General features: G+C 60.8%; 187 protein-coding genes, 2 tRNA genes, 1 pseudogene and 2 riboswitches (1 of these 192 only partly in view). Of the genes and pseudogenes, 93 read left to right on the forward strand and 97 right to left on the reverse strand.

Going from position 1 to position 230,686, the window contains the following annotated elements; translation table 11 throughout:
* On the reverse strand, nt 1-1,408 hold the 5' portion of the coding sequence (locus HSW_RS20255; protein ID WP_052346683.1) for a hypothetical protein. The gene continues 149 nt to the left of window position 1, outside the view; 1,408 of the gene's 1,557 nt are visible here — the first part of the coding sequence; it begins with the start codon at nt 1,406-1,408; its stop codon lies beyond the left edge, outside the window.
* A 203-nt stretch (nt 1,409-1,611) separates the two neighbouring features.
* Between HSW_RS20255 and HSW_RS20260 the strand changes: the two genes are divergently transcribed.
* The 5 genes from HSW_RS20260 (at nt 1,612) to HSW_RS20280 (ending at nt 4,922) form a co-directional block, all read left to right on the forward strand.
* Nucleotides 1,612-2,370, forward strand: coding sequence for a hypothetical protein (locus HSW_RS20260; RefSeq protein WP_052346684.1), 759 nt, complete (start codon nt 1,612-1,614; stop codon nt 2,368-2,370).
* A gap of 26 nt (nt 2,371-2,396) precedes the next feature.
* Nucleotides 2,397-3,008, forward strand: a complete 612-nt coding sequence (locus HSW_RS20265) for a hypothetical protein (RefSeq protein ID WP_044003547.1) — start codon at nt 2,397-2,399, stop codon at nt 3,006-3,008.
* Nucleotides 3,009-3,083: 75 nt separating this feature from the next.
* Nucleotides 3,084-3,302 carry a CsbD family protein gene (locus tag HSW_RS20270; protein ID WP_044003549.1) on the forward strand — a complete coding sequence of 73 codons (219 nt, stop codon included), beginning with the start codon at nt 3,084-3,086 and terminating at the stop codon, nt 3,300-3,302.
* 136 nt (nt 3,303-3,438) lie between these two features.
* Nucleotides 3,439-4,011, forward strand: coding sequence for a hypothetical protein (locus tag HSW_RS20275; protein ID WP_052346685.1), 573 nt, complete (start codon nt 3,439-3,441; stop codon nt 4,009-4,011).
* Between the two features lie 80 nt (nt 4,012-4,091).
* On the forward strand, nt 4,092-4,922 hold the full coding sequence (locus HSW_RS20280; RefSeq protein ID WP_071883150.1) for a DUF1206 domain-containing protein: 831 nt from the start codon (nt 4,092-4,094) through the stop codon (nt 4,920-4,922).
* Between the two features lie 93 nt (nt 4,923-5,015).
* Here HSW_RS20280 and HSW_RS20285 read toward each other — a convergent pair whose 3' ends face one another.
* Nucleotides 5,016-6,227 carry an NAD(P)-dependent oxidoreductase gene (locus tag HSW_RS20285; protein WP_044003551.1) on the reverse strand — a complete coding sequence of 404 codons (1,212 nt, stop codon included), beginning with the start codon at nt 6,225-6,227 and terminating at the stop codon, nt 5,016-5,018.
* A gap of 302 nt (nt 6,228-6,529) precedes the next feature.
* Here HSW_RS20285 and gcvP point away from each other — a divergent pair, with 302 nt between their 5' ends.
* Nucleotides 6,530-9,454, forward strand: a complete 2,925-nt coding sequence (gene gcvP / locus HSW_RS20290; RefSeq protein ID WP_044003553.1) for an aminomethyl-transferring glycine dehydrogenase — start codon at nt 6,530-6,532, stop codon at nt 9,452-9,454.
* Between the two features lie 104 nt (nt 9,455-9,558).
* On the opposite strand, the gene HSW_RS20295 is transcribed toward gcvP, so the two are convergent.
* Nucleotides 9,559-9,852, reverse strand: a complete 294-nt coding sequence (locus HSW_RS20295; RefSeq protein ID WP_044003555.1) for a lipoprotein — start codon at nt 9,850-9,852, stop codon at nt 9,559-9,561.
* A 213-nt stretch (nt 9,853-10,065) separates the two neighbouring features.
* Here HSW_RS20295 and HSW_RS20300 point away from each other — a divergent pair, with 213 nt between their 5' ends.
* The gene (locus HSW_RS20300; protein ID WP_044003556.1) at nt 10,066-10,683 is read left to right on the forward strand and encodes a DUF4136 domain-containing protein; all 618 of its coding nucleotides are present in this window, start codon (nt 10,066-10,068) and stop codon (nt 10,681-10,683) included.
* Nucleotides 10,684-10,745: 62 nt separating this feature from the next.
* Here the strand turns inward: HSW_RS20300 and HSW_RS20305 are convergent, their stop codons facing one another.
* The 3 genes from HSW_RS20305 to HSW_RS20315 form a co-directional block, all read right to left on the reverse strand.
* A complete protein-coding gene (locus tag HSW_RS20305) occupies nt 10,746-11,150 on the reverse strand; it encodes a DUF805 domain-containing protein (RefSeq protein WP_052346686.1) in 405 nt (134 codons plus the stop codon).
* 173 nt (nt 11,151-11,323) lie between these two features.
* The gene (gene lipA / locus HSW_RS20310; protein ID WP_044005283.1) at nt 11,324-12,217 is read right to left on the reverse strand and encodes a lipoyl synthase; all 894 of its coding nucleotides are present in this window, start codon (nt 12,215-12,217) and stop codon (nt 11,324-11,326) included.
* Between the two features lie 147 nt (nt 12,218-12,364).
* Nucleotides 12,365-13,162 (reverse strand): hypothetical protein, encoded by a 798-nt coding sequence (locus tag HSW_RS20315; RefSeq protein ID WP_044003557.1) that lies wholly within the window; start codon nt 13,160-13,162, stop codon nt 12,365-12,367.
* A 118-nt stretch (nt 13,163-13,280) separates the two neighbouring features.
* On the opposite strand from HSW_RS20315, the gene HSW_RS20320 reads away from it, so the two are divergent.
* The gene (locus HSW_RS20320; protein ID WP_044003558.1) at nt 13,281-13,688 is read left to right on the forward strand and encodes an OsmC family protein; all 408 of its coding nucleotides are present in this window, start codon (nt 13,281-13,283) and stop codon (nt 13,686-13,688) included.
* A 65-nt stretch (nt 13,689-13,753) separates the two neighbouring features.
* On the opposite strand, the gene ytxJ is transcribed toward HSW_RS20320, so the two are convergent.
* The 4 genes from ytxJ to HSW_RS20340 all read right to left on the reverse strand — a co-directional run bounded on the left by ytxJ (nt 13,754) and on the right by HSW_RS20340 (nt 16,908).
* Nucleotides 13,754-14,095: a bacillithiol system redox-active protein YtxJ gene (gene ytxJ / locus HSW_RS20325; RefSeq protein ID WP_044003560.1), complete on the reverse strand. Its 342-nt coding sequence runs from the start codon at nt 14,093-14,095 to the stop codon at nt 13,754-13,756.
* A gap of 20 nt (nt 14,096-14,115) precedes the next feature.
* Nucleotides 14,116-14,451 (reverse strand): hypothetical protein, encoded by a 336-nt coding sequence (locus HSW_RS20330; RefSeq protein ID WP_044003562.1) that lies wholly within the window; start codon nt 14,449-14,451, stop codon nt 14,116-14,118.
* A gap of 87 nt (nt 14,452-14,538) precedes the next feature.
* Complete coding sequence (locus HSW_RS20335) at nt 14,539-14,853, reverse strand: hypothetical protein (RefSeq protein WP_155833080.1); 315 nt, start codon at nt 14,851-14,853, stop codon at nt 14,539-14,541.
* Between the two features lie 66 nt (nt 14,854-14,919).
* Entirely contained in the window at nt 14,920-16,908 is a 1,989-nt protein-coding gene (locus tag HSW_RS20340; protein WP_044003564.1) for an alpha-ketoacid dehydrogenase subunit alpha/beta, read from the reverse strand.
* A 139-nt stretch (nt 16,909-17,047) separates the two neighbouring features.
* On the opposite strand from HSW_RS20340, the gene HSW_RS20345 reads away from it, so the two are divergent.
* Both HSW_RS20345 and HSW_RS20350 read left to right on the forward strand, forming a co-directional pair.
* Nucleotides 17,048-19,687, forward strand: a complete 2,640-nt coding sequence (locus tag HSW_RS20345; RefSeq protein ID WP_044003565.1) for a SusC/RagA family TonB-linked outer membrane protein — start codon at nt 17,048-17,050, stop codon at nt 19,685-19,687.
* Between the two features lie 105 nt (nt 19,688-19,792).
* A complete protein-coding gene (locus HSW_RS20350; RefSeq protein ID WP_044003566.1) occupies nt 19,793-21,070 on the forward strand; it encodes a M16 family metallopeptidase in 1,278 nt (425 codons plus the stop codon).
* Nucleotides 21,071-21,150: 80 nt separating this feature from the next.
* Here HSW_RS20350 and HSW_RS20355 read toward each other — a convergent pair whose 3' ends face one another.
* The 3 genes from HSW_RS20355 to HSW_RS20365 all read right to left on the reverse strand — a co-directional run bounded on the left by HSW_RS20355 (nt 21,151) and on the right by HSW_RS20365 (nt 23,015).
* The gene (locus HSW_RS20355; RefSeq protein WP_044003567.1) at nt 21,151-21,807 is read right to left on the reverse strand and encodes a hypothetical protein; all 657 of its coding nucleotides are present in this window, start codon (nt 21,805-21,807) and stop codon (nt 21,151-21,153) included.
* Between the two features lie 213 nt (nt 21,808-22,020).
* Nucleotides 22,021-22,347, reverse strand: a complete 327-nt coding sequence (locus HSW_RS20360; RefSeq protein ID WP_044003568.1) for a hypothetical protein — start codon at nt 22,345-22,347, stop codon at nt 22,021-22,023.
* A 113-nt stretch (nt 22,348-22,460) separates the two neighbouring features.
* A complete protein-coding gene (locus tag HSW_RS20365; RefSeq protein ID WP_044003569.1) occupies nt 22,461-23,015 on the reverse strand; it encodes a hypothetical protein in 555 nt (184 codons plus the stop codon).
* Nucleotides 23,016-23,268: 253 nt separating this feature from the next.
* On the opposite strand from HSW_RS20365, the gene pheS reads away from it, so the two are divergent.
* The 3 genes from pheS to HSW_RS20380 all read left to right on the forward strand — a co-directional run bounded on the left by pheS (nt 23,269) and on the right by HSW_RS20380 (nt 25,091).
* Nucleotides 23,269-24,306, forward strand: coding sequence for a phenylalanine--tRNA ligase subunit alpha (gene pheS, locus HSW_RS20370; RefSeq protein ID WP_044005285.1), 1,038 nt, complete (start codon nt 23,269-23,271; stop codon nt 24,304-24,306).
* 168 nt (nt 24,307-24,474) lie between these two features.
* A complete protein-coding gene (locus tag HSW_RS20375) occupies nt 24,475-24,918 on the forward strand; it encodes a Rieske (2Fe-2S) protein (RefSeq protein WP_155833082.1) in 444 nt (147 codons plus the stop codon).
* 96 nt (nt 24,919-25,014) lie between these two features.
* Nucleotides 25,015-25,091 (forward strand) — tRNA-Asn (locus HSW_RS20380).
* Nucleotides 25,092-25,285: 194 nt separating this feature from the next.
* On the opposite strand, the gene HSW_RS25010 is transcribed toward HSW_RS20380, so the two are convergent.
* Nucleotides 25,286-27,076, reverse strand: coding sequence for a glycosyl hydrolase 53 family protein (locus HSW_RS25010; protein ID WP_071883151.1), 1,791 nt, complete (start codon nt 27,074-27,076; stop codon nt 25,286-25,288).
* Nucleotides 27,077-27,488: 412 nt separating this feature from the next.
* Between HSW_RS25010 and HSW_RS24615 the strand changes: the two genes are divergently transcribed.
* Nucleotides 27,489-29,369 (forward strand): endo-1,4-beta-xylanase, encoded by a 1,881-nt coding sequence (locus HSW_RS24615; RefSeq protein WP_197031919.1) that lies wholly within the window; start codon nt 27,489-27,491, stop codon nt 29,367-29,369.
* Nucleotides 29,370-29,635: 266 nt separating this feature from the next.
* Here the strand turns inward: HSW_RS24615 and HSW_RS20395 are convergent, their stop codons facing one another.
* From HSW_RS20395 to uxuA, 14 genes are all read right to left on the reverse strand, one after another.
* A complete protein-coding gene (locus HSW_RS20395) occupies nt 29,636-31,600 on the reverse strand; it encodes a family 43 glycosylhydrolase (protein WP_052346688.1) in 1,965 nt (654 codons plus the stop codon).
* Nucleotides 31,601-31,668: 68 nt separating this feature from the next.
* Complete coding sequence (locus HSW_RS20400; RefSeq protein ID WP_394332377.1) at nt 31,669-33,363, reverse strand: glycoside hydrolase family 43 protein; 1,695 nt, start codon at nt 33,361-33,363, stop codon at nt 31,669-31,671.
* A 158-nt stretch (nt 33,364-33,521) separates the two neighbouring features.
* Complete coding sequence (locus HSW_RS20405; RefSeq protein ID WP_155833084.1) at nt 33,522-36,059, reverse strand: glycosyl hydrolase 115 family protein; 2,538 nt, start codon at nt 36,057-36,059, stop codon at nt 33,522-33,524.
* Nucleotides 36,060-36,197: 138 nt separating this feature from the next.
* The gene (locus HSW_RS20410) at nt 36,198-37,295 is read right to left on the reverse strand and encodes an endo-1,4-beta-xylanase (protein WP_394332378.1); all 1,098 of its coding nucleotides are present in this window, start codon (nt 37,293-37,295) and stop codon (nt 36,198-36,200) included.
* A 41-nt stretch (nt 37,296-37,336) separates the two neighbouring features.
* Nucleotides 37,337-39,025, reverse strand: coding sequence for a sodium/sugar symporter (locus HSW_RS20415; RefSeq protein ID WP_044003573.1), 1,689 nt, complete (start codon nt 39,023-39,025; stop codon nt 37,337-37,339).
* 286 nt (nt 39,026-39,311) lie between these two features.
* Nucleotides 39,312-40,643 (reverse strand): xylose isomerase, encoded by a 1,332-nt coding sequence (gene xylA, locus HSW_RS20420; protein WP_044003575.1) that lies wholly within the window; start codon nt 40,641-40,643, stop codon nt 39,312-39,314.
* Nucleotides 40,621-42,159, reverse strand: a complete 1,539-nt coding sequence (locus tag HSW_RS20425) for a xylulokinase (RefSeq protein WP_052346689.1) — start codon at nt 42,157-42,159, stop codon at nt 40,621-40,623. Before HSW_RS20425 ends, xylA begins: the two co-directional genes overlap by 23 nt.
* A 20-nt stretch (nt 42,160-42,179) precedes the next feature.
* Nucleotides 42,180-44,393: a glycoside hydrolase family 3 N-terminal domain-containing protein gene (locus HSW_RS20430; RefSeq protein ID WP_231501328.1), complete on the reverse strand. Its 2,214-nt coding sequence runs from the start codon at nt 44,391-44,393 to the stop codon at nt 42,180-42,182.
* Between the two features lie 24 nt (nt 44,394-44,417).
* The gene (locus HSW_RS20435; protein ID WP_081768527.1) at nt 44,418-46,409 is read right to left on the reverse strand and encodes a sialate O-acetylesterase; all 1,992 of its coding nucleotides are present in this window, start codon (nt 46,407-46,409) and stop codon (nt 44,418-44,420) included.
* A 98-nt stretch (nt 46,410-46,507) separates the two neighbouring features.
* A complete protein-coding gene (locus HSW_RS20440; protein ID WP_044003576.1) occupies nt 46,508-48,274 on the reverse strand; it encodes a RagB/SusD family nutrient uptake outer membrane protein in 1,767 nt (588 codons plus the stop codon).
* Nucleotides 48,275-48,317: 43 nt separating this feature from the next.
* Nucleotides 48,318-51,476 carry a SusC/RagA family TonB-linked outer membrane protein gene (locus tag HSW_RS20445; protein WP_052346690.1) on the reverse strand — a complete coding sequence of 1,053 codons (3,159 nt, stop codon included), beginning with the start codon at nt 51,474-51,476 and terminating at the stop codon, nt 48,318-48,320.
* A gap of 57 nt (nt 51,477-51,533) precedes the next feature.
* Nucleotides 51,534-52,346 (reverse strand): SDR family NAD(P)-dependent oxidoreductase, encoded by an 813-nt coding sequence (locus HSW_RS20450; RefSeq protein WP_081768528.1) that lies wholly within the window; start codon nt 52,344-52,346, stop codon nt 51,534-51,536.
* 30 nt (nt 52,347-52,376) lie between these two features.
* A complete protein-coding gene (locus tag HSW_RS20455) occupies nt 52,377-54,479 on the reverse strand; it encodes an alpha-glucuronidase family glycosyl hydrolase (RefSeq protein ID WP_044003577.1) in 2,103 nt (700 codons plus the stop codon).
* 33 nt (nt 54,480-54,512) lie between these two features.
* A complete protein-coding gene (gene uxuA / locus HSW_RS20460) occupies nt 54,513-55,763 on the reverse strand; it encodes a mannonate dehydratase (RefSeq protein WP_044003578.1) in 1,251 nt (416 codons plus the stop codon).
* A 338-nt stretch (nt 55,764-56,101) separates the two neighbouring features.
* Between uxuA and HSW_RS20465 the strand changes: the two genes are divergently transcribed.
* Entirely contained in the window at nt 56,102-57,295 is a 1,194-nt protein-coding gene (locus HSW_RS20465; protein WP_052346691.1) for a substrate-binding domain-containing protein, read from the forward strand.
* An 86-nt stretch (nt 57,296-57,381) separates the two neighbouring features.
* Here the strand turns inward: HSW_RS20465 and HSW_RS20470 are convergent, their stop codons facing one another.
* Entirely contained in the window at nt 57,382-58,437 is a 1,056-nt protein-coding gene (locus HSW_RS20470; protein WP_394332390.1) for a glycoside hydrolase family 43 protein, read from the reverse strand.
* A 403-nt stretch (nt 58,438-58,840) separates the two neighbouring features.
* Between HSW_RS20470 and HSW_RS24620 the strand changes: the two genes are divergently transcribed.
* Nucleotides 58,841-59,017 carry a hypothetical protein gene (locus HSW_RS24620; RefSeq protein ID WP_197031920.1) on the forward strand — a complete coding sequence of 59 codons (177 nt, stop codon included), beginning with the start codon at nt 58,841-58,843 and terminating at the stop codon, nt 59,015-59,017.
* 79 nt (nt 59,018-59,096) lie between these two features.
* Here HSW_RS24620 and HSW_RS20475 read toward each other — a convergent pair whose 3' ends face one another.
* The 6 genes from HSW_RS20475 to HSW_RS20500 form a co-directional block, all read right to left on the reverse strand.
* Nucleotides 59,097-61,364: a T9SS type A sorting domain-containing protein gene (locus tag HSW_RS20475; RefSeq protein ID WP_044003580.1), complete on the reverse strand. Its 2,268-nt coding sequence runs from the start codon at nt 61,362-61,364 to the stop codon at nt 59,097-59,099.
* A 200-nt stretch (nt 61,365-61,564) separates the two neighbouring features.
* Nucleotides 61,565-62,236 carry a sterol desaturase family protein gene (locus tag HSW_RS20480; RefSeq protein ID WP_081768530.1) on the reverse strand — a complete coding sequence of 224 codons (672 nt, stop codon included), beginning with the start codon at nt 62,234-62,236 and terminating at the stop codon, nt 61,565-61,567.
* 71 nt (nt 62,237-62,307) lie between these two features.
* On the reverse strand, nt 62,308-62,829 hold the full coding sequence (locus tag HSW_RS20485) for a shikimate kinase (protein WP_052346692.1): 522 nt from the start codon (nt 62,827-62,829) through the stop codon (nt 62,308-62,310).
* Between the two features lie 194 nt (nt 62,830-63,023).
* Nucleotides 63,024-64,082 (reverse strand): ABC transporter permease, encoded by a 1,059-nt coding sequence (locus HSW_RS20490; protein ID WP_044003581.1) that lies wholly within the window; start codon nt 64,080-64,082, stop codon nt 63,024-63,026.
* A gap of 94 nt (nt 64,083-64,176) precedes the next feature.
* Complete coding sequence (locus tag HSW_RS20495) at nt 64,177-65,283, reverse strand: BT_3928 family protein (protein ID WP_044003583.1); 1,107 nt, start codon at nt 65,281-65,283, stop codon at nt 64,177-64,179.
* 132 nt (nt 65,284-65,415) lie between these two features.
* Nucleotides 65,416-65,967 carry a DUF1599 domain-containing protein gene (locus HSW_RS20500; protein WP_044005306.1) on the reverse strand — a complete coding sequence of 184 codons (552 nt, stop codon included), beginning with the start codon at nt 65,965-65,967 and terminating at the stop codon, nt 65,416-65,418.
* A 156-nt stretch (nt 65,968-66,123) separates the two neighbouring features.
* On the opposite strand from HSW_RS20500, the gene folP reads away from it, so the two are divergent.
* The 3 genes and pseudogenes from folP (at nt 66,124) to HSW_RS20515 (ending at nt 69,252) form a co-directional block, all read left to right on the forward strand.
* The gene (gene folP / locus HSW_RS20505) at nt 66,124-67,005 is read left to right on the forward strand and encodes a dihydropteroate synthase (RefSeq protein ID WP_044003585.1); all 882 of its coding nucleotides are present in this window, start codon (nt 66,124-66,126) and stop codon (nt 67,003-67,005) included.
* Nucleotides 67,002-67,846 (forward strand): annotated as a pseudogene (locus HSW_RS20510) (diadenylate cyclase). Before folP ends, HSW_RS20510 begins: the two are co-directional and overlap by 4 nt.
* Nucleotides 67,847-68,235: 389 nt before the next feature.
* On the forward strand, nt 68,236-69,252 hold the full coding sequence (locus HSW_RS20515; RefSeq protein WP_044003586.1) for a hypothetical protein: 1,017 nt from the start codon (nt 68,236-68,238) through the stop codon (nt 69,250-69,252).
* Nucleotides 69,253-69,395: 143 nt separating this feature from the next.
* On the opposite strand, the gene kbl is transcribed toward HSW_RS20515, so the two are convergent.
* Both kbl and HSW_RS20525 read right to left on the reverse strand, forming a co-directional pair.
* The gene (kbl, locus tag HSW_RS20520) at nt 69,396-70,592 is read right to left on the reverse strand and encodes a glycine C-acetyltransferase (RefSeq protein WP_044003588.1); all 1,197 of its coding nucleotides are present in this window, start codon (nt 70,590-70,592) and stop codon (nt 69,396-69,398) included.
* Between the two features lie 164 nt (nt 70,593-70,756).
* Entirely contained in the window at nt 70,757-71,836 is a 1,080-nt protein-coding gene (locus tag HSW_RS20525; RefSeq protein ID WP_044003590.1) for a patatin-like phospholipase family protein, read from the reverse strand.
* Between the two features lie 148 nt (nt 71,837-71,984).
* On the opposite strand from HSW_RS20525, the gene HSW_RS20530 reads away from it, so the two are divergent.
* From HSW_RS20530 to HSW_RS20545, 3 genes are all read left to right on the forward strand, one after another.
* Nucleotides 71,985-72,974 carry an NAD-dependent epimerase/dehydratase family protein gene (locus tag HSW_RS20530; protein WP_052346693.1) on the forward strand — a complete coding sequence of 330 codons (990 nt, stop codon included), beginning with the start codon at nt 71,985-71,987 and terminating at the stop codon, nt 72,972-72,974.
* Between the two features lie 587 nt (nt 72,975-73,561).
* Nucleotides 73,562-75,088 (forward strand): ArnT family glycosyltransferase, encoded by a 1,527-nt coding sequence (locus tag HSW_RS20540; protein ID WP_044003594.1) that lies wholly within the window; start codon nt 73,562-73,564, stop codon nt 75,086-75,088.
* A gap of 112 nt (nt 75,089-75,200) precedes the next feature.
* Nucleotides 75,201-75,932, forward strand: a complete 732-nt coding sequence (locus tag HSW_RS20545; protein ID WP_044003596.1) for a DUF3891 family protein — start codon at nt 75,201-75,203, stop codon at nt 75,930-75,932.
* 106 nt (nt 75,933-76,038) lie between these two features.
* Here the strand turns inward: HSW_RS20545 and HSW_RS20550 are convergent, their stop codons facing one another.
* Nucleotides 76,039-76,833 (reverse strand): DUF6503 family protein, encoded by a 795-nt coding sequence (locus HSW_RS20550; RefSeq protein ID WP_044003598.1) that lies wholly within the window; start codon nt 76,831-76,833, stop codon nt 76,039-76,041.
* A 158-nt stretch (nt 76,834-76,991) separates the two neighbouring features.
* Here HSW_RS20550 and HSW_RS20555 point away from each other — a divergent pair, with 158 nt between their 5' ends.
* The gene (locus tag HSW_RS20555; RefSeq protein WP_044003600.1) at nt 76,992-77,960 is read left to right on the forward strand and encodes a YihY/virulence factor BrkB family protein; all 969 of its coding nucleotides are present in this window, start codon (nt 76,992-76,994) and stop codon (nt 77,958-77,960) included.
* Between the two features lie 133 nt (nt 77,961-78,093).
* Nucleotides 78,094-78,807, forward strand: coding sequence for a hypothetical protein (locus HSW_RS20560; RefSeq protein ID WP_044003602.1), 714 nt, complete (start codon nt 78,094-78,096; stop codon nt 78,805-78,807).
* 77 nt (nt 78,808-78,884) lie between these two features.
* On the opposite strand, the gene rlmN is transcribed toward HSW_RS20560, so the two are convergent.
* Complete coding sequence (gene rlmN / locus HSW_RS20565) at nt 78,885-79,958, reverse strand: 23S rRNA (adenine(2503)-C(2))-methyltransferase RlmN (RefSeq protein WP_044005310.1); 1,074 nt, start codon at nt 79,956-79,958, stop codon at nt 78,885-78,887.
* Nucleotides 79,959-80,286: 328 nt separating this feature from the next.
* A riboswitch (TPP riboswitch) is annotated at nt 80,287-80,384 on the forward strand.
* Between the two features lie 105 nt (nt 80,385-80,489).
* Between rlmN and thiS the strand changes: the two genes are divergently transcribed.
* The 6 genes from thiS (at nt 80,490) to thiH (ending at nt 86,145) form a co-directional block, all read left to right on the forward strand.
* Entirely contained in the window at nt 80,490-80,696 is a 207-nt protein-coding gene (thiS, locus tag HSW_RS20570) for a sulfur carrier protein ThiS (RefSeq protein WP_044003605.1), read from the forward strand.
* A gap of 55 nt (nt 80,697-80,751) precedes the next feature.
* On the forward strand, nt 80,752-82,629 hold the full coding sequence (gene thiC, locus HSW_RS20575; RefSeq protein WP_044003607.1) for a phosphomethylpyrimidine synthase ThiC: 1,878 nt from the start codon (nt 80,752-80,754) through the stop codon (nt 82,627-82,629).
* A 149-nt stretch (nt 82,630-82,778) separates the two neighbouring features.
* Nucleotides 82,779-83,543: a hydroxymethylpyrimidine/phosphomethylpyrimidine kinase gene (locus HSW_RS20580; RefSeq protein WP_044003609.1), complete on the forward strand. Its 765-nt coding sequence runs from the start codon at nt 82,779-82,781 to the stop codon at nt 83,541-83,543.
* Between the two features lie 8 nt (nt 83,544-83,551).
* A complete protein-coding gene (locus tag HSW_RS20585) occupies nt 83,552-84,181 on the forward strand; it encodes a thiamine phosphate synthase (RefSeq protein WP_052346694.1) in 630 nt (209 codons plus the stop codon).
* Nucleotides 84,178-84,951 carry a thiazole synthase gene (locus HSW_RS20590; protein WP_044003611.1) on the forward strand — a complete coding sequence of 258 codons (774 nt, stop codon included), beginning with the start codon at nt 84,178-84,180 and terminating at the stop codon, nt 84,949-84,951. The genes HSW_RS20585 and HSW_RS20590 overlap by 4 nt, the downstream gene beginning before the upstream one ends.
* Nucleotides 84,952-85,032: 81 nt before the next feature.
* Nucleotides 85,033-86,145 carry a 2-iminoacetate synthase ThiH gene (gene thiH, locus HSW_RS20595; protein ID WP_044003614.1) on the forward strand — a complete coding sequence of 371 codons (1,113 nt, stop codon included), beginning with the start codon at nt 85,033-85,035 and terminating at the stop codon, nt 86,143-86,145.
* Here thiH and HSW_RS20600 read toward each other — a convergent pair.
* Together HSW_RS20600 and HSW_RS20605 are read right to left on the reverse strand one after the other, a co-directional pair.
* Nucleotides 86,100-86,726 carry a thiamine phosphate synthase gene (locus HSW_RS20600; RefSeq protein ID WP_052346695.1) on the reverse strand — a complete coding sequence of 209 codons (627 nt, stop codon included), beginning with the start codon at nt 86,724-86,726 and terminating at the stop codon, nt 86,100-86,102. The genes thiH and HSW_RS20600 overlap by 46 nt on opposite strands.
* Nucleotides 86,723-87,166 (reverse strand): thioesterase family protein, encoded by a 444-nt coding sequence (locus HSW_RS20605; RefSeq protein ID WP_044003616.1) that lies wholly within the window; start codon nt 87,164-87,166, stop codon nt 86,723-86,725. The genes HSW_RS20600 and HSW_RS20605 overlap by 4 nt, the downstream gene beginning before the upstream one ends.
* Before the next feature lie 142 nt (nt 87,167-87,308).
* Here HSW_RS20605 and mnmD point away from each other — a divergent pair, with 142 nt between their 5' ends.
* Nucleotides 87,309-87,998 carry a tRNA (5-methylaminomethyl-2-thiouridine)(34)-methyltransferase MnmD gene (gene mnmD, locus HSW_RS20610; RefSeq protein ID WP_044003618.1) on the forward strand — a complete coding sequence of 230 codons (690 nt, stop codon included), beginning with the start codon at nt 87,309-87,311 and terminating at the stop codon, nt 87,996-87,998.
* Between the two features lie 25 nt (nt 87,999-88,023).
* Here the strand turns inward: mnmD and HSW_RS24435 are convergent, their stop codons facing one another.
* Nucleotides 88,024-88,428, reverse strand: a complete 405-nt coding sequence (locus HSW_RS24435; RefSeq protein WP_155833086.1) for a hypothetical protein — start codon at nt 88,426-88,428, stop codon at nt 88,024-88,026.
* Between the two features lie 152 nt (nt 88,429-88,580).
* On the opposite strand from HSW_RS24435, the gene HSW_RS20615 reads away from it, so the two are divergent.
* The 3 genes from HSW_RS20615 (at nt 88,581) to HSW_RS24440 (ending at nt 90,637) form a co-directional block, all read left to right on the forward strand.
* Entirely contained in the window at nt 88,581-89,801 is a 1,221-nt protein-coding gene (locus tag HSW_RS20615; RefSeq protein ID WP_044003619.1) for a DUF2157 domain-containing protein, read from the forward strand.
* A gap of 5 nt (nt 89,802-89,806) precedes the next feature.
* Nucleotides 89,807-90,373 carry a GDYXXLXY domain-containing protein gene (locus HSW_RS20620; RefSeq protein WP_197031921.1) on the forward strand — a complete coding sequence of 189 codons (567 nt, stop codon included), beginning with the start codon at nt 89,807-89,809 and terminating at the stop codon, nt 90,371-90,373.
* A 114-nt stretch (nt 90,374-90,487) separates the two neighbouring features.
* On the forward strand, nt 90,488-90,637 hold the full coding sequence (locus HSW_RS24440; RefSeq protein ID WP_155833087.1) for a hypothetical protein: 150 nt from the start codon (nt 90,488-90,490) through the stop codon (nt 90,635-90,637).
* Nucleotides 90,638-90,694: 57 nt separating this feature from the next.
* Here HSW_RS24440 and HSW_RS20625 read toward each other — a convergent pair whose 3' ends face one another.
* From HSW_RS20625 to HSW_RS24625, 13 genes are all read right to left on the reverse strand, one after another.
* The gene (locus HSW_RS20625) at nt 90,695-91,201 is read right to left on the reverse strand and encodes an ExbD/TolR family protein (RefSeq protein WP_044005315.1); all 507 of its coding nucleotides are present in this window, start codon (nt 91,199-91,201) and stop codon (nt 90,695-90,697) included.
* A 73-nt stretch (nt 91,202-91,274) separates the two neighbouring features.
* A complete protein-coding gene (locus HSW_RS20630) occupies nt 91,275-91,787 on the reverse strand; it encodes an ExbD/TolR family protein (RefSeq protein WP_071883153.1) in 513 nt (170 codons plus the stop codon).
* Between the two features lie 22 nt (nt 91,788-91,809).
* Nucleotides 91,810-92,382, reverse strand: coding sequence for a 5-formyltetrahydrofolate cyclo-ligase (locus HSW_RS20635; RefSeq protein ID WP_044003623.1), 573 nt, complete (start codon nt 92,380-92,382; stop codon nt 91,810-91,812).
* Nucleotides 92,383-92,479: 97 nt separating this feature from the next.
* Nucleotides 92,480-93,388: a carboxypeptidase-like regulatory domain-containing protein gene (locus tag HSW_RS20640; protein ID WP_044003625.1), complete on the reverse strand. Its 909-nt coding sequence runs from the start codon at nt 93,386-93,388 to the stop codon at nt 92,480-92,482.
* A gap of 234 nt (nt 93,389-93,622) precedes the next feature.
* Nucleotides 93,623-95,215 carry a bacillithiol biosynthesis cysteine-adding enzyme BshC gene (gene bshC / locus HSW_RS20645; protein ID WP_044003628.1) on the reverse strand — a complete coding sequence of 531 codons (1,593 nt, stop codon included), beginning with the start codon at nt 95,213-95,215 and terminating at the stop codon, nt 93,623-93,625.
* Between the two features lie 203 nt (nt 95,216-95,418).
* The gene (gene rimO / locus HSW_RS20650; protein ID WP_044003629.1) at nt 95,419-96,732 is read right to left on the reverse strand and encodes a 30S ribosomal protein S12 methylthiotransferase RimO; all 1,314 of its coding nucleotides are present in this window, start codon (nt 96,730-96,732) and stop codon (nt 95,419-95,421) included.
* A 153-nt stretch (nt 96,733-96,885) separates the two neighbouring features.
* Entirely contained in the window at nt 96,886-97,593 is a 708-nt protein-coding gene (locus tag HSW_RS20655; RefSeq protein ID WP_044003631.1) for a hypothetical protein, read from the reverse strand.
* 109 nt (nt 97,594-97,702) lie between these two features.
* Nucleotides 97,703-98,680: a signal recognition particle-docking protein FtsY gene (ftsY, locus tag HSW_RS20660; RefSeq protein ID WP_044003633.1), complete on the reverse strand. Its 978-nt coding sequence runs from the start codon at nt 98,678-98,680 to the stop codon at nt 97,703-97,705.
* 173 nt (nt 98,681-98,853) lie between these two features.
* Nucleotides 98,854-99,015: a DUF4295 domain-containing protein gene (locus HSW_RS23650; RefSeq protein ID WP_071883154.1), complete on the reverse strand. Its 162-nt coding sequence runs from the start codon at nt 99,013-99,015 to the stop codon at nt 98,854-98,856.
* Nucleotides 99,016-99,023: 8 nt separating this feature from the next.
* On the reverse strand, nt 99,024-99,206 hold the full coding sequence (rpmG, locus tag HSW_RS20665) for a 50S ribosomal protein L33 (RefSeq protein ID WP_022825071.1): 183 nt from the start codon (nt 99,204-99,206) through the stop codon (nt 99,024-99,026).
* Nucleotides 99,207-99,434: 228 nt separating this feature from the next.
* Complete coding sequence (locus HSW_RS20670) at nt 99,435-101,081, reverse strand: aminopeptidase P family protein (protein ID WP_071883155.1); 1,647 nt, start codon at nt 101,079-101,081, stop codon at nt 99,435-99,437.
* A gap of 188 nt (nt 101,082-101,269) precedes the next feature.
* Complete coding sequence (rpmB, locus tag HSW_RS20675; protein WP_044003635.1) at nt 101,270-101,509, reverse strand: 50S ribosomal protein L28; 240 nt, start codon at nt 101,507-101,509, stop codon at nt 101,270-101,272.
* A 96-nt stretch (nt 101,510-101,605) separates the two neighbouring features.
* A complete protein-coding gene (locus HSW_RS24625) occupies nt 101,606-101,791 on the reverse strand; it encodes a DUF5522 domain-containing protein (protein ID WP_071883156.1) in 186 nt (61 codons plus the stop codon).
* 159 nt (nt 101,792-101,950) lie between these two features.
* Here HSW_RS24625 and HSW_RS20680 point away from each other — a divergent pair, with 159 nt between their 5' ends.
* From HSW_RS20680 to HSW_RS20705, 6 genes are all read left to right on the forward strand, one after another.
* The gene (locus tag HSW_RS20680; RefSeq protein WP_044003638.1) at nt 101,951-102,400 is read left to right on the forward strand and encodes a hypothetical protein; all 450 of its coding nucleotides are present in this window, start codon (nt 101,951-101,953) and stop codon (nt 102,398-102,400) included.
* Nucleotides 102,401-102,468: 68 nt separating this feature from the next.
* Nucleotides 102,469-103,734 (forward strand): ornithine--oxo-acid transaminase, encoded by a 1,266-nt coding sequence (gene rocD / locus HSW_RS20685; RefSeq protein WP_044003641.1) that lies wholly within the window; start codon nt 102,469-102,471, stop codon nt 103,732-103,734.
* A gap of 218 nt (nt 103,735-103,952) precedes the next feature.
* Complete coding sequence (locus tag HSW_RS20690; protein WP_155833088.1) at nt 103,953-104,171, forward strand: hypothetical protein; 219 nt, start codon at nt 103,953-103,955, stop codon at nt 104,169-104,171.
* 173 nt (nt 104,172-104,344) lie between these two features.
* Nucleotides 104,345-104,866, forward strand: a complete 522-nt coding sequence (locus HSW_RS20695; RefSeq protein ID WP_044003646.1) for a hypothetical protein — start codon at nt 104,345-104,347, stop codon at nt 104,864-104,866.
* A gap of 92 nt (nt 104,867-104,958) precedes the next feature.
* The gene (gene hemB / locus HSW_RS20700) at nt 104,959-105,951 is read left to right on the forward strand and encodes a porphobilinogen synthase (RefSeq protein WP_044003649.1); all 993 of its coding nucleotides are present in this window, start codon (nt 104,959-104,961) and stop codon (nt 105,949-105,951) included.
* Between the two features lie 159 nt (nt 105,952-106,110).
* The gene (locus HSW_RS20705) at nt 106,111-106,614 is read left to right on the forward strand and encodes a GNAT family N-acetyltransferase (RefSeq protein WP_044003651.1); all 504 of its coding nucleotides are present in this window, start codon (nt 106,111-106,113) and stop codon (nt 106,612-106,614) included.
* Between the two features lie 20 nt (nt 106,615-106,634).
* On the opposite strand, the gene HSW_RS20710 is transcribed toward HSW_RS20705, so the two are convergent.
* Nucleotides 106,635-108,050 (reverse strand): APC family permease, encoded by a 1,416-nt coding sequence (locus tag HSW_RS20710; protein WP_052346697.1) that lies wholly within the window; start codon nt 108,048-108,050, stop codon nt 106,635-106,637.
* Nucleotides 108,051-108,204: 154 nt separating this feature from the next.
* Here HSW_RS20710 and HSW_RS20715 point away from each other — a divergent pair, with 154 nt between their 5' ends.
* The 3 genes from HSW_RS20715 to HSW_RS20725 all read left to right on the forward strand — a co-directional run bounded on the left by HSW_RS20715 (nt 108,205) and on the right by HSW_RS20725 (nt 111,196).
* The gene (locus tag HSW_RS20715; RefSeq protein WP_044003652.1) at nt 108,205-109,161 is read left to right on the forward strand and encodes a cation diffusion facilitator family transporter; all 957 of its coding nucleotides are present in this window, start codon (nt 108,205-108,207) and stop codon (nt 109,159-109,161) included.
* A 107-nt stretch (nt 109,162-109,268) separates the two neighbouring features.
* On the forward strand, nt 109,269-110,471 hold the full coding sequence (locus HSW_RS20720) for a glycoside hydrolase family 1 protein (protein ID WP_044003655.1): 1,203 nt from the start codon (nt 109,269-109,271) through the stop codon (nt 110,469-110,471).
* A 14-nt stretch (nt 110,472-110,485) separates the two neighbouring features.
* Complete coding sequence (locus tag HSW_RS20725) at nt 110,486-111,196, forward strand: phospholipase D-like domain-containing protein (RefSeq protein WP_044003656.1); 711 nt, start codon at nt 110,486-110,488, stop codon at nt 111,194-111,196.
* A 91-nt stretch (nt 111,197-111,287) separates the two neighbouring features.
* On the opposite strand, the gene HSW_RS20730 is transcribed toward HSW_RS20725, so the two are convergent.
* The gene (locus HSW_RS20730) at nt 111,288-112,922 is read right to left on the reverse strand and encodes a PA14 domain-containing protein (protein ID WP_081768534.1); all 1,635 of its coding nucleotides are present in this window, start codon (nt 112,920-112,922) and stop codon (nt 111,288-111,290) included.
* A 251-nt stretch (nt 112,923-113,173) separates the two neighbouring features.
* On the opposite strand from HSW_RS20730, the gene HSW_RS20735 reads away from it, so the two are divergent.
* The gene (locus HSW_RS20735; protein WP_044003658.1) at nt 113,174-113,671 is read left to right on the forward strand and encodes a methylated-DNA--[protein]-cysteine S-methyltransferase; all 498 of its coding nucleotides are present in this window, start codon (nt 113,174-113,176) and stop codon (nt 113,669-113,671) included.
* 36 nt (nt 113,672-113,707) lie between these two features.
* Here HSW_RS20735 and HSW_RS20740 read toward each other — a convergent pair whose 3' ends face one another.
* The gene (locus tag HSW_RS20740) at nt 113,708-114,595 is read right to left on the reverse strand and encodes an alpha/beta hydrolase (RefSeq protein WP_044003659.1); all 888 of its coding nucleotides are present in this window, start codon (nt 114,593-114,595) and stop codon (nt 113,708-113,710) included.
* Between the two features lie 177 nt (nt 114,596-114,772).
* Here HSW_RS20740 and HSW_RS20745 point away from each other — a divergent pair, with 177 nt between their 5' ends.
* Together HSW_RS20745 and HSW_RS20750 are read left to right on the forward strand one after the other, a co-directional pair.
* Nucleotides 114,773-115,486, forward strand: a complete 714-nt coding sequence (locus HSW_RS20745; protein ID WP_052346698.1) for a tetratricopeptide repeat protein — start codon at nt 114,773-114,775, stop codon at nt 115,484-115,486.
* 113 nt (nt 115,487-115,599) lie between these two features.
* The gene (locus tag HSW_RS20750) at nt 115,600-116,325 is read left to right on the forward strand and encodes an outer membrane beta-barrel protein (RefSeq protein WP_044003660.1); all 726 of its coding nucleotides are present in this window, start codon (nt 115,600-115,602) and stop codon (nt 116,323-116,325) included.
* Nucleotides 116,326-116,475: 150 nt separating this feature from the next.
* On the opposite strand, the gene HSW_RS20755 is transcribed toward HSW_RS20750, so the two are convergent.
* Entirely contained in the window at nt 116,476-118,920 is a 2,445-nt protein-coding gene (locus HSW_RS20755; protein ID WP_044003661.1) for a M4 family metallopeptidase, read from the reverse strand.
* Between the two features lie 297 nt (nt 118,921-119,217).
* Here HSW_RS20755 and HSW_RS20760 point away from each other — a divergent pair, with 297 nt between their 5' ends.
* The gene (locus HSW_RS20760; protein ID WP_044003662.1) at nt 119,218-120,006 is read left to right on the forward strand and encodes an SDR family oxidoreductase; all 789 of its coding nucleotides are present in this window, start codon (nt 119,218-119,220) and stop codon (nt 120,004-120,006) included.
* A gap of 72 nt (nt 120,007-120,078) precedes the next feature.
* On the opposite strand, the gene HSW_RS20765 is transcribed toward HSW_RS20760, so the two are convergent.
* Together HSW_RS20765 and HSW_RS20770 are read right to left on the reverse strand one after the other, a co-directional pair.
* Nucleotides 120,079-120,978, reverse strand: coding sequence for an ATP-grasp domain-containing protein (locus tag HSW_RS20765; RefSeq protein ID WP_231501330.1), 900 nt, complete (start codon nt 120,976-120,978; stop codon nt 120,079-120,081).
* A 140-nt stretch (nt 120,979-121,118) separates the two neighbouring features.
* Nucleotides 121,119-122,438, reverse strand: a complete 1,320-nt coding sequence (locus tag HSW_RS20770) for an amidohydrolase (protein ID WP_044003664.1) — start codon at nt 122,436-122,438, stop codon at nt 121,119-121,121.
* A 318-nt stretch (nt 122,439-122,756) separates the two neighbouring features.
* Here HSW_RS20770 and HSW_RS20775 point away from each other — a divergent pair, with 318 nt between their 5' ends.
* Entirely contained in the window at nt 122,757-123,395 is a 639-nt protein-coding gene (locus HSW_RS20775; RefSeq protein WP_044003666.1) for a phosphatase PAP2-related protein, read from the forward strand.
* Between the two features lie 50 nt (nt 123,396-123,445).
* Here HSW_RS20775 and HSW_RS20780 read toward each other — a convergent pair whose 3' ends face one another.
* Together HSW_RS20780 and HSW_RS20785 are read right to left on the reverse strand one after the other, a co-directional pair.
* The gene (locus HSW_RS20780) at nt 123,446-124,228 is read right to left on the reverse strand and encodes an SDR family NAD(P)-dependent oxidoreductase (RefSeq protein WP_081768536.1); all 783 of its coding nucleotides are present in this window, start codon (nt 124,226-124,228) and stop codon (nt 123,446-123,448) included.
* A 112-nt stretch (nt 124,229-124,340) separates the two neighbouring features.
* Nucleotides 124,341-125,156: a phytanoyl-CoA dioxygenase family protein gene (locus HSW_RS20785; RefSeq protein ID WP_044003670.1), complete on the reverse strand. Its 816-nt coding sequence runs from the start codon at nt 125,154-125,156 to the stop codon at nt 124,341-124,343.
* 228 nt (nt 125,157-125,384) lie between these two features.
* On the opposite strand from HSW_RS20785, the gene HSW_RS20790 reads away from it, so the two are divergent.
* The 5 genes from HSW_RS20790 to HSW_RS20810 all read left to right on the forward strand — a co-directional run bounded on the left by HSW_RS20790 (nt 125,385) and on the right by HSW_RS20810 (nt 129,707).
* Nucleotides 125,385-126,179 (forward strand): WG repeat-containing protein, encoded by a 795-nt coding sequence (locus tag HSW_RS20790; protein ID WP_044003672.1) that lies wholly within the window; start codon nt 125,385-125,387, stop codon nt 126,177-126,179.
* A gap of 151 nt (nt 126,180-126,330) precedes the next feature.
* On the forward strand, nt 126,331-127,092 hold the full coding sequence (locus HSW_RS23210; RefSeq protein WP_052346700.1) for an energy transducer TonB: 762 nt from the start codon (nt 126,331-126,333) through the stop codon (nt 127,090-127,092).
* Nucleotides 127,085-127,597 (forward strand): energy transducer TonB, encoded by a 513-nt coding sequence (locus HSW_RS20800; protein ID WP_044003673.1) that lies wholly within the window; start codon nt 127,085-127,087, stop codon nt 127,595-127,597. Before HSW_RS23210 ends, HSW_RS20800 begins: the two co-directional genes overlap by 8 nt.
* Nucleotides 127,598-127,761: 164 nt before the next feature.
* A complete protein-coding gene (locus HSW_RS25225; RefSeq protein ID WP_394332391.1) occupies nt 127,762-128,052 on the forward strand; it encodes an energy transducer TonB in 291 nt (96 codons plus the stop codon).
* A 98-nt stretch (nt 128,053-128,150) separates the two neighbouring features.
* The gene (locus HSW_RS20810) at nt 128,151-129,707 is read left to right on the forward strand and encodes a hydroxymethylglutaryl-CoA reductase (RefSeq protein ID WP_044003674.1); all 1,557 of its coding nucleotides are present in this window, start codon (nt 128,151-128,153) and stop codon (nt 129,705-129,707) included.
* Between the two features lie 106 nt (nt 129,708-129,813).
* Here HSW_RS20810 and HSW_RS20815 read toward each other — a convergent pair whose 3' ends face one another.
* A complete protein-coding gene (locus HSW_RS20815) occupies nt 129,814-130,344 on the reverse strand; it encodes a hypothetical protein (protein ID WP_044003675.1) in 531 nt (176 codons plus the stop codon).
* Between the two features lie 164 nt (nt 130,345-130,508).
* Nucleotides 130,509-131,717, reverse strand: a complete 1,209-nt coding sequence (locus tag HSW_RS20820; RefSeq protein WP_044003676.1) for a homogentisate 1,2-dioxygenase — start codon at nt 131,715-131,717, stop codon at nt 130,509-130,511.
* Between the two features lie 196 nt (nt 131,718-131,913).
* Between HSW_RS20820 and HSW_RS20825 the strand changes: the two genes are divergently transcribed.
* Nucleotides 131,914-132,900 (forward strand): transglutaminase-like domain-containing protein, encoded by a 987-nt coding sequence (locus HSW_RS20825; RefSeq protein ID WP_044003678.1) that lies wholly within the window; start codon nt 131,914-131,916, stop codon nt 132,898-132,900.
* Nucleotides 132,901-133,047: 147 nt separating this feature from the next.
* Here HSW_RS20825 and HSW_RS20830 read toward each other — a convergent pair whose 3' ends face one another.
* Nucleotides 133,048-133,719 carry a hypothetical protein gene (locus HSW_RS20830; RefSeq protein ID WP_155833089.1) on the reverse strand — a complete coding sequence of 224 codons (672 nt, stop codon included), beginning with the start codon at nt 133,717-133,719 and terminating at the stop codon, nt 133,048-133,050.
* 142 nt (nt 133,720-133,861) lie between these two features.
* Nucleotides 133,862-135,544: a S41 family peptidase gene (locus HSW_RS20835; protein WP_044003682.1), complete on the reverse strand. Its 1,683-nt coding sequence runs from the start codon at nt 135,542-135,544 to the stop codon at nt 133,862-133,864.
* A 424-nt stretch (nt 135,545-135,968) separates the two neighbouring features.
* On the opposite strand from HSW_RS20835, the gene ruvX reads away from it, so the two are divergent.
* The 6 genes from ruvX to HSW_RS20865 all read left to right on the forward strand — a co-directional run bounded on the left by ruvX (nt 135,969) and on the right by HSW_RS20865 (nt 142,006).
* Nucleotides 135,969-136,379 (forward strand): Holliday junction resolvase RuvX, encoded by a 411-nt coding sequence (gene ruvX, locus HSW_RS20840; RefSeq protein ID WP_044003684.1) that lies wholly within the window; start codon nt 135,969-135,971, stop codon nt 136,377-136,379.
* Nucleotides 136,376-136,975 (forward strand): peptide deformylase, encoded by a 600-nt coding sequence (gene def, locus HSW_RS20845; RefSeq protein WP_044003685.1) that lies wholly within the window; start codon nt 136,376-136,378, stop codon nt 136,973-136,975. The genes ruvX and def overlap by 4 nt, the downstream gene beginning before the upstream one ends.
* A gap of 129 nt (nt 136,976-137,104) precedes the next feature.
* Nucleotides 137,105-137,860: a DUF4241 domain-containing protein gene (locus tag HSW_RS20850; protein ID WP_081768537.1), complete on the forward strand. Its 756-nt coding sequence runs from the start codon at nt 137,105-137,107 to the stop codon at nt 137,858-137,860.
* A 22-nt stretch (nt 137,861-137,882) separates the two neighbouring features.
* Complete coding sequence (locus HSW_RS20855) at nt 137,883-138,860, forward strand: zinc dependent phospholipase C family protein (protein ID WP_081768538.1); 978 nt, start codon at nt 137,883-137,885, stop codon at nt 138,858-138,860.
* Between the two features lie 191 nt (nt 138,861-139,051).
* Nucleotides 139,052-139,423, forward strand: a complete 372-nt coding sequence (locus HSW_RS20860; protein ID WP_044003687.1) for a DMT family protein — start codon at nt 139,052-139,054, stop codon at nt 139,421-139,423.
* A gap of 240 nt (nt 139,424-139,663) precedes the next feature.
* Complete coding sequence (locus tag HSW_RS20865) at nt 139,664-142,006, forward strand: patatin-like phospholipase family protein (RefSeq protein ID WP_052346702.1); 2,343 nt, start codon at nt 139,664-139,666, stop codon at nt 142,004-142,006.
* A gap of 242 nt (nt 142,007-142,248) precedes the next feature.
* On the opposite strand, the gene pulA is transcribed toward HSW_RS20865, so the two are convergent.
* The 10 genes from pulA to HSW_RS20915 all read right to left on the reverse strand — a co-directional run bounded on the left by pulA (nt 142,249) and on the right by HSW_RS20915 (nt 154,622).
* Nucleotides 142,249-144,252, reverse strand: a complete 2,004-nt coding sequence (gene pulA / locus HSW_RS20870) for a type I pullulanase (protein WP_044003688.1) — start codon at nt 144,250-144,252, stop codon at nt 142,249-142,251.
* Between the two features lie 80 nt (nt 144,253-144,332).
* Complete coding sequence (locus tag HSW_RS20875) at nt 144,333-145,079, reverse strand: alpha/beta fold hydrolase (protein WP_052346703.1); 747 nt, start codon at nt 145,077-145,079, stop codon at nt 144,333-144,335.
* Nucleotides 145,080-145,181: 102 nt separating this feature from the next.
* Nucleotides 145,182-145,796 carry a TlpA family protein disulfide reductase gene (locus tag HSW_RS20880; protein WP_231501331.1) on the reverse strand — a complete coding sequence of 205 codons (615 nt, stop codon included), beginning with the start codon at nt 145,794-145,796 and terminating at the stop codon, nt 145,182-145,184.
* A 124-nt stretch (nt 145,797-145,920) separates the two neighbouring features.
* Nucleotides 145,921-147,255, reverse strand: a complete 1,335-nt coding sequence (locus HSW_RS20885) for a family 1 glycosylhydrolase (RefSeq protein ID WP_044003692.1) — start codon at nt 147,253-147,255, stop codon at nt 145,921-145,923.
* A 163-nt stretch (nt 147,256-147,418) separates the two neighbouring features.
* On the reverse strand, nt 147,419-149,098 hold the full coding sequence (locus HSW_RS20890) for a GMC family oxidoreductase (RefSeq protein ID WP_081768540.1): 1,680 nt from the start codon (nt 149,096-149,098) through the stop codon (nt 147,419-147,421).
* Between the two features lie 91 nt (nt 149,099-149,189).
* The gene (locus HSW_RS20895) at nt 149,190-149,786 is read right to left on the reverse strand and encodes a gluconate 2-dehydrogenase subunit 3 family protein (RefSeq protein WP_044003694.1); all 597 of its coding nucleotides are present in this window, start codon (nt 149,784-149,786) and stop codon (nt 149,190-149,192) included.
* A gap of 180 nt (nt 149,787-149,966) precedes the next feature.
* Nucleotides 149,967-150,959, reverse strand: a complete 993-nt coding sequence (locus tag HSW_RS20900; protein WP_044003695.1) for an SDR family oxidoreductase — start codon at nt 150,957-150,959, stop codon at nt 149,967-149,969.
* Between the two features lie 150 nt (nt 150,960-151,109).
* Entirely contained in the window at nt 151,110-152,246 is a 1,137-nt protein-coding gene (locus tag HSW_RS20905) for an alkene reductase (protein ID WP_052346704.1), read from the reverse strand.
* 126 nt (nt 152,247-152,372) lie between these two features.
* The gene (locus HSW_RS20910) at nt 152,373-153,440 is read right to left on the reverse strand and encodes an OmpA family protein (protein WP_197031922.1); all 1,068 of its coding nucleotides are present in this window, start codon (nt 153,438-153,440) and stop codon (nt 152,373-152,375) included.
* Nucleotides 153,441-153,524: 84 nt separating this feature from the next.
* Nucleotides 153,525-154,622: an OmpA family protein gene (locus HSW_RS20915; protein WP_044005338.1), complete on the reverse strand. Its 1,098-nt coding sequence runs from the start codon at nt 154,620-154,622 to the stop codon at nt 153,525-153,527.
* Nucleotides 154,623-154,850: 228 nt separating this feature from the next.
* Nucleotides 154,851-154,964: riboswitch (SAM riboswitch) on the forward strand.
* 71 nt (nt 154,965-155,035) lie between these two features.
* On the opposite strand from HSW_RS20915, the gene metH reads away from it, so the two are divergent.
* From metH to HSW_RS23660, 10 genes are all read left to right on the forward strand, one after another.
* Nucleotides 155,036-158,764 carry a methionine synthase gene (gene metH, locus HSW_RS20920; RefSeq protein ID WP_052346707.1) on the forward strand — a complete coding sequence of 1,243 codons (3,729 nt, stop codon included), beginning with the start codon at nt 155,036-155,038 and terminating at the stop codon, nt 158,762-158,764.
* A 142-nt stretch (nt 158,765-158,906) separates the two neighbouring features.
* Nucleotides 158,907-159,863: a methylenetetrahydrofolate reductase [NAD(P)H] gene (gene metF / locus HSW_RS20925; protein WP_044003697.1), complete on the forward strand. Its 957-nt coding sequence runs from the start codon at nt 158,907-158,909 to the stop codon at nt 159,861-159,863.
* A gap of 113 nt (nt 159,864-159,976) precedes the next feature.
* A complete protein-coding gene (locus tag HSW_RS20930) occupies nt 159,977-160,456 on the forward strand; it encodes a tetratricopeptide repeat protein (RefSeq protein WP_052346708.1) in 480 nt (159 codons plus the stop codon).
* Between the two features lie 289 nt (nt 160,457-160,745).
* Nucleotides 160,746-161,315, forward strand: a complete 570-nt coding sequence (locus tag HSW_RS23220; RefSeq protein WP_052346709.1) for an energy transducer TonB — start codon at nt 160,746-160,748, stop codon at nt 161,313-161,315.
* A 146-nt stretch (nt 161,316-161,461) separates the two neighbouring features.
* Nucleotides 161,462-161,989, forward strand: coding sequence for a hypothetical protein (locus HSW_RS23225; RefSeq protein ID WP_052346710.1), 528 nt, complete (start codon nt 161,462-161,464; stop codon nt 161,987-161,989).
* A gap of 61 nt (nt 161,990-162,050) precedes the next feature.
* On the forward strand, nt 162,051-163,610 hold the full coding sequence (locus HSW_RS20945; protein ID WP_052346711.1) for an N-acetylmuramoyl-L-alanine amidase: 1,560 nt from the start codon (nt 162,051-162,053) through the stop codon (nt 163,608-163,610).
* Between the two features lie 285 nt (nt 163,611-163,895).
* Nucleotides 163,896-165,299 (forward strand): L-lactate MFS transporter, encoded by a 1,404-nt coding sequence (locus HSW_RS20950; RefSeq protein WP_044003698.1) that lies wholly within the window; start codon nt 163,896-163,898, stop codon nt 165,297-165,299.
* 115 nt (nt 165,300-165,414) lie between these two features.
* Nucleotides 165,415-165,561 (forward strand): MFS transporter small subunit, encoded by a 147-nt coding sequence (locus tag HSW_RS24445; protein WP_155833090.1) that lies wholly within the window; start codon nt 165,415-165,417, stop codon nt 165,559-165,561.
* A 94-nt stretch (nt 165,562-165,655) separates the two neighbouring features.
* On the forward strand, nt 165,656-166,093 hold the full coding sequence (locus HSW_RS20955) for a putative signal transducing protein (RefSeq protein ID WP_044003699.1): 438 nt from the start codon (nt 165,656-165,658) through the stop codon (nt 166,091-166,093).
* A gap of 43 nt (nt 166,094-166,136) precedes the next feature.
* Nucleotides 166,137-166,691: a DUF4468 domain-containing protein gene (locus tag HSW_RS23660; RefSeq protein WP_071883157.1), complete on the forward strand. Its 555-nt coding sequence runs from the start codon at nt 166,137-166,139 to the stop codon at nt 166,689-166,691.
* A gap of 37 nt (nt 166,692-166,728) precedes the next feature.
* Here HSW_RS23660 and HSW_RS20960 read toward each other — a convergent pair whose 3' ends face one another.
* On the reverse strand, nt 166,729-167,955 hold the full coding sequence (locus HSW_RS20960; protein ID WP_044003700.1) for a molybdopterin molybdotransferase MoeA: 1,227 nt from the start codon (nt 167,953-167,955) through the stop codon (nt 166,729-166,731).
* A gap of 271 nt (nt 167,956-168,226) precedes the next feature.
* Here HSW_RS20960 and moaC point away from each other — a divergent pair, with 271 nt between their 5' ends.
* Nucleotides 168,227-168,715: a cyclic pyranopterin monophosphate synthase MoaC gene (moaC, locus tag HSW_RS20965; protein WP_044003702.1), complete on the forward strand. Its 489-nt coding sequence runs from the start codon at nt 168,227-168,229 to the stop codon at nt 168,713-168,715.
* Nucleotides 168,705-169,883, forward strand: coding sequence for an NTP transferase domain-containing protein (locus HSW_RS24450; RefSeq protein WP_197031923.1), 1,179 nt, complete (start codon nt 168,705-168,707; stop codon nt 169,881-169,883). The genes moaC and HSW_RS24450 overlap by 11 nt, the downstream gene beginning before the upstream one ends.
* A 200-nt stretch (nt 169,884-170,083) precedes the next feature.
* Here HSW_RS24450 and HSW_RS20975 read toward each other — a convergent pair whose 3' ends face one another.
* Both HSW_RS20975 and HSW_RS20980 read right to left on the reverse strand, forming a co-directional pair.
* The gene (locus tag HSW_RS20975) at nt 170,084-170,503 is read right to left on the reverse strand and encodes a molybdenum cofactor biosynthesis protein MoaE (RefSeq protein WP_044003703.1); all 420 of its coding nucleotides are present in this window, start codon (nt 170,501-170,503) and stop codon (nt 170,084-170,086) included.
* 210 nt (nt 170,504-170,713) lie between these two features.
* Nucleotides 170,714-170,956, reverse strand: a complete 243-nt coding sequence (locus HSW_RS20980) for a MoaD/ThiS family protein (RefSeq protein WP_044003705.1) — start codon at nt 170,954-170,956, stop codon at nt 170,714-170,716.
* Nucleotides 170,957-171,136: 180 nt separating this feature from the next.
* Here HSW_RS20980 and moaA point away from each other — a divergent pair, with 180 nt between their 5' ends.
* The 5 genes from moaA to HSW_RS21005 all read left to right on the forward strand — a co-directional run bounded on the left by moaA (nt 171,137) and on the right by HSW_RS21005 (nt 175,676).
* Nucleotides 171,137-172,147, forward strand: coding sequence for a GTP 3',8-cyclase MoaA (moaA, locus tag HSW_RS20985; protein WP_044003706.1), 1,011 nt, complete (start codon nt 171,137-171,139; stop codon nt 172,145-172,147).
* A 175-nt stretch (nt 172,148-172,322) separates the two neighbouring features.
* Nucleotides 172,323-172,601: a DUF1294 domain-containing protein gene (locus tag HSW_RS20990; RefSeq protein ID WP_044003709.1), complete on the forward strand. Its 279-nt coding sequence runs from the start codon at nt 172,323-172,325 to the stop codon at nt 172,599-172,601.
* 152 nt (nt 172,602-172,753) lie between these two features.
* Entirely contained in the window at nt 172,754-173,557 is an 804-nt protein-coding gene (locus HSW_RS20995; RefSeq protein ID WP_044003710.1) for an alpha/beta hydrolase, read from the forward strand.
* Nucleotides 173,558-173,613: 56 nt separating this feature from the next.
* Nucleotides 173,614-174,801: a glycoside hydrolase family 88 protein gene (locus tag HSW_RS21000; protein ID WP_052346713.1), complete on the forward strand. Its 1,188-nt coding sequence runs from the start codon at nt 173,614-173,616 to the stop codon at nt 174,799-174,801.
* A 56-nt stretch (nt 174,802-174,857) separates the two neighbouring features.
* Nucleotides 174,858-175,676, forward strand: a complete 819-nt coding sequence (locus HSW_RS21005; protein ID WP_081768544.1) for a DUF2490 domain-containing protein — start codon at nt 174,858-174,860, stop codon at nt 175,674-175,676.
* Here the strand turns inward: HSW_RS21005 and HSW_RS21010 are convergent.
* The 3 genes from HSW_RS21010 to moeB form a co-directional block, all read right to left on the reverse strand.
* Nucleotides 175,673-175,990 carry a hypothetical protein gene (locus HSW_RS21010; RefSeq protein WP_155833091.1) on the reverse strand — a complete coding sequence of 106 codons (318 nt, stop codon included), beginning with the start codon at nt 175,988-175,990 and terminating at the stop codon, nt 175,673-175,675. The genes HSW_RS21005 and HSW_RS21010 overlap by 4 nt on opposite strands.
* Nucleotides 175,991-175,996: 6 nt before the next feature.
* Nucleotides 175,997-177,160 carry a putative sulfate/molybdate transporter gene (locus HSW_RS21015; protein ID WP_052346714.1) on the reverse strand — a complete coding sequence of 388 codons (1,164 nt, stop codon included), beginning with the start codon at nt 177,158-177,160 and terminating at the stop codon, nt 175,997-175,999.
* 147 nt (nt 177,161-177,307) lie between these two features.
* Complete coding sequence (gene moeB / locus HSW_RS21020) at nt 177,308-178,414, reverse strand: molybdopterin-synthase adenylyltransferase MoeB (RefSeq protein ID WP_044003712.1); 1,107 nt, start codon at nt 178,412-178,414, stop codon at nt 177,308-177,310.
* A 263-nt stretch (nt 178,415-178,677) separates the two neighbouring features.
* Here moeB and fdhD point away from each other — a divergent pair, with 263 nt between their 5' ends.
* The 3 genes from fdhD to HSW_RS21035 all read left to right on the forward strand — a co-directional run bounded on the left by fdhD (nt 178,678) and on the right by HSW_RS21035 (nt 182,614).
* The gene (gene fdhD, locus HSW_RS21025) at nt 178,678-179,550 is read left to right on the forward strand and encodes a formate dehydrogenase accessory sulfurtransferase FdhD (RefSeq protein WP_231501332.1); all 873 of its coding nucleotides are present in this window, start codon (nt 178,678-178,680) and stop codon (nt 179,548-179,550) included.
* A 135-nt stretch (nt 179,551-179,685) separates the two neighbouring features.
* Nucleotides 179,686-180,012, forward strand: a complete 327-nt coding sequence (locus tag HSW_RS21030; protein WP_044003714.1) for a DUF7009 family protein — start codon at nt 179,686-179,688, stop codon at nt 180,010-180,012.
* Between the two features lie 46 nt (nt 180,013-180,058).
* Nucleotides 180,059-182,614, forward strand: a complete 2,556-nt coding sequence (locus HSW_RS21035) for an FdhF/YdeP family oxidoreductase (RefSeq protein ID WP_044003715.1) — start codon at nt 180,059-180,061, stop codon at nt 182,612-182,614.
* Nucleotides 182,615-182,688: 74 nt separating this feature from the next.
* Here HSW_RS21035 and tamL read toward each other — a convergent pair whose 3' ends face one another.
* Nucleotides 182,689-185,124: a translocation and assembly module lipoprotein TamL gene (gene tamL / locus HSW_RS21040; protein WP_052346715.1), complete on the reverse strand. Its 2,436-nt coding sequence runs from the start codon at nt 185,122-185,124 to the stop codon at nt 182,689-182,691.
* Between the two features lie 65 nt (nt 185,125-185,189).
* Nucleotides 185,190-190,667 (reverse strand): translocation/assembly module TamB domain-containing protein, encoded by a 5,478-nt coding sequence (locus tag HSW_RS21045; protein ID WP_044003717.1) that lies wholly within the window; start codon nt 190,665-190,667, stop codon nt 185,190-185,192.
* A gap of 215 nt (nt 190,668-190,882) precedes the next feature.
* Between HSW_RS21045 and HSW_RS24455 the strand changes: the two genes are divergently transcribed.
* The 7 genes from HSW_RS24455 (at nt 190,883) to HSW_RS21080 (ending at nt 212,163) form a co-directional block, all read left to right on the forward strand.
* Complete coding sequence (locus tag HSW_RS24455; RefSeq protein WP_197031924.1) at nt 190,883-191,320, forward strand: carboxypeptidase regulatory-like domain-containing protein; 438 nt, start codon at nt 190,883-190,885, stop codon at nt 191,318-191,320.
* Between the two features lie 226 nt (nt 191,321-191,546).
* Nucleotides 191,547-194,285 (forward strand): 4-alpha-glucanotransferase, encoded by a 2,739-nt coding sequence (locus tag HSW_RS21055; RefSeq protein ID WP_044003721.1) that lies wholly within the window; start codon nt 191,547-191,549, stop codon nt 194,283-194,285.
* Between the two features lie 572 nt (nt 194,286-194,857).
* On the forward strand, nt 194,858-201,847 hold the full coding sequence (locus tag HSW_RS21060; RefSeq protein ID WP_044003723.1) for a T9SS type A sorting domain-containing protein: 6,990 nt from the start codon (nt 194,858-194,860) through the stop codon (nt 201,845-201,847).
* Between the two features lie 446 nt (nt 201,848-202,293).
* Nucleotides 202,294-208,020: a T9SS type A sorting domain-containing protein gene (locus HSW_RS21065; protein ID WP_044003725.1), complete on the forward strand. Its 5,727-nt coding sequence runs from the start codon at nt 202,294-202,296 to the stop codon at nt 208,018-208,020.
* Between the two features lie 155 nt (nt 208,021-208,175).
* A complete protein-coding gene (locus HSW_RS21070; RefSeq protein WP_052346716.1) occupies nt 208,176-209,141 on the forward strand; it encodes an NAD(P)/FAD-dependent oxidoreductase in 966 nt (321 codons plus the stop codon).
* A 146-nt stretch (nt 209,142-209,287) separates the two neighbouring features.
* The gene (locus tag HSW_RS21075) at nt 209,288-211,804 is read left to right on the forward strand and encodes a DUF5686 and carboxypeptidase-like regulatory domain-containing protein (protein ID WP_044003726.1); all 2,517 of its coding nucleotides are present in this window, start codon (nt 209,288-209,290) and stop codon (nt 211,802-211,804) included.
* Nucleotides 211,805-211,887: 83 nt separating this feature from the next.
* On the forward strand, nt 211,888-212,163 hold the full coding sequence (locus HSW_RS21080; protein WP_044003727.1) for a hypothetical protein: 276 nt from the start codon (nt 211,888-211,890) through the stop codon (nt 212,161-212,163).
* Between the two features lie 188 nt (nt 212,164-212,351).
* On the opposite strand, the gene HSW_RS21085 is transcribed toward HSW_RS21080, so the two are convergent.
* The 6 genes from HSW_RS21085 to hemW all read right to left on the reverse strand — a co-directional run bounded on the left by HSW_RS21085 (nt 212,352) and on the right by hemW (nt 216,854).
* On the reverse strand, nt 212,352-212,819 hold the full coding sequence (locus tag HSW_RS21085; RefSeq protein WP_044003728.1) for an XrtX-associated membrane protein: 468 nt from the start codon (nt 212,817-212,819) through the stop codon (nt 212,352-212,354).
* Nucleotides 212,816-213,364: an exosortase X gene (xrtX, locus tag HSW_RS21090; RefSeq protein ID WP_071883158.1), complete on the reverse strand. Its 549-nt coding sequence runs from the start codon at nt 213,362-213,364 to the stop codon at nt 212,816-212,818. The genes HSW_RS21085 and xrtX overlap by 4 nt, the downstream gene beginning before the upstream one ends.
* A 101-nt stretch (nt 213,365-213,465) precedes the next feature.
* Nucleotides 213,466-214,248 carry a cyclase family protein gene (locus HSW_RS21095; RefSeq protein WP_044003729.1) on the reverse strand — a complete coding sequence of 261 codons (783 nt, stop codon included), beginning with the start codon at nt 214,246-214,248 and terminating at the stop codon, nt 213,466-213,468.
* A gap of 82 nt (nt 214,249-214,330) precedes the next feature.
* The gene (locus tag HSW_RS21100; RefSeq protein WP_044003730.1) at nt 214,331-214,978 is read right to left on the reverse strand and encodes an alpha/beta fold hydrolase; all 648 of its coding nucleotides are present in this window, start codon (nt 214,976-214,978) and stop codon (nt 214,331-214,333) included.
* A gap of 97 nt (nt 214,979-215,075) precedes the next feature.
* Entirely contained in the window at nt 215,076-215,564 is a 489-nt protein-coding gene (locus HSW_RS21105; RefSeq protein ID WP_125436036.1) for a hypothetical protein, read from the reverse strand.
* A gap of 147 nt (nt 215,565-215,711) precedes the next feature.
* Entirely contained in the window at nt 215,712-216,854 is a 1,143-nt protein-coding gene (hemW, locus tag HSW_RS21110; protein WP_044003732.1) for a radical SAM family heme chaperone HemW, read from the reverse strand.
* A gap of 160 nt (nt 216,855-217,014) precedes the next feature.
* On the opposite strand from hemW, the gene HSW_RS21115 reads away from it, so the two are divergent.
* On the forward strand, nt 217,015-218,847 hold the full coding sequence (locus HSW_RS21115) for a BamA/TamA family outer membrane protein (protein ID WP_155833093.1): 1,833 nt from the start codon (nt 217,015-217,017) through the stop codon (nt 218,845-218,847).
* Between the two features lie 185 nt (nt 218,848-219,032).
* On the opposite strand, the gene HSW_RS21120 is transcribed toward HSW_RS21115, so the two are convergent.
* Complete coding sequence (locus HSW_RS21120; RefSeq protein WP_052346719.1) at nt 219,033-220,184, reverse strand: alpha/beta hydrolase; 1,152 nt, start codon at nt 220,182-220,184, stop codon at nt 219,033-219,035.
* 225 nt (nt 220,185-220,409) lie between these two features.
* Between HSW_RS21120 and HSW_RS21125 the strand changes: the two genes are divergently transcribed.
* The 5 genes from HSW_RS21125 (at nt 220,410) to HSW_RS21145 (ending at nt 226,877) form a co-directional block, all read left to right on the forward strand.
* Nucleotides 220,410-220,482 (forward strand) — tRNA-Met (locus HSW_RS21125).
* Between the two features lie 691 nt (nt 220,483-221,173).
* Nucleotides 221,174-222,793 carry a glycerol-3-phosphate dehydrogenase/oxidase gene (locus tag HSW_RS21130; RefSeq protein ID WP_044003733.1) on the forward strand — a complete coding sequence of 540 codons (1,620 nt, stop codon included), beginning with the start codon at nt 221,174-221,176 and terminating at the stop codon, nt 222,791-222,793.
* A 156-nt stretch (nt 222,794-222,949) separates the two neighbouring features.
* Nucleotides 222,950-224,488, forward strand: coding sequence for a glycerol kinase GlpK (glpK, locus tag HSW_RS21135; protein WP_044003734.1), 1,539 nt, complete (start codon nt 222,950-222,952; stop codon nt 224,486-224,488).
* A 289-nt stretch (nt 224,489-224,777) separates the two neighbouring features.
* Nucleotides 224,778-226,331, forward strand: a complete 1,554-nt coding sequence (locus HSW_RS23230; protein WP_052346720.1) for a carboxylesterase/lipase family protein — start codon at nt 224,778-224,780, stop codon at nt 226,329-226,331.
* A 210-nt stretch (nt 226,332-226,541) separates the two neighbouring features.
* The gene (locus HSW_RS21145) at nt 226,542-226,877 is read left to right on the forward strand and encodes an ASCH/PUA domain-containing protein (RefSeq protein WP_052346721.1); all 336 of its coding nucleotides are present in this window, start codon (nt 226,542-226,544) and stop codon (nt 226,875-226,877) included.
* A 101-nt stretch (nt 226,878-226,978) separates the two neighbouring features.
* Here HSW_RS21145 and HSW_RS21150 read toward each other — a convergent pair whose 3' ends face one another.
* The 5 genes from HSW_RS21150 to HSW_RS23235 form a co-directional block, all read right to left on the reverse strand.
* A complete protein-coding gene (locus tag HSW_RS21150; protein ID WP_044003736.1) occupies nt 226,979-227,461 on the reverse strand; it encodes a GAF domain-containing protein in 483 nt (160 codons plus the stop codon).
* 74 nt (nt 227,462-227,535) lie between these two features.
* Nucleotides 227,536-228,762, reverse strand: coding sequence for an adenylosuccinate synthetase (locus HSW_RS21155; protein ID WP_052346722.1), 1,227 nt, complete (start codon nt 228,760-228,762; stop codon nt 227,536-227,538).
* A 35-nt stretch (nt 228,763-228,797) separates the two neighbouring features.
* Nucleotides 228,798-229,166 carry a hypothetical protein gene (locus tag HSW_RS24870; RefSeq protein ID WP_231501333.1) on the reverse strand — a complete coding sequence of 123 codons (369 nt, stop codon included), beginning with the start codon at nt 229,164-229,166 and terminating at the stop codon, nt 228,798-228,800.
* Between the two features lie 123 nt (nt 229,167-229,289).
* Nucleotides 229,290-229,745 carry a hypothetical protein gene (locus HSW_RS24875; RefSeq protein ID WP_231501334.1) on the reverse strand — a complete coding sequence of 152 codons (456 nt, stop codon included), beginning with the start codon at nt 229,743-229,745 and terminating at the stop codon, nt 229,290-229,292.
* 57 nt (nt 229,746-229,802) lie between these two features.
* Nucleotides 229,803-230,681, reverse strand: coding sequence for a hypothetical protein (locus HSW_RS23235; protein ID WP_052346723.1), 879 nt, complete (start codon nt 230,679-230,681; stop codon nt 229,803-229,805).
* Between the last annotated feature and the right edge of the window lie 5 nt (nt 230,682-230,686).

Here is a 230,686-nt window from a genome sequence, read left to right on the forward strand (position 1 = left end):
GCACAAACGAGGGCAACGTAGTGGACCGTGCCGCAAAACCAGCCGATTTCACCACCAGCGGGTCCTCAATAATATCGCGCACTAGTTGCAGGTAGCCCAGTACCGCCGCATAGCCGCCGCCGTCGTTGCCGAAGCGTTCCTTGATCAGGCGCTCAATAGCCCGCAGGCGGTTCTGGGCCAGGTCATGGTTACCTAGTTCCAGCTGAATCAGCATTTCGCCCATGTTGCGGTTCAGTACCCATTCCACGCCCATTTCCTGCTCGCACCAATGATCTGTGCGGCCAATGGCCAACAGGGCTTGATTAGCTTTCTGAAACTGGCCTTCGGCGAAGTAATGAAAGCCCAGCCCCAGGCGGGCCGTGAGCTGCTCCCGAGGCGGTAGCACGGTTTTCAGCACTTCTTCCAACAGCCGGATACTATCGGCGTTGCGCCGCAGGAAGGCGTAATTGGCGGCCAGCAAAAATGTATAGCGGCCCCGAAACGCTGTGCCGCGCAGACGCGGCCCCTCCTCCAGCAGCACCCGCAGCCGCTCCAGATACTCCACCGACTCGGTGAACCGGCGGGTGCGGTACAGGGCGTGGGCAATCATGTACAGTAAGCCCAGTTGCGCCTCACGGTGGGCCGGCTGAAAACCATGGCGCTTTTCCATCAGGTGGTAGCAGCGCATTACGAAGGGCGCAAACGTGAGGTAGTCGCGCCGCACCAGCATGGCGGCCCGGGCCAGCGACATGAGCCGGTAAAGCAACGCCGGCCGGCGCGCAAACGCCTCCTGCAAATCGTACTCCCGCAACACTTCCTGCAAAATCCCATCAAACGACTCGCCGGCCCGGCCCTTTACGCGGGCCTCGCGCAGGCGCTGCCGGATGAGGCTGTCGGCAATATTAGCGCGCTCTTCTTCGTCGGCAGCTTTTTTGTTGAGGTGGCGGCGCCGGATAATGTCCAGCAGGTCGTCGGCGTGCTGACTGCCGGCACGTGCAATCTGGAGGTTATACACTGTGTTGAGCAACTCGTACTGCTCATTCTGCTGGGCCAGCTTTTCGGCTTTGCGCAGCATGTTCCAGGCCAGCCGGCCCACGCCTACCTCAAACAGGTACTGGGCCAGCGTGAGCAACCCGCGCACCGAAGAAGCCGCCGTGGGATCCTGCTGGCGTTGGCGCAGCAGCAGAAAATCGGTGAGGTGGCGCATAAGCCGCTTGCGCAGGGCGTAATAGGCCACGGCATTGGGCTCCTCGGGGTAGAGGCGGGCCAGCAGCTCATCGGTAGCGTACTCCTTCTGGTGCAGCAGCAGGTCGCAGAGGCGTACATCCATGCGGCCCTTCTGCTTGCGCCGCTGCCGCTGAATAAACTGCCGGAATTCCTTGCGGTCATCCGGGGAAAACGTGCTGAGCGTGGTACGCAAATCATCCATACCGGTAATATAGAGGCACGGTTTGCAGAACCCAAACACCGGGTCTGACAAGCCTGATCAATTAAATATAAATAACTATCTAACAGATATTTACCTTCAAAAAACCATAAGCAATTAGTCTGAGTAGCGTAAGAGTTGGTTAGGGTTCAACCAATGAACAGGCAACATTCGGGGCATACTCCTCACCCCTGTTTCTGTTCATTATGTCACGTCTGTTTTTACTCCTGATAGTATTGCTGCTGAGCGTTGGGGCACACGCGCAGGATTTGCTCACCAAAACCAGCGGCGAAGAGCTGCAGGTGAAGGTGCTCGAAATTACGCCCACCGATGTACGCTATAAGCGCACCGATAACCCCGACGGCCCGATGATTACCATCCGCCGGTATGATGTGTTCATGATTCGTTACGCCAATGGGACCAAAGAACTGCTGGGAGCCAGCATGTTGTCGGCGCGGCCGGCAGCGGCTTCCACGGCAGCACCGGCGACCGTGCCGGCCACAGGCAGCCTGGTGCCGGGCGACGAGCCCCCGGCTTATGAGGACATTCACCTGAACGGCCCCCGCCTGGGCATTACAGTACTGGCGGGCGGCGTAGCCACCAAAGCTGACCGGGAACTGGGCGTTAATCCCTTCCTGACGCAATTTGGCTGGCAGTTTGAAACCCGCATTTTCCGGATGCCCAACGGCACCTCCGGGCTGCTGGAAATCGTGCCGCTCATCGGGGGCCTGGAGCAAGGTAAGTTCCTGCCCAGCCTGAACGCGCTGATTGGTATCCGGGGGCCGAAGGGACTGGAGTTTGGGCTAGGGCCGAACGTGTCGCCGGCCGGGGCGCACATTGCGCTGGCCGTGGGTACTGCCTTCCGCAGTAACGGCATTAATTTCCCAGTCAATTTTGCGGTAGTACCCGGCAACGGCGGGGCCCGGTTCAGTCTGCTGTTCGGCTTCAACTCCCGCACCCGGTAATTTCCCTGTCTTTCTTTCTTTGCTTTATGCGCTTTTTTCTACTGCTCTTCGGGGTTCTGCTCCTGACCCTGCGCGCCGCTGCTCAGGATGTAATTCTACAAATCAACGGCGAGGAGCGGACCGGCAAAGTACTGGCCATCACGCCCGAACTGGTCACGTACGTAACCCCCACGGCCGATACGCTCCGCCTGGCCGCCATCCAGGTGTTTCTGATTCGGTATGCCAATGGCACCAAGGAAGTATTGAACCATCCGGCAGCTACTCCGACAGCTGCTCCAGTACCCGGCCTGACCAAAGAGGCTGCCTACGCCCAGGGCCGGCGCGATGCCCGCACGCATTTCAGAGCACCGGGAGCTTTCTGGGGCACGTACGCCGCTACGGTGGGCACCATTGGCTACCTGGGAGTCGGGGGTGTGGCTACCGGTGTGGCCGTCTCTATGTCGGAACCCAAACCCAAAAACTTCATTGTGCCCGAGTCGAGCCTGCTGCAAAACCCCGATTACGTGGCGGGTTACCGGCGGCAAGCGCAAAAGAAGAAACTCGGCAATGCGGCCGGCGGCTTCGGGGCCGGTGTGGTTACCGTGGGAGCATTAGTAGTAGTATTATTCTTCATCACAGGCGGCTTTCATCACATATAGCTTTCACAAACCTTTGGCAACCTGCCCTAAGCTGCATCGTACAACAGGTACATTCTCATTCAAAACCCTACCCCCATGGACGCTAATAACAACGGCATCGATGACGCAACCGAGTTGCGCGCACGCGGCAACTGGAACGAAATCAAAGGTCAGACTAAACAGAAGTGGAGCAACCTAACCGATGACGACCTGCATTACGAAGAAGGTAAGCAGGACGAGTGGTACGGCCGTCTGCAGCAGAAAACCGGCGAAACTATCGATGATATCAAGCACTGGTTTCAGCGCACTTTCTAAGTCAAGGCACACAGTGCTTTTCTAACTAAAAAATAACCCGACACCTGCGTGGTGCCGGGTTATTTTTTGCCAGTACCCTATACAATTAATATTAATTATTCAATATTTTTTATAGCTTTAATGACTTCGGAGCAGTATGGTCACAGCAGTAGAGGAGTTGCGTACCCTGGGAAACACGGCCCTGCTCAGATTGCCTAAAACGGCTTTCTTCTGTTCCCGTGATTACCCGGGCAGTATTGAGCGGATAGTGTACCTGTGGGCAATGGAGCAGCGGCAGCTAGGCTATTGCGTGCTGTCGGGTTTTCACTCGCGGCTGGAGCAGGCCATCTTCCGGTTTTTGCGGCGGGGTATGCAGCAGCCTATTGTGTATGCGTTGGGACGTGGTATTCAACCTTCTATGCCGCTGGACTATGAACGAGACTTGCAGCTGGGCCGGCTGCTGTTCCTCACGCCTTTTGAGCCGGACGTAACCACTGTTACACAGGAAACGGCCAACATCCGCAACCTGCTCATCACCGATCTGGCCGACCGTTTCTTCGTGCCCTACATGCGCCCCGGCGGCAATGTGGAGCGGCTTCTGCACAGCGAAGCGGCCAGAGGCAAACCGTTACTTACCCTCAACCTGCCCGGCAACCAGGCCCTGCTGCAACCAGGAGTCCGGGTTTATCGGCCGCCGGGCCTACTGGGAGGCGGGCGCGTCAGCCTTTAAAGCGGAAGTTACGTATGGTACCTTACGTCTGGCACCGGGTGACCAATGGTCATTTCTTCCCGTCTTCTTTCCTCTCCTTTATGTCAACTGTCGATACGCTACGGGCCGCAGTGCCTACTTCTCCCTCTTCCGGTATCCGGGCGCTGGCCCGCTTTGGCTTTGCGGCCAAAGGTGCCGTTTACCTGCTGATGGGCATCCTGGCTTTGCTGGCGGCTACCGGCCAGCAAGGTGGCCAGACTACCGATAAAAAACAGGCCGTTCTTACGCTGCAAAGCCTGCCCGGCGGGCCCATGCTGCTGGGCCTTATAGCCTTCGGGCTGCTCGGCTACATTGTGTGGCGCTTCACGCAGGCAGTAGTAGATACCGAAAGCAAAGGCTCCGATGCCAAAGGCTTGGGCCGCCGCATCGGGTACGCGGGCAGTGGCCTGCTGTACGCCAGCCTAGCCTGGTATGCCGCCAAGCTGGCCATGAACGGCTCTGCTGACGCCGGTGGCAACACCCAGCAAACCCTCACGGCCCGCGTGCTGAACTGGCCGGGTGGCGAGTGGATCATCATTCTGGTAGGTGTAATCATTATTGGAAGCGGCTTGTATCAGATCTATAACGCCTACTCCGGCTCCTTCCACAAGCATGTCAACAGCTCCGACATTCCGGCGGGCCAGCAGAATACCGTGTACCGCATCGGTCAGCTCGGTTACACAGCCCGGGGCGTGGTAATGGCCATTATCGGTTACTTCTTCGTGCAGGCTGGCCGCCAGCACCGCGCTGCCGCCGTGGGCAGCACCGACGAAGCGTTTGACTTGCTGGCGTCTATGGGTCCGGTCGTGCTGGGCATTGTGGCGCTGGGTTTGATGGCCTACGGCCTCTACATGCTGGTGCAAGCCAAGTACCCGGTACTCAAGCGTATCTAAGCCTTCCAACTAACTGGCAATTATTAAAAAGCGGGTCCGTCTGAGTTTCACTCAGGCGGACCCGCTTTTTGGTGCAGCTTACAGCCGAAACTACTAGGCCACGTAGTCGGCTAAATACTGGTACCGCTCGGTGAGCTGGCCGTTGCGGGCAATGGTGGCGCGCTCCACTACCGCGTCGGTGCCTTCATGGATGAGGTGGGGCAGCACGTTGTCGAGGAGCTGGCGGCCGAAGTCCCGACTGGCATTGCGGGGCAGCTCGCAGGGCAGGTTGTCCACGGCCATAACGGTGATGTTGCCGGACGCGGAATAGGCGGGTTCCAACTCACCGGTGGCGGGGTTGTAGTCGAAGGCGGGCTCCTGGATGGTGCTGCTGCGCTTGGTGGTCGGAATGGAGCCGTCCACGTCGCAGGTCACGTCGGCGATGGTATCGATGCGGAAATGGGCGCGGCTGGTATCGGCTTCCTCGAACAAACGCGGCGCGGCCGGGTGCCAGTAGGCGCAGGCAATGAGCAGGTTGGTAACGGGCAGGAAGTTGCGGAACGTGCTTTCGTACTGCTCGGGGTGGCGGTGAAAATCGGGCGTATCCCAGACGCGGCCGTCGCGGCGGCGGTTGTAGTCGGAGCTGCGCAGCTGGGTGTATACCGGTTCGTTGAAATCGAGGTAGAGGTAATCGTAGACGCTCACGCGCCGGATGCCCATCAGATTCAGCACTTCCACCGCGCCCTGGGCCACGCGCCCCGAGCCCGTCACCACCATCTTGATGGGCGGCAGCTTCTTCACCTTGAAAAACTCCTCCTGCATGTCCTCCATGTCCACGCACTCATAGGCGGGCTTTAGCTCATACAGACCATGCTTGCGACCGTACGTCAGCAGGCCGTTGTAGGCGCCCACAATGCCGGCCCAGCGTCCGAAAGCCACAATTCGCTCCCCATTTTCGTTGGTGAGCATCTCGTAGTCAATCAGCGTGATGTTCTTGGCCAGCACCTGCCGCAGCAGCTCCCGGTTGGCGGGCTGCTTTTTCACGGTGTGCGAAAAGAACAGGTAGGTTTTGTTGGGAATGAGCTGCGCTGCGGGCACTTCTTTCACGCCCATCAGAATGTCACAATCGGCTATATCGGAGCGCACTTCAATGCCGGCGGCGCGGTACTCATCGTCGGAAAAGCATCGGATGGGGCTCTCCTGGGCTACAATTTGTAGGCCGGGGAAGCGAGCTTCGGCCTCGGTGCATTTTTTGGGGGTGAGCGGCACGCGCTTGTCGGGCGGGGTTTTGCCTTCGCGGATCAGGCCAATGGTAATCGGACGCATACGGGGTGGGAATGGGAAGTTCGGGGGCTAAATCTGCGGAAAATTGTTGATCTGTCATCCTGAGCTTGCAAAGGACCTTCTCACGCTAGAACGTTACAGCGCCGTTTTCCGCAGAGGTCCGCAGAAGAATGCGCAGTGGGCCGCAGAGTTGTTCAGAGGTGAAAAGGTCCTTCGCAAGCGCAGGATGACAGCTAAGGCCCAAACATTTGCCCACTTATAGGTTTATGGGTGAAGCCTTTTCACGCTACCTTTGTAGGGGCCCTGTTGGGGCCGCTTGCATTGCCACCCTCACCCTTCCCTTTATGTTGCTGAAGACCAAGCCCGCCGATGTGTTCGTGGACCGTCACAACGGCCCCGACGAAGCTGCCGTAGCCGAGATGCTGCGCGTTATCGGCGTGGAGTCGATTGACCAGCTCATCGACGAAACCGTGCCGGCCGCCATCCGCCTCAAGAAGCCGCTGAACCTGCCCGCTGCCCTCACGGAGCGGGCTTTTTTGGCGAAATTCAAAGGCATTGCCGGCAAAAATAAGCTGTTCAAAAACTACATCGGCCTGGGCTACCATGATACCCAGCTGCCGGCCGTGATTCAGCGCAACATTCTGGAAAACCCGGGCTGGTACACCGCCTACACGCCCTACCAGGCCGAAATTGCCCAGGGCCGTCTCGAAGCCCTCATCAATTATCAGACGATGATAATTGACCTCACGGGCCTGGAAATTGCCAACGCCTCCCTGCTCGACGAAGGAACCGCTGCCGCCGAAACGCTGCACATGTTCCACTCGCTGAGCAAGAAGAAAAACGCCACCCGCTACTTTGTGTCGGAGCAGGTGCTACCCCAGACCATCGACGTGCTGCGCACCCGCGCCACGCCCATCGGTATTGAGCTGGTAGTAGGCGACCACCGGACCGCCGACCTCACCGACGAATCCCTGTTCGGGGCCATCCTGCAGTACCCCGCTGCCGACGGCGCCGTGTACGACTACACCGACTTCATCTCGAAAGCCCACGACAACAACCTGTTCGTGACCGTGGCCGCCGATCTGCTGTCCCTGACGCTGCTCACGCCTCCCGGCGAAATGGGCGCCGACGCCGTGGTGGGCAACTCCCAGCGCTTCGGCGTGCCGATGGGCTACGGTGGCCCGCACGCCGGCTTCCTGGCCACCAAAGACGCCTTCAAGCGCGTGATTCCCGGCCGCATCATCGGCCAGAGCATCGACGCGGCCGGCAACAAGGCCTACCGTATGGCCCTACAGACCCGCGAGCAGCACATCCGCCGCGAAAAAGCCACCAGTAACATCTGCACCGCCCAAGTGCTGCTGAGCGTGCTGGCCGGCATGTACGCCGTGTACCACGGCCCGCAGCGCATCCGCCAGTTTGCCAGCAACATCCACGCCCTCACCCGCACCCTCGACACCGAGCTGCACGCCCTGGGTCTGGAGCAGGCCAACGAATTCTACTTCGACACCCTCGATATCCAGCTGGAAAGCAAGGAGTTGCAAACGGCCATCCGCCAAGAGGCTGAGTCGGCGGGCATCAACTTCCGCTATTTCGAGCAGGACGGCACGGCCCACGTGGGCATTTCGCTCAACCAGAACACCGAAATTGAGGATGTGCAGGATATCGTGGCCGTGTTCAGCAAAGTGCTGGGCCGCGACGTACGCCAAGTAGCCCAGGCCGACGAGGTGGAGGTAACCTGGACTGATAACCTGATCCGTAAGAGCGAGTACCTCACGCACCCCATCTTCAACTCGCACCACTCCGAGCACGAGATGCTGCGCTACATGAAGCAGCTCGAAAACAAGGATTTGAGCCTCGCGCACTCCATGATTTCGCTCGGTTCGTGCACCATGAAGCTCAACGCCACCGCCGAGATGATTCCGGTGACCTGGCCCGAAATCGGTGGCTTGCATCCCTTCGCCCCGCGCGAGCAGGCGGCCGGCTACACCGAAATCTTCCACGACTTGGAGAAGTGGCTCTGTGAGGTGACGGGCTTCGATGCCGTGAGCCTGCAGCCCAACTCGGGCGCCCAGGGCGAGTACGCCGGCCTGCTCGCCATCAAAGGCTACCACGATGCCCGCGGCGACCAGCACCGCAACGTGGCCCTGATTCCGGCTTCGGCCCACGGCACCAACCCCGCCTCGGCCGTCATGGCCGGCATGACGGTGGTGGTGGTGAAAAGCACCGAGGAAGGCAACATCGACGTGGCTGACCTCAAGGCCAAGGCCGAGCAGTACGCCGACAAGCTGAGCTGCCTGATGGTGACCTACCCGAGCACGCACGGCGTGTACGAGGAAACTATCATCGACATCTGCGCCACCATTCACCAGCACGGCGGCCGCGTGTACATGGACGGCGCCAACATGAACGCCCAGGTGGGCCTCACTTCGCCCGCCACCATCGGGGCCGACGTGTGCCACCTGAACCTACACAAAACGTTCTGCATTCCGCACGGCGGCGGCGGACCCGGCGTAGGCCCCATCGGTGTAGTAGCTGATCTGGCTCCCTACCTCTCCGGCCACGTGCTGGTAGATGCCGACGGCCGCACGGCCGGTGCCGTTACCTCCGCGCCCTGGGGTTCGGCCAGCATCCTGCCGATTTCCTACGCCTACATCAACATGATGGGCGGCGAAGGACTGACGCAGGCCACGCGCATCGCCATCCTGAATGCCAACTACATCAAGGCCCGTTTGGAGGAGCACTACCCCGTGCTCTACACCGGCTCGAACGGCCGCTGCGCCCACGAGATGATTCTGGAATGCCGCCACTTCAAAAAGGCCGGCATCGAGGTGGAAGACATTGCCAAGCGCCTGATGGACTACGGTTTTCACGCGCCCACAGTGAGCTTCCCGGTAGCTGGTACGCTGATGATTGAGCCCACCGAGTCGGAAAGCAAGGAGGAACTAGACCGCTTCATTGAGGCCATGATCAGCATCCGAAAGGAAATTGCAGAGGTAGAAGCTGGCCGCACCGATGCCAAGGAAAACGTGCTCAAGCATGCCCCGCACACCGCCGCTACCGTGCTAACCCACGAATGGACGCGCCCTTACACCCGTGAGGAAGCTGTATACCCCACCGAGTACGCCCGCGCCTACAAGTTCTGGCCTACCGTTTCCCGCATCGACTCAGCCTACGGCGACCGGAACCTGATCTGCTCCTGCACCCCCATCGAGCAGTACACCGACGCGGAAGAGAAGCTGGTAGAGACTGACAAAGGTCCGTCGTATTAGAGCTTAGGAGCGTAGAATACATGGAAGAGGCCCCGCCGGGTTACGGTGGGGCCTCTTTTTTCTGTTTGTTCGTTTCTAATCACTAGGCACCAACTCCTACCCCGCTATTTGCCGAAGCAGGTGCGGTACATATAGCCGTTCTGGGTTTTACCGTTGGCCGTTACGCGCACTTTCAGGAAGTACGCGTCCACGGTGTCCATCACCTGCACCTCGTTACCAGAACCGATAGTGGTCAGTTGGGGCGAATCCTTGGTCATGCCATCATACAGAATGCATTCCACCACAGTATTATGTGCTACCGGAGTAGTAGACGTACGATTGGAGCGGGATTCATCTTTGGAGGCACTGCAGGAAGCCAGCAAGGCTAGGCTGCCGAAGTAGAGTACGTATTTTTTCATATCAACCGAATGCGGGAAAATTTTCTCTGCAAAAGATAGAGATATTTCGAGATGAAAAGGAATTTGCCGAGGGCAATCCGCTGATAATTATTCGGTAAGCAGCATTCCGAACGGAACGACCGTATACGCTGTAGCGTTTACCAGACAGAGCCGCTTATTAGTGCTGCGGCACACGTTTCCGGCGCTCTTCAACCCACCGATTTCCTTTCTTATATGAACCGCATTTCCCATTTTTTAGCCCGGCCGCTGGCTCTTTCAGCCCTGGGCCTGAGCCTGCTGTTGGGTGTCAGCAGCTGTGCTACTACGGCGCGCGTAGGCGTCACCTCCGATTTTGACCATTCTGTAAACTTCCGTGCCTACAGAACCTGGGCGTGGTATCCGCAGCAACCTACCGATACGGAAGGCGGCCCGGCCAAAGGCTACGAGTCGTTTCTGGACAAGCGCATCCGCACGGCGGTAGAGCAGCAACTGGCGCAGAAAGGCCTGGCGATGGTAGAGAAAAACCCGGATGTATACGTAGCCTACAGTGCCCGTGTGGAGGATAAGCAGCGGGCTACCGGTGGGGCATATAGTCCCTATGGCTTCCCTTACTACGGGTATGGCTACGGTTACAGCAGCCTCTACAACCGAGGTTTTGTAACTGACTACAAAGCCGGCACCGTTATCCTTGACTTTGTGGATGCCAAGCGGAAGGAGCTGGCGTGGCGCGGCCAAGGCCAAGCCCAGGTAGATCAGCAGACGATTTCGGAGGCTGAAGTGCAGCGCATTGTCACGAGCATTCTAGGCAACTATCCGCCCCAGGATGGGCAACCTTCCCAGGCCAGCCGGTAAGAATAGGTACCGGTAGTATGAAAAGAATAGAAAGGGCAGTTGCGGTGACGCAACTGCCCTTTCTATATTTCAGCAGCTCCCATTGCTACATCAACAACTTCAGGCGGTGATACCCCAGGCCGGCGTTTGGGGTCGGGACCGAAGCGGTTAGCACCGGAAGTGCCATCAACCAGCGGAATACCTATTCCAAAGGCATTGCCCGCCCACGGTACTATCAGCAGCCACCACCACCAGCCCGATAAACCAGTGTCATGCAGTCGCTTCACCGTCTGCACAATCACCAGGGCACTGGCTACCAGTAGTAGCAGGTAACTCAGTAGTTCTGCCAGGTCAGGGTCGGCGGCGTGTTGCAACACCAGGTAGCATAGTGTGGCGTACGAACCAACTGCCATGGCATAGATACTGCCTACTCTACCCCAAAAGGCCCGCCGGCGCAACCGCCCCCGGAACAGGAAAAACTCTTTCACTTTCGACTTATACTAGTTGAGTAGAATATCCTTTGCTTTTGCAGCAGCTAAAAACCAGCTAGTGCCCGCTGCCAAAGCTACCCGTTTTCATATGTCTCATGCAAGAGGTATCGACGCATAAAAAAACCCGCTTCCGGACAGAAGCGGGGTAAGAACTGGAGGAAAGCGGAGGCTTAAATCGGTACGTTGACGTGGCGCTCGGCGTGGTAGCTGGACCGCACCAGCGGGCCGCTTTCCACATACTTCAGGCCCCGGCGTAAACCTTCTTCCTTGTAATGCGCGAAAAGGTCGGGATGAATAAACTCGGCTACTTCAATGTGGCGCTTGGTCGGCTGCAAGTACTGGCCCAGCGTCAGGATGTCGAGGCCATTAGCTACGAGGTCGTCCATGGCCTGGTACATTTCGTCCTGCTTTTCGCCCAGGCCCAGCATAATGCCCGATTTGGTACGTTTACCGGCTTCCTTGGTGCGCCGGATCTGCTCCAGGCTCCGGTCGTACTTGGCCTGGGGGCGCACGAGGCGGTAGAGGCTGCCCACGGTTTCCATGTTATGCGACACCACTTCCTGACCACCGGCAATCATAGTTTCCAAGGCGGCCCAGTTGGCCTTCACGTCCGGAATCAGGGTTTCGATGGTAGTGGCGGGGCTGAGCTGCTTGGTTTGCACCACGGTTTCGTACCACACGCTGGCACCCCGGTCTTTCAACTCGTCGCGGTTCACACTGGTAAGTACGGCGTGCTTCACGCCCATTAGCTGAATGGCTTCGGCCACGCGGCGGGGCTCGTCGAGGTCATACTCGTTGGGGCGGCCGGTAGCCACGGCGCAGAACGAGCAGGAACGCGTGCACACGTTGCCCAGAATCATGAACGTGGCCGTACCCGCGCCCCAGCACTCGCCCATATTCGGGCAGTTGCCGCTTTCGCAGATAGTATGCAGCTTATGTTCATCCACCAACCGGCGGACATTAGCGTAAGCGGGTCCCACTGGCAGCTTCACGCGCAACCAATCCGGTTTGCGCGGCTTGGCGGGGGCAGCCGCCTCGGGCTGAATGATGGGGAGAGTCAGCAACAGTTCATCCATGTTGCAAAGGTAAGGGGAATGAGTGGCGGAAAATTCCACTGGTAAGACAATTCCACCAGGCTGGGGGTTTCGGCGAGGCGGTAAAAGCATCGGCCCCGGCCCTCGCAGGGTCGGGGCCGATGCATCAGGCAGCCGTTAATTTCGACTACCGAGGTAGACTGTCAGGTACACAGAGGGTAAAAACCGGTCATTGAGTGATTCGTCTGACACGCCTGCTACCCGAATAATGGGTGGTGCTTTGGAGTAGGCTTCTATCAGGGCGCCCACTTCCACCCCCGCCACGGCGTCGCGGTAACGGCCATATTCGAAGCTTAGTGCGCCCCGGATGTGCGCCCCTATCAGGGCCTTGGTTTCACCCACACCCGAAAACAGCGGTGCCCGGTCCACAATAGCCCCTTCATTACGATGAATCATGGGGTCGTACTGCTCGTTGCGGATGTCCGTGGCCGGCGCAGTGGGGTTGGTGGTGCGGTCAGAGTAGTCGTAGCTGATGTAATACGGCATCACCAGACCAATGGAAGGCCCACCGCTCAGCAATCCGTTAACCTGCACCCCCGAATCGGGCGCTTTACGGAAAATAACCCGCTGAATACCTACCGAGGGGCGAAGAGCAAACATGTAGTTGCTCTTGCCATACACAATGGTGCCACCGTACTGGGTACCCACTTTCTGCTCCTTGGGGTGCTTTATCTCCACCGCTTCGATGCTCCAGAACCGCAACCAGTCCTGGTTGAGCAGACGCGTGGACCGCACGGAGGCCCCGCCAATCAGGCCGCCTCGGGTGTTAAAGTTGATGCCATACGTAAACTCCTTGCGGTAGGATGGCTCATCGTTGCTGGAAGCCGAGGTTTGGGCTTGCTGAGCCTGGGCCGTAGTCCCGCCTCCCAACAAAGCCAGCAGCAGGCTGCTGCCGAAAACAAGCGAAGTACGCACGGGTTGCAGGGAAATAGGAAAGCGGTGGGAAGAATGCTGGCTCAGCAGCTTCCGGCCGCCAACCCTATCGAAAGTACGTAAATTTGCGTGCATACTTAGGTTCTAATTTCACCATACCATGAGCACAGCCACTGCCCGCTACGCCGGCCACCTGCGCACCGAAGCTACCCACGTAGCCTCGGGCAATACTATTCTCACCGATGCGCCCGTGGATAACCACGGCCGGGGTGAGGCCTTCTCCCCCACCGACCTCGTGAGTGCCGCGCTGGGCTCCTGCATGATGACCATTATGGGCATCGTGGCCGAGCGGCACGGCGTGGACCTGACGGGCGTCAGCTGGGACGTGACCAAGCACATGCTGGCCGACCCGCGCCGCATCGGGCAGCTTGACGTGACGTTTCGGCTGCCGGCCTCGCTCCCGGAAAAGGAGCGCACCATCCTCGAAAACGCCGCCCGTACCTGCCCGGTAGCCCTGAGCCTGAACCCGGAAATCCGCCAGGAAGTTCGGTTCGAGTACCAAGGGTGAAATTGTGAACGGTGAAGTTGTGAAAAGCTCAGCAGCTCACAACTTCACCGTTCACAATTTCGCCTTTACCCTACCAGCTCCTTCACCTCGCTGAGCTTGATGGCCATGTGCGAGGAGTCGAGGGTGCATTCGCCGTTCTGGATGAGCAGCAGTTGGGGTGACTCGTGGTGGACGCTGAACTTCTGGGCTATTTCCTGAGAAATGGGGCGGAAGCGTAGCAGATCGAGGTAGTAGATTTTAGCGTTGTCGAGGCCGGCACCGGCCCACTGCCGCTCTACCTTGCCCTTGGCTGCCGCGCTGATGGAGCAGGTGGTGCTGTGCTTGAAGATGATGACCGGCTGCTCAAACGATTCGCGGACGATGTCGGTGAGCTGCTCGGATTGGGTGAGGGGTTGCCAGGGGGTCATAAGGAGAATTCGCTGAAAAATTATTGCGCCCGGGTTACGTCGCGCTTCTTCCGCAGACGCAAATTGATGCGGGATGGTTCGCTTACGCGCGGCGTGCCGTCCCGGTCGAACTGGTAGCTGGCCTGCCCGGGCGGCGGGGCCAGCACTTCCTGCTTGCCCGCGCCCTGGTGCTTGAGTTCCTCCTTGGTCACGGTCAGGTGCGAGTCCTTGTACTTGGCGTTGAACTTGTCGGCGTCGCGTAGGGCCTTGCGGTTGGCCACGCGCTGCTGGGCCGGACTGGTAGATTCCAACTGGGCCCAGGCTGGCGTGCTGGCGAGGCCCAGCAGCAGAAACGTGTTGAACAGGAAGTAGCGCATACAGTAGCGTAGAACGGTGGGAGAAATGGCGACACGGGCGCAGCAGGTACCAGCTGCGGTAATGAGAGCGGGAAACGGCCGATTTGTTTAAAACGGCAGCGTAATCCCCAGGAATTTGCGCTGCCCTACTTTGCGCTTCAGGCGGCGACGCTCCATTTTGGGCTTCTTGAGCAGGCCCTGTTTATCGTAGCTGTTCTTCTGGGTTTTCACGGCCTCCTTCTCTACGTCCAGCACCCGGCCGTCAGCCGATTCGTTATCGGGATTCTTGGCCTTTTTCGACTTTGGCTGGGGAGGACCCTGGGGGTTCGGAATCCGGTAGCTGTGGCAGGCCGGCGCGGCCAGCAGCAACGCAGCAGCCAGCAGACCTACACTCAGGCGACGAAAAGGACCGGGTAATTTCATGATACGTGAGGAAGCTGGCGGGCAGCGGGTTAGGGCAGCAAAGTACGGAATGCTCCGGTCTGGCGGCTAGTAGCTGCGCAACTTGGCCACGGCTTCGCGGAGGCGCTGCTGGGGCAGGAACTGCTTTTCCAGCGGGGGTGCGAAGGGCACGGCCGTATCCAGGGAGGCCACGCGCAGGATGGGCGCGTCGAGGCTGCGGAAGCAGTGCTCGGCAATCCAGGCCCCGATTTCGCCGGCCAGGCCGCCGGTCAGGGTGTCTTCATGGAGCAGAATCACGCGGCCGTTTTTCTCCACCGTCTGGCGCACGGCTTCCTCATCCCAGGGCAGCAGGGTGCGCAGGTCCAGAATATCCGCCGACAGCCCGATTTCCTCGGCCAGGGCCAGGGCCCAGTGCACGCCCGCGCCGTAAGTGATGATGCTCATTTCCTCGCCCTCGCGCACCAGCGCGGCCTTCCCGATGGGCGTGGTGTAATATACATCAGGCACGGGGGCCGAAATGCTGCGGTAGAGCAGCTTGTGCTCGAAGTACATCACCGGGTTGGGGTCCTCGAAGGCGGCGCAGAGCAGGCCCTTGGCATCTACGGGGTTCGAGGGGTACACCACTTTCAGGCCGGGCGTGTGGGTAAACCAGGCCTCGTTGCTTTGCGAGTGGAACGGGCCGGCGGCGGTGCCGGCCCCGGTGGGCATGCGCACCACCACGTCGGCGTTCTGGCCCCAGCGGTAGTGGCTTTTGGCCAGGTTGTTCACAATCTGGTTGAAGCCGCAGGTCACGAAATCGGCGAACTGCATTTCCACCATGGCCTTCTTACCCTTGATGCTCAGGCCTAAGCCCGCGCCCACAATAGCCGATTCGCAGAGGGGCGTGTTGCGCACCCGGCCCTTGCCAAACTGCGCCACGAAGCCGTCGGTAATCTTGAATACGCCGCCGTACTCGGCAATATCCTGGCCCATGAGCACCAGCTCGGGGTAGCGTTCCATGCTCTGGCGCAGCCCGTCACTGATGGCATCCACGTAGCGCTTATCGGTGGTTGGTTGCTCGTTGTCAGTTGGCAGATTCAGGGCCGAATCCGGCTCGAAGGCGCGGTACATGTCGCCCACTTCCTGCTTCAGGCTGGCGGTGGGCATGGGCTCGGCGTCAGCTACGCGCAGGCCTTCTTCGATTTCGCGCTTGATGGTTTCGCGGAAGCGCATGCGGGCTTCTTCGTCGAGGATGCCTTCCTGGAGGAGCCACTTCTCGTAGTTCTCTACCGGGTCTTTCTGGGCCCACTGCTCAAACAGCTCCTGGGGCACGTACTTGGTGCCGCTGGCTTCCTCGTGGCCGCGCATGCGGAAGGTGAGGGCCTCCAGCAGTACGGGGCGGGGGTTCTGGCGCAGGTCCTCGGCTAGGCGGCGCACGGTGTCGTACACTTCCAGCACGTTGTTGCCGTCTACCTGCACGGCTTCCATGCCGTAGGCTGGTCCCTTGTCCACGAAGTAGCGGAAGCGGAACTGCTCGTTGCTGGGGGTGCTAAGGCCGTAGCCGTTGTTTTCAATGATAAAGATGACCGGCAGCTGCCACACGGCCGCCACGTTCAGGGCCTCGTGGAAGTCGCCTTCCGAAGCGCCACCGTCGCCGCTGTAGGTCACGGTTACTTTGGGGCGGTCCTCCAGCGTATCGGCCAGGGCAATGCCGCCGGCCACGGCCAGCTGCGGGCCCAGGTGCGAAATCATGCCCACGATGTGGTGCTCGTTGGTGCCAAAGTGGAACGACCGGTCGCGGCCCTTGCTGAAGCCGTGGGTTTTGCCCTGCCACTGCGCAAACAACCGGTCGAGGGGCACGTTGCGGCCCGTGAATACGCCCAGGTTGCGGTGCAGGGGTAGAATGTACTCATCAGAGTCCAGAGCCATGGTGCTGCCCACCGAAATGGCCTCCTGCCCGATGCCCGAAAACCACTTGCTCACTTTGCCCTGGCGGAGCAGAATGAGCATTTTCTCCTCAATCATGCGCGGCTTGAGCAGGTGCTGGTAGAGGTGGAGCAGGGTTTCGTTCGAGTAGTCCTTGCGGTCGAAGTGCATCGGGAAGTGGCTGAGTTTGGTGGGTGGGGCCAAAAGTACGGGTTTGGGCGGGATGGGAAATTATAGCCGCCGGTTTGTGGAATCGGCCGGCACGCGGCATCTATCTTCGGGGCCCGATTCCCGGCCCTATCCTATCCGCATGATGCGACTCTACTCCCTCGGCCTGTTGCTGCCGCTATCCATCCCCACCCTGGCCCAACAGCCCGATACCTTGGCTTCACGCCGGGTGGTGGTACGGCCGGACAGTTTGCCCGCTATCAAAACACTGATGTGTGGAGTTGCCGGTGTTGCTATATATTCTCCTCCTTACTACCGCACCCTCCCTTTCCAACCTATTCAGGAGCAGCTCCGCCAAGTAGCCGGGGTGCAGGCCACGCCGTACTCGGGGGCACCAGGGGCGCAGATGGCGGTGCGGATTCGGGGGGCGGCCAGCTTGTCGGGCAACGCGCAGCCGCTGTACGTGGTGGATGGGGTACCGGTATTTCAGCACACGTTCCGGCCCAACACCACCACCTCGCCCTTGGGCGTGGTGCCGGCCGAGGTGGAGGAGCTGGACGTAAACCCGCTGCTGAGCATTCCCAATGAGGATATTGAGCAGGTGGAAATTCTGAAAGGAGCCTACGAAACCGCGCTCTACGGCTCCCAGGGCATCAATGGCGTTATCAAGATTACGACCAAACGGGGCACCCAGGGCAAGCCACGCCTGCGCTACGCCGGCTACGGCGGGGTGCAGCAGGTCCGCAACCGCTACGAGCTGCTAAATGCCCGCCAGTACGCCGCTCTGCGCAACGAGGTAGCGCTGCGGTCCGGGCAGCCGGCCCCGTTCTCCGCCCCCCAGCTGGCGGCCCTGGGCCAAGGCACGGACTGGCAGGATGAGCTATTGCGCACGGCCGCCGTGCAGGAGCACCACCTGGGCCTGGGCGGCGGCACGGCCACCACCCGTTATTACGCTTCGGCTGATTATCTGAGCCAGCAGGGCGTGGTGCTGAACTCGCGGCTGCGCCGCTACGCCGCCCACGCCGCCCTCAACCAGCGCATCGGCCAGCACCTGTACCTGGACGGTACCGGCAGCTTCAGCCAGACCGAGCAGCGCGTGCCCGCCTACTACGCTTCGCAGGATGCATTGCTCACCCCGCCCACCCAGTCGCCGACCGATAATCCCAACCCCGGCTACTACGTGAACCCAATCGACCAAGCCCAGCAGAACTACCAGACGCCGGAGCAGCAACGGCTGCTGGCCCAGCTGGGAGCCCGCTACGAGCTGACAAACGGCCTTACGCTGGATGTGCGCGGTAATTTGGAACGGGCCACGCTGCGTAGCCGCTCCTACCAGTCGGCTTTTTCCACGTTCCCGGCCGGGGAGAGTGGCAACCTCACCTCCACTTACCGGCAGTGGGTGCTGCACCCGGCTTTGCGCTTCGCCCGTAGCTTTGGCGGGGAGCGGCACGCGGTAACGGCCAGTCTGGAAGCCCAGCGGCAGGACCGGGAAATTACTACCGAGCAATTCCGCTACGTGCCCGGTTCTCCATCCGGCAGCTTGAGCGCAAGCGGCAGCACCGCCCAGGCCCGCCAGAATTTCTACCAGCTCACGGCCGGCTACACCTTCGCCGAGCGGTACCAGGTGCAGGGGACGCTGCGCCGTGACGCCAACAGCACCTTCGCCCCGACGGAGCGGTGGGACTGGCTGCCGGGCGCGCAGGTGCGCTGGCACGCGGCCAAGGAAAATTTCTGGACCTCGCCCCCCGGCACGCTGGACGTGTGGGTGGGGTGGGGCCGCACCTCGGGAGCGGGCAACAACGGGCGTAACTACTTCCAGATTCTGGTGCCGGGGCAGGGCGGCGTGGGGCAGGCAGTACCGGTGTTTCTGCCCGAGCAAACCCAGCAGTTGGACGCGGGCATTGAAGCTAGCCTGTTTAACAGCCGCCTCACCGCAACGGCCCAGACCTACGCCCGCCGCACCACCAGCACGGTACGCGCGCCGGGCCTGCTGACGTCGCCGGGCACGCTCACCGATGACTACCTCCGTAACACCGGCCTGGAACTGACGCTGCAAGGCAACTGGCAGGCCGGCCAGGTGCAGGGCACGAGCCGGCTGGCCGTCGCTGCCAACCGCAACCGGTACGAAACCACTACTACCACGACCTATTTCTTTCCCTACCAGCGCACCCTCGACGGGCAATCCATCGGCACATTTTACGGGCTCCGCACCCAGGGCTTGGATGCTACCGGCAACCCGCGCTACGAGGATGTGAACGGCAACGGGCAGGTTGATTTCCAGGACCGGCAACCGCTGGGCAACGGCCTGCCCCGGCAGTTGCTCAGCTTTAGTCAGCAGTTGACGCTGGGCCGGTTTGAGGCGCAGCTGCAGGCCGATGGGATGTTCGGCTACCAGATGTACAACACCGGTCTGCAATACCTGGATGCTACCAGCGGCTTCACCAACGCCTCAAGCCGGGTGCTGGACCGTTGGACGCCCACTAACATGGGCACCGAGGTACCAGTGGCGGGCACCAACCTGTCGGCGTTCAGTAACTACACCCTGCAATCGGGCAACCATATGCGGCTTTCGGCCTTGACGTTCAGCTACAAGGTGTGGGAGAAAGACGCCCGCAACGTGCAGGTGTGGCTGGGCGGTCAGAACCTGCTGGTGCTCTCGAAGTACCGGGGCTACGACCCCAACGTCAGCTCCGCCGGCTCTGACAACCAGCAGGCCGGCCTGGACGTGGGGGCCTATCCGGTGGCGCGCACGTTTCTGGTGGGCGTGCGGGCCACGTTGTAGCTCGGCTGCGTATAGCAGCTGCCGGGAGCCGGAAACTTCTGTTTTGGGCTCCCGGTTGTATACCTTGCCGGCCCATTCGGCCGTTTCCTTCCCGACTTTCCCTGCATGATCCATTTCGAAGAATTCACCCTCGCCAACGGCCTGCGCTGCATCGTCCATGAAGATCACAGCACGCCCATGGCCGTGCTCAATGTGCTTTACAACGTGGGCTCTCGCGACGAAGACCCGGCCCACACCGGCTTCGCCCACCTGTTCGAGCACCTGATGTTCTCGGGCTCCGTGAACATCCCCAGCTACGACGAGCCCCTGCAGCTGGTGGGCGGTGAGAACAACGCCTTTACCTCTCCCGACATCACCAACTATTACCTCACCCTGCCAGCGGCCAACCTGGAAACTGGTTTCTGGCTGGAATCGGATAGGATGCTGAACCTGGCTTTCTCCGAGAACGGACTGGAAGTGCAGCGCAAAGTAGTGGTGGAGGAGTTCAAGCAGAACTACCTGAACCAGCCCTACGGCGACGTCTGGCTGAAGCTGCGGCCCCTGGCCTACCAGCACCATCCCTACCAGTGGGCCACTATCGGCAAGGAGGTAGCGCACATCGAAGACGCCACCATGCAGCAAGTGCGCGACTTTTTTGCCAAGCATTACTCGCCCGCCAATGCCATTCTGGTAGTGGCCGGCGACGTGACGGTGGCCGAAGCCCAGCGGTTGGCCGAAAAGTGGTTCGGACCCATCCCCGGCGGCACCCGCTACAAGCGAAACCTAACCACGGAGCCCCGCCAGGAGGAAGCCCGCTTCCTGGAGATATCGGCCGACGTGCCGATGTCGGCCCTCTACAAGGTGTACCACATGCCCGGCCGGGGCGAACCCGCCTACCACGCCGCCGATTTGCTGTCGGATGTGCTGGGCCGGGGCAAGTCGAGCCGGTTGTACCAGCAGCTGGTAAAAGAGCGGCCGTTGTTTAACTCGCTGTCAGCCTCCGTGATGGGGTCGTTTGAGCCGGGCCTGCTGGTGGTCAGCGGCAAGCTAAACGCGGGCGTCACGCTGGAAGAAGCCGATGCCGCCATCGAAGCCGTGCTGGCCGAAATAAGTGCCGCCGAAATTCCGACCGAAGAGCTGGAAAAGGTCAAGAACCAGGCCGAGGTCAGCATCGTGTTCAGTGAGATTGAACTGCTGAACCGAGCCATGAACTTGGCCTTCAGCAAGCTCCTCGGCGACGCCAACCTGGTAAACCAGGAAAGCGCCAAAGTGCAGGCCGTAACGGCAGCGCAGGTGTTGGCGGCCGCCCAAGAGGTGTTGCGGCCTACCAATTGCAGTACCCTCTACTACCGCGCCCATCCTGTGGCCGAACCAGTGGTAACGGAGGAAGTAGCCGAAGCATAACCGCTACATTCAGCCACAAAAAAGCCCGCCTGGTGAAAACCAGGCGGGCTTTTTTGTATTGTTTTTGCGTTGGCGTCAGCCTACCAGCCGCTGCCGCCGCCACCCCAGCCGTCATCGGCTTTTTTCTTGGGGGCAGCTGCTTTCTTAACCGGCGCGGCGGCTTTTTTGGTAGCCGTAGCACCACCTGCCTTCGTGTCGGCCGAAGCACCAGCGGCACTAGCCGTTTTGGGAGCAGGCGTAGGCTCAACTGCCACCGGAGCAGGTTCGGGCTCGGGAGCTACAATGGGAGCGGGCGCTGGGGTAGGCGGCACCGGGTCAGAGGTGCGCACTGAACGGCGGATGTATGGGGCCAGAGGACGTCCCCGGTAGTCGGTAGTTACGCGGCGCGAAGGAGCGGCCGTAAAGCCCGGGGCCAGGCTGGCCCCGATGGGTTGCATTTCAGGAGCCGGAGCAGCGGCGGCACCGCCGCCAGCCGCCCCACCGCTGGCACCCCATTCGCCACCAGCCGGAGCAGCGGCAGGAGCCGGAGTAGCAGCGGGTTCTGGAGTAGGTGCTACGGCTGCTTTGGGAGCAACGGTTTTGGTAGTAGTAGCTTTTTTAGCCGCTGGCTTTGCGGCCGGTGCCCCCCAGCCATCCGAAGAACCCCAGCCGTCATCAGCTTTCTTCTTCTGGGCCACCGCCGGAGCGGCTATCAGTACGCTGCCTAACAGGAGGAGCGGGAGAATTTGTCGAGTCATGGAACAGAATAATAAGCAGCTTCTTACCGCAAAGGTACGGCACCCCGCGCGGGCCCAAAACCCCCGCCACACATTTTGGCCAAACGTAGCCAGGAGCGGGAAGTTCCCCGCGCTTGCTGAAATGTGGTAATTCTCAAGTGTTCTGCCACTTAAAGGCAACGTTGCCGGGTAATTTTTATTACCTTAGAGGCCACCTTACGGCCTTTCACGCCCCTACGGTTTCCCAGCCGATATGGTAGTAGCAGAGCCCACCGGTTTTTTCACTGCTTTTTTCAGAGGCCGGCCCATGTAGTCGGTGGTTGGTGGGCTGGGCATATTCAGCCGCAATCCGGGCGCCAGCTTCAGGTTTTCCTCGTCGCGGCGGGTACTTCGGTCGTAACGGGCGTAGGCTCCAGAACGGGCTTTGGTGCGTGGACCAGTAGTCCGATGGTAAGCAGTTTTGGTCCGCGCCGTTGGCTTGGTTTGCTGTGTGGCGGCAAGTACATCAGCTACCAGCCAGGCAACGGCCAGTAGCACGAAAGGTAACAATCGGTTTTTCATCAGCAGCGAACTAAACGATTAAAAACAAAAACGTTAGCACTCCTGCATACGACAACTGCCCAACCACGGCTATGCCGGGCGGGCAGTTAGTTCATTCTTCCACCAAGGCATTTTTACCAGCCAGCGGCTACCGTTGAGCTGTCGGCGGGCTGTTGGGAGGTGACGGTGTTGTTCGCGGAGACTTTGCGCAGCGGGCGGCCATTGTAATCGGTGCTTACGCTCCGATACGGAGCCGTATTCATGCCGGGAGCCAGCATCACGCCCGACGACTGCATCATGGGGTCGGTCTGGGCAATTTCCACGGAGCGAGGACGCTTGGATTTGGCTTTAACAACGGGCCGGCCGTGGTAGTCGGTGCTGGTGCCTCGGTACGGCGACGAGCTCATGCCGGGGGCCACCAGCACCCCTGATGACTGCATCATGGGGTCAGCCTCGGGCGCAGCAGTGGCCGTCTGGGCGGCGGGCAGGTCCCAACCTGACACTTCGGGTACAGCCCGCTCGGCCTGCGTATCGCTCCAGCCCCACCCATCATCGGCAGCAGTAGCGGCCGGAGCCACGCTGGTATTGGCAGCTTTGGCAGCCGGCACTTTTTTGCTGGTTTGGGCCTGGGCCTGGGGCGCACTGAAGAAGGCGGCAGCTACGGCTGCGGCAAAGAAAAACCGTTTCATCGGAAGGAAAGTCGAGAAAGTAGATAATACGCCCGGTATAGGCCGGGGCTTCTGCATCGGCCGACTGACGGGTGGCGCCCCACGTTCAGTGCCCTGTGCCGCTTGTATCCGGTTCTTTGCAGCAACCGTACCAATTTCTTTTTCCGGCTGAAAAAACAGAAAACACCGGCCTGTGAAGCCTGAAATACTGTTTTTCTCCTGCCCGACACAATCCGTTATCAACAATGCTCAATCAACTTACCTTTGTGGTATGATGCAGGATACCATTGCCCGCGTACGGGCAGAAATTGAGGCCTACGACCTGACTTCGGCGGAACAGCTCGACCAGTTCCGCATTGCCTACACCGGCCGCAAGGGCCAGCTGGCTGACCTGTTCGATCAGCTCAAAACGGTTCCGCAGGAGGACCGCCGGGCCGTGGGTCAGGAACTCAACCAACTGAAGCAGGCCGCTCAGACGCGCTTCGAGCAGCGCCAGCAGGAGCTGGAAGCGGCCAGCGCCAACGCCCCCGCCGACCCCACGTTCGACTACACCCTGCCCACTGTTCCGCAGGCCCTGGGCACCCGCCACCCACTGAGCCTAGTGCGCGAGGAAATTGTGCGCATCCTGGCCCGCATTGGCTTCAACGTGGCCGAAGGACCGGAAATCGAGGATGACTGGCACAACTTCACAGCCCTCAATTTCCCCGAAAACCACCCCGCCCGCGACATGCAGGACACGTTTTTCGTGCGCCGCGAGGCCGGAGAGCCGGAGTGGGTGCTGCGTACGCACACCAGCCCCGTGCAGGTGCGGGTGATGAAGTCGCAACAGCCGCCTATCCGCAGCATCATGCCGGGTCGGGTGTACCGCAACGAGGCCATTTCCGCCCGCGCCCACATGATGTTCCATCAAGTGGAGGCCCTGTTCATTGATGAAAACGTGAGCTTCGCTGACCTGAAGCAGACCGTGTACTACTTCGTGCAGGAGTTGTTTGGGAGTGATATGGAGGTGCGGTTCCGGCCGTCGTTCTTTCCGTTCACCGAGCCTTCCGCCGAAATCGACATCACCTGCCTGATCTGCAAAGGCAAGGGCTGTAACATCTGCAAAGGCACCGGTTGGGTAGAAATTGGCGGTTGCGGTATGGTAGACCCCGCCGTGCTGGAGCAGTCGGGCATCGACCCGGAGCGGTACTCGGGCTACGCCTGGGGCATGGGCATTGAGCGCATCACCATGCTCAAGTATCAGATCAAAGACCTGCGCCTGTTCACCGAAAATGACACTCGCTTCCTGCGCCAGTTCGAGAGTGCGCAATAAGCCTTTTTTTAGATGAACCCTGTTCCCGTTGGCCTAATGGCCGACGGGAGTTTTTTTGTAGCCATACTGTTCCTGCTTTGCGTTCATGCACAAGGCAATAGGAGCCTCATGGTTTCCTAATACCTACCAGTTGCCCTCAAGCGTTACCCATCTTTAGCTCGCTGCCTTATGCTCCTTTCTCTGGTCCAACGCATTGCTTCTATGTTACTCTTGGTGACTATCAGTGGTCTGCTACCTGCCTGTAACTCATCTGGCGGCGACGCTCAGCCCCAGATTCCGCTGGCCGCAGTCAACGAACAGCTTATCCTCACAGATCAGCAGAACAGTGCTTTGCGTTTTGACAATGGGGCCATTACCATCCGGGGCGGAGTCCGGGGCATTATTGTGGTGCGGCAGAACGCCAGTTCGTACCTGGCCTTTGAGCGTAATTGCCCTTATCAACCCCTAGATACCTGTTCGCGGGTGAAAGTGGAGCCGTTTCTGCGCCTTTATGACCCGTGTTGCAAGTCGCAGTTCAGCTTTACCGGTCAGCCCGAAGCGGGCCCGGCAACCTTACCACTCCGGCGCTACAGCACAGCCCTCTCCGGCAACCTCCTGACAATCACTAACTAGAAAATTAGTCTGAAAATTTTCGAAAGACATGTTTGCAGCTTCCGAAAGTTTGCTCTAATATTGCACCAGCAACGGCAAAACACCGCCGCCATAACCGCTTCCTTAGCTCAGCCGGTTAGAGCATCTGACTGTTAATCAGAGGGTCCCTGGTTCGAGCCCAGGAGGGAGCGCCACAGCTTAGAAAGTCCGCCCCTCCCGGCGGACTTTCTTCGTTTTCAGGCTATTATACGCTCTAGGTTACTCAGCGACGGCAACACATCCTAACGAACCCATAACCGAAACCGGGCTACCCTGCTCCGATAAGGAAGCAGAACAGCCCGGGAGGCAAGTTCTGATGTTACTTTCTTGCTGGAAGTTGAGCAGGTGCTTACTGCTTGACGAACTTCTGGACCTCCAAATAGCCCTTGCCTTCCACACGCACTTGGTAGAACCCCGCAGTCAGGCGCGAAACATCCACGGTGGCAGCGGCTGCCTGCACTGACTGGCGAAGCATCAGCTTGCCCGTGAGCGAGTAGACGGTGGCCGTGGCCTCTGTGGCGCCTGTGGGCAGTGACAGCGTCAGGCGGTCGGTAGCAGGGTTGGGGTAAGGCGTACGGGCAGCAGGGGCGGCCGTGGCCCGGATGGCTGTGACGGTGGTGGAGAAAAGCTCCACGTTATCGAAGTTGCACCAGTTGTTGGCGTTGGCATCCGACCACAGCCCGATTTCGCACTGGCCGTTGGTGACCTGAATTCCGGTAATCTGCACCTGCGCCCAGGTACTGGTAACGGGCAGGTTCACGTTCTTTTCCGCGCCCCCAAAGTTCTTGGCGTAGAGCTGGCAGGCCGTCTGGCCGCCGCTGCTCTGCACCCAGGCCCGGAGCGTGTAGGAGCCATTGGGGAGGCCGGTTTTCACCTGGTAGGTACTGACTTGGTAGGCCGAGCCCAGCCAGTGCGTGAGGCGGTAGGTGCTGGCCTGGCCGCCGGCCTCGGTTTTATCGGCGGCGTAGTTGGCGGTGGTATTGGCCCAGCTGGTCCAGCCGGTGGGCGTCTGGGTGGCAGCGTTGTTGGCTTCAAAGCCGGGGTTAGCCAGCACATTGGTACCGGAGGCCGGCGGGGCCGGGGCGGTGGGCGTCACCAGGAAAGCGTTCATAGCGGCAGTAGGCTTGCCGTCATTGCTCCAGGCGCTGAGCTGGTAGCCGCTGAAGCTGCGGTATCCCTCCGGTTCCCAGTAGAATACGCCTAGGCCCTTACCGTTCGGCACGGCGTACACCGCATTCTGCACGGCCACCAGCATATCGTACACGTTCTGGGGCGCGGCCACGGCGTCGCCGCCTACTTCCGCCACTATCACTTCCTTGCCGTAGCGGCTGGCCATATCGTTGAGGTTGTACTGCAGGCTGCTGATGGATACGGAGTAGTCCTGGTTCAGCCAGAAGGGGTAATACGACATGCCAATGACGTCGTACTTGCCGCCGTTGGCCGTGAGCTGGTCGAAGAACGAGCGGAACCGGGCGTTATCATTGCCCTTATCGAGGTGAATAACAACTTTCGAGGTAGGACTCACGGCTTTCACGGCATCGTAGCCTTTGTTGAGGAGCTGGGTGAGCTGACCGAAGTTGGTAGTACGGCCTTCGGGCCAAAGCATTCCGTTGGGAATTTCATTGCCCACCTGCACCCATTCGGGCGTTACACCGTTGTTTTTCAGGGCCGTTAGCACGCTGGCCGTGTGGTCGTACACGTCGGCTTGGAGCTGGGTGAAGCTGTGGCCGGCCCAGGCGGCTGGCTTGTTCTGCTGACCGGGGTCGGCCCAACTGTCGCTGTAATGAAAGTCAATCATGAGGCGGAAGCCCATGTTTTTGGCCCGGGTGGCCATCGTTACCACTTCGGCGGGGCTGCAGTGCCCGTTCACCCAGTCTACCATCGAGGGGTTCACCCACACCCGAAGCCGGATAGAGTTGATACCCTTGTCTTTGAGAATCTGAAAACAATCCTGGCGTATGCCCTGGTCGTTGTAGAAGTAATAGTTGTTGGCTTCCATTTGCTGGAGCCAGCCCGTATCGGCTCCTTTAGCAAACGTTTGCGCAGATGCTGTCAGGGAGCTGAGAAATAGCAGCAGCCACAGGCCGATACTATGCGCCCACAGCGGAGGACAGCACGATGCAAGTAGAAATGTCTTCATTTTCAGGAAGAAGATATATTGTGAGTGGAAAGCAGGGCGAGAAGAAATGCCAAGTAGGCCGATTGTTGGGATTGGCTGTAAGGCCTTTCAACAACCCCTTAAGGAGCTAGCTAGGCGGCGACACAACGCAAGTTACCACAAACGTTTGTGTCAACAGATTTAAGGACTGTTGACCGGCGTGCAAAACATATCCTGGCGAGCTGGACTCCCACCTGTTGTAATAGGATTTTGTCCTCCCGCCTACCACAATCGATACCGATGAACTACCGTAATCGGTTGCGGAGATTATTCTGTAAAAGTGGCCTTATCAGTCGTTTAACTGGGTGTTGATTGAAATATATTCAGGTTCCGAAGGTGGCATAGTTCCCGCGGTAGCTGTTCTTTTTTCCTTCCCACCAAATCCCATCCTGCTATGTTTCGACGTAGACTCCCTGTGCTGCTGCTGCCTTTTTCGCTGCTGGCGGCCGAACTCCGAGCCCAGAACGCGCCCGTTTCCCAACAAGCCGAAACTGGCACCCTCGGGGCCGACTGGACCAGCCCCACGCAGGCCAGCGTGCAGTACGTGACGGTGGTGCCCACGGCCACCATCAACGGCCAGAATCCGGGCACTGCGGCTCGTGTCATTACCTATTCCGTCACGTTTCCAGGGCCCGGCAGCTACGATTTGTATGCCCGGGTGCGCATCGGCAGCGGCGGGGCCAACGACGACAGCTTCTACTACGGCAACGGCTTCGGCAGCAAGCTCCCGGCCGACGACACGAACTGGATTACCGTCAACCAGCTCAACGGCGTGGGCTACACCGGGGCCACGGAGGTGGTGGCCGGGGCCGGCGGCGGCCAGCAGCAGGTGTGGAAGTGGCTGAACCTCTCGGCTTTCAACGGGGGTGAATCGCCCATCAGCTTCACGGTGGCGGCCGGCAGCCTCACCCAGACCTTCCAGATCGGGGCCCGGGAGGACGGGCTGGACATTGATAAGTTTGTATTCGGGGAAACCGGCCGCTTTTTCACGGTGGCCAACCTCGACGCCGGCGCGCAGGGTTCCAGCACGCCGCCCGTGGTGTTCACGCCCACGGGCCTGCCCATGGCGGCGGGCAAATCGAAGTTCCTGGGGGGCGTATACAGCAATCCGCAGAAGCCGTTTTTCAACAACTACTTCAACCAGGTAACGCCCGAAAACGCAGGCAAGTGGGGCAGCGTGGAAGCCGTCCGCAACGTAATGAACTGGACGGAGCTGGACTCGGCCTACGCCCTAGCCCAGCGAAAAGGCTACCCGTTCAAGATGCACACCCTGATCTGGGGCGCGCAGCAGCCCATCTGGATTGAAGACCTGCCGGCGGCAGAGCAGTTACGGGAAATCAACGAATGGTTTGCGGCCGTGGCCCAGCGCTACCCCAACATCGCGCAGATTGAGGTGGTGAACGAGCCCACCAACGATTTACCTCTTAACGGCTCTACCGGCAACAACGGCCCCAACACGCCCGGCAGCGGGGCTGGCAACTACTACAACGCCTTGGGCGGGGCCGGCACCACTGGTTGGGACTGGGTGATTACCTCGTTTCAGCTGGCGCGGCAGTATTTTCCCACCACCCAACTGCTGCTCAACGACTACGGCGTGGCCAGCTCCACGGCAAATGCTCAGCGGTACCTGGGCATCGTGAATCTGCTGGTGGCGCGTAATCTGGTGGATGGTGTGGGCATTCAGGGCCACGCTTTTGAAACCCGCAACGTGTCGGCGGCCAACTTTGCGGCCAACCTTACGACGCTGGCCTCCGCTGGCAAGCCGCTATACATCACGGAGCTGGATATTGATGGGGTGAATGCGGCCACACCGCCACAGCTCGACGACGCCATTCAGCTGGCCGAGTACCAGCGCATTTTCCCCACGCTGTGGGAGCATCCGGCCGTGAAGGGCATCACGCTGTGGGGCTACCGGCCCGGGCACTGGCGCACGGCCCAGGGCGCTTACCTCGCCAACGGCGACAATACGGAACGCCCGGCGCTGGTGTGGCTGAAAAACTACGTGCGCTCCACGGTACTCGGCACCCGCGCCAATCAGGCAAATGCCGCCCTCACGCTCGCACCCAACCCGGCCAGCAACGGCCGCTTCCGGGTGCAAGGGGCCGGGAAAATCCAGGCCATCCGGATGTTTGATTTGAACGGCCGGCTGGTGCAGGAAATACCGGGAGCCAACCCCACAACGGCCGAAGTTCCCCTGAACGTAGCGCCCGGCCTGTACCTGGTGCAGGTGCAGGAAGCGCAGGGCATCACCTCGCGCAAGCTGGTGGTAGAGTAGAAAAGTATCCCGCCGAAACAGCGGGAACACCCCAACAAAACAGACCGTGCGGTACCGCACGGTCTGTTTTGTTTTAGCCCTTGCTCTGCGGCGAAGCGAAAACAAAGTGTGTTAACCTCCCTCCTGCTATCTTGTAAATCAGAAAACGTCATGCTGAGCAGCGCGAAGCATCTCGCGTGCTGAGGTCTGGATAGTAGTACAACATCAGCACGCGAGATGCTTCGCGCTGCTCAGCATGACGTTCTTTTGCTAACTGTCCAGACAGTTTAGCGGGGAGAATCGGCAAACGACAGCCAGTTCAGGCGCAGCAGCTCGCCTTCGCCGCCTATAAACTTCAGGAAGATCTTCTGTTTGCCCGTTAGCTTGGGTAGAGGCGTGGTGAGGGTCTGGTACTGTTTCCAGCCGCCTGTGCTGCTTACGGCCAGCCGACCGATGGGGGCCGAATCCAGCCCGCCCTGGTACACCTCGATGGTAGCGCCGGGCTGCAGGGCGGCCACGCGTACCTGCATCTGGCGGCCGCCCTTACCAAAATCAACCTGGTGGAAAGCTAGCCAGCCGCCGTTACTAATCTGGGTGATGTCCTGGTTTTTTTCGCCGGGCACGTCCTGGCTCCAGCCGGTGTCCGCGCCGTGCCGCTCATCATAGAACTCGGCCTCGATGCGGGAGTTGGCGGCAAACCGGTTGGGCGGCCCCTGGCGCGTCGTCATCCGAAACCAGTCGATATCCACATAGCCGCCGGGCTGGCGGGTGCTGTGGTGAAAAAGGGCAAACCGGTTGCCGGTAAACATCTTCAAACTGAACTTCATGGACAAAGCCGCGCCCAGCGCCCGAAACTGCCGGTTGTCCAGACTGTACGCAAACGTGGCCATATCGGTGGTGGTGTTGGCGCGGGCCTGCAGGTACACGGTATGCGGCCCATCGAGGCGGACGCTGTCGAGGCGGCGGCCCTGCTGCATCATCACGAGCTGGTAGCGGCCCCATTCCCTGGTCACGGCCACATAGGCGTAGGGGTTCTGGAACACGGCCAGCCCGCTCACGTCGCCGTCCTGCATCCCGCCCACCTGCAGGGCCACCGTCGCCACCGAGTACGGCCCGAACATACGCTGGGTGAGGGTATTGCGCGCTACTTTTAGACTATCAGCGCGCTGGGTGGAGGTGAGGCGCAGGAACCCAGGCCGCTGGGTTAGGGACCAGCCGGCGGGGTCGGGGTTGTGATTCCAGGCCCACTGCAGGCCCAGCGTAGGCTGGTTGAACTCGTCGGAGGTGGGCAGCGGCCGGACGGGCCAACTCCGGCCCACATCCGGCTTTTTGTGCGTCACCACGGCGCGGCCATTCTCGCCCAGCAGCGGCCAGCCATCCACCCACGTTACGGGCTGCAGTGTGGGCACCCGCCCCACCCCGCCCCGATCCTGAAAAATGATGCTCCACCACTCCCCGGTCTGGGTTTCTACCAGCGCGCCCTGATGCACCCCCATACCGGTCAGGTTCATGTCGTCGCGGAGCACTATTTTCTCCTCATAAGGCCCGTAGATGCTCTTTGAGCGCAGGGCCACCTGGTAGCCATCGGGCCCGCCATAGGTGGCGAAGAGGTAGTAGAAACCGTTGATTTTGTAGACGTGGCTGCCTTCCAGACCTGGCCGTTGCCCTTTGGCCACAATCACGCTGTCGGGGCCGAGGGGGGCCAACTGCTCATCTACCGCCGTTACGGAGAGTTTGGAGTAGCCGTGCACGATGTAGCGCCGGCCGTCGTCATCGAAAAACAAGCCGGCATCATAATAGGCTTTCGGCAGGCGTTGGAGCGTCCAGGGGCCCTCAGCTTTTTCGGCCGTACACAGGAAGCCTCCCTCGTCGAGGGTCATAAACAACACGTAGAACCGGCCGTGGTGGTAGCGCAGGCTGCTGGCCCATTGCCCGTGGCCGTAGCGGGCGCCGCCCTGCAGGTTGTAGGCCGGATGCACGTCGAGGCGGGGCACCGTGTTGGCCACGTACTCCCAGTTCACCAAATCCCGCGACTGCAACAGAGGCACGCCCGGAAAATAGTACATGGTAGTCGCGACCATGTAATACATGTCGCCCACCCGGATGACGTCGTTATCGGGAAAATCGGACCAGATTACCGGGTTGGTGTAAGTGCCGTATTCGTTATCCGACTGCTGCGCCACGGCTTGACCGCTCAGCAGCAGACACCCCACGATCAACCAGCGAAAAAGCAGCGTCAGATAGGTTTTCATACGCATCGGGAGTAAAGAAAACAGCCACACGGACACCCAGCAGGCACTACCAGACTGCCAAGCAGGCTCTACTTGGCCGGGGTGTACACCGGGTCATTGCCGGCGTACTTCAGCCACTGAAACGCGGCCGTGCTGGTGGTGGGCTGGCCCGAGGAGGTGGCGTACATGCCAATCAGGCAGCCGATAAAGCCACCGGCCACCTGCGTGCTCAGGAACTTGCCATCGACTTTTTCCTTAAGTGAGGTCCAGGTTTTGGCGTTTTCCGAAAACTGGAAGCCGTAGGCATCGGCGGCGGCCGTGATGCGGAGCTGCACCTTGCCGGTGGCCGATTTCAGGGGAGCCTGGGCCAGCAGCTCCGGCTCGGCGGCCTCGGGCCGACTCTTGAGCAGCTGGAGGACCGGCTTGCCGTCGGCCAACGTTTTGCAGAGGTAGTAGTAGTGCTTCTCGTCCTGAAACACCACCAGACCGGCCTTCTCGCTGGCTGATTTGGCGGTGAAGTTCAACTCCGTTTCGGTGGTGCAATACATGTGCTGCTGCCGCTTACCGATGAAAGCCGGGTTGCCCAGCCCGGCGCAGGTTTCGGGCCGGAGCTTCAGGGTCAGGCCGGCGGCTTTGCTCAGCGAGTACAGGGTGCTGTCGTGGGTGCGCAGGAACAGCAGGGCCGGGTCCAACTGCTTCTCAAAGGTGAGCGTGTAGCGGAAGTTGCCGCTCTGGGGCCGGGCCCCGGGCTGCTTCACCTCGCGGTAGTTGGCGTTGTAACTGTACTGTACGCCCTGGGGGCCGGTATTCACGATGGGCCAGTCATCTTTCCAGACCACCGGGGCAATGAACGTTTCGCGGCCGGTGTTGTAGTAATTGGCCTCGTAGGGCCGCACGGCCAGAAAAATGGCGTAGGTCTGCCCGTCGGGGCCCTCTACAAACTGCGCGTGCCCGGCCGAGGTAATGGGGTTCTTGCGGTCCGGGGGCAATGTGCGCTGGGTGAGGATAGGGTTGTGCTCGTAGGGCACAAACGGCCCCTGCACCGATTTGGCGCGGAACACCACTTCGGTGTGGTTGACGGAAGTGCCACCCTCGGCCGCGTACAGGTAGTACCAGCCGTTGCGCTTCAATAGGTGCGGGGCCTCAATCCAGACGGGTTTCTTGCTCAGATCCACGCCCCCGTTTACCAGCATGCGGGCCTCCCCGATGCTTTGGAGCTTCACTGGGTCCAGCTCCATAATTTTGATGGAGCGGTGACCGTCATAGAGCGGCTTGTTGTCGGGTGGGTCGCTGTTGTAGATGACGTACACCTTGTCGTTGTCGAAGAACAGCGAAGGGTCGATGCCCTTCACCTCGGGCAGCCAGATGGGGTCACTCCAGGGCCCGGCGGGGTTCTTGGCCGTCACCACGAAGTTGCCTTTGCGGTCGATGAGGGTGCAGGTAAGGTAGTAGGTGCCGTTGTGGTAGTCGATGGCCGGGGCGAACAGGCCGCGCGTCATCCGGTCGCCCAGGAAGTTCATCTGGGAAGGCCGGCTGATGACGTTGCCCACCTGCCGCCAGTTTTTGAGGTCCTGGCTGTGGAACACCGGAATGCCCGGGAAGTAGGAAAACGTGGACGTCACCAGGTAGTAATCCGGCCCTACCTTCACCACGCTAGGGTCGGGATAGAAGCCGGTCAGGATGGGGTTGGTCAGGGTAATCGACTGGGCCGAGGCGGCTGGAGCCCCCAGCAATGCCCCCGCCAGCGCGGCCGTCAGCCACAAACTGCGTTTCGTGTTTTTCACCTTCATTCGGGTCTCAGATGGATGGAGGGTTCAGGTTTGGGGCCGGTCCGGCAGCGGCAAGCCGTCGGGCCGGTTGTCGCAAGCTGATGTTATTACCGAATTGGCCAGATGGCCCACCCGGCAACCGGCCCGACGGCTTGCCGCCGCCGGACCGGGCATTACCGCTTGCCGGTGGGCGGCGGGCCGAGGTAGGTGGCGGGCAGCGGGCCGGTGCTGATGACCAGCTTTTCCAGCACCACGCCGGGGTCCACGCGCCAGAACCGGAGCACATGCTCGCCGGGTTGGGCCAGGGTGTGGGCGGAGGTTTTGAGCAGGATGTTGTCGGCCACGGCTTTTTCCCAGGGGCGGTTGCCGTTGTCGGCTACCAGGCCGGTGTGCAGATTGATGAGCTGGGGCGCTTCGTCATCGATGGATACGGCGTAGCGCAGGCCCGAGCCGCCGGGGAAGTTGAGCGTGGGGGCCATGTAGGCGTGCACCGTCACGGGGCCGGCTTGGGCCAGCGTGAAGCGGTACTCCAGGTGCGGACTGCCGCCGCCCGGGGCCTCCGTAGCCGCCGCCGTCACCGGGAACGTGGTAACGGCCCCGGCCGTGCGGCCCAGGTCGGGCAGGCGCTGCCAGCTGATGCCCCCGGCATTCATGGCCCGACTATAGTTCTCCGCCTCCACCGATACGTACGCGGCCGGAGCCGGCGCAGTGGGCGGCGTAGCGGCGGGGGTGATTGGCTGCGTGAGCGTCTGCACGGCGGGCATGGCGTTCTGCTCGGGTTGCTGCCAGTAAGTGTAGCCGATGTGGGTCTGGTCCATCATGTGGTTCCACTTGCCACCGGCCAGGGCGTGGTAGCGGCGCGTGAGGGCGGCGTCCTGGTCGTAGAGCAATTTGGCTTTGGCGGCCAGCTCGTTGGTGGTGGCCTGCCCAGTTTTGGCGGCTTCCCGGTTCAGGGCCACAGTGTAGTACAGTTCGTTGAGGTTGGCGCAGGCCAGCACCGGGTGCAGCACCAGCTGGAAATAAGCATCCTGAGAGGCGGCTGGCAGCTGCTTTTCGATGGCCTCAGCGCGAGTGCGCAACGCGTTGTACTCCGCTACCACCGCGGCCCACTCGCCAGTGGCCAGGCTATACGTGTTGGCATCGAGCAGCTCGGGCTTGCGGCGGGCGTTGTACTTGGCGTATTTGGCCAGGATGTCGGCAATGGCTTCAGCGTGTTTGTCGTCGAACTGCCGGGCGGCCCACTGCCGGGTGTAGGCGGCCACCTGGTCGGCGCTGATGCGGGCGGGGTTCCAGGCGTAATCAAGGAAGAAGCTGATGGGCAGCTCCATGGGCTTCAAGTCGCCCACGTTTACAATCCAGATCTGGTTGGCTCCGTACTCGTGCGCCAGGTGCATCTGCTCCCAGATGCGCGGCAGCGGATTGGTGTTGACCCACTTGTAGTTGCGCGGGCCGCCCACGTAGTCGAAGTGGTAGTAGATGCCGTAGCCGCCGGCCCGGGGCTTTTCGCCGGGTTTGGGCAGCTTGCGCAGGTTGCCCCAGTTGTCGTCGCAGAGCAGCAGCGTCACGTCGTCGGGCACGCGCATGCCCCGGTCGTAGTAATCCTGCACTTCTTTATAGAGGGCCCAGAGCTGAGGCGTCTGGGTGGCGGGCTTCCCGGTCACGTCCCCGATGATGCGGCGCTGGTCGGCCACAATCTTCTCCAGCAGGGCAATGTTGCTGTCCTCGCTCATGGGCTCGTCGCCGTCGCCGCGCATGCCCACCGTCACGATGCTCTCGTGGGTGCCCATGTTCACGATGCCCTGCCGCCAGAAGTCCTGGAGCGTTTTTTCGTTGGTCTGGTAGTTCCAGGAGCCTTTGCCGAAGCGTTTCCACTCCTGCTGGGCGCGTAGCATGGGCTCGTGGTGGGAAGTGCCCATCACAATGCCGTACTCGTCGGCCAGAACGGGGCTTTGCTTGTCGTCATCGTTGAAGGCGTTGCCCCACATGGCGGGCCAGAGGTAGTTGCCCTTCAGGCGCAGCAGCAACTCAAACACGTGCCCGTACATCTTGGAGTTGATGCCGCCGAACTTCTCCTTCGCCCAGCCGCTGAGGGCCGGGGCCTCGTCGTTGAGAAAGATGCCCCGGTATTTCACCTGCGGCTCGCCCTGGCTGTGGCGACCAGCGGCCACATGCAGCGCCTTCTGCGGCTTAGTCGGCACATCGGCCCACCAGTACCACGGCGACACCCCCATCTGTTGCGACACGTCATAGATGCCGTAGATGGTGCCGCGCTTGTCACTGCCCGCAATAACGAGGGCCCGCGCCACGCCCGGCAGCGGCTTTTCCACCACCTGCACCACGAAGGTTTCCCACTTGCCGGCCAGGCCCGCCGCGTCCAGCTTGCCGGCCTGCACCAGCCCGTCAATCAGCGGGCTTTTGCCCAGCGTGCCAATCAGCACCACTTCCGGGCCGGCCGGCACATTATCGATTGTGAATGTGGGCGTAGTTTTGGTTACGCGGTTGATATCGGCCTGCAAATCCCGGGCGGCGCGCAGCACGCCGGGCCAGTCCTGAGCACTGGCGTAGAGCGGGGCCGCTTTACCGGAAACGGCCAGCGGAAAGCTGCCGCTGCTCTTTTTGGCGGAAATGTACGCGGCAGGCTGGGCGGCAGCGGAGCCGGTCAGCAGCAACAGGAGCAGCAGGCTCAGCAGCGCGGAACGGTGGAAGGGCATGGGCATGGGGCGGGTGGGTTCAATCTGTCATCCTGAGCGGAGCGAAGGATCTTATCACGCTGGAACAACGTTTTCAGCAGTAAAGCAGACGTGATAAGGTCCTTCGCTCCGCTCAGGATGACAGGTGGGAAATCAGCTTTAGAACTGCACGACTTCCCAGAAAGCCTGCTTGGGCTGCTGGTTCTGGTCGAATAGCAAGGGGTAGTTTTTGCGGCCGGCCACGGGGTAGGTGTCCAGCCAGGAGTACTTGTCCGACACGTTCCAGAACGTGACGCCGGTGAGCACTTTTTTATAGTCGCGGAATACGCGGAAGAACATCTTGTACTGGGCTGCCTGCTGCCGGGCCAGCTCCGGTGTGTAAGCATCCGATTCGTCGGGGCGCTTGGCGCGGCGGTCCTTTTCCCAGGGGTAGATGGACACGTCGAGCTCGGTAATCTGCACTTTCAGACCCAGGGAGGCGTACTGGTCGAGGGCGGCGCGCAGCTCCGGTTCGGTGGGCTCCTGCAACGACCAGTGGCCCTGCAGCCCCACGCCGTCAATCGGCACCTTGGCGTCTTTGAGCTGCTTGAGCAGCTTAAAGATTCGCTCCCGTTTTTCGGGCCGCTCGGTATTATAGTCGTTGTAGAAGAGCTGGGCTTTCGGGTCGGCCTCGTGGGCGTACTCGAAGGCTTTGGCAATAAACTCGTCGCCGCAGATCTGGTACCACTCCGAGTTGCGCAGAAACTCCTGGGGGTTGTCGGCAATGGCCTCGTTTACCACGTCCCAGGCGTAGATTTTGCCCTGGTAGCGCTTCACCACCGTGAAAATATGGTCGTGCAGGCGCTTAAGCAGCACGTCCTTGCTCACGCGGGAGCCGTCGGCGTTTTTGAACAGCCACCGGGGCGTCTGCTCGTGCCAGAGCAGGTTGTGGCCCCGCACCCGCAGCTTGTTGGCTTGGGCGAAGTCCACAATGGCGTCGGCATCGGCCCAGAAGTAGCGGTTTTCCTCCGGATGAAGCGGGCCCATTTTCATGGCGTTTTCCGGCGTCACGCTGTTGAACTGCTGTTTAATCAGCGCGGCTTCGGGGCCTTGCAGCTGGGCCCGGCCCACGGCCACCCCCACCGGGAAATAGTCCTTGTAGTAGTCTTTAAGGCCTTTTTTGGGCGCGGCGGTTTGCTGGCTACTAAGCACGGCAAAGCCCGCCAGCAGCAGACCGGCCGTAGCCAGTCTGCGCCGGGAAGCAAAGAAAGTTTTCACAATGGAAAGGGGTTAGCCCGCTGGGACGCGCCCCGTACCGGTTACCAGTACACGGTATACAGCACGGTGAGCAGAACCATGATGGTCATGGCCCCGATGGCAAAGCCGCGGGTGGTTTTGAACATGCTCCGGTCAACTTCCAGGCCGTTGGTTTGCACCCCGCGGCTGGTTTCGAACAGACTAATCAGCACCATCATGACCACGCAGATGATGAACACGAAGCCCATCCGGTCGAGGAAGGGGATTTCGTAGACGCCGGGCGCGTTGGGCACGGCAAACCCGAAGGGGGCCAGGAAGGAGAGGTTGGCGAAAGTGGGCAGGAACTTGAGCAGCACCGACAGCAAAAAGCCGCCGATGGTGGCGAACAGGGCCGCCGTGGAAGTCGTTTTCTTCCAGAAGAAGCCCAGGATGAACATGGCAAAAATGCCCGGCGACACGAAGCCCGTGTACTCCTGAATGTACTGGAAGCCGCCTTTTTTGTCGATGCCCAGGTGAGGGGCAATCAGCACGCCCAGAATCATGGCCACTACCACGGCAATCTTGCCCACGTTCACCAGCTTCTTCTCCGAGGCCCCGGGATTCAGGACTTTCTGGTAGATATCGAGGGTGAAGATGGTGGCAATGCTGTTGGCCTTGCCGGCCAGCGAGGCCACTACGGCCGCCGTGAGGGCGGCAAACGACAGACCTTTCAGGCCCACCGGCAGAATGTTGAGCAGCACCGGGTAGGCGCGGTCGGGGTTCAGGTCAGCGCCCGAGCCAAACTCGGCGGCCCCGAACACATCCGCCTTGAAAAGCACGTAGGCCGCAATGCCGGGCAGCACCACAATGAGGGGCATCAGCAGCTTCAGGAAGGCGGCAAACAGCAGCCCGCCGCGGGCGGTGGGCAAATCGGCGCCCAGGGCGCGCTGGGTAATGTACTGGTTGCAGCCCCAGTAGTTCAGGTTCACAATCCACATGCCGCCCAGCAGCACCGTGAGGCCGGGCAGGTCGATGTAGTTCTCGTTGTCGCGCTTGAAGATCATCTGGAAATGGTCGCCGGCCTGGTCGGTCATCAGGTTGAAGCCCGCCAGCACGCCCGATTGGCCGTAGTGGTCGGCCACCATGTTCAGGGCCAGGTAGGTGGTAGCCAAACCGCCCAGAATCAGGAAAAACACCTGAATCACATCGGTAAAGCCGATTACCTTCATGCCGCCCAGCGTGATAATCACCGCGAACAAGGCCAGGGCGTAGAGGCAGAACTCCAGGTTGAGGCCGGCAATGCTGCTGATGGCAATGGCCCCGAGGTAGAGGATCGACGTCAGGTTCACCACGATGTACAAGGCCAGCCAGAACACGGCCATAATCATGGCCACGGTACCGTTGTAGCGCTGGCTCAGGAATTGCGGCATCGTGAAGATTTTGTTCTTCAGGTACACCGGAATAAAGAACACGGCCACGATGATAAGCGTGAGGGCTGCCATCCACTCGTAGGTGGCAATGGCCAGGCCCATCTTGAAGCCCGAGCCCGACATGCCCACGAACTGCTCGGCCGAGATGTTGGAGGCAATCAGCGAGGAGCCGATGGCCCACCACGTGAGCGAACCTTCGGCCAGGAAATAGTCTTTGGAGTCGCCCTCGGCCGTGCCGTCGTGACCGGTTTTGCGGCGGTAGATCCAGATACCGTATCCCGAGACGATCAGGAAGTAGGTGAAAAAGACGACGTAGTCGAGAGTCGCGAGTTGGTGTTCCATTGAAACGAGTTGCAGACTGGCCCGAGGGCCGCAAGTGGGAAACGGGGGGAATACTGCCTCCAAGCTACGGCCTGGGAACCGGCCAACAAACATTCCCGACTGATCTTTCGCCCCGGGTTCCCACGCCCTTCGCCAGACCAGCCGGGTTTGTTTGATTGTTAGGAGAAATCAAGAACGTCATTCCGAACGGAGTGAGGAATCTCGCGTGCTGACGTTAGATTATCATTCCAATGTCAGCACGCGAGATGCTTCGGCAAGCTCAGCATGACGTTCTTGATTTCCCCTCTTAGATGTACTGATTGATGATGGCTTCCAGCCATTCCTGCTTACCGCTGCGCATGGTCGGCTCGCCGGCCTCGTGGGCTATGCGGCGCAGATCTTCCAGGGTGAGCTGGCCCTTCTCGAAGGCGGCACCGGCCCCGGCGTCGAAGGAGGCGTAGCGCTCGGTGCGGAACTTGCGGTAGCTGGATTTCTCCAGGATGTTGTCGGCCGTTACCAAAGCGCGGGCGAAGGTGTCCATGCCGGCAATGTGGGCAATGAAGATGTCCTCCAGGTCGGTGGAGTTGCGGCGGGTTTTGGCGTCGAAGTTGATACCCCCGGGCTTGATGCCGCCGTGCTCCAGAATGATGAGCATCGACTCGGTCAGCTCGTTGAGGTTGTTGGGGAACTGGTCGGTGTCCCAGCCGTTCTGGTAGTCGCCACGGTTGGCGTCCATCGAGCCCAGCATGCCGGCATCGGCGGCTACCTGCAATTCGTGCTGGAAGGTGTGGCCGGCCAAAGTGGCGTGGTTTACCTCCAGGTTCAGCATGAAGTCGTCCTGCAGGCCGTACTCCTTCAGGAAGCCGATGACGGTGGCCGCGTCGAAATCGTACTGGTGCTTGGTAGGCTCAGCCGGCTTGGGCTCGATGAAGAACTTGCCCGTGAAGCCCTGCTTGCGGGCGTAGTCGCGGGCCATGGTCAGGAAGCGGCCCATGTGCTCCAACTCGCGCTTCATGTTGGTGTTGAGCAGGGTCATGTAGCCCTCACGGCCACCCCAGAACACGTAGTTTTCGCCGCTGAGGGCAATGGTGGCGTCAATAGCGTTCAGCACCTGGGTGCCGGCGTGGGCCAGTACCTGGAAGTCGGGGTTGGTGCTGGCGCCGTTCATGTAGCGCGGGTTCGAAAACACGTTGGCCGTGCCCCAGAGCAGCTTCACGCCGCTTTCCTGCTGGTGCTGCTTGGCGTACTCCACAATGGAGTGCAGGTTGTGCTCGTACTCGCGCAGGGAGCTGCCCTCGTCCACCAGGTCGATGTCGTGGAAGCAGTAGTAGGGCGTACCCAGCTTGGTGAAGAACTCGAAGGCGGCGTCCATCTTGTCCTGGGCGCGGCCCAGAATGTCGCCCTGGGCGTCCCAGGCAAACTGCTTGGTGCCGGGGCCGAACGGGTCGCCGCCGGTGCCGGTGAAGGTATGCCAGTACGACACGGCGAAGCGTAGGTGCTCCTCCATGGTTTTGCCGGCTACCACGCGGTTCCTATCGTACCACTTAAACGCCAGCGGGTTGTCCGACTCGCGCCCCTCGTACTGAATGGGGCTGATGCCGGTGAAGAATTCGGTCTTAGAAAGCGTGTTGCGTGACATGCGTCGGGAGGTTGGAGGATGAAATAGTTGATGCGTGTAGTTGGTGCTGCAGGGCCTGCTGCCAGCCGGCGTAGGCGGCCTCGTACTGCGGCTGCAAAGCCGGGTCGGGCGTTTCGGTGAGCAGGCATTCGAGCCCGCCGAAGGCTTCGGCCACCGAGGCGTAGATGCCCGCGCCCACGCCGGCCCCGCGGGCCGCGCCCTGGGCCGCGTCGGTGTTGTAAAGCTCCAGGGTGAGGTTGCCGGTATTCACGAAGGCCTCGCGAAACACCGGGCTTAGGAACATGTTGGCGTTGCCGGCCCGCACGGTGTGCACCGCCACGCCCATGTCGCGCATGATGCCCAGGCCGTACATGAGGGCAAACACGATGCCCTCCTGGGCGGCGCGCAGCAGGTGGGCGCGGGAGTGCACGTTCAGGTTCAGACCCAGCAGGGCCGCCTCGGCGGGCTGGTTGGCCAGAATCCGTTCGGCCCCGTTGCCGAAGGGCAGGAACACCAGCCCCTCCGCTCCTACCGGGGCTTCGGCAGCCAGCCGGTTCATTTCGTCGTAGGGCAAATCACCCACCATCCGGCGCAGCCAGCTGTTGAGGATGCCGGTGCCGTTCATGCACATGAGCACGCCGTTGCGGGGCTGCCCGGGGGTGCTGTTCACGTGCACAAAGGCATTCACCCGCGACTGCGCATCAGAAGCCGGGGCTTCCGTGATGCCGTAGATGACGCCCGAAGTACCGGCCGTGGCGGCTATTTCGCCGGGCTGCAGCACGTTCAGGGAAAAGGCGTTGTTGGGCTGGTCGCCAGCGCGGTAGCTCACGGGCGTGCCGGCTGCCAGACCCAGCGGGCGGGCGGCGTCCTCGCTCAGGCGGCCCTGCACCGAAAACGTATCCACCACCTCGGGCAATAGTTCCGGGCTGATGCCGTAATAGTCGAGCAGCTCCTGGGCCAGGGCCTGGTTCTTGAAATCCCAGAACACGCCCTCCGACAGCCCCGACACGGTGGTCTGGAGCTGGCCCGTCAGCTTGAAGGCAATGTAGTCGCCGGGGAGCTGGATTTTGTGGATTTGCGCGTACACCGCCGGCTCGTTGTCCTGCACCCACTTGAGCTTGGAGGCCGTGAAGTTGCCGGGCGAGTTCAGGAAATGCTCAAGGCAATGCGCTTCGCCTAACTCAGCAAAAGCCTGGTTGCCCAGCTCCACCGCCCGGCTGTCGCACCAGATGATGGCGGGACGCAGCACCTGGCCCTGGGCATCGATCAGCACCAACCCGTGCATCTGGTAGGTGATGCCGATGGCGGCCACCTGCGCCCCCTCGAAGCCGTAGGTATCCTGGAGTTGGCGGGTGGCGTTGATGATTTCCTGCCACCACCGCTCGGGGCGCTGCTCGGCCCAGCCCGGCTGGGGCACGTCCATGCCCATTTCGGTGGTGGGCGTGGTGGCCGCCGCCACGCAGCGGCCGGTGGCCGCGTCGAGTAAGGAGGCTTTGATGGAAGAGCTACCGATATCGTAGCCGAGAAGGTATTTCATAGGGTAAGGAAGAACTGGCATTAGCGAATGGCGAGAACTGCCTGCGCGGCCGGGCTGGCACCCAGTACCGTACTCCGCGCGCCCGGCAGCGCGCCGCCCACCCAGACTGTAACGGCCCCGGCGGCCGGCACCGATTTGCCCTGTTCGTCAATCAGGGCCAGCTCGGCGGGCGTGAGCGTGAAGCGCACGGTGGTGCTGGCGCCCGGCTGCAACAGCACGCGGCGGAAGTTTTTGAGGGCGTAGAGCGGCACCTGCCGGTCCGGGCGCGGCGGGTGCGTCAGGTAGAGCTGCACTACTTCCTCGCCGGCCATTTTACCGGTGTTGCGCACGGTGGCCTCTACCTCCACGGACTGGTTGCGGGCCGCCTTCTTAGGCAGCTTCAGGTTGGAATACTCGAATTTGGCGTAGCTCAGGCCGTAGCCGAAGGGGTACATCGGCTCCTGGGCCATGTAGCGGTAAGTGCGGCCGGCCATGCTATAGTTTTCGTAGGCTGGCAGCTGGTCGAGGCTTTTGGGGAAGGTGATGGGCAGCTTGCCTGAGGGCGACACCTTGCCGAATACCACGTCGGCAATGGCGTTGCCGCCTTCCTCGCCGGGGTACCAGGCCAGCACCACGGCGTCGCAGAGCTCGTGTACCTCGCTCAGGTTCATGGGCGAGCCGCCGGTGATGATGGCCACAATGGGCTTGGGGTTCTTTTCGCGCAGCTTGCGCAGGAAATCCAGCTGGTTCTGGGGCAGGTTGTAGTCGAGCCGGTCGCCGAACGAAGGGGAAGCAATAGATTCGCCTTCCTCCCCTTCCAGCAGCCCGTTGATGCCCAGCACCACGAAGGTGGCATCTACCCCGCGCGCCGTGCCGCTCACCCAGTCAACGCCGTTCTGGTTGGGCCGGTCGAGCAGGGCGCCGGGGCGGTACTGCACCTGGCTGGCGGGGCTTACGCCGCCTACCAGGCCTTCCAGCACGGTTTTCATTTCCGGGTTCACGCCGTAGTAGTTGCCCAGCAGCGCATCGAGGTTGGCGGCGTTGGGGCCGGTCACGAAGTACTTGGCCAGGTCGTTGCGCAGCGGCAGCACGCCGTTGTTCTTGAGCAGCACAATCGACTTCTGGGCCGCTTCGCGGGCCAAAGCACGGTGCGCGGGGCTGTTGATGACGGCGGGTGTAAGCTTATCGAACGGCGTGCTACCCTGCGGATCGAACAGACCCAGCCGGAACTTGGTGCGCAGCAGCACGGCCAGGGAACTGTCGATTTTCGCTTCGGTGGTGAGGCCTTTCTGCACGGCTTCGGGCAGGAAGGGGTACACGCTGCCGCAGTTCAGGTTCACGCCCCGCTCCAGCGCCAACGCGGCGGCTTCGGCGGGCGTTTTTACCACTTTGTGGCCCTGGTAGAAGTCCACCAGCGCCCAGCAGTCGGACACCACGTGGCCCCGGAAGCCCCACTGCTTGCGCAGCACATCCTGCAGCAGGTACTGGTTACCGCAGCACGGCTCGCCGTTGGTGGCGTTGTAGGCGCACATCACGGCTTCTACCTTGGCATCGACGAGCTGTTTGAACGCGGGCAGGTAGGTCTCCTGTAAGTCCTGGGGCGAGGCCACGGCGTTAAACTCGTGACGCAGTTTCTCGGGGCCGCTGTGCACGGCGAAGTGCTTGGCGCAGGCGGCGGTTTTGAGGTAGCGCGGGTCGTTGCCCTGCAATCCCTGCACGAAGGCCACGCCCAGGCGGCCGGTGAGGGTAGGGTCTTCGCCGTAGGTTTCCTGACCCCGGCCCCAGCGCGGGTCGCGGAAGATGTTGATGTTGGGCGTCCAGAACGTGAGGCCGCTGTACTGCTGGCGGTAGCCCTTGGCCACGGCCGCGTTGTACATGGCCCGCGCCTCGTCGGAAATGGCCGTGGACACGCGCAATGCTAGGTCCTCATCAAACGTGGCTCCCAGCCCAATGGCCTGCGGAAACACGGTGGCCGCGCCCGCCCGGCCTACGCCGTGCAGGGCCTCGTTCCACCAGTTGTAGGCCGGAATGTCCAGCCGCCCGATGGCTTGGCTGTTGTACATCATCTGGTCGGCCTTTTCCGCCAGCGTGAGCCGGCCCAGCAAGTCCTGCACCCGCACATTCAGCGGCTGGCTGGGGTCGAGGTAGCGCACCGGGGCCGCCGCGGGCTGGGCATACGCCGCAAACCGCAGCCCCAGCAGCATGGCCACACTTACCAGACGTTTCCTGCACAACTGCGGAGCGAAAAAGGACATGAGAGAAGGAGTATAAATGAAGCGTTACCGGCGGCCTGTGGCCCCGGCGGCCGGGTCGGGCTCGGTAGAGAAGGGTGAGGCGGGCAGGCCTTCCCGGTTGTAGAGGTTGGCGCCTTCGGGGTTATCGGCCCAGGCGTAGCGCACCACGGCAGGCACGGGCACCTTGTTGCTCCAGACCACCACTTTCTTACCCTCAATCCGGGCCTCGGCCCACACGAATTTCTTGTCGGGACCGGCCACGGCGAAGCCCTTGAGCGAGCCGCCGCCCTTGGCCACCAAACCGCCCCCGATACTGCCGAAGCTGAGGCTGGCTTTGTTGCCGGTTACCTGCATTTCCTGGTACAGAGGGCCCGAGGAAACCACTTTGGCGTCGCCGTAGGCTACTTTTTGGGCGGCCAGGGCCAGGCGGTGGCCGGGAGTCTGCTTATCCAGGGGGTGAATGTCGTTCCACTCGCCGACGTCGGTAATTACGGCCATGCCGGTGTGGGGTACGGCCAGGGTGCGGCGCTGGGCGTCGCGCACGGCGGCCCAGCCACTCTCGCCAGGCTCCGGCTTCACGGCCATGAAGTTGGCCAGCTGCACGTACAAGAAGGGCAGCTTGGGCTGCTGGAAATAAGTGCGCCAATCGGCAATCAGGCTGGTCATGAGGGCCTGGTAGTCCTGGGGGCGGCCAGTGTTGCTTTCGCCCTGGTACCAGAGCACACCCTTGATGGCGTAGGGCAGCACGGGTGCAATCATGCCGTTGAACAGGCCGCCGGGCTGGTACTGAAACGTGGTGGTGCCGGGCGTGGGCGGCATGGTAGCGCCCAGCTTGTACTGCCAGGGCCCGCGCAAATCCAGCGTCTGGCCGCCGGCCGTGAGCTGGTAGTTCTTATCCAGCGTAAAGCCGCCGCGCCCGCCGTTGCTGATGAGGCGCACCGTTACCACGTTCTTGCCCGCCTTCAGCACGCCGGGCTTCACCTCGTACTTGCGGGGCGGATACTGGTAGCCGGTAGTGCCCACCAGCTGCCCGTTGATGTAGGTGGAGTCGGCATCGACCAGCGTACCCAACTCCAGGCGGGCGGGCTGCCCTGCCATGGCGGCGGGCACGTCCACTTCCTTACGGAACCAGACCACGCCGTTCACGGGGCCGAGGGGCGTCTGGCCGGCCCAGTAGCCGGGCACGCTCATGGTGGCCCAGGCGCTGGCGTCGTAGCCGGGGGCTGACCATTTCGGCTGGCCCGGGGCCTCGCCCTGGTCGGTTTGATACAGCTTCCGGTACCAGTCGGCCACGGCGGCGCTTTCACGCTGCCGGGTGCTGGCTACCAGCAGGCTGTCTTTGTATTTGGCACCCTGCTGCTCGTAAGTGGGGAACTGGCGCAGGGCGGCGGCGCTCAGCCAGGCTTCGGCCGGCGAGCCGCCCACGGCGTCCTTGATCAGGCCCACCGGCACCTGGTACTTGGCGTTGATTTCCCGGGCGAAGAAGTAGCCCACGCCCGAGAACTGCAGCACCGTCTGCGGATCGGCCGCCACCCACTTGCCGCCCGTCACATCGGCCCGGGGCTTCTGGAAGGCGTAAGTCAGGGGCACCTCAAACTGCCGGATCTGGGGGTTGGCGGCCGCCGCAATAACGGCCGGGTACTTGTCGCGCAGGCGGCTCATGGGCGTTTCCATGTTCGACTGGCCCGAGAGCAGCCACACGTCACCCACCAGAATATCCTTCACGCTCAACTCGTTGCTGGCCTTAATATTCAACTCGTAGGGGCCGCCCGCCTTCATGGCCGGCAGCGTCACGCGCCATTGCCCATCAGGGCCGGTAGTGGCCTGGTATGTTTTGCCCTGGAAGGCCACGTTCACCTTCTCTCCTTTTGCGGCCCAGCCCCACACGCGCACCGGAGCATCACGCTGAAGCACCATGCCATTGCTTACCAGGCGCGGCAGGCGCACCTGGGCCGTAGCGCCATTGACAGCGGCCAGTAGGCCAGCCGTCAGCAGCGCGGAACGGAACCATGGGATAAGCGGGAGCGAGTGAGGCATCGGAGGGCGGGAAGCGGGTAAGACGAAGAAGCAAAAGCCACGGCACGGCGCTGGGGCCTCCCTCCCGGAGAAAGGAGGCCCCGTTGTCCGAACCGGATTTAGTAGCCGGTATTCTGGGTGATTTTGCCGCTGGTGCGGTCAATTTCCTGCTGCGGAATGGGGCGCAGCACGTGGAAGGCCTGAATGTTGCGGGCCGCGTTGGAGCCGTACTGGTCGGTGCCACCGGGGATGGGCGAGGGTTTGGAGCCCACGTAGGCCGGCACGTAGCGCTTCACGCGCTCCACCAGCTTGCCGGTGCGCACCAGGTCGTACCAGCGCGTAAACTCACCGCACAGCTCGCGGGTGCGCTCTTCCAGAATGAAGTCGATGTTGAGCTGCGCAGCCGTAATTTCCATCTGCGCGGTGCGGCCGGGCGCGGCGGCGCGGCGGCGGATGGTATTGATCTGGTTCACGGCCTCAGTGGTACGGCCCAGGTACATATTGGCCTCGGCCGCAATGAGGTAGGTTTCGGCCAGGCGGTAAAAAATCAGCGGCCGGTCAGAGCTGTTGTTGACGGCTGCGCGGGTGGCGTCGTCGTACTTGTTGATGTAGGGCGAGAAGTTGGTGGTGTAGGTGCTGGGCGTGCCCACTACGTAGCGACCGTTAGGACGGCTGTTGATGCGAGCCTGCTCGGCGGCCGTCAGCTCGCGGCCAGCGTACCAGGCGGCCGTGTCGCCTACCACGGCGCGGGGGTTAAAGGCAGTGCCACTGTTGCCACCTATGCCGTTCACCAGCCACAATGTGGAAAACCACTTGGCGTAGCGGGTATCAGTAGTACGCCACTGGCGCGGGGTGGTTTCCGAGGCCAGCTTGTAGGAGTCGAGCAGGTAGGGCGTGGAGCCCAGGCGGCCGAAGGGACGGCCATACTGGATGCTACGGGCCATATTCGGCAGCAGGTCGTAGCGCACCCGGAACAGGAAGTTGGTCTGGTTCTGGCCGGCGCCGCCCGCCCCGTTATCGGAAATGCCCGTGAACACGGGGTCGGCGTTGAACTGCACGTTCATCAGCACCTCTTTGCCGTTTTCATTGCCTTCGGCGAATACCTGGGCCGGGTCGGTTTCCAGGCCCTTGCCGTACTTAGAGGCATCCCGAATCAGCTCTTCGGCAAACTGGGCAGCCTTGGTGTAGTCATCGGCGGCACGGGCCGTGGAGGTGGCGCGGGTCAGGTGCACTTTGGCCAGCAGGTGCAGGGCCGTGGCACGCGTTACGCGGCCGGGCTGGGCTGCCGTGTTGGAAATGCCGGTGGTGGGGTTCAGGGCATCGTTCAGGTCAGCTACAATGGCGTTATACACGTCGGCCAGGGGGGCCCGCGCAATGTCCTTGGTGGGCGTATCCACAAATTTGAGCATCAGCGGCACGTCGCCGAAAGACTGCACCAGGTAGAAGTAGTTCCAGGCGCGCAGCACTTTGGTTTCGGCCACAATCTGGTTCACGGCGGCGGGGGCCAGCCCCTGTACCGTACCGGCGTACTGCAGCACCCCGTTGGCGGTGTTGATGTTGCCATAGAAGGCGTTCCAGAGGTTGGTAGCCGTGCCGTTGGTGGAGCTCATCTCGCCCGCGTTGTAGTCCTCGAAGCCGTTGGAGGTGCCGAAGCCGCGCATGAACTCATCGGTACCCTGCGACATGAAGTTGGAGCCGCCTTGGTCGGCGGTGATGTTGCGCAGACCCGAGTACACGCCTATCAGGCCGGCCTGAATGCCGTCGGGGGTACCAAAGAAGCCGGGTACCAGTACCGAGCGGGGGTCTTCCACCAAGGTGTCCTTATCGCAGCTGGTGGCAGCCATGAGCAACGCCAGAGCTGTGCCGGTAAATAGTAGCTTTTTCATAGGAAAAGAGGCGCCGGGGCGCCGGAAGAGTTAAGGGAAGAAATTAGAAGCCCACGTTGATGCCCACGATGAAGGCGCGGGTAGTGGGGTAGTTCACGCCCCGGCCGGCCAGGCCGTTATTCACGCCGCTGTTCAGGTCGCCCTCGGCGAAGGCCACACCATTGTTGACGGAGGTGCTGCCGCTGAAGCGCGTGGAGTACGACAGCGCATCGGGGTCGATGGCCTTGTTGTTTTTGAAGTACTCTTCCGGCGACCAGATCAGCGGGTTCTGCACCTGCACATAGATACGAGCCGTGCTCATCTTGGCCCGACTCACCAAGCTCTGCGGCAGGGTGTAGCCCAGGTCAATGCTGCGCACCTTGATGAAGGTGCCGCTCAGGTAGGCCAATGACTGCGCGTTGGGCACAAAGTCACCGAAGTAGCTCTGGTTGGGCTGCGGGTAGCGGTTATTCGGGGTAGCGGGCGTCCAGTACGGCAGGTTTACCTGGTTGCGACGGCCGCTGTAAGTGGTGAAGTAGGCGGGCGAATACAGCACCGGGTCAATGATGGTGGCGCCCACCCGGGTAAGGGCCACCGCGTTCAGGTCGAAGCCCTTGAAGCGGAAGCGCTGCGTGGTGCCGGCCTCAAACTTGGGCTGGCGCGAGCCGATGATCTGCCGGTCGCCGGCGTCTACCAAGCCGTTGCCGTTCAGGTCCTGAATCTTCACCTGTCCGACTTTGGTGCCGGCTTTGGTAGCCCCGGCAGCCTCATTGGCCTGCCAGATGCCGTCGTATTTGTAATCGTAGAACACGTAGAGCGGCTGGCCAATGAAGCGCTGGTTGCTGATGTCGCTGCGCTGGTTGCCGTTTTCATCCTTGCCCAGGCCCAGGTCCAGCACCTCCTCGCGGTTGCGGGTGAAGTTCCAGTCCGACGACCACTCGAAGCCGCTTTCCGTGCGCACGTTCACCGTGGTCAGGCTCACTTCCAGGCCACGGTTCTGGGTTTTGCCGATGTTGCGCGTAAACGAGCCGTAGCCGCTGGAAGTGGGCAGAGCGTCGGGCAACAGCAGGTCGTTGGTGCGCTGCTGGTACAGCTCCACCGAGCCACTCAAACGGTTGTTGAAGAAGCCGAAATCGAGGCCGAAGTTGGTGGTGCCGGTGTATTCCCAGCCTAGGTTGGGGTTCGGAATGCTGGCCGGGCGCACGCCCGCCACCCCGGTGGCGCCGAAGTTGTAGTAGCCGTTGCCCAGGCCGGTGCCGAGGGAGCCCAGCGTCTGGTAGGGGTTCACGGCGGTGCTGCCAGTGCGACCGTAGCTGGCGCGCAGCTTTAGGCCGCTGATCCAGCCCTGGCTTTGCATAAACGACTCATTGGCCAGGTTCCAGGCCACGGCCGCCGAGGGGAAAGCCCGGTAAATGTTGCTCGACAGGCGCGAGGAGCCATCCACGCGCACCGTAGCCGTGATGGAGTAGCGGTTGTCGTAGGCGTAGTTCAGGCGGCCCATGTAGGAAATGATGTCCCATTTCCCCTCGAAGCTGGTAGCCGAGGTGGGGGTGCCGGTGCCCAGGTTGGAAGCCAGCTGGTAGTTGGCCAGCAGGTTTTGGGCGCCGGTGCCGAAGCCGTCGTTGCGGAAGCCCTGCCAGCTGTAGAGGCCGGTGAAGTTCACATCATGCTTTTCGGCAAACGTGCGGTTATACAGCAGCAGGTTCTCGGCCAGCAGGTTGAACGCAGTATTGGTGGAGCGCCCCGCCGCGCTTTGCTGGTTGCCGCGGATGGTGGTACCGCTGGCGCCGAAGTTCTCGTTGAACTCGGCGCGGGCATCTAAGCCCAGGTTGAAGCGGTAGTCGAGCCCCTTGAGCAGGTTTACCTGGGCATACAGGCTATTGAACGTGCGGATGCGCCGACGCTGGTCCAGGCGGCCGTTCTCGATGTAGTTGGTCAGCGGGTTCGAGTACGCGGTTTCGCCGTCCACGGGGTAGAGTTTGGGCGTGCCATCGGGGTTATAGGGCGTGGCCAGCGGACTAGAGGTCAATATGTTGTACATATTGTTCAGGCCCGGGTCTTTCTGCTGGGTGAAGGTATTGAGCGTGTTCAGACCCACCTTCACCCGCTTGCCGATCTGCTGGTCGAGGGTGCCGCGCAGGGAGTAACGCTTGATGCTCTGCACCGGCACAATGGCCGTTTCGTCGTAGTAGCCCAGCGAAGCCGAGTACTGGGTCTGCTCGGTACCGCCGCTCAGGCCCAGGGCGTGGTTCTGGATGCGGCCGTTCTGGTACAGCAGGTCCTGGTAGTCGAAGTCGCGGCCGGCAGCGAGGTTAGCCTTTTCGTCGTCGGTGAGGAAGCCGGCGGCCGTGTTCGGGTCCAGACCAGCGGCCCGGAAGGCCTCCGAGCGGAAATTGAAGTACTCCTGCCCGTTCTGCAGGTCGTACTGGCCGTAGGCCTTCTTCACACCGTAGTAGGCGCTGTACGTAGCACGCGGGGCGCCGGCCTTGCCGCGCTTGGTAGTAATGAGAATAACGCCGTTGGCGCCACGAGCCCCGTAGATGGCCGTCGAGGAAGCGTCTTTCAGCACTTCCAGGGAGGTAATGTCGTCGGGGTTCAGGTCGTTCAGGCTGCCGTCGAAGGGCACACCATCCACCACCAGCAGCGGGTCGTTGGAGCCGGCGAAGGAGCGGTTGCCCCGGATGCGGATAACCGGGGCCTGCCCGGGGGTGGTATTGGCGCTGCTGATGTTAACGCCCGCCGCCCGGCCCTGCAGGGCCTGCCCGATGTTGGCCACTGGCACATCGCGCAGGGCCTGCTCGTTTACCGACGAAATAGCGCCTGTTACCTGGCTTTTCTTTTGCGTGCCGTAGCCCACTACCTGCACCTCGTTGAGGGCCGTGGTATTGGTAGCCAAACGAATGGCCAGCGAGCTACCGGACACCTGTACCTCCTGGCTGTTGAAGCCAATGGCGCTGATCACCAGCGTGCTGCCCTGAGGCGCTGTCAGAACGAAGCTGCCATCGGCCGCAGTGGAAACGCCGTTGCTGGTTCCCTTCTGAATAATGGTCACGCCCGGCAGACCTTCTCCGGTATCCAGACTGGTAATCTTACCGGAAATTGTCTGCCCCGTTTGGGCAAACGCGCTGCTGGTAAGCAGCAGCGAGCTGGCGAGGGGAAAGCCAACGGCCGTCAGGAGCGGCCAGCTCAGGCCTAGGGCCGTTTTGCGTAGTGGTGTGAACATGGGACTATGGGAATTGGAACTGTGGGAAGTATGCAGGTGGCCCGGTGGGAGCGGACCTTAAAAGCCAATAGAATTGCCGCCATCCACGGGCAGTGAAACCCCGGTGACGTAGCGGGCGGCCTCAGAGGCCAGGAATACGGCGGCGTGGCCAATATCCTGGGGCTGGCCGAACTTGCCCATGGGCGTGCGGCGCATGGCCCGGTCGCGCCGCTCGGGGTCGGAGTTCATGGCGGTGCGGCTCATCTCCGTTTCAATGAAGCCGGGGGCAATGGCGTTGATGCGCACGTTGTCCTTAGAAAACTCCGAGGCCAGCACCTTCACCATGCCCTCCACCGCCGACTTAGAAGCGGCGTAGGCCACCACCCTATCAATGCCATAGTAGGCCGCCATCGAGGAAATCATCAGAATCACGCCGCTTTTGCGGGCCACCATGCGCCGGGCGCAGGCGCGGGTGAGAGCAAACACGGCGTTCAGGTTGGTGTGCAGAATGCGGCTGAAGTCCTCATCCGTCACTTCCAGCGCCGGTTTCTTCATGTTGATGCCGGCGTTGTTCACCAGAATATCCAGCGGCCCGAAGGTGGTTTCGATGTGCGCTACCAACTCTTCCAGCTGGGCCAGGTCGCCCACATCGTTGGTGAGGTAGTGCACCGAGGGGCCGAGGTCGGCCACGGCTTCCTGTAATACAGATTCGCGGCGGCCGGTGATAACCACCGTCGCGCCGGCCACGCTCAGGCAGCGGGCAATTTCGAGGCCGATGCCGGTGCCGCCGCCCGTTACCAGGGCCAGCTTGCCCTCCAGGGAAAACGGGTTGGCCGGAGCCGGCGCGGCCTGTGGGTGAGCAGCGGAAAGAAGCGGATCAGGAGAAACCATACGAAAAAGCGAAGGAAAAGCGGCGGGGAGTTAGCGGAGCTGGTAGATATCCACCAGGGTTTTGATTTCTGGAAGCGTGCGGGTAGGCGGGGCCAGCCCGGGTGGCAACGGGCGCTGGGCAAACGTCTGGAAGTAGAGCACGCAGGCGTCGCGCCACCACTGGGCCTCGCGGTGCTGGATGCGCAGGCGAGCGGCCACGTCGGCGTGCAGGGCCGGGTCGAGGGCCGGTTTGGCCTGCTCCCACTGCCGCTGCATCCACTGCACCGAGTCGGCGCCGGTGTAGTAGCGGGTGGTCAGCTCGTCCCAGAGGGTGCGACCGGTGCTCAACTGCTGCCCCCAGCCCACGTGGTGAAACCAGAGCAGGTAGTCGGGCGGGCAGGTGGCGGGGCTGGCCCAGCGCTGCCGCGCGCCGGGCGCGTACAGCGCTAAGGCATCGGAGCCGGTGGCGGTGCGGTCGAAACCCAGGCCCGCGGCATCGGCTTTGTGGTAGTACACGGCCGTCCAGTCGGGGCGGGCGCTGCGGGCCAGCCAGGGCTCGGGGCCGTAGTGAATATCCTGGCCCATGATGTGGTGCAAACCCAGCGGCGTGGTGTAGCGCACGTAAATGCTGCGCGACTGGTTGAGCACCGGCAGCACGGCGGCCAGCGCGGCGGGCTCCCGGGTCAGGGTCATGCGGGCCCACTCCCGGGCAACGTCCTCAGAGCGCAGGGTGTGGTCCCAGGCCAGCCGCCCGAAGGCGTACCAGTTGGCCTGCCCCACCAAGTGGCCGGTCCAGTTGCGGTCGGAGCCGATGTTGGCCACGCCGGCAATACCGCTGATACTGTGCTTTTCGAGGGAGCCATCCACTACTCTGGCCACCGTGGAGCCGGGTCCCTGGCTATGCGTGTCGGCGTCCAGGCATTCCTTGATGAGTGGGCCGAGGTACACGAGGTGCGTCGCGAAACCCAGGTACTCCTGGGTGAGCTGCACTTCCAGCACCAGCGGCGTGCGCGGCATGGCCCCGAACAGCGGATGAAACGGCTCCCGGGCCTGGAAGTCAATCGGGCCGTTTTTCACCTGCACCAGCACCTTGTCGGCAAACTTGCCATCCAGCGGCTGGAACTCTTCGTAGGCCTGTTTGAACCGGTCGCCACTGCCGGCCTTGTACACGAAGGCACGCCACATCACAATGCCGTCGTGCCCGCCTAGGACCTGGGCCAGCATGTTGGCGCCATCGGCGTGGTTACGGCCGTAGTCTTGGGGGCCGGGCTCGCCCTCGGAGTTGGCCTTCACCAGAAAACCGCCGAAGTCGGGAATGGCCCGGTAGATTTCGTTGGTGCGGGCCTGCCACCAGGCTTTCACCTGCGGATCGAGCGGGTCGGAGGTTTTCAGGCCCCCGATTACCTTGGGCGCTGCCCAGAGTACCGAGAGGTACACCCGCTGGCCGTAGGGGCGCAACACGCCGGCCACGGCCGCCACTTTGCGCAGGTACTCGGGCGTGAGGTAGCGGGCCGAAGCGTTGACGTTATTCAGCACCACCCCATTGAGGCCGATGGAGGCGTTGGCGCGAGCGTAATCCTGGTAGCGTGGGTCAATCCGCTCGGGCAATTCCAGCCACTTCCAGATGCTGGAGCCCGCATAGCCGCGCTCCACGGTCCCATTGGGGTTGTCCCAGTGGTTGAGCATCCGGTACTGAATGCGGGGCTGGCTGCTGAGGTTGAGTTGATCGGGCAGCTGGCCGGTTTGCACTTGCCGCAGCAGGGCAAAGCAGCCGTAGAGCACACCTACCTCGGTAGCGCCGGTAATTTCCAGCGCGCCGTTCTGGCTGCTGATGCGGTAGCCTTCTCGGCCCAGCTCGGGCGCGGCGGCCACCCGCAGCCGGATGGAACCCCTGCCGCCCGGCGCCGCCCCTAACGGCACCGGGCGTCCCAGCAAACCTTGCAGCCCGAGTTGCAGCTCGTGGGCGGCGGTTTGCAAGGTGGGTCCCCCATTTTTATCGACGTTGATGTTCTTGGCCCGCGCCAGCCACGCCTTGCGCAGCCCCTCTTCCGGCAGTTGGTCGTAATTCAGCCACAGACGGTAGCCATCATCGGCCCGCGCCCCGGTTTGGAGCCCGATAATCAGCAGAAGCAGAAGAAAAGACCGGAGCAGCATGGGTGGGAAAGGCAGGAGGCGCGGAAGGAGCGGTTAAACGAAGCGGGTGGCGGTCATATCCCGGTAGTCGGCGGCCACGGGCGGCGCTTCGGCCAAAGCCCGGCGGATGCCCAGCTCCAGGCCCCGCAGCTCGGCCAGCCCCCGCAGCCTTCCGATGGCGGAGTAGCCGGGGTAGGTGCGCTTTTCCAGGTCGTCGAGCATCTGGTGGCCGTGGTCGGGGCGCATGGGCAGGCTGGCCGTTCCCTCGCCATTGGCGGCCCGGCGCAGCTCTTCCTGTACCAGCGCCTGCACCACGGCGTACATGTCTACGTCGCCGGTCAGGTGGTCAGCTTCGTGGAAGTTGCGTGGGTTTTCCTCGCGCTTGGTGGCCCGCAGGTGCACGAAGTGGATGCGGTGGCCCAGCCGCCGCACGATGCCGGCTAGGTCGTTATCGGGGCGCACGCCTAGGGAGCCGGTGCAGAACGTGAGGCCATTAGCGGGCGAATCGTAGGCCTGGAGCAACCCCATCAAGTCGGCCTCGGTGCTCACGATGCGGGGCAGGCCCAGCAGCGGAAACGGCGGGTCGTCGGGGTGGATGCACAGGTTCACGCCCACTTCCTCGGCCACCGGCCCCACTTCCCGCAGGAAGTGGTAGAGGTTTTTGCGCAGCGCGGCGGCGTCAATGGCAGCGTACTCATCCAGCACCCGCTGAAAATCGGCCAACTCAAAGGCTTCCTCCGAGCCGGGCAACCCAAGCAATACGTTATTGGTGAGGCCGGCCACTTCTTCCGCCGACATGGCCGCGAACTGGGCTCGGGCGGCGGCGGCCACGTCAGCCTCGTAGTCGGCCTCCGCGCTGGGGCGGCGCAGAATACATAGGTCAAACACCGCGAAATCCTGCCACACGAAGCGCAGCGCACGGGAGCCGTCGGGCATCTGGTAGCTCAGGTTGGTGCGCGACCAATCCAGCACCGGCATAAAGTTGTAGCACACGGTGCGGATGCCGCAAGCGGCCAGGTTGCGCACTGACTCCTTGTAGTTGGCAATGTACTGCGCCCGCTCGGGACGGCCTTTCTTGATGTCCTCGTGCACCGGCAGGCTTTCCACCACGGCCCAGTGCAAGGGTGCGTACTGCGCGTTGTCGGCCTCAATCAGGTGCTGACGCGCCCGGATTTCTTCCTGGGGCCACACCGCGCCCACGGGCAGCTGGTGCAAAGCCGTAACCACGCCGGCGCAGCCGGCCTGGCGGATGGAGTGAAGCGAAACCGGGTCGTGGGGCCCGAACCAGCGCATGGTGTGCAGCATGGCAAACGCAGGAGTTTGGATTGAAAAAGTTCAATTATACAGCCAGCTCTATCAGCCAGCTACCTGTTTTCATTGCATTCAGCCTGCTGGCAGTTAGCAAGTACTTACTCCCGAAGATAGGAGAACCTAGCCGATAGGTGAAAGCCGTAAAACGGCCTCAGATCGTCATAACTCGACAAAAAATATCGGAAACGTTTTCGAAAACGTTTCCGATAGGTAAATCAGACAGTAGTTTCAGCAAAATATTTTCCGTAGATTATCCAGTAAAACAAAAAAACGGTAGAGCCTTGGGTTTTAGCGAGTATGTGCTCACCTTTGGAATAATTCAATTCCTGGTTATGATCAAATGCACCAAATGCCATCTGGCCGATTCGGTCATGCGGGCGGGCTTCATCCGGGGGCGACAGCGCTACCACTGCAAGGCCTGCAACTACCATTTCACCGACGACAAGGGCGTGGTAGTGCCGGAAAAGAAACGGCGGCAAACCACCATCAGCGACGTGGCGCGGGAGCTGGGCGTGGCTCCTTCCACCGTATCGAGGGCGCTCAATGGCCATTCCGATATCAACATCAACACCCGCCGGGCCATTATGGAGGTGGCGCGCCAGCTTGATTACCAGCCCAACCTGTTGGCCCAGAGCCTGAAAAGCAGCGAGACCAAGACCATCGGGGTGGTAATCCCGGACATTGAACGGCCGTTTTTTGCCACCGCCGTCAGCGGCATTCAGCAGGTGGTGGGCGAGGCCGGCTACCGGGTGATGATCTGCCAGTCAAAGGAGTCCTACGAAATTGAAGTCAGCAACGTGCAGGCCCTCATCGGGAGCCGCGTGGATGGGCTGCTGATCTGTCACTCGCGAGAAACCGAGAATTTCGACCACGTAAAACCGGCCGCCACGCGCGGCATTCCCATTGTACACTTTGATCGGGTGTGCAATGAAGTGGATTCGGCCAAGGTGATTCTCGACGACTGGAACGGGGCCTTCAACGTGACCGAACACCTCATTGAGCAGGGTGCGCGCCACATTGCTATTCTGGCCGGTCCCGAAGGGCTGCTCATCAGCCAGAGCCGGCTGGCGGGCTACCGGAGCGCCTTGCTCAAGCATGGGCTGCCGCTGCGTAACGAACTGCGCGCCCACATCAACTTCCGGCCCGAATCGGCGGTGGCGGCCTTGGATGCCTGGCTGGCCTTACCCGAGCCGCCCGACGCCATTTTCGCCGTCAACTACACCAACGCCTTCGATCTGCTGGTGGCCCTGAAAGCCCGCCACATCCGGGTGCCCGAGGACGTGGCCGTGGTTGGTTTCGGCGACGAGTTCATGGCTTCGATGATTGAGCCCGGCCTGACTACCGTGAACCTGCACCCCTACCGCATCGGGCAGCAGGCGGCGCGGCTGTTTCTGGAGCAGGTGCAGCAGAAGGAGGCCTTCCAGCCCCGCACCTTCGTCATCACCGGCGACTTGGTCATCCGCCAGTCGTCTTTGAAAGGCAAATCCCAGCTTGCCCACGCCGAGTTTTTCAAGCTGGATATCTGAGTATTTGACTGAGGAGTGCAGGCTGTTAGTCAGCAAGAAAAAAGCCCGTTGTGCAGAGCATAACGGGCTTTTTTCTTGCTGACTACTTACGGGTTAATGGTTTCGATGCGGCCGTCGGGGGTACGCCTGAGCTCGGTGACCTTCACGTTGCGCAGCCAGGTTTTGCCCGAAAGCTGGGTGTCGTGGTAGAAGATGTACCACTTGCCGCCGACTTCCACAATGGAGTGGTGGGTGGTCCAGCCTTCCACCGGGTTCATGATGACGCCCTGGTAAGTGAAGGGGCCGTAGGGCGAGGTGCCGGTGGCGTACACCAGCAGGTGGGTGTCGCCGGTGGAATAGGAGAAGTAGTATTTGCCGTCGTACTTGTGCAACCAGCCACCCTCGAAGAAGCGGTGGGTGTTGTCGCCGGAGAGGAAGGGCTTGCCATCCTGCCCCAGAATCTGCACTTCCTTCACGGGCTCCGCGAAGCCCAACATATCGTCGCTGAGGCGGGCCATTTTGGGGCCCAAGGCCGTTTCCTGGGGGCCGGGCTCCTGCAGTTTGGGGTTGCTGGCGTCGTATTTACCGCTGCGCCAGCGCTGCAGCTGCCCGCCCCAGATGCCGCCCATGTACAGGTAAGTTTTACCATCCGTATCGGTAAACACGGCCGGGTCGATGCTGAGGCTGCCTTCCATGGGCTTCGCCTCAGCCTTGAACGGACCGGTAGGCAACTTGCTGGTAGCTACCCCGATGCGGAACACGTCCTGCTTATCCTTGAGCGGAAAGTACAGGTAGTAGGTGCCGTTTTTGTAGGCCGCGTCCGGAGCCCAGAGCTGGCGGCCGGCCCAGGGAATATCCTTCGTATCTAGGGCAACGCCGTGGTCGGTTACCTTACCCCCGATGCTGTCCATCGACAGGATGTGGTAGTCGCGCATGGCGAAATGGTCGCCGTTGTCGTTCTCCGGCATCCCCGTCTCAATGTCGTGCGAGGGGTAGATGTAGATTTTGCCGTTGAACACGTGGGCCGAAGGGTCGGCGGTATAGATGTCCTTGACGAGCGGCTGAGCCAGGTACTTGCGGCCGGTAGAATCGGCAGCCGGCGCGGCAGTTTCGGCGGCGGTGGCCTCGGTGGCGGTGGTCTTGTTCTGGCAGGCACTGAACAAAGCAACAGGCAGCAGGGCCACGGCCGACAGCCGGGAAAAAGCGGAGGCGTTTTTAGGGAACAACAAGGGTGGGAAGTTAGAAAGTGGGCAGACAAGCAGCCGTTCCGGAAAGGCACCGGCCGCAATCAGAAACGGCAGTAGTTCGGCAGGGCCGCTCCAGCGTTGGCAGAACCCCAATAGCCGGAGGTGAAAGACAATGAATGGCGGCCCTGATGGCACCAAATATAGATTCCTCTCGGCCCGGCCGGCGCGCTTTACCGGTACTATTCCCGAAAATAAACTCTGTAAACGTTTGTGGTATGCGCGCGAAAAACGCGGCCCGTCAACCTTTTGTGAACGGTCACAGTACACGCCAATAGGCCCCGAATAGTCGGGAGCCCCGGTTTTACGTTCTCTCCCTGCCATGAATACCGTCCGTTTTCCCCTCTTCGCGGCCCTGCTGGTGCTGCTGACCTTCTCGCTGAGCAGCTGCGACGCCATTGGTACCATCTTCAAAGCCGGGGCCTGGACGGGCATCGTGGGCGTGTTCCTGCTGGTGCTGCTGATCTGGTTTGTGGTGAACCGATTCCGCCGTTCCTAACCTGACACTACCGACAAACACAAGAACGGGCGGCTCCTGACAGGAGCCGCCCGTTCTTGTGTTTGTCGGTAGTGTCAGGTTACTGCTTGATCAATCGTATTGTTTTCAGGCCCTGGGCAGTACGAATACGCACGATATACACACCGTTTGGCTGCTGCTGTAAGTCAATGCGCCCATCTGAGTCAACGGATTGAACTCTTGCTCCAATTACATTCAGCACTTCCGCCTGCACCGTTGAGTTGGCCGCTGGCAGTACTAATTGATACAGACCTGTGCCTGGGTTAGGCGTCAGTACTACCGGGGCAGTTCCCGACACGGTAGCTACCGTTACTACGGAGGAAAAAGCCTCTGTTCCATCCGTATCTAGTTGGCGCAACCGGTAATAGGTAGTTTGTACCGGTGGCTGCGCATCACTATACTGGTACTGCTGGCTGACAGAACTGGTCCCCGTGCCTTTTACGGTACCGATTGGCAGGAAATCCTGCCCGGTGGTGCTTCTTTCTATAATAAAACGGTCGTTGTTCACTTCCTGAGCCGTTTGCCACTCACAAAGTACCCCGCCCGTTGGTTCGCGGCGGGCAGTGAAGTTGGTAAGCGTCACTGGCAACACCCCACCAGCGCGCGACGATACCGCAAAAGGCGAAAAGCTGGTGATGCCGGAGCGGCTGATAGCGTAAGTGGCACCCCCATCGGAGGAGCTGGCACCGGTTACTGCAATGCCCGCATCCCACTTGTTAGTTGTGGTGTTATAGTGCTCCAGACGGGCCGAAGCAGGCACGAAATCATTGCGCTGCACAGTGGCGGGCCATTGCAACTGCAGGGTAGCGTTGGAATTACCGGTTACTTCTTCCTCCACAAACCAAGTGCGCGTAACGTTGCGGTTACGGGTAGCATTGCCGTTGCCCGTGTGGCCATTATAGCTCGGGTACACCTCACTCTGCACCTGCACACTGAATACATCTTCAGACCGAGCGGCGGTTTGGGTAAGATAAGCCGGTGTGTAGACCGCACCGATACCTACCGGGAACTTTACCGGTATACCATCTGCCAGCACCGTTTGCTTAAGCGCGCCTGCGCCATTCGTGCGGATAAAAGCGTTGTTATCGCCACCATTGATTTTGCCACCCCGGATGATGGTCAGATCATAGTCACCCAGCACCAGATAAGACGTTCCACTCAGGGTCAGGTCGCCATTGATAATGGTATTTCCCGTGAGGGTTTTCGGGCTGCTACCATCCAGTATCAGGTTGCCGTAATTATTGCTGGTCAGAGGCGTATTGCTCCCATCACGCACGTACTTCACGGTGCTTTCATTGCCAATGCGGCCCAGAGTGGGCAGTTGACCATTCCCGCGCTGAATATCCAGGGTGGCATTATCCAGCACGTCTACGGTACCCGTAATGCCATTGCCGCCGCCGTTCAGAATCAGCAGGTACGCCGCCGAAACTCCATCACCCACCACAATTTTGGAATTATTGCCGCTGACGGTCCAGTTGGCTGACACCCGGTCATCGGTCACATTCGACAGAATGTAGTACGTCCGGCCGGCTGTGGTGAAGTTGTTGGGGCTGGTGCCGCTGCCGTTGCGGTTAGGGGCCCAGTTGGCCAGCGTATTCAGGTTGCCCGTGCCTTTGTAGTAAAATACGTCCGTTTCAGGAGTCACCGTTACATCATCCACCGACAGGCCGTTGCCGTTGGTGGCGTTGTTGAGTTCATAGCGCCAGCGCAACATGACCTCCGCATTATTGGCCAGGTTCAGATTCTGGATGGTGTACGTGCGGGTACGGCGGTTGGCGGAGGAATTACCATTCTTGTTATCGATAACCGTGGCTGTGGAAGGCGCATCCACATTCAGGGCCGATACGTTCGTCCAGGTGCCACTAGCTACTGAGGTAATGGCGCTGGTGCTGGTCCGATAGTCAAAGGAAACCTGCGCCTGATCCTGGCGGCCGGAGTTATACCACTGCTCAATGGCAAAAGATACACCCAGGTTTTTGATGCTGGTACCCGTGGTATTCTTGAAACGCATAGCCACGTAACCAGTACCATTGGTGGCAAACGAAGCCACACCACCTAGTGCCCGATCAGCCTCATTGGTTGCGCCAAAATGGTAGAAGTTAGCACTTGTATTAGAGCCATCATTAGCGGCACACGGCACCGACTGATAGCCCGCATATTCAATATACACCCCACCAATGGTAGAGTTACTGACGAAGGCTGTCTTGCCGTTGAGGGAGTTGAAGTTCTCGGTATAAGGATTTACCGATGACAGGCTGATCTGGGCGGCGGCAGGCTCAGCAAGTAAGCCGCTGAGCAGAGCGCACAGCAAAAAGTAGCGTTGTTTCATAGAGTTGAAGGGAACGATAGTGACATGGACGTCGAAAAATCAAGTTTTTCGACGCTCACACAAAACTCGCTTCTTCCCTGCAGGAATCCAATTGCTTTTTGAGCATCGCGCAAATTCACAGCTAATTAACTACTGGAGCAGCACAAAAAAAACCCCTCTCACAAGGGGCTTTTTATTAAATATAGCATATCTAAAAAATACTATTTCTTCTTGGGCATGGTGCCAATGATATGGTCCCAGAGGGTGGTGCTCACGCCAAAGGCAATTTCATCTTGGCGGTAGTGGTGCTGGGCATGGTGGTGCCACCAGAATTTCAGGAAGTTCTTCGGCGGCGCGTACACGTGAATGGCGTAATGCACGAACAGGTACAGCGCGTAGCCGAACACAAAGCCCGCCAGTACACCCAGCCCGGCGTTGCCCAGCGTGAAGCGGAAGATGAAAAACAGCAAAGAGGTAACGAATACCGTCAGGATGGGCGGCATGGCCAGCCGGGTTTCGTCCTTCGGAAACTCGTGGTGCACCCCGTGCATGGTGTACTGGAACTTAGCCTTGCGCGGCGTATCGGCATCCATGTGGTACACGAACCGGTGCATCAGGTACTCGGCCAGCGTAAACAGCAGCCAGCCGCCCAGAAACAGGCCAAAGGCCGAAAGGCCGGTGAGCAGGCCCTGGCTCAGACCGTAATATAGGCTCACGGCAGCCACGGCAAAAAAGATGGTCAGCGGGGCCGCAATGTGGGTGTGCGTAAGGCGCTCCAGCACCGGGTTTTCAAACAGGCGGGCCGAGCCCTTGTGCTTAGGTTTGATGGCATCGGGGGTTTTCACCGCCGTTACTTTAACGGCAGGTTCCAGAGCTTCGGAAGTGGTATTCATACCAATACAGGGATGATGAAGGCGCAAAAATACGGATGCTTGCGCAAATGCCGGGCCAGCAGCCTCATATATTACGCGGTGAGGTAGTAGCGGGCCACCAGTTGCTGCACGGCCTCCAGGGAACAGGTAGGGGCTGCACAGCACAGCGGCGCGCGGTCGTAGAACTGTTGGCGGGCAGCTAAGGTTTCACGCAGGCGGCTTTCCAGGGCGTCGGCGTCGGGCAGGGCGGCCAGCAGCGGCCGACTGGCCGCCACGGCCAACAGCCGGCGCACCAGCTCCGCCACCGGTACGGCTAGGTACAGCGTCAGGCCGGTTTCGAGCAATACCTCCAGGTTGTGATGGAAGCAAGGAGTGCCGCCGCCGGTAGCCAGCACCACCTGCGGGTAGCGGGCCACCACGTCGCGCAGCACATCGGCCTCGCGCTGCCGGAAGTACTCCTCCCCGTCCTGGGCAAATATCTCCGACACGCTCCGCTGCTCCTGGCACACAATTTCCTCATCCAGGTCCAGAAACGGCACTTCGTAGGCCGTAGCCAGTGCGCGGCCCAGCGTAGTTTTGCCGGCCCCGGGCATGCCAATCAGGTACAGCCGCATGATCTTGGAATGTGGAAAATGTGATGGGAATGTACTTTGGGAATGTGGGAGGGTGATAATACGACAATGTGAGGTTGAGGCCATCAGGTCGCTTATAGGGAACAGAATGCGTGGACTTTTCGGCTTCTCCGCATCACCACGCACAGTTCAACATTCCCACCACATTTCTCACATGAAGACTCCTCTTCCCGCAGCTACCCCAGCTTCACCCGAGGGTCCAGTACGGCGTAGAAAATATCCACCACAATGTTCACGACGACGAACAGCGCGGCAATGAAGATGGTGGCCCCCATCACCACCGGAAAATCAAGGTTTTCCACGGCGCGGAGCGTAACAGTGCCCAGGCCCTTCCAGTTGAAAATGTACTCGATGAAGAACGCCCCTGCCATGAGCGAAGCCAGCCACCCCGAAACGGCCGTAATAACCGGATTCAGAGCGTTTTTGAGGGCGTGCCCTACCACGGTGCGGTAACCCGAAAGGCCCTTAGCCCGCGCCGTCCGGATGTAGTCCTGACTCATCACATCGAGCATGGAGGAACGGGTGAGCTGCACAATAACCGCCAGCGGCCGGATACCCAGCGCAAAGGCCGGCAGCAGTAGGTTTTTCAACACCAAGTGGCGGCCCGTGAAGGGGTCGGTTTCAAAGAGTTGACCGGTGAGGTTGAGGCCCGTCCAGCGGCTCCAGTAGAACCCGAACGTCATGGCAATAAGGATGGCAGCCACAAACGACGGCACCGAAATACCCAGCACCGAGGTAGATACCAGCGCCCTGTCGAGCCAGGAATGGGGCTGCAGGGCCGCTACCACACCCAGCGTGATGCCCAACACCGCCGCCAGCAGCATGGCGGCTACGGCCAGCCAGAGCGTCCCTGTAAAGTGGTCGAGCAGGATGCTGAGCACTTCCTTGTTACTCTGAAAAGAGCGGCGCAGATACGGCGTTTTCAGCACCAGCCCGGTTTCGGAACCTAGCAGCAGCACCTGCACCCCACCGTACTTAGCCACTCCCGCCGAATCGCGCGGGTGAATACCGAGTGGCGACACATCATTCAGGTAGCCGAGTAGCTGGGCCGGTAACGGCTGGTCGAGGCCCAGGTCGGCGGCAATGGCGGCGCGGGTGGAGGCGTCGGAGCGTTGGCCAGCCAGCAGGGCCACCGGGTCGCCGGGCAGCACCTGAAACAGGAAGAACACAGTGAGTGCCACCCCCACCAGCACCAGCGCCCCCTGCCATAAGCGGGTCAGGATAAAACCAAGCATCTTCTTTAGTTATACAGTTGCCAGTTGTGAGTTGCTTGCCATTGCTGAGTAATAGAATCAACTAGCAACCGGCAACTCACAACTGGCAACTCAATTACAGCAGTTCTTCCAGCTTGCTGGCGTCGGGAATGTCGTGATAGTGGAATTTGCCTTTTACCACGCCGTTCTGCAGCAGAATGAAGCCCGGGTTGGAGCGAATCATGGATTTAAGCACGGTGGCATCGGCGAAGTAGTAGGTGCCGGCCAGGTTCACATCGTGGCGGAAGGCATCGAACTCCTGGGGGCTGCTGCTGGTGACAATGAGGGGCTGAATCTGCTTGCGCGACTTAGCCGTGGCCGCCATCAACTCCCCAATATCCTTGAACCGGTCCCGGTCGGCTTCGGCTGCGCCCTGCACGATGAGCAACAGCTTGTTGCCCTTCAGTACCTCTGCCGTGTGGTCTTTTCCGTCGGCATCGAAGATGGAGAAGTCGGTGATGAGCGGCTTGGATTTCTCCGGGTTCAACACTTCCATACTTTTATACTTCCAGGTGGAGTCGGTGGGGTACTCAGCAAAGGTCTTCGACTCGCCGTTGCGTTCCATCACGTACTGGTAGCGGGCCTGCTCCTGCGGCTTCATTAGCTGCGGAATGTTGTTGCCTACTTTGTAGGGCAGGAAATCAAAGTACGGCAGGTGGCCCAGGGCCCGCACCCCGATGCCAATAGCCACCGCCGAAGCAATGGTAATGTACATGACGCCCAGCGTGCCTTTGGCAAACACCCGGCGCAGGTAGCGCTGGTTGCTGAACACCACGGCCCACAAGCCCAGCAGCACCATGTCCTTGAAAAATGAAGTCCAGGGCGTGAGCTTGATGAAGTCGCCGAAGCAGCCACAGTCGGTGACTTTGTTGAAGGCCGCCGAGTAGAACGTGAGGAACCCGAAGAACACCAGCAGCCCCAGCAGCACCCACAGCGTCTGGCGCAGCATCCAACGCAGCAGCACCGCCACGCCCAACACCACTTCCAGGGAGCTGAGGAAGATGCTCAAAACGCGGGCATGGGGAATGAATACGCTGAAAAACGACCCAAAATCCTTCGAGAATACTTCAAAATACTCCTCCAGCTTGAGTGCCGTCCCGATGGGGTCGTTCAGCTTCACAAGGCCGGAGAAGATGAATACCACGCCCAGCAATAGCCAGCAGATTCGGGTAAATTGTTTCATGAACGGGGGAGCGTAACGGAGTAGCGGCATACCTGAGTACTCATTCAGGCACGCTTAGGCTACGTTGAGAAGACAGAGTTGAAGGTAATGTGCTGAGGCTACTACGCAAAAGTAGGGCGGTAAGCTGCTTACTCAGTTACTCTGCCCAAAGCCCATTTTTATCAGCACGAACACGGCATAGTTGAGCATGTCGCGGTAGTTGGCGTCCACGCCTTCCGACACGCGGGTGAGGCCGTGCAGGTCCTCAATCTGTTTGGTGCGGTGCAGCTTCATCAGAATAATATCGGTGATGCTCTCGATACGCATTTGCCGCCAGGCCTCGCCGTAGTCGTGATTTTTGGCAAACAGCAGCTGGCGGTTGACTTCCACCTGTGCGTCGTAGGCGGCAGCCACGGCGGCGGGCTCCAGGTCCTGGGGCGCGTCGGCGGGCAGCTGCAGCTGCATCAGGGCAATAATGCAGTAGTTGATGATGGCCACGAACTCCTCCTCCACCCCATCGGCCACCAGTTGGGTGCCCTTCTCCTGAATGCTGCGGATGCGCTGGGCCTTGATGTACAACTGGTCCGTTACGGAGGGCAGACGCAGGATGCGCCAGGCCGTGCCGTAGTCGTGGGTTTTGGCCAGAAACAGTGTCCGGCACCGTGCTATTACCCGGTCGTATTCAAGCTGGGTTTGATTCTCCAAGTTTTTGGGGCTATTTTGGAGGGTCTGGGACCCGCCGGTCATGCAGAGCGCAGCGAAGCATCTCGCTCGTGAGAAATCAGCTTACTTTATGGCAACGTCAGCCCGCGAGATGCTTCGCTGCGCTCTGCATGACGGCCTTATTCTTTCCCGAAACCCATGTTCCAGGCCCCGCAAGATACATGCTTTTCCCCGAGGCTGACGCTGCGCTGCCCCGGCGGCCGGGTGCTGGATCTGCGCCGCCCGCAGGTGATGGGCATCCTGAATCTGACTCCCGATTCGTTCTACCAGGGCAGCCGCGTGGCCGCCGAAGACGACCTGCTGCGCCGCGCCGAACAGATGCTGCGCGCGGGGGCCGCTGTGCTCGATTTGGGCGGTTACTCCTCCCGCCCCGGGGCTATCGACATCAGCCCCGATGAAGAAAAACAACGCCTGCTGCCGGCTGTAGCCGCCGTGCGCCGCGCTTTTCCGGAGGCCTTTCTTTCCGTAGACACCTTCCGGGCGGAGGTAGCCACCGAGGCCGTAGCCGCCGGGGCCGACATCCTCAACGACATCAGCGGCGGTCAGCTTGATGCCGAGATGCTGCCCACCGCCGGCCGCCTGGGCGTGCCCTACATTCTGATGCACATGCGCGGCACGCCCCAGACCATGACCCAGTTCACCCACTACGAGGGCGACCTGGTGCTGGAGCTGGTGCGCTACTTCCTGGACAAGCTCACGGAGCTGCGCCGCCACGGCGTGACCGACGTGGTGCTGGACCCCGGCTTCGGTTTTGCCAAAACCCCGGCCCAGGGCCACGAGCTGCTGCGGCGGCTGCGGGAGCTGCACGTGCTGGGCCTGCCGGTGCTGGCGGGCCTCTCACGCAAAAGCATGGTGTACAAGACCCTGGGCCTCACGCCCGAGGCAGCTCTGGCGGGCACCGTGAGCGTGAACACGCTGGCCGTACTCAACGGGGCCAAGTTGCTGCGCGTACATGATGTGGCCGAGGCCGTGCAAACCATTCAACTCGTATCGAACACATATTCCCCGCTTTCCCCGTGATTGGCTCCTTCTCCATCGGCTTCCTGCGCATTGGCTGGATAGACGTCGTGGACGTGCTACTGGTCACGGCCCTGTTTTACCAGCTTTACAAGCTGCTGACGGGCAGCGTGGCGCTGAAGGTGTTTCTGGGTTTCATGTCGCTGTACCTGTTTTACCTGGTGGTGAAGGCGGCCGGCATGGAGCTGCTCACCAGCATTCTGGGCCAGTTTATGAGCGTGGGCGTGTTGGCGGGCATCATTCTGTTTCAGCAGGAAATCCGGCGGTTTTTGCTGAACGTAGGCAAGGCCACTTCCTTCGGCAGTCGCATGCGCATGTTTCCGTGGCGGCGCGAGCAGGAGCAGGAGCGCATGAACCTCACGCCGTTCATTGAAGCCGCCAAAAGTCTGGCCGGCAAGCAGACCGGCGCGCTCATCGCCTTCAGCATGGCCTCCGACCTCAAGTTCTTCGCCGACTCCGGCGACCTGATTGACGCCGCCGTGAGCAAGCGGCTCCTACTGAGTATCTTCAACAAAACCAGCCCCCTGCACGACGGCGCGGTTATCATCACCAACGGCCGCATCAAGGCGGCGCGCTGCATTCTGCCCGTGAGTGAAAACCCCGACGTGCCAGCGGCCCTGGGTTTGCGGCACCGCGCCGCCATTGGCTCTGACGGAAAGTGACGGGCGCCGTGGTACTGGTGGTGAGCGAGGAAACCGGCCAGATTTCGCTGGTGCGCGGCGGTGAGGTCTTCCGCAACCTGGCCCCTGCCGACCTGCGCGCCCGCCTCAACGAGTTCCTGTTCGACGCCGCCCCCAAACCCGGCCCTGTCGCAGGTGCTACGGCGCCGGAGGTAGCGGCGTAGCAGAAGATGTCATACGACGCGCGAAGCAATCCTTCACGAAGCTCTCAACGCTGAGAAGAAGAAAGCCCTTATGCTATGGTGGCATAAGGGCTTTCTTCTTCTCAGCGTTTCGTGCGGGATATCAAGGAAGGATTCTGTCGCGCCGCTCGCAATGACAGCCCATGCGAACCAAGCCATCCTAGGTGTCTTTGGGAGTTGGACCACATGCCGCAAGAAATGACTTGCAGGCTTTTCATACATCTACAGCCGACGCAACTTAGTCGAAATGCCATAGGGTAATTGGTCGAATTAATGCGGCGGCAAGCAAATAAATCCGGTGTTTCGTTTTGTGACGCTGCTGGTAAGGTGGCGGGCAGCATAGTTATTTCTGGTTTCACAACTCGTACAGCATGAGCACTATCCTCGATACCTGTTTAGCAGATTTTGTCGATCAGTTACAAGCAACAGAGCTCGTAATGGCAGTTAGGGACTCCTTTGTGAAGCCGGAGGCACTGTATGCTGCGTTGATTAACAATCAAATGCAAACCCATGCCGGACCAGAAGGCCTGGAACAAATTCGTCAGGTGAGCCGCAACTACTTTACAGGGGTGGAGCTATGCCGGGCCAACAAGCTGCCGTTGGCACACGCCCACTTACAGCACTGCGATGCGCAACTTGCGCAACTTCCGGCCGCAGCCAGGGCTTTAGCAACACTAACCCGCAACGGGGCGTGGAGCAACTATTATTACAAAGCCCAGGATGGTGACCAAGCCATTGAGGTGCTTCGCGAGGGATTCGGGCTGAGCGCAGAAATCGAACGCCAGGGATGTCCGGCCTTTCTGTACTGGCGCATCGGCCACTTGTTCAACATTGTTACGGTGCTATTCAGGAGTCAGGAGTACGAAGCAGGCTATCGGTTACTGAAAAACGCCCTGATTTTCGTGCATTCTGGCCAGACCACTGATTTGCTGACCGAAGACTGGAACGGGGTGCCCATTGACAGTGTACCCGTCTTGCAGGAAAATTGCCTGAACCAGCTGTTTGGTCAACTCGCGCTGCAGAATATGCTGCACATGAGCCACAGCCGTTACGGAGACGCATTTTATCACGCGTTTTTCTTCTGGCAGTTACTGTTGGATATGGAAGCCGAAACGTACAACAGAACCGTCATTTACAACTGGATGTATGCCAAAGCCTCGTACGCCGAACAAGGAATCCATGCCTTTCTCGAAAACACACACGAGTTCCTAACGGACACGGCCATTACCCGCGAGTATGACTTATTCAAAGTCAACTTGCTTGCGCAGGTAAAATGGCTGGTTCTTCAGCAGCCCCACAATACCCAATTGGCGGAACGCATTCAGTTGCTTTCCGACACAGCGTACGGCGACCTTAAATTCAACCTGCATAAGCTAAAACAAACCTGAGCAGGCAGTACCCTCCGGCCCGGCAGTTGCACCGCACCCGAATCCGGAGGGCTACCTGCATGAAAAAGAAAAGGTCCGCTCATGAGCGGACCTTTTCTTTTTTATGCAGTTTCAAGCAGGGCCCGTTTGTTACGCCCTGCCAGTTACTTCAGTACTTCCAGCTCTTTGCCTACCTCAATGAAGGCGGCAATGGCTTTGTCGAGCTGGGCGCGGGTGTGGGCGGCGGAGAGCTGCACCCGGATGCGGGCCTGCCCCTTGGGCACTACAGGGAAATAGAACCCCACCACGTAAATCCCTTTTTCCAGCATCAGGGCCGCAAATTCCTGGGCCAGACGGGCATCGTAGAGCATGACGGGCACGATGGGGTGCTCCCCAGGCTTGATGTCGAAGCCGGCGGCCGTCATCTTCTCGCGGAAGTACTTCGTGTTTTCCTCGAGCTGGTCGCGGAGCTGGGTGCTTTCGGTGAGCAGCTCCAGTACCCGCAGGCTGGCCCCCACGATGGCGGGCGCGAGGGTGTTGCTGAACAGATACGGCCGGCTGCGCTGACGCAGCATATCAATGATTTCCTTGCGGCCGGTGGTGAAGCCGCCCATGGCCCCGCCCAATGCCTTGCCCAACGTGCCCGTGATGATATCCACCCGGCCCATGACGCCCCGCATTTCGTGGGTACCGCGGCCGGTTTTGCCCAAAAAGCCGGTGCTGTGGCACTCATCCACCATCACCAGGGCCTGGTACTTGTCGGCCAAGTCGCAGATGGCATCCAGGCGGGCGATGGTGCCGTCCATGCTGAACGAGCCGTCGGTGACGATGATACGGTGGCGGCTGCCCTTCTGCTGGGCGTCCTGAAGCTGCTTTTCCAGGTCCTCCATGTCGTTGTGAGCGTAGCGGTAGCGCTGGGCCTTGCACAGGCGCACGCCGTCGATGATGGAGGCGTGGTTGAGGGAGTCGGAGATGATGGCGTCCTGCTCGTTGAACAAGGGCTCGAACACGCCGCCGTTGGCGTCAAAAGCCGCCGCATACAGGATGGTATCCTCGGTACCCAGGAACTCGGCCAGCTTGGCTTCGAGCTGCTTGTGGATATCCTGGGTGCCGCAGATAAAGCGCACCGACGACAGGCCGTAGCCGTGCGAGTCGATGGCCTCTTTGGCGGCCTTGATTACCTCGGGGTGCGAGGAGAGGCCCAGGTAGTTGTTGGCGCAGAAGTTCAGCACCTCACCCGCCTCGGCGGTTTCAATTTCGGCGCCTTGGGGCGAGGTTATCACCCGCTCCTTTTTGTAGAGGCCGGCGTCTTTGATTTCCTGAAGCTGCTGCTGAAGATCGGGCTGGAGGGTGGTGTACATGCGGTGAAATGGGGAGTTAGTGACTTGGTGAGTGGGAGGCTAGGCAAAGATACTACCTGTCATCCTGAGCGGAGCGAAGGACCTTATCCCGTTAGAACTCATCGTGTGATAGTAACCCAAACGTGATAAGGTCCTTCGCTCCGCTCAGGATGACAGGTGGGGGGTCACCGCCCGAAAAACGCCTGCACGCCGCGCTGGCCGCTAGCCATCAGGCGCTGTTTGTCGGCGTCGGGCATGCGCTTGATTTTGGGGGCAAAGCCTTCGGTGTTGATGCTGATGGTGCGGCTCCAGTCCTGGGCGCGGGTGGGGTTGAGGGTTTCCTCGGTGAGGTTGTAGAGGGCCCCGATGTAGCTGCTGAAGCCGTTGATATCGTACGGGGCCAGCTGCTGGCGGCCGGTGGGCAGCGTGTCGCAGGCAATCTGCTCGGCCCTATCCAGGCGCATACCCAGGGTTTCGGGGTTAAACACGCGGCCCTCGGCGTTGGGAGCAGTAGAGGCAGAAAGCTGCGTGGGCAGGTAGCGCGGGTAATCGAACAGCTCCACCGGGTAGTTGGCCAGCAGGCCCCCATCCACCAGCACCTGCACCGGCTGACCCTTCTGCGGCTTGCCCTGAATGACGTTGCCCTGCGCATCGAGCAGCACGGCCCGGAAGTAGAGCGGAATACTCATGCTGATGCGCACGGCATCGGCCACGCGCAGGGTGGGGTTGGTTTCGTGGCTGAATACCTGCACGCGCTGCTGGGTGAGGTTGGTGCCGGTGGTGTAGAGGTCGAGGTAGCGGCCGGGCTGCTGCCGGGCCAGCTGGTGCAGCTCCTGCAAGGTAAGGTTGGGGTTGCCGGTTTTGCGGGCCACCAGCTGCATGATATGCGCGGTGAGGGCGTCGCCGCGGTACCAGCCGAACTGCTTGGTAAGCCGGTGGCTACCCCCAAAAAATAGAAACCGGCCGTCGTTGAAACGCTGAATGGGGGTATTATTCACCACCTCCACAATTTCCTGGGGCGAATAGCCCACGGCCAGCAGCGCCGCCTGAATGGCCCCGGCTGAGGTGCCACCCACCCGCTGCAGCCCCGCCAGCACGCCCTGTTTTTCCAGCTCCAGCAACGCTCCGCCATAGGCCACGCCCCGGATGCCGCCCCCTTCCATTACCAAGTTGCGGTACACCGGCGGGGCCACCAGTTGGGCCGTCGGTTGGGCCAGCCCCGGCAGGCTGCCAAGCAGGAACAAAAGCAGAAACCGGTAGCGCATAGCAAGGGCTGATAAGTGGATGGCCGTAAGAGCCCAAAGATACCGGGGAAGTTGCAGCCCGGCATCATTATAGGCATACCACCGAAAGCGCGCCGGGCCCGTATCTTTGCACTCCTTCACCACCCATTTCCTCTTCACCACCCTCTGAATGGCTACATCCAGCACTTCCGCCGCCACCCCCGGCGACACTATCCTCGTTATCGGCGCCGGCGGCCAGCTAGGGCTGGAACTCACGCACGAGTTGCGCCAGATCTACGGTGCCTCCAACGTAGTAGCCGCCGACGTGCGCGCGCCCCAGGATGCCGAAACGCAGCAGGCCGGCCCCTTCGAGCTGCTGGATGTGCTGGATAAAAACCGCTTGGAAGACGTGATGCGCCAGTACAAGCCCAAGCACGTATACCACCTGGCGGCGCTGCTGTCGGCCACCGCCGAGAAGAACCCCAAGTTCGGCTGGCAGCTGAACATGGACGGCCTGTTTCATGTGCTGGACGCGGCCGTGGACCTGGGCGTGCAGCAGGTGTACTGGCCCAGCAGCATTGCCGTGTTCGGCCCCGACACCCCTCGCCACAACACGCCCCAGCTCACCGTCATGAACCCCAACACGGTGTACGGCATCAGCAAGCTGGCCGGGGAGCAGTGGTGCGAGTGGTACTTCCGCAAGCACGGCCTGGATGTGCGCAGCCTGCGCTACCCCGGCCTTATCGGCTACAAGAGCCTGCCCGGCGGCGGCACCACCGACTACGCTGTGGACATCTACCACAAGGCCGTGGCCGGCGAGAATTTTGAGTGCTTCCTCAGCGAGGACACCTACCTGCCCATGATGTATATGCCCGACGCGCTGAAGGCTACCCTCGATCTGATGCACGCCCCCGCCGACAACATCAAGGTGCGCAGCAGCTACAATCTGGGTGCTATGAGCTTCAGCCCGAAGGAAATTACGGCCAGCATCCAGCGCCACTATCCCGATTTTCAGGTGAACTACAAGCCCGATGCCCGCCAGCAGATTGCCGATTCCTGGCCCGCCAGCATCGACGACAGCCAGGCCCGCCAGGACTGGAACTGGCAGCCCCAGTTCACGCTGGATAAAATGACTGACGACATGCTGCTGCACCTGAAGGAACTGGTGGTGCTGAAGTAGTATCTATGTTACTGAGCCTAGTAAGCACCTTATTGTCTATCGGCGGGTTTGCAATAAAACTTAGCTTAGTCTTCTTCTTTTTTCGATTTTTCATTCGGACGCTTGCACGCCGGGGTATGTTTCGCTTGTTCAATCCTTTTCAGCCGGGTTGGAAGCAACTACACCGGAAGTACGGAATTGTACAGATTGTTCGCCCCACCGAATGGATGTCGGGTCTTATAGGGGCTGGCAACTATGACAATGGGCTTAAGTTCAGATTAGAAGCCCAGCATTGGGTACTTCAAAATATGGATATGTCGGGTTCATTAGTCCGCATCCCTTATGCTGACATTGACATTATACAACCACCGACACCCTTTCGGATTTCACGTTTCAGCGCAACAGAGTACACTAACGGCATATTTCGGGTAGGGGACGTTAAAATTGAGCTTGCCGCTTACTGGGCCGATCAACTACTACGCCACATGGCCGCAGCCGATACTTCAGCTACTTCCTGATTTTTTTGTCAAGCCGACGAAAAGCCCTGCCTCGTCCGGCGGGGCTTTTCTGCACCTCATTACTCCCTTAGTTATCCGCCGCTGTCTGCTATGCCCGCTACCCGCCTGCACACTACCCTGCTTCTCCTTGCGCAGCCCCGCTGGTTCTGGCCGTTGCTCATCGGATTGAATCTGGTGCTGCACCTGCCGTTTTTTCAGCAGCCGCCCAACAGCGTGCATCTGTGGCGGCAGAGCAACACCATGGCCGTGGCCCGCAACTTCGCCGAGGAAGACATGAACATCCTGCGCCCCCGCGTAGACCGGCGCAACGACTCAGACGGTGTGACGGGGATGCAGTTTCCTTCCTACGAGTGGGTGGTGGCCCTTAACTACAAAGTATTCGGGCTCCATGAGGCCATTCCCAGAATGGTGAACTGGCTGATTTTTATGGCGGGGGTAGTCGCTTTCCACGGATTGGTGAAGCTGCTGACGGGTTCCCGGTGGCTGGCCGCCGTGGGCGCCTGGGGCCTTACCTGGTCCCCGGAGCTGTTCTATCATTCGCTCAATGCTCTGCCCGATGTGCTGGCGCTCAGTGCTTCGCTCTGGGGCCTGTGGTATTTCCTGAAATGGTACCGGGAGCCCCGGCCGGTCTACTTCACCATCAGTTTACTGGCTACCACGCTAGGCGGCCTCACCAAGCTGCAGTACTTAGTGGTGGGGGTGCCCATTGCGGTACTTGTTGTGCGTGACCTGGTGCAGAGGAAACTGGTGCTGAAGCGGCTGGGGTGGCTGGCCGTGTTTGCCGTAGTAGCAGTAGGCGTACCGATAGCCTGGTACGCGTATGCCTTGCACCTGATCAAGGAATCGGGCCTGACTGATTTCGGATTGGAAGTACGCTCGGCTACTTCTTTGGCCACGGCGCTGGATATTCTCAAGGACAACGTGGTGTCGGACACGCCGGAGCTGCTGCTCAACTTTGCTTCGTTCGGGCTGCTGCTGCTGGGGCTGATGGCCCTGGTGCGGGAGCGAAAATGGCGTAACTTCTGGTTTCTGCCGATACTGGTGTGGGTGCTGGCCTTGGTGGTGTACCACTTGCTGGAGCTGCGCCAGATGGATTACCACCAGTATTACATGCTGCCCCACGTACCAATCCTGCTGCTGCTGGCGGTGCTGGGTGCGGGCTGGCTGTACCGGCAACCCGGGCGCTGGGCGGGGCTGCTGCTGGCCCTGCTGCTGCTGGCCCAGCCCGTGCTGGCTTTCGTGCGCATTGCCCCGCCGCGCTGGATGCGCGGCCCCCGCGACATTGCCCCGGAGTTTTACTACGAAGCCTCCCGCCACCAGCTCCGAACCGCCGCCCCCGACTCGGCCCTGTGCATAGTAGGCCCTGATGAATCCGGCTGCATCTACTTCTATTTTCTGCACAAAAAAGGCTTCGGCTTCTCTGACCGCAACGAGCTGTTCGCCCCCGATTCTATTGGCCAGCCTTACCTCAGCCGCTGCCTCCAGCGCGGGGCCCGCTTCCTCTACACCGATGACTCCATGCTGGTAACCGACCCGCGCCTACGGCAGTACAACGGGCGGGTGGTACAGAAAACCGGCCGCTTCCGGGTAGTAGAGTTTCCGGCCGTAGCCCGGTAGTATCCGTAAAACCGGAGCTGGATCATCACGTCTGTATGACTGCTTACTCAACTCCGGGCGGCTGCTCCTCGTTGGCTACTTTGAAGGTTACCTCCGCTCTGTTTTCAGCATCATGATTGTGAACCACACGCCCGTTGGCTGGCAGATTATCTACCAGCAGGCTCATGCCCTGCTGGCGGCACAATTGCTTTACCAGTGGCCTGCATTTCTGCCCACCGACCAGTGGGTGGGCCTGCTGGCCGCCGCCGCCCAGCACGACGACGAGCAGGCCGACTGGACCGGCCACTATGGCCTCACGCCCGCCGGCGCACCAGCCAACTTCACCATGAAGGAGTTTTCCTTGGAGCAGGCCACCCGGCTGATGGGCGCGGCCCGTTTCCAGGGCCGCTGGCGCAGTCTGCTCACCAGTATGCACATGAGCACGCTTTACGAGAGTCTGCGGGGCCAGAAAGCGGAAATTGATGTGTTTCTGGATGAGCAGCTGGCCAGTCAGAAAACGTGGCGGCGGGAGCTGAAAATCAGGAAAGCCGAAGCTGACCAGTCATACACGCTCCTACATTGGTGCGACCGGCTCAGCCTAATTCTGTGTCGCCAGGAGCTACCCGAAATGGGCCGGGCCCTGGAAATCTACCACGGCCCTCACGGCCACCGCCACAAAGTAGTTCGGCCCGAGGAAACCGGCCCTGTGCAGGTACAGCCCTGGCCTTTTCGAGAGCCACACTTCACGGTGAGCGTAGAGGCCTCGATACTGCACCAGCTGCAGTTTGCAAGTGATGCCGAATTGGCTGCCGCCCTTCGGGAAGCCCCCATCGAAACGCTGCGCTGGGAGTTGGCGAAAGGCTAACAAACGTCATGTAGAGGCGGAGCTAAAGCATTTTGTATGCTGACGTCAGGATACCACTGCAACATCAGCACGCGAGATGCTTCGGCTCCGTCTCTGCATGACGTTCTTACAGTTTTTCGATTGGTTTAGGATTCTGCATGACGCCGGCGGGCACGTTGCTGAAGGCGGATATGTGGCCCAGCTTGCGGCCGTCTTTGCCATCGGTGCGGTCAGTGGCCAGCATAATGCCGTTGTATTGCTGGTAGCCGATCCAGCGGCGGCGGAAGGCAGGCTGGGCATCGGTGGCTTTGGGAAAGTAGGCCCACTCTTCCAACAGGTTGGTTTTGGGGTTAATGAGCACCTCGTACTTGTTGTCGGGCGTTACGCCTACGTTTTTGAAGGTCATGTTGAGCACCTCGGCCGGCTGCCCGTCCATGAACTTACCCGTGTCCTTATAGGTCAGTGTCACACCCGAGTCCTTCAGCTTGAAGGGCATCAGGAGCCACCAGGAGTTGTTCACCCAAATGGGATACATGCGGCTGAGCAACTTCTCACCATCAGGCGTGGCCGAAATGTCGCGGCCGTTGCGGAAGGCTTTGCCCTGCTTGCTTTGCAGGTTGTACACGGCCACTGTGCTGTCTTTCTGCCAGCGAAAGTCACCGGTCTGCTTGTCCCAGAGTTGGTAGGAGCCATCCAGAAAATCCCAGCCCAGCAGGCGGGTTTGCTGCCAGGCCGAATAGCCGCCCATGGCCAGCATCACCTTGTCGGCCAGTTGCGTGGCCTTGGCGTCGGAGCCGGCCGCATCAAAGCCCTGAGCGGCCGGGTAGCTTCCTTTGGCGGGTTTGGCGGATTTGGTAGTGGAGGCTTGAGCAAAACCGGCCAGGGGCAAAGCCGCCAGCGCGGCCACAAGAAGAAAACGCATAAAACCAGGGCTAAGAAAAACGGGAATCGGGCCGGGTGTTACCAACAACCAACGGCCGGGCTTCTCTACGCAAAGCAACGGGAATTGGCTCGTTTCCCCGAACGCCACCGCTAACTGGCCCGTATTAGCAGCAACCTTCTGTCCCGAACCTCGCGCCTATGGCTACGCATTACAAGTTTTCTGACGTCCTGAACATCCTCAAGCTGACGGCCAGTGAGTTTATGGTCAACAACTCGCTGCGCCACGCGGCAGCCCTATCGTACTACACCATTTTCTCGCTGCCGCCACTACTGATTATCGTCATCACTACGGCCAGCACTATCTTCGGCACCGAAGCCATTACCGGTCAGGTGTACGCCCAGATGAAGGGTTTGGTAGGACCCGACGCGGCCAAGTTCATGCAGGACAGCATCAACGAGTTCAACAAGCAGGAGCGGAGCGGCTTCGCGGCCGTTATCGGCGTTGGCACCCTCATATTTGCCGCTACCACTTTTTTTGTGACGCTCCAAGAAAGCATCAACGACATCTGGAACCTGAAGGTGAAGCCCCGCAACGGCATCTGGCAGTTTGTGCGTGACCGGCTGCTCTCGTTCGGTCTGATTCTGAGTGTGGCCTTGCTGCTACTTATTTCCTTTGTCATTAGCGCCACTCTCTCCTTCTTCACTGATTACCTGCAGCGCCTGATGCCGGAAATTACGGTGGTTCTGCTCAAGCTCATTGATTTCAGCCTCTCGCTCTTCATTACCTCCCTCCTATTTGCCCTGATCTACCGTTTCCTGCCCGATGCCATTATCCGCTGGCGCGACGTGGGCGTGGGCGCCTTCATCACGGCCCTGTTGTTCATGTTGGGTAAGTACCTGATTGCTTTCTACATTGCTCAGGCTAACCCCGGCTCCACATTTGGGGCGGCAGGCTCGGCTATCATCTTGTTGGTATGGGTCAACTACTCAGCTCTCATCATCTTTTTTGGGGCCGAGTTTACCCAGGAATTCGCCGACGCCTTCGGCCAGAAAGTACAGCCCAAAGCCCACGCCGTGCGCATAGAAACCCGCGAAGTGCCCGAAGGCGAAAGCAAGGAGGAAATTACCACGGGCCGTCCCCGCGCCGAAGGCCGCTGGAAGGCATAAGATGCTGCTTTGTACGACTAACGCCCGGCTTACCACTGCAGGTAAGCCGGGCATTTTTTTGGATAGCTGGTCACTGGATTTTCCTTTTCAGAGGGTGCCGGGGCTGAGGATTTTGCGGTAGTTTTGCAGCAATATGAAACACGTTATCCTCCTGCTATTTGCCTGTCTGGCCTTGTGTACCACAGGCCAGGCCACCACCCTCACCGCCGCCGCCGACTCTATACGCGGGCAGCAGAAATTTGTGCAATTGGTAACCAATGACCTTTGCGAGCGGCTGCAGGCGGAACAGCAGCGCAAGCCATTCACCAACATTTCTGCCGCCGACGCGAAGTCCCTACTGGTGTCGCTGATGCAGACGTCCCTGCTGGCGCACGCCGAGGAAATGAACACGTTGCTGACTGCCAACAAAGCCGGAAACGCGCGCAAAGCCGGCGAGCAGCTGGGCGTAGAGGTAGTTACGGCCCTGGTCAGCCAGTGCCCGGCCGGCCAGCAACTGATGGTGGGTGCTGTGCGCGATGGGCTGGGCAGTAAGCTGGCGGTAACCGAGGCCGAGAAGCCTGTGCTACAAACCATAACGCGTGACATTTGCCGCCGCCTCGACGCGGAAAACACTAAAAGTCCCTTGGCCGCTCGTCCGGCCGCTGAACGCAAGGAGGCATTTTCTACCGCCATGCAGGGCAGCATCCTGGCCAACATGGAAGCGGTAGCCAACCTCTACGGCTTCAAGGAGTTGCAGAATAACAAAACCATGGAGCAGGCAGGGCAGAAAATCGTGCTGCTGATGCTGGACGAATGCCCCGTGTACCTGCTCCAGTTCAGCATAGATGAATACCTGAAAGGCAAGTAACCTGTCCGTTTGCCTGACCACAGAAAAGCCCCCGCAATGTCAGTTGCGGGGGCTTTTCTGCTTTTATGCCAGCGTACTTACGCGGCGGCTTCTTCAGGCTTCTGCTTCACGGCCAGCTGCCCGCAGGCGGCGTCAATATCCTTGCCCCGGGAGCGGCGGATGTTGGTTTGCACGCCCCGGTCGGCCAGGTACTTGTGGAAGGCGGTGAGCTTGTCGTCGGCCGTGTTGAGGTAGTCGGCGTTTTCGATGGGGTTGTACTCGATCAGGTTCACTTTGCAGGGAATCCACTTCGAAATCTGGAACAGCTCCTCGGCGTCCTGCAGCGTGTCGTTGAAGCTCTCGAACACGATGTACTCGTAGGTTACCTTGCGGCCCGTGACCTGGTGGTAGTGCTGGAGCGCGTCTTTGAGCGAAGCCAGCGAATTGGCCTCGTTGATGGGCATGATTTCGTTGCGCTTCGTGTCGTTGGGCGCGTGCAGGCTCAGGGCCAGGTTGGCTTTCACACCGTCGTCGGCCAGCTTCTTGATCATCTTGGCGATGCCGGCGGTGCTCACGGTAATGCGGCGCGGGGCCATGTTCAGGCCGTCAGGGGCGGTGATGCGCTCAATGCTTTTCACCACGTTGGCGTAGTTGAGCAGCGGCTCGCCCATGCCCATGTACACGATGTTGGTGAGCGGCGTGCCGTACTGGCTTTCGCACTGCTCCCGGATGCGCACCACCTGGTCGTAGATTTCGGCCGCATCGAGGTTGCGCTTGCGCTCCATGTAGCCGGTAGCGCAGAATTTACACGTAAGCGAGCAGCCCACCTGCGAGCTGATGCAGGCCGTCATGCGCGTGTCGTGCGGGATGAGCACACCTTCTACGATGTTGCCATCATAGAGCCGGAAGGCCGATTTGATGGTGCCGTCGTTGCTGAGCTGGTGGTTCTGCACCGTCACGCCGTTGATGACGAAATGCCGGGCCAGCAACTCGCGAGTAGCGAGGCTGATGTTGTTCATCTCCTCGAACGTGCTGGCCGTGTTCTTCCACAGCCACTCCAGCACCTGCTTGGCGCGGAACGGCTTTTCGCCGTGCTCCACCATAAAGGCCTTGAGCTCATCGGGGCTGAGTTTGCGGATATCGCGCTTGGAAACTACGGGCAAGTCAATCATCATGGCACAAAGATACGACACCCGCCGTCGAAGCCCTACGCTTCCGGCCGGGAACGTGCTTTAACCCGCTGAAGATGAAAAAAGTGCCAGTGAGTGAGAACTGAGATATGAGAACTGAGAGCTTAGAAGTTAGAGCATAGATAACAGCAGCGGAGTGTGTGTGTAGGTAAGTGCCAAACTTATGCGTAGCCTGCGCATAGCATGCTCTACTAACTACTCTACTAACTGCTTTTTACTTATCCCCTCTACGCTCTAACTTCTAAGCTCTCAGTTCTCACATCTAAGTTCTACTTCCTTTCTTTTTCCGAATTCCTTTCTACCTTGGCGGCGTAAACTTTAGGGGTGTTCTGCCACGGGCGGGACTGAGAAATACCCTTGGAACCTGATCCAGGTAATGCTGGCGAAGGGAAAAGTGCCTTGTGTCGCGTAGCCGAAGCTGCGCCGTGCCCCATTGCGGGGGCCGGCCGGCGTGGCGCGGCACCCCTGCTGTTTACGGTTTTTCTGTTTCGCCACTTTTCTCAGCTGGCCTGCATGACCGTATTCGTCAACGACACCCCCCACGAGGCCCCCGGGCCCGCCCCTACCCTGGCCGCCGCCCTCAGTCCCCTGCACCTCGACGGGCAGCGCGGTATTGCCGTGGCCGTGAACGACACCGTGGTACCCCGCCCCGACTGGCCCACCCACACCCTACAACGCCAGGACCGCATCCTCATCATCCGCGCTACGCAAGGCGGCTAATTCCTCTCCCGGCCTCTCCTGGGAGCAGGCCGGGGTCCAACCTGTTTCGACCCCTATGAAAACCAAAGACCACGCCCCGCACCAGACGCTGGTGGAGCGCCAGCCCCTCACGGGCTCCCGCAAAGTGTACGTACCCGGCCAGCTGTACCCCAACATCCGGGTGGCTATGCGCGAAATCGGCTTGGCTGACAGCAAGCGGCACCTCGACTTCGTGAACCCCACCGAGCCCAACCCGGCCGTGACGGTGTACGACACCAGCGGCCCTTACACCGACCCCACCGTTGAAATCGACCTGAAAAAAGGCCTGCCACGGCTGCGCGAGGCCTGGGTGCTGGAGCGCGCCGACGTGGAGGAGCTGCCGGGCATTTCGTCGGACTACGGGCAGCAGCGGGCCGCCGATGCCGCGCTGGACCACCTGCGCTTCGAGCACATCCGGCGGCCGTATCGGGCCAAGGAAGGGCAGAACGTGACCCAGCTGCACTACGCCCGCCAGGGTATCATCACACCGGAGATGGAGTACATTGCCATCCGCGAAAACCAGCGCATCGACCAGATGGCCGCTCAGGATGCGCTGCGGGTGCAGCATGCGGGCCACAGCTTCGGGGCCAACACGCCACAGGAGCACATCACGCCGGAGTTTGTGCGGGCTGAAGTGGCCGCCGGCCGGGCCGTGATTCCCTCCAACATCAACCACCCCGAGGCCGAGCCCATGATTATCGGGCGCAACTTCCTGGTGAAAATCAACACCAACATCGGCAACTCGGCCGTCACGTCGAGCATTGAGGAGGAGGTGGACAAGGCCGTGTGGAGCTGCCGCTGGGGCGGCGACACGCTGATGGACCTGAGCACGGGCAAGAACATCCACGAAACGCGGGAGTGGATTATCCGCAACTGCCCGGTGCCGGTGGGCACGGTGCCCATTTACCAGGCCCTGGAGAAGGTGAACGGCAAGGCCGAGGACCTGACCTGGGAGCTGTTCCGCGACACGCTCATCGAGCAGGCCGAGCAGGGCGTGGACTACTTCACCATCCACGCCGGCGTGCGCCTCAGCTACATTCCGCTCACGGCGAAGCGCGTGACGGGCATTGTGTCGCGGGGCGGCTCGATTATGGCCAAGTGGTGTCTGGCGCATCATCAGGAAAACTTCCTCTACACCCATTTTGCCGAAATCTGCGCGATTATGAGAGCCTACGACGTGGCCTTCTCGCTGGGCGACGGGCTGCGGCCCGGCTCCATTGCCGACGCCAACGACGCGGCCCAGTTTGCCGAGTTGGAAACCCTGGGCGAGCTGACCAAACTAGCCTGGCAGCACGACGTGCAGGTGATGATAGAAGGCCCCGGCCACGTGCCAATGCACTTGATCAAGCAGAACATGGACAAGCAGTTGAAGGAGTGTCACGAGGCCCCCTTCTACACCCTGGGCCCGCTCACCACCGACATTGCGCCCGGCTACGACCACATCACCTCGGCCATCGGGGCGGCCATGATTGGCTGGTTTGGCACGGCCATGCTCTGCTACGTGACGCCTAAGGAGCACCTAGGCCTGCCCAACAAGCAGGACGTGAAGGACGGCGTCATTGCCTACAAAATTGCCGCCCACGCCGCCGACCTAGCCAAGGGCCACCCGGGCGCGCAGTACCGCGACAACGCCCTAAGCAAGGCCCGCTTCGAGTTCCGCTGGCAGGACCAGTTCAACCTGAGCCTCGACCCCGACACCGCCCGCGCCTACCACGATGAGACGTTGCCCGCCGAGGGCGCCAAGGTGGCCCACTTCTGCTCTATGTGCGGCCCCCATTTCTGCTCCATGAAAATCACCCAGGAAGTACGCGACTTCGCCGCCACCCAACAAGTACAGCCCGACGAAGCCCTGGCCCACGGCCTGGCCGAAAAAGCCCGGGAGTTCGTGGCCAAGGGCAGTGAAATCTATCTGTAATAGAAGCAGAAAAAGAACGTCATGCTTCATCTGGCGTCCGCTTGCCGAAGCATCTCTACCGGGGTATTTCATTAGCAATGCACCGAAGCGGTAGAGATGCTTCGACTCCGCTCCGCTTCGCTCAGCATGACGTTCTGAACTCCCACCCCATGTCCCAAACACTCCGTCCTTACGTTCTCACCCTGGCCGGATTTGACCCCAGCGGCGGGGCAGGTTTGCTGGCCGACTGCAAGACCTTCGAGCAGCTGGGCGTGTACGGGCTAGGGGCCTGCACGGCCCTTACGGTGCAGAACGACGTGGCCTTTGAGCGTGTCGTCTGGACCACCGAGGCTGACCTGCGCGACCAGCTGCGGGTACTGCTGACGCGGTTTCTGGTACAGTGGGTCAAAATCGGGCTGACGGAGAGCTTGGTGAAGCTGCCGGCGCTGCTGCGCTGGCTGCGGCAGCTGCAACCGACGCTGGGCGTGGTGTGGGACCCGGTGCTGCGGGCCAGCGCCGGCTTCGAGTTCCACGCCGGGCCGCCGCCCGCGCTGGTAGCGGAGGCATGCACCGGCCTGGCCCTGCTCACGCCTAACCGCCCCGAGATGCTGCGCCTCTGGCCCGCCGCCGCCACGGCCGAGGAAGCCGCCACGGCCGTCAGCGCCTTTTGCCCGGTGCTGCTGAAAGGCGGCCACGCCGAGGGTCCCGAAGCCGTGGACGTGCTGTACCAGCAGGGACGGGCGGTGGCTACGTTTTCGGCCCCGCGCCTGCCCCGGGGCGAGAAGCACGGCAGCGGCTGCGTGCTGTCGGCGGCCATTACGGCGGGGCTGGCGCGGGGCCTGGCGCTGCCCGAAGCCTGCCGGGCCGGCAAAGCCTACACCGCCCGGGTGCTGGCCAGCAACGATACCCGCCTGGGCTACCATTCCCTTCCCTGATACCCTCCATGACCATCCATCCACTTCAGTTTATTGCCAGCTCCCCAAGCCAGGCCGCGCAGGCCTGCGCCGGCGGCGTCCGTTGGGTACAGCTGCGGGTAAAAAACCAGCCGTACGCCGTTTGGCGGCAGCTGGCGCTGGAAACCCAGCAAGTGTGCCGCCGCTTCGGAGCCACGTTCATTCTCAACGACAACCCGCAGCTGGCCCAGGAAATCGGGGCAGATGGGGTGCATCTGGGCCAGCAGGATATGCCCGCCGACCACGCCCGCCTCATTCTGGGGCCCGATTTCCTCATCGGGGGCACGGCCAATACACTGGCCGATATGGCGGGGCTGGCGGCGGCCGGCGTCAGCTACATCGGGCTGGGGCCGTTCCGCTTCACTACCACTAAGGCCAACCTGAGCCCCGTGCTGGGGCTGGCGGGCTACCAGCAGCTGCTGGCACAGTTTCGGGCGGCCGGGCACGGGGTGCCGGTTATCGGCATCGGGGGCATTACGCTGGCCGACGTGGCCGAGGTATGCGCCACCGGACTGCACGGCGTGGCCGTGGCCGGCGCCATTGCCCAGGCCCCCGACCCCGCTACCGCCGCCACCGATTTTTTGCACGCGTTACCCGCTTTTTCCTCGCTCCACGCATGACAACCCAGCCTTTACGCATTGCCGACCGCACGTTTCACTCGCGCCTGTTTACCGGCACGGGCAAGTTCAGCTCGGTGCAGCTGATGGAAGATGCCCTGGTAGCCTCAGGCTCGGAGCTGGTGACGATGGCCCTGAAGCGGGTGGACGTGCGCAACTCCCAGGACGATTTGCTGCGCCACCTGCGTCACCCCGGCCTGCACCTGCTGCCCAACACCTCGGGCGTGCGCACGGCCCGCGAGGCGGTATTTGCCGCCCAGCTGGCCCGCGAGGCGCTGGAAACCAACTGGCTCAAGCTCGAAATTCACCCCGACCCGCGCTATTTGCTGCCCGACCCGGTAGAAACCCTGCGCGCCGCCGAGGAGCTGGTGAAGCTGGGCTTCGTGGTGCTACCCTACATCCACGCCGACCCGGTGCTGTGCAAGCGGTTGGAGGAAGTGGGCGTGGCCGCCGTGATGCCCCTGGGCGCGCCCATCGGCTCGAACCAGGGGTTGCTCACCCGGGAGTTTCTGGAAATCATCATCGGCCAGAGCCGGGTGCCGGTGGTGGTGGATGCCGGTATCGGGGCTCCTTCGCACGCGGCGGCGGCCCTGGAGCTAGGGGCTGATGCCGTGCTGGTGAACACCGCCATTGCTGTAGCCGGACAGCCCGTGCAGATGGCCCAGGCCTTCCGCCTGGCCGTGGAAGCCGGCCGCCTCGCCTACGAAGCCCACCTCGCCGTCCCCACCCTCCACGCCGAAGCCTCGTCACCGCTGACGGCATTTTTGGATTGAGTTGACAATTGTCAGTTGTGGGTTGGCAGTTGGTGCTGATTCTGCTCTGACAACTGTCAACTCGCAACTGACAACTTTCTCATGTCTTTCCGCCCTATTTTCGATGCCCACCGCTGGGATGAAGTCAAAGCCAGTATTTACGCCAAAACCGCCGCCGACGTGGAGCGCGCCCTGGCCGCGCCGCGCCGCACACTGGACGACTTCAAAGCGTTGATTTCACCGGCCGCCGCGCCGTACTTGGAGCCGATGGCCCGGCTCAGCCGGCAGCTGACGGAGCGACGGTTTGGACGCACCATGCAGCTGTACGTGCCGCTGTACCTGAGCAACGAGTGCCAGAACATCTGCACCTACTGCGGCTTCAGCATGGATAACAAGCTGCGCCGCCGTACGCTCAGCCAGGTGGAAATGCTGCAGGAAGCGGCCGTGCTGAAGCAGTGGGGCTACGAGCACGTGCTGCTGGTGACGGGCGAGGCCAACCAGACCGTGGACGTGGACTACCTCGAAAAAGCCCTATACACGCTGCGGCCGCACTTCGCGCAGCTCTCAATGGAGGTGCAGCCCCTCGACCAGCCCGACTACGAGCGACTGATGCGGGCCGGGCTGCACTCGGTGCTGGTGTACCAGGAAACCTACCATCAGCAGGATTACAAAAAGCATCACCCCAAGGGCCGCAAGTCCAACTTCCATTACCGCCTCGACACGCCCGACCGCCTGGGCCGGGCCGGTATCCATAAAATGGGGCTGGGCGTACTCATCGGGCTGGAAGACTGGCGTACCGACAGCTTCTTCACGGCCCTGCATCTTGATTACCTGCAACGCACCTACTGGCAGACCAGGTACAGCCTTTCCTTCCCGCGCCTGCGCCCCGCCGAAGGCCTGCTGCAGCCCAAGGTAGAAATGACTGACCGGGAGCTGGTACAGCTCATCTGCGCCTACCGGCTGCTGCACGAGGAAGTCGAGCTGTCCCTTTCCACCCGCGAAACGGCCACCTTCCGCAACCACGCCCTGCGGCTGGGCATTACCAGCCTGAGCGCGGGCTCCAAAACCAACCCCGGTGGCTACGCCGTGGCCCCCGAATCCCTGGAGCAATTCGAAATCAGCGACGAGCGGAGCCCCGCGGAAATAGCCGCTCTGCTCCGCCAACAAGGCTACGAGCCGGTGTGGAAAGACTGGGATGCCGCCCTTAGCACATGATGAACAGCCGCTGCAGGATCCGGCGCTTCCCATACTGCTCCCAGCACAGCGGCACCGGCAAATCCTGCTGCCCGTACCGCTGGCAGTCGTTCGGCCGTGATACCACCCAGAGCCAGCACACGGGCCAGCGGAAACTGAGGCAATAGTTCAGCTACATCTTCCAGACGAAACGCCGCCTCGTAACCGGCTTTACTGATACTGTCGAAAACAGGACTCAGCAGCACGTAATCATAGCCCGCTGCCTCAGCCCGCACTTCTTCCAGCGTGTGTAGAGCCGTGGAGAGCATGGTACCGGGCGGCAGCACCGGGCGCGGGCCGGCGGCGCGGGCAGTGGCCGTGAGGTGGCAGCCCCCCAGCCCAAACTCCGCCACCAGCTCCGGGTAAGCGTGCAGCACGATGCGAGGCAGCCAGGGAACCGGCAGCTGCCGCAGCCACGCCGCCGTTTCGGAACGGCTCCAGCCAGGGCGGCGCAGGTGCAGCCGGGTATCGGGTGCGCCCTCCAGCCATCGGCCAATGACACTCAATTCCTGCGGGTGCGCGGCGGGCGGCGTGAGCAGCACCAGCCGGAAAGCGGGCCTCATGGGGCCGGGGGCGTTTCGCGGCGCAGGCGGACGGCATACTCCGCGGGCAAGGGGCGCAGCTTGCGGGTGTTGTAGTCGAAGCAGAGCATGCCGGTTTTGGCGCGGGCAATTTCGCGGCCCTCCTGGTTATGCACCCAGTACACCACGTCGAACCCGTACTTGCTCAGGTCGGTGGCACCCAACTGAATCCGCAGCGTGTCGCCGTAAAACCCTTCGCCCTTGTATTCAATAGCCACATCAGCCATAATGTGGCCCAGGCCGGTAGCGGGGTCGAATTCAGGATAGCCCAGGTGCTGCAGGAGTTGCACGCGGGCTTCGTGCAGCAGCCCCAGCAACGCGTGGTTGCCGAGGTGGTTACCGTAGTTGAGGTCGGTGATGCGCACGGGCATCTCTATGGTGAGCAGATAGTGCGCGGGTAACTCGATGCGGATGCGGGCCATAGGGCGGCAAGATACGTACAGGGCCGGATGCAGGGCAGTATCACGCGCGGGTTTTGCGCCCATAAACGTGTATATTGGGCTACAGTGCCCGATACGCTGCCCAGTACCTGGCTGTTGATGACGGCTCTTTTTATTCCAGTTTATGATTCCGATGCCCCACGTGGAAGTGCGTACTACCGCCGATGGTTCCAGTACGCTTTTCGTGCCTGCTCTCAACGAGCATTACCACAGTACCCACGGCGCGCTACAGGAGGCCCGCCACGTCTATCTGGCCGCCGGATTGGAGCACGCGCTGGCAGCTACTACGGAGCCCGTTTGGGTGCTGGAAATTGGTTTCGGTACCGGCCTGAACGCCCTGCTCACGCTGGAGCGAAGCCTTACCGCACCCTGCCCCATTTTCTACGACACCATTGAGAAGTTCCCGCTGCCCTGGGAAGTCATCGGGCAGTTGGGCACCGAGAATTACCTGCATCAACCCGAGCTACTCGATTATCAGCAGCAGCTGCACGCGTCGGCCTGGGGCCGGCCGGTGGCCCTCACGCCGCAGTTTGTCTTGCTCAAGATGGCCGGCGAGCTGCAGGCCACCCCGCTGGCCGGCAACACCTACCACGTCATCTACTTCGATGCCTTCGCCCCCGAAAAGCAGCCCGATATGTGGACCGACGAGGTGTTTCGGCAGCTCTACGATGCTACCGCGCCGGGTGGCTGCCTGGTAAGCTACTGCGCCAAAGGCGCATTCAAGCGCAGCCTGCTGGCGGCCGGCTGGCAGGTAGAAAAGATTCCCGGCCCGCCCGGTAAACGCGAAATGACGCGGGCCTGGAAGCTGGGGTAAGGACCGAAGCAACTCAGAATATCGTTTAGCAAGTCACATCCACCGGAAGTTCTTCTTGTCGTGATTCCAGAATCTTCAGCAGTTCAGTTGTAGTAATTTTTCTGGTATGCAAAAGGATAACTGAATGCGTAGCACCCAAATGCGCACATAGGTCCCGCAGATGCCGCTGCTCTGTGTTGGTGGTTCCTCCACCCAGATCTATCATCTGCTGCACAGCTATTTTCAGCGGCCTTCTTCCTGTTTTCAATAATGCTAGAATACTTCTGCCTAGTGTTACGGCAGCATTGAAATCTGCTACCAGCATTCGTGAGGAAGAGAATTTCTGAGTAGCAGCTTGACGGATAGTATTACCTGTTCGCAAATCTGTGACTTCTATTGCGTTGGCATAGATTTTTACGTGTACCGGTACTTTCTGTAAGAAGTCAAACATAGTTCAGTGTATGTAATAAGCATGTATAAAGCATGATACTCTATTACTATTCTTCAACGGGCTCATCTACTTCTTCCTGCTAACCCATTTACCATGCTCTAAAGGTTAAGAACTAACTATTTTCTTGCCTTCCTGCGTAAGTTGCTTTCATTATGAGCAGGAAGCTACTGGAAACCGACGGATCGGACTGGGTGCAGCGGGGAATCATTACGGAGCAACAGAGGGAACAACTGCTGGCTTTGTACCCCACCGATACCGCCGCCGTGGGACTGTTGCCGCTGCTGGGCAGCCTGCTGATGGGCCTGAGCGCGCTGAGCGTGGTGGCGGCCAACTGGCAGGGCCTGCCCGAGCTGGTGCGGCTGGGGCTGCTGCTTGGCGCTTTGTGCGGGGCGTATGCGGGCGGTGAGTATTTTCGGCGGCGCGGCAACCTCAATCTGGGTATGGGCCTGATTGCGCTGGGTCTGATGTTGTTCGGGGCCAGTATTGTGCTTACCAGCCAGCTTTACCAACTTATCGGCTACGACCTGACCGGGCTGCTGGCCTGGGCCGTAGCGGGCATGGGCCTGACGTGGCTGTACCGCCGCCGCCTGCTGTTTCTGATGACGGCCGTTATCAGCGGCATTGTGCAGGGCTACAACACCGGGCAGCTGGGCGCCTTCAGCTACCTCACGGCGGCGGGCACCGCGCTGGGGCTGGGCTACTATTGGTGGCGGCGGCCCGATGCCCTGCTAGGCAGCGTGCTGGCTACGGGCCTGCTCTGGCAGGCGGCACTGCTCATCAACCACCTGCACGTCAAAATCACCTGGTTTTTTATTCCGGCTATGCTGGTATACGCCTTCGGTGACTGGCAGCCTGACCGGCCGGCGGGCCGCGCCCTGCAGGGGCCGCCGCTGGTAGCCGCGTTTCTGTTTACGCTGGGGCTGGCGCTATTTGGGGAGTCTGACATATACGCCGGGCAGCTGCGGGCACCACTGGTGCCGTATCTGGCGGCACTGGCGGCGGTACTGGCCCTCTCGCTCTGGGGCAAGCAGCGGCGCGGCCGTATCGGCAGTGCCACCGACTGGCTGCTGCTACTGCCCGGCTTCTACTTTACCGGCGGGTTGCCGCTGGCCGTGGCTACGCTGGTGGTGCTGTACGCCTACTCAGGCAGCGTATTATGGCGGGCGCACCAGGAGCAAAACCAGGACCGGGTAACGCTGGGCACCGTGCTCTTCGTGCTGACTACGGCCGTAGCGTACTTCAAGCTAACCTGGGGCTTCATGGATAAATCGGTGTTTTTTCTGCTGGGCGGCTTGCTGCTGTTTGGCCTGAGCTGGCTGCTGCGCCGCCGGGCGGCCCGCACTTTCGCCGGCTCCACTGCCTCTAAACCATGAGTAGTTTGTCTGCTGTTTCTGCACTGCCCGCCGTGGCCGGGTCCTTGCCCGATTTGCCGGAGCCGCGCCGCCGTGTGTGGCTGCGGTGGCTGGTGCTGGCTCAGGTGCTGTTTGTGCTGGGCGTAGCGGTGGCTGGCTATGCCACCGAGGCTCTGGGCCGCCGCATCTGGCTCCGGACCCAACCCATAGACCCACGCGACCTGCTGTATGGCGACTACCTGAATCTGCGTTACCAAATTGGCGAGCTACCAGGCCACCTATGGCGCGGCGAGGAACTACCCCGCCGCAAACAGGCCGCCTACGTACTACTCACGCCCCGCCCCGACAGCACTTACGAGGCCGTAGGAATATACCCTGCGCGGCCGGCTATTACTGGTCAGCAGGCGGTACTGCGTGGCTCGGTGCAGGATGTATGGCGGCGTGGCCTGCGCCTGCGCTACGGCCTGGAGCGGTATTACGTGCCCGAAACCATGAGCCGTAGGTTGCATCAGCGGCGCAGCCTGCGTGTGCAAATCAGTATTGCCCCCTGGGGTCAGGCACGCATCAGTCAGATTGACACCACAGCCCGCTGACCAAAAAATCGCGCCTTATTTTCCTGGTTTGTATTATCTTGGCTGGCAAGTTTTGCTCCGTTTACCGCTACCCTACCTATTGCATGTTGTCTTATCCTTTTATTTTCCTGCTTCATGAAGAAAGCCAATCTAGCCTCTATTGGCGAGGTGCTGGCCGCCCAGCGGCGAGCCACTCAGCCAACCACCGTTCATAGCAAAACGGCAACATCCCGCTCCGCTCAGGCCCTTGGTCACCCGGACTCCGCCAGTTCGCCCCAGAAATAATAAACCGCCCGCCCCGATATCATCGAAGCGGGCGGTTTTAATTTGTGAGCGGGCAGCCTAGCGGTAAGTGGCCAGCAGGTTTCTATCCGCCTGATCCAGATCTACCAAAGCGTATTTCCTGGTATCGGTGATATTCATTTCATCCAGCGCGTCCACCATGCTCTGGTAGGAAGCCTCGTCGGTGGCCTTGATGAGCACCATACCACCCGCCTTCTGCCGGAATTGCAGCAGCAGCTTCCGTAGACCATTTGCCGCGAATGTAGTGCTATGAACCGCAGAGGTATTTTTACCAGGATTCTCTCCGAAGAAGTACTGAATCCGGCTGTCTTTGCCCAGCAGCAGCGTCAGGGCTTTGGAAGCCGGCACGGCCGATGTTTCGGAGCCCTTGGCCGGCATAGCCACTTCCATCACCGTAGGCTTGCTGAAGGTAGTGGTGAGCATGAAGAACGTAAGCAGCAAAAAGGCCAGGTCCACCATCGGGGTCATATCGAGGCGGAAGGCGTGCTTTTTGGCGCGGGGCTTGGTGCCCTTGGCGGCGGGGGCGGCGGTCTGGAGGTCGGCCATAACGGTGCTGGGGGTTAGGTGAATACGGTTGTATTCAGGCAACGCTACGGCAGAAGCTGATATTGTGCAGCGGCTACGGCCCCGCCACCAGCAGTTGCTTGTCGGCCGCAGTCAGGTCGGCCAGCACATACTGGGTGGTGACGGTGATGTGCAGCTCATCCAGCACATCTACCAGCTGGTGGTACGATACCTTATCGGAGGGCTTCACGAGGACCAGCGGGCAGGGCTGCGCACGAAAGCCCAGCAACACCCGGCGCAGTCCCCGGCTGCCCAAGTTGGTTTCATGCAACCCATCTTCCGTGAAGGCCGGCCCCATTCCCCAGTAGTAGAAAATCCGGTTATCGGCCCCCAGCAGCAGCGTAAGCGCGCTGCCACCGCAACAATGGCTTGGTATTTCAGCCGTGGGCGTTGGCTTCACCGGCATAGCCAGCTCCAGCAGGGTAGATCTGGACAACGTACTGTTCAGCATGAAAAACGCCACCAGCAGAAAGCCTACACCGGCCATCGGGGTCATATCAGGCGGCATCAGCCGGCGCGGGGCGCGGCGGGAACGGCCAGATAGCAAGCAGGGCGGAGCGGACGACATAGCCTCTAATATACAAGTCGGCCTAGAACCACCACACCCGCTCCGGCGTGAGGCAGGCGTTCAACGGTACGTCGCCCGCCCAAGCATCGGTAATGCGCGGCACTGGCGGCTCCAGACTCACCCCTATTCGCATCGCATCGGGCCGGCACTCCTGCAGAAACCGGTCGTAGAAGCCTTTGCCGTAGCCCACACGGTGGCCGGCTTCATCGAAAGCCAGCAGTGGAATCAGCACGGCGTCCAGCTGGGCGGGGCTAATCTTGGCGGCGCCCACCGGCTCCGGAATACCCCAGCGGTTTTTTACCAGCGTGGTAGCGGGCGTAAGGTGGAAGTGGCGCAGCGTGTGGCCGTCGGGCTGCACCACGGGCACGGCCAGCTGCATATGCGGCTGCTGCGCCCACAGCGCCCGAATCAGCGGCCAGGTATCGGGCTCGTGCTGCTGCGGAATGGGCAGAAACAGGTGCAGCCACTGCCACTCCGGCACCACAAATTCGACCTGCAGCTGTTCCCACAGCGCGGCGCTACGCCGGGCCACTTCGGCTTCGGGCAGGGCGCGGCGGCGGGCCAGGGCGGCGCGGCGGAGTTCGGCTTTGGTCATAGATTTTCGCGAATTGGACTGATTACGCTGATTTTTTCCATCCTCTGATACAAACAGCAGGGCACTTTTTTCGGCTGGTTTCTTTTGGCTGAACCAATCAGTCCAGCGCCGTCACGTAGAAGCCCACTTTCGGCTGCATACCGGCCAACCTGGCTCCCACGGAGGGTTTCTCCCAGGAATCCTGGCTGGTTTTGCGGAAGTACAGGTCGCCTTTGCCGTAGCCCAGGGCGCTGGAAAAGGCCAGGCTTTTACTCACCTGCTCCACCTCCCCGCCGCCAACCCACTCTAGCGTCAGCAGGAAATCCTCGTCCACTACCAGCTGGTCCGTGGTCAGGTCCACGGTGAGCGGGGCCTCGGGATTTGCCCTGTCCGTCGTGCTCACTAACAGGTTGCGAGTCAGCAGCTTTTCCCCCGATGGGCGGCCGTCGGGCAGCAGGCGGTACAGGTTCACCCGAAACCGCAGGGTATCGGGCTGCTGGTATAGCACGTTGAAATGGGCCGTCAGCAGCTTGGTGGGCTTGTGCTTGAGGCAGACGACTATGCCCATCTCGGCCCCCAGATGCTCAGCTTTGAGCTTGGAGATGATGGAATGGGAGGTAGTGGTGCAGCCCAGCGTGCGGCGGCGCTTGTACAGCCCCGGGGCCTGCACCCGCACATCCGCCAGCGGTACGGCCACGGGCACCAGCGTGCGGTTGGGCTGCGCCACCAGCTCCCGCAGCAGCACTCGTTGCGACCGGTAGCCCAAGCTGGACACGTACACGGTATCGGTGAGGTTGGCCGGCGTGTAGGCCAGCTGGTAAGCCCCGTGCTCATCGGTTACGGTGCCCACGCTCTTGCCCGGAATGCCCAGGTTAGCATACGACACCGGACCGGCCGCGGGGCCGGCGGTAAGGGTGCCGGTCAGCGTCTGGCCGGTGGCCGCCAAGGGCAACAGCCCCACTAGCAGCCCACCGGCCACCTTCCGCAGCCAGGAAACAGAGAAACAGTAACGTCGGATAGCCGCCATCAGAAATGAGGAGTTGGAGAAGAGTAGAACAACTCTCCCCCAGAGCCCCGCCAGTGGCCGATGGTTGCCAGCAGCTGTTTACAAGGTATCCGAAACCGTCATGCTGAGCTTGCCGAAGCATCTCTACCGCTCCGTTGTAGCAATCTAACGAAGCGGTAGAGATGCTTCGGCAAGCTCAGCATGACGTTATTTATTGGCATCAGTTGCTTTCCAACTAGCTGCAACAGCTGTTTTCTACTCCTCCTCCAGCACCGTAAACTCCAGGGCCAGCGGGTCGAAGGCATCCAAAAGCTGCCCGATAAAGCCGGGGTTGTTGATGAGGATGCTCAGCACGTTGTCTTCGCGCTCCTGCAGGTGGCCGTTGGGCATCAGCTTGTCTTTGAGGGCCGTGAGCTGGGTATAGGCGGTTTCGTGCTTGGCTTCGGCAGCTTTGCTCAGGCGCTTTTCCAGGCCCTGCACAATGCCAGCCACCTTCTGCTGCTCGGCGGCCACGGTGCGCACCAGCGTGGGGTCGAGGCGCTGGGCCAGGTCCGCCATCTGCTGGAAGGCGGCGGCTAGCTGCTGCTGCTGCTGCTGCAGGCTCACTTCTTCCTGGCCCAGCGTAGCGCCCACCTGCTTTTTCAGCTCGGGCAGCGGCCGGAAGACGTCCAGCGAGGTGAGGCCAAGCTTGTGCAGCTTGCCAGCGTTGGCCTTGCCCACGTACTGGGCCGAGTTGCGGGGCAGCAGAATGGGGAACGGCACCTGGTTTTGCTCGAACACGCCTTTCAGCTGGAACCAGTAGGCCACCTCCGCCCCACCCCCGATGTAACAGAGATTGGGCAGCAGCAGCTCTTGGTACAGGGGCCGCAGCACCACGTTGGGGCTGAACTGCTCGGGGTGCTCCTGAGCCAGCGCCAGTAGCTCCTGCTGGGTGTGGCAGCGGCCGGTGTTGCGCACCGTAATCTGCACGCAGTCCTGGGCCGCGTCGTACTCCAGCCGCTCCCGCTTGCCGCCGTCGGTGAGGTAGAACAGGTTGAGGGGGCGCGAGTACACCTGGGGCTTGTAGCCGGCAGCTTCGAGGCGGGCGTTGGCCTGCTGCACGGCCTGGTTGGAGGCTTGGGCCTGGATTTCCTGCTCCAGCACCGGCACCAGCGCCTGCTTCAACGCCGGCGCGTCAGCATCCAAGCTCACCAGCCCGTACTCCCCGAACAGGTCGTGCGTCAGGCGGCGGGTGGCTTCGGCCAAGGTGCTCGACTGCTCATAGGCCTCCCGGAACAGCGTCGGCACATCGGCGGGCAGCTGGTCGAGCAGCTCCTCTTTCAGGCCCATTAGCGGCAACCGGCCCACCGGCCCGCCCTGGTCGGCGGCGTTCCACTCGTACTTTTTGCCGAACAGGTTCAGGTGGTTGATTTCGGCGAAGTCGTGGTCTTCGGTGGCCATCCAGTACACCGGCACGAAATCGTACTGCGGGTACTGCTGCTTCAGCTGGCGGGCCAGCTTCACGGCCGTTACAATCTTATAGATGAAGTACAGCGGCCCCGTCAGCAGGTTGAGCTGGTGGCCGGTGGTGATGGTGAACGTCGTGTCCTTCGCCAGCAGCTTCAGATTAGCCTGCACCGCCGGGTGCACCGCGGGCAGCGCGGCGTACTGCCGCTGCAGCTCGGCTACCAGCCGCTGCCGGGCCGCGGGCGTGTACTGGGTTTGCTTCTCCCGAATTTGCTCCTCGAAGGCAGCCAGCGTGGGGAAGCGGTGGTAGAAGGGCTGCAGCGCTTCTGCCTGGCCCAGATAATCAGTGAGCAACGAGGAAAACGCGCCGGTTGCGGCGTACGAAAGAGTCGTGACGGACATACGAGAGGAGGATAATCGGGCTATAACCGGCCAGCGGCCACAAAGTAACTGGGTATTTTTTGGGCTGTTGGCTTTTAGCTGTTAGCTGCTAGCTCTCCAAGCTTGGCAAAAACCCTTAAAAGCAATTGGCTGTCAGCTGGCAAGGCAGGTACGCCTCTCACCAGTCAACAGCCAACAGCTGTAAGCTAACAGCTCAAAAAAGCCTACACCAGCTTGCCGTATAGGTCGAAGTCTGAGGCCTCAGTAATCTGCACCTGGGCAAAGTCGCCAAGGCGCACGTAGGTGTCTTTGGTGGCGGGCACCAGCACTTCGTTGTCCACTTCGGGCGAGTCGTACTGGGTGCGGCCCACGAAATAGCCGCTTTCCTTGCGGTCGAACAGCACCTTATGGGTCTGGCCCACGCGCTCCTCGTTCAGCTCCATCGAAATGCCCTGCTGCAGCTCCATAATCTGGTCGGCGCGGTCCTGCTTTACTTCGGCCGGTACGTCGTCTTCGAGCGTGAAGGAGTGGGTATTATCCTCGTGCGAGTAGGTGAAAATGCCCAAGCGGTCAAAGCGGGTTTCCTCCACGAAGTTGTAGAGGTCCTCGAAATCCTGCTGCGTTTCGCCGGGGTGGCCGGCAATGAGCGTGGTGCGCAGCGCAATGCCCGGCACCCGCTGGCGGATAGTGTCCACCAACTCCACCGTGCGGCGCTTGCTGATGCCGCGGCGCATGGTTTTCAGCATGTTATCCGAAATATGCTGCAGGGGCATATCCAGGTACTTGCAGATGTTGTCCCGTTCGTTCATCACGTCCAGGGCATCCATTGGGAACTGCGAGGGGTAGGCGTACTGCAGCCGGATCCAGTCGATGCCGTTCACGTCGGACAGGTGGCGGAGCAAATCGGCCAGCTTCCGCTCGCCGTAGTGCTGCAGGCCGTAGTAGGTCAGGTCCTGGGCAATCAGAATCAACTCCTTGGTGCCCATACTAGCGAGGCGGTTGGCTTCCTTCACCAGGTCCTCGATAGGGCGGTCCATGTGCTTGCCGCGCATCAGGGGGATGGCGCAGAACGAGCAGGGCCGATTGCAGCCCTCGGCAATCTTGAAGTAGGCGTAGTGCTTGGGCGTGGTCAGCAGCCGCTCGCCCACCAGCTCGTGCATGTAGTCGGCCTCCAGCGTTTTCATCAGCTGCGGCAGCTCCAGGGTCCCGAAGAAGGCATCCACCTGCGGAATTTCCACCTCTAGGTCGTCCTTGTAGCGCTGGGAGAGGCAGCCCGTCACGTAGAGCTTCTCCAGACGGCCGGCGTCCTTCTCGTCGGCGTAGCGCAGGATCGTATCGATGCTTTCCTGCTTGGCGTTGTCAATAAAGCCGCAGGTGTTGATGATGACGATGTTGGCGTCGCTCTTCTCGGCTTCGTGCGTCACCTCAAACTGGTTGGCGCGGAGCTGGCCCATGAGCACCTCCGAGTCCACGATGTTCTTGGAGCAGCCGAGGGTGATGACGTTGACTTTATTGGCCTGCTGGCTTCTTACTTTCATGCTGGATTGAGTAGGCGGGCGGCCGAGCAATTTCTTATCAGTGAGAAACTTGCCCGCTACGGCCCGCGACGAAAATCGGACCGCAAAGGTACGCAGGCGGCAACGCCTTTTCCTACTGAGGAAGTTTCTTTGTGCCAGCCGCGACTTGCGAACTTAGCTTGAGAGGGTGATGCCGGGCTGGCTTTTCTCCATGAGGGCTATCATCAGAGCCTGTGCCGCTGCCAATACCGGGTGGGCCAGCGCATCCTGCCAAAGAACGTCCATCGGGCCTTCGCCAAAATGCAGCCCCGAAGGCGTCAGAAAGCTTACGCGGGCCGTGTTGCCGGTAGGTGGAGCCGGCCGCTCCCCTTCCCAGGGGCCAATCTGGCTGGCCACCTGCTGCCCCGCGGCCAGCAACGTGCTGACCAGTTGATCAAGGGAGGAGTCAGGTTTCTCCCAGATGATGATTTTGCCGCTCTGGTTCAGGTAGCGCGCCGAGCCATCGGTGTAGGCGGCTACCACATCGGGGCCTTGCGTAAGGGCCACTTCTACTACCACCCCCAGCACCTGCTTGGCTTCTGTTGCTCCGGGCAACACGCTGTGGCTACTCAGGGCCGCCCAGGCCTGCAAGTAGTGGCGGACTTCCAGATTCGGGGTGCTCAGTACCTGCCGCAACAGCTGCTCGGCACGGTCTGCGTGCCCACGCCGGGAGGCTTCCCGGGCCTGCACAAACCACTGCCAAGGTTCTGCATTCTGACTGGGTGAGGTAGCCGTAGGCCACTGCTCGGCGGGAGCATCGCCAAACAGCGTATCCCGAAATGCCAGCGTTTCCAGGTTGGGAGCTGGTTTCGAACGGCGCAGCCAGTCTAAAGGGCTCTTCATAATAGGGGTGTTAAGTGATAGTAGCCGGCCAAACTTATCAAAAGAAAAATGGCAGCCTCCCGGCTCTGATGAGTCGGGAGGCTGCCATTAGCTCTAATAGTTCTTGTGCCTACTTCTTAAACAGCGAATTCACGAACGTCGTCCGGTCAAACAGCTGCAAGTCGGTCATCTTTTCCCCCACGCCAATGTAGCGCACGGGCACCTGGAGCTGATCCGAGATGCCGATTACTACGCCGCCCTTGGCCGTGCCGTCGAGCTTGGTGATGGCCAGGGCCGATACCTCGGTGGCTTTGGTGAACTCCTTGGCCTGCAGGAAGGCATTCTGTCCGGTGCTGCCATCGAGCACCAGCAGCACCTCGTGCGGCGCATCTGGAATCACCTTCTGCATCACGCGCTTGATCTTGCTCAACTCGTTCATCAGGTTCACCTTGTTATGCAGACGACCGGCCGTGTCGATAATCACCACGTCGGCCCCCATTTCCACACCTTTCTGCACCGCGTCGTAGGCCACGGAGGCCGGGTCGGTGTTCATGCCGTGCGAAATGACGGGCACGCCCACCCGCTGGCCCCAGATGATGAGCTGATCCACGGCCGCAGCGCGGAACGTATCGGCGGCACCGAGCACCACCTTCTTGCCCGCGCTGTGGAAACGGTGGGCCAGCTTACCAATCGTCGTGGTTTTGCCCACGCCGTTCACGCCTACCACCATAATCACGAAGGGCGAGCCGGGACTATCGGGCCGGTCGAGGATGGCGCGGGAGCCGGTGGCGCCGCTGTTGCGGTCCAACAACTCCACAATTTCCTCGCGCAGGATGCGGTCCAACTCCGAGGTGCTCACGTACTTGTCGCGGGCCACACGCTTCTCGATGCGGTCAATAACCTTCACCGTGGTGTCGATGCCCACATCGGCGTGCACGAGCATGGTTTCTAACTCGTCGAGCACGGCCTCGTCCACGGTGGCTTTACCCACCACGGCTTTGCTGAGCTGGTCAAAAAAGCTGGTCTTGGTTTTCTGCAGACCTTCATCGAGGGCCTGCTGCTGCTCCTTGCTTTCCTTATCCTTCTTGAAAAAATCGAAAAGTCCCATGCGGTCAGGATGTAGCGCGAAGCTCCAGCTTCGCGCATCGTTGCTGAAGTTGAGAAGCCAGCGGGCAGGCCTTCCAACAGGGCGCAAAGCTGGAGCTTCGCGCTACAACGCAAAAAAGTCCCACGATGGCGGGACTTCTTCACTTCGAATCAAGCGGCCACGAGGGCACCCGACTACTTAACGCCGGTGGAAATATATTCCTGCACTTTGTCAACGGGCACCATCTCTTCGCGGAAGGTGTAAGCGCCAGTTTTTTCCGATTTCACAGCACGGATGACTTTTGCCCAGTCCTTGCCGGTAGCGGTTTTCAGGGTTGCTACTACTTTCTTAGCCATTGTTCAGATTACTTGATTTCCTTGTGAACAGTCATCTTCTTGAGCACATTGTTGAATTTCTTCAACTCAATACGCTCAGGCGTGTTCTTACGGTTCTTGGTGGTGATGTAGCGCGAGGTGCCCGGCTGCCCCGAGTTCTTATGCTCAGTGCATTCAAGGATTACCTGCACCCGGTTGCCTTTCTTAGCCATCTCGACGGGGGTTTTGGGATTAAGGACTGCAAAGGTACAAGGACTTTCGGAAAAGTCAAACAGAATAAAGCTATTAGCTCTAAGGTGTTAGGCAAAGCTGTCACTATTTTTCAGCTGATTGCAGCTTGCCAGGAAGCTGAATAAAGCCGATACCTTGCTTCATTCAGCCTTTTAGGCCTGGTTAGAAGCTGACAGCCAGCGGCTCGCAATTTTTATCTTTTCCTAGGTTCAACGCAATTCCGGCAGCTTAAAATCATCAAGGGCACTGGGCTTGGCCATCATAGCCTCCACTTCGGCCACGGTGCGCGGGGCTTCGCGCGACAGGTTTTCGTATCCTTTTTCGGTAATCAGCACATCGTCTTCGATGCGCACACCGATGTTCCACCACTTTTTGTCGCAGGGGCTGCCTTCGGGGATGTAGATACCGGGCTCCACGGTAATGACATGACCGGCCTGCAGCGGGCCATTGCTGCCCCGGTCATGCACATCAAGGCCGAGGTGGTGGCTGGTGCCATGCGGGAAGTAGGTCCGGGCTTCTTCCGGCTTCTTGATGAGGCCCAGCTTCAGCAAGCCGTCAGTTACTACCTGCCGGGCGGCTTTGTCGGGGGCCTGGAAGTCGGCACCGGGCTTACAGGCCGCAAACCCCGCTTCCTGAGCGGCCAGTACCAGCTCGTAAATCTGCCGCTGGGCGGGGCTGAACTTCCCGCTGGGTGGAATAGTGCGGGTAACATCGGCGGTATAGCCGTGGTACTCCGCGCCGCAGTCCATTAGCAACAACTCGTTCTGAACTTTGGGCTTATCGTTGGCAATGTAGTGCAGCACGCAGCCATTGGCCCCGGCCCCCACAATACTGGGGTACCCCTCGAACTCGGCCCCGTATTTTTTGTACACATACTCGTGCAGGCCCTGTAATTCCATTTCGCCCATGTCAGGCCGGGTGGCTTTCATCACTTCCTGCTGGCCCACGGCACTGATGCGCACCGCCCGGCGGAGCAGAGCCAGCTCGGGTGCGGTCTTCACGCCCCGCAACCGGTCCAGCGCCTCATCAAGCGTACTCATATCAAAACGAGTTACAGGGCGGGCTGCTACGGCTTTCTGGCGCTCAGCATCGGTCGTGGCTCTGAGGTAGTTCTGAATATACTTATCCTGAGCCAGGGCTGGAATCTGCTTACTCAGGTTTTCGAGATAGGGCTTCAGGCTGGCAGCGTTGGCCACCCCGTAGCGCTCTATGCTGGCATACAGCTCCGCTTGGCGCGGGTTGAAATCGGCCGGTACAGCGGCCTGCTGCCGGAATGTGGCTACCAGGTTGAACAGGTCGGCCGGGTCGCGGGAATTGTCGCGCACGTCCGTGGGGAGTTCCAGGAAATGCACCGTAATGAAGTCGGCCCATTTGATGCCGGCCGTGGCAAACTCCTTGTTGTCGGCCACAAACTGCATCTGCAACTCCCGCTTCGTGCCTTCGGTGCCCAGACGGCGCCCGGTCCACTGTTCGGCTTTCGGGTCGCGGGGCTGCACAAACAGGGCCTCCGTCACGCCCGCCTGGCCCTGAATGGTCTGCGGCTCCTTGAACAGCACCAGTACGGCCTCGGGCTCCTCGTAACCGGTGAGGTAGTAGAAGTCCGGGCTCTGGTGGTAAACGAAATCAACATCGTTGGCGCGGTTGCGCACGGGGGCGGCAAACAACACCGCCACTGAGCGGGCCGGCAGGGCTTGGCGCAACAACTCCCGTCGCTGCTTATGGAAGCTGGGGTCAAGGAAATCGGCGGGCCGGTTGGGGCCAGCGGCCCGTTGGGCCTGAACAGCAGGCGCGGCAGCGGCCAGCAGACCGGTCAGTAGTAGCAGCCGGAGGCGAGAGGTAAGCAGGGAGTAGCGCATAGCAGAGCAAAGACCAGCCCGCGCCGCACACGTTGCGCGCTCAGTATCGGTCTTTGCCCCGAAAGTAATGCAAGGCTACCCCACCTACAACAACGCGAAGCTTCCGCCACCTGCGTGCTCCAGAAAGAACACACGGGCCGCGGAAGCTTCGCGCAAAAAAACCGACTGGTTTCTCCGGAAAGAGAAGACTAGTAAACGATGAAGCCCTGCTCCTTCGCCTTCTTCAGGACCGACATGATGCCGTTCTTGTTGATGGTGCGGATGGTGCTGGTAGCTACTTTCAGCGTAACCCAGGCATCTTGCTCGGGGATGTAAAACCGCTTCTTCTGCAGGTTCGGGTAGAACTTGCGCTTGGTTTTGTTGTTGGCGTGCGAAACGTTGTTGCCTACGCGGGTACGCTTGCCGGTCAGATCACAAACTCGGGCCATGATATTAGGAGCTTAGAGGTTTCAATGCTAGAAAAAGGGACGCAAATATCCGAAGTATTTCGATAGAAGCAAACCCAAGGGCTGGAAAATAGCGGGTTAGCCCTGTTTCGGGCCCGAATTCGCCTTCTTTTTGTCGCGCGCCGCCTGCCATGGGCAGTGCCGGCAACCGTTGCCGCAGCAGGAGCCGCGCCGCCGATGGTACTGTTCGGTGAATACCATGTATCCTTCCGGAGTGAAATAGAAGTCGCCGGGCTGGAGGGGCTGAGGAGCGGCTGAAGGCACGAAACGTAAAATCGGATGAAGCCGCAAGATACGCAACGGGCCAACAGCTAGGTGGTAACCGAAGCCAGCAGTTGTTTGTATCTTACTCTACCAACAGGTGCGGCCCGTGTTCCGGCGGCCGGCCCTCCGTATCGTATGCACCTCATCCGGCTTCTTCCTTTGTTCCTTGTCCTGTCATCGTTTGCAGCAATAGCCCAGCAGACACTACCGGCTACGCTGACTTGGCTGGTGACACGGGTAGCCCAGTCATCGGCGGAGCCCCTGCCAACGCTGCCGTTGCGGGAAGCCCAGCGCACTTTGGGCACAGCCCGGCAACGGTTTCAGCAGGGCCTGCCCCCTACCGCCCGCCTCTACCTTACGGCCCGCGTACTGAACGAAGCCGCAACGCCCGAGTTGGTAGTAATAGCCGTAGAAACCTGGCAGGGCCGGCAGCTGCGGGGCTGGATTCTGCGCGCCGGCTCCAGCCAGCAGAATACCCAGCTTCCGGTAGAATTCGTGGAAGCCGCTGTGCATGACTGGTTGCTATTACACACTGATGGCCGGGAGGAAGGCAATTACCTGGGCAAATACTGGAACCTGGAGGAAAAGCTAGCCGCCCGCCCCGAGTAGTCCCTCGCCAATAGCCGCTCCGGTTTTCCGTAGCTTTGAACACCTCCAACCTCAATTTCTTCCCACTTATGTCGTCGTCGTCCCACCCCGCCGTTTCCGACACCACTACCCACAGCCGCAGCCAGGAGCTGATGGCCCTGGAGGACCAGTACGGTGCCCATAACTATCATCCGCTGCCCGTGGTGCTGAGCCGGGGTGAAGGCGTTTACCTCTGGGACGTGGAAGGCAAGCGATATGTCGATTTCCTCTCGGCGTACTCGGCCGTGAACCAGGGCCATTGCCACCCCCGCATCATCGGGGCCCTGACGGAGCAGGCCCGGAAGCTCACGCTCACGAGCCGTGCCTTCTTCAACGACCAGCTGGGCGCGGCCGAGAAGCAGCTGTGTGAGCTGTTCAACTATGACAAGGCTCTGCTGATGAACTCCGGAGCCGAGGCGGTGGAAACGGCCCTCAAACTGGCCCGCAAGTGGGGCTACCAGGAGAAGGGTATTGCTCCCAATCAGGCCCGCATTCTGGTAGCCGAGCACAACTTTCACGGCCGCACTACCGGCATCATCTCCTTCAGCACCGATGGCGACTCGACCGGCGGCTTCGGGCCCTATATGCCGGGCTATCAGGTGGTGCCTTATGATGATTTGGAAGCGTTGGCCGAGGCTCTGAAAGACCCGCACGTCTGCGGTTTCCTGGTAGAGCCCATTCAGGGTGAAGCCGGCGTGATGGTACCCACCGATGGGTATCTGGCTAAGGCGGCGGCTTTGTGCAAGGTGCACAACGTACTGTTTATTGCCGATGAAATTCAGACCGGCCTGGGCCGCACCGGCGAGTTGCTGGCGGTATGCTACGAGGGGGTTCACGCCGATATCCTGATTTTGGGGAAGGCACTGAGCGGCGGCGTACTGCCGGTATCGGCCGTGCTGTCCCGCAACGAAATCATGCTCACCATCCAGCCCGGGCAGCATGGCTCTACTTTCGGTGGTAACCCGCTGGCCTCAGTAGTGCTGCGTGCTGCGCTGGACGTGCTACTCGAGGAAAAGCTGGCGCAGAACGCTAAGGCTCTGGGCGAAGTATTCCGGGAACGGATGCGCCGCCTGCAGCAGCAGCGGCCGGAGGTGATTGAGCTGGTGCGCGGCAAGGGCCTGCTCAATGCGGTGGTTATCAAGCCCACGGCCGATGGGCGCACGGCCTGGGACGTGTGCGTGACGCTGATGGAGCGCGGCCTGCTGGCTAAGCCTACCCACGGCGACATTATCCGCTTCGCCCCGCCGCTGGTGATTACCGAAGACCAGCTCCACAAAGCCTGCGACATTATTGAGCAGGTAATCCGGGAGTTCTAGGCGTTTCCGGTATCCTGATCCGCTTTTTATAATCGAACGACCTGCCCGCCCGGTAGGTCGTTCGGCGTGTATGGGCTACCATTCACCAGCTCCTACCATACCCCGCCGACAAAACCGACGCACTGGCCGCCGACCGTAGCCGGTTGACCGAAGAAGCAGCCGGAGGGCCGGCCACCCACGGTACCTTTGATGCATTACTTCCTCAAAACTTTACCGTTATGTGTACTCTTCGGGTGTTTTTATTCTGTGGCGTTATCAGCCTGCTGGCCAGCTGCCAGACCAGCCGTCCCACATTTGTACCCCGTACCTTCGGAGCCATAACGTCCTTCCCTTCCGACTCGGCCAGCACAGTGCTGCTGCTGCACGATTCGCAGGGTCCGCAAGCTACCCGCGTGGTGATGACGACCACCGAAGCGGCCTCCTTCCGCCAGCAGTAGCCCTGACTGGCGCGGCATTTACCCTGCTTTACCGCTCCCCTCATAGTACCCCTTGCCGCCGTGCTGTTTCCCGTTGTCGGGTACGGCGCGGCGGTTTTTTTTTGTACGCAGCCAACAGCCTTGCCCCAGGCAGCAGCTTGAAAGCACCAATAGTTTGTGTCTACCTTCGGGCTATGCAAACAACTATCCGGTTCCGCTGGTGGGTGGCGGTGCTACTCCTGAGCAGCTGCCGCAGCGAGCAGACCGCCTTTTCCTTTCGCTCCGCTCCGACGGCTACCAGCAACCCGGTGGCCCAGCCTGTGGCCGAAGCGGCCAGCACCGCGGCTACCACATTAGCTGTAATACCTGAGCCGGCTATTTCATCGGCTACAGCCCGGCAGATGCCGCAGCCGGTTACGGGCCGAGCACCGCGCCCCCGCCTTACTACAGCTTTCCGACAACAGACGGTGCCACGGCGGACTACTGAAACCACTGCCGTAACCCGGCCCCAGAACCCAACCCGGCACGATGCGCTGCATGTAGTGCTGGGGGCACTGCTGATAGTAGGCGGCGTGGTGGCAGGTCTGGCACTGGGCGGCTGGCTGGGACTGGGCGTGGGGGCCGTGGTGGTGCTGCTGGGCTATTACTTCGTGGTGCTGGGCATCGGGGGCAAGCACGCCTGGCTGGAGATTTTTCAGGAGTTTTTTAACATGTGATGCCCACCAGCTGGTCCGGTACCGGCTACCCGGCCGGCAACCTTACCTTTGCTTTGGTTGTTCTATCCCGTCTTACCAACTGACTTTTTTGTATGCCCCAGCTGCCCACGCACCGCCCGCGCCGCAACCGCAAATCCTCGGTTATCCGCGACATGGTGCAGGAAACCCACCTTACTGTTCACGATTTTATTTATCCGCTGTTCCTGATTGAGGGCCAGAGTCAGCAGGTGGAAATCCACTCCATGCCGGGCGTGTACCGCTACTCGGCCGATACGATTATCGATGAAATCGGGCGCTGCGTGGAGCTGGGTATTAAAACCTTCGCGCCATTCCCCGGCATCAACGAGGCGCTAAAGGACCGGCTGGCCCGCGAATCGGCTAATCCCGAGGGGCTGTACCTGAAAACAGTGGCCAATATTAAGCGGCAGTTTCCGGAGGTAGTGCTGATGACCGACGTGGCCATGGACCCTTATTCCTCCGATGGTCACGACGGCGTGGTGGATGCCGAGTCGGGCGAGATTCTCAATGACGCTACCCTGGAGGTGCTGGGCCAGATGGCCCTGGCCCAGGCCCGCGCCGGCAGTGACATCATCGGACCGAGCGACATGATGGACGGGCGCGTGGCCTGGATCCGGGAAGTGCTCGACCAGAACGCATTTGCCCACGTCAGCATCATGAGCTACACGGCCAAATACGCTTCCGCTTTCTACGGTCCTTTCCGCGACGCGCTGGACTCTGCTCCCAAGAAAGGCGACAAGAAAAGCTATCAGATGAACCCCGCCAACCGCCGCGAAGCCCTGCGCGAGCTGGCCCTCGACGAGTTGGAAGGCGCCGATATGGTGATGATCAAGCCGGCCCTGAGCTACCTCGACGTGATTCGGGAAGTGCGCGACAATACCCACCTGCCCGTGACGGCCTACAACGTATCGGGCGAGTACGCCATGGTGAAGGCTGCTGCCCAGAACGGCTGGCTCGACGGCGAAAAGACGATGATGGAAGTCCTCACCAGCATCAAACGCGCCGGTGCCGATGCTATCCTCACCTACTTCGCCAAGGAAGCCGCCGAAGTGTTGCGGCGGGGGTAACGGCGCGGTTTTATCTGTCATCCTGAACGCAGTAAAGGACCTTATCAAGCAGGAACGACAAGCGTATCAACGACTCGTTCCTGCTTGACAAGGTCCTTTACTGCGTTCAGGATGACACCCTTTTTTCTTATTATTTCATTACTTCATCACCCCAACAAGATGCCCCGCCTCGCTACCGCTGCCGATTTGCCGACCATTCTCGACCTTATCCGGCAGGTGGTGCCGCTGATGAACGCGGCCGGTAACTGGCAGTGGACGGTTGAGTACCCCAACGAAGCTGTCTTCCAGCGCGACATTGAGCGGCAGCACCTGTGGGTAGCGGAACTGGACGGCCGCGTGGCCGCCGTAGCCGCCCTCACCCACAACGACCAAGATGCCGAGTACGCCCAGGCCGATTGGGACGTGGCCGAGCCGGCTCTGGTCACCCACCGGCTGGCCGTGCATCCGCAAGCCCAGGGCCATGGGCTGGCCGCCGGCTTATTGGCCCAGGCTGAAGTGCTGGCCCGGCAGCAGGGCCTGCGGGTGCTGCGCGTAGATACCAACTCCGAAAATCAAGCGACCCAGCAACTGTTCCCAAAGCTGGGTTACCGCTACGCCGGCGAAATCACGCTGGCATTTCGGCCGGGGCTACGGTTTTTCTGCTACGAAAAGCAGCTGGCTTAGCAGAAAGCGCTAGGTACCATCTACTTCCTGAACGGCCAGCGGCCCAGGCGGCGGCTCCAGAGCAGAAACACCACCGTGCCCAGGCCCATCATCAGCACGGCGGCCAGCTGAAACGGCAGGAACACCGTGCGGCCACTCAGGTGCAGCTCAATACCCTCCGTAATACTCCAGAACACCCACAGCCATACCGCCACGGCCACCACCACCGGCAGCGGATACAGCGGCATCCGGAATGGCAAACCCTGCGTGCCCCGGCGGCGGCGCAGTAGCACCAGCCCCACAGCCTGCCCCACGAACTGCACCAGGATCCGCATGGCCAGGATGGCGGAAATGACTTCGCCTAGTTTGAACAGCAGGCTAAACACGAAGCCCATACCGCCCAGCAGCAGCAGCGAAACGTGCGGAAACTGCTTGGTAGGGTGCGTTTTGGCGAAGATGGGCAGAAACTCGCCGTCGGCAGCGGCAGCGTAGGGGATGCGCGAGTAGCCCAGCAGCACCGCAAACAGGGACGCAAACGCCACCCACAGCACCAAGGCCGTAGCGGCTTTGGCGGCAACTGCGCCGTACAGCCGCTCTACAAACGTGCTGACGATGAACTCGGAGTGGCGGGCTTCAGCCCAGGGAATCACTGATCCTACGCTCCAGTTCAGCAGCAGGTACAGCGCCATAATGCCCAGAATACTCAGGAAAATACTGCGCGGAATCAGCTTGTGCGGCTCTTTTACCTCGCCACCCAGGTGGCACACGTTGTAGTAGCCGAGGTAGCTATAAATGGTTTTGACGGTGGCCTGGCCCATAGCCACCGACATCAGCACGCCAGGCAGCGCGCCTATGCCCCCGGTTGGCAGCCACTGCACAGAATGCGTGGCGTGCGTGAGGCCGCCGAAAATCAGCCAGCCCATGAGTCCCAGCACGCCCACGCACAGCAGCACGCCCAGTCGCCCCACGTCCTCGATGCGGCGGTAGAGCAGCGCAATCAGCAGCAGCACTACCACGCCCGAAACCATCTTGGGCTGCCACCACTCAGTGAGCGGCACCAGGTAGCCGAAGTACTGCGCAAAGCCAATAGCGCCCGAAGCCACCACCAGCGGAGCCTGCACCAGCGTCTGCCACACGTACAAAAACGACATTAGCCGGCCCCAGCTTTGCTCGCCATAAGCCAGCTTCAGGAAGCGGTAGGAGCCGCCGGCTTCGGGGTAGGCCGCGCCAAGTTCGCTCCAAATCAGCCCGTCTACCAGGCTCAGGGCCGCGCCCACCACCCAGGCCAGCAGAAAATTCGGGCCCATGAACCCCATCACCAGCGGCAGCGTTACGAAGGGCCCGATGCCCACCATGTCAATCATGTTCAGGGCCGTGGCCTGCACCAGCCCCAGGCGGCGGCGCAGCGGCGCAGTGGCTTCGAGCAAGGGGGCAGAAGGAGAGTCGAGGTTGGGCATCGGGGAGGGGAGAAGCAGTAAAAGTCGCAGAAACCTGGAATGTTCGACGAGGCATCTTCTACGCAGCTGAGCCAGCCTTGCCCACCAGCCCGATCGGGCATTTCCAACCTAAGCCCAACCCGGCGCGTACCAGCAGGCACACGCACCTTACCTTATGTCGGCCGGTTCATCCAAGATTGCCATTTACGGAGCCATTGGCGCCAACGTAGCTATTGCCATCAGCAAGTTTGTGGCGGCCTTCTTCACCGGCAGCTCAGCCATGCTTTCCGAGGGGATTCACTCCTTGGTCGACAGCGGCAACGGCCTGCTGATTCTGTATGGCGTGAAGCAGTCCGAAAAGCCGGCCGATGCCCGTCACCCGTTCGGCCGGAGTAAGGAACTGTATTTCTGGGCGCTGATTGTGGCGGTGCTGGTGTTTTCGGTGGGCGGCGGCATGTCGTTCTACGAGGGCATCGAGCACCTCAAGCACCCCGCCCCCATCACCGACCCCACTTGGAACTACTGGGTGCTGGGCCTCTCGATGCTGTTTGAGGGCATTTCCTGCTTCCTGGCCTTCCGTGAGTTCAACAAAACGCGTGGCGACTCGGGCTTCTGGGCTACGCTGGGCCGCAGTAAGGACCCCTCGGTATTCGCTATTCTGATGGAAGATATGGCCGCGCTGCTGGGTTTGGTTATTGCGCTGGCCGGCGTGTATTTCGGGCATGCCCTCAACAATCCGTACTTTGATGGCGGTGCTTCCATTTGCATCGGGGTGCTGCTGGTTTCGGTAGCCATCTTCCTGATTTATAAAACTAAAGGCCTGCTGGTAGGGGAAGGTGTGGACGATGAAACCCTCGACTCGCTGGAGTCCCTGGCCCGCGCCCAGCACGGCGTAGAAGCCGTCCGTCGTCCGCTCACCATGTACATGGGGCCGCAGGATGTGGTGCTGGCGCTGGATGTAGAGTTCCACGACCACCTTTCGGCCAATGAAGTGGAGGTAGCCGTAGACCAGCTCCAGGATATTATCCGGGCCAAGCACCCGGAGTTCAAGCGAATTTTCATTGAAGCCAAAGGCCTGGCCGGTAAACTGCGCAACCCCACAGCTACCGACGCTATTTCCCCTCAGATTTAAATCAGTTGCCGGTTGTGCGTTACCAGTTACCGGTTACTAGGTTGCTAAGTGCAAACAGACAACCCGTAGCTCGCAACTCACAACGCACAAATGGCAACTCAATGCTTATGCTACACGATTTCCTGACTTCTTCGCCCTTCCAGTCCTTCTGGATGGCTGGTTTCGAGTGTACCGACCAGCAGAACGCGTTTGGGCACCGGGTAGATTTTTTGACCCTGACGGGCCATGTTCAGCTGCTTGATGCCGATTACAAAGCGGTGCAGTCCTTTGGCATGAGCACGGTGCGGGAAGGCATCCGCTGGAGCCAAGTGGAGCGCGTACCGTATCAGTATGACTGGAGCACCGTGCAGACCCTGCTGGATGCCGGCCAGCGCCACGGCGTACAGCAGGTGTGGGACCTGTGTCACTTCGGCTACCCCGACGACCTAACGCCGTTGCATCCGATGTTTGCCCGCCGCTTCGCTCACCTGTGCCGGGCCTTCGTCGACTTCTACCGCAGCCAGCGGCCCAACGAGGTGCTCATTGTGACGCCCATTAATGAGGTGAGCTTTATGAGCTGGCTGGGAGGTGATGTGCGTGGTACGTCACCTTACTGCGTGGGCCAAGGCTGGGAAGTGAAGCTAGGCCTGATGCGCGCGTACATTGAGGGCGTAGCCGCCCTGCGTGAAGCTGACCCCGGCATCCGGATTCTGACGACGGAGCCGCTCATCAATATTGTGCCGCGTATGGGGGCCAGCCCCAAAGAAATGCGTCGCGCCCGGGAGTTCGACCTCAACCAGTTCCAGAGCGTGGACATCCTCTCGGGCCGGCTGTGCCCTGAGCTGGGCGGCCGGCCCGAGTTTCTGGACCTGCTGGGCTTCAACTATTACTACGACAACCAGTGGCAGCAGGAGCCGCACCAGACGCTGCCCTGGGCCGATGACTTCCACGACCCGCGTTTCCGGCCGCTGAATTTATTACTGGCACGGGCCTACCACCGCTACGGCCGGCCGGTAGTCCTTACGGAAACCAGCCACCCCGGTCAGGACCGCCCCCATTGGCTGCGCATGATAGCCCATGAAGCCACGCTGGCTCTACAGGCTGGAGTGCCCTTGCTGGGTGTATGCCTCTACCCCATCATCGACCGGCCCGACTGGGACCACCTTACGCCTTGGCACCGTGCCGGCCTCTGGGACGCCGATGAGGCCGCCCCTACGCCCGGCCTCACTCGCGTGTTGCACGAATCTTCCGCCGAAGCTCTGGTGGAAGCGCAACAGCTCGTGGCTCAGCTGCTACCCCAACCCGCCGGCCTGTTTCTCCAGCCTTCCTGATTCTGCTGCTTTCTATGTCGTCTCCCGCTGCTACTGCCTTGCTGCACCAGTTCCGCCAGGCCTTCGCCGATGTCAACCTCTCGCCCGCTGAGGCGCGGCAACTACGCGACCAGCTTACGGTGTTTCAGCAGCAACAGGGCAACGTAGAACACCTGCGGCATCAGCTGTTTGAGCTGGCGAAGGAGCGGTTCAACACGTTCAAAGACAAAGCCGTGCTTGAATGGCTGGAAGCTGCCAGCAATTTGCTGCCGGTAGCACCCGCTGCGCCGGCAGCTGCGCCCGGGGCCGAAGTCTTTTTCAGTCCCGGTGAGGAGTGCGTAGCGGCCATCCGGCGCTTTATTGCCAGTGCCCACCGCACCCTGGATGTATGCGTGTTTACTGTAGCCGATGACCGGCTAACCGACGCCCTACTGACCGCGCACCGGCAGGGTGTGTGGGTGCGCCTGCTCACCGATGACGAAAAGCTCCTGGACCGAGGCTCCGACGTACGGCAGCTGCACGCGGCCGGCGTTCCTATCCGCACCGATCAGTCGAGTAACCACATGCACCACAAGTTTGCCGTGGCCGACAGCCACTCCGTCCTCACTGGCAGCTATAACTGGACCCGCTCGGCCGCCGAGTACAACCTCGAAAACTTGCTCATCACCCCCGATCCGGCTATTGTGCAGCGGTACGCCAGCGCGTTTGCCCAGCTTTGGGAGCAGTTACGGCCTTTTGGTGGGTAAGCAACTGAGCAGAATCTTACAAGACAGTGGCCCGGCCGGCACCTCCTATGTGAGATGCTGACCGGGCCACTACCGTTTGAAAGTATGCCAGTTATTTACCGGGCGTTGTGCTGCCTACTGAAGGGGAAGCTGCAGGAGTATCAGGCCCTGGCCGCCGGATGGAAATCAGTTGGCGGGTATTGGTGATACCTACCGTGAGGCTGAGGTAATAGTCGCCAGCCGGCAGGGCCGTGAAATCCAACGTCTGATGGTGTGCCCCGGCGGGCTGCTTACGGTAGTCGGAGACGCGCACAGCCACGCCGTTCTGGTTATAGAGCACCCAGCCCAGCGGCTTGGCTTCCGGCAGCGTGTAGGCCATCTGGAGTACCCCGTTGGATGGGTTTGGGTACACGCTCATCTTGTTGTCGCCTACGCTGGGGGCATTAGCGGCAGCGGCGGGCAGTTTTTCTTCCACTTCCTTCACGGCCGTCAGCTTCCACTGCTGGTTCGGCTCGCCGGTGTAGCGCTGCTGCTGCAGGCCACCATCCAGCGTGTCGCCGTAGGTCAGCACCTTTTTACGAACGTGGTGTGGCGTGAGCTTGTAGTATCCTTTATCGGCTTCCTCAATTTTCCACCGCTGGTTGTAGCCGCTGTAATACGTCCACACGCTGAGCGGAGCACCGTTGGACGTGGAGCTGCCCAATACCTCCAGCACCTTGTTGCTGCCGGGCAGGACCAAGCGGTACAGCCCTTCCCCGGCCGGCTCGATGCGCCACTGGGGAGCGACATCCTTCTGGCCGGCTGCTTCAGCAGCCAGTTGCTCGGCGCGGGTAGCGGGGCGGCCCTGCTCTACCTTCAACGGCTGGCCCGTAGAGCGCACCGAGAGTGTATATAGTCCTGATAAATCAGCGGGCGGCGTGGGTTCGGGCTCGGCCGCTTTAACTGGCTTCGGGGGCTTGGGAGCCTTCACTACTTTCTCGGCAGGCTTGGGCGCGGCCTGCGCTACCGCTTTAGGGGCAGGTTTGGCCGGCGTGGCCGCCGGCTTGGCCACTGGCTTAGCGGCCACAGCAGGCTTGGCCGCCGTAGTAGTAGCCGATTTAGCAGCCATACCGGCCGCCGTAGGCGTGGGCACCGCCTTGGCCTTGGTAACGGGCGGTGGGCCAGCGGGGTCGCGCGTAAGCGGGGAGCCCACCGGATACAGGTTGCCCGTGGGAATAAGCTGCGGCGACTGACCGGGGCCAGCCCACTGCAGCTGGATGCCGGCGTTACCCTCGGCGTCGTTATACTCCAGCTTGATGGTAACTTTCTCGCCGGCAGCCAGCGTAACCGTGGGGTCGTCTACATTGGTGGGCTTGCGGCCGTCCCAGGTATCGAGCACTTTTTTGCCGTTCACCCACAGACGCACCTCATCGGTAGTGGCCGCCACGAAGCGGTAGCGCCCGGTGCCGGGCGCGGCCAGCAGGCCTTCCCAGCGCACCGAAAAGTTATCAGCGGGCAGTTCGGGCGCGGGGGCCGCCGTGCCCCAGCGGAAATCCACCACGGCATCCTGCCGCTTCAGCACGGGTGACCCAGCCAATGAACCGTTGTTGAAATAGGAAGCCGTGAGGCCCGTTCCCCAGCCCTGAACCGGCAGGGTCGTTACAGGGCGCACCGGAAGCAGCAAGGTCGCCGCCGCCGAAACCCCGGCGGCTTGCAACCCGCTGGTCAGGCTCAAGCCCAGGGCGGAGCACAGAAGTAAATATCGCACAGTATGAAAGGCTTTGAGTGATGAAAACAGAGCCCGTATCAGGCAAATGAGAACCGCACAAAAAAGTAGAGACAGAGTTATATTTTCCTGATTCCACTCTGACCAATATACGCCTTTTTTTCAGCGCGTTTGGTACGCTTCAGCTCTCGGTGGCAACCCTCCGAAGCATTGAATACTGCAAATTTAGGTCTTCCCAACGGCTTCTCCTGACCTTATTTCATATTTTTGGCTACCTCCCCTCCTGTTGCGCCATGAATGAAGCCCGTGCATTTTTATCTTCCCCCCTGGGGCTGCTGGCCATACAGGGTACCGAGGACGGGTTACGGGCCGTGCAGTTCTTGGCCGCCCCGACCGGAACCGTAACGGCGACGCCCGCGCATCAGGTGCCGGGCTGCCTGCAGGAAGCGTATCGGCAGCTACAGGCCTATTTCGGGCGGGAACTGCAGGAATTTTCAGTGGCTACCGATGTAGTGGTGGGCACGGGTTTTCAGCAGCTGGTGTGGGCCACGCTGCCGGCAGTAACCTACGGCCGCACGGCTTCTTACCTTGATATTGCCCGCCAGCTTGACAATCCGGGGGCGGTGCGAGCCGTGGGAGCGGCCAACGGGCAGAACCCGCTGGCTATTATCTGGCCCTGCCACCGCATTATCGGGGCCAACGGACAGCTGACCGGCTACGCGGGAGGCCTTTCGCGCAAGCGGTGGCTACTGGATTTCGAGCGACCCAGTCTGCAGACCAGCCTTTTTTAGCTCGCCGGATTGCGGGCTGGCACCGCCTTTAAGCGGTTATTGGGTCGGCTGGCCCACCAAAGACAGCAGCTGCTGATACACGATGTTGCGTTGCCAGTACAGCTGCAGCACCATCGGAATGTGCTTTTTGCCGGGCAGTACCGTATAGCGCGGCGCGTGGCCCAGCGCCGTGAGCCGCTGCCGGAACCGGGCGCTGCTGCTGCTGATGGAAGGATACGTTTCGCCCCCAATCAGCATAACTACGGGCGGAGTGTGCGCCGTGAGGTGATAGAGAGCGGACATCCGTTTCCAGGCAGCCGGGTCTTTGCCAAACGGCACCAGATACTGCGCATCGTTGGGGTACTGCATCCGGCGCAGGTAGTCGTACATGTCCAGCCCGGCCGGGTCGTCGAGCACAGCACCGCGCACCGGATTCCGGGCCAGCCCACGCCGCTGAAACAGAGCGTCATCAGCGGCTAGCAATGCTGCCAGCCCGCCCCCGGCCGAGTGGCCCATCACGAATATCCGCTGCGGGTCGCCCCCGAACTCCCGGATGTGCTCGGTGGTCCAGATAACGGCCCGGGCGCAGTCATCGGCCATTTGCGGTACCCGCACCTGCGGAGCCAGGCGGTAATTGAGGATGACGGCCACCACGCCCTGCTTGGCCAGACGGCGGCCGATGAACGAATAAAACTCTTTGCTGCCACTATCCCAGTTGCCGCCGTGAATAAAAACCACCACCGGCCGCAAAGCCGGGGCGGCCGCTTTCGGGGCGTATACATCCAGTTGGTGCCGCTCGGAGTGGTAGGCAGAATCGGTAGCGGGTACGTACCGGACATCGGTAGTACGGCGGCTGGGACGGGCTACGGCGTACTCGGTGGCACCCGCCAGCAGCAACAAGCCACTAACCAGCGCGGGCAGCACCCGCCAGAACAGAAAACGCATCAGGGCAGAAAAGAGGGCGAGAAAACGGAAGGTACGGCCCCGTTTCGCCGATGGATTGCAGCAACTGGCGGGTTACGGCCTCTGCAACGGTTCGTAACCGGCAGGGTTGCGGCAGCCTTTTTATCTTTGACGATTGGCACCGTTTCAATTTTTGCCCTCTTTGTTCGTTACGATTGTATGAAATCCACTTTTCTGCTGGCGGCGGCCCTGCTCCTGTGGGGCGCGGCTCCGGCCCAGGCCCAGCGCAAAGCCAAGACCCCTCCCACCGATGTGCCGCTGGCTACCCGACGGCTGCAGCCCCTGTTCGGGGGGCTCACCCCGGCCCAGGCCGAGCAGGTACTGGGAGCTCCGTTCATTACCAGCCTGACTAACAGCTTTGCCTCGCGGGCCGAAGCCAGCCGTTTTTTCAGCACCAAAGGCTACGAATATCTTTCTGAAAGCCAAACCGATACAGCGGCTTACCGCTTCAACCTGGCCTGGGTACTCGACCCCAACAACGCCGACGCCTACCACGGCCTGGGCATTGTGGCCAGTAATGCCGCTACCCCGGACCAATCCATCGACCTGCTGACCAAGGGCCTGACGCTGACGCCTGCCAACTCGGCCCTGCTCAGTGACCTGGGGGCTACCTACCTGATCCGGTACCAGCAGACCAAGAAAAAGAAGGACCTGACCACCGGCACCGAGCTGTTGGAGAAAGCCACTACGCAGGATGCTACTAACGCCGCCGGCTGGCAGCAGCTGGCCCGCGCTTACTACTACCAGGAGAAGTACCCGCAAGCCTGGGAAGCCGTGCACAAAGGCCAGACCAGCAACTTGGCTTCTCTCGATTTTGAGTTGATCAGTGACCTGAAAGCCAAGCTGCCGGACCCGCAGGGAACCTTCAAATAAGGCAGCCTCCAACTCTGCCCGGCAACACCCCGAGGCGCGGCCGCGTATGTCGGGGCTTCACCACCTATAGCTTCTACTGCGTGAATTGTCGTTCTCTTCTGCCTGCCCTTCTATTGCTTTCCCTGGCTACAACCCACTCTGCACAGGCCCAGGATGCCGGCCCCGAACGGCGGCGCCGACATTACGACGGCCAGGCCCGGGCATTCTACCGGGGTCCGGTACGGTTTACGGTGGGTGGCGGCGTAGGCTACTACAACGGCGACCTGACCAGCAGTCTCGGCGACCAGTTCATCGGCCCCAGCTTCACGGGCGGCATTCAGTACCAGACGCACCCGCACTGGCAGCTGGGCGGCGAGGTTTCCTACATCCGGCTGGGAGCGAAGGACTATCTGCTGGATCGGGGACTGGCGTTTCAGGGCCATAATGTGGCGGGTATTGCCTTCGTGCGCTGGGAACCGCTGCATGATGAAGGCGCCTACGCCGCTCCGCGTAAGCCGGCATCCATCATCAAGCCCTACCTGAAAGCGGGTGGCGGACTACTGCTGTACAGCCCCAAAGCCTTCCGGGGTACTGAGCGGCCCAACGGAAATACCAATACTACTTACCTGTCGGCAGAGCGCAATGACTATCCGGCCCTGGCCCTCACGTTACCCGTAGGGGTGGGCTTTACGGTGCGCCTCACGCCTAAGCTCGGCGCCTCGCTGGAAGGCTCCTACTCCTTCACTACCACTGACCAGATCGATGATATCAGTACCGTCTCGGGCCGCTCATCTTCTTCCCTCAATGATGGCTTCGGCCAGCTGGAGCTGAAGTTGGAGTACGCACCCTGGGGCCGCTAGTACCGCCGTATGCTGACCGAAAAAGCCTGCCAACTGGTGGTTTTTTTGTGAATAAGCTAACCAAAGCCACGCCTTTATGTACCGACAGAAACACAAAAAAGGGTCCGCCAATCGGCGGACCCTTTTTTGTGTTTTGCAGCCGTGAGCCGACTACTCTTTCACGAACTTCTGGTGGAAGGATTTCTGGCCGTCGCTGACCGTCAGCAGGTAGATGCCTTTGGCGAGACCGGCTACGTGGAGCTGGCCGTTCTCGAAGCGGGCGTTGCTCACGCGGGCTCCGCGCAGGTCGGTTACCATAGCCAATACTACCAAGGCCTTGCTGGCCAGGGAAATGTTCAGCACATCAGCCGCAGGGTTCGGGAACACCGTAATGGCTTGCTCCACCGAGTTGCTGAGCGAAGAGCCGCCCATGAGGCTGGTCACACCGGCCGGAGCCAGAGTTGCGCCGCCCGTGATGTTTACGGTGTAATCTTCGGTTTCGCCGTAGCTGTAGCTGTTGCAGCTGGTAGTAGCCGAAGCATCGCTCAGCACCACGCGCAGGCGGGTGGCACCAGTTTTAGCCGTGGTGGGTACCGTGAAGGTGCCGGTGAGCGTAGCAGCACTGGCCGATGAACCCGTTACAACGGTTTCGCCCGCGTCGGTAAAGTCACCATCTTGGTTGTAGTCGATATAGATGTCCCAGTACTCGGTGTAGGCCGTGGAGGCAAAGCCGGCTGAGAAGCTGATGGTCTGCGAAGAACCGGCGGCAATGGAGGTAGAAGTAGCCGTGCCGTTATAGTAACCAGCATCAGCAGCCGAAGTGCGGGCAATGGTACCCAGCTTTACATAATCAATCCACTCATAAGCCACGCTGGTGCCTTTGCTGGCGCAGTAGGTCACGGTGGTGGGCGGCGGCGTGGTGGTACCACCGTAAGCCGCGCCTACGCCCACGGCGAACCAGGCGTTGGTAACGGCCTGCTCCTCGGCCGAGCCGGCCCCGTACAAATCCTTGGCTGCCTGAATGGAGCCCGTGCGTGCGGCGGCGTAGTTAGACGACGCCGTGAGGTACACCGTTTCGGTGCGGTAGGCAATGCGGCCGGCTTTATCGATGCCGATGCCGGCTACGCTGAATACGCTGCCGATGTCGTTGGTGCCGCTGCCGCCCACGGCCAGCCGGTAAAACCAGTGGTTGAGCACGCCCGAGTTGTAGTGCACGCCACCGTTGTCGCCGGTGCCGCTGTACCAGCTGGTGCCCTTGTAGGTGTCGGGCTGGCCTTCGGCGTTGGGGTTGCTCATGGAACGCAGGGCCGGACGCACCTTATCGATGTCCTCGCCGATAAGCCAGGTAGCTTTGCTGGCATCTTTATAATACTCCACGCAGGCCCCCCAGATGTCGGAGAAGCCTTCGTTGAGGGCACCCGACTCGTTGGAGTACGTGAGGTTAGCCGAGGATGAGCACACGGCGTGGCCGATTTCGTGGGCCGCCACGTCGAGCGAGGTCAGCGGGTCGAAGCGGGTGGCGCCGTCGCCGTAGGTCATGCGCGTGCCGTCCCAGAAGGCATTTTCATAGCCCACGCCGTCGCCGGGCGTGTCGTCGAAGTGCACGTAGTTTTTGATGGCAGCCCCTGCGTTGTTGTAGGAGTTGCGGCCGTGGATGTTCTTGAAGTAGTCGTAGGTGCTCTGCGCGCCGTAGTGCGCATCAAGGGCCGCGTTGTCGAAGTTGGCGTTGTTGTACTCAGTCCAGCTGTTATCGGCGTCGGTGAAGTCCACGGCGGCCGTGTAGCTGCTGCCCTTCTTGCAGTTATAGGTCTGGATGCCGCTCCCGCGCGATACGTCGCGCAGCCGGAACGTGCCGTTGTAGCTATCGGTGGTGGCGGTTTTGGTGCCGCTGTACTTGGTGGCAAACGTGCCGGTAGCGGCGGCGTGCTTGATGATATCATCCTTGAGCACGATTTCGCCGGAGTGCGCGTCTACGTAGATGAAGGCGCGGCTCAGTGGCGCTTTGGCGTACACGTTGAACTTCCAGGCCAGCGTGGGCTGGCCCGCGCGCAACGCGTTGGTGCTGCGGTGATTTTTCACCACCACCAGCTCGCCCTTGGGAGCGTACGTAGCGGCGGCGTTGTTTTCCTGCTGTCGCAGCCCGGCTTCCTCGGCGGCATCCTGCCACATGTAGGTGCGGGCACCCACGAAGGCCAGCGCGCGGGTCAGCGCCGCGGCCGCATCCAGCGAGGGCGTGGTATTGAGGCTGCGTACCTTCTCGAAGTGGCCGTTGAGCAGCGCCACCCGGCCCTGGCGGGCATGTACCGAGTAGGTGCCATGCTCTACCTTGATGCCTTTATAGAACTGCTGGTATTTCTCGTGCACGAAGCCCAACTCATCGGTTTCGGTTTTGAGCAGGGAAAGCTGATCATCGGTGGCGAGCTGCAATTGCTCGCGCAGAGCGGTTTTGGCTTCGCTGAGCTGATAAGCGCCGCCCTGCGTACGGAATTCAATGAGGGCCGGCATCCCATTTTCGTCCAGCTCCCGGCTTTTTACCCGGGAAAAATCTTGGGCCAGGGTAGTGGACGTCAGGCCACCGAGCAGCAACAGGGTGGCCGCGGAGTACTTGTTGATCATACAGTGTGGTTGTGGGGAGTGAAATTGGACCGTAGTGCGAGCAGCTTTTCAGCTGATTAAGCGACTTTATGAAAGCCAATTTAAATACTTTTTAATCTTTCCCCCAATTCTTTGAAAAAATTATCAAACAATCGAGGCTTTTTGATAAATATTCACAAAAACATAGCCTTTATGCGTTATCTATTGAATTATCTGGCAGCCAGCTGATTAATACTATGTTGACCCGGCCGTACTTACAAGGGTGCGGCGAGGCTACGGTAGCAGCCGAAAATTTTTAACCATTCCAAGATTCTCTCCATGCATACTTCATCTTCTGAGTACCAGAAACGCTGGACCCTGCAGGGCCAAACGGCTTTAGTGACAGGTGCTTCCAAAGGCATTGGGGCAGCGGTAGCCGAAGAGCTGCTGCACCTGGGCGCAACGGTGGTAGCCGTAGCCCGCACGGCTCCGGAGCTGGAGCAGCGGGTGGCGCAGTGGCAGCAGCAGGGCCTGCCCGCCCACGCCCTGGCCGCCGACCTGAGCACCCCGGAGGGCCGGGCGCAGGTGGCGGCGGCCGTAGCAGCGCGCGGGCCGCAGCTGCACATGCTGATCAATAACGTGGGCACCAACATCCGCAAGCCTACCGTGGAGTACACCCCGGAGGAATACCGCTATCTGCTAGCCACCAACCTCGATTCGGCCTGGGAGCTAAGCCGCAGCGTACAGCCCTTGCTGGCGGCAGCCGGCCGCAGCAGCATCGTCAATATTTCGTCGGTGGCGGGGCTCACGCACGTGCGTACCGGCTCCATCTACGGCATGACGAAGGCGGCTATGGTGCAGCTCACGCGCAACCTGGCGGTGGAATGGGCCGGGCTGGGTATCCGGGTAAACTGCGTGGCCCCGTGGTACATTCGCACGCCGCTGGCCGCCACGGTGCTCCAGAACGAGGCATTTCTGGCGGAAGTGCTCAGCCGTACGCCGCTGCGGCGCATCGGGGAGCCGGAGGAAGTGGCCGCGGCCGTGGCGTTTCTGTGCCTGCCCGCCGCCGCCTACATCACCGGCCAGACGCTGAGCGTAGATGGCGGCTTCACGGTGAACGGGTTCTGAAAGTAAAAGGTAAAATTGTGAAGGGTGAAGTTGTACCGTTCAGGTTAACAGCACAACTTCACCCTTCACCCTTCACAACTTCACCATTCTCCGCAGGGCGGTTTCGTAACGGGGTAGGGCCTGGGCATCGGAGGCTAGGTAGAGGAAGGGTTCGATGAGCTCCAGTTCCATCAGCAGCAGCTCGCCATCCTGGTCGAGGCCATCCACGCGGGCGTAGAGGCAGCCGGCGGCAAAGCGGCGCACGATGTCGTCGGCGGCGCGGCGCAGGTGGGCGGGGGCCTCGCGCGGCTCGATGCCGCCGCCCAGGTAGTGCTGCACCCGGAAGTCGCCGGATTTCGGCGTTTTCAGTACGCAGTGGCTGTATTCGCCGCCGTAGTAGAGCAACGACCACTCGCCTTCCTCCTGAATGCGGGCCTGGAACGGCTGGGCCAGAAAGTCCTCGTGCAGCAGCAGCTCGGTAAGCTGGGGCTGGCGCACGGCCGTATCCTGGCGGGTGAGCACGAAGGTATTTTTGGCCCCGCCGCTCACGGCCGGCTTAATCACCAGCTGCTCCTGGCCCATTTCGGCCAGCAGCGCCGCCGCCTCCACGGCCTGGCCGCGCGGCAGCAGGCGGGTGGGCACAATACGCACGCCGGCCCGCTCCATTTCCAGCAAGTACTTCTTATCGGCGTTCCAGCGGATGGTGGCGGCGGGGTTAAGCATGCGCACGCCCAGTTGCTGCATCCGATCTAGCCACTGGTAGAACTCGGCTACGCGGTCGAAGTAGTCCCAGGGCGACTTCACCAGCACCACGTCGTAGCGCAGCCAGTCAACGGCCGGGTTGCTCCATATGCGGGGCTCCACGGTGTGGCCCTGCGCGCGCAGGTAGCGGGTGAGCAGGCTGTCTTCGTCATCCACGTTCGGCGCGGCGTACTGAGCCAGGCTTTCGCAGGTTACCAGGGCAATATTCATCACGGATGTAAACGGATTCATCGGATTACGCGGATTCGGGCGCGAGTTTTATCGGCTCGTCCGGCGGGCTATCAGACGGTAACCGACGGCTACGGTTGCGTTTGCGCCCGGCCATTAAGCGCCTTCGGCCCTAACTACTTCTCAGTCAAAGCGGCTTCGTCTTACTTCTTCGCGGCCGCGAGGTAGTCGGTGGCCAGCGTAACGAGGGTGCGCACGCCCAGTGTCAGGCCGCTTTCGTCGATGAAGAAGCCGGCGGTGTGGTGCGGGGCGGTTTCGGCGGGATTCTTCCCTTTGGGCATGCCGCCTACAAACACGAACACGCCGGGTACTTTCTCTTGGTAAAAGGCGAAATCCTCGGCCCCGGTCACGGCTTTCTGCACCCGCACGTTGGCCGGGCCGGCGGCACGTTGCAGACTGGGCACCATCTGCTCGGTCAGGCGCGGGTCGTTGTAGGTGATGGGAGCATAGTTGGTGATGTCCACCTCGGCCGTGGCGCCGGCACTTTCGGCAATACCCGTGGCGGTGCGGCGCACGGCGGCCCACACTTTCTGCTGCATTTCCTTGTTGAGGCAGCGGATGGTGCCCATCAGCTCCACCTGCTCGGGGATGATGTTGTTGCGCACTCCGCCGTGCACCATGCCCACCGTCAGTACCACGGCATCTTCCGTCAGCTCGGCCTGGCGGCTCACAATGGTTTGCAGCCCCAGCACAATCTGAGCAGCGGTTACTACCGGGTCCACGGCCAGCCAGGGGTACGCCCCGTGCGCCGATTTGCCCTTCACCTTGATGTTGAACACGTCGGATGAGGCCATTTCGCCGCCGGGCCGGTAGCTGAGCTGGCCGACCTCCGTCTGGGCCTGAATGTGCACCCCGAAGATGGCGTCCACCTTCGGCTTATCGAGCACGCCTTCCTTCACCATCAGGCGCGCGCCGCCTTCCTGGCCGGGTAAGGAGCCTTCCTCGGCGGGCTGGAAGATGAACTTCACGGTGCCGGGCAGCTCCTGGCGCATCTTCACCAGCACTTCGGCCGCGCCCAGTAGCATGGCCACGTGGGTGTCGTGGCCGCAGGCGTGCATCACGCCCACTTCCTGGCCGTTGTACTGGGTGCGGGCTTTGGAAGCAAAGGGCAGGGCGTTGCTTTCCGTCACGGGCAGGCCGTCCATATCGGCGCGCAGGGCCACCACGAGACCGGGTTTACCACCTTTCAGCAGGGCCACCACGCCGGTGCGGGCCACGCCAGTCTGCACCTCCAGACCCAGCTTGCGCAGGTGCTCGGCCACCAGCGCGGCCGTGCGGGTTTCCTGGTTGCCCAGCTCGGGATGCTCGTGCAAATCGCGCCGCCAGGCAATTACCTGCGCCTCCTGCTGGGCCGCAAGTTTGGCAATGCGCTCAGCCGGAAAAGCAGGTTTGGTTTGGGCGAAAACGGGCGCGGCAGCGGCCAGCAGGGTGCCAGCGAGGGGTAGCAGATAACGGTGGTGCATGCGGAGAAGCAAAGACGTAGCGAACAACCCGGCGGCGCTAAAGGCCAGGACCGGGCCGACCAAGGTAAGCCCGAACCCCGCACAATGGAAATTTCGGGCCGCAGGCCGCGGGTTTTCCCGGCAGAAAGTTGCGCACCGGCCAGATTTCCGGTGCTTCTTTGCGGCTTGCTACCTGTTCCGGCGGCTGAAAGCCATCAGGCCGGTTGCCGCGTGCTGACACCCGAATACCTCCCCGGCGCGGCTGGCCCCGGCGACAACCGGCCCGACAGGCAGCCGACTGCCGGGCCAGAGCAACCATTCTGATAAACAGTATTCTGCATGCCATTCCCTGATTCCCTGACCTGGCCGGCCGCGTGGCGCCATTCCGCTTTTCGGTTCCGACTGGGCGCGGTGGTGACGCTGCTGCTGCTGCTGGCCAGCCAGCTGCCGCACTACTTTGCCTGGGTGCAGGCCCGCCCCGGCCGCGTGCTGCCCGACCCGCTGCTGGCTTGGCTGCCGGCCCACGATGTTTCGGGGGCTACGTTTGCCGTTATCTACCTGGGCATCGGGCTGGGCGTGGCCACGCTGCTGCCCCGGCCGGCGCGGCTGCTGCGGGCGCTGTGGGCGTACCTGGGGCTACACCTGCTGCGCTGCTTCACGCTGCTGCTGCTGCCGCTGGAGCCGCCGCCGGGCCTAGTACTGCTCTGCGACCCGCTGGTGGATCAGCTCATCTACGCCGCCCCCGCCCCCATCACCAAAGACCTATTCTTCTCGGGCCACACGGCTACGCTGCTGCTGCTGGCCCTGGCCGTGCCCGCCGGCTGGCGGCGTCAGGTGCTGCTGCTGGGCACCGTGACCATCGGCGCGCTGGTGCTGGTGCAGCACGCGCACTACACATATGATGTGCTGGCTGCCCCACTGTTCGTAGGGCTTGCGTGGTGGCTGAGCGGGCAGATTGGTGAAGAGGTGAAGTGGTGAATGCACTGCCTTCACAATTTCACCTCTTCATCACTTCACCTTCCAGTTCTTCACTTCAGATGCTTCTCATAGATGCTGGCGGCAATGCGTTCCGTCAGGCTTTTGGGCACGAAGCTGGTGAGGGCGGCGGATACCTTATTCAGGGCGCCGGGAATAAGTTCGGCCTCGCCGGCCAGCAGGGCCGTGATGCCGGCCCGGGCCACCTGCTCGGGCGTCATCGACACCTTGTTGGCGGTGGCCTGCAAATCGGCGTTCATACCGGCGCGGTCGGCGAAATCGGTGGTGGTGGCGCCGGGGCTGAGGCAGGTGACGGATACGCTGGTTTCGCGCAGCTCGTAGCGCAGCCCCCGGCTGAAGCTGAGCAGAAACGCCTTGCTGGCCGCGTAGAGCGTGAGCGTGGGCACGGCCTGGTAGGCGGCGGTGCTGGCCACGTTCAGAATATACGCCTTTGGCTGGCGGCGCAGCATGGGCAGCAGCGCGTGCGTCAGCTCCACGGGCAGGTGCATGTTGAGCCGGAGCATGTTCTGTTGCTGCTCCAGCGGTAGCTCCTCAAACCGGCCCCAGAGGCCGTAGCCCGCGTTGTTCACCAGCACGGCCAGTTCCGGTGCCTGTGTTGTAGCCCAAGCCGAGAGCTGAGCAGCCGCGCCGGGCGCGGCCAGATCCAGCGGCAGCACCCGCGCCTGCTGGCCCAGCTGCCGGACCTCGGCGGCGGCCTGCTCCAGCTGATCTTCCGAGCGGGCGGTGAGCAGCACATCGTAGCCGCGCCGGGCCAGATCCAAGGCTATAGCCCGCCCAATGCCGCGCGAGGCGCCGGTGATAAGTGCTGTTTTCACAATTTGTTGATGGACTGGTGGATGGCCGAATTGCTAGATGGTTGAACTGCTGAATAGGAAAACGATTCTATATGCTAAAAGATGGACCGTTCACCCATTCAGCAATTCAACCCTATTTAACCAAGTGTAAGAACCGCAGGTAGAACGGGGTAGGGCTGTTTTCGTGCTTGGGCTCGTACTTGCCGGCAATGATGGGTACGTACATCACACGGCGGCGCGACACCTCGCCCACCAGCGGCGACTGCGCTACGCGGTGCCACATGCGGCCGTCGTGTACGGTCAGGTCGCCGGGCTCGGTTCCCACGGCTATTTCGTGGTCGTCGGGGCCTACGTCTTTGTAGTACTTCTTGCGGAACAGGATGTCGCGCAGGCTCTGGCGGTGGGTGCCGGGAATCACGCGCAGGCCGCCATTGGTGGCGGGCGTGCCATCGAGGTGGACGCCCACGTTCAGCATCGGCCCGATTTTCTTGCCGTAGAACACGTCCCGCAGGGAATCGGTGTGCCAGCCCATTTGCGAAAACTCCGAGCCCGGCACGTTCACGTAGTGGTTAATCACGAGGCCATCTTTCTCATTTTCCCCCACCCGGCCGCCGTTGGCTTCCAGCAGCGGAAACAACGCCCGAAAGCGCGGATCCTGCAGGAAATCGTGCAGCACCGGGCTATGGTGTGAGGCAAAGGCAAACCGTTGTACAATGGGCGAGCCGTCCACGTCGCGGCCGTATTTGATGGGTACGCCGTTGACCTTCTTCACGTCTTCGACCAGCCAGCGGCGCTGCACATCTTCGGAGGCGCGCAGCAGATCGGCTACGGTAGCCGGCGAGATAAAGCCCCGGAAATGCAGAAAACCATTGCGTTGAAAAAAATCCAGCTGTTCGGGAGTTAGGCTTTCGCCCAGCGTAAAACGCGGATACTGTTGTTGAGGGGACATAAGCAGAGGCGGTTCAGATAACGCGCCTGATGAGGCAGGGGCAAAGATACGACGCCAAACCGGCCGATTGACATGAATCGTCAACTCGCGGCGGCCCGGCTCCGGCCCGCAAGATGAACGGTGGCCGGTGAAGAACGAGTGAACCAAACCGCAAAGCGGACTTATGGTTTTGCCGGGGTTGCGTACCTTAGCCGGGTATAGCCGGTGCTCTCCCAACCCTCGTTGCGCATGAAACGACTTCTGCTTCCGGTGCTGCTGCTGCTGAGCGTGGTAGCTGCGCCCGCCGGGCAGGCCCAGACCGCGCCGGCCCGCCTCGTGCCGTTTCGGCAGGGTACCCGCTGGGGCTACGCCGACCACACCCGCCGGCTGGTGCTGCCTGCCCGCTTCGATGAGGCCGGTCCCTTCGTGGAGGAAATTGCCTGGGTGCGCCTGGGCCAGCTCTACGGCTACATTGATGGCGGCGGCAACCCCGTGACGCCGCTGCAGTACACCCGCGCCGGCAATTTCCGCCAGGGCCGGGCTACCGTGGAGCTTAGCGGCGAAACCTTTACCATTGGCGTAAGCGGCCGCCGCCTCACCGAGCCTGCCCTGCCCGAACCCGAGGAAGATCCGCTGGAACAGGGCGACGTGGTGCGCAAGGACGGCAAAGTAGGGTTCCGTTTCACGGTAGGCACGGCCTCGGTGCCGGCCATTTACGATGAAATCCGGGACAACTACAACGGACTGCTCTTTGTGCGCGTGGCCGATAAGTGGGGCATTATCAACGGCCGGGGCAAGCTTGTGCAGCCAGTGCAGTACCAAACCATCCGGCTTACCGGCAACCTCGCGTTTCCGGTGGTGCAGCTGGCCGGCCTGTTCGGCTACCTCGATGCCGAGGGCAACCGCCTCACCGACCTCCGCTACCGCCAGGCCGAGCCGTTTGCCGAAGGCGTGGCCCGCGTACAACTCCCCGACGGCCAGTTCGGCTACGTAGATACCAGCGGCCGGGAATTCTGGGAAGAAGCCCCCACCAGCGGGCAGTAAACGGCGTATCTTCTGGCTGATTAAATCGTGGCCTCACCTCTGGGCACTTGACTGCCCGTGGCGTTACCACAGCAGCCGAACTTATTCATTGGCAACTATATGCGGGCGCGTTGCCGCATCGTTTACCTTCCGGATTCTACGCCTCGCTCCTATGCTATCCTTGCCCATCCTCAACGTCCGCCTGCGGGCCTGCGCCGAAGACTGGCAGCAGATGACGCCCGCCGCCCAGGGTCGCCACTGCCGCAGTTGTAGCCGCACCGTGCTCGACTTCACCGAGGCCACCCAACCGGAGCTGGAAGCCGCCTTTCGGCACTCCCCCGACGGCCGGTTGTGCGGGCGGTTCTGGCCCGACCAGCTGGCCCCGCAACCGCCGGCACCCTTGCCGCGCCGCGTGGCGCTGCGTCCCCGGCAGCGGAAGTTTCTGGTGGCGCTGCTGCTGGTGTGCGGGCTGGGCCTGTCGGCGCGGGAGGCGGTGGGGCAGGCTGCTCTTTGCTTTAAGCCGGGGCAAAATGAGCTATTTGAGCCACTTTCTGACTTAACGGCCGCTGCCATGGGATTAGAAAAGCCATCAACTGTTGAGCACTCTGCATCATTGCCATTTCTAGGAATGGTAGTAGAACAAATGCCGGAGTTTAAAGGCGGGCAAAAAGGCGTACTGTCCTTTCTGCAGCAGAACATGCGCTACCCCGAAGGTGCCACCTCTACAGGAAGAGTTTTGGTCACTTTTACTGTGGCGGCTGATGGCCGGGTAAAAGATGCCAGCATTGTGAAAGGCCTGGAACCACTGCTGGACCAGGAAGTGCTGCGAGTTATTAGAAAGATGCCGGCCTGGAACCCAGGAAACCAACAAGGTAAAGCGGTGGACGTGCGTTATACTTTACCTGTAACCTTTGCCTCCCAGGAAGATGAATAGCTTATCTCGTCTGCTGGTTATCCTGCTTGCTGTTCTTTTCTACCAAACCGTGGCCGCGCAGGAACTTGCGGACACCGTTGGATTGCGTAGCAAGCCGCTAGAATTAAAGATTGAACCGCTGGCCGAAGATGGGTTATCAGGCGTTATCACCCTCGAAACGTACCAAGCCATTGGCAAGGGCGGGCCGGTCATGATTTGCGAGGTGATGCCCACTTACCTCAAGCGCAACAAGAAAGACAACCTGCTGCTCTTCATCCAGCAGAATGTTCAATGGCCCAGCATGGGGTTACGCATGCAGGTTGAGGGTAAAGTACACGTTTCCTTTATAGTTGGCACTGATGGAAAAGTGTACCGAACGAAAGTGCTGAAGGGAATACATCCTGCCTTTGACGCAGAGGCATTGCGCGTAGTGCAGTTGCTGAATGGACATTTTTCGCCGGCTATCTGCGGTGGCATAGCCCGGCCACACGAGATGGTATTTCCTGTCTATTTCGCTTTCAAATGAAGACTGTATCGTTCACATGGGTCGGTTTGGCCCTGCTTTTCTTTGGTAGCCGCGCCTTTGCCCAGACAATCGAAGCGGTGGACACTACCGGACTGCACAGCACCCCCAGCGCGGAGGAATCATTTACACACACAACAGACTGTTGGGGGCCGGGAGAGAGAAGCATGCCAACCTTCATTGGAGGTGACACCGCACTTGTCAGCTTTCTGAACAAGCACGTCCGCTGGCCCAATAATCTACCCATAACAGTACGAGGGAAAGTGTACGTACGCTTCCTTGTAGATACCAAAGGAAACGTCAGAGATATAGCCGTAGTGCGCAGTCTGCATCCTGTGGCCGACGCGGAGGCAGTGCGGGCAACTCAGTTATTGAGCGGGCATTTCACACCTGGCACAGATAGCAACCACCAACCCATCGACTTCCTCTATACACTACCCATCTTTTTCAACCCGTAACCGCAGCAATACTGCTACTGTAAGACGAATATTCTTCGCTCTCCTAAAACCTTTCTATTTTCCCCGACCCGATTCCTTCATTCAACCGCGCCCGCCCTATGATTTTCACGCCCAGCCCCATGCTGCTTAAGCTGCTCTATACCCGCGGCAGCCTCCACAATACGCCCGAGGGCGTGGCTTTCAGCATCAAAAACCGCCTCGATACCGTGCGCATTACCCGCGTGGAGGCCGTGGTGCTGGATGGCAAGCGCATTGGCGTGGAAGAAATTGCCCTGGACCTGGGCGGGGGCGACGTGCGGCCCGCCACTACCTTCAACGCCGATGCCACGGGCTTCACGCTGCCGGTGGGGCAGTCGGCCACCTTCCACCTGCATACCGATCCGCTCAAGGAAGGCCTACACACGGTGCAGGTGCAGTTTTCCGCCGACCCATTTGGCGACCTGACGGTGGAAGTGGAAGACTCCATTGCCAACCTGCCGACCCAGGGCCACAAGATTCCGCGCTCCGACGCGGACGATTACGCCGACGAGGCCATCCGGGCGCGGCAGCAGTTTGCCGAGGAGTTTTCGGGTCAGCAGTTTCAGCACCTCAAGCACTACTCCTTCGATGCCCACGACCTGCAGGGCAACTGCGAGCATTTCACTGGCGTGGCCCAGATTCCGGTGGGGCTGGCCGGGCCGCTGCACGTCAACGGGGAGCACGCCCAGGGCGACTTTCTGATTCCGCTGGCCACCACCGAAGGCACGTTGGTAGCCAGCTACAACCGGGGCATTCAGCTCCTGAACCTCTGCGGCGGCGTAAAGTGCACCGTCATCGGCGACGCCATGCAGCGGGCCCCGGTATTCGTGTTCGACGATGCCCGCGGGGCCCGGGACTTCGGCCGGTGGGTAGAAGAGGAAATCGAGCGGATCCGGCCCGAGGCCGAAAGCACCTCCCGCGTGGCCAAGCTGCAATACATTGACACGTATCTGGCGGGCAAATTCGCCTACCTGCGCTTCAACTTCAGCACCGGCGACGCGGCCGGTCAGAACATGGTGGGCCGCGCTACCTTCGCGGCCTGCTCCTGGATTCTGGAAAACTACAAGGGCGCGCCCATCCGCCACTTCTACCTGGAAAGCAACTTCGCCACCGACAAAAAAGCCTCCCAGATCAACGTAATGCGCACCCGGGGCAAGCGTGTAGTAGCGGAAGCCGTTATAAAGCGCGACATTTTGCAGCAGCGGATGCGCGTGACGCCCGAGCAGCTGGCCTACCACGGGCAGGTAAGCAACGTGGGCGCGTTCATCTCGGGGGCCAACAACAACGGCGCGCACTCGGCCAACGGCATCACGGCCATGTTCATTGCCACCGGCCAGGATGTGGCCAACGTCTCCGAGTCGTCGGCCGGAGTACTCTACTCCGAAATCACCCCCGAGGGCGACCTGTACATCAGCATGACCATTCCCTCGCTGATTGTAGCCACCCACGGCGGCGGCACCGGCCTGGCCACCCAGAACGAATTTCTGCGTATGCTGGGCTGCGTAGGCCGGGGCACCGTCAACAAATTCGCCGAAATAGTGGCCGGCGTGGTGCTGGCGGGGGAGTTGAGCCTGGGCGCCGCCATCAGCAGCTCTGACTGGGTCAGCAGCCACGAGCAATACGGCCGAAACCGGTGATTTAGTGATTTAGTGATTTAGTGATTTAGTGAAAATGGTGAGTGGCCGTTCCATAGGCGCAGAATGCGCTAACAGAACGGCCACTCACCATTTCACTAAATCACCTTTACAGCGGGTCGGCGGTGACTTTGAAGCGGGAATCCGTGCGGATGGTAATGTCACGGCTGATAGGCTTGCGGATGCGGGCTTCCGTGGACAGCGTGTAGCTGCTGGCTTTCACGTAGGTATCCAGCTTCTCCTTGGTAGGCGTGAGCTGCAGCGTGCTGACGCCGGTAGGCACGTTATCCAGCGAGGCCAGCAGAATCCGGTCGTTGCTGTTGGTACTGATGTAAATGCTGATGCTCTGCAGGAAGTCGAAGTTTTCGGCGTTGGGGTCGGTGATGGTGAGCGTGAGGCGGTCGAGCTTCACGTCCTTCACCAGGTTGGCGCTGGTGTTTTCGTTTTTGAACTTCTCATCTGAGCGGGTAGGCACCGAGATGGGCGTGAGCGGCACCACCTGTCCGATGGGAAAGTTGCTGGCAATCTTTACCGACTGCGAATCCTCGATGTAGAAGGTTAGCAGATCGGCAATCTTGTCGCAGCTGCTTAGAAAGGCCACTACCAGAAGCACCGGGGCCAGAAACAAGATTTTTTTCATGGGTTTTGCAATTTTACCGAAGGTACGAAGTCTCTACTTTCCCGGTTTGTCCGACACCTTGGAGCTACGTATCTACCACGTAAACTGAGCAGCTTAGTCGATAAAACCAGAACCGGGACGCTAGTTGCCTAACGTCCCGGTTCTGGTTTTCGCGTGGTACGCGCCTAATCCATCATATCCGCCGCGCGGGGCGGGTCGGGCACGAAGCCGGGCTGCCAGCTCATGGGGTAGCGCGGGTCCACGTAGGGCAAAGCGGCTTCGGTGAGGTAGAGCGGCCGGAACGTGTCGAGCATTACGGCCAGCTCGTGGGTTTCCTTTTTGCCGATGCTGGCCTCCACGGTGCCGGGGTGCGGGCCGTGCGGGATACCGCTGGGATGCCAGGTAAACGAGGCCAGATCCACGCCCTTGCGCGACATGAAGTTACCCGCCACGTAGTACAGCACCTCGTCGGAATCGACGTTGGAATGGTTATAGGGAGCCGGAATAGCCAGCGGGTGGTAGTCGAACAAACGCGGCACGAAGGAGCAGATGACGAAGTTGTTCCCCTCGAACTGCTGGTGCACAGGTGGCGGCTGGTGGATGCGGCCGGTTATGGGCTCGAAATCGTGGATGCTGGTGGCGTAGGGGTAGAAGTAACCGTCCCAGCCCACCACGTCGAAAGGCGAGTGGCCGTACACCAGCGTGTGCAGCAGCCCGTCCTTCTTCACCCTCACCTCGTACTCGCCCGACTCGCGCACGTCATTCTCCACCAGCTCCGAGGGGCCGCGGAAGTCCCGCTCGCAGTAGGGCGCGTGCTCCAGCAGCTGCCCGAAGTGGTTGCGGTAGCGGCGGCAGGTTTCCACGGGGCTGAACGACTCGATGATGAGCAGGCGCACGGGGCCTTCCTCGAAGTGCATTTGGTGAATGATGGTGCGCGGAATCACCACGTAGTCGCCGGGCTCGAAGGCCAGCTTGCCCAGCTGGCTCCACAACTCGCCCCGGCCCTCGTGCACGAAAATCACCTCATCGGCCAGCGCGTTCTTGTAGTAGTAGTCCATGCGCGGCTCCGTGGGGTTACAGATGCTCATGGTCACGTCGGCGTTGCCGAGCAGGGTCTGGCGGGCCTGCAGGTAGTCGCCGCCGGTGCTGGTCTGGGCCAGGGTGCGCAGGTGGGCGGGCTCCAGTGGCCGGTCTTTCAGCAGCTTGGGGGCGAAGGGCTGGGGCTCCCCCACCTTCTTGATTTCGGTGGGTGCGTGCTTATGATAGAGCAGCGACGAGACGCCGTGAAAGCCCAGGGTGCCCACTAGCTGCTCGTGGTAGAGGGAGCCGTCGGGCTGGCGGAACTGGGTATGGCGCTTGCGCGGAATCTGGCCTAGGCGTTGATAGAAGGGCATACGGGTGGGAAATTTCGGGTGGGAAACAAGCGGAGGATGCCGGCTGGAAGATACAAGGTTTGCCGCTGACCTAGCGGCGCGAGCCGACGTGGGCTACCCGGCGCCGGCTACCGTACCTTTGCCGAGCATCGGGCCCGGCAACTTTTCCGGCTTGTTTAGACTTTTCCCGTTGCCCGGCCCATGCCTCTCCCCTGCTATGCTTTCGTTTCTGCTGCCTCTGCTCTCGTTTTTTGCTCCTGATGCTCCGGCCGCACCCGCGCCCCGCAGCCGCACATTCATCTTCGTGTACGCGGCTACCGTGCCGCCCCTGCCCGCTGGCACCGACTCGGTGGAGCTGTGGCTGCCGGTGCCCCACCCCGATGCTTCCCAGCAGGTCAGCGGCCTGACGGTGAAAACCACCGTGCCCTACACCGTGCGCACCGGCCAGTATGGTAACCAGCTGCTACACCTGAAAGTAGCCGCCGCACAGGCCGCCAACTTGCGGGTAGAAATGCAGCTGGAAGCCACCCGCCAGGAGCACCTCAACCCCTACCTGACCAGCCCCGCGCCCAAAAAAGCCCGCCGCGCCGAGGCCGCCGACCCCGACATGGCCCGCTGGCTTCAGCCCGACCGCCTCGTGCCGCTCGACGATAAAATCAAACAGTGGGCTCAGGAAGTCGTAACGAAAGCTCAGGCCAAAACCGACCTCGAAAAAGCCCGCGCCATCTATGAGCACGTGGTCAGCACCGTGACCTACGACAAAACCGGCCAGGGCTGGGGCCGGGGCGACATCTACTACGCCTGCGACGCCCGCCGCGGCAACTGCACCGATTTTCACGCCGTGTTTATCGGCTACTGCCGGGCCGTGGGCATTCCGGCGCGCTTCAGCATCGGGTTTCCGCTGCCGCCCGAGCGGGGGCAGGGCGAAATCAAGGGCTACCACTGCTGGGCCGAGTTCTACACGCCCGCCACGGGCTGGGTACCCGTGGATGCGTCCGAGGCCGCCAAAAACCCCGCCCGCCGCAACTACTTCTTCGGGGCCCACGACGAAAACCGCCTGGAGTTCACCCGGGGCCGCGACCTGGTGTTGTCGCCGCGTCAGGAAAGTGCCCCACTCAACTACTTCATCTACCCCTACGCCGAAGCCGATGGCAAGCCGCTGACAGGCATTCAGCAGACGTTTCGGTTTCAGGATGTGAAATAGAAATTTACCTGATATTCTAAGCAGCGCGAATGATTTCATCACGTAGCAGCTACTGTGCGATGCAGGCGGTAAAAGGCCACCCTCACACCATTTTGCGCGTCGGCAGCTTCGCGCTGGCAGCTGCAATCCTGGGCCATTGAGGTTTATTCAACGGATTTTGGATGCGGGCTTTTTCACAGGAGCTTCGCTACGTTGCCCACTAGGAAAGGGATTATAGGCCGCAAAGTGTGCCGCATCGAAGCCAGCTACTAAGATGATTGGGCGGCCGTATGTACTGCGGAGCGGAGCGTGAATAACAGCCGAAATATCAGGGCAAATGCCTTTTTCGGGAATATGAGCTGCATTATCAGCCCCGGTCCAGGGTGAACCATCGTAACGCCAGAAGCTACCTTCACCCACCATCACCTGTAGGTACGAACTTCCCTTTACTACAGGACGGAAACCATTATCAGGAGCGTAGGGAGCGAGAAAAAACAGCCCAATGGCATTTAACGGCAGACGTACCTCATTTCCATCAAATACCCCCATTCCCTCGTCGCCAACGGTGCCTCCCACCGTCAAGATTTCTACATATTTTCTTTGGCTGAATACGGGCTGCCCTTTAAATAGAGTATATACTTCTATCTTATTGGCGGTCATAATCATTTCATGTCGAGCATCCCAGAGCCCACGCCGTGCCACCACCCGCCCTTCCAGCACAATGGGTGCTCGGTCAGCGGTTTGTAAAAGATGAGTCCGTCCTTGCTCAATCGGTATTACCCGCTCACTGCGTATCTGCGCGAAACCATCCGTTGCTGCCAACAGCAAAGTAGCTAACATAAGTCGCACCATTTTCCACATAAACTCGATCAGAACAATACATCAGGCCCCTCGCTACAACGCTTGTTAGTCTTTACTTGACATAAACCGGCCCCTCGGTGGTATGCCGAGAGGCCGGTTTATTACCGAAAGCTCAGTGAGTCTACTTCTCCAGCAGCCCCAGCATCACGGGGTTATTGGGCTCCTGTACGGCTTTCAGGGCCTGCTGCATCTCGGCGTCATCCTGGTTCAGCACCTGGAAATAGGCCGACTTGCCGTAGGCGCTGCGGGCAATGAGGGCCTTGAGCTGGGTGCGCAGCAGCGGCGTGCTGCGGCGCAGACCCGCCGCATCGGCCGGTACGCCGTTCTGGGCGGCGCGGGCGGCCAGCTGCTGCAGCTGGGCATCTCCTATTTTGAACGTTTCTCTGAACTGCTCGAAGCGCAAAGCTTCCAGCTCATCTTTGTGCTCCTGGTAGTACGTGAGGGCAAATTCGCGCACCAGGTTCTGGCTTTGCAGGCGGGTATAGTAGGCCGAGTACGCCGAGGTGTCGCGGGGCACGAACAGGTCGGGCATGATGCCGCCGCCGCCGTACACGGTGCGGCCGTGGGCCGTGCGGTACTTCAATGAATCAGCAAAATGGATGCTGTCAGCGTGGAACAGCTCGCCGTGGCGCAGGCGGTTCTGCAGGTCCTTCTCGTACTCGCCCAACCCGCCGCGGTAGGATTTCTGGATGCTGCGGCCCGAGGGCGTGTAGTAGCGGGCAATGGTCAGGCGCAGCTCCGAGCCGTCGTTGAGGGCAATGGGCTGCTGTACTAAGCCCTTGCCGAAGGTGCGCCGGCCCACCAGCACGGCCCGGTCGTGGTCCTGCAGGGCACCGGCCAGCACTTCGGCGGCCGAGGCACTACCTTCATCCACCAGCACCACCAAAGAGCCTTCCTCAAACTCGCCGGCTACCCGCGAAAACGTCTGGGTGTCGTATTGGTCGCCCTTGCCGTCGGTGTACACAATCTTCTTGGTGCCCCCAATAAACTCATCGGCCATTTTGGTGGCGCGGTCAAGGTAGCCGCCGGGGTTGCCGCGCAAATCCAGCACGAGGCGCGTAAGGCCCTGGCGGCGCAAATCACCCAGAGCCGATTTGAACTCGTCATAGGTGCCGCTGGCAAAGCGGCTCACCTTGATGTAGCCGGTCTGGTTGTCTACCATATAGGCCACGTCCACTGAGGCGTTGGAAATGCGGTTGCGCGTTACCTGCACGCTCAAGGGGCGGGCTAGGCCGCGGCGGGTAATCTGGAGGGTGACGCTGGTGCCACGCGGGCCGCGCAGCTTCCCGAACATCTGCTCGGTGGTTAGGTGCACGCCCGATACCCGCTGCCCGTTCACGGCCAAGATCCGGTCGCCGGGCTGCAGGCCGGCCTGCTCGGCGGGACCTTCGCTAAGCGGCGCCACCACCGTAACAGTGTCGCGGAACAGATTGAATTCAACCCCGATGCCGTCGTAGTCGCTTTGCAGAAAGGAGGAGGCCTGCTGCTGCTGCTTGGCCGGAATGAATACCGAGTGCGGATCGAGGCGCTCCAGCATGCGGCTGATGGCGTAATCCGACAGCTCCTCGGCGTTTACCGAGTCCACGTAGTCGCGGTCCACGTAGCTGAGGATTTCTTTGAACTTTAAGTAGCCGCGGGCCGTGAGGTCGGGGTTCTGATCAGAAGGCCGGAACGGATTTGCTCCCAACAGGATACCGCAGGCCAGCATAAGGCCCAACAGCCACGGCTGACGCACCTGCCACCGGGAATTACGCGGGGTCGGCTCCGACGCGGGAAGCGGCGAGTCGTTCGGCTCGGTGGTCATAAAGCGTTGAGAGAGTAGTTGTTCAGTCGATAATCAGAAATCCACACTACGGACAGGTCTTCAAAACTATTGAAACTTTTCCAAGAAAGCCATGTCAGGCATAGAGGTATAGGCATTTTCCGATAACAGTACAATTTAATATTCATCCAAGTCAATTATCATCCAGTAGCAGCGGTTTTAACTGGCAATAAAAGGGCTTGATACTGAGCGTACTGCAAATATTATTTTATCATTTTAGAAAGGCGTGGCCATCTCGCCCAACGGGCCGGTTTCGCCGGTAAACTACGGTAACCACCCCGTTGCCAGATTGCGGTGGCCGGCTGGTGGATAACACCTTTCGGGGCGGGTGTCGTATCTTTGGGGCGCGGCTCCGGCTAACCGGCTGATTGGCCGCCGCTTGGCTTTCTACTTAGTTCTTTTTGCGATGGGCCGAATTCTTGCCATCGATTACGGCCACAAGCGCGTGGGGCTGGCCGTGACGGACCCGCTTCAACTCATCGCCACCCCGCTCGAAACCATTCACAGTCAGGATTTACTGACTTACCTCAAGGCCTACCACCAACGCGACCCGCTGGATGCCCTGGTGATTGGCATGCCCAAAAACCTCCAGAATGAGGCCACCGACTCGACCAGCGCCGTAGTGGGTGTGGTACGGCGGCTGCGTAAGGAATTCCCGGGCGTGCCCGTGCACGAAATTGACGAGCGGTTCACCTCCCGCATGGCCCACGCCGCCATGCTGGCCGGGGGCCTGGGCAAGAAAGACCGCCGCGACAAAGCAACCGTAGACAAGGTGGCCGCCACCATCATTCTGCAATCCTACCTCGAATCCCGATGATTTACCCCATTGTTGCCTTCGGCGACCCGGTTCTCAAAACACCCGCCAAATCCCTGGCTGCCGATTACTCTGCCACGGAGCTGAAGCAGATCATTGCCGACATGTACGACACCATGTACCACGCCAGCGGTGTGGGCCTGGCCGCGCCGCAGGTAGGCAAAAGTATCCGCCTGTTCGTTATCGATTCGACCCCGATGATGGATGAGGATGAAGAAGGGAACCCCATCGTGGAGGAGCCCACGGCTGGCCCGGTGAAGCGCGCCTTCATCAACCCCGTGATGGTCAGCGAAACCGGCGAGGAATGGGCGTTTGAAGAAGGCTGCCTGAGCATTCCGGGCGTACGGGAAAAAGTAGTGCGCCATGCCACCATCGTGCTGCGCTACGAGGACGAAAACCGGCAGCCGCACGAGGAAACCTTCACCGGCATGACCGCCCGCGTGATTCAGCACGAGTACGACCACTTGGAAGGCGTGCTGTTCACCGACTACGTATCGGGCCTGAAGAAGCAGTTGCTGAAGGGTAAGCTGGCCCGCATCAGCAAGGGCGACGTGAATGCCGATTACCGGATGCGCTTCGCGGGCCAGGGCCGACGGTAAGAGTAGGAGTCCAGCAGAGAAAAGTAAAAAGTCAACGTTCCACCGGTCATCCTTCATATGGCGTCCGCCTGCGAAGGATGACCGGTGGGGCGTTGACTTTTTGCTGTGACTTCCCCTATTTTAAGCTTGATGAGTTACCGATACTGCTACTGGATTTTTACCCTGTGTTTTCTACTTGTGGGTTGCCGAAAGTCAACAGAAGGGACTGTCCTCTCACCAGGTCGAGCTACGGTAAGCCGTTTGCCATATGAAGTGAAGGCGGAGCCGGCAGTGTTTGAGTCAGCTTTCTTTCCAGGCAAACAAGTCCAGCAGCATAGCAGTACCATCATCCTGCGCCAGCAGTTGCTGGGGAATCTACCCGTTTCATCAGGCCAACTGGTAGCTACAGACCCCATCACGCTATCTGCACAGACCCCATGTTTCACCACGCAGTTTCTGCGCGGCCGGTTTCCGGTAGAGCTGGCAATAGCCCGGTTCACAAGCGACGAACGGGTAGCATTTGCCCACGTTCTGTTTTCGGCTAAGCCCTTAGCCCGCTGGGAGTTGGCAGTGTTGCCGGGACAGTCACCATTGCCTGTCCGAGGGCCGGAATATTATGGCTATTTGGTGGACGGTGGCATGGCGCTGTTTCTGGATGCCGCCGATGTGAACCGGTTCAGCCACTTTATGGCGGATGAAGCCGCCGCCAAAAACCTGATGATTACCTGCTTTCATCTTGATAGTGCTGTACCTGTTCCCGGCTTTCTGTACGCCACTTCCCACGATACCCTTGCGGCATTTTCCACCGGCTTCGGGGACGGATCATACGCTACATATGTGGGCCTGGATGCGGAGAACCAGCCCTGCCGGCTACTAACCGATTTTCAGGTGCTTGCCTGGCAATAAGTCTTCCTCTATCTTATGCCGTATGACAGCTATCTACCGCTATTGTATTGCTACCCTGGGTTTTCTGGTTATGGCTTCCACGGCGCAAGCCTGGGGGTTTTTCGGGCATCGGCTGATTAACCGGCTGGCGGTGTACACGCTGCCGCCCGAAATGATTGGCTTCTATAAGGCCCACATCGACTACCTCACCGACAACGCCACCCGCCCCGATTCGCGTCGCTCGGTGGTACCCGGCGAGGCCCCACGCCACTTCCTAGATGTGGACGTGTACGGCGACTCAGCCCTGACCCGGCTGCCCCACTCCTATGCCGATGCGGTGGCGTTGCTGGGGGAAGATTCGTTGCTCCGCCACGGCATTGTGCCCTGGCAGGTGGCGCGCATGAAGGGCCAACTCACGGCCGCCTTCCAGGCCCACGATGCCGACCGGATTCTGCACCTCTCGGCCGATATGGGCCATTACGTGGCCGATGCCTGCGTGCCGCTGCACACTACCCACAACTACAACGGCCAGCTTACGGGCCAGCGCGGCATTCACGGCCTCTGGGAAAGCCGCCTGCCCGAGCTGCTCAGCAACGGCTACGACTTCTTCACTGGCCCCGCGCCTTACTTGGATAAACCGACGGACACTATTTGGGGAGCCGTGGCCCGCTCCAACGCCGCCGTCGATTCGGTATTGCGGTTTGAGCGGGAGCTGAGCCGAAAAACGCCTGAGGACCGCAAGCATAGTTTCGAGCAGCGCGGCAACCTCACGGTGCGCACCTACTCCCGCGACTTCGCCCGCGAGTACCACCAGCGTCTGAGCGGGCAAGTGGAGCGGCAGATGCGCTTGGCGCTACGGCTGGTGGGCGCGTTCTGGTACACAGCCTGGGTAGATGCCGGTCAACCCGACCTCGACCGGCTACCCCGTACGCCCTCCGAAAAGGAGCAGCAACGCCTCGCCCTCGAAGCCAAACAGCTGGACCAGGCTCCTGTGAAGACAGTGGCCGGCCACGATGAATAAAGTCAAAGAGAAAAAGTCAAACGCAAACGCCTGACTTAAGGCGGAAGAGCAAGCCCCGCTGCTATAGCAGAAACCTGATGGCCGATGTATCTGAAGCGCCCAGGCTGCGTATGGAAACCGCTTATCCGAGCTGCAGGCTTTCACCATGAAGCCAAACTGCGTGCTTTTATTTTTGACTTTAACCTCCCCTCATGAAAAGCCTGTACACCGTTCTGCTGCTCACCATTTCCAACCTGTTCATGACGTTTGCCTGGTACGGGCATCTGCAGTTCAAGAAAATCAGCTGGCTGCATGGGCTGGGACTGGTGGGCGTGATTCTGATTAGCTGGGGGCTGGCTTTTTTCGAGTACGTGTTTCAAGTGCCGGCCAACCGCATCGGGTTCGAGGAAAATGGCGGACCGTTCAACCTGTTTCAGCTCAAGGTGATTCAGGAAGTTATTTCGCTCACGGTGTTCACCATCTGCGCCGTGTATGTGTTCAAAACCGATAAGCTGGGCTGGAACCACCTGGCCGGCTTCGCGCTGCTGGTAGCGGCGGTGTACGTAATTTTCAAGAAGTGGTGAATTCGGGCCAGGCTGGGGTTGTAGCTCAGCGGACGCATTGCGGAGTTACACGGAGCCACCTTACAAGTTCAGCAGCAAAACCGAAATTTTACTGTCGTGCTTACATTGCCGGCCGGGCTCGCAGCCCCGTTAGCTGGGTAAGGATGCAGATAGGTCGAAACGGCGGCAACTCCCGCCCGCTATATGCGTAGGAAACGCGCCCCGTCTCGTGGGCTTTCCCTGTTTCTACCTGCTTGCTATATGCGAAAAACCTACCGTATCCTGCCACTGCTTTTGCTGTGGCTGCTGAGTTTTCATTCTCTGCAGGCCCAGCGTGTAGGCCTGGTACTAAGTGGTGGCGGGGCCAAAGGCCTCGCCCACGTAGGCGTGCTGAAAGTGCTGGAGAAAAACCGGATTCCCATCGACTACATCGTGGGTACCAGTATGGGCGCCATTGTGGGCGGCATGTACGCAGCTGGCTACTCACCCCGCGAAATCGAGGAAATTATCATGGCCCCGGCTTTCCAGACCTGGGTTTCGGGCCGGCCTTTGGAAGGCAAGGTGTTCAACTACTATGACACTGACCCCAGCCCCGCCGCCCTGCACCTGCGCCTGGCCCTCGACTCGACCCTGAAGGTGCGCGTGACACCCAAACTGGTGGACGACGTGACCCTGAACTACGTGTTGGCCACCATGCTGGCCCCGGCCGGTGCCATTTCGGGCTACGATTTCAACAAGCTGCTGGTACCGTATCGGGCCGTGGCCTCGGAGGTGTTTACCCGCGAGAAAGTGGTGCAGCGTAGCGGCTCCCTCTCCGATGCCGTGCGCAACTCGATGGCCTTTCCGCTGGCCTTCCGGCCCATCCGACAGCCCGACGGCCGCTACCTGTTCGACGGGGCTGTGGTGGATAACTTTCCTACCGGCGTGATGCGCGAGGAGTTCAAGCCCGATGTCATCATCGGGGTGAATGTGGGCGACGTGGCCTTCAGTAAATATCCCAAGCAACGGGATGATGAACTGCTGACCAGCACGCTCCTGTTCCTGGGCTCCAATGTGGCCGATACTACTTCGGTGGGCCCCAATGGCATCTTTATCCAGCCCAAGCTGGGTGATATTACGGCGGCCGATTTCGGTCAGGTGAAACAACTAGTGACCCTGGGTATCCAGGCCACCGAAGAAAAGCTGGCTCTGATTCAGCGGCGCATTACGCGCCGCGAGGATACGGTGGCGCTGCAGGCCCGGCGCCGGGCGTTTCAGGAGCGGGCTCCGCGCCCCGAGTTCAAACAGGTGAATGTGCAGGGCATTCCGGAAGTACAGCAGACGTTTGTGCGCCGGTTCTTTCAGCGCAGCGGCTCCAACTACTCGCCCGCCGATATTGAGGAAGGCTACTACCGCCTAGTGAACAACGACTTCTTCAACAACGTGTACCCGCGCATCCGCTACGACCAGCAGAAGCAGGGCTACACGCTGAACGTGGACGCCCGCCAGAACTCCAACCTCACTACCGACCTGGGCGTGCTGCTCTCGACCCGCTCGATGAGCAACTTCTACCTCGGGGCCAGCTACCGTTACCTCAACCGCTACCTTTACACCATTAAGGCCGATGCCACCATCGGGCGGTTCTACAACGGGGCGCGGGGCTCGTTCCGGGTGAGCGTGCCAGGCAATATTCCGGTTTACTTTGAGCCGACGGTTGTTTTCAACAACTTCAACTACCAAGATACCGGTGGCCTGCTCGGCAATGGTAAAGCGGCCCAGAACACCCAGCTTCAGCAGCGCGACCTGAAGACGTTCCTGCAGGTGGGCATAAGCCCCAACTACCGCAGCCGCTATGTGCTCAGCGGTGGCCTATTCACCAACCGCGACAATTTTGCCAATACCGACGCTATCCGTACTGATGATAAGCTGGACCAGAGCCGGTTTCAGGGCGGTACGGCGTCCCTCAAGTTTGAGCGCAACTCGCTCAACCGCCGCCAGTACGCCACCACCGGCCGCCGCGTGGACCTGAGCTTCCGGGGCGTGACGGGCCGGGAAAAGTACGAGCCCGGCTCCACAGCCGGCGACTTGGTGGAGCGCAACCGCAACCACCAGTGGCTGAAGGCCAACCTGTTCATGGAGCAGTATTTCAACCTGAACAAAGTGGATACGGTGGGCGCACGCACCAACGCCTGGGGCTTTATGGTGGATCTGATGGCCAGCACGCAGGGCAGTTTCTCTACCTACCGCTCTTCGCTTACCAACTCTTCCACCTTCCTGCCCCTGCCCGATTCGCGCACCATTTTCCTGGACCGCTACCGGGGCACGGCCTACGCCGCCGCCGGCCTGCGCTACGTGAAGGCTGTGGTGGGGTCTTTGGAATGGCGCACCGAGGGCTACCTCCACACTTTGGTGCGGCCCTGGGAGCGGCGCGAGGACAACTCCCTGCTGGCCAAGCGCGGCGACATCATTACCCGCCCCTACCTCACCCTCATGACGGGCTTCCAGTACCAGACGCCTGTTGGGCCGGCCGCTTTGCAGTTCATCCACTACGACGAGAAAGACCACCAATTCGGCGTCTTCGCCCATATCGGCTTCGTCCTGTTCCGCGACCGGTCGTTAGACTAAACGGTGAAATGATGAGTTGTCACGGCGAGGAGGCACGACATTCCGCGCATCCAGCAGCGTCAATTCTTCCTCTTCCAAACGCTAAATACTGACCTATTCAAAAGCCCCTGACGCCAGCACGGACGTCAGGGGCTTTCTGCATTTCAGAACTTTGTGCTGCGGAGAGGACGAATTGACGCTACTGGATGCGCGGAATGTCGTGCCTCCTCGCCGTGACAACTCATCATTTCACCACTTCCCCGCTACTGCACCAGAATCAGGGCGGAGGAGGCGGGCACCTCTACGGCCGCTTCCCCGGCAATTTCCAGCAGCCGGAGGCCTTTCTGGTTGATTTCCGAGCCGTTCAGGACGACCGTGTAGCGGCCGGCGGGCACGGGCAGGCGGGCGGGTTGGCGGTTGCCGTTGAAGAGCACCGTGATGGTGGCCCACTCGTCGCCGCCGGCGTGGCTGAGGAGTTGGTAGCCGATGGTAGTGGCAGGCAGATTGGGCAGAAACTGCAGGTGCTGCTGCACCAGCTCCTGAGTGGGCAACCGGAAGGCCGGATGTGCTTTGCGTAGGGCAATGAGTTGGCGGTAGAACTCAAACACGCGGCCGTACTGCGCCTTCCGGCTCCAGTCGAGCTGGTTCACGGCATCGGGCTGGTTGAAGGAGTTGTGGGAGCCGCCCTTGGTGCGCAGAAACTCGTCGCCGATGGGCAGAAACGGAATGCCTTGGGAGGTAAACACGATGGTGTTACTGAGCAGGTCCATCTTCAACCGTTCCTCCTCCGATACGCCCGGGTTGGAGGCCGTTAGCTTGTCCCAGAGTACCATATCATCGTGGCAGGCCACGTAGTTGATGGTTTGGGCCGGGGAGGCAGCCCAGGGAGCTTTCGAGTAATTTACCTTCGTGTAGTCCAGCTGCGGATGCTGGGTGGCGGCCACGATGCCGAACTTCACGCTTTCCTCCAGGCCCGGCTGCCCGCTGGCAAACCCTGGCTCCGTCTGGCGGGCAAAGTGGCCCTTCACACCGTCGCGCAGCTCATCGGAAAAAGCCGCAATGCGGTCCAGTTTCAGCACATTGGCTTTCACGGCGCGCTCGGCCTCGGGCACGGGGCTGCTGCCGGCCGTCCAGCCCTCCCCGTACACGAAAATGCTGTGGTCCTGCTGGTCCAAAGCGACGCGCACGGCACGCATGGTGCGCAGATCCAGCACGCCCATCAAATCAAATCGGAACCCATCGGCGTGAAACTCCCGGGCCCAGTACGTCACCGATTCCACGATGAGCTTGCGCACCATCGGCCGCTCGGAGGCCACCTCGTTGCCGCAGGCGGCCGCGTCGGAGAGGCTGCCATCGGGGCGGTGGCGGTAGTAGTAGCCGGGCACCAGCTGCTCGAAGGAGTTGCGGCTGGCCGTGGCGGTGTGGTTATAGACCACGTCCAGCACCAGCCGCAGACCCTGGCCGTGCAGGGTCTGCACCAGTTGCTTCAGCTCCCGGATGCGGCTGGCGGGGTCGGCGGGTTCGGTGGCGTAGGAGCCTTCGGGGGCGGAGTAGTGCAGCGGGTCGTAGCCCCAGTTGTAGGGGTTTTCGGCCAGGCGGCTTTCGTCCACGGAGGCGTGGTCGTTGGTGGGCAGCAGGTGCAGGTGGGTGATGCCCAGCTCAGTAAGGTGGTCGAGGCCGGTTTTCACGCCCTGCGGACCCCGGGTGCCGGTTTCGGCTACGCCCAGGTACTTGCCCTTGTGCTGCACGCCCGACTGCGGATCCATCGACAAGTCCCGCACGTGGGCCTCGCCAATCACCACGTCGGTGGCTTGGCGCAGACGGGGCCGCACGTCGTCGGCCCACCCGGCAGGGCTCACGGTAGCGGGGTCGAGCAGGGCCCCGCGCTGGCCGTTAAGGCCCACGGCGTGCACGTAGGGGTCGGGTACTTCGGCCAGCTGTCGGCCTTTAATGGTAGCCTGCACCACGTAGAATCGGCCGGGCGGCTGGGCGGGCAGCTCATACAGCCAAGTGCCGCCTACGGCTTTGCGCATGTCGTACTCGGCTATGGGCGCGCCGCCGGTGCCTTCGGCGTAGAGCTTGAGTTTGAGCCCGTCAGCGGTGGGGGCCCACACCCGCAACCTAGCCCGGCCCTGCTGGAACGTCAGGCCCAGATCAGGACCTTCGTAGGTGGGGTAAGCCGCGTAGCCATCGGCTACCTGCGCGGTACGGCAGGTGGTGAGGGTGAGCAATAGGGAAATGAACGTGGGGAGGAGCCAGGCTTTCATAGGGGGCAGAAATCAGCCCGCAAGTTCGGCGGTTTGCCGCGCTTCCCAACATGTCTGCCAGTCCGACGAACCGGCCATCCTTATGCCACCTTCACGCGCTCCGCGAACCGGCGCAGCAAAGCCGCCACCTCCTCCGGGGCTTCGTAGGGTAGCAGGTGACCCGCACCGCCAATAATTTCCAGCGGCGTACCATCAGGCAGTAGGGGCAGCGTTTCCAAGCCGTGCACGGAAGGCGACATGATGGCGTCCTGGTCGCCGGCCAGAATGGTGCAGGGTACTTGCACGTCGCACATCCGGCTGCTGAGGTTTTCACGGCTGCCGTGCAGCAGCCAAGCGTCCCAGGCAGCGCGGGTACTGCGTAGGTTGTCGGCCACAATCTGCCGGTGCAGCTTCGGGGCCAACGGCCGGGCCGTAATTTTCCGGAAGGTGCTTTCGGCCTCCACAGGTTTTCCATAGGCTTGCTGGCTGGCTTTGCGGTCCTGCTCGGTCATGGGCTCGGGTGTGGGCGGCGAGGGACTCAACAAAGCCACTCCAGCCAGACCCGCCGGCTGACGGGCCGCCAGGGCCAGGGCAATTTTGCCGCCCATACTGTGGCCCACCAGCACGTACCGGCCTACCTTTTTTTCGGCAATAAATGCCGCCACCGCGTCGGCATAGGCATCGACTGTAAAGCCGCCAGGCGGCGCGGGCGCATTACCAAAACCGCCCAGATCAGGGGCTAGTAACGGGTAATCGGAGGAAAGCAGACCAGCCACGGCATCGAAGGCACGACCGGAGCCGGCCCAGTAATGCAGGCCAATAAAGGTAAGCGGAGTAGCAGTGGACATACAGAATAACAGGCAAGCAGCGCCGGGCCAGCATAGCAGCGGGCCCGGGAAACAGCTTCGGTACGAAAAGAGGTTACCGTTTCCTGTACGCAGCCGGCCGCCCTACCGCCGGCCCGCACCGCTCAGTTTCTCCAGCGCCGCCCGAAATTTCGGGGTGTCGTAGTCGGCCATGCCCTCGTGGCGGGCGGCTACCTGCCCATCGGGTCCCAACAGCACCGTAGTTGGAATTGACTGGGTATCGAAGGGGGCAAGCAGCGGAGCCGTAGGGAAATACACGGGCATCGTGTAGCCCCGCCGCTGTACCAGCCGCTGGGCTTTAGCGGGGTTTTCATCCAGAGAAATCAGCACGAAGGCTACGTTGCGCTTATCTACTTTATTGTACAGCGCCTGCAAACCGGGCATTTCGGCCACGCAGGGCGGGCACCAACTGGCCCACAAGTTCACGAGCACGGCTTTGCCCCGCAGTTCCTGCAGGTTCAGCAGCTGGCCATCAAGGCCACGCAGCGTGAGGACGGGCGCGTACTTAGTGGCTGTAAGTTGAGCGGGCGGATCAGTTGGAGTAGTTGGTAAGGCGGGCCGCCACAAGCCAGTGGCCAGCAGCCCCTGTTGCAGCCGGCCCAGCACCAACGGGCGTAAATCGGTGGTCAGTACTACCCCAAAAGCCAGCATCAGCAGCCATTGCAGCGCGGTACTGAAACTGGGGCGAGAAAAGGTCATGGGAAGCGGAAAACGAATTAGATACGGTAACTAAGCCACTACCCTTCACTTCTACACCCTGTTACTGCTCCGTTTGGGCGTTATCGTTCGGGCGACGCGGAAACGCGGACTACAAAGTTCGCGCCTACTTTTCCACCTTGAGCGTGGCGGGGCGGGTGGTAAATTCGAATATCTCGCCGTGAGGCATGATAGTAATCTGGCCGAATTCGCGGATCATCATCTTGTAGCTCTCCCCCACCGGCCGAATTTTGCGGTCCAGGTCGTAAAGGCCACAGGCATTAACGGTTAGGCGCTTTTCGGCCAGACTGATGTCCCAGTCGAGCTGATCCAGGAGGCTGTACCAAGTAAAGCCCACCACCGGCACGCCGTCCTGGCGGATGCGCTGCACATTCACCCACTGCTTCCAGAGCCAGCATTCGGCGTCTTTGGGGTTGAAGGTGTTGGTTTCGGTGTGCATCACGGGCTTGCGGTACCGCTCGTAGTACTGGCGCGTCATGGTATACCAGCCCAGCACGTCCTCGGCCTGGCAGAGTTTGCCGTCGGGCTTGATAATCTTCTCGTTGCGGCCGTAATAGTCGTTGCCCATGATCTGGTAGCCGGGCGGCTCGCCGGCCATAAACCACTCGAGCTCCTGACGGGTCAGGCCGTTATCGAGGCAGTACAGCAGCACCTCCGAGTCGAGCGGGTGGGCGTACAGCAGGTCCAGCGACAGAAAGCGCAGCTTGTTGACCAAGCAGATTTCCGGGCTGGGCACGGCGCGCATCTCGTGGATATATTCGGCCGATTCGCTCTGCACGATGATGCAGTCGGGGCGTACCTTGGCAATCTGCTGGGTGCCCATAATGCTAGCCGCCGTGATGTGCTTGATGGCCGTCACGAAGGCACGGTCGTCTTTGAGCTGCTCGTTCCAGATGCCGTCTTTGGCAGAGGCCCGTGCCGTCACGTAGATTTCGTTGACGGGCGTGTAGAAGCGCACCCAGGGGTAGCGCCGCGCCACGGCTCCGCAGTACTCGGCAAAATGCACCGGCAGCTCGGGGTTCTGGAAGTTGCCCACCCAGTCGGGCACACCAAAGTGCATCAGGTCCAAAATGGGCGTGATACCCAGGCGCTGGATTTCGGCCATGGCCAGATCGGCAAACTCCCAGTCGAACTGGCCGGGGGCCTTGTGGATGAGGTAGTACGGCAGGTTGTAGCGCAGCACCTTCAGGCCCAGTTCCTTCACCAGCCCCAGGTCTTCCTTGTAGCGGTTGTAGTGGTCGGTTTCAGCCAGCAAATCGCGCCGGATGGTGCCATTGGCAATAGTAGGGTACGAGCACTCGATGCCGGTGGCAAACATGAAGTTGCCCGCGTTGCCGGTAGGCAGGCCCGAGCCGTCGTGGCCGGCCGCGCCGCCGAACTGGTCGCCCTCGTAGTGGCCGTCGCCGAACTTCTCTTTGATGTGACTAAGGAAAGACTTCATTTTTTGAAGCTGAAATGATGCGCCAGAAGGGTGGCTCGTAACAAGGAAGAACGTCATGCCGAGCTTGCCGAGGAATCTCGCGTGCTGACGCCTGAGTAGTATTGCAACGTCAGCACGCGAGATTCCTCGGCAAGCTCGGCATGACGTGCTGATTCAGCCTACTCTATGCCCGCAACGACGCCAGAAACTTATCGGCGGTGCGCAGGCTGAGGGCCATGATGGTGAGGGCCGGGTTGACGCTGAGGGCGCTGGGGAACACCGAGTTGTCGCAGATGTAAAGGTTGGGCACGTCGAAGGCTTTGCCGTCGGGGTTGACCACCGCCTCGTCGCCGCTCAGGCCCATGCGCGCCGTCCCGATGACGTGGGCGTAGCGCTCGAAGGCCCAGATATCCTTGGCCCCGGCCGCTTCCCAGATCTGGCGCATCAGCTTTTCGGCGTGGCGGTTCATGCGCTGCTCGTTTTCCTGGGCTGTGAAGTGCAGGCGCGGCTTGGGCAAGCCGCGGGCATCCTTCTCGTCGCTGAGCTCCATGAAGTTGGCCTCGTGCGGCAGGCAGTCGCCTAGAATGTTGATGCCGGCCGTGTGGTTGTAGGTGCGCATGTAGTCGCGCAGGGGCTGGCCCCAGAGCTTGCGTTGGCGCACCATCTGGGTGGCAAACGTCACGGGCATCACCCCGATGCTTTGCAGCAGGTAGCCGCCGGCAAAGTCGGCGTCTTTGGGGCGGTGGGTATCCTCGGAAATCAGGCCGCCAGGAATGCCTTTGTATGGTCGGATGTCCTCGTCGAAGGTGCCCCAGACCTGCATACCGGGGTGGGCCATGAAGTGCTTGCCGACCTGCCCGCTGTTGAGGGCCAGCTCGTTGAGCATCAGCAGGCGCGGCGTTTCCACGGCCCCGGCGCACAAAAACAGGTGGCGGCAGCGCTGGCGCACGGTACGGCCGTGCTGCTCGTACACTACGCCCGTTACGCGGCCCGAGGCGTCACGCTCAATCTCCGTTACGTAGGCATCAGCCCGGATTTCGGCCCCGTAGCTTTCGGCCAGGGGCAGGAACGTCACGTCCATGCTGGCCTTGGCGCCGCGGTTGCAGCCGGCCTGGCAGAAGCCGCGGTTGGTGCAGGCCTCGCGCCAGCCAATGCCCTCCTGGTAGTAGCGCGCCGACAGGGCCGCGTTGGCCGCCGGCGAGGTTTCGATGCCCAGTTGGGCGCAGGCGCGTTGCATGAGCAAAGCCGCGCCGTTCAGAGGTAGCGGGGCTAGCGGGTAGCCCTTGCGGCGCGTAGGGTCCCAAGGGTACGGTGTGGGCCCCGAAATACCCAGGAAGTGCTCAATTTCCTCGTAGTAGGGCTCCAGTTCCTCAATTCCGAAGGGCCAGTCAACACCCTGGCCGAAGTCGGTGAACAGCTTCAGGTCGCCGCGGTGGGCGCGGGGCGTGTAGGCCGTGTAGTGCAGCGTAGAGCCGCCCACGCCGGTGCCGGAATTGTTTTTGCCGAAAGCCACCGGGTTCTGACCGGCGGAGAGGCGCTCATCGTTCCAGAACAGGAAGTTCTGGGCTTTTTCGTCGGTGGCGTACTCGGTTTTAGGGTCACGGCGGGGGCCGGCTTCCAGGGCCACCACCTTCAGGCCGGCCATGGCCAAACGGGCCAGTAAGGGTGCGCCGCCCGCGCCGGTACCAATCACCACGCAATCCACCTCGTCGGTGGGGTCGGGCAGCGGAACGGGGGCCTCCTCGCCCGTGGGCTCGGTGGCCGGGGTGGCGTTATCGGCCAGCAAGCTCTGGAGCAACGGGTCCTGTATTTCGGGCTGAACCGGGTTCAGCACGCCTTCTTCGAGTACTTCTTCGTCGGGCATGTGCGGTGAATTTGTGAAATGGTGAATTTGTGAGGTGGGTAATGCGCAAATGGCGTAATCAGGATTTCAGACTCACCAGTGCACCACTTCACTATTTCACCTCTTCTGGCTCACGGGGTTCGAGGGTGTTGGGGGTGACGTGGGGCCAGCCGGGCACGTCGGCCATGCCCACGTAGCCAATTTCTTCCTGAGCCAGCGGGTGGGCGTAGTAGTTCTCCGTCAACTCGGCCAGGAACTCCTCGAAAAACCGGTCCTGGAGTACCTGTTGCCAGTTTTCACCAGCAGCTTGGCCGGCGGCAAGCTGCCCTATAATCTGGTCCTGCTGCTCGGCGCTCAGGGCCGTGAAGGGCTGCTGAAACTGCGCTTGGGCGGCCTGGTTGATGCCGCCCAGGCCGAGTCGGTAGGCTTCCCGGTCGGGCGGCATAGCGTCGTAGCGCCAGCCGTCGGCGGTACCGTCGGCCAAGCGCTTATCCACGGCCGGGGCTAGCTCAATGGGCGTTTCCCGGTCAGGCTGAGGGAAAATACGGGCGGCCACGGCGCGCAGCAGCTGGTACGTATCGGCGTCGAAAAACTGCGGCGCGTAGTCGGCGGAGGCGCTGAGGCGGGCTTCCAGGGCGGCACGGGTGGCGGACGTCACCAGCTCGGTCTGGAGCAGCGCCCGGACGGTACCTTCGGGGTAATGCGGCATTGAGGTAATCGGAAGAGTGGAGGGGCAACCTACAAGTGCGGATCGGCAGCTTATGTTTTCGACGGATGAGGCCGTAAAGACGCGTATTCGCGTCGCGTCGTTGAACGGCCGGAACTGCGCCGACCAAACAACATCAGCAACGACGAGACGCGAATACGCGTCTCTACAGCCTCATTTTATTTACTGGTCGCTGCTCATTTTGCCGCCGGTTACGTGCACCAGTGAGCCGGTCATAAACGAGCCGTCCTGGGAGGCCAGCAGCACGTAAGCGGGGGCCAGCTCCTCGGGTTGGCCGGGGCGGGCCAGGGCCACTTCGTAGCCGAATTTCTCGATTTCCTCGCGGGGCATGGTGCCGGGAATGTTGGGCGTCCAGACCGGGCCGGGCACCACGCAGTTCACCCGGATGCCCCGCTCGCCCAAATGGGTAGCCAAGCTCTTGGTAAGGGCATGAATGGCCGATTTGGTGCAAGCGTAGTCAATCAGAATCGGAATACCCGTCAGACCCACGATGCTGCCGGTGTTGATGATGCAGTCGTCCTTTTTGAGGTGCGGAATGGCAGCCTGCGCCATCCAGATATAGCCCAGAATATTGGTATCGAAGGTGCGGCGGATCTGCTCCTCCGGGATGTCCTCGAACTTCTCCTGCGCCATCTGGAAGGCAGCGTTATTCACTAAGATGTTGAGGCCACCCAGTTCGGAACGGGTGCGACGCACGGCCTGCTTACACTGCTCCGGGTCGCGCACGTCGCTTTGCAGCAAAATGCAGCGCCGGCCCTGGGCTTCCACGAGGCGCTTGGTTTCCTCGGCGTCCACCACGTTTTCGTTGAAGAGCACAGCCACATGGGCTCCTTCCATAGCAAAGGCCACGGCCACCGCCCGCCCGATGCCGGAATCAGAACCGGTGACGAGGGCCACTTTATCCTGAAGCTTGCCGGCGGCACGGTAGGTGCTGAAGTCCATGCCAGGCTGCAGCTTCATATCAGCCTGCTTGGCGGGGTAGGGCAGCGTCTGGGCGTGCTGCTTCATGTCTTTGGCCGTGGGCCGCTTTACGGGTTTGGGCGCGGTAGTGGCGGTTTTGGCCGCTTGTTTGGCAGCGGGCGTAGCGGCGGTTTTGGCGGGGGCCGCAGCTTTCTTGGGTGCTGCTGCAGCAGCAGGAGTCTTTTTGGCAGCCATCAGAATAAAGAAGCATGGTGGAGTTCTTCGCTTACGAAGATTCCGGTCCGGAAGCCGACACTTTCGCCCGTAACCGATCATAAAACCATAAAAAAACCCATTCCGGCAACTGCCGGAATGGGTTCAGTTCGCTTACTAAAAAGTCAGCCCTTAGTTGTTCTGATAATCAACGGGTTCCTTGACGTTGGCCGCCGTGTCCTGCAACGAAGGATAGTCGATGTAGCCATGGTCGCCGGGCACGTAGAACGTGCTGGGGTCGGGGGCATTGAGGGCCGCGCCGGTGCGGAACCGCTCTACCAGGTCGGGGTTGGCGATATAAGGCACCCCGAAGGCAATCAGGTCGGCCTCGTTGTTGGCCAGCGCCTTATCGGCCGTTTCGTGGGTGTAGCCGCCGTTGAGGATGAAGGTATTGCGGAATATTTTGCGCAAATGAGCCGCTACGGCTGGTACACCGGCCTGGGCCGCCATTGGGTGACCCGGCAGCGCCTCAATTACGTGCAGATAGGCCAAGTTGAACTGGTTGAGCTGCTCGGTGAGGTAGCTGAAGGTTTTCACACGGTCCGAGTCCTGAATGCTGGCGCTGCCTTGGGGCGAAAGACGGATACCCACGCGGTCAGCACCCAGCTCATCTACCACGGCCTGCACTACTTCCAGCACGAAACGGGCACGGTTTTCCAGGCTGCCGCCGTACTCGTCGGTGCGCTGGTTGGAGCCATCCTGAATGAACTGGTCGAGCAGGTAGCCGTTGGCCCCGTGAATCTCAGCGCCGTCGAAACCGGCCAGCTTGGCATTGCGGGCCGCCTGCCGAAACTGGTCGACCACGCCCGGAATTTCGGCCAGCTCCAGTGCGCGCGGGGCCGGAATATCCTCCATGCCCTTATCGGTGTAGGCCTGGGCCCCAGCCGGCGCAATGGCCGACGGACCAACCGGCAGCTCGCCGTTGTGAAAGAACGGGTGCGACACCCGGCCTACATGCCAGAGCTGGATGTAAATCCGGCCACCGGCCGCGTGTACCGCGTCGGTTACTTTTTTCCAGCCGGCCACCTGCTCCTCGGAGTAGATGCCGGGCGTATTGATGTAGCCCACGCCCTGAGGCGAAACCTGTGAGCCTTCGGTAATAATGAGGCCGGCCGTGGCGCGCTGCACGTAATAGGTCACCGTCGAGTCGGTGGGCACGTTGCCGGGGTTATCAGCCCGGCTGCGCGTCATGGGGGCCATGGCGAAACGGTTGGGCAAAGAAAGTGCGCCTACCTGAGCGGGCGTGAAAAGGTTGGGAATCTGGCTCATGAGAAACTACGTGTGGATAGAAACCCTGCCCCGGACCAAAGCCGTTTTGCAGGACAGTTGCTTTTAACCGATGTAGCAACACTTATGTTTCAGCCAGCTTATTTCCCCATTTATCTACTTCCTGGTTCACTGCCGCACCACTTCTACCCGGCGGTTACGGGGCCGTTGCTGTGGGTCGCGGTTGTCGGCTACTGGGCGGGTGCCGCCATAGCCCCGCGCCGCCAGCCGCACCGAGTCGATGCCCTGTTGCACCAAGTACTGGCGTACCACCCGGGCCCGCTGCCGGGAAAGGCGCAGGTTCAGGGCCGCCTCGCCCACATTATCGGTGTGGCCCGCTATTTCCAGCCGCATAGCCGGCTGCTCGCGCAGGCGGCGGGCCAGCGCGTTGAGCGTGGGACGACTGGAAGGCAGCAAATCGGCAGTGCTTTGGGTGAAGTACAGATTAGGTAAGGTGAGCCGCTGGCCCTTGGTGAGTTGGGCTAGTCCGTCCAGCCGTACTGGCAGTGTATCCGGGGGCACAACAGCCCGGGCCGGGGCTTTCGGTACTATCCAGCCGGGGCCGCCCGAACCAAGCGCAGCCGGTTTCGCCACAGGCAACGGTCTTGCTGCCAAGGCTGCTGGTGGCACGGGCGTACCCGCCTCCCGAACTTCGGAAGGAGGTACGGGCAAGGCCGTCCAGAGGTAGCGGGTGGGAATGGGTTCGAAGATGGGCCGGCCGCTGAAAAAGTCTTCCATCGACACATCGGGCCGCTCCCACCCCAGCACTAGCCTCGATTCCAGCGCATTCTGGTAATACTCAACTCGCAACGCGTACACTTTGCCTGCCTCCAGCCGCACCCGCACCTGCCCATCCGTAACGTACTGGTTGCGCCAGGATTCCAGCAGCAGCCTGTTGCCGATCCACACCCGCACGCCATCATCCACTGTCAGGTGCAGAATATAGAGGCCCGTGGCCGGTGCTTCCAGGAAGCCGGTCCAGCACACCGAAAAATGTTCTTTGCTGATACCGGTAGCCGGCGGCCGACTGTGCCACTCGAAATCCAGCTGCGCATCGATGCGCTCCACCACGGCTTCCTCAAAGTTTTCGCCGTTATAATACGTAGCCGCCAAGCCGTGCGCGGGCAGAGTTTGGGCAGTAGTCGGAAGGCAGGCGGAAGCACACAGCAATAAGGTGCTCCAATAGAAATAAGTCACGCGGCAGGTAGATTGGGCTACAAGATAGAAGGGAGCCCGCTTTTTCCTGCAACACCGCAACTCACCCTACGCTTTTTCCTTCCGCTACTGTACCACCACCTCCACGCGACGATTGCGGGGCCGTTGCTGTGGGTCGCGGTTGTCGGCTACCGGGCGGGTGCCGCCGTAGCCCCGCGCCGCCAGCCGCACCGAGTCGATGCCCTGTTGCACCAAGTACTGGCGTACCACCCGGGCCCGCTGCTCGGAGAGGCGCAGGTTCAGGGCCGCCTCGCCCACATTATCGGTGTGGCCCGCTATTTCCAGCCGCATAGCCGGCTGCTCGCGCAGGCGACGGGCCAGCGCGTTGAGCGTGGGACGACTGGAAGGCAGCAGCGCAGCGGTGCTTTGGGTGAAATAGAGGTTAGGCAGCGTTACGGCCGCGCCTTTGCTCAGGGCCGATAAGTCCGGCAGCGGCACCGTATCCGGCGGGGCCACCGGATTTGTCGGCGGCGGAGTACGGCGGGGACGACGTACGGGCCGGGGCGCAACCGGAGCCACCGGCCGCCGCCCCACTACTACAGCCGGCTTAAGAGGCGTACTGGTTACGCCGGGCGGTAGCCCCGCCGTTTGCGGGCGGACTGGTTGAGCTTCGGGTTTGCTGGCCGCTACCGGTATGGGCACCGCCGTAGCCGGCAGGCTGGCGTACAGATATGCCGCCGGAATCGGCTGCGGCTCCTCCATGGTGGCCGGTAGCTGCCAGGCCAGTGAAGCGCGCGAATCCTGACCGGCTTGGTAATAGTCTACCCGGATGGGGTAGTAGCGCCCGGCCGTGAGGGCAATCTGCGCCGTGTAGCTGCTGACGGCTTGGTTTTGCCAGGAATTCAGAATACGCTGACCGCCCACCCACACCCGCATCCCGTCGTCCGTCGTCATCCGGAACGTGTACACGCCCGTTACCGGGGCGTACAGGTGACCCTTCCAGCGCGCTGAGAACCACTCGCCCGGTACGCCCGGCCCCGGCGACACAAAATGGTCGCCAGTCGGCCCGATGGTCCAGTTGAAGTCAATGCCCGGATCAATACGACTGAGGGCCAGCTTCCCGAAGTTCTGGCCCTCGTAGTATTGCCCCCGCAGGCCTGCCCCCTTGGTACGTGGCTGCGCGGTACTTAGGCCACTGAGCAGCAGTAGCCATCCAAAGGCCATGTTTCGGAAGTAGCGGGCTGGTAGCATAGCGGGATACAGTTACGGGTGAAAGCAAATTCGGCAGAACTTCAGAAGCAGGAAAAAGGAATTCAACCAAGCGGCTGCTTTACCACAACGAATTATCGGGCGGCACCTATATATTTTTTTTCCGCAACACCGCGCACCAACGCAGGCCAGACGGTTCGGGCCGAATTGATTTTTGCCGATTCCGCTGTATCTTCGCCGTGTTACTTATCCAGAAAGACCGAGGGATTGGGCCCGATGACGTCTTAGCAACCTGAAATAAAACAAGGTGCTAACTCCCGTTTCAGGGCCTTTCCGGGCTCTGGAAGAAGATAAGAACAGGCGTGCTCCCGGCGCGGCTCTTTCTGGATAGGCACTTTTTGCCGCTGATTCCCCTTAGAAGAGCCGATATGCCGACCGTCCTCACCGCCTCCGCCCCTACTGCGTCTCCCCTTCACGACATCCTGCGTCAGCGCGTGCTGATTCTGGACGGCGCCATGGGCACCATGATTCAGCGCCACACGCTCACGGAGGAAGATTTCCGGGGTACGCGCTTTGCCAATCACTCGCATCCCCTGCGCGGCAACAACGATTTGCTCAGCCTCACGCGGCCCGATATTATCCGGGGCATTCACGACGAGTACTTTGCGGCCGGGGCCGACATGGTGGAAACCAACACCTTCAGCGGCACCACCATCGCCCAGGCCGACTACGCGCTGGAGCACGTGGTATATGAGTTGAACTACGAGTCGGCGCGGCTAGCGCGGGAGTCGGCGGATGCCTTTACGGCCCTCACGCCCGACAAGCCGCGCTTCGTGGCCGGGGCCGTGGGGCCAACCAACCGCACCGCCAGCCTCTCGCCCGACGTCAACCGCCCCGGCTTCCGGGCCGTGACCTTCGATGAGCTGGCCACCGCCTACCTGGAGCAGGTGCGCGGCCTCGTGGACGGCGGCTCCGACGCGCTGCTCATCGAAACCATCTTCGACACGCTCAACGCCAAGGCCGCTTTGTACGCGGTGCAGAAGTTCTTCGACGAAGGCGGCAAAGTGGTGCCGGTCATGATTTCGGGTACGATTACCGACGCCTCGGGCCGTACCCTGAGCGGGCAGACCGTGGAGGCCTTCTGGAATTCCATCCGCCACCTGCCGCTGCTGAGTGTGGGTTTGAACTGTGCCCTCGGCGCCGACCAGCTCAAGGTGTACATCAAGGAGCTGAGCCGCATTGCCGACGTGCACATTTCGGCCTACCCCAACGCCGGTTTGCCCAACGCCTTTGGCGGCTACGATGAGTCGGCCCAGGAATTTGCGGGCGTGGTGGAAGGCTACTTGGCCGACGGCCTCGTGACGGTAGTGGGTGGCTGTTGTGGCACCACGCCCCAGCACATCGGTGAGTTGGCCCGGCTGGCGGAGAAATACGCGCCGCGCACCCTGCCCAAGGTACCCAAAGCCACTCGTCTGAGCGGTCTGGAACCGTTTGGCGTGTACCCCGACAGCCTGTTCGTGAACGTGGGCGAGCGGTGCAACGTCACCGGCAGCCGCGCCTTTGCCCGCCTCATCCGGACCGGCAACTACGAGCAAGCCCTGCAAGTGGCCCGCGACCAGGTAGAAGGCGGCGCCCAGGTGATTGACGTGAACATGGACGAAGGCATGCTCGACTCGGAGCAGGCCATGACCACCTTCCTGAACCTGATTGCCTCGGAACCCGACATTTCGCGGGTGCCCGTCATGATTGACTCCTCGAAGTGGAGCGTGCTGGAAGCCGGCCTCAAGTGCGTGCAGGGCAAGAGCATCGTCAACTCCATTTCGTTGAAGGAGGGCGAGGACGTATTCCGGCAGCGGGCCCGCACCGTACGCCAGTACGGCGCGGCCGTGGTGGTCATGGCCTTTGACGAAAACGGCCAGGCCGACAACTACGAGAAGCGCATCGAAATCTGCCAGCGCAGCTACGATATCCTGGTGAACGAAGTCGGTTTCCCGGCCGAGGACATCATCTTCGACCCCAACATCCTGACGGTGGGCACCGGCATGGAGGAGCACCGCAACTACGCGCTGGACTTCATCGAGGCCGTCCGCTGGATCAAGCAGAACCTGCCCGGCGCCCTCACCAGCGGCGGCGTTTCGAACATCAGCTTCTCGTTCCGCGGCAACGATGTGGTGCGTGAGGCCATGCACTCGGCCTTTCTCTACCACGCCATCCGCGCCGGCCTGGACATGGGCATCGTGAACCCCAGCCAGCTGGCTGTGTATGATGAAGTACCCCAGGATCTGCTGGAGCTGGTGGAAGACGTGCTGCTGAATCGCCGCGCCGATGCCACCGAACGCCTCGTGGACTTCGCCGACACGGTGAAGCAGAAAGACAAGGTGGAAGTGGTGGCCGACGCCTGGCGCAGTTTGCCGGTGAAGGAGCGTTTGCAACACGCGCTGGTGAAAGGCATTACCGAATTCATCGACCAGGATACTGAGGAAGTGCGGCAACTGGTAGGCCGCCCGCTGGAGGTGATTGAAGGCCCGCTGATGGCCGGCATGAACGTGGTCGGCGACTTGTTCGGTGCCGGCAAGATGTTCCTGCCCCAGGTGGTGAAGTCGGCCCGCGTAATGAAGAAGGCGGTGGCGTATCTGGAGCCTTACCTGCTGGCCGACAAGCAAAGCGGCGACCGGCAGACGGCCGGTAAAATCCTGCTGGCCACGGTGAAAGGCGACGTGCACGACATCGGCAAGAACATCGTGGGCGTGGTACTAGCCTGCAACAACTTCGACATCGTGGACCTGGGCGTGATGGTGCCGCTGGAGCGCATCCTCGATGAAGCCCAGAAGCAGCAAGTGGACGTTATCGGCCTCAGCGGCCTGATTACGCCGAGCCTGGATGAGATGGTGTACGTGGCCCAGGAGATGGAAAAGCGCGCCCTGAAAACTCCGCTGCTCATCGGCGGTGCTACCACGTCCCGCCTGCACGCCGCCGTGAAGATTGCGCCCAACTACAGCGGCCCCATTGTGCACGTCAACGACGCGTCCCGCTCGGTGGGTGTAGCCGCCGCCCTGCTCGGCTCGGCCGATGTGGAATATGCCCGCACGGTGCGCGAGGAGTATCGCCAGCTCCGTGAGGACTACGCCGGCCGCCAGCGCGACAAGAACTACCTGACCATCGAGGCCGCCCGCGAAAACGGGTTTAAAGCCGACTGGAAAACCACGCCCATCGTGAAGCCGACCTTCCTGGGTACCAAGGCCCTGGAAGACTACGACCTCGCAGAGTTGGCCACCTACATCGACTGGACGCCGTTCTTCCAGACCTGGGAGCTGAAGGGCCGCTACCCGCGCATCCTCACCGACGAGAATGTGGGCGAGGCCGCCACTCAGCTTTTCCAGGATGCGCAGAAGATGCTGAAGCAGATCATCGACGAGAAGCTGCTCACGGCCCGCGCTGTCATCGGCTTCTGGCCCGCCAACACCGTCGGCCACGACACCGTGCAGGTGTTCACCGACGATACCCGCCAAGAAGTTGCCACTGAGTTTTTCACCCTGCGCCAGCAAAGCGAAAAGGCCGAGGGTGTGCCCAACCTGGCTTTCTCCGACTTCGTGGCCCCGCTGGAAACCGGCCGCCAAGACTACATCGGGGGCTTTGCCGTAACGGCCGGTATCGGTATCGAGAAGCACCTGGAGCGGTTTGAAGCTGAGCACGATGACTACAGCAGCATCCTGATGAAGGCCCTGGCCGACCGCCTTGCCGAGGCCTTTGCCGAGCGCCTGCACCAGCGCGTGCGGGAAGAGTTCTGGGGCTACGACCCGGCCGAAAACCTTTCGAATGAAGACCTCATTCAGGAGAAGTACAAAGGCGTGCGGCCCGCGCCCGGCTACCCCGGCTGCCCCGACCACACCGAGAAAATCACCCTGTTCAACCTGCTCGACGCCGAAACCGCCACCGGCATCCGCCTCACCGAAAACCTGGCCATGTACCCCGCCTCTTCCGTGAGCGGCCTCTACTACGCCCACCCCGACAGCCGCTACTTCGGCCTCGGCCGCATTGGCAGCGACCAGGTGGAGGACATAGCCGCGCGCAAACACATGCCGCTGCCGGAGCTGGAGCGCTGGTTGATGCCGAACCTGAACTACGAGCCGGCGGCGGTGCCCGTAACGGCGGGGTAGCCAGTAGCGCGAAGCCTTTGCTTCGCGTACCGTTGCTGATAGTGTTGTCACGCAACTACGGCATCTGTTCTTATCAACGAAACGCGAAGCAAAAGCTTCGCGCTACATCCAACGCCTCGCCACCTGCCAATTGGCGCTTCTGATGAAAGTAACCGAACACCTGACCCGCGCCAACGGCAAAACGCTGTTTTCTTTTGAGGTGCTACCACCCAAAAAGGGCGAGAACATCCAGAACCTGTTCTCCAACATTGAGCCGCTGCTGGAATTCAAGCCGCCGTTTATCGACGTGACGTATCACCGCGAGGAGTACGTGTACCGGCAGCACGCCAACGGGTTGCTGGAAAAGAAAACCGTGCGCCGCCGACCCGGCACGGTGGGTATCTGCGCGGCCATCAAAAACCGGTTTGATGTAGACACCGTGCCCCACCTTATCTGCGGCGGCTTTTCGAAGGAAGAAACTGAAAACGCCCTCATCGACTTGCACTTTCTGGGCATTGATAACGTGCTGGCCCTGCGCGGTGACCCGATCAAAAGCGAGGGCCGCTTTGTGCCGGAGCCCGACGGCCACGCCTATGCCTGTGACCTGATCGGGCAGGTCTCAGACCTGAACAAGGGCGCGTACCTGGATGAGGAGCAGGATGATGTGTGGGCCACCAATTTCTGCATTGGCACGGCCGGCTACCCCGAGAAGCACTTTGAGTCGCCTAACTCGGGAGCCGATATCCGCTACCTCAAGCATAAGGTAGACCGGGGCGCCGAGTACATCGTGACGCAGATGTTCTTCGATAACGAGCAGTTTTTCCAGTTCGAGCAAAAGTGCCGGGCGGCGGGCATCACGGTGCCCATCATCCCCGGCCTCAAGCCCCTTACCACCAAGGCCCAGCTCACGGCGCTGCCCCGCTCCTTCTACCTCAACCTGCCCGACGAGCTGGTAGACGCCGTGCACCTGGCCCCCGACAACGCCGCGGCCCGCGAAATCGGGATTGAGTGGTGCATCAACCAGAGCCGGGAGCTGATGGCCCACGGCGTGCCCTGCCTGCATTACTACAGCATGGGCAAGTCGGAGAGCATCCGCCGGGTGGCATCGGCACTTTTCTAAGGGGGGATTTGTGAAAGGTGAAGTTGCGCATCGTTCTTTAAACCGTCTCTGCGGACTTCGCGTAGCGCGAGGACGCCTGTTCTTCACAACTTCACCTTTCACTATTTCGCCTTTTGGATTCCCTCGACGACCTGTTTGCCCGCCTGCGGGAGGCTACGGCTCCGGCTGAGATTGAGGCCCTGCAGGACGGCATCTGGCAGCTCTGGCTGACTACTGCGCACCCGCTGCTGGACAAACGCCTGGAAAACGGAATCCGGGCCTTGGCCGCCGACGACTATACCTTAGCCATTCACGAATTCACCTTCCTCACGGAAGCCATGCCGGAGTACGCCGAAGGCTGGAACAAACGCGCTACGGCGCACTTTTTACGCGGTGAATATAAGGCCTCCCTCCGCGACGTGCAGGAAACCCTTCGCCGGGAACCACGCCACTTCGGCGCCCTCTCGGGGTGGGCTACTATGCTTCGCACTCTGGGTGACGCCCGGGGCGAGCTGCGGGTTTTGCGCCGGCTGGAACAGCTGTGTCCGGCTTGGCCGGGGCTGCAGCAACAACTCCGCAACCTGCGTGACCGGCTGGATGAGCAGGCAGAATGAATTATCGGACTGAAGGAATATTCCGGCACTCAGGCACTTGCTGAGTTAAGCAGATAGTTGTAAATTTCCCGGACCAGGCAGTATCAGCAAGTAACTCCCCCCGCTTGTCCGCTGCCTTTTCCTGCTGCTTACGCTGCAGTTTTTATGGTCTCACCCGCTTTCCCACCCCATGTGGCCCACGGCCGCATTTGCACTAAAACAATATTTTTTTTCCTTACTGCAGTAAGCCGGCTGGATTTCCAGCCGGCCGTTGCTGCGTTCCGTCCCTGCTCCCTTCCCGCAAATTCCCATGAAACACTCCTTACTCTTTTTATCCCTTCTGCTTACCCTTAATGCTCAGGCCCAGAAGCTGCGCAAAACCGATACCGGCAGTGGCATGCTGGATAAGGGCGAAAAAACGGGCGTGTGGGAGTACTATGCCTACACCCGCGACGGCAGCCAGGTAATCACGCAGAAGTACGACCACACCGCCAAAAAGCTGGTTTTCTTCCGGCCGTTCGATGATGTGCCCTACGCCGTGCGCAACGCGGCCGGCGACTGGACCCGGCAGCGTGTGACCCATCCGATTTTCTACATCGGCAGCGACGCAGCCCTGGCTCCGTACATGAGCAAGCTTAACTATCCGGCTTCCGCCCAGACTAAAAACGTGCAGGGCCGAGTGCTGGTTTCTATCGTGGTTGACACGCTGGGCCATGCAATTGATCAGCAGGTAGTGCTAGGTATCGGCTCCGGCTGCGACGAGGAAGCCCTGCGCGTCGCCCGCAGCATCCCCGACCAGTGGATTCCCGCCCGGATAGGTAGCCACGCGGTGGTATCGAAGTATGAACTGCCGTTTACGTTCCGCCTGCGGCCACAGTAGAGGCAATCAGCAGTAAACAATGAGGAATGAACAGCGAGTGACAGAGAACTAGAAAGGAATTGCTGCTCACTGTTCATCACGCGTTATTCGTTCATTGCGCATTATTCATTGCTAACCGCTCATGGTTGATTCCCGTATCTTGGGGCATGAAAAAGCACGTTTTATTTGGGTTGTCGGCCGGGGCCCTGCTGCTGGCTGGCTGCGACTCGACGCCGCGGGAGCGGCAGGATATGGTGAAGCAGGAAGCCCGTAAGCTCGACACGGTGGTGGATGAGGCCGCCGCCAAGCTGCGCGTGGCCGGCCGCCGCGCCGCCCGCTTCGATTCTGTTTCCAAAGCTCGCAGCCGGCAGCCGCTGGATAAGGCCGGCGAAACGGCATTCACCAGCGAGCTGCTGGGCACGTATTCGGCCATTGAAGGCCTGACACCTACTACCATTGAGCCAGCCTTCGTGCAGTTTATGCAGCAGGTGCGGGCCAACCGCCGCCAGTGGACCCAGCGCGACTGGGATTACGCCACCGCCATCAGTCGCCGCCTCAACGCGCAGTTCCGCGCTATCCGCCTCGATATCAAAGGCCGCGACGAGCTGCACATCCGGGCGCTGCAAACCGAGTTTACTGCCCTGGAAACCGGCCGCGACGTGAAGGACCTCGGCGACGCCGTGAAGCAACCGTAGCCCGCCATTTTATCGTATGACCCAAGCCCCGCCCCGCGCGGGGCTTTTGCTTTCCCGGCCCATGCTGTTTCGTCGATTTCTGCCTTCCCTACTAAGCCTTGTCAGCCTATTTCAGCCGCTGACCACGCAGGCCCAGCAACGTTCCGCGCAGCGCCCTATTCCTACCCGGACCAGCCCACCGCCTACCATCACTGCAGCCGAAACCGTACCAGCTGCCGACCAATGGCTGCAGCCCGGCGACCGGTTGCAGGTGCGGCTGACGGGCACTTCCGGCGCGCAGGCTACTTTTCTGGATGGGCAACCGCTCACGGAGCTACTGCCGGGTCAGGCCCAGGGCCAACGCGGCGTGTACCAGGGCACCTACGTGGTACGCCCTGGCGATACACTGCAGAACCGGACCCTCCGGTTTCAGCTACTCTCGAAAGACAGTCTGGTGGCTATTGCTTTCAGCAAGAATACCGTCCGGTTTCTGAGCCCCAACGTGCCGCAGCTGGCCCGCACGAAAGGCGAACTGGCTTACCTCAACTACGGGCTGGGCGAAGACCGGCTGGGCGGGGCCAAGCTGGGCTACCTCGATTCGGCGGTGGCGCTGCACCTTACGGGGCGCGTGGGCAACCAATACCGGGTGCAGCTCAGCCAAAACCACACGGCCTGGGTGCCACAGGAAGTGGTACGCCTGCTGCCGCCGGGCGGCTTTGTGCCGTCGTCGCTGACCGGCTCCTGGAGCGTACAGGGCGACTCCGCGTACGATTACGTGCGGGTACCCCTCACCCAGCGCCTCCCCTACCGCTCCCAGCTGCTCACAGAACCCAGCCGGCTGGTGGTCGACATCTTTGGGGCCACCTCCAATACCAATTGGATAACCCAGCGCGACGGCCTGCAGGCGTTGGGCGACGTGATGTATGAGCAGTTGCAGCCCGATGTATTCCGGCTGGTGCTGCACCTGCGCCACCGCCAGAGCTGGGGCTACCACATTGGCTACCGGGGCAATATGCTGGAAATCCGGGTAAAGCGGCCACCATACAAGCTGCAGCTACGCGGCCTCACGGTGGCCCTCGATGCCGGCCACGGGGGTACCAACGTGGGGGCTACCGGCCGCAGCGGAGCCCGCGAGAAAGACCTGACCCTGGCCATTGCCCTGAAGCTGCAGCGGGAGCTGGAGCAGGCCGGGGCCCGGGTGCTGATGACTCGCACCACCGATGCCACCGTAGACAATGGCGACCGGGTACTGCTGCTGCGCCGTCTCAACCCCGATCTGCTGGTGAGTATTCACGTCAACTCCTCGGGCAATGCTACCGTGCAGGGTACCAGCACCTATTACCGCTACGTGGCATTCCGGCCGCTTTCCGCTGCCCTCTACGCGCAGATGCGCGCCACGGGACTGGCCGGTTTCGGCAATGTGGGCAGCTTCAACTTCGGCCTGAACGGACCTACCGAATACCCCAATGCGCTGGTGGAAACCGCTTTTGTATCAAACCCCGAAGACGAAAAACGCTTGGCCAACCCGCAATTTCAGCAGCGCATGGCCGAGGCTATGCGGAAGGGGCTAGTGCAGTTTTTACGGCAGAGTCGGGCCCCGGGGCTGCGAGGCTGGTTTGGCAAGCAGCCGGCGGAAGAATAGCGGTATTTAGTGCGTCGAAGATGACCGTTGCGGACTAAAACGCGTAACAATATACGTGTAGCTACACCCTTTTCCGGATCATCTCACGTACTCCCACCTAAGTAAGTGCTCACCTTTCGAAAGACAGCTATAGTTTTTTAGCAAAAAATAGTTGCCCAGAAAACATCAAAGCCTCATTCGGGCCTCTACCTTAAGTGCTAATCGACCCGTATCGGCTTCATTTCAAAGTTGGTATCAGGTCAGTAGTTTCCGTTCTTTTCTCCCCTAAAAAACACCCGTTCCCGCATGGCAAACGACTCCTTTCTTGACCGCAGCCGCACCGTGGCCGGTCCTGGTTACAACCGCTGGCTGGTACCGCCGGCGGCCCTAGCCATTCACCTTGCCATCGGGCAGGCGTACGCCTTCAGCGTCTTCAACAAGCCCCTGGGCTCCCTCATTAGCGGCGACGTAAACGCCCCCGCTTCTGACGACTGGACGCCCACGCAAATTGGTATTACCTTCTCTATTGCCATTGTGCTGCTGGGCTTATCGGCGGCTATTTTTGGGAAGTGGCTGGAGCGCGTAGGGCCCCGCAAGGCCATGCTGGCCTCGGCTTTGTGCTTCGGTGGCGGTTTCCTGATAGGCTCATTGGGCATTCACCTGCACAATATCTGGCTGCTGTATTTCGGGTACGGGTTTGTTGGCGGCATCGGGCTGGGTATCGGCTACATTTCGCCGGTAAGCACACTGATCAAGTGGTTCCCCGACCGTAAGGGCGTAGCTACCGGTATGGCCATTATGGGCTTCGGGGGCGGTGCCATGATCGGTTCGCCGCTGGCCAACAACCTAATGGGCTATTTCAAGGATTCGGCCCCACAGGGCGTGGCTCCCACGTTTATTGTGATGGGCCTGATTTACCTGCTGTTCATGCAGTTTGGCGTGTGGACCATCCGGGTGCCAGCCGATGATTGGAAACCCGCCGGCTACGTGCCCAGCACCGAGCACAACGCTATGATTACCACCGCCAACGTATCAGCTGACAACGCCATCAAGACGCCTCAGTTCTGGCTGCTGTGGGTGGTGCTGCTCACTAACGTTACGGCCGGCATCGGCGTGTTGGAAACGGCTTCGCCCTTGATTCAGGAAACCTTCTCCGACGGTGCCATGGGTGCGGACCGGGGCGTGACGGCCGCTGCGGCTGCCGGCTTTGTGGGGCTGCTGAGTTTGTTTAACCTGCTGGGCCGCTTCTTCTGGTCGTCGGCTTCCGATAAGCTGGGCCGCAAGGTGACGTACGCCATTTACTTTGGGCTGGGCATTTTGCTGTACGCCCTGGTACCCACGCTGGGCCACGGTCTGCAGCTGACCTTGTTCGTAGCGGTAGCCTGTGTGATTATCAGCATGTACGGCGGCGGGTTTGCCACCATTCCGGCCTACCTCTCCGATATGTTCGGCAAGTACCAAGTGGGGGCCATCCACGGCCGTTTGCTCACGGCCTGGAGCACGGCTGGCGTACTGGGCCCGCTCATCGTACACACCTTGCACGAACATGCCAAGGAGCAGGGCCTGACCGGCGCGGCTGCCTACCAGAACGTATTCTATACTATGGCCGGCGTGCTGGTGCTGGGCCTGCTGGCTAACTTGGCCGTACGCCCCGTAAAGGAGCAGTACTACGAAAAAGGCCCGGTAACGGCAGAAACCGGCGGCCACTAAAGGGAAGTATGAATTAGGAATGCTGAGGTGCTGGCCGCCCTGCTTTGCGCGGCGACCCTCCCTCTTTCACTTTTCTATTTCATAACTCAACTCTCATCACTCAACATTCATATACATGAGCACTCCTGTTAATTCCTCTGCTCCGCACGTTGAGGAGCCTGTCGTGGGCAGTTCGGCTATTATTGCCTGGCTCTATGTGGGCCTTCCGCTGGCCTGGGGCGTATCGCAAACCTTTATCAAGGCGTTGGCTTTGTTTAAATAGGTTTTCCGCTCCGAAATTGTCACCTTCAGAAGCACCCCACCGGGTGCTTCTGCTGTTTTTAGGCCTGTACGGCCACCCGGCTCCGCCTCCTGCCATGTCTTCGGATTCTACGCCTCCAGCCAACATCATCCTGCTCGATTCCTTTTCGGATGTCATTGCCGCCCACCTGGCCAAAAACCAGCTGGAAGCGGCGGGCATCCCGTGCTTTCTTAGCAACGAAAGCCGGCCCTACGGTCCCGTGCTTGGCAACGTGCGCCTGTTCGTGCGCCAGCCCGACGTGGCAGCGGCCCAAGAGGCCTTGCACCCCCAGCGCGCCGCCATGCAGGCCATGCCCCCCGAGTCGCCCGACGAAGACACCCAAGATACCGTCGCTGCCCTCCGTTGCCCCCGCTGCCACCACCCCGACGTAGTGTGCCGCCACCAGCCCCAGCCCCAGGACAACCTGTTCGTGAAGCTGCGCCTATGGCTGCTGGCCCCCGAGAAACCCCAGTGCCACTGCTTCCAGTGCGGTTTGGATTTTGAGGGAAAATGATGCTTAATTTTATCGTGTGTGTTTTTGAGTGGATATTCGAGCTATGAAATTATTCTACATACTTGCTATTTTACTTTGCATAGCCACTAACGGACTGGCGCAAACACCGTGGAAGTTGCCCTTTCCCATTGATACAGCCACGCGTAAAATCAGCTACCAAGCAGTAGTGCCGGTTTCCCACTTACCTGCCCATTTGCTTTACGAACGCGCCAAAGCGTGGCATGCTAAAGTACAAGAGCCTGCGACTAGGATTCCACTTTTAGAAGACAAGGCAGCCGGATTGTTCATTGCCAAACGAGTAGCAATGATACATGACCACCGATTTTCTTACACTGTGGCAATTGAATGCCATGATGGCCAATACGAGTATCTGTTTACTGATTTCTATTTCTTGTACCCGCGTACAGAAACTCCCGTTTCTGGTGGAAGAGTATTTGTAGCATTTCCTAAAGAGATTCCTCTACTGGATATAACGCAGCAACCTGCTTCATTGACTCCTAAAGGCGAAGTCCGCCCGAATATTAGACGCTTGCTGGCAGAAGCTCATGAGGTCTTTACAGCTCTAATCAGCGACCTGCAGCATAATATGGCTTATTAAATCTTCGAAAAAGACATATTCTATACGCCGCCGCTCTTTACCGAAACCGCCACACTGGCAGCACGGTGCCCGTGGGGAAGTGCTCAGTTTCTGGCGGCAGTTCCAGGAAGCCGCTGGAGGTGAGCAGGCTGGCCATATCGCCGGAGCCGCCGGCCCGCTCGGGGGTGGCTAGCAGGCGGCCGTCGGGGCCGGGTGCCAGGCTCACCAGCAGGAAGTGCGTCATAGGCGGCTTGAAGTCGATGGGCTGGGTGAGCACGGCGGGTACGGGCGCGGCTCCGGCGGCCGATGTGCCGGCGGGCTGCTGCACGGCCAGCAGCCAGGGCCGGGCGTAACGGTAGAAGTTCACGAAAGTGGACACCGGGTTGCCAGGCAGCGCAAACACCACGGCCCCTCCCGCCATCTGCCCGAACCAGAACGGCTTGCCCGGCCGCTGCTTCACCTCGTGAAACACCTGCTCCACGCCCAGCGCCCGCAGCACGCCCGGCAGAAAATCGGCCTTGCCCATCGACACGCCCCCGCTGAGCATCACCGCATCAAAGCCGGCCAGCAAGGCAGGCAGGCCCTGGCGCAAAGCGGCAGGGTCATCGTCGAAGTGGAACAGCTCGGTGCGGGCTCCGGCAGTTTCGGCGGCGGCTTGTAGCATCAGGGCATTGGAGCGGCGGATCTGGTGAGGCTGGGGCTGCTCGGTGATGGGTACCAGCTCGTCGCCGGTGCTCACCACGGCCACCCGTGGCCGCCTCGATACGGCCACGGTGGCGGCGCCCACGGTGGCGGCCACTGCTACTTCGGCCGGCTCCAGACGCGTGCCGGCGGGCACCAATAGGTCGCCCTGCTGGCGGTCGGCGGCCTGGGGGTGCACGTTGTGGCCGGCGCGGGGCGGCAGCACCTGCACAGTGGCCCAGCACTGGCCCGCTGCATCGGTGCGGAACGTGAGGTCCTCGTAGCGAATCACGGTATCGACGCCAAGCGGCAGCATGGCCCCGGTCATGATTTCCACGGCGGCCGTAGCCTCGGGCAGCGGCTGGGGCGGCTGCCCGGCAAACTGGGTGTGGTGAATGCGAAATTCCGTCTGGCCCACCGCCAAAGCCTCATAGCGCATGGCCATGCCATCCATAGCCACCCGGTTAAAGGGCGGAAAGTCCCGGTCGGCGCGCAGGTCTTCGCGCAGCACGCGGCCGGCGGCGAGGCTCAGGGAAAGGTACTCCACGCCCAGCGGGCGGATGGTGGCGGCAACAAGGCGGGTGGCTTCAGCAACGGAAATCATAGGCACGAAGGTAGAACAAGCCGTAGCTTGCGCCGTTTCACAACGGGGAAACTGGCTGGTTGTTTAGATAGGGTAAGGCGGATGTAGAGACGCGACACTTCGCGTCGCGTCGTTGAACGACCTGAAACCGTACCATCCAAGTAACATCAGCAACGATGAGATACGAAGTGTTGCGTCTCTACATCGGCCGGTATCCTCGTATAGCCAGCGCGCCGGCCCGGCGTCATCTTCTTTCATTTCCCGCAACCACAGGCGCAGGCCTGTACTCCATATGCCTGACTCCGCTAAACTCACCCACCTCAACGACGCCGGCCAGCCCGCCATGGTAGACGTGGGCGCCAAACAACCCACCCGCCGCGTGGCGCGGGCGCGCAGCCGCGTGGTCCTCGGCCCGGAAATCATGGCCCTAATGAAGGAAGGCGACCTGCCCACCCGCAAGGGCCCCGTGTTCCAGACGGCTATTCTGGCCGGTATCATGGGGGCCAAGCGCACCTCCGAGCTAATTCCGCTGTGCCACCCGCTAGGTCTGGATAACTGCCAGGTGACTATTGAGGTGGACGGCCCCGATGCCGTGCTGATTGAGTGCACGGCCACCGTCACGGGCAAAACCGGCGTCGAAATGGAGGCGCTCACCGGAGCCTCGGTAGCGGCTCTCACTATCTACGACATGTGCAAGGCCCTCTCGCACGACATTCTTATTCAGGAAACCCGCCTCGTCAGCAAAACCGGCGGCAAACAGGACTTCCACCATGCCGGATAACGCTGCCTCCGAGAAGCCCCGCACCAAGCACGCCCACCTGATCCGACCCGCGCTGGGCGAGTTCGGGCGGCACGAGCTAGCCATCCTGGGCGCGCCCTGTGGCCGTATCAAGGAGCTGGCGGCCCGGCTGGTACCGCTGTTATCCGACACCCTGCGCGTGGCCTACGTGGACGCCGACCACGCCGCCGGCGACGATGCGGCCCAGGGCGGCAGCGGCGGCCAGGATGTTATGTTGCAGGCCGGCGCGGCCGCCGAGCTGACCGACAAAATCACCTTCACCCGCCTCGACGTGAAGCGGCCCCTTGACCGGTTCAGTCAGCCCGAGCTGCTGCAGTACCAGAACTTGGTGCTGGTGAACGGCAACCACTTCCGGGCCGCCCAACAGCTGGTGATTCTGGACCTCGCCAAGCCCGTGGAGAAGAAGCTGGACCGACTCACCAACGTGCGGGCCCTGCTGCTGCCCGAAGGCGTAACGGAAATACCCGCCTACCTGCAGACGCACCTGGGCGAAGTATCGGTACCCGTACTGCCGTTGCACGATACCGCCGCCATTGCCCAGCTGATTCTGGAGGAGTGGCGCGCCGCCGCGCCGCCGCTGCGGGGCCTGGTGCTGGCCGGAGGGCGCAGCCAGCGCATGGGTCAGGACAAAGGCAAGCTGCAGTACCACGGCCAGGAACAGCGCGCCTACGCGGCCGAGCTGCTGGCCCCCTTCTGCCAGGACGTGCACGTATCCTGCCGCCCCGACCAAGTGGTGGAACTCGAATACGCCGGCCTGCGCCCTCTACCCGATTCCTTCACCGACCTGGGCCCACTCAGCGGCATCCTCTCGGCCCTGCGCCTCGACCCCAACGCCGCTTGGCTGGTAGTGGCCTGCGACCTGCCCTTCCTCTCGGCCGATACGCTGGCTCATTTGGTGCAGCACCGCCAGCCGGCCCGGCTGGCCACGGCCTTCCAGAGCCCCGAAAACGAGTGGCCCGAGCCGCTCATTACCATCTGGGAACCGGCCAGCTACCCGCAGTTGCTGCGCTTCCTGAGCCTAGGCTACAGCTGCCCCCGCAAAACCCTCATCAACTCCGACGTGGCCGTGCTGCCCGCCCCCGCCCCCCAAGAGCTGCGCAACGTGAACACGCCCGCAGAGGCCGAGCAAGTGCGGCAAGAACTGGAGTAGTGCATAAGAAAAAACGTCATTCCGAGCCTGCGAGGAATCTCGCGTGCTGAGGTTGGAACGTAAACAGAACGTCATACTGAGCTTGTCGAAACCTCTCTATTGCAGTGCTAGTCAAAGAAGTTAGCATTGCGGTAGAGAGGCTTCGGCAAGCTTAGCATGACGTTTTATTTTTACTGAAAGCCGATGACTTCAACTAGCCGCTACGGGTGCGCGGCTACCCACACGTCGCCGTCATCGTAGAACTCCTTTTTCCAGATAGTCACCACCTGTTTCAGGGTGTCGATAATGTACTGGCAGGCGGCGAAGCTCTCGGCACGGTGCGGGGTAGATAGGGCCACCACCACGGCCACGTCGCCGATGTGCAGGGTGCCTTTGCGGTGCACGACGGTTATCTTTTCCACCATCGGCCACCGCTCGGCGGCCTGCTCGGCTACTTTGCGGAGCTGGTGCAGGGCCATGCTGTCGTAGGCTTCGTATTCGAGGCGCACCACGGGGCGGCCGGTGCTCTTGTTACGCACCGTGCCGATAAACGTGTTGATGGCCCCGGCCCCATCGGCCTCCACGCTGCGCAAAGCAGCCGATACGTCGATGGGTTGGTCAGTGAGGTCGATGTGGATCAAGGAAGGGATGGGAATGAATTGAGGTCGTAAAAAATGGCCATCATGCTGAGCGCAGCGAAGCATCTCGCGTGCTGACATCTGAGGCAATCTGCATGGTGTAGAGACGCGAATCTGCGTCTCGTCGTTGAACGGCCGGAGCCTGGCCAGAATGCGACCAGACCAAGCCAGTTAAACAACATCAGCAACGACGAGACGCAAAAAATTGCGTCTCTACCCGCCGCTTACCGGCGGAATCAAGGCTATTTCGTCGCGCTCCTGCAGGGGCGTATCGTCGGCGGCGTACTCGTTGTTGACGGCTACGGCGAGGCTGGTGAGGCGGGCCAGTTCGGGGTAGCGGACGTGCAGGTCGTGGAGCAGGCCTTGGGCCGATTGGCCTTCGGGGGCAGAAACCTCCAGCGTGGAGTCGCCCACTATTTCGCGGGCAATGCCAAACAAAGCAATTTTCAGGTTCATTGGTTATCTAGTAGTTCTGGATGAAGTCAGCGGCCGGGTCCGATGCGGACGGAAAGTTCGCACCGGGTCACGCAAAGCCAATGAGGCCGAAGCCGGGCGGCTTTTTCCCGAACGGAAAAGGCTGGTTTACGTTGTTTGTTTTGCTGCCGCCGTGCGCAGCATTGTTTTTCCTTGCCGAGTATGTCCGCTTCTGTATCTTCTGTTCTGTTTGATAACCATGGTCGCCCGCTGGAATACCTGCGGCTGGCCGTCACGGACCGGTGCAACCTACGCTGCTTCTACTGCATGCCCGAGGAGGGTATCAAGTACCTGCCCAAGCAGGAGTTGCTGACCTACGAGGAAATGGAGCGGCTGGTGGCCATCATGGCCGGTCTGGGCGTGCGCAAAGTGCGCCTGACGGGCGGGGAGCCGTTCGTGCGCCGCGACCTGGTGCCGTTTATGGACCGCCTCAGCCAGATTCCGGGCATTGAGGAACTGACCATGACCACTAACGGCGTGCTCACCGCGCCCCACGTGCCCGAGATGGCCCGCATGGGCCTGAAAGCCGTAAACCTGAGCCTCGACACCCTCGACCGCGCCCGGTTCGCCAGCATCACCCGCCGCGACGAGTTGCCCCGCGTGCTCGACACGTTCTATGCGCTATTGGCAGCCGGCATTCGGTTGAAAATCAACGCAGTGGTGATGGACGGGCAGAACACCCAGGACCTGCTGCCTTTGGCCGAGCTAACCCGCGACCTGCCCGTGGATGTGCGTTTCATCGAGGAAATGCCCTTCAACGGCGGCAGCCATGATGCAGCCTCATTGCCTTGGAACCACCACCGCATCCGCGAGCATCTGCAGTTGAACCTGGGCGAGTTGACCCCGGTACCTACCCGCTCCGGCGACACGGCCTCGCACTACACCGTGGCTGGCCACCAGGGCCGCCTGGGCATCATTGCGGCCTACTCGCGCACCTTCTGTGGCACCTGCAACCGCATCCGCCTCACGGCCGAGGGCGGCCTCAAAACCTGCCTCTACGACCAGGGCGTGCTCGATATCCGGGCCCTGCTACGCGGCGGCTCCTCCGATGAGCAGATTGCTGAAGCCCTGAAATTGGCGTTCCGCAACCGCGCCGCCAACGGCTTCGAGGCCGAAAGCCAGCGCCCCCTGCACCAGCTCAGCTTCGAGTCGATGAGCACGATTGGAGGGTAGGTGGGGCTAATAACTCCAGGTGCTGACACCGGCCTATTTCCCAAGCCGCTTACCAAGCATGCGGGCGAATTTGCCTTGGCCTTTCCGGCTGTTTGCATAAGCTTGGCTCTATAACTTGCGGCCCCGCTGATGCACTCTTCGTCTGCCGCATCACCGGCAGCCCACCTCTCGCACCATGAATATACTTTTGAGCTGCTTGTTGTTCTGCAACCTGCTATGCTTTCTGCTTTTCGCCTTGGATAAGCGGAAAGCCCAGCGCAACCAGCGCCGCATTGCCGAAAAAACGCTGCACCTCGCTACGCTGCCGGGCGCGGCGATTGGCGCATGGGCGGCAATTTTCCTGCTGCACCATAAAAATCGTAAAGCCGCTTTCTGGAGCGTTACCCTGGCGCTGACGCTGCTACAAGGTGCGGCTCTCTATTTCACGTGGCCCTATTTTCAGGCTTCATTTTAACCGGGACAAAGGGCTGTATGCAGGAAAACGGGCCTTGCACGTAGTAAATCCCAGGAATAGCGGCTGCATAACCATAACAAGCAAATATTTTTGCTTGGGAAGAAGCTCCTTGTGGGGGGACATGTCGTTAACTTTCCTATCCTTACCCCACGATGAAACTGCTATTCTGGATACTGGGCCTGGGGGCGGCGCTGTACGTGGCGGTGTGCGTGCTGCTGTATTTTCAGCAGGAGCGGCTGCTGTTCTTCCCTACCAAACTGCCTGCCGATTATCGTTTCCGGTTCAACAACCGCTTTGAGGAGCGGTGGATTCCGATGGCCGACGGCACCCGCCTGCACAGCCTGCTGTTCCCGGCCGATTCCGCTTCCAAAGGCCTCATTTTCTACCTGCACGGCAACGGCGGGGCGCTGGATAGCTGGGGCGAGGTGGCGGCCACTTATACCCGGCTGGGCTACAGCGTGTTCCTGCTCGACTACCGGGGCTACGGTAAAAGCGGCGGCCGCATCAGCAGCCAGGCGCAGTTGCTCGCCGACGTGGACATGGCCTACCAACAACTCACCCACGAATTCCCGGAAGCCCAAACCGTACTGCTGGGCTACTCGCTGGGCACCGGGCCGGCGGCGTGGCTGGCTGCCCGGCACCACCCACGCATGCTGGTGCTACAGGCCCCGTACGCCAGTATGCGGGCCATGGCGCGCCAGCACTATCCCTGGGTGCCGCCCTTCATTGTGCGTTACCCGCTGGCCACCGACGAGGTGCTGCCCCGCGTATCGGCCCCCATCGTCATTTACCACGGCGACCGGGACGAGGTTATCAGCCCCCAATCCACTCAGCGGCTCAAAGCGACGCTGAAGCCCCGTGACCAGTTTATCACGCTGCCCGGCGCGGGCCACAACGACATGACTGACAACCTGGTATACCAACAGGCAATGCGCCGGATTCTGACGGCACTGTAAGCTCTCCGAATAGCAGCTTGTGGGAAGCGGCAGGAATTTACTGTAGTTTGACGGCCATGCTCCGACCCTTTTCTTTCCCACAGTGGCTGCTGGCTTTTGCGCTGGTTTTTGGTAACCTGACTGCTCCTGCTCAGCAGCGCAGACTCAATGTAAAGCAGGAATTTGCCCGCGCTGGTCAGCAACTCACCCGGCTCCTCCAGACTCACCCCGACAGCACCCGGTTTCCTTATTCCAGTCAGCCTACTGGCCAGTTGAAAGACACGCCTTCGGGGTGGTGGACCAGCGGGTTTTTCGGGGGTACGCTGTGGTACATGTACGAGTACACCAAACAACCCCAGTGGCAGCAGGCTGCCAACCGTTGGACGATGGCCATGGCCCGGGAACAGACCAATACCAGCACCCACGATTTGGGTTTCATGCTGTACTGCCCCTTCGGCAACGGCCTGCGCCTTACCAAGAACCCGGCCTACCAACCGGTATTACTGAACGGGGCCCAGTCCCTGGCCACGCGCTTCACGCCGGAAGTAGGGTTGATTAAGTCGTGGAACGAGTTTCAGGGCTACCAGTACCCGGTTATCATCGATAATATGATGAACCTGGAGCTGCTGTGCTGGGCCGCCCGCACCAGCGGTGACTCCACCCTGCGCCGCCTCAGCATTACCCACGCCGATAATACGCTCAAGCACCACTTCCGGCCCGATGGCAGCACTTACCACGTTGTGTGTTACGATGCGCAGGGCCAGCCATTGGCCAAGAAAACCGCCCAGGGTGCAGCCGATAACTCGGCGTGGGCGCGGGGCCAGGCCTGGGCGATATATGGTTACACGGCGTTGTACCGCGACACCCGGCTGACCCGCTACCGGGAGCAGGCCCGCAAATCTGCCGACTTCTTCCTTAACCACCCCAACCTGCCCGCCGACAAGATTCCGTACTGGGATTTCAATGCCCCCGGTATTCCCCGGGAGGAGCGCGACGCCTCTGCCGCCGCTATTGTGGCCTCGGCCCTGCTGGAACTGCAGCAATACTGCCCGGCCGCCGAGGCCAGACGCTACCGCCAGGCTGCCGAGCAGATGCTGGTGAGTTTGAGTAGCCCGGCCTACCGGGCCACTTTGGGGGAAAACAACAACTTCCTGCTAAAGCATTGCGTGGCGCACAAACCAGCCAATACTGAAGTAGATGCCCCGCTGACGTACGCTGATTACTACTACCTCGAAGCCCTGCTACGCTACGACCGGTTGAAGTAGCATTGTCCGAACTGGCCGTACTATCCCTATTTTCGCGGTCCGTTCTGCTCCTCACCATGTACCCTGCCCCACCGAAAGTTGCCGTTTGCCTACTCCTTGCCCTGTGTGCCAGTGGGAGCCGAACGGCGCAGGCCCAAACCAACGCCATACCCGACCATAACTGGGGTACCTGGCATATTGCCACGGTGATTCTGCCGGCCGGCCCGAAGCACTGGGGCGGGTACGCCGAAGCCCAGACCCGTGCCAACGGCCTGCTCCGGCAGTATTTCTACACGGAACTGAAAGGCGGCGTGAGCTACGATGTAGCCAAAAACTTTACTCTAATGCTGGCCGGCGGCCGCTACTCCACCGCCGACTACCGCGACCTAAGCGACGGGCCGCTGAACGTGGAAAAGCGCCTGTGGCAACAGCTCACGTTCACGCACTTGGCGGCCCGCCTCAAAATGGAGCACCGCTACCGCGTGGAGCAACGCTGGTTTAATTTCCGGGACGATGTAGTGCCCGCCGGCTCGTTTCGGTACCGGAACCGGCTGCGCTACCGCTTCAATGCCTTTCTGCCGCTCAATCATCCCACCGTCGCCGACAAAACGGCCTTTCTCTCAGTATACGACGAGGTATTCTTTAACCCACGTGGCCCATTTTTCGAGCGCAACCGGGTATATGCTGGCATGGGCTACCAGTTTGACCAGCATTGGACAATACAGGCCGGGTGGGTGAATCAGGCCAACTATACGGCCGCCAGTTACCGCCAGAACATTTTCACGCCCCAAACAACTGCCACTAAAAACAACGTGGTTCTGTCCGTCATGTACCGCATCAGCCGGGGCAATGCGGCCGGGCCTACACCCGAGCACATTCCATCCCAACCCGACTAGGCAGCAACGGGTACCAGATGCAGCGTGAGCGTGTGGCGGGCCTCGCCGGAATACAGCATGTGCAGCTCCAGCGTAAGGTGCTGGCTGGTGAGGGTTTTAATAAGCAGGTGCAGGGCCGCTTCGTTGCCGGCTTGCACAATTTTGCCGGCCTGCTTTATCCAGCGGAGCGCAGGTGACGCCAATTCGGGCGTCTGGTTGAGGAAGCTGAAGTCAAACACCACGCCTTCGCCCATACTCCAGTAGCCCTGAAATGGCTGAGGGCCGGCCTCAATGCGCACTGTTTTCCAAACTCGACAAAGTACTTGTTCTTCCATACGCCGTTATTTGCCCAGGCCCACCCAGCCGCGCTGCATGGCATAGTACAAAGCCGTACCCACCAACAGGCCCACAAGGTAACCATACGGTAGCCCGCTACACAGCAAACCCACCAATAAAGCCAGCAGCAAACCGGTGCGGGACTCGCTGATGTCGCGCAGCAGGGTAGCCAGCGTCAGGGCCTCGAACAGGAGCAGTACGCCCAATACCGGCAGCGGAAAAATCTGCACGATTTGCTGGAAGCCCTGGCTGAATCCTAGTCCCAGCACCAGAAACAGCCCGCCATACAGCACCACCGAGCCGCCCGTGCGCCCGCCAAACGTGTAGTGCCCCACCATACCGCCCGAGCCGTGGCACACCGGAAACCCGCCCAGAAACGGGTTCACCAGGTTCATAAGCGCATACGTGAAGCTTATCTGCCGCACCGTGAGGGGCCGTTCGGGAAAGTAATCTTCCACCACCTGTCGGGTAGCCAGCACCGAGTTGCCCAGGGAAAGCGGAATCTGGGGCAGGGCCAGCAGCACCGCGCCGGTGGTAATATCGGCCCACTGCGGAACGTGCCAAGTAGGCAAGTGCAGCGCAATTGCCCGTTGGGCAGTAGCAAAATCGAGCTTGAACAGCAGGCCGTAGCTAACCCCCAGCGCCAGCACCACCAGCGCGGCTGGCCAGCGCCGGTTACCCAGCAGCACCACCGTCACCAGAAACGCCGCCGCCGCCAGCGCGAAGCCTGCTACTCCATCGGCGGGTACGTATTCTTTGAGAGCCAGGGTAGCCAACTGCAACGCCAGCCCAAACTGAATTCCGCGGATAACGGGCTTGGGTACCAATCGCGCCAGGGCATCAATGAGGCCGGTTACGGAAAGCAGCAACATGCCCACCCCGATAGCTAGGCCGCCGCCAAAGATGATGCGGCCGGGAATTTTCTGGGCAATGACCAGCGCGGCAAACGCCTTCAGGGGCTGCACCGGCATAGGCATGCCGTACCACAGTCCCGAAAATATCTGCATCAGCCCGAACATAATCAGCACGCCCGCACTGTCCATACCTGAGGCCGCGATGATGCCGATAAGCAGCGGCAAATCGGTACCCAGGTCGCCAAAGGCTCCGGCCAACTCATTTCTGTCGAAGCGAATACGCGGACGGGCCGAAGGCGTAGCGGTAAGCGGCATGCGGTGGATGTACTGATTATTGATGTATAGAGGCGGCGACGAATTATTTCGCGGGCTAGCGCCTGAGAACAGTGTTACCGCGTCAGGCCGCAAGAGTACTTTCGGGCCCGGTCTGACGTTATTTCTGCTTTAGCAGCACAGCCAAAGTTACCCCAGCACTTCGTTCTTCACTTCACTCTCCCAGGCCAGCATACCACCCTCCAGATTCAGCAGGTTGGTGAGGCCGAAGTTGGTTTGCAGGCGTTCTACGGCCTGAGCACTACGGGCGCCGCTGCGGCAGTACACCACCACTGGGTGCTGCTTGGGCAAGGTGGCCACGCCCTTTTCCAGGCTGCTCAGGGGCAGCAGCGTGGCCCCGGGCAGGTGGCCGACCGCATATTCGTGGGGCTCGCGCACATCCAGCAGGAACGGCGGATGAGTTGAAGTCAGCCGCTCGTGCAGTTCGGTTACGGAGATGCTGGTAACGCCCGCCCCGCACAAATCGGCGTAGTCGGCGGTATTGGCGGTGTCGAGCGTAAGGGCGGCCTGCTCGGGGCGGCGGGTAAACTTCAGGGTGCGGGTCTGGAAGGTGAGGGCATCGAACAGCCAGAGCCGGCCGCTGAGCACCTCCCCAATACCCAGAATCACTTTGAGGGCCTCCGTGGCCTGGGCCGTACCCATCAGTCCCGGCAGCACCCCAAGCACGCCGGTAGCGTCGCAGTTGGGCGCTTCGGTGGCCGAGGGGGGCTGCGGGAACAGGCAGCGGTACGTAGGGCCGCCCTGGTAGTTGAACACCGAAACCTGCCCTTCAAACTTATAGATAGCCCCAGAAATCAGCGGCTTGTTGTAGCTCACACAGGCATCATTGAGCAGGTAGCGGGTCGGGAAGTTGTCGGAACCGTCAATAACCAGATCATACCGGCTCACCAGTTCCCGCACGTTGCCCAGCGTGGCCCGGCAGTTATGCACCTCTATATTTACCAGCGGGTTGAGGCGGCGCAGGGCCTGGGCGGCGGTGGCGGCTTTGGGCTGACCCAGGTCGGCGGGGCCGTACAGAATCTGCCGCTGCAGGTTGCTGCGGTCCACTTTGTCGGCATCCACGATGCCCAGCGTGCCCACGCCGGCGGCGGCCAGGTACTGTAGAATGGGGCAGCCTAGGCCGCCGGCCCCCACCACCAGCACGCGGGCCGCCTTCATCTTCTCCTGGCCCGCCTCCCCGATTTCGGGCAGCTGCAGGTGACGGCGGTAAATCTGGCGTTCTTCGGAAGTGAGCATGGCAAAGGAAAGGTGAAGGCGTAAAGATGGGCCGCCGCCGCTGAACGGCCAGCAGTTGCCGCCGCAGGCATCGGCCGGGCCGGTTCTGCCGTAAGCACCGGGGGCGAGGAGTACGGGGCGCTCCGACAGCCTGCCAGTCCAGTCGGTGACGCGGCGTGCCAGGCTCTTCAAAACTCCCAACCTCTTCGGAAGGTTACTTAATATACAAGGCCGCGGCTTTAGTCCTGGCTTTATTGCTCCTTTCCCCTTACATCCTGCCTGCCGTGTCTGCTCCCGTTTTCCTGCCACCTACCAGTTACGACTACGTTACCGTGCACAAGGTGCAGGGCGAAACCGTGACCGAATCTTCCGATGTGCTGGCCGCCGAGGAGCCGCTGGAAATCCGCCTCGGCTACGGCCCCGCCGGCCAGCGCCAGCACCGCACCCTCAGCATCACGATGCGCACACCCGGCCACGATTTCGAGCTGGCGGCCGGCTTCCTGTTCACCGAAGGCATTATCCGTAGCCGCCAAGACTTGCAGGGCGTCATCTATTGCCCCGATGTAGAGAAGGAAGAAGAGCGCGAAAACGTGGTGCGCGCCGAGCTGGTCCCCACCGCCTCCCCCGATCTGCCGCGCCTGGAGCGTCACTTCTACACCAGCAGCAGCTGCGGCGTGTGCGGCAAAACCAGCATTGAGGCGGTGCACGCGGCGGCTTGCCCGGTGCTGCCCGCAGCGGGGCCCTACGTGCCGGCCGGCGTGCTGCACCAGCTGCCCGAGCGGCAGCGCGCCGCCCAGGACCTGTTCGAGCAAACCGGCGGCCTGCACGCGGCGGCCCTGTTTTCGCCGGAAGGCGAACTGCTGCTGCTGCGCGAAGACGTCGGCCGCCACAACGCCCTCGACAAAGTCATTGGCGCGGCGCTGTTCCAGGAGTTACTGCCGCTGCACAACGCCGTGCTGCTGGTCAGCGGCCGGGCCTCGTTCGAGCTAGTGCAGAAAGCGGCCGTGGCCGGCATTCCGGTGCTGGCCGCTGTGGGCGCCCCTAGCTCCCTGGCCGTCTCCGCCGCCCGCGACTTCGGCGTGACGCTCTGCGGCTTCGTGCGCCAGAACCGCTACAACATCTACTGCCACGACTGGCGGATTACGAAAGAGCTGTAGAGACGCGTATTCGCGTCTCCCCGTTGAACTACAGGAACCGCAACGTGCGTCTAAAAAGTGGCTTGAACAATGTATAGATGCGAATATGTGTCTATACATTGTTTAAGCCATGCAACATGTTATCTTACCCCCAATATGAAGCTTCGCCTTGAAGACAATATGCTGCGCCTGCGCCTGGACGAGCCGGAAGTAGCTGCCTTCCGGCAGCAGGGCCGGCTAGAAACGATAGTGCCCTTGGGCCTGACCGCCGCCGACTCCCTTACGTATACCCTCGAACGCGACTCTGCCACGCCAGTTTTGGCCGTGCGCCACGAGGCGGGCCGCGTACGGGTGCTGGTGCCGGCCACGGTGGCCGACGGCTGGACTTCCTCGGAAGCCATCAGCCTGCGCGGCACCCAGGAAGTTGCTGACAACCAAGTCGTCCATATCTTGGTAGAAAAGGACCTGGGCTGTAAACATTAGTCGCCCGCGCCGTTTTACCATTACCACCGCTTTAATCCCACTCCGCATGGAAGATTCCCCAAAATCCGACCCTACCCAGGCCGGCCACCAGCAGCAGCAAAAAGCGGAAAACGCCCCTAAAAGCGGCGAACGGAGCGACCAGGGCGAGGCTCCGGCTCCCGACCACTACCGCCCCGACCCCCAGAGTATGCGCGACGAAAGCAACATTACGCCACCCGAAGTGGCCAACGCCAAGTACACCAACCCCATTCTGGCTCAGCCGCCAGAGGCGCTGACCGGCCTGACGCTGGATGCCCCGGCCAAGATAGCGGCCGGCGTAACGGCCGTGCTCAAAAGCATGGAGTTCAGCTGGAAGGAAGGCGGCCTCGACCGGGGCACGCGCGGCCTGCTCAAGATGAACCAGAAGGACGGTTTCGACTGCTCCAGCTGCGCCTGGCCCGACCCCGACGACCACCGCTCGGTAGCAGAGTTCTGCGAGAATGGCGCCAAAGCCACCGCTTCGGATGCCGATGACAAGGCCGCCGGCCCCGAGTTCTTCGCCAAGCACAGTCTGGCTCAGCTTTCCCAGATGACGGACCGCGACCAGAACAACGCCGGCCGCCTCACGCACCCGATGGTAAAGCGCCCCGGCGACAACCATTACTCGCCCATTGCCTGGGCCGATGCCTTCAACATCATCGCCAAGGAGTTGAACGCGCTGGACTCGCCCGATGAGGCGCTGTTCTACACCTCGGGTAAAGTACCCAACGAGCCGGCCTTCCTGTTCCAGCTCTTCGCCAAGCAGTTCGGCACCAACAACCTGCCCGACTGCTCCAACATGTGCCACGAAAGCAGCGGCGCGGCCCTGAGCCCTACCCTAGGCTTAGGCAAAGGCTCCGTCACGCTCAACGACATCTACGAGGCTGAGGTCATTCTCATCATCGGCCAGAACCCGGGCACCAACCATCCGCGTATGCTGTCGGCCCTGCAGAAGGCCAAGAAGAACGGGGCCAAAATCATCAGCATCAACCCGCTGCTGGAAGCCGGCCTCAACCACTTCAAGAACCCGCAGGACTTCATGAACCCCTTCAAGGCGCTGGGCGCGTTGCTGGGCGACGGCACGCAAATCACCGACCTGTTCCTGCAGGTGCGCGTGGATGGCGACATGGCTCTGCTGCGCGGCATCATGAAGCACCTGTTCGAGGCCGAGGACCGCAACCCCGGCCAGGTGGTGGACCGCCCGTTCATCGACAAATATACCACCGGCTTCGAGTCGTTCGAGCAGAACATCCGTAACACGCCGTGGGAGGATATTGAGGAGCTGAGCGGCATTTCGCGGGCCCAGCTGCTGGAAGCGGCCAACATCATTGCCCCCAAGCAGAAGATTATCACCTGCTGGGCCATGGGTGTCACGCAGCAGCGCCAGGGCGTGCAGACGATTCAGGAAATCGTGAACCTGCAGCTCATGAAGGGTGCCATCGGCAAGCCCGGTGCAGGCACCTGCCCGGTGCGCGGCCACTCCAACGTGCAGGGCGACCGGACGATGGGCGTGTGGGAACAACCCACCAAGGAGTTTCAGGATGCACTGGGCAAGGAGTTCAACTTCCAGCCGCCCTACGAGCACGGCCTCGACGTAGTCGACTCCATCAAGGCCATGTACAAGGGCAAAACCAAGGTATACTTCAGCCTGGGCGGCAACCTGCTGGCCGCCGGTCCGGACACCGAAGTCATTGCTGAAGGCATGCGCAAGCAGAAACTCACGGTATTCGTGGGAACCAAGCTCAACCGTGGCCATCTCGTAACCGGCGAAACCAGCCTGCTGCTTCCCTGCTTCACCCACGCCGACGTGGATATGCAGAAGAGCGGCCACCAGATGACCAGCTGCGAAAACTCGATGGGTGTGGTGAGCCAGAACAAAGGCATTCTGGTGCCGCTGCCGGGTCAGATGATGAGTGAAGTGGCCATCCTGGCCGGTGTGGCTATTGCCACCCTGGGCGAGAAAACCAACATTGCCGACTGGGTGGCCATGACGGAGAACTACGACGTCATCCGCGACCATATCAGCCGCGTGATTCCGGGCTTCGAGAACTTCAACGAGAAGCTGCGCCGCCCCGGCGGGTTCTATCTGCCCAACGGCCCGCGCGAGCGGAAATTCACCACCAAAAACGGCAAGGCCAACTTCACCACCACCGAGTTCCAGAAGTACCAGCGCGAGCTGGAGCCCGGCCAGTTGGTGATGATGACCGTGCGCAGCCACGACCAGTTCAACACCACCATCTACGACTACAACGACCGGTACCGGGGCATTACAGGCGAGCGGCGCGTGCTGTTCATGAACGAGCAGGACATGGCTGAGCGCGGCCTTAAGGCTAAAGACCTGATTGACATCACCAGTCACTTCCTGGGCTCCACCCGCACTGTGGAGAAATTTCTGGCCGTTCCCTACGACATTCCGAAGGGCAATGTGGCCGCTTACTTCCCCGAGGCCAACCCGCTGGTGCCCATTGCTAGCGTCGCTAAAACCAGCAATACGCCCACCTCGAAGTACGTGGTAGTAACCGTAGTGCCCGCCCACAAAACTGTCGGCGCGCCTGTGGAACTACGAATGGCGGCCGAGGCGTAGAAACCGGTACCTTTGTATAACGAAAAACCCCGACCGTGTGAACAGTCGGGGTTTTTTATGCGCAATTTCCGAGCTTAGAACGGGTAGCCAATGGCAATGTTGAAGCGGCCTGTTTCGGAAGTTTTGTTGTAGATGATTTCGTTGGTGAGAGGGCTGCGGATTTCCGTGTTGGAATACGGCAGGCGCAACGGATAGGCATAATCGAAGCGAATCACGAAGAACTGCACATCAATGCGCAGGCCGGCTCCGGCACCTACGGCTAGTTCTTTCAGGAAGGTGTTGGGCGAAAACTGCCCGTTCTTACCATCGGGGTTACCTTCCGCGTCAATAGTCTGGCGGCTGGGGTCTTTGTTGATCAACCAGATATTACCCGCATCTACGAACAAAGCGCCCTTCACATACGGAAACAGATCCTGGCGGTACTCGGCATTGGCCTCAATGCGCATATCGCCCACCTGGTCGTAGAAGGAGCCGGTTTCGCTGGCGGCCGGCGAGCGGTAGGTGCCCGGCCCCAGGCCCCGGGCGGCAAAGGCCCGCACGCTGTTGGGACCCCCGATGCCATACTGCTTCAGGTAGGGCAACACGCTGGAGTTCTGGTACGGCAGGCCCACGCCCAGCAGCAGCCGCGTGGCAAACTTGTTGCCGCTGGTGGGGTTGGAACTGGTGCGGAAATAGTTGCGCAGTTCCAGATCTACCTTGGTGTATTGCGAGAACTGCTGGCTGAGCAGCGTGTAGGCCTGGCTGCCATCGGCATTGGTTACGCGGGGTTGGCCCGAGAGTGAGCTAAGCAAATACGCCAGGTTACCGGCCACCTCAATGCCGCCGCTGAAGTACAGCTGGTTCCGGCGCTGCTCCAAAGCCTGCTGGTTGTAGGTGTAGCGGTAGGAACTGGCCAGCACAAACTGCTGCCGGAACGAGTTGGCCAGAAATGGCCGCTCCTGCAGCAGGCGGCTGAATACGGCGCTGGTATCAGCCAGGCGCAGGTACTGGATGTCAATGGGCCGCAGCTCATGCTCGTTGGTGAGCTTGGTTTTCCAGCTGTAACCGTAATTCAGGTTGAAAGCCTGCTGGGTGAAGGCATCCAGCCGGGTTACCGATTTCACTCCCACGCCAAACGTGGTGCGGGGCTGGAAATCAGAGTTTTTCAGGCGAATGTCGAAAGGCGGCGTAATGAGGCGCGGCACCGACAGCTGGGCATCGGCCCCCAGCTCGTAGCTGGTCAGGCCAATGGTGTTGGCGTCGCTCAGCCGCTGGTTTTCGAAGGAACCCGTTACGTTTATCAGCAGTTGCTCGGCGCCGCGCAAGGCAGAACGGTTGCGAAACTGAATCCGGAAGCCCGGCCCGGTAAAGCCATTCGACTTGCTCACCAGCAGCACCTCCGCCCGCAGGCTTTTCTTGGGCACCTGCGTCATGCGCACGTAGGAGTTCAGGAAGCCATACCCCGCCGAGTCGGCCTTCTGGCGGGCGGGCCGGAACCCGATATCCACGTACTTGAAGGTACCCAGACTCATCAGGCGACTCAGCGTCTGATCCTGGCGGCGGCGGCGGTACACGCTGTCGGGGTACAGAAACACGGCGTTGGTAATGGCACTGGCCTTGAACACCTTTTCGTCGGGGTAGTAGATGTAGCCCTTGTAGTTCATGGGCCGCTCCGCCAGCGTGGTGTCGCTCAGCGAGTAGTCGGTATTGAGCCGGATACGGTTGAGTACGTAGGGCTTAGCCGCCCGCTCGGGCGTTTTTGCCTTGATTTTCAGGTACACGTTCACCTGATTGTTCAACGTGCTGTCTACCTGAAATAGGATGTAATCGGGCGAGAAATAGTAGTAGCCCTGGTTTTTGAGCGACGCATCAATGCGGGTCCGCTCATTGGTAAAGGTTTGCAGGTTGTACGCATCGCCCACCTTCAGCAACGAAGTAGACTCGGTGGCCCGCACGGCGCGGGCCAGCAGCGAGTCACCCTCGGGAAAATGAATTTCCTTGATGGTATAGGGCTGGCCCACCGTGGCCGTATAGTCTACGCTGGCGGCCTGGCCTTTGGTCTGGATGCGGCTGTGTACTACCGGCTGAAAGTAGCCATTGTTGTAGAGCCGGTTAGTCATCAGGCCCTTTACTTTCTGGGTATCTACCTGGCTCAACAGCACGGGTTTCTCGCCGTACTTATTGGCCAGCCAGTGGCCCAGCCCTTTAGTTTTGCCTTCGCCGAGGTGCCATAAATACAGCTTGGGCCGCATACCCAGAATGGAGGCATTGGGCTTGGGCGTGATAACCGAGGTCAGCTCGGTGGTAATTTCTGCCTCCCGGGGAATAGGGCTGGCCGATTTCATTTTCACGGTGCTGCCCGTGTAGAGCTTGCTGCCCGCCGGAATGTAGTTGAGGCCGGAGCAGGAAGCCAGCAACGCCAGCAACGACACGCCCGCTCCCCAGCCCCCGCCCCAACGGGCCGGCCGCATCGGCCGGCGTGGGTCAGCTGAAGCGTTGGTTTTCGGAAAGAAGGGCAGATGATGCAGCATGAATACCTGATTCAGAGAAGAAAAATAGCCGGCGACAACCTATGGAGCAGGCTGAAAACGGAGAACTAACGGCGCGTGGAATTGGGGCGGGCAGCCTGGCGGGCCGAGTCAGGACGCGCTGTTACGGGGCGGACACGGGTGGAATCGGGGCGGTTATTGGGGGCGGCGTTGGTAGAGTCGCGGCCGGCGCGGCGGTCCTGGCGGCGGCGGCGGCTTTCCAGCTTCACTTCCTCCTTCACGTTCTTATCGATGCCCTTGAACAGGTCAGCCAGCGTCTGGTAGTCGCGCTGGAAAATCAGCGAAGCCCCGGTCCGGACAAACTGCCCATCAATATCTCCATACGCGTTGTTGCGGAAGGCCCGCAGCCGAATCCGGCCGTTGGCCAGCACGTTGTATTCCACGCTCACATCCCCAGCAAAGGCACTGATACCGGCCTGGTTCTGGCCCTGCGAGGTCTGGTTGCCACCGCCCAGAGGCACATCGGTACCAAGGCGCACGGTGAGGCGGTTATTAAGCAGCTGCCGGCGCACGGCCACGTTCAGGTCGGTGCGGGTTTTCTCGGCCCCGCTGCTGAAGTCGGCGTAGGAATTCACGCCCAGTTCCACGCCCAGGTTGGAGAGGTAGGAGCCGGTGAGGTTGTTTAGCTGCTGGGTGAGAACCTGGCTGGCCGAGCCGCGCAGCTGGTCGGCCACAATGCTACCGCCGCTGCTGCGGAACGGGTCATCGGCCAGGAAGCGGTTCAGCACCAGCAGCGAAAACACCTGCTTGTTCATCTCACTTTCCTCGGAAGGCTGGCGCAGCTGCGTAAGGCGGGCCTCAATGGGGCCGCGCAAATCGGAGCGAGCTTCCTCGGGCAAGCGAATATCAAACCCGATAACGGGCTTCAGCAGCTCGCCGGTTACTTTCAGATCTACCTCAAACGGCAGCTGGTTGCGGCCAATGGCCGACAGCGTTTCATCGGCCAAGCCCTGGGAGGAAAGTAGCTCGGCGGGCGCAGCGCGCACGTTGTAAATGGCCGTCACGTTGGCCTGACCGTTGTACGGGTCGCCGCTCCAGGTGATGGAGGAGCCGGGCGCAATGTCGAATTCCCGCGACGCCAGATCATATAGGGACATCTGATACTTGCCCTGGGTCACGTCGAGGCGGCCGGTAAGGGTGATGTTACCGGCGGGGTCGATGGCCGTATTGAGCGTACCGTTGGCCTGCACTTTCAGGTTGTCGCCGGAAGCTTCATCAATTACAATCGTGAAGGGCGTATTGTCGGTCACCGTTACTACCGCCTGAATATCGTAGCCGGCAGCCGTCTGGGCCGTATCAAGGGCCAGCTGGCGGGTGAGCATCGTATCGATGGGCGCGCTTTTGTCCACGAATTCCACAATACCTTCGCGGGCTACTTCCACTGGGTCATCGGTGGGCACGCCCACAAACAGATTGGAGCCGTCGGCCACCCGCGCCCGGGTCCGGACGATGGGCAGGTTGAGGTTGCCGGTAATACGCGAATCGGAATCCACGAACAGCTTACCCCAGAACAGCGGGTTCTCGTTGCGGGAGCTTTGCACGGCCAGGAAATTATCGGTGCGCGCTTCCAGATCGAACCGGAAATCCGATACGTAGTCGCGGGTGCGGATGCGGCCGTTGATGACGGCCTGGCTGCCCAGCGAGTCCTTCACCACGAAGTCATCGAACCCGATGCCCTGATTAGTAAAGTCGATGTCCTGCGAGGCCAGAAAATACGGTGCCCCCAGCTGAGAAAGCGTGAAGGTAGCATCGGGCGTGGTGGTGAGCATACCATTGATGACGGGCTGACTCACGCTGCCCGTCACGACCAGTTGCCCGGTCAGGCCGCCACCCATCTGCTGGAGTTGCCCGGCCGAGAAGGGCTCAATGATTTTAAGGTCGAGCCGGTTCACGTTCACGTCAAACTGAATTGGGTCGGGCGGAGTGGCCAAATAGTAGCCCACGGCCCGCACATCCATGCCCTGCTGGTTATTCAGGCGCACATCCACGTTGTAGCGGTTGGCTTCGGGGTTCGTAGCCTGCAACGCCACATCACCGATGATGGCTTTGTTGTAGGCGAAGCCCGCCAGGTTGGCGTTGGCCGTGAAAGCCTGCTTAGGCTGGCCCAGGCTGTAGGCCACAGCCTGCCCGTTGAGGGTGCCGGCAATGAGGGAATCCTGGAAGCCGGCGGCCCGGCCCAGCGCGTTGATTTCCAAGTTTTCCATGTTCACCTGCAACGGGTATTGCGCCCCGGTGAGAGTCTGCAGACTCAGGCGGCGCTGGTTGCGGGCAAAGCTGACGTTACGGGCAAAAATGGCGCCGGTGCTGGTGGTATAGCGTAGCTCATTGTCGGCCGGAATATCCCACTGCTTCTGATCCAGCATCAGCTTGGGGTCGAAGCGGAAGGCGTAGGCGTTGCCGCCACCCAGTACCCGCAGAGCCCCGGCCAAATTTAGCCGTTCGGCACTATCGGTTTCAGCAATGCGCAGCCGCGTCCCGATTTCGTTGTTCTGTATGCTGCCCGAAAGGCTCGGGTTTGGAATTTTGAGGGTAGTATCCTGACTGATCTGCCGCAGACCCAGCGCGTAGTCCAGCTTCTGCGGGTCCGAACTCACGTTGAGCTTCAGCGAGTCCAGTGCGTAACCCAGGTACACAATGCGGCCCACACGGGTATTCAGGCGCAGGTCGGCGGCGCGGCTGTCGTAGCTGCCGGTGAGCTTGAAGGGGGTCAGCTGCTTGAGGTCAGGCACCAGTTGCTGCACCAGTTTCGGCTGCTTCAGGTTGGCTTCAAAGGTGAACTGCTGGTATTCGGCGCTGGGCCGGTACTGGATACCGGGCAAATCAAAATACCGGTCAATATGTTGCTGCAAAGCCGTGGCAATATCGCCCAAGCGGGTGTTGCCGCGCAGAGTAACATCGGCCACCGAACTGGTAAAGTCCACCTCGGTGCGGCCGGTGCGCTGCACAATACGTCCGCTCACCGAGTCCAGCGCAAACGGCCGGTTGTTATTCACAATGACGATGCGGTTGCCCGAGAACGTGCCGTTGAGCGTATTCAGATCAGACCCACTCAGATTGGCCTGCAGGTCGCCCTGTACGCGCAGGTCGCCGCCAGTGTAGAACCCCAGGGCCGTGAGGTTGGCCCCGCGCAGGTTCAGGCGGTCCACGGTATAGGTAGGGTTGGAAGCGTTGCGCAGGTCAATGGTGGCCAGCAGGTCGAGGTTGAGGTTGGGGTCGTCCTTGCTGCTGGCATCCACCACGTAACGGTTGCGGTCAATATCTACTTCGGCCGTAATGCCGCGGTAAGTGTAGCCGTTGTAGGTGGCCTGCTGCACGCGGGCATTCAGCTGGCCGCGCAGCAGGTTGGGGTCGAGGCCGCCGCGGCCGGTAAGAGTGCCGTTGGCCGTCACTTTTCCGATGGTCGGGTCACCGAGGAACTTGCCCACATCGAGGCTCTGGGTGCTGAAAGTGGCCGTCACGGGCTCCTGCCCCTGCGGACCTTCGCCCACGTTCACCTTGGCCGCCACGTTCCCGAAGGTAGTCTGCGCTTTCAGATCAGTATCGAACACCAGCGCCGTGGGCCGGCCCCGGAACGTGCCACTGGCCGTGATGCGGGGCGGCAACTGATAGCCGGCCGGCAAGGTACCGGGCGGCAGCAGCCCTTTAATATCGGCGGCGGTGGAGGTGAACTCCTTGATGTTAAAATCGGCAAATAGGCGCCGGTCAGTGTTGGGCAGGCCCACGAGGCGGCCCGTGGTCCGGATGCGGGTACCCTGCAGCCCCCGGAAGTCAATGTCATTGAGAGCTAGGTTGCTGATGCGGCCCTTGATCTGTCCGCTCATCACCAGCGGCGCGTTCGGGTCGATGCCCAGCTCCGGCAGCGTGCCTTTGGGCAGCAGGCTGCGCATGTCGGCTTCGGTGGTGCGCGCGTACCCTAGGTTAAGGTCCAGAATCAGCCGGTCATCGGTATTAGGCAAACCCTGAATCCTGCCCGAGCCGCGCACGATGGTGTTGCGGAAGCCCACGAAATCGAGGTTGCGCACCCGCACGTCGCCCAGCCGCCCATCCACCAGCCCCGAAATCAGGAACGACTGGTTGGGGCCGCTGCTGAATGGCGGTGTGTCAATCAGGCTTGGCGTGATGTAGAGCACGTCGCGGAAGCCCAGCCGGGCTTCGCGCAGGTCGCCGTTGAGCTTGAGGTTGGGCAAATCGTCGGCAATACCGGCCAGGTCCTTGTAGCCGATGCCGATGCGGCGTTTCAGGTGGCTGTGGGGCGTCACCAGGTCCAGGTCGTTGAGCTGGATGCGGTGGTCATCGTAATGCACCACGGCCGCGGCGCGGGTGATGGCAAAGCCGCTCTGCTCCTGCCCCGCCAGCTGCGTGATGCGGCCGGTGGTGCTGTCGGCGGAGTAGCGCAGGTTCTCGGTGTTGAGCGTGAGGTTCGTGAACTTCAGGTGGTTGTAGTCCATGCCCCGGATGCGGGTTTTCTGGCCCGGCTCGTTGAAGTTATCAAAGGCCACATCCACCCCGCTGATATCCGACTGCTTCAGGCTCACGACCCAGCTGGCTTCGGTACCGGTGGCGTTTTCCACGGCGGCGTTCAGGTCGCGCACGGCCTCGGCGGGGTTCACCACGCGCTGCTCCACGGGCACATTCTCGTTCTGGGCGTAGGCGAAGCTGGTGTTGCGCAGCTTCAGCGTGTTCAGGGCCACGCGCGAGTTCACCAGGTCAATATTGTCGGCCGTTACCTCGGCCTCTCCGATGCGGGTGCTGATAAACTGGGCCGACGGGTCGTTCTTGTAGCTCAGACTCACGTTTTCTAGCAACGCCCGGTTCAGCCCGAATTCCAGTTCCAGCGCAGCTGTATCCTGGGGCGTGTCCGGTGGCACTTTGGTTTGCACGATGACGATGCCCGTATTGCGCAGCGCGGCCTGATCTACTTTATAGGTAGAAGCGTCCACGTTTACTTCATCCATGTTCACGGCCAGCTCGCCTACGCGGGTGCGCACACTCATGCCGTCCACTTGGTCGTTGTAGGTAAGCAGAATATTGGTCAGGCGTACGTCCCCGATGTTGTACTGGAAGCCCGCGCCGGTGGTGTCAGCAGGTGTGGCGGCCACGGCAGTGGTGTCGCCGGTGGCGAAGGCCCGCGTGATGAAGTCGTAGTTGGAGATGCTGTCGGGGGCGGTGCGGCTGATGGCTACCCGGCCGTCGTTTAGCTCCAGGCTTTTGAGGTTGATCTGCGACTTGGTGAGGGCCCAGATATCCAGATCCACCCCTAAATGCCCCACCGACAGCAGCGTATCGCCTTTCTGATCTTCCAGGTACACACCATCGAAGTTGATGGCGTGGCGAAAATCGGTACGAAATTTGGCGATTCGCACTTCGGTTTTCAGTTTATCGCGTAGATAGCTTTCCGCCTTTCGAACCACGAAATCCTGACCCGAATCGGTTTGCAGGTACACGAAAAGACCGGCCACTACCAGTAGCAGGAAGATAAGCAGCCCCAGCAGGGCGTAGATAATACGACGCAGATAGACCGGCAAAAGGGAAGGAGTAGAAGTGAAACGCTGTTTGCCAAACGAGAAAACCCGGAATCGGGTTGGCTCATTGCGTTTTTAGCTACCCGCTTCCTGCGTATACCCACAAAAACCAGCCGCTCACCGACGCACCAATGTACTGCTCGCGGCAGAGTTGTAATTTCCGGACGGATCAGAGTTCTTGCTCCGCTCCGCTTCCCACCTTTTTTACTCTCCCTCCCGTGTCGCACTCCATTCCCGCCTGCTCCGCTCGTTTTCTGTATCTGTCGGCTGCGTTGGGCCTGACTGTTTTGGTTGCCCAGCCGGCCCAGGCTCAGTTTCAGTCCTCTACATCCACTACCCAGAGCGCCATGATGGTGCAGCTGACCGGCACAGTACTCAGCAGTACCGGGCAGCCGCTGGCCGGCGCCGCTGTAGGCGTGGAAGGCAAGAAACTGAACTCGGCCAGTGCAAATTCGGAGGGCTCCTTTCTGCTGACCTTGCCAGCCGGCGAACCGGTGGTGCTGCTGGTAAGCTTTCCGGCACACGAGTCACAACGGGTGGCAATCCGCAATCCGGCCACCGAAAAGAACCTGATCATCACTCTGCAGAGTACCGGCAAACAAACCTCCAAGGCACTGCGAGCCCGCCAGAAAAAGTACAAGCGCACCGGCGAGTAGTCTATCCGGTACAATTCGTTAAGACTGGTTACTGAGCACTTACTCTACTCGGTCCGGCGAAGTACAGCCTAAAATCAACCGGACACCAACCCTTAATCAATCAGGCATTGGCTCCGAAAAAAACGTGGCCTTTTCGGGGCTAATGTCGCCATTTTGCGGGCATAACCGGTGCCATTTTAGCCTAATATGCAGTATCTTCGGGCCCATTTTTATTCGTCAGCACCCGATGATTCTTCGCTTTACGCTACCCTTCCGCACAGCCTGGGGCCAGCGCCTGGTAGTCTGCGGCTCATTGCCCAGCCTGGGCCAGTGGAACCTCGACCAGGCCCTGAGCCTGCATTATCAGTCCGATTTCGGCATCTGGACGCAGGAAATCAGTCTGCCTGATGATCAGTTGGGTACCGTGGAGTACAAATACGTACTGCTGGACGAGCGGGATGGGGGTAAGCACTGGGAATGGGGCGGCAACCGCACTATCGGCTACGATGCCAGCCTGTTTACCCGTATTGTACTAGAAGACTTCTGGCGGGCCCCGGCCCTGGCCGAAAATGAGCTGCACACAGCCGCCTTCACCCAGGCTCTGATGCGCCGGCCGGCCCGGCACACGGCCCTGGCTACTAAGCCGGCCCACCTATCGGGCTCGGTAGTGCGCTTCCAGCTTTCAGCCCCCCGGGTTGATTCCGACCACCAACTGTGCGTACTCGGCTCCGACCCGGCCCTGGGTGGCTGGGATGCGAAGAAGGCCATATTCCTCTCGGATGCCGACTACCCAACTTGGTGCGCCGATGTGGCCCTGGAACAGCCGGAGCGGGCTGTGCAGTATAAGTATGGCATCTGGGACCCGCGCATGCAACAGATTTTGCAGTTGGAAGCCGGTGAAGACCGCCACATCCCGGCCAGCCAGGACCAGCGCACCCTGCGCGTGAAATCCGACGACCAGTTCCGCTACGCAACCGGCAACTGGCGCGGGGCGGGTGTAGCGCTGCCGGTATTCGCGCTGCGCAGCCGCCAGGGCCTGGGTGTAGGTGAGTTTCCCGACCTCAAGCTGCTGGTCGACTGGGCCGTAACCACCGGCCTCAAGCTGGTGCAGATTTTGCCCATCAACGATACCGTGGCCACGCATACCTGGGTGGACAGCTACCCCTACGCGGCCATTTCGGTGTTTGCCCTGCACCCGCAGTACCTCAACCTCGATGCCATTGCCGAGTTGCAGGACGAAGCCGCCCGCCAGGAATTGGCGCAGGTGCGCGAAGAGTTGAACGCCAGGGATTTCGTGGATTATGAGCCGGTGATGAACGCCAAATGGCGCTTTATCAAGCAGCTCTACCAGCAGGAGAAGAAAGCGCTGCTGGCCAACCCCGATTTTCAGCTGTTCCGCGACGAGCAGAAATCCTGGCTGATGCCCTACGCGGCCTTCTGTGGCCTGCGGGACCGGTTCGGTACCGCCGACTTCTTGCAGTGGCCTGAGGAATATCGTACCCCGGCCGTAGCCGCCGAGCTGACCCGCGAAGACAACCCTGAGTTCGACGAATTCGGCCTTCACTTCTTCACCCAGTATCACCTTGATAAGCAGTTGCTCGGCGCGGTGGAGTACGCCCGCCAGCGCGGCGTGGTAGTAAAAGGCGACCTGCCCATCGGTATCTACCGCCACTCGGTGGATGCTTGGACCCAGCCGGAGCTGTACCACATGCACCAGCAGGCCGGCGCCCCGCCCGACGACTTCTCGGTAACGGGACAGAACTGGCGTTTCCCGACTTATAACTGGGAACGAATGGCCGAAGACGGCTACCAGTGGTGGCAGCAGCGCATGGGCCACTTGGCCCGCTACTTCGACGCGCTCCGCATCGACCATATCCTGGGCTTCTTCCGCATCTGGGAGATTCCCGGCCACTCGGTGGAAGGCCTGCTCGGACACTTCTCGCCGGCCCTGCCGTTGCACCGCCACGAGATTGAGCAACGCATCGGCTGGTTTGATTATGGCCGCCTCTGCGACCCGTACATCCGCTGGCACCTGCTCCAGGAAATCTTCCACGGCCAGGCCCAGAGCGTATTTGATGAGTTCATGGAAGATGCCGGCCACGGCGTTATCCGCCTCAAAGACCACGTGCGCACCCAACGACAGGTGGAGGCCGTCATCAACGAGAAAATCCAGCACGATCCGGCCAACACTGAGCACTACACTTGGTTGCGAACCGGCCTGTACAAGCTCATCAACGAAGTCCTGTTCGTGCCCGATGACCAGCAAGCTGACTTTTTCCACCCGCGCATCACGCTGCACCTGAGCCGCTCGTTTCAGGAACTCGACGAAGCCACCCGTCCGCGCCTGCGCGAGCTTTACGTGGACTTCTTCTACCGTCGCCACGAGGATTTCTGGCGTCGGCAGGGCCTGGTGAAGCTGCCGGCCGTGCGCTGGGCCACCGATATGCTCATTTGCGGCGAAGACTTGGGCATGGTGCCTAAGTCGGTGCCGGGCGTGATGAAGGCCCTGGGTATCCTGGGCCTCAATATCCAGCGCATGCCCTCTGACTCCACCGTGGAATTCGGTCACCCCAACGCCGCGCCTTATCTGAGTGTAGTGAGCCCCGGCTCGCACGATATGAGCACGGTGCGCGGCTGGTGGGAAGAGGACAGGGAGCAGACGCAGAAGTTCTTCGAGACGATTCTGGGCCACTGGGGCGAGCAGGCTCCGCAGTACTGTGAGCCCTGGGTAGCCCGCGAAGTAACGGTGCAACATCTGCACTCCCCCGCCATGTGGGCCATTTTCCCGCTCCAGGATCTAGTGGCCATGGATAACCGCCTGCGCCGCGAGGACCCGCTGGCCGAGCAGATCAACGTGCCCGCCAACCCCACCCATTTCTGGAAGTACCGCTTCCACATTCCGCTGGAAGACCTGCGCGAGGAAGCCGGTTTCAACAATGAAGTACAGCAACTGGTAAACCAGAGTGGCCGCAACAAGGTGTACTAAGCCACCGATAGTCACAACCAGAATCCACAAGAGTCGCTTTCCTTTGGGAAGGCGACTCTTTTTTTTATTTTAACTATTTGCAAGTCAATTTATTACCCAAACACAAAGCACCTCATCAAGGCTTGCATGCTTATTTTTCGAACTTCCAGGGGGCACAGTAGCACGCCATAATTTTCTTATTCCTGTTCTGGGAACGGTAACTGGTCATAGCATTATCCCGGGAGTTGCTATCGACTATCAGGTTGCGACAAAATCGGCCTGTATAACCTGTTAGAGCAGCCTACTTATATCACTATACCTACACATATCCAAGGCTCTAGCCTCTTCCCGATTTGACAAAAAACGGATATATTTCCCAATTATAGAATACATGTATTTCATTATTAGATAGTTGAACCAAAGCATACACCCCGTGCGTAGGTTCACACAGCGTTAAGTGGCTTTTGTCGGAAATGAAGGCCACGCCAGGCTGCTCCGCAAGCTCCAGGCAGCTGGTTTCGCCTTTGCTGGCACTATTCCAACTTACTGACGCTACCGGATTACGCATTTTCAACCTACTCTATACATTTTCCATGAAGAAAGCTTTACGTCTCTGGGCGGCCTTGCTTCTGGCAGGCAACCTAGTATCACTCGACGTGCAGGCTCAACGGGTAGTGCCTGCAACTTCACTCCCTGCCGTGATGCCCAGCATCAGTGACCTGCAGCCCCCTTCCTTCCGGCAGAACAAGCTGGAAATTTTGCCTACGCAGCCCGTTACCACCCGAGTTCTGCCGGGGCAGGACGCCGGCCGCCCCAATGCCGCTCCTACAGTAGCAAACCAAACGGTTACCATTGGAGGTACCACGGGCTTGTATTACGTTATTAACCTCAACGTTACCAACAACGGCGGCTTCCCCATTACCGCTTACCGCTTCTTCTCGGTTCCTAATTCCAATGTGGCCGAGCTGTACGTATACAACTCCTCAACAGGAGCTATCAAGCAAATAACCACGGTTCCGGACGAGGAGTTGCTGTCGGAGTATAACCAAGTCTTGATTCGACCAACAGCTAACGCCACTGCCACTACCTCGTTCCAGTGGCGCGCGCGCAACAGCAATAACGAACTGTCCTCAGGTACGGCTACATTCACCATCAACGTAGAGCAGACGCCGGTTGCCGCCGCTCTGATTTCGCAGATTGTACCGGCCGGAGCTCCTGCTACTACTCTCACGGAGCCGTTGTCGGTGGAGCCCGGCAGTATTACGGCCACCGATTATGTTATTCTGAGCCTGCCCACAGCGGCTCAGGGGGTATTGGCTTTGAACGGCACGCCGGTCACGCTGAACCAGACCATTACATCCGCTCAGGCTGCCCAGCTTACGTTTGATCCAGCCACTGGCTTCTTCGGCACGGCGGTTTTTAACTACCGTGCCCGCAACGCGAACGGTACCAACGGCAGCAGCGCCAGCTACGGAATTCCGGTAGCCAAAACCACCTGCGGCCAAGCCAGCACCCTCAACTTCGCCAGGCAGCCCGACGGGCAGAACTTCCAGACCACCCAGTCGGTGCTGGTGGAAGGCGTAACCATTACGGCCAGCAACTACACGGCTCCCAGCGGCCAGACTGCGTTGCAGGTAGAAGACAACCAGGCACTGGCGGGTAAAAGCCTGCTCTGGCAGACCGATTACACGTCCTCGGCCAACAATGCCTCTTCCGTAGATTTTACATTTAGCCGGCCTCTGGATAACTTTTCCATTGCCCTGGCCGATATCGACCAGGTGAATGGCACTTGGCGCGACCAACTACAGATAGATGGCTACACGACTGCCGGGCAGCTGATTACGCTTTCGGCCGCAGATGTGGCCCTGGCCCCCAACGGCTCCAACAACTTCACTGCGACCAACCTGATTACGGGGCAGGGCAACTCCAACAACTTCGGCCCCAATAGCAACGTGGTAGTCACGTTTCCGCAGGCCATTGTGCGCCTGCGCCTGACCTACCGGAACACGGAGCCTGTTGCTGACCCCGGCGGACAGGTAATCGGTATCAACTCCATGTCGTGGTGCTCAGTTGTAGATGTCTACACGCGCTTCACGGCCGGGCCAGTAGCCGCCAACGTAGGCAATACCGTCAGCTACACCGTAGAATACGGCAACAATGGCCCCGATGCCGCCCAACAGGTAACCCGCACGGTAACGCTGCCAGCCGGAGCCACCAACGTAACCATTCCGACCGGCGCCACTTACGATGCCGGTACGCGCGTTATTGATTTCGGCACGGCGGCTTCCGTAGCCAGCGGCAGTCCAACTTCGTTTACGTTCAGCTTCACGGTTCCGGCTGCTACGGGCGCGTACAGCCTGGTAGCCAATACCAGCACGCCCGGCAACGAGAACGGGGCCACGGCCAACAACACGGCCACCCGCAACCTGACGGTGAGCGACTGTAATCAGGTGAGCACGCTGAACTACGCTACGGCTGCCACCGGTGACCGGCGCACTGCCACCGAAACCTTGGGCGGTACCTCTTTCACGTACACAGGTTACACGGCTACGCTGGCCGGAACCAACAGTTTCAGTGTGGGTACCAACGCCGGCGTGCTTCAGGGCCAGACGTTGGTATGGAATCAGAATACAACCGCAATAGCCGGCAACACCACGGTTACGTTACTGTTTAATCGGCTGGTGGATAACCTGACGTTAAACCTTCAGGATATTGACCGTGATGTTGCTAATGCCAACTTCGTTGATAACGTGCGGTTTGATGGCTACTCCGTTGCTACCGGCGGTACGGCGGTGACGCTGAGCGCAGCTAATTTCTCGTTCGGAGCCGCCAATGGCTTTTTCTCGCCGAATACGGCCCGGGGTGCTACCACCGCCGCCGCCGGCGACGCGGCAGGCAACGTGACGGTTCGCTTCACCACGCCCATTCGGCGTCTGGTGCTTACCTATTCCAACTCTTCAGGCAGCCTAATTGGAACCCGGGAACAGAATATCGGCATCAACTCCCTAACCTTCTGTGCCCAGGCTGACCTGGCTACTACAGTAACGCCCCAGACGACGCCCATCAACGCCGGGCAGACGGGCCAGCTTAACGTCACCTTCACCAACAACGGCCCCGACGCGTCTAACAACATAGTACGCCAGGTACAGCTGCCGACCGGCCTCACCAACGTGGTGGCTACTAATGGCGGTACCTACAACCCTGCCACCGGCGTTGTGACGTATACTGCTCTGGCCTCCCTAGCCAGCGGTGCTTCGCAAAACTCAGTCATTACCTTCACGGCGCCGGCAAACAGCCCATCCGTGACGGCGGCAGCCGTTATCAGCGGCGACGCCAGCGAAGGTGGTAATCTGGCCAACAACTCGGCCAGCGGCACGGTGGTCATCAATCCAGTAGCCGATGTGACGACGGTTGTGAGTGGCCCTACCAGCCTGTTGGCTAGCCAGCCTTCGGGCACCTATACGGCTTCCTTCAGCAACACTGGTCTGAGCAGTGCCAGCAACGTAACACAAACCGTTACGCTGCCCGCTGGCGTGACCAACGTGGTTATCCCGAATGGTGCTACCTATAATACCACTACCCGCGTCATTGACTTCGGGACGGCCGCTGCGCTGGCGGCGGGGGTTACAAACTCGTACCAGTTCAGCTTCACGGCCCCGGCCACTCCGGGCGCGGCCAGCCTGACGAGCAATACCAGCACCGCTACCGGCCAGGGCGGCAATACCGCTCCCGACCAGTTCACGCTGTCCTTGAATGTGCGGAGTGTGACCGATGTGGCTGTGAACGTGACGGCCCAGGCCAGCTCAGTAGTGGCCGGTGCGCAGGCCCAGTTCAACGCCAACTTCAGCAACGTTGGCCCCACGGCCGCCAGTAACGTTACCCGCCAAGTACAGCTCCCGGCCGGCCTGACGGGCGTCTCTTTGCCTGATGGCGGTTCATACGATCCTGCTTCGGGTGTGGTGACGTTCCCCACAGTGAGTTCGTTGGCCAGCGGCGCGACCCAGACGTTCCGGATTTTATTCAACGCCCCCGGTTCGGGCGGGTCGGTAACGGCTACCGGCAGCATTGCCACGGCTGATAACGAGCAGGGCCAGACGGCCAACAACTCGTCATCCGCCACCATCGCCGTAACACCGGCCTTCGACTTGTTGACCCGCCTTACGGGTCCGACTACCACAGTAGCCGGTACCCTAACGACCTTTAGCGTCATCACCCAGAACAACGGGCCATCGGTAGCCACCAACGTGACCCAAACCGTGCGGATACCGGCGGGCTTGACGGGCGTATTCGTCAGCAACGGCGGCACCTACAACAGCACGACCGGGGACGTAACGTTCCCGGCTCTGCCAACCATCAGCAGTGGAACCAGCATTAACAACACCATAAGTTTCCTGGCCCCAGCAGCAGGCTTCACGGCCACGGCCTCAGTAACGCCGACAGCCGGGGATACTAACACAGGCAACAATACGGCGACGGCCGCAGCAACAACTGTTACGACGGCTCCAGCTACCAGTGCCAACCTGTTCACCACCATCACCTCATCGGCAGCCACGGCTGCTCCGGGTGGACCGCTTACGTTCACGGTAACCCAGGGCAATGACGGCCTTAACCCAGCCAGCAACGTGGTGCAGACGGTATCCTTGCCAGCCGGCCTGACGGGCGTAACGGTTTCGGGCGGGGGTGCCTATAACCCCACTACGGGGCTGGTCACTTTCCCCACTATTGAGACGCAGAATGCTGGCTCCAGCACCTCGTACACCATTACAGTAAATGCTCCGGCAGCTGGTACGCTGGCGGCCGTAGCCAGCGTGGCATCGGGCACCCCTGACCCCATGTCTGCCAATAACGTGGCCACCACCACTGTTCGCGTGAATCCGGTGACGGATGTGCAGACCTCTTTAAGCGGTCCTACTGCGGTAACTTCTGGTCAGGCCGTGACCTACACGGTAACGACGGCCAATGTGGGGAACATAGCCGCCGCCAACGTAATTCAGACGGTACGAATTCCGGCGGGCCTGACGGGTGTGACGGTTTCGGGCGGGGGCAGCTACAGCAGCGCCACCGGGGTGGTTACCTTCCCCACCATTGCCTCGCAGCAGCCAGGTGCTTCGGTATCCAACACCATTATGTACACGGCTCCAGCCAGCGGTACCCTCAACAACGTGGCATCGGTGGCAACGGCTACGGCTGAAACTATCATCACCAACAACCGCTCGGCCGTTACCGCTACCGTAACGCCGGTGGCCGATCTGGCGGTCAGCCTGTCGGGCCCAGTGGCGGCAGTGGCGGGCAACCCGGTTACGTACTCCGTTACCACGACGAACAATGGCACATCGGCGGCAGTGAATTCGGCTACCACTGTGCAGTTGCCCACAGGCCTGACGGGCGTGACGGTTTCGGGTGGCGGCACCTACAGCAGTGCTACCGGCTTGGTTACGTTCCCCACCATTGCCTCGCAGCCGGCCGGTTCGGTTACCAATACCATCAGCTTCGTTGCCCCAACTACCTCGCAGCTGGTTGTAACGGCCAATACGGCGGCCGACAATGAGGAGGTAACAACCAATAACTCGGCTACCACCACTACCACACTTTCGGCGCCCACGGCCCAGACGGTGGATGTACAAACCACGGTATCGGCCAATATTACCACCCGCACGCCCGGCCAGCCGGTTACGTTCACGGTGACGACCACTAATAGCTCCGGCAGCTCGGTAGCTGCTACCAACGTGCAGCAGCTGCTGTACCTGCCGGCGGGCCTGACGGGCGTGACGGTTTCGGGCAGCGGCAGCTACAACAGCACGACGGGTGTAGTGACGTTCCCGATGGTGGCTTCGCAGGCGGTGAACAGCAGCACGCAGTACACCGTGACGGTGAATGCACCAGCCAGCGGCTCGTTTACCGCTACGGCCTCTGTCAGTGCGGCCCAAAGCGAAACCAACACGGCCAACAACACTGCTACCAGCGACATCACGGTAACGCAGCAGGCCGATGTCACGACGACGGTGTCGGGCCCGGCCAGCATCAGCCCCGGTGCTTCGGCCACCTATAACGTCATCACCCAGAACGGCGGCCCTTCGGCGGCGGCGGCTACCCAGCAGACGGTGCAGCTACCCAGCGGCCTTAGCAACGTGGTGGTTTCGGGTGGCGGCACGTATGACAGTGGCAGCGGCCTGGTGACCTTCCCGGCTATCAGTGCCCTACAGCCGGGCTCGGCTAACCAGGTGACTAACACCATCAGCTTTACAGCTCCCACCACGGCCTACTCGGTTAATGGTACAGTTGCCACCGCCACGGCGGAAACCAACGGGGGCAACAACACTTCGGTGCAGAATACGGCCATGACCAACCAGCCGCCCACGGCCAACGCGGTAGTCAACAGTTCCCGCGCACCGCTGGGCAACTCGGCCGGAGCCTTCGCCCTCTCTCCTCTCTCGGGCCGGGACGCCGATGGCACGCTGACGGTATTCACCATCACCAGCCTGCCCCCAAGTACCCAAGGCGTCCTGTTCTACAATGGCGTGGCCGTGACCGTGGGTAAGGAAATTCCGCTGGCTGATGCCGACAAGCTGTTCTTTGATGCGGCGGCCGGCTACGTGGGCAATGCATTCTTCACCTACACCACCACCGATAACGGTAACGCCGTTTCTGCCGAAGCCTTATATACGGTGCCGGTTGGGCAGGACCTCAACTCGGTGTACACCAACGCGCCGGTGAAAGGTGGCACGGTGGCTACCTCTTACCAAAACAACGACCCTATCGCCACGGTATTTGACGTGAACGGGGGCCGCTACAGTTCCGCCGGAGCCATTACGGCCAACGGCCTTGCTAACGCTTCCACCGATGCAACCGGTATTACCCAGCTCAGCACGCTGGGACTGCAGCTCAATCCCGTTACCGGTCTGATTTCGGTGCAGGACCGCTCTAAGCTGATAGCGGGCACCTATACCGTGCAGGTTACGACCATTGATGTATTTGGCGGCACGAATACCCAGCCCGTCACCTTCACCATTGGGGTAGCCCCGCTGCCGGTTACGCTGGTCAGCTTCACAGCCAAAGCCGCTGGCCTTGATGCCCAGATGGCCTGGAGCACGGCTCAGGAGCTTAACAACAGCCACTTCGTAGTAGAGCGCAGCCTGAACGGCCAGGAGTTTGTAGCCATCAGCCAAGTGAACGGCCAGGGTACCAAAACCACCACTACGTCTTACAGCTTCCTTGACCGGAACATTGGTCGGCAGGTGAGCGGCCCGGTGTATTACCGGTTGCGGCAGGTAGATCTGGATGGCTCCGCCTCATTGACTACAGTGCAGACAGTGGCCTTCACTGCTACCGCTAATGCCGATATGGCAGTGTACCCCAACCCGGCTTCGGAGCAGACCAGCACGTACCTGGATCTGACCACGCTGCCTTTAGGTACTTACCAAGTAACTGTAACCGATATGGCCGGCCGTACGGTCCGGACCCTGACCCGCTCCGGCGGCACCCTGCAGGTATTGGACGTAACCGGCTTGCCCCAGGGCAATTACCTGATTCAGGTGCAGGGCCAGGGCCAGGTGTTCACCAAACGGCTGACGAAAACAGAATAGCCTTCATCCTAAATGACTTAAAAAGCAAACTTTAAAAAGCCCGGCTTCAGCAAATGAAGCCGGGCTTTTTTGATAACTAAAACCCAGAACACTATTCCCATAATGGGAATTTTCTGTGAATAGGGCTTTCGCCTCGCTGAACTCCTGTTAAAAGACTGTGAACAATAGCAGTAAATGGCCGCTGGCAAAGTAATTTTGGACAGGATTTCCTCTAAGTGGGAAATCCTGTCCTTTTGATTTTTTCCTAAGATTTTATACAAATGAAGACACACTTACGCTCCCTTGCACTTTCCGCGTGCTGGACAGCTGTGGCTCTGGCCTTAACCGGCAATGCACAGGCCCAGCTACGGATTGAGAAGGCATTTTCGGCTTCGACGGAATTAAAGCCGGCGGCTGAGCAACAGGCCCGTCCGGTTGCCCCGAGAGGCATAAGCTTTGCGCAGCCAATGGCTGACCTGCTGCGCCCCGATAGCTTCGCTAAAACGCCTCGTGGCGTAGTAGCCCGGCCTACTGCGGTTCCGGTTGTTACGGATTTTACCAGCAGCATTCTGGTTAAAAACAACGGGGCATTTGTCCAACTCGAAGGTTTGACGGCAACCGATGTAGATAATGATATTGTCCGGTTTCGGTTTGAATCGTTGCCCGCTAATGGCACCTTATTCGTAGCTGACGCCGCTATCCAGAATTTCCAGCAGGTTACTGTTGGGATGGTTGTTTCGCCTCAGCAGGCTCAGTTCATTGGCTTTATCGCCAACAACGGCTCGGCAGTTGGTACCAGAAGCTTCCGGTTTGTCGCCGGAGATAATCCGGGGGGTATTTCCAACACGGCAACCTATAGCTTTCAAGTAGTCAACAACTTCCCACCTAACACCTTCGATTTCACGACGGCTACCCTGATCAGCAATAACCTACGGCAGCCATTACGTGATCTGGCGGTCTGGGGCTTCAGTGACAGTGACGGCACCGTTAGCTCGTTCCGGTTCACGGCCTTGCCAAATGCCAGCACGGGTACCCTATTCGTGAACGGAACGGCCGCAGTAGCCAACCAGAACTACACGGTAGCCAATGCTGCTCAGCTTTCCTTCCAGCCTGCCGCCGGATACTCCGGCACGTCGGCCATTGCCTCGTTTACGGCCACCGATAACCTCGGGGCCACCTCTGCGGAGGCGCAACTGGGCATTCCAGTAAATAAAGCCACTTGTGGCCAAGCCTCGGTATTCGATTTCACCATTCGTCCCAACAACGAGGATTGGAAAACCAATCGTACGGGTACGGTGCCCAACAGTGCCGTAACCATCAGCAACAACCTGAACGGTGTCAGCGGCTACTCCTCTACGGCAGCAGCCGGTGAAACCAGCTTTGTCACCGACCGCCGGGCCGGTAGCCCGGGCTACGCCCTGGACTGGTTTACTGACTATACCAGCACCGCCAACGTTACCAGCACGGCCAACTTCTACTTCAACCGCCCCCTGAAGAACTTCAGCTTCACCATGGGTGACCTGGACAAAGGGACCGTGGCCGATGGTAGTGCCTTTGTGGATGACGTGACTTTCAACGGGTACCGGGCCGATGGCTCGGTGGTACAGCTGGACCCCGGCGACGTATCGCTGGCCCCGAACGGCAACAACTTCTTCAGCGGCAATAACCGCATTACCGGCCGCACCAACCCCGCTACCGGTTCCGGCAGCACGCTGGGCCCCGATGGCAACGTAACTATTACGTTCACCGATGCCATCGTACGGCTGGAGCTGGTATACAAAAACCTGCAAACGGAAATCAATAACCCCGGCACCCAGGCCGTATACATCTCGGCCTTCACCTGGTGCGAAGAAGCCGATGTGACGACGACCATAACGGGCAACACCTACGCCAACGTAGGCGGTACCGTTACCTACACCGCTACCACCACTAACAACAGCGGCCTGGACGCTGCTAACAATGTGGTACCAACTATTCAGCTGGCGGCCAACCTGAGTGGTGTAAACGTTACCAACGGCTCGTACAATTCGGCCACCGGTCTGGTAACCTTCAATACCACGGCTCTGCTTACTTCGGGCTCCTCGGTAACCAATACCGTGAGCTTCAACATGCCCAACGGCACGACAACCGGCACGGCCCGCAACACGGCGGCTACTTCCGACCCAATTACCGGCAACAACAACGGCACCCAGGCGGCGGCTCAGATTACCACGGTAGTCAACGTGGCCCCGACGGCAGTTAGCGTAACCAACCCTACGGTTCCGAATACCGCGAACAATCAGCAGCCTATTCTGCCCTTGCGGGCCACTGACCCACAGGGCAATGAGACAGTTGCTTCGTTCATCATTACCTCCCTCCCGCTGCGGGGTACGCTTCAGCTGAATGGTAGCAACGTAACGGTCAACCAGGTTATCACGGCCGCCCAGGCCGACCAGCTGACGTACTCGCCTGATGGTAACGCGGCCAGCCTGAATACGACCCAAACCTTCCAGTTCAGAGCAACGGACGACCTGGGCCTGACTTCGAGCAACCTGGGAACTGTGCGTATTCCCATTGGGGCCGCTGCCGGAGCCGTTGACTTTGCCGTGACGCAACAGGTTACGCTGGGTTCTTACTTAGTAGGACAGAATGTGACCTATCGGGTTGTGGGTACTTCTACCGGAATAGGAGCCGGCGTGAACGTGGACTTCGCTCTCCCAAGCGGCCTCACCTTCGTGAGCAGCACCGTTTCTCAGGGCTCCTACAACTCAGGTACCGGCTTGTGGACCATCGGTGCTACGCCGACCGGTACAAACAACTACGTACTGACGATTACGGCCCGGGTAGATCAGGTAGGCGATTTGACAACGAATGCCACCATCTCAGCTACCACGGCGGACAATAACCCCGACAATAACATTGCCACGCAGACCATCAACGCGGCCAGCAATGACATCTTCACGGAAGATTTCGAGGGCCGTATCATCGACTATTGCGCTGCTACTGCCGGGCTATCCATCTCGGATGTAACGTCCATCAATGGCCGTGCAGTGCTGACATCAGGACTGATTGCAGCTGGTACAACTGTATCCTACACAACTCCGCTCCTGCAGGTAACCGGTGGTACGGTTTCGTTCAATATGCAATCCAGCGCAGTCGGGGGAACCGGAACGAACCGTCCTCAGTACACGGTAAACATTCTGAACGAGAACGGAACTGTCGCTACTACTTCCGGGGCTACGTTTGTTACGCTTACGGCAAATACCACTACCCCAATTTCAGTGCCTTACACTGGCACTGGTGTTCGGAAGGTCCAGATTGTTTTTGTTCGGAATGGTGGTAATACGACCTTCCTGCTCGACGATGTGCAGGTAACCAACGCTACGTCTGCATCACGGGCTAAAGATGGCAGCAACTGCGCTTCCAACGTGGCTCCTACGGTAGTTGATATCACGGCTCCCCGCATGTCGGACCAGGCCGGTGCTACTTCCATTCCGGCCCTGTCGGGTACCGATTCGGATGGCTCTATTGCCTCGTATGTAATTACCACCCTGCCCGATGCTTCGCAAGGCATTCTGCGCCTGAACGGCGTGGCCGTTACCAGCGGCCAGGTACTGACTCCGGCTCAGGCCATTCAGCTCACATTTGACCCCACCGCTGGTTACTTAGGCGACGCCAAGTTCACTTATCAGGCGTACGACAACTCGAACACGATTTCCTCGAACACCGGCACCGTCACCATTCCGGTGGTGCTGACCACGGATATCATCGGCGTGGTGTTTGATGATGTGAACTACGGTGGCGGCGCGGGCCGCACCTACTCCACGGCCAACTCGGCCGCTGTAGCTTCCGGCTTCGGCAACAACGCCATCGGCCGCACCAACGTCACGGTAGAGCTCTATGACGAAAACGGCACGCTGACTGCTACCACCACTACAACTGCTGGTGGCGCGTATAGCTTCCCGAACCAGTTCCCTGGCAACTACACCGTACGGGTAGTAAACAGCACTGTCACGTCGGTACGCGCTACGGGCACTACGCCCACCGGCCTGATACCCGTGCAGACCTACATCACCGAAGACGTGAACCGCGTAGGTGGTGAGAACCCACGACTGGCCGATGCGCCCGTTAACACCGGTTCGCAGCTGCTGAGCGCCCTCACCACCGCCACGGCTACTCCCCAGTCCATCAGCACGGCGCAGGTACTCAACCGCCCTGTAGGAACGCCTTCTTATGAGTTCGGCTTCAACTTCGATGTAATTGTAAATACCAATCCTTCGGGCCAAGGCTCGCTGGCACAATTCATCACCAACTCCAATGGGCTGGCCAATACTAACCTTCGTCAGGAAGGTTTGACCAACGGCCGGGAAACGTCCCTCTTCATGATTGCCGACGGCCGGACCACCAACGTGCCCGCTGGTATGCGGAGCGGCCTGAATGGAGGTGCCAGCAACGGCCAGGCTACCATCACGCTGACGGCCGCCTCCGGCGCCCTGCCCGCCGTGACGGATGCCGGTACCACCATCGACGGTAACCAGCAGACGCTGCGTACCGGCGACACCAACGCCACTGTAGCTGAATCGACCACCGGTCCGGAAGTTACCATCAACTTCAACGGTCAGGCCGGCCGCAACGGTGGTGGCCTGTACGTAACGGGCGGCAACTTTACGCTCAACGGCCTGGGACTGACGGGTGCTACCAACGGTACCGACCAGGGCCTGCGTCTTGATGGTGCCGGCGTAACCGGTGCCGTTATTCAGAACAGCACGTTCTATAGCAACGGAGCTAACATTGGACTGAACGCTCTGAGCGGCGTGACCATTACAGGCAACGTGATTCGCAACTCCACCCGCGCCGATGCCGATGGCATTGAGTTCACCGGCGTGACGGGCTCGACTATCAGCAACAACCAGCTCGTGAACAACGCGGCTATGGGGGTTGACTTCATCAGCGGCACCAACAGCAATAATACCATCACTGGTAACCTGTTCAAAGGCAACGGCACACTCAACGGGGTGCAGAAAGCTGGTCTGGCCATCCGGACCGCTGGCACGGGCAACGTAGTTAGCCTGAATACCTTCACCGGCAACGTAGGCGACGGTATCGTGGCCATAGCCGGCTCGAACAACACGTTTACGCAGAACTCGTTCAGCGGCAACGGCAACCTAGCCATCGACCTGGCCAACGGCGGTACTGCCGACGGCGACGGTGTAACCAAGAACGCCAGCGGCCGCACCACCACCAGCGGTGCCAACGGCCTGCTGAACTTCCCGGTTGTTACGCAGGCCCGCATCAACGGCGGCAACCTGCTGCTGGCTGGCTACGCGCCGGCCGGAGCCCGGGTAGAAATCTACGTAGCTGCCACTGACCCCACGAACTTCGGCGAAGGGCAGACCTACCTAACTTTCCGCACGGAAGGCACTTCGGACGATGCCGCCACCGGCCGCAGATCCTACAGTGCCCTAATGAACGGCCTGGACCAGGGCAGCGAAACCAACGCCAACATGTTCCAGTTCTCGATTCCGACTTCTTCGCTAACGCCTGCGCAACTGGCGGCCCTTACGGCCGGTGGAGCCCGCATTACGGCTACTTCTACTGTTGCGAACTCGGGTACCTCGGAATTCTCGGGTGTAGCTCCGGTGAGCAACGGCCCGCTGCCGGTGACGCTGACGAGCTTCACGGCGCAGGCCGCCGGTCAGGATACAAAGCTGGCCTGGGCCACGGCTCAGGAAGTGAACAACGACCACTTTGTGATTGAGCGCAGCTTCGACGGCCAGACATTTGCGGCCATCAGCGAAGTGAAAGGCCAGGGCACCAAAACTACTGCTACCACTTACTCGGCAGTAGATGCGCAGGCCGCTGCCAAAGCTCAGGGCCGCGTGGTATACTACCGCCTGCGGCAGGTAGACACCGACGGCACGGAGTCGTTGAGCTCGGTGCAGACGGTAAGCTTCCCAGCTTCTGCCCGCACGGCAATTGAGGTGTATCCGAACCCAGCTACCAGCTCGGTCGACGCCCGCCTTGACCTCTCGGGTGCTGCCCAGGGTACGTATCAGGTAACCATTACCGATATGACCGGCCGCACGGTGCGCACGCTCTCCCGCCAGGGCGGCACCAACGACTTGCTGGAAGTAACCAGCCTGCCCACCGGCAGCTACCTGGTGCAGGTACAGGGCAACAGCCAGGTATTCACCAAGCGTCTGATCAAGGAATAAGCCCACACGGTATTTCCGCTTTGCTTACAAAAGCCCCTTCTCCCCGGAGAAGGGGCTTTTTGCTTGTTACTTGTTTCCCTTATCAGTCCATCAGTTCAACCTACCGCTGCTTTTGCCGGTATAGGTCTGTTCACTGTTTTATACATACTGCTGCAATGCCTGCTACCCGAACGCCCCGCCACCTTGCCCCGCGTCGCCCTATTACCGATGTCGACGTAGCTGTAATCGGGGCGGGAGCGGCCGGGCTGAGTGCGGCACTTACGCTGGGCCGCTGCCTGCGGCGGGTACTGGTGTTGGATGGTGGCGTGCCCCGCAATGCCCCCTCACCGGCCGTGCAGGGTTTCCTCACCCGCGACGGCACCCGCCCGGCCGAGCTGTTACGTCTGAGCCGCGAGCAGCTCACGCCCTACGATTCAGTAGAAATTCAGGCCAGGCGGGTAACGGCGGTAGAAGCCTTGGCCGGGCAGTTTCGGCTGACCATTGAGGGCGAAACCGGCCGCTCCAGCCGCGTCACGGCCCGGAAAGTGCTGCTGGCCACTGGGGTGGAGGATGAGTTGCCACCCATCGACGGGATGCGGGAACTGTGGGGACGCGGGGTGCTGCACTGCCCGTACTGCCACGGCTGGGAGGTGCGCGGCCAGCCCCTGGCCGTATACGGCCGGGCCAAGCTGGTGACCGGACTGGCCCTGCTGGTAAGCCGCTGGAGCCCCGACGTGGTGGCCTGCGTGGAAGACCCGGCCTACCTCACGGCCAACGCCCGGCGGCGCCTGCGCCAGCAGAACATCCGGATTCGGGAAGAGCCGGTAGCGCGCCTGGAGGGCACCAAAAGTGGCGAGCTGCGGCACATCGTGTTTGAATCGGGGGAGAAGCTGGCGCGCACGGCCGTGTTTGTGCACGCTCATCAGCATCAGCGCACCCCGCTGGCCGAGCAGCTCGGCTGCCGCCTTACCAGCAAGGGCGCGGTCTGGGTAGACAAAAAACAGCAGACTTCCCTACCCGGACTCTACGCCGCCGGCGACACCACGCCCGGCACGCAACAGGCCATTCTGGCCGCCGCTGAAGGTAGTGCCGCCGCCATCAGCATCAACGAAACCCTCACGCGGGAGGAGTGCCCTAAATAGTAGCGTTGAGTTATGAATGTTGAAGTTCTTTTTACAAAACCTCACACCCGCCAACTCATAACTCCTCATTCATAATTCAACTCTCATCAGTATCTTACTGCAGTATAGCTTGCCCCCGATACGGCCGGCGCTGATTATTACCGCGTATGCTCGTATTCCGCCCGTTTTTTCTGCTGTTGCTGCTCACCGGGTTGGGCGTGTCGGCGGCCCGGGCTCAGCGCATCGTGTTCAGCGGACGCGTAACGGAGGCCGCCAACGGCCAGCCGGTGCCCTTTGCGTCCATCTTTGTACGCGGTACCAGCCAGGGCGCTACTGCCGACGATGCCGGCCACTACCAGCTGACCGTAACCGGCCCTGTGGATACATTGGTGGCTTCGGCCATTGGCTTCGCTACCCAGAAAAAGCGGGTGAACACTACTGCCGAAAGGCAAACCCTCAACTTTGCGCTGGGCAGCGGCTCGGTATCGTTGGGCGAAGTGGTGGTGCGGCCCCGCGAAAATCCCGCCTACCGGATTCTGCGTCGGGTGCAGGAGCGTAAGCCCCGCAACGACAAGCGCACCCTCACAGCCTTTGAGTTCGACAGCTACAGCCGCACCGAGGTGACCCTCAATAACCTGCCCGATGCCGTGAGCCGGCGTAAGGCCCTGCGCCAGCTCACGCAGGTGGCCGACAGCCTGGGCATTCCGCGCGACGCCAACGGTAAGGCCGTGGTGCCCATCTTCGCCTCCGAAGTGCTGTCCCGATTCTATCAGCTCAACGACCCGTTGCGCCGCCGCGAGGAAATCCGGCGCACCCAGATGCGTGGAGCCACGCCCCGGGAGGGCTCGGTGGTGTCGCAGATTATGGGCTCCTCGTTTCAGGACTGGGATTTTTACCGCAACTGGCAGCAGCTGCTGGGCAAGGACTTCATCTCGCCCATTGCTGACGGCTGGAAGTTCACCTACGAGTACGAGCTGCAGGATTCGGTGCTGGTAGGCTCGGATTTTTGCTACCGCATTGGTGTGCAGCCGCGCCGGCCCCAGGACCTGGCTTTCGTCGGCACCATCTGGATTACCACCGATACCTACGCGCTACGTAAGCTGGATCTGGCGGTAAGTGCCGAGGCCAACCTCAACTTTATCGAGCAGGTGCGGGTGCGGCAGGAAATGGCCCCCACGCCGGCCGGCCAGTGGCTGCCCCGCCAGACGCGGGTGGTCATCGGCATCAAGCCCACCAAGGGCAGCACCGGCATTCTGGCCCGGCTGACCATCATCAACTCAGGTTTCCAGGCAAATCAGCCCCGGCCCCTGCCATTCTACGACCGGCCGCTGGAAACTGCCGCTGATGCCTTTGAGGTGCCCAAGGGCTTCTTTGAGCAGCACCGACCCGATACGCTCAGCCGGCAGGAGCAGGCCACCATGATGGTGCTGGACACCGTGCGCAAGCTGCCGGCCGTACGCTCGGTGCTGGAGCTGGCCGACGTGGCCGTGAACGGCTACTACCGCTTGGGCAAAGTGGATCTGGGTCCAATTCTGAGCACCTACAGCTTCAACAACATTGAGGGCCACCGCTTCCGAGTGGGTTTCCGGACCACGCCCGAGTGGAGTCGCGACTGGCTGCTGCGCACCTACCTGGCCTACGGCACCCAGGATGGCCGCTTCAAGTACGGTCTGCGGGTGCAGCGGGTACTCAACCGTAACCACTGGACGGTGATGAACTTCGAGCACCGCCGCGACCTGGACCAAGTGGCCTTGCTCGACAACGATTACGCCCTCGAAAACCCGCTGTTTGAGGCCTCGGCCCGGCTGGGCAACATCACGGGCAGCCGCCCGCTGCGCCGCGACCTGACCACACTGGCCATGCAGTCGGACCTGTTCCGGGGCTTTACCCAGCGCGTGATTCTGCGGCGGCAGCAGTTTGAGCCGCTGTACCCGTTTGCCTACTACACCCGCGAAGCCCGCCCCGGCGCGCCCACCGCCGATAAGTTCGGCCTCTCGGAAGTGGTGGTGGAATCACGCTACGCCCGGGATGAGGTGCTGATTCAGAACAACCAGAACCGCCGCACGGCCATCGGGCTGAAGCGGTGGCCGGTGTTTACGGTGCGCTACACGCTGGGGCTGGATGAGGTGCTGGGCTCCGATTTTCGCTACCACAAGCTCAATCTGCTCATCGACCAAAGCCTGCGCCTGGGCCAGCTCGGCCGCGCCGACTACCGCCTCGACGCGGGCTACATTCCGAGCACGGTACCGTATCCGGTCCTCAAAACCCACCTCGGCAACCAGTCGCCGTTCTACAACGCGGGGGCGTTCAACCTGATGCGCTACTTCGAGTTCGTGAGCGACCGGTATGTGGCGTTTCGGGTGGAAAACCGGTTCGATGGGTTTCTGCTCAACTCGCTGCCCGCCATCAAGCAGCTCAACTGGCGACTGGTGGCCACCGGCAACGTGCTGTGGGGCGGCGTGAGCCAAGCCAACCGCCGCATCATTCCGGCCGAAGACCCCATTAACGGGGGGCCGCTGCCGGCCTTCCGGGCCCTGGGCCGGGTGCCGTATGCCGAAGTTGGGTACGGCGTGGAGAACATTCTCAAGGTCTTGCGCGTTGACTTCCTGCACCGCCTCACCTACCGAAACTCGCCCGGAGCCCGTACCTTTGGGGTGAAAGCGAGCCTACAATTCCAACTCTGATCCTTGACCAAACTACCTGAGCCAGACAACTTTTCCGCCGGAAAAGGAATCATTCGGGCAGTTTCCTTGTAGAACGACCCATCATGCCGAAGTACGAAGTTGCTAACCTGACGCTGGCGGAAGCTACCCGCCACGCTCCTTTCGTTGATTATGCGCGCTGCGTGGATGCCAGCCAGCGCCCCTACAACCACGTAGGCCATTGGCCCGAAGAAGGCCAGCTCTACCCCGTGCGCGTGGTCGATTCGCACACTGAAGGCATGCCCCTAGTGCACGTCCTCGGGTTTGAAGGCGAAGCGCCCTATTACAACGCCTATGCCCCCCACCGTTTCGAAATGCTCCTGACGGTGTGGCTGAACTAAGCCGTTATTGCGAGGAAGAACGACATTCCGCGCATCAAGCGGCGTCAATCCTTCCTTCACGCAGAACAAAGGGTTAACAAGCAGAAAGCCCCTGACGTCCGTGCTGGCGTCAGGGGCTTTTGCGTAGATCTGGGTTTTGCGCTTTGAAGAGGATAGATCAGTCGCGCTGTCCTTCGGGTGCTTCGTCCTCACTCACTCATTGCAAGCCGCCGTTGCCAGTGTAGCAGTGGCACCAGAATGATGACCGGCAGTGGCGACACGACCATATCAATGAGGCGGCGGGCGAGTTGGTAGGCCCAGTCGAGGTGGCCGATTTTGCCCAGTAGCAGCAGCAGCGCGCAGGCCCCGAATACCAGCCAGTAGGCCGTAAGGGCCAACCCCAGCCGCCGCCAGGTGCCCAGCAGCAACCCAATCAGCAGCAGGCATAGGCTGGTATAGAAGATGCCGTACGTGAGCATAGCCGGCAGGCTCTTTTTGGTGACGAGCGTGCTGGTGCCCTGCCGCAGACTCTCGGCCAGTGACGCCGGCAACACGGCCGCCCAGGCATCCGTGAGGACTTGGTACACCGGCCCCGAATTCATGCCCAGCAGAAACAAAACCACCACCAGCCCAGCAATGGCCGCGTAGCGCAGTCCGCGCTGCAAGGTAGGGCTCATGCGGCAGCCCGGCTGAAGGGGCGGGCCTCAGGGTGCAGGCGCGTTACCCACCACATCCAGAGCAGCAGAATACTCCCGTACACCACGAAGGTGAACGTGTAGTGGTGGTTAAACTCCACCGACTGCTGGTAGTAGTGGTGGTTGAGGGCCAGGGCCGCCACCCGCACCACGTTCAGTAGATAAATAGCGGCAATACCCAGCGGAATAAACCACAGCTTGCGCACCCCGCCGCCCGGAAACGCCAGCACAAAGCCCGCAAACAGCGCGTACAGCACCAGCCCGTTGCACGGGTCGCCCACGATAACGCCGGGGCGGCCGTCCATCACCAGCAGTCGGGGCTCGGCAGCATCTACGTGGGTAGCAAAGCCAAACACCCGCAACATTCCTGCACCGGCCGCCGCAATATTGCGCGACAGCACTCCATCCAGCCGACCGTCGAGGGCCAGATTCCGGTCGTAGAGAAAAAACCAGAGAAGGTATAGCCCGCCCGCAACCAGCAGGAAGCGCACCAGCGGGCGACGAGAAGAAGCTAGAGTAGCAGACATAGCAGCACAGCAGTGAATCACGAACTTACACGGTTCGGCCAACATACGCTAACCTGCCATTGACCGGATGGGTAGCCGTAGCGCGACCTACACAGTTCGCGCTACGACCGGTCGGCCTGACGCAGGGCGTAGAGAATAGGTTTGCTGGGGCTGGCGTCGAGTTGCAGGCTGGTTACCTGCAGGTTGAGCAGGTAGAGGCCATCCTCCACGTCATCGGGCACGAAGATGAGCTCGGTAATGGTGGCCGCGTGGCGGGTGGCCTGCGGGTACTGCCAGAACGCGTGGTGGGCCAGCAACTGGCCGCCGTCCTCTTCCCGGTCCACGCTGGGCAGGTCCAAGAGCAGGTGCTCGATGTGGTGCTGGGCCAGATAGTCGGCCAGGGCAGGCTCCAGATAGGTGGGGTTGGTGCCTGAGTACTGGCGGGTACGCTTGGCGCGGTGGTTGGGCAGGGTGCGCAGAATCAGGGCCTCGGGGCGCACGGTGGCTTCGGAGCCGCCTTCCAGCTCCCGGCGCACGTCGTCCAGCAGCACCACCTCGTCGCCGTTAGCCTGAGGCCGGGGCTGCACCGATATCAGCCGGGCCACGAACAAAAACCGGCGCAGGCAACGGTTGAGGGTAGCGGCCGGATCGGGCGAAATATGGCCGTAGCACTCCGTATGCGTGCCGTTGCCGTGGGGCGTGAGGTGCACGCGCTGGTAGTTGGTGCTGCCGCCCTGCGCCACGCTGCCCACAAAATCGCCCACCCGAATCACGTCGAACTGCACCGGCTCGGCCCAGAAGCAGTTCACTTGGTGTTCACCGGGAGCCAAAGGCAGCGAAATATCCAGCGGCGCGGTTGGGTCGAAGGCAAACGTGCGGTTGTGGTAAGGGTAGGTGGCGAGCATTGATTTGGGAATGGGTAGATGAATGGACGACACTATAGCCCGTCATACCGAGCTTGCTGAGGAATCTCGGTATGACGGGCTACTATCCGGATTCCTTCACTAACTCATTCAGAATTCGGCTGATTTCTTCGGCGTGGCTGAGGACCATGAAGTGGCCCCCACCGCGAATGAGGTACTCCACCGGCGTGGGGCCGGGCGGAAACACCCGGTCGCGGGTGCCCAGAATCTGGATGCTGTGGCCGACGCTGGTACTGTCCCAATGCAGCAGCCGGTGAATGGCCCAGCGGGTGTACACCGGCTCCATATCCTGCAGAATCTGCCGGAACAGGCGGTATTCGGCCCCGTTACGCACCCCAAAATACCACTGGCCGGCCCGCGGAAACAGCTTCAGCAGCTGGGGCGGCACCAGCCGGTACACCCGCGTGGCCCGTACTAGCCGCAGCAGCGGGGGCAGGCAGCTGGCATCGGGAATGCTACTGATGAGCACCGTCCGCAACCCCGGCCGCAACCGACTGATTTCCAACGCCACCACCCCTCCGAACGACACGCCCACCAGTAGCCCTTGCGCCTCCACCGGAATCGAGGTGGCCATGCGGGCCGCGTAATGCGGCAGTGTTTCCTCCGGCTCGGGTGTCAGCCAGGATAGCAGGCAGGTTTCGCCACGCAACAACGGCTGCAGCCGCTGAAACACCCGCTCATCAGCCCCCAGCCCGGGAATGAGGTAGAACACGCGTTGTGAGAGTTGAATGATGAATTATGAGAGTTGAATTGCTGGCTTTTACAGCCGCTGAATTAGTACGATTAATTCATAACTCATCATTCCAGCCTTACGGCTCGATGCGGAGGAACACGTCTTCGAGGTAGAAGATGTTGTGGGGCTGGCCCGATTCATACTCTTCGGCTTCTTCGCTGTCGGCGTTCATGCTGATGTCGAAGGTGTCGTCATCCTCGCCTTCTTCCTCGTCCTCGAACAGGTCGGCGGGGTAGGTGCAGGAAAGCTTCAGGGCCACGTTGGGTAAGGGCACGGGCGGGTTAGCCTCACTGTTGTACTCGAGCAGGCATGGCCAGTCGCGCACGGTAGCCAGGGCATCGGCTACATCTTCCTGCAGGGCTTCAGCCCGCTCGGCGGCCACGCGCAGCAGCAGATCCAATTGCTGAAAGGTGAGGCCCAGGTGAAAAAAGTGCAGCTCATTATCGAAAAACGTCGTGGCCCAGATGGTGACGTCGTCGGAGTTATCGAACACAATGGCCGTCAGCTGCACCTGTTCGATGAAGAAGTCAGTATCGTCGGCCAGCGCGTCTATCAGTCGTCTCATAATCACTGGGTTGGCAAAGCCAGCGGGGCTTTGCGCGGTAAGCGACGCGGGGCGGCTGGAAGGAGTCCGGCCGGTCGGCTGTTTCAAAGAAAGGATAAAAGCCGAAAAAACCGTTGCGGCCCGCCGGAAAACCCACCGCCCCGGCCGTTATTCCTCGCCCTGAAACAGCTCCAGCGTGATGTGATCGGCCAGCAGCTTGCCCGCGTCGGTGAGGCGCAGCACTTGGCCTTCATCGAGGCGGGCCAGGCCGGTGGCTTGCAGCTGCGCCAGGTAGGCGGCGCGCTCCTGCAGCAGGTTCAGGCCCAGCTCGTCACGCAGGCGGCGCAGGTCGCAGCCCCGGGCGGTGCGCAGGCTGGTCATCAGGTACTCGTTGGCCTGGTCGCGGGGGCTGAGCTCTTCCACGGTGGCCGGCACGCGGCCTTCATCGAGCACGGCCGTCACATACTGCGGGTTATTGGACACGGTGTACTGCCGGCTGTGGCCGTTGAAGGAGTGCGCGCTCGGTCCCAGCCCCAGGTAGGGCACCCCGCGCCAGTACGCCGCGTTGTGCCTAGACTCGCGGCCGGGCCGGCAGAAGTTGCTGATTTCGTACTGCTCGTAGCCGTGGCGGGCCATTTCCAGCAGCAGCAACTCGAACTGCCGGGCCACAAACTCATCGGGCGGGGCCAGAAACTTCCCCTTCTTGAGTTGCCGGCCAAACACCGTATCGGGCTCGATGGTAAGCGCGTAGCACGACATATGCGGCACGTCCAGCGCAAACGCCCGGGCCATATCCTGCTCCCAGATGCCGTGGTCGGGGGCGGGCACGCCATAAATCAGGTCGATGGAAATATTCTCGAAGCCTGCGTCCTGAGCCCGCCGCACCGCCGCCCCCGACTCCTCGGCCGAATGGGCGCGGTTCATCAGCCGCAAGTGGGGCTCGTGGAAGCTCTGCAGCCCGATGCTGAGCCGGTTCACGGGCGAAGCCGCCAGTTCGCGTACCTTGGCCGGGGTGAGGTCGTCGGGGTTGGCCTCCAGAGTAATCTCCGCGTCGGGGGCCACCTGGAAATGCCGGTGCACGGCCGCCAGCAGCGTATCCAGCTCGGCCGCCGTGAGCAAAGAGGGTGTGCCGCCGCCGAAGTACACGGTGTGTATGGTGGCGTCGGGGCCCAGGTAGGCGTGCCGCAAAGCCAGCTCCTGCACCAGGGCGTCCACCAGCCGGCTTTTTAGGGCCATCGACGTGCTGAAGTGGAAGTCGCAGTAGTGGCAGGCCTGCTTGCAGAAGGGAATGTGGAGGTAGAGGCCGGACATGCAGGAGGGCGTCCTGCCCGGGCTGTCGGCCGCCGGACGGCGTAAACCGAGCGGGCGCAGGCAGGGCAAAGACAGTAAACGCTACTTTCGGGAAATTAAACGCGGCGATTCGCGTTTCAGACTGCAAATGTACGCCCGCGCCCTCGTTTTCTGGTGTTTATTGCTACTGCTGGTCCTGCCGGGCCGTCCGGCCGCCGCGCAGGGCACCACCCCGCTCAACCCCGCTGCCCCGCCCCTCTCGGCCTCTCCCGCCGCCGCCCCACCTCCTGATTCAAGTCGGAAAGCCGCCGTACCGCCGGCCCGGCCCCTGCGCCCCATCACGGTGCAGCTGCTCACCGAGGCCGCCGACCAGCCACTGCTGCGCCCCTACCGCTACCGGCTAGCGTTGCCTGATTCCCTAGCAGCCCTGCGCGAAATCCGGGCCCTGGTGCTGGCCCTGCAGGCCGATGCCTACCTGACGGCCTCGGCCGATGAGCTGCGCTGGCGCCATGATACGCTGCGGGTGCGCCTGTACGTGGGGGAGCAATTCCGCTGGGCCCGGGTGCGCAACGGCAACCTCGGCGACGGCCTGCTCACCCGCGCCGGCTTCCGCGACAAGCTGTTTCAGCAGCAGCCGCTGCGGCCGCAGGAGTGGGCCAAATTGCAGGAAAATATTCTGCGCGAAGCCGAAAACCAGGGCTTCCCGTTTGCCACCGTCGGCCTCGACTCGGTGGCCCTGACCGGCACCGAGGTAGAGGGCCGGGTGGTGCTGCGCCGGGGCCCGGCCGTGGTGTTCGATTCCATCCAGATCATCGGCAAAACCAAGACGAAAGCCCGCTTTCTGACCAAATACCTGCAGTTGGAGCCCGGTCAGCCCTTCAGTCAGCAGCGGGTGCTGGAAGCTGCCCGCCGCCTGCGCCAGCTGCCTTACCTGCAGGTGAAAGCCGAGCCGGAGGTACGCTTCGCCCAGGGTCGGGCCCGGGTGTTTTTCCTACTCGAAGACCGCACCTCCAACCAGTTTGATGCCATTGTAGGCGTGCTGCCAAACCCGAACCCCGGCGTGGGCCAGAAACGGGTGCAAATCACCGGCGACGTGACCCTGAACCTGCGCAACATCAACGGCGGCGGCAAGGGCGTGGGGCTGCAGTGGCGCAAGCTCGACGCCAACTCCCAACTGCTGGATGCGCAGTACCTGCACCCGGCCTTCTTCGGTACGCCGCTGGAACTGAGCGGTTCCTTCAACCTGCTGAAGCAGGACACACTGTTCCTGACAACGCGGCCGCGCCTACAGTTTGCCTATCCCACGGCCCTGGCCGGCCGGCTGGCCGTATTTGTGGAGTGGCGCGCGTCGCGGCTGCTATCCGTCGATTCCACGCTGCGCCAACTGCCCGAAAATATCGACTCCCGCTACAGTTCCTACGGCCTCGATTACACCTGGAACACCTTAGATGACCCGTTTTTTCCGCGACGGGGCCTGCTGGCCAGCGGGCAGGCCGCCATCGGCACCAAAGTCATCAGTCGGAACGGTGGCCTGCGGAGCGATGTGTACGAAGGTATCCCGCTGCGCACCCGGCAGGTTACGCTGGGCGTGCGGGCCGAGCGGTACGTGCGCATTGGGCGGCAGGGCGTGCTGCTTACGCGCCTGCGTGGCGAGGCCCTGCTCAACGAGCGGCTGTTCCTCAACGACTTGTTCCGACTGGGTGGCCTGGCCACGCTGCGGGGGTTCAACGAGCTGAATTTCTACGCCAGCCAGTACGCCGTGGGCACCGCTGAGTTCCGGCAGTCCACCGGCGCCGATGCCTACGTGTTCCTGTTCGTGGACCAGGCCTACCTCCGCCGCAACCTCCCCAACGACCCGTACCCGCAAGACACCCCCACCGGCCTGGGAGCCGGCCTGAGCTTCCGCACCGCCGCAGGCCAGTTTCAGTTTGTGTACGCCCTAGGCCGTAGCTCCCAGCAGCGGCTGGCCCTAAGCACCGGCAAAATTCACTTCGGCATTACCAGTAGGTTTTAGATTTGACAATTGACAATCAAGAAATGAGACTTTCGTTCTATGATCCGTTTGGGCCAAATAGAACGGAAATCTTGGTTCTAAAAAACAGAAGTGAGACGTTCGATCTGAGGCCCATTTGGGTCAGCAGATCGGACGTCTCACTTCTTACTTCCAAGTTCTAGGTTCTGAACTCTAACTTCTAGCCCTCACTTCACCAACGCATTTTTCAGTTCGCCAGCAGCCAGGTCCTGGGCCTGGGTGGCCTGGGGCACCACGGCTGCCATACCGAAAAACTCGTGAGTTACGCCCTCGAAGTTTTCGTATTTGGTGGCAACGCCGGCGGCTTTCAACTTATCGGCCAGCATCTTGCCGTCACTCATCAGCGGGTCGAGGCTGGCGGTGATGATGGTGGTAGCGGGCATACCTTTCAGGTTGGCATTCACCAGCGAAATCATCGGGCTTTTGCCATCAGCCGCGCCGCGCAGGTACTTCTCGAAGAACCAGGCCATCATCGGCTTGTTGAGCGGCTTGGCCTGGGCATTTTGCTGGTACGAAGGCGTGTTCATGTCGTAGCCGGCAATAGGATACACCAGCACCTGGTGCTTGGGCAGCATCACTTTTTTGTCGCGGGCCATCATACTCACCGAAGCGGCTAGATTGCCACCGGCGCTTTCGCCTACCACGGCTACGTTCTGCGGGTCACCTTTAAAGGAAGCCGCATTTTTAAGCACCCACTGATACGCCGCAAACGAATCGTTGTGGGCCGTGGGGTACTTATGCTCCGGAGCCTGCCGATAGGCCACCGATACAAAGATGGCCCCGGTTTTTTCCACCAGCCCCCGCACGGAGGCGTCGTAGGTATCAAGGTTGGCAATGACCCAACCGCCGCCGTGGTAGTACACCACCACCGGCAGTGTGCCGGTTGCGCCTTTAGGTGTGTAAATGCGCACTTTCACGCCGGGCATTACCATGCGGCTCATAGTATCGGCCGTCACAGGCGGCATCGGGATGTTGTTGGTTTGCATCAGCTTCATCACCGCGTCGGCGGGTGTGGGCTGCTGCCGGGCTTCTTGGGCCGATAGGGTTTCGATGGGCTTGCCACCCAGGCTGGCCAGAGTTTCAATAACGGCCTGCATTTCGGGCTTGATGCCGGTAGCCCATGCCGGAGCCGGGCCAGTCGGCCGGATAGGCGTGGGACCAGCCGGCGCAGTCGGAGTCGTAGCTGCCGAATCGGTAGTAGCAGCCGTGGTGGTAGCGTCCGATTCGGTGGTCTGGGCAGTGTTGCAAGAAGCCAGCGTAGAGCCGGCCAGCAGGGCAGCCGCGCCCCAGCGGAGGGAAGTGTGAATGAGCGTAGTCATGCAGATGTAGATTGCAGGTAATAGAACGAAACAATGATTCACCTTACGGCAAGCTGTTTCCCGAAGTGATGAAAACACTAAATCCTGTACACTATGGCAATATTCAAGACAACCAGTCAAAATTTTCACCCCTGATAATCAGCGCTTAGCCAACTATTTCAGTATTTTTGCAGCCCCAAACACTGCCTTTCCAAAAAAGGCTGCTACATTTGTAATACCAAACAGTGCGGGGTGGAGCAGTTGGTAGCTCGTTGGGCTCATAACCCAAAGGTCACTGGTTCGAGTCCAGTCCCCGCTACCTACAAAAGGCCAGTTGATTCTTCGGAATTAGCTGGCCTTTTTCTTTGTGCAGATGGCCCCGCTAAGGCGGAAGTGATATAAGCAGTTATTGTAATAAGTGAGCTGCCTGCACCGCAGGACAGGACAGGACAGTGTGTACCAGCTTACCACCGCGTATCTCTCCTGTATCCTGGCTTTACCACGTAGCCGCAGGAACCTGACGGGTAATTGGCAATCCGTCAGGCAGGTGTTCCGGAGCCGTGGCCGGCATCTCCACATGCCAGGTAACCTCAATAGTTACCGAAGCCAATACAGCACAACGCTGGCCCTTCCTTCTAAACAGGCATGACCTACCAACCCTGGTTGCGCACCAACAGCCCGATAGAGGGCTGACCCGGTTTGCACGATGGTCAGCTGTATGCCCCGTTCCGTGATTCTGCAGCTGTCGGCAGCAGTTATTCCCTGCTCCGTAGTCATTTGAGGCACCTACTCCAGCCCACAGATACGGCCAAGTCCGTGATTATTAATACCTGCAGGGTTTCGCGCAAGTCGGGCACCTCAACGTATTTAACGTCTGATGCTGTTGCAGGACGAGTTTAGGTCGTTTCTCATTGGCATGCATACCCGTAAAAAATATAGCCTACAAACCAGCCGGAAGCTCCATCTACCATAGCAGCAGATAGAACGTAATTGCTTTTCAAAACAGAGCCATGCGAAACGAAATTAAAGCTGCCGCCTTCTCCCGCCCCGCTCTCATGGCCCAGTTGACCAGCCAGCCCAGCTGGGACCTGGTTGTGGTGGGTGGCGGAGCAACGGGTCTGGGCGTGGCCCTCGACGGCCTTAGTCGGGGCTACAAGACACTGTTGGTTGAGCAAACCGATTTTGCCAAGGGCACGAGCAGCCGCGCTACCAAACTGGTCCACGGCGGGGTGCGCTACTTGGCCCAGGGCGACATTGCCCTGGTGCGGGAAGCCCTATACGAGCGTGGTCTGCTACTGAAGAACGCGCCGCACCTAGTTAAAAACCAGTCGTTTGTTATTCCTACTTACGAGTGGTGGAGCGGGGCGTACTACACCTTCGGCATGAAAATATATGACCTACTGTCGGGCAAACTCAGCCTGGGAGCGGCCAAGCACATCAGCAAGCAGGAAACGATTCGGCGGCTAGGCAACATCAGGACGGAGGGTCTGCACGGCGGCGTAGTGTACCATGATGGACAGTTCGATGATGCGCGCCTGGCAATCAACCTGGCCCAAACGGCCGTAGAAATGGGCGGCACGCTGCTCAACCACTGCGCGGTGCGCGGCATTCTGAAAGATGCACAGGGACAGGTAGCCGGGGTGAAAGCCATAGACAGCGAGACGGGGAAATCCTATGAAATCAAGGCGAAAGCCGTTGTAAATGCCACCGGCATTTTTGTGGACGAGATTCTGCAACTGGATAAACCCGGCACCCAGAAGCTGGTGCGTCCCAGCCAGGGCGTCCACATCGTACTCGATAAGTCGTTTCTGCCGGGCGACAATGCCATCATGATTCCGAAGACGGATGACGGGCGTGTGCTTTTTGCCGTGCCGTGGCACGAGCGGGTTATCCTGGGCACCACCGACACGCCCCTCACAGAGTACAGCGAGGAACCCAAAGCCCTGGAAGAGGAAATCGACTTCATCCTGCGCACGGCCGGCTGCTACCTCGCCCACGCCCCCAAACGCAGCGACGCACTGAGCGTATTTGCGGGCCTGCGGCCACTGGCCGCGCCGCAGGACGGCTCCGAGAAAACCAGGGAAATTTCACGCAGCCACAAGATTCTGGTGTCTGAGGCCGGGCTTATTACCATCACGGGCGGCAAATGGACCACCTACCGCCGCATGGGCCAGGATACGGTAGATAAGGTTATCAGCCTGGGAAAACTACCGAAAGCGGAGAGCAAAACGGCCGGTTTGTCCATCCACGGTGCGCTGCCTACCACCGATGAGGACCGCCGCAACCACCTTTACGTGTATGGTAGCGACCAGCTGGCTTTGCTCGAACTGATAAAGCAGCAACCTGCTTTGGGCGCAAAGCTGGATGACACCCTTGAATTTGTGAAGGCCGAAGTGGTGTGGGCTGCCCGCTACGAAATGGCCCGCACCGTGGAAGACGTGCTGGCCCGCCGCGTACGGGTGCTGTTTCTGGATGCCGAAGCCGCCATTCGCATGGCTCCCGCAGTGGCGGCGCTGCTGGCCCAGGAGCTGGGCCACGACCACGCCTGGCAGCAGGCGCAGGTGACTGGCTTTGCACAGGTGGCCCAGAACTACCTGCTGGAAGCCAAGTCCACGCTGCAAGCAGTGTAGAAACGCAATAAGTTCACGGCTTGCATTCGGGTTCGTCTGCAACGGCCGGCCCCGGCTGTTGCACCCCGGCTGCTTCGCCCGTACTGCTGCACATAAATTCCTGCTCCTCAGAAGCCCCTTTTACTGCAACTTTCCGCCCTTGTAAACCTGCTTGCCATGCAGCAATTTATCCTCGCCCTCGACCAAGGCACTACCAGTTCCCGCGCTATTCTCTTCGACCAAAAAGGTCAGATTGTGGCCCAAGCGCAGAAGGAGTTCCCCCAGATTTTCCCGAAGCCGGGCTGGGTGGAGCACGACCCGCGCGAAATCTGGTCGAGCCAGGCGGGCGTAGCGGCCGAGGCGACGGTGAAAGTGGGCCACAACGGCAGCAACATTGCGGCCATTGGCATCACTAACCAGCGCGAAACGGTGGTGGTGTGGAACCGCCAAACCGGTGCACCGGTCTACAACGCCATTGTGTGGCAGGACCGCCGCACGGCCGAATACTGCGACCAGCTGCGTGAAGAAGGGCACGAGGACCTGATTCGCAGCAAAACCGGCCTGCTGCTTGACGCTTATTTCTCCGCCAGTAAGGTGCGTTGGATTCTGGATAATGTAACGGGAACCCGCGCGCAGGCCGAGGCCGGCGAGTTGGCTTTCGGTACGGTGGACAGCTGGCTGATCTGGAACTTCACGCAGGGCGAGCTACACGTCACGGACGTGAGCAACGCCTCACGGACAATGCTGTTCAACATCCACACCCTAACCTGGGACGACGAGTTGCTGGCCCTATTCGACATTCCACGCAGCATGTTGCCCACCGTGAAGCAGTCGAGTGAGGTATATGGCAAGACCAAAACCACCCTGTTTGCCAGCAAAATCCCAATTGCCGGCATTGCCGGCGACCAGCAGGCGGCTCTTTTCGGACAGCTGTGCACTGAGCCGGGCATGGTGAAAAGCACCTACGGCACAGGCTGCTTCATGCTGATGAACATTGGCAAAACGCCCAAGGCTTCGCAGCACAACCTACTGACCACCATTGGCTGGCAGCTGGATGGCAAGGTATGCTACGCTCTGGAAGGCAGTATTTTCATTGCCGGGGCGGTGGTACAGTGGCTGCGTGACAACCTGGGCATCATTAAAACCGCATCGGAAATTGAGCAGCTGGCTACTCAGGTTGATGATAACGGCGGCGTGTATTTCGTGCCGGCTTTTGCGGGGCTGGGCGCGCCCTACTGGGACCCGTATGCGCGGGGCACCATCTTCGGGATGAGCCGGGCCACCACGGCGGCGCACATTGCCCGCGCCGCCGTGGAAGCCATTGCCTATCAGACGATGGACGTGCTCAAGGCCATGGAAGCCGACTCCAACCTTGCCATTGCGGAACTGCGTGTGGATGGCGGCGCGACGGTGAACACGCTGCTGATGCAGTTTCAGGCCGATGTGCTACACACCAAAGTCGTGCGCCCCAGCATGGCCGAAACGACGGCCCTTGGGGCGGCTTACCTCGCCGGCCTGGCCATAGGCTACTGGAAAGATGTGGCCGAAATCAACACCCTGGCCCAGGGCGACAGTTCGTACATTCCCAACCCTGACCGCGCGGGCCTCGAAACCGGCATTGCCGACTGGCACCGCGCCATGCGCGCCCTGAAAGTGTGGGCCAAAAGCATCCCCACTAAGGCTCCGGCCGACAAAGCCACACTGGCGGCTGACTAGTGATTATGAATCGGTACGGCGGCGCACACTATATGGCTACCAGATGGCTCATTTGGTAAACTATCTATTCTATGAGCCTATTTGAACGTCATTCCAAGCTTGCCGAGGAATCTCGCGTGCTGACGTTGCTCTGGTAATCATACGTCAGCACGCGAGATTCCTCGGCAAGCTCGGAATGACGTTTTAAGCACTTCCTAAAACAGTTTTTATATTATTTTTTTTCGGGAGTCAGGGCAGGACCGCATTGGCGCGTATTCTTTAGTATACTCGTTGCGCTACCTCCTGCATTATGGCTGCCACCCACTTTCTGCCTGCTTCCTCTCTCCGCATACGGCTGGTGCTGGTCGGTTTGCTATGCTGGCTCAGCACTGTATCAGCCAGCTTGGCGCAACCAACCGACGCTGTGGTTCGGACGCGGCAAGGGAAAGTGCAGGGCGGCCAACAAGGCAATTTGTGGGTATTCCAGGGCATTCCGTATGCTCGGCCGCCAGTTGGGACGTTACGTTTCCGGCCGCCCCAACCAGCCGCCCGCTGGCAGGGAATAAAAAACACCCGGCAGTTTGGCTCCAGAGCCCTGCAGGGAGGCCCCGGCACCATCCAGGGTCAGGAGGATTGTCTGTATCTGAACGTGTGGGCGCCGGCTCCCATCCGGCAGCGGCGGCCGGTGGTAGTGTGGGTGCACGGCGGAGCTTTCACCGGCGGCTCGGGGCAGGAAAACGATACCTGGACCTTTGCCGCACAGGATACGATAGTGGCCGTAAGCTTCAATTATCGCCTCGGCAGCCTGGGTTTTTTGGAGTTGGGCAGTCAGCTCGGGCCGCGCTACGCGCAGGCCGGCAACTGCGGCCTGCTTGATGCGGTGGCGGCTCTGCGGTGGGTGAGGCAGAATATTGCGGCCTTCGGGGGCGACCCAAGCCGCGTGACGGTGATGGGCGAATCGGCGGGAGCCAAGCTGGTGGGCGCGCTGCTGGTGACGCCGGCGGCCCAAGGCCTCTTTCAGCAGGTAATTCTGGAAAGCGGCGCCGTGCAGGCCATCCGCGACACGGCCACGGCCGCTGCCGTAACCCGGCAACTGCTTCGACAGCTGCACTTATCTGATGCGCGGGCCTTGCTCACGTTACCTGCCGACAGCCTGATTCGGGCGCAAAGCCGGTTTGCCAGCGGTGCGGGCGGCCTGCAGGTTTTCGGGCCCGTGCTGGATGGCAAAACCATTCCCCAACCTCCGCTTGTCTACCTGAAAACCAGCCGGCCGATTCGGGTACTCATGGGTACCAACCGCAACGAGGCGGAGCTGTTTACTGGCCCCGGCTCCGTCATTGCCCAGCCCAGCGAAACCGCTTTGCAACAGGTATTTGGGACGCGTAATAGTCCGTATGTGTGGGAGGCCTACCAACAAAGCCGCCACAGCCAACCCGCCCTGACGGACTGGAATGCCGTTCTGACGGATTACCTCTACCGCTTGGCTTCCTACCGCTTGGCCCTCATGCTGGCGGAAAAAAGCACGCTCGTATGGCTATACCGCTTCGATTACGCCGACGCCATTACCCGGCCTATTCACGCGCAGGAGTTGGCGTTTGTGTGGAATGCGCCGATGGGCACTTCGGCGGCGGCTACTACGGCGGCGGCCGTACCCTTGCGCAGCAAAGCCTCTAACCCCACTTTGGCCGCCCTGATGCACCGCTACTGGGCGCAATTCATCAAAACCGGGCAGCCGGGGGTTGGGTGGCCAGCCTATACCGCCAGCCACCGGGAGGTCATGCTCTTTGATACCAACAGCCGCGCTGAACCCATCCTGGCACCTTACCAGGACCCGGCGTTTCCTATGCAGGGCTACGCTCGTTAGCCGTTTTTCGGGCCCTGATAGCCTAATCTGCGCCACAAAAAATCCCAGCACCTAACTCATTTACAACGCAGTACAGTTTTTAATCGTATTTTCTCCTGTTGGTTAGCCCTACAGGAGCTACCTGTTTGCATAACGTGGTTTCCGGTCCATGACCGAAACGCGGTTTGTTTCACGGCTCGCCCTGCAGCTTGAGCCTAACTTTCTACTACCATGACGTACCAATACACTGCCCCTCATGCTTCTGTTGTTCTACCCACGCCCAGCACTCACGAGCTGAAAGTGTGGCCGGCCTGCTTTGCAGCGGTAGAAACCGGGGCCAAACCCTTCGATGTGCGAGAAAATGACCGGCATTTCAGCGTGGGCGACGTGCTGCTGATGCGGGAATACGAGCCGGAAAGCGAGCAGTACAGCGGCCGCACCACTACCCGCTGGATCAGCTACATCCTGAACGGCGGGGCCTTTGGGGTAGCAGCGGGCTGGTGCATCCTTGGCTTCAGTGAGCTCCCCCCGCTCCCCCCCGGCATCAACGATACCCGACTCTGGTAGCCGCTCTTTTTTGCTTGCTACGTGAAACAGCAAGCCCGCTACTCTACTTGAAGGAGAAGTAGCGGGCTTGTCAAGCGTGTACTATGCTTGATTTTGGTTAGCTAGAACCAGGAGGCCACCAGCGGCATTAGCTGCTCCAGAGCCTGTTGGTCTGTTTCGTCGAAGTCGTTCAGCTGGTCGCTGTCCACATCGAGGACGGCTACTACCTGGCCGTCCTTCAGCACGGGCACTACTATTTCCGATTTGGAATCGGAGCTGCAGGCAATGTGGCCGGGGAACAGCTCCACGTCGGGAACGAGCAGCGTGGCGGCCTGGGCCCAGCTGGCCCCGCACACGCCCTTGCCGCGCCGGATACGGGTGCAGGCAATAGGCCCCTGAAACGGCCCCAGTACCAGCTCGTCATCTTTCACCAGATAAAATCCCACCCAGAAAAACCCGAAGGTCTGCCGCAGGGCTGCTACCGTATTGGCCAAGTTGGCTACCAAGTCCGGCTCCCCGGTGGTCAGGGCTTCAATCTGGGGCAGCAACTGGCGGTATTGTTCGGCTTTGCTGAGGGTAGTATCAAGGTGCAGTTCTTCGGCCATGGGAGTGAGGCAGTGAGGTAAAAAAAAGGCGGGCAGCGCGCGCTCCGGCTATAACCAGTACCAACCGGGTTTTGTCACGGAGCGGCACCAGGAGCAAAGGTAGGTAGCGGGGGCAGGTCATCGGCGCAGGGGCTGCGGCTGAAGATGGTACCGGCCAGGTTTTCTGTCAGCAGTGCCCTTAGCCCGGCCAGCAGAAGGGGCCGGGGCCGGCCATCCACGTACGCCGGAATCTGCCCGTCAGGCAGCTGATCGAGGCAGGTGAGCAGCAGGTATTTATCCGCATCTACCGAGTAATGCGCGTCGCACTGCAGCGCGTAATTCAGCAGGCTCACTGATAGCGGAGCCCGCCGAAAATGCTCCTGGTGGTCGTTGTATTGGTTGGTTTCCTGCTCGTGGTTGATAAGCGGCACCGGCGTTTCGGCGTGCGGCAGCGGGCCGGCTCCGTGCCGGGTATGGTAGGCCCGTGACACGTACAACAGTCGCGCCGCCGTGGCCGGCCGGTGCCGGGCCAGCAGCTCCAGCGCATTACGGGAGGTGGTATAGCTGCGCGTAACGTGCGGAAACAAGCCAAATTCCTGATCCAGCAACACGCCCTGCGCCCCCTCAAACACCAAGGCCGGCCACTGGGCCGTGGGAGCCAGCACCTCGGCTTCCCGCACTATTTCTACCGCTCCTTCCTGCCCCAACACCTGCAACCGGCGAGCATACCCGGCAAAGCGCAGGTCCTCCGCGTCGTGGTCGAGGTGGTCGAAATCGAAGCTGGTTTCCTGCTGAATCCGGGTGCGGTAATGCGCCCGAATCTGGTGCAGCTTGTGCTCATATACCTCCGGAAATGCCAGATCCTGCGCGTATAGCCGCAACGGCGTGGTTTCCTGACGCTCAACGGTAGCCCCGAAGCCCTGCCCGCAGCTACCGTGGCGCGAAGCCCCCCGGGTGGTTTCCAGTACCCGGTTCCATAGCACATCATAGTGCGTGATGACGGGGCAGCGGCCGTCCAGCAACAGGCGGGGCTGCACGCCCAGCTCCCGCAGAGCCGCGTACTCGCGCAGCAACGGCCCCGGAGCCACCGGGCAGTACCTCGACCAATACGTGGGTGCCCCGCGCAGGGTACCGGCTCCGAAGCTGGAAAACACGTGCCGCCGCCCATCGGCGGCCACTACCGTATGGCCCGCCTGCGGTCCGCCGTTGAAGCGCACAACCAGGGCCCCGGGAAACTCGCGGCACAGATAATCGGTGGCGAGGCCCTTGCCTTCGTCGCCGAAGCCCAGGCCAACTACTACCCAAGCGGGTATTTCCGGCATGAAATGAGTAACTGAGTAATTGGTTGGCTGCGTTTTTACAGCTTGAAAATCCGGCTTAGCAGCCCGCCTCCGCCGGTCGGCTTGGGAGTGGTGGTGAGCGAAGAGCTGACGTGAACCAGCGCGTTCTTCACCGTACCTGCCGTTTTCTGATCGAAGGATGACAGCACCTGGCTCAGCTCCACTCCGTGAATGACGGCCACGGTAGCGGCAATGGTTTCGGCCAAGGCGTTGTAATCATTGAGAATAATGAGCCGCTCACCCAGCAGCTTCTTCCAGTAGCCCAGCACCTTGGGGTCGTCCTTGTAAGAGGCCTCATTGATGTGGATGTGGAACGTGTGGTAGCTGCGCTGCACTTCCTCCAGCAGCTGCCGGTCGGTGAGGTCGGTGGCTTCGGGGTAGCCCATAAGCGCCGCCAGAGCTTTCTTTTCCAGCGTGGGCCAGGAAGCTTCGTCACCGATGGTAAACAGAAAGCCCTTCTGCCCGCGCTTCTCGAAGCAGTCGAGCGAGGTATGCCGGGCCCCAAATAGCTAGGCCAGCGTGTACGACTCCATGCTCTGGCCGCCGCCGCCGCCTTCGAGATACAGGCCGGTCAGCCACTGGTCCAGCTCATCGGTACCGCTTTCAAACTGGCCTACCTGCAACGGGTACTGATCCGAAATATGGTCACCAATGCCCCCGAACAGGATTTGCGGGTGCTCCACGCCGTGGGCAATAAGCGTGTTCATGAGCGCGCCCAGCTTCTCGCGCACCAGCACCTCCGGAATGCGGCCCATACTGCCCGTCACATCCAGAAATACGGCCACGGCCAGAGACTCGGGGTGAATATCAGAGTCACGGCTTTCCCGGAACTTCACGCCGTGGGGCAGCATCCGCGCATCGGCACGGCCCAAACGGTTGTTGGCAAAGATGTCGTCGGTACCGGAATCGGCCCGGGAGTCGCGCAGGTAATCGTACGCGTCGTCTGACCAGCGGGTGTAGCCCATGAGGTGGTGAGGTGGTGAGGTGGAGAAATAGTGAGTTTTCGTGCTGTAGCGAGTGGTCTATACTTCCAGCGGGTGAAACTGGCGGCTGCCGAATACCTTATGTAGCAGTTCCTGATAGTCGCGCAGAGTCTGGAAAGCACTTTGGTGAGGCGTGAGCAGAAAGTCGATCAGGCGTTCATCCACGGTTTTTTTCAGCTTCACGCCGTGGCCCGAAGGGTCGCCGAGCAGGTACAGGGCCACCCGTTGCACCAGGCTCACATCCACGTAAGCCGTGGCCTGCTTCTGGCTGAAAACGGCCGGTGGATACCAATTCAGATACCGCCCCGATACCGCGCGCAACGGCCCGTTCAGCGGGGTAAGGTGATAGAACGAGAAGCACACGATACCATGGGTTTCCGGCACCACGCATAACGACTCCGGGTTGAAACCCGCGTGGCAAAAGCCTACCTGATGCAGCCAGGCCGCGAATTCCAGTACCCGGCTCAGAATCCAGCCTACATGTTCGGGTGCTACGGTCAGGCCGCTCAGTGGCAGCAGATAATGCGGCGCAGTAGCCACCAAAGCATCCTGCTGCCACTCCAGACGGGCCGGCAGGTAGCGCTGAAAGTTGCGGGCCGCCGCATCGGAAAACGCCATAAGCTGCTGGTAGTTCTGGTACGAGCGGCGCAACAGGTCAGTGTCGCCCTCCAGGCGCAGGGTCCGCTCATCGAGGCGGCGGATGGTACCGGCATCGTCTTCCAGCGTATCTAGTGCTTTGAACTGCTCCGCATACGCATTGAGACGGGCCACGGCATCGGCGGCCCCGGGCAGGGCGCACACGTCGGGGTGCAGCAACTTGAGGTAGGCCAGGTATTGCTGGCGGTATCGGCGGCGACTGAATACATCAGCGGGGCCCTGGGCACTCAGAATGGTCGTGAGCAATGCAGCTGCATCCATGCCCC

Origin of the sequence: Hymenobacter swuensis DY53, from assembly GCF_000576555.1 — a bacterium.
GTDB classification, from domain to species: Bacteria; Bacteroidota; Bacteroidia; order Cytophagales; family Hymenobacteraceae; genus Hymenobacter; species Hymenobacter swuensis.

Coding starts and splice junctions, on each gene's coding strand:
- HSW_RS20820 (WP_044003676.1), bottom strand. CDS start 131,717: ATGCCCTTCTATCAACGCCTAGGCCAGATTCCGCGCAAGCGCCATACC.
- HSW_RS20545 (WP_044003596.1), top strand. CDS start 75,201: ATGATTGTGAACCACACGCCCGTTGGCTGGCAGATTATCTACCAGCAG.
- HSW_RS23660 (WP_071883157.1), top strand. CDS start 166,137: ATGAAATTATTCTACATACTTGCTATTTTACTTTGCATAGCCACTAAC.
- HSW_RS20655 (WP_044003631.1), bottom strand. CDS start 97,593: ATGAAGAGCCCTTTAGACTGGCTGCGCCGTTCGAAACCAGCTCCCAAC.
- HSW_RS20915 (WP_044005338.1), bottom strand. CDS start 154,622: ATGGCCTTTGGATGGCTACTGCTGCTCAGTGGCCTAAGTACCGCGCAG.
- HSW_RS20345 (WP_044003565.1), top strand. CDS start 17,048: ATGATGCGACTCTACTCCCTCGGCCTGTTGCTGCCGCTATCCATCCCC.
- HSW_RS20405 (WP_155833084.1), bottom strand. CDS start 36,059: ATGCCCTTCCACCGTTCCGCGCTGCTGAGCCTGCTGCTCCTGTTGCTG.
- HSW_RS20515 (WP_044003586.1), top strand. CDS start 68,236: ATGAGCACTATCCTCGATACCTGTTTAGCAGATTTTGTCGATCAGTTA.
- pheS (WP_044005285.1), top strand. CDS start 23,269: ATGCAGGATACCATTGCCCGCGTACGGGCAGAAATTGAGGCCTACGAC.
- HSW_RS20320 (WP_044003558.1), top strand. CDS start 13,281: ATGAGCACAGCCACTGCCCGCTACGCCGGCCACCTGCGCACCGAAGCT.
- HSW_RS20445 (WP_052346690.1), bottom strand. CDS start 51,476: ATGTTCACACCACTACGCAAAACGGCCCTAGGCCTGAGCTGGCCGCTC.
- HSW_RS20585 (WP_052346694.1), top strand. CDS start 83,552: ATGACCATCCATCCACTTCAGTTTATTGCCAGCTCCCCAAGCCAGGCC.
- HSW_RS20770 (WP_044003664.1), bottom strand. CDS start 122,438: ATGCACCACCGTTATCTGCTACCCCTCGCTGGCACCCTGCTGGCCGCT.
- HSW_RS20425 (WP_052346689.1), bottom strand. CDS start 42,159: ATGAAATACCTTCTCGGCTACGATATCGGTAGCTCTTCCATCAAAGCC.
- HSW_RS20415 (WP_044003573.1), bottom strand. CDS start 39,025: ATGGAACACCAACTCGCGACTCTCGACTACGTCGTCTTTTTCACCTAC.
- HSW_RS20900 (WP_044003695.1), bottom strand. CDS start 150,959: ATGGCTGCCAAAAAGACTCCTGCTGCTGCAGCAGCACCCAAGAAAGCT.
- HSW_RS20600 (WP_052346695.1), bottom strand. CDS start 86,726: ATGAGGCCCGCTTTCCGGCTGGTGCTGCTCACGCCGCCCGCCGCGCAC.
- HSW_RS20350 (WP_044003566.1), top strand. CDS start 19,793: ATGATCCATTTCGAAGAATTCACCCTCGCCAACGGCCTGCGCTGCATC.
- HSW_RS20590 (WP_044003611.1), top strand. CDS start 84,178: ATGACAACCCAGCCTTTACGCATTGCCGACCGCACGTTTCACTCGCGC.
- HSW_RS24435 (WP_155833086.1), bottom strand. CDS start 88,428: ATGTTTGACTTCTTACAGAAAGTACCGGTACACGTAAAAATCTATGCC.
- HSW_RS20615 (WP_044003619.1), top strand. CDS start 88,581: ATGAGCAGGAAGCTACTGGAAACCGACGGATCGGACTGGGTGCAGCGG.
- HSW_RS20955 (WP_044003699.1), top strand. CDS start 165,656: ATGTCTTCGGATTCTACGCCTCCAGCCAACATCATCCTGCTCGATTCC.
- ruvX (WP_044003684.1), top strand. CDS start 135,969: ATGGGCCGAATTCTTGCCATCGATTACGGCCACAAGCGCGTGGGGCTG.
- metF (WP_044003697.1), top strand. CDS start 158,907: ATGAAAGTAACCGAACACCTGACCCGCGCCAACGGCAAAACGCTGTTT.
- HSW_RS20950 (WP_044003698.1), top strand. CDS start 163,896: ATGGCAAACGACTCCTTTCTTGACCGCAGCCGCACCGTGGCCGGTCCT.
- HSW_RS23650 (WP_071883154.1), bottom strand. CDS start 99,015: ATGGCTAAGAAAGTAGTAGCAACCCTGAAAACCGCTACCGGCAAGGAC.
- HSW_RS23235 (WP_052346723.1), bottom strand. CDS start 230,681: ATGGATGCAGCTGCATTGCTCACGACCATTCTGAGTGCCCAGGGCCCC.
- HSW_RS20860 (WP_044003687.1), top strand. CDS start 139,052: ATGAAAAGCCTGTACACCGTTCTGCTGCTCACCATTTCCAACCTGTTC.
- HSW_RS20450 (WP_081768528.1), bottom strand. CDS start 52,346: ATGGTTTCTCCTGATCCGCTTCTTTCCGCTGCTCACCCACAGGCCGCG.
- HSW_RS20485 (WP_052346692.1), bottom strand. CDS start 62,829: ATGCGGCTGTACCTGATTGGCATGCCCGGGGCCGGCAAAACTACGCTG.
- moeB (WP_044003712.1), bottom strand. CDS start 178,414: ATGCTCACTTCCGAAGAACGCCAGATTTACCGCCGTCACCTGCAGCTG.
- def (WP_044003685.1), top strand. CDS start 136,376: ATGATTTACCCCATTGTTGCCTTCGGCGACCCGGTTCTCAAAACACCC.
- HSW_RS20440 (WP_044003576.1), bottom strand. CDS start 48,274: ATGAAAAAGCTACTATTTACCGGCACAGCTCTGGCGTTGCTCATGGCT.
- HSW_RS20765 (WP_231501330.1), bottom strand. CDS start 120,978: ATGAATCCGTTTACATCCGTGATGAATATTGCCCTGGTAACCTGCGAA.
- HSW_RS24615 (WP_197031919.1), top strand. CDS start 27,489: ATGTTTCGACGTAGACTCCCTGTGCTGCTGCTGCCTTTTTCGCTGCTG.
- HSW_RS20735 (WP_044003658.1), top strand. CDS start 113,174: ATGAATGAAGCCCGTGCATTTTTATCTTCCCCCCTGGGGCTGCTGGCC.
- ftsY (WP_044003633.1), bottom strand. CDS start 98,680: ATGGGACTTTTCGATTTTTTCAAGAAGGATAAGGAAAGCAAGGAGCAG.
- HSW_RS20855 (WP_081768538.1), top strand. CDS start 137,883: ATGACAGCTATCTACCGCTATTGTATTGCTACCCTGGGTTTTCTGGTT.
- HSW_RS20995 (WP_044003710.1), top strand. CDS start 172,754: ATGAAACTGCTATTCTGGATACTGGGCCTGGGGGCGGCGCTGTACGTG.
- HSW_RS21010 (WP_155833091.1), bottom strand. CDS start 175,990: ATGGAAGAACAAGTACTTTGTCGAGTTTGGAAAACAGTGCGCATTGAG.
- HSW_RS20335 (WP_155833080.1), bottom strand. CDS start 14,853: ATGAAATTACCCGGTCCTTTTCGTCGCCTGAGTGTAGGTCTGCTGGCT.
- HSW_RS20265 (WP_044003547.1), top strand. CDS start 2,397: ATGCGCTTTTTTCTACTGCTCTTCGGGGTTCTGCTCCTGACCCTGCGC.
- HSW_RS24450 (WP_197031923.1), top strand. CDS start 168,705: ATGCCGGATAACGCTGCCTCCGAGAAGCCCCGCACCAAGCACGCCCAC.
- metH (WP_052346707.1), top strand. CDS start 155,036: ATGCCGACCGTCCTCACCGCCTCCGCCCCTACTGCGTCTCCCCTTCAC.
- HSW_RS20905 (WP_052346704.1), bottom strand. CDS start 152,246: ATGAGCCAGATTCCCAACCTTTTCACGCCCGCTCAGGTAGGCGCACTT.
- HSW_RS24440 (WP_155833087.1), top strand. CDS start 90,488: ATGAAGAAAGCCAATCTAGCCTCTATTGGCGAGGTGCTGGCCGCCCAG.
- HSW_RS20880 (WP_231501331.1), bottom strand. CDS start 145,796: ATGACCTTTTCTCGCCCCAGTTTCAGTACCGCGCTGCAATGGCTGCTG.
- HSW_RS21130 (WP_044003733.1), top strand. CDS start 221,174: ATGCGAAACGAAATTAAAGCTGCCGCCTTCTCCCGCCCCGCTCTCATG.
- HSW_RS20865 (WP_052346702.1), top strand. CDS start 139,664: ATGCGAAAAACCTACCGTATCCTGCCACTGCTTTTGCTGTGGCTGCTG.
- HSW_RS20895 (WP_044003694.1), bottom strand. CDS start 149,786: ATGCCGCATTACCCCGAAGGTACCGTCCGGGCGCTGCTCCAGACCGAG.
- HSW_RS21080 (WP_044003727.1), top strand. CDS start 211,888: ATGCCGAAGTACGAAGTTGCTAACCTGACGCTGGCGGAAGCTACCCGC.
- HSW_RS20625 (WP_044005315.1), bottom strand. CDS start 91,201: ATGGCCGACCTCCAGACCGCCGCCCCCGCCGCCAAGGGCACCAAGCCC.
- HSW_RS20475 (WP_044003580.1), bottom strand. CDS start 61,364: ATGAAACAACGCTACTTTTTGCTGTGCGCTCTGCTCAGCGGCTTACTT.
- HSW_RS20555 (WP_044003600.1), top strand. CDS start 76,992: ATGGCTACGCATTACAAGTTTTCTGACGTCCTGAACATCCTCAAGCTG.
- HSW_RS20300 (WP_044003556.1), top strand. CDS start 10,066: ATGAACCGCATTTCCCATTTTTTAGCCCGGCCGCTGGCTCTTTCAGCC.
- HSW_RS20800 (WP_044003673.1), top strand. CDS start 127,085: ATGAATAGCTTATCTCGTCTGCTGGTTATCCTGCTTGCTGTTCTTTTC.
- HSW_RS20695 (WP_044003646.1), top strand. CDS start 104,345: ATGCAAACAACTATCCGGTTCCGCTGGTGGGTGGCGGTGCTACTCCTG.
- HSW_RS20430 (WP_231501328.1), bottom strand. CDS start 44,393: ATGTCCTTTTTCGCTCCGCAGTTGTGCAGGAAACGTCTGGTAAGTGTG.
- HSW_RS20340 (WP_044003564.1), bottom strand. CDS start 16,908: ATGCACTTCGACCGCAAGGACTACTCGAACGAAACCCTGCTCCACCTC.
- HSW_RS20465 (WP_052346691.1), top strand. CDS start 56,102: ATGATCAAATGCACCAAATGCCATCTGGCCGATTCGGTCATGCGGGCG.
- HSW_RS20280 (WP_071883150.1), top strand. CDS start 4,092: ATGTCAACTGTCGATACGCTACGGGCCGCAGTGCCTACTTCTCCCTCT.
- bshC (WP_044003628.1), bottom strand. CDS start 95,215: ATGTCCGTCACGACTCTTTCGTACGCCGCAACCGGCGCGTTTTCCTCG.
- rlmN (WP_044005310.1), bottom strand. CDS start 79,958: ATGATTGACTTGCCCGTAGTTTCCAAGCGCGATATCCGCAAACTCAGC.
- folP (WP_044003585.1), top strand. CDS start 66,124: ATGTTCCAGGCCCCGCAAGATACATGCTTTTCCCCGAGGCTGACGCTG.
- HSW_RS20360 (WP_044003568.1), bottom strand. CDS start 22,347: ATGAAAAACCGATTGTTACCTTTCGTGCTACTGGCCGTTGCCTGGCTG.
- HSW_RS20785 (WP_044003670.1), bottom strand. CDS start 125,156: ATGTCCCCTCAACAACAGTATCCGCGTTTTACGCTGGGCGAAAGCCTA.
- HSW_RS20815 (WP_044003675.1), bottom strand. CDS start 130,344: ATGAAAAAAATCTTGTTTCTGGCCCCGGTGCTTCTGGTAGTGGCCTTT.
- HSW_RS21145 (WP_052346721.1), top strand. CDS start 226,542: ATGACGTACCAATACACTGCCCCTCATGCTTCTGTTGTTCTACCCACG.
- HSW_RS20760 (WP_044003662.1), top strand. CDS start 119,218: ATGCATACTTCATCTTCTGAGTACCAGAAACGCTGGACCCTGCAGGGC.
- rpmB (WP_044003635.1), bottom strand. CDS start 101,509: ATGGCCCGAGTTTGTGATCTGACCGGCAAGCGTACCCGCGTAGGCAAC.
- HSW_RS20990 (WP_044003709.1), top strand. CDS start 172,323: ATGAATATACTTTTGAGCTGCTTGTTGTTCTGCAACCTGCTATGCTTT.
- HSW_RS20640 (WP_044003625.1), bottom strand. CDS start 93,388: ATGGCGGCTATCCGACGTTACTGTTTCTCTGTTTCCTGGCTGCGGAAG.
- hemB (WP_044003649.1), top strand. CDS start 104,959: ATGCCCCAGCTGCCCACGCACCGCCCGCGCCGCAACCGCAAATCCTCG.
- HSW_RS20540 (WP_044003594.1), top strand. CDS start 73,562: ATGCCCGCTACCCGCCTGCACACTACCCTGCTTCTCCTTGCGCAGCCC.
- HSW_RS20560 (WP_044003602.1), top strand. CDS start 78,094: ATGAAACACGTTATCCTCCTGCTATTTGCCTGTCTGGCCTTGTGTACC.
- HSW_RS20275 (WP_052346685.1), top strand. CDS start 3,439: ATGGTCACAGCAGTAGAGGAGTTGCGTACCCTGGGAAACACGGCCCTG.
- HSW_RS20890 (WP_081768540.1), bottom strand. CDS start 149,098: ATGCCCGACGAAGAAGTACTCGAAGAAGGCGTGCTGAACCCGGTTCAG.
- HSW_RS21095 (WP_044003729.1), bottom strand. CDS start 214,248: ATGCTCGCCACCTACCCTTACCACAACCGCACGTTTGCCTTCGACCCA.
- HSW_RS20830 (WP_155833089.1), bottom strand. CDS start 133,719: ATGTTAGCTACTTTGCTGTTGGCAGCAACGGATGGTTTCGCGCAGATA.
- rocD (WP_044003641.1), top strand. CDS start 102,469: ATGTCGTCGTCGTCCCACCCCGCCGTTTCCGACACCACTACCCACAGC.
- HSW_RS20960 (WP_044003700.1), bottom strand. CDS start 167,955: ATGATTTCCGTTGCTGAAGCCACCCGCCTTGTTGCCGCCACCATCCGC.
- HSW_RS20740 (WP_044003659.1), bottom strand. CDS start 114,595: ATGCGTTTTCTGTTCTGGCGGGTGCTGCCCGCGCTGGTTAGTGGCTTG.
- rpmG (WP_022825071.1), bottom strand. CDS start 99,206: ATGGCTAAGAAAGGCAACCGGGTGCAGGTAATCCTTGAATGCACTGAG.
- HSW_RS23220 (WP_052346709.1), top strand. CDS start 160,746: ATGAAACACTCCTTACTCTTTTTATCCCTTCTGCTTACCCTTAATGCT.
- HSW_RS21000 (WP_052346713.1), top strand. CDS start 173,614: ATGCTCCGACCCTTTTCTTTCCCACAGTGGCTGCTGGCTTTTGCGCTG.
- HSW_RS20550 (WP_044003598.1), bottom strand. CDS start 76,833: ATGCGTTTTCTTCTTGTGGCCGCGCTGGCGGCTTTGCCCCTGGCCGGT.
- HSW_RS20530 (WP_052346693.1), top strand. CDS start 71,985: ATGGCTACATCCAGCACTTCCGCCGCCACCCCCGGCGACACTATCCTC.
- HSW_RS21085 (WP_044003728.1), bottom strand. CDS start 212,819: ATGAGCCCTACCTTGCAGCGCGGACTGCGCTACGCGGCCATTGCTGGG.
- HSW_RS24445 (WP_155833090.1), top strand. CDS start 165,415: ATGAGCACTCCTGTTAATTCCTCTGCTCCGCACGTTGAGGAGCCTGTC.
- HSW_RS25225 (WP_394332391.1), top strand. CDS start 127,762: ATGCCAACCTTCATTGGAGGTGACACCGCACTTGTCAGCTTTCTGAAC.
- HSW_RS20375 (WP_155833082.1), top strand. CDS start 24,475: ATGCTCCTTTCTCTGGTCCAACGCATTGCTTCTATGTTACTCTTGGTG.
- HSW_RS20875 (WP_052346703.1), bottom strand. CDS start 145,079: ATGTCCACTGCTACTCCGCTTACCTTTATTGGCCTGCATTACTGGGCC.
- HSW_RS24620 (WP_197031920.1), top strand. CDS start 58,841: ATGAATACCGTCCGTTTTCCCCTCTTCGCGGCCCTGCTGGTGCTGCTG.
- HSW_RS21005 (WP_081768544.1), top strand. CDS start 174,858: ATGTACCCTGCCCCACCGAAAGTTGCCGTTTGCCTACTCCTTGCCCTG.
- HSW_RS20455 (WP_044003577.1), bottom strand. CDS start 54,479: ATGCTGCTCCGGTCTTTTCTTCTGCTTCTGCTGATTATCGGGCTCCAA.
- HSW_RS20885 (WP_044003692.1), bottom strand. CDS start 147,255: ATGAAGTCTTTCCTTAGTCACATCAAAGAGAAGTTCGGCGACGGCCAC.
- HSW_RS21075 (WP_044003726.1), top strand. CDS start 209,288: ATGCTCGTATTCCGCCCGTTTTTTCTGCTGTTGCTGCTCACCGGGTTG.
- HSW_RS21035 (WP_044003715.1), top strand. CDS start 180,059: ATGGAAGATTCCCCAAAATCCGACCCTACCCAGGCCGGCCACCAGCAG.
- HSW_RS21105 (WP_125436036.1), bottom strand. CDS start 215,564: ATGAGACGACTGATAGACGCGCTGGCCGACGATACTGACTTCTTCATC.
- xylA (WP_044003575.1), bottom strand. CDS start 40,643: ATGTCACGCAACACGCTTTCTAAGACCGAATTCTTCACCGGCATCAGC.
- HSW_RS20705 (WP_044003651.1), top strand. CDS start 106,111: ATGCCCCGCCTCGCTACCGCTGCCGATTTGCCGACCATTCTCGACCTT.
- HSW_RS20630 (WP_071883153.1), bottom strand. CDS start 91,787: ATGTCGTCCGCTCCGCCCTGCTTGCTATCTGGCCGTTCCCGCCGCGCC.
- kbl (WP_044003588.1), bottom strand. CDS start 70,592: ATGTACACCACCCTCCAGCCCGATCTTCAGCAGCAGCTTCAGGAAATC.
- moaC (WP_044003702.1), top strand. CDS start 168,227: ATGCCTGACTCCGCTAAACTCACCCACCTCAACGACGCCGGCCAGCCC.
- HSW_RS24875 (WP_231501334.1), bottom strand. CDS start 229,745: ATGGGCTACACCCGCTGGTCAGACGACGCGTACGATTACCTGCGCGAC.
- HSW_RS21030 (WP_044003714.1), top strand. CDS start 179,686: ATGAAGCTTCGCCTTGAAGACAATATGCTGCGCCTGCGCCTGGACGAG.
- HSW_RS20670 (WP_071883155.1), bottom strand. CDS start 101,081: ATGCGCTACTCCCTGCTTACCTCTCGCCTCCGGCTGCTACTACTGACC.
- HSW_RS20790 (WP_044003672.1), top strand. CDS start 125,385: ATGAAACGACTTCTGCTTCCGGTGCTGCTGCTGCTGAGCGTGGTAGCT.
- HSW_RS23225 (WP_052346710.1), top strand. CDS start 161,462: ATGAAAAAGCACGTTTTATTTGGGTTGTCGGCCGGGGCCCTGCTGCTG.
- HSW_RS23210 (WP_052346700.1), top strand. CDS start 126,331: ATGCTATCCTTGCCCATCCTCAACGTCCGCCTGCGGGCCTGCGCCGAA.
- HSW_RS20355 (WP_044003567.1), bottom strand. CDS start 21,807: ATGACTCGACAAATTCTCCCGCTCCTCCTGTTAGGCAGCGTACTGATA.
- HSW_RS20725 (WP_044003656.1), top strand. CDS start 110,486: ATGTCGTCTCCCGCTGCTACTGCCTTGCTGCACCAGTTCCGCCAGGCC.
- xrtX (WP_071883158.1), bottom strand. CDS start 213,364: ATGTCTGCTACTCTAGCTTCTTCTCGTCGCCCGCTGGTGCGCTTCCTG.
- HSW_RS20850 (WP_081768537.1), top strand. CDS start 137,105: ATGAGTTACCGATACTGCTACTGGATTTTTACCCTGTGTTTTCTACTT.
- HSW_RS20745 (WP_052346698.1), top strand. CDS start 114,773: ATGAAATCCACTTTTCTGCTGGCGGCGGCCCTGCTCCTGTGGGGCGCG.
- HSW_RS20435 (WP_081768527.1), bottom strand. CDS start 46,409: ATGCCTCACTCGCTCCCGCTTATCCCATGGTTCCGTTCCGCGCTGCTG.
- HSW_RS21060 (WP_044003723.1), top strand. CDS start 194,858: ATGAAGAAAGCTTTACGTCTCTGGGCGGCCTTGCTTCTGGCAGGCAAC.
- HSW_RS20330 (WP_044003562.1), bottom strand. CDS start 14,451: ATGCGCTACTTCCTGTTCAACACGTTTCTGCTGCTGGGCCTCGCCAGC.
- ytxJ (WP_044003560.1), bottom strand. CDS start 14,095: ATGACCCCCTGGCAACCCCTCACCCAATCCGAGCAGCTCACCGACATC.
- hemW (WP_044003732.1), bottom strand. CDS start 216,854: ATGTCCGGCCTCTACCTCCACATTCCCTTCTGCAAGCAGGCCTGCCAC.
- moaA (WP_044003706.1), top strand. CDS start 171,137: ATGTCCGCTTCTGTATCTTCTGTTCTGTTTGATAACCATGGTCGCCCG.
- HSW_RS20580 (WP_044003609.1), top strand. CDS start 82,779: ATGTCCCAAACACTCCGTCCTTACGTTCTCACCCTGGCCGGATTTGAC.
- HSW_RS20285 (WP_044003551.1), bottom strand. CDS start 6,227: ATGCGTCCGATTACCATTGGCCTGATCCGCGAAGGCAAAACCCCGCCC.
- HSW_RS20395 (WP_052346688.1), bottom strand. CDS start 31,600: ATGAAAACCTATCTGACGCTGCTTTTTCGCTGGTTGATCGTGGGGTGT.
- HSW_RS20810 (WP_044003674.1), top strand. CDS start 128,151: ATGATTTTCACGCCCAGCCCCATGCTGCTTAAGCTGCTCTATACCCGC.
- HSW_RS20945 (WP_052346711.1), top strand. CDS start 162,051: ATGCTGTTTCGTCGATTTCTGCCTTCCCTACTAAGCCTTGTCAGCCTA.
- HSW_RS20635 (WP_044003623.1), bottom strand. CDS start 92,382: ATGACCAAAGCCGAACTCCGCCGCGCCGCCCTGGCCCGCCGCCGCGCC.
- HSW_RS20495 (WP_044003583.1), bottom strand. CDS start 65,283: ATGAAACAATTTACCCGAATCTGCTGGCTATTGCTGGGCGTGGTATTC.
- thiH (WP_044003614.1), top strand. CDS start 85,033: ATGTCTTTCCGCCCTATTTTCGATGCCCACCGCTGGGATGAAGTCAAA.
- rimO (WP_044003629.1), bottom strand. CDS start 96,732: ATGAAAGTAAGAAGCCAGCAGGCCAATAAAGTCAACGTCATCACCCTC.
- HSW_RS21150 (WP_044003736.1), bottom strand. CDS start 227,461: ATGGCCGAAGAACTGCACCTTGATACTACCCTCAGCAAAGCCGAACAA.
- HSW_RS20480 (WP_081768530.1), bottom strand. CDS start 62,236: ATGAATACCACTTCCGAAGCTCTGGAACCTGCCGTTAAAGTAACGGCG.
- HSW_RS24870 (WP_231501333.1), bottom strand. CDS start 229,166: ATGGGCTACCCCGAAGCCACCGACCTCACCGACCGGCAGCTGCTGGAG.
- HSW_RS25010 (WP_071883151.1), bottom strand. CDS start 27,076: ATGAAGACATTTCTACTTGCATCGTGCTGTCCTCCGCTGTGGGCGCAT.
- thiC (WP_044003607.1), top strand. CDS start 80,752: ATGAAAACCAAAGACCACGCCCCGCACCAGACGCTGGTGGAGCGCCAG.
- HSW_RS21065 (WP_044003725.1), top strand. CDS start 202,294: ATGGCTGACCTGCTGCGCCCCGATAGCTTCGCTAAAACGCCTCGTGGC.
- glpK (WP_044003734.1), top strand. CDS start 222,950: ATGCAGCAATTTATCCTCGCCCTCGACCAAGGCACTACCAGTTCCCGC.
- HSW_RS21015 (WP_052346714.1), bottom strand. CDS start 177,160: ATGCCGCTTACCGCTACGCCTTCGGCCCGTCCGCGTATTCGCTTCGAC.
- thiS (WP_044003605.1), top strand. CDS start 80,490: ATGACCGTATTCGTCAACGACACCCCCCACGAGGCCCCCGGGCCCGCC.
- HSW_RS20605 (WP_044003616.1), bottom strand. CDS start 87,166: ATGGCCCGCATCCGCATCGAGTTACCCGCGCACTATCTGCTCACCATA.
- HSW_RS20825 (WP_044003678.1), top strand. CDS start 131,914: ATGCTTTCGTTTCTGCTGCCTCTGCTCTCGTTTTTTGCTCCTGATGCT.
- HSW_RS20490 (WP_044003581.1), bottom strand. CDS start 64,082: ATGCTTGGTTTTATCCTGACCCGCTTATGGCAGGGGGCGCTGGTGCTG.
- uxuA (WP_044003578.1), bottom strand. CDS start 55,763: ATGCTGCACACCATGCGCTGGTTCGGGCCCCACGACCCGGTTTCGCTT.
- HSW_RS20710 (WP_052346697.1), bottom strand. CDS start 108,050: ATGCCCAACCTCGACTCTCCTTCTGCCCCCTTGCTCGAAGCCACTGCG.
- tamL (WP_052346715.1), bottom strand. CDS start 185,124: ATGCTGCATCATCTGCCCTTCTTTCCGAAAACCAACGCTTCAGCTGAC.
- pulA (WP_044003688.1), bottom strand. CDS start 144,252: ATGAAAGCCTGGCTCCTCCCCACGTTCATTTCCCTATTGCTCACCCTC.
- gcvP (WP_044003553.1), top strand. CDS start 6,530: ATGTTGCTGAAGACCAAGCCCGCCGATGTGTTCGTGGACCGTCACAAC.
- HSW_RS20365 (WP_044003569.1), bottom strand. CDS start 23,015: ATGAAACGGTTTTTCTTTGCCGCAGCCGTAGCTGCCGCCTTCTTCAGT.
- HSW_RS20525 (WP_044003590.1), bottom strand. CDS start 71,836: ATGCGCTACCGGTTTCTGCTTTTGTTCCTGCTTGGCAGCCTGCCGGGG.
- HSW_RS21055 (WP_044003721.1), top strand. CDS start 191,547: ATGATTCTTCGCTTTACGCTACCCTTCCGCACAGCCTGGGGCCAGCGC.
- HSW_RS20295 (WP_044003555.1), bottom strand. CDS start 9,852: ATGAAAAAATACGTACTCTACTTCGGCAGCCTAGCCTTGCTGGCTTCC.
- HSW_RS23230 (WP_052346720.1), top strand. CDS start 224,778: ATGGCTGCCACCCACTTTCTGCCTGCTTCCTCTCTCCGCATACGGCTG.
- HSW_RS20720 (WP_044003655.1), top strand. CDS start 109,269: ATGCTACACGATTTCCTGACTTCTTCGCCCTTCCAGTCCTTCTGGATG.
- HSW_RS20835 (WP_044003682.1), bottom strand. CDS start 135,544: ATGACCACCGAGCCGAACGACTCGCCGCTTCCCGCGTCGGAGCCGACC.
- HSW_RS21070 (WP_052346716.1), top strand. CDS start 208,176: ATGCCTGCTACCCGAACGCCCCGCCACCTTGCCCCGCGTCGCCCTATT.
- HSW_RS21120 (WP_052346719.1), bottom strand. CDS start 220,184: ATGACTACGCTCATTCACACTTCCCTCCGCTGGGGCGCGGCTGCCCTG.
- HSW_RS21155 (WP_052346722.1), bottom strand. CDS start 228,762: ATGCCGGAAATACCCGCTTGGGTAGTAGTTGGCCTGGGCTTCGGCGAC.
- HSW_RS20755 (WP_044003661.1), bottom strand. CDS start 118,920: ATGATCAACAAGTACTCCGCGGCCACCCTGTTGCTGCTCGGTGGCCTG.
- HSW_RS20775 (WP_044003666.1), top strand. CDS start 122,757: ATGCCATTCCCTGATTCCCTGACCTGGCCGGCCGCGTGGCGCCATTCC.
- HSW_RS20260 (WP_052346684.1), top strand. CDS start 1,612: ATGTCACGTCTGTTTTTACTCCTGATAGTATTGCTGCTGAGCGTTGGG.
- mnmD (WP_044003618.1), top strand. CDS start 87,309: ATGATTCCGATGCCCCACGTGGAAGTGCGTACTACCGCCGATGGTTCC.
- HSW_RS20270 (WP_044003549.1), top strand. CDS start 3,084: ATGGACGCTAATAACAACGGCATCGATGACGCAACCGAGTTGCGCGCA.
- HSW_RS20980 (WP_044003705.1), bottom strand. CDS start 170,956: ATGAACCTGAAAATTGCTTTGTTTGGCATTGCCCGCGAAATAGTGGGC.
- HSW_RS20690 (WP_155833088.1), top strand. CDS start 103,953: ATGTGTACTCTTCGGGTGTTTTTATTCTGTGGCGTTATCAGCCTGCTG.
- HSW_RS20715 (WP_044003652.1), top strand. CDS start 108,205: ATGTCGGCCGGTTCATCCAAGATTGCCATTTACGGAGCCATTGGCGCC.